This window comes from Prochlorococcus marinus XMU1404 (assembly GCF_017696175.1).
GTDB classification, from domain to species: domain Bacteria; phylum Cyanobacteriota; class Cyanobacteriia; order PCC-6307; family Cyanobiaceae; genus Prochlorococcus_A; species Prochlorococcus_A marinus_X.
On the sequence record NZ_JAAORE010000003.1, the window covers coordinates 1 to 228,516 of the forward strand.

Annotated in this window: 263 protein-coding genes, 7 tRNA genes, 1 other RNA gene and 2 pseudogenes (1 of these 273 only partly in view); 146 read left to right on the forward strand and 127 right to left on the reverse strand. The window is 31.2% G+C overall.

What is annotated here, in order from left to right:
* From HA144_RS06150 to HA144_RS06160, 3 genes and pseudogenes are all read right to left on the reverse strand, one after another.
* Positions 1-459, reverse strand: a pseudogene (locus HA144_RS06150) (hypothetical protein); the annotation flags it as partial.
* Positions 460-633: 174 nt separating this feature from the next.
* Entirely contained in the window at positions 634-801 is a 168-nt protein-coding gene (locus HA144_RS06155; RefSeq protein WP_209043238.1) for a hypothetical protein, read from the reverse strand.
* A gap of 426 nt (positions 802-1,227) precedes the next feature.
* Complete coding sequence (locus HA144_RS06160; RefSeq protein WP_209043239.1) at positions 1,228-1,740, reverse strand: adenine phosphoribosyltransferase; 513 nt, start codon at positions 1,738-1,740, stop codon at positions 1,228-1,230.
* Between the two features lie 587 nt (positions 1,741-2,327).
* Between HA144_RS06160 and HA144_RS06165 the strand changes: the two genes are divergently transcribed.
* From HA144_RS06165 to HA144_RS06195, 7 genes are all read left to right on the forward strand, one after another.
* Positions 2,328-2,401, forward strand: a tRNA-Pro gene (locus tag HA144_RS06165).
* A 266-nt stretch (positions 2,402-2,667) separates the two neighbouring features.
* Complete coding sequence (locus tag HA144_RS06170) at positions 2,668-2,904, forward strand: hypothetical protein (RefSeq protein ID WP_156858212.1); 237 nt, start codon at positions 2,668-2,670, stop codon at positions 2,902-2,904.
* Positions 2,873-3,145 carry a hypothetical protein gene (locus tag HA144_RS06175; protein ID WP_079330318.1) on the forward strand — a complete coding sequence of 91 codons (273 nt, stop codon included), beginning with the start codon at positions 2,873-2,875 and terminating at the stop codon, positions 3,143-3,145. The genes HA144_RS06170 and HA144_RS06175 overlap by 32 nt, the downstream gene beginning before the upstream one ends.
* Positions 3,145-3,402: a hypothetical protein gene (locus HA144_RS06180; RefSeq protein ID WP_162512599.1), complete on the forward strand. Its 258-nt coding sequence runs from the start codon at positions 3,145-3,147 to the stop codon at positions 3,400-3,402. The genes HA144_RS06175 and HA144_RS06180 overlap by 1 nt, the downstream gene beginning before the upstream one ends.
* Complete coding sequence (locus HA144_RS06185; protein ID WP_162512598.1) at positions 3,390-3,830, forward strand: hypothetical protein; 441 nt, start codon at positions 3,390-3,392, stop codon at positions 3,828-3,830. The genes HA144_RS06180 and HA144_RS06185 overlap by 13 nt, the downstream gene beginning before the upstream one ends.
* Complete coding sequence (locus HA144_RS06190; RefSeq protein ID WP_209043240.1) at positions 3,823-5,106, forward strand: VapE domain-containing protein; 1,284 nt, start codon at positions 3,823-3,825, stop codon at positions 5,104-5,106. Before HA144_RS06185 ends, HA144_RS06190 begins: the two co-directional genes overlap by 8 nt.
* Positions 5,107-5,450: 344 nt before the next feature.
* Positions 5,451-5,696, forward strand: coding sequence for a hypothetical protein (locus tag HA144_RS06195; RefSeq protein ID WP_162512596.1), 246 nt, complete (start codon positions 5,451-5,453; stop codon positions 5,694-5,696).
* Between the two features lie 339 nt (positions 5,697-6,035).
* On the opposite strand, the gene HA144_RS06200 is transcribed toward HA144_RS06195, so the two are convergent.
* On the reverse strand, positions 6,036-6,308 hold the full coding sequence (locus HA144_RS06200) for an ArsR/SmtB family transcription factor (RefSeq protein ID WP_162512603.1): 273 nt from the start codon (positions 6,306-6,308) through the stop codon (positions 6,036-6,038).
* 165 nt (positions 6,309-6,473) lie between these two features.
* Between HA144_RS06200 and HA144_RS06205 the strand changes: the two genes are divergently transcribed.
* From HA144_RS06205 to chrA, 3 genes are read left to right on the forward strand one after another with little or no spacing between them, the layout of a single operon-like run.
* Positions 6,474-7,496, forward strand: coding sequence for an ArsJ-associated glyceraldehyde-3-phosphate dehydrogenase (locus HA144_RS06205; protein ID WP_162512595.1), 1,023 nt, complete (start codon positions 6,474-6,476; stop codon positions 7,494-7,496).
* Positions 7,497-7,507: 11 nt separating this feature from the next.
* Positions 7,508-8,767, forward strand: coding sequence for an organoarsenical effux MFS transporter ArsJ (gene arsJ / locus HA144_RS06210; RefSeq protein ID WP_209043241.1), 1,260 nt, complete (start codon positions 7,508-7,510; stop codon positions 8,765-8,767).
* 30 nt (positions 8,768-8,797) lie between these two features.
* Complete coding sequence (gene chrA, locus HA144_RS06215) at positions 8,798-10,024, forward strand: chromate efflux transporter (protein ID WP_209043242.1); 1,227 nt, start codon at positions 8,798-8,800, stop codon at positions 10,022-10,024.
* 48 nt (positions 10,025-10,072) lie between these two features.
* On the opposite strand, the gene pstS is transcribed toward chrA, so the two are convergent.
* A complete protein-coding gene (pstS, locus tag HA144_RS06220; RefSeq protein WP_209043787.1) occupies positions 10,073-11,047 on the reverse strand; it encodes a phosphate ABC transporter substrate-binding protein PstS in 975 nt (324 codons plus the stop codon).
* A gap of 350 nt (positions 11,048-11,397) precedes the next feature.
* On the opposite strand from pstS, the gene HA144_RS06225 reads away from it, so the two are divergent.
* Together HA144_RS06225 and HA144_RS09590 are read left to right on the forward strand one after the other, a co-directional pair.
* Positions 11,398-12,537: a porin gene (locus tag HA144_RS06225; protein ID WP_209043243.1), complete on the forward strand. Its 1,140-nt coding sequence runs from the start codon at positions 11,398-11,400 to the stop codon at positions 12,535-12,537.
* 208 nt (positions 12,538-12,745) lie between these two features.
* On the forward strand, positions 12,746-12,880 hold the full coding sequence (locus HA144_RS09590; protein ID WP_257470518.1) for a hypothetical protein: 135 nt from the start codon (positions 12,746-12,748) through the stop codon (positions 12,878-12,880).
* Between the two features lie 7 nt (positions 12,881-12,887).
* On the opposite strand, the gene HA144_RS06235 is transcribed toward HA144_RS09590, so the two are convergent.
* The 5 genes from HA144_RS06235 to HA144_RS06255 form a co-directional block, all read right to left on the reverse strand.
* Positions 12,888-14,039, reverse strand: coding sequence for a sensor histidine kinase (locus HA144_RS06235; protein WP_245152866.1), 1,152 nt, complete (start codon positions 14,037-14,039; stop codon positions 12,888-12,890).
* Between the two features lie 2 nt (positions 14,040-14,041).
* Entirely contained in the window at positions 14,042-14,770 is a 729-nt protein-coding gene (locus HA144_RS06240; protein ID WP_209043245.1) for a response regulator transcription factor, read from the reverse strand.
* Between the two features lie 216 nt (positions 14,771-14,986).
* Positions 14,987-15,154, reverse strand: coding sequence for a hypothetical protein (locus tag HA144_RS06245; protein WP_157806745.1), 168 nt, complete (start codon positions 15,152-15,154; stop codon positions 14,987-14,989).
* Between the two features lie 97 nt (positions 15,155-15,251).
* On the reverse strand, positions 15,252-15,677 hold the full coding sequence (locus tag HA144_RS06250; RefSeq protein WP_348535047.1) for a hypothetical protein: 426 nt from the start codon (positions 15,675-15,677) through the stop codon (positions 15,252-15,254).
* Positions 15,661-15,813, reverse strand: coding sequence for a hypothetical protein (locus tag HA144_RS06255; RefSeq protein WP_158078493.1), 153 nt, complete (start codon positions 15,811-15,813; stop codon positions 15,661-15,663). The genes HA144_RS06250 and HA144_RS06255 overlap by 17 nt, the downstream gene beginning before the upstream one ends.
* 220 nt (positions 15,814-16,033) lie before the next feature.
* Here HA144_RS06255 and HA144_RS06260 point away from each other — a divergent pair, with 220 nt between their 5' ends.
* The gene (locus tag HA144_RS06260) at positions 16,034-16,288 is read left to right on the forward strand and encodes a poly-A polymerase (protein ID WP_079323697.1); all 255 of its coding nucleotides are present in this window, start codon (positions 16,034-16,036) and stop codon (positions 16,286-16,288) included.
* A gap of 179 nt (positions 16,289-16,467) precedes the next feature.
* Positions 16,468-16,638 carry a hypothetical protein gene (locus HA144_RS06265; RefSeq protein WP_187151526.1) on the forward strand — a complete coding sequence of 57 codons (171 nt, stop codon included), beginning with the start codon at positions 16,468-16,470 and terminating at the stop codon, positions 16,636-16,638.
* 69 nt (positions 16,639-16,707) lie between these two features.
* Here HA144_RS06265 and HA144_RS06270 read toward each other — a convergent pair whose 3' ends face one another.
* From HA144_RS06270 to HA144_RS06280, 3 genes are all read right to left on the reverse strand, one after another.
* A complete protein-coding gene (locus HA144_RS06270) occupies positions 16,708-16,938 on the reverse strand; it encodes a hypothetical protein (protein ID WP_245151931.1) in 231 nt (76 codons plus the stop codon).
* A complete protein-coding gene (locus HA144_RS06275; RefSeq protein WP_162512805.1) occupies positions 16,938-18,206 on the reverse strand; it encodes a hypothetical protein in 1,269 nt (422 codons plus the stop codon). Before HA144_RS06275 ends, HA144_RS06270 begins: the two co-directional genes overlap by 1 nt.
* Positions 18,207-18,534: 328 nt before the next feature.
* Positions 18,535-20,379 carry a hypothetical protein gene (locus HA144_RS06280; protein ID WP_209043246.1) on the reverse strand — a complete coding sequence of 615 codons (1,845 nt, stop codon included), beginning with the start codon at positions 20,377-20,379 and terminating at the stop codon, positions 18,535-18,537.
* A 400-nt stretch (positions 20,380-20,779) separates the two neighbouring features.
* Here HA144_RS06280 and HA144_RS06285 point away from each other — a divergent pair, with 400 nt between their 5' ends.
* Positions 20,780-21,547, forward strand: a complete 768-nt coding sequence (locus HA144_RS06285) for a YHYH protein (protein WP_209043247.1) — start codon at positions 20,780-20,782, stop codon at positions 21,545-21,547.
* A gap of 407 nt (positions 21,548-21,954) precedes the next feature.
* Here HA144_RS06285 and HA144_RS06290 read toward each other — a convergent pair whose 3' ends face one another.
* Positions 21,955-22,335, reverse strand: a complete 381-nt coding sequence (locus HA144_RS06290) for a hypothetical protein (RefSeq protein WP_209043248.1) — start codon at positions 22,333-22,335, stop codon at positions 21,955-21,957.
* A gap of 175 nt (positions 22,336-22,510) precedes the next feature.
* Between HA144_RS06290 and HA144_RS06295 the strand changes: the two genes are divergently transcribed.
* Together HA144_RS06295 and HA144_RS06300 are read left to right on the forward strand one after the other, a co-directional pair.
* Positions 22,511-22,693 carry a hypothetical protein gene (locus HA144_RS06295; protein WP_209043249.1) on the forward strand — a complete coding sequence of 61 codons (183 nt, stop codon included), beginning with the start codon at positions 22,511-22,513 and terminating at the stop codon, positions 22,691-22,693.
* A gap of 446 nt (positions 22,694-23,139) precedes the next feature.
* Complete coding sequence (locus HA144_RS06300) at positions 23,140-23,517, forward strand: DsrE family protein (RefSeq protein ID WP_209043250.1); 378 nt, start codon at positions 23,140-23,142, stop codon at positions 23,515-23,517.
* 329 nt (positions 23,518-23,846) lie between these two features.
* On the opposite strand, the gene HA144_RS06305 is transcribed toward HA144_RS06300, so the two are convergent.
* Entirely contained in the window at positions 23,847-24,236 is a 390-nt protein-coding gene (locus tag HA144_RS06305; protein WP_025947417.1) for a DUF3804 family protein, read from the reverse strand.
* Between the two features lie 697 nt (positions 24,237-24,933).
* Here HA144_RS06305 and HA144_RS06310 point away from each other — a divergent pair.
* From HA144_RS06310 to HA144_RS06320, 3 genes are all read left to right on the forward strand, one after another.
* Positions 24,934-25,224, forward strand: coding sequence for a hypothetical protein (locus HA144_RS06310; RefSeq protein WP_209043251.1), 291 nt, complete (start codon positions 24,934-24,936; stop codon positions 25,222-25,224).
* A gap of 380 nt (positions 25,225-25,604) precedes the next feature.
* Complete coding sequence (locus HA144_RS06315) at positions 25,605-25,994, forward strand: hypothetical protein (RefSeq protein ID WP_209043252.1); 390 nt, start codon at positions 25,605-25,607, stop codon at positions 25,992-25,994.
* 14 nt (positions 25,995-26,008) lie between these two features.
* Positions 26,009-26,149 carry a hypothetical protein gene (locus HA144_RS06320; RefSeq protein WP_209043253.1) on the forward strand — a complete coding sequence of 47 codons (141 nt, stop codon included), beginning with the start codon at positions 26,009-26,011 and terminating at the stop codon, positions 26,147-26,149.
* A gap of 482 nt (positions 26,150-26,631) precedes the next feature.
* Here HA144_RS06320 and HA144_RS06325 read toward each other — a convergent pair whose 3' ends face one another.
* A complete protein-coding gene (locus tag HA144_RS06325) occupies positions 26,632-26,889 on the reverse strand; it encodes a DUF1651 domain-containing protein (RefSeq protein WP_209043254.1) in 258 nt (85 codons plus the stop codon).
* Positions 26,890-26,917: 28 nt separating this feature from the next.
* A complete protein-coding gene (locus HA144_RS06330) occupies positions 26,918-27,265 on the reverse strand; it encodes a DUF1330 domain-containing protein (protein WP_209043255.1) in 348 nt (115 codons plus the stop codon).
* 794 nt (positions 27,266-28,059) lie between these two features.
* Here HA144_RS06330 and HA144_RS06335 point away from each other — a divergent pair.
* Positions 28,060-28,284 (forward strand): hypothetical protein, encoded by a 225-nt coding sequence (locus HA144_RS06335; RefSeq protein WP_209043256.1) that lies wholly within the window; start codon positions 28,060-28,062, stop codon positions 28,282-28,284.
* Positions 28,285-28,296: 12 nt separating this feature from the next.
* Here HA144_RS06335 and HA144_RS06340 read toward each other — a convergent pair whose 3' ends face one another.
* The 7 genes from HA144_RS06340 to psbF all read right to left on the reverse strand — a co-directional run bounded on the left by HA144_RS06340 (position 28,297) and on the right by psbF (position 31,349).
* Complete coding sequence (locus HA144_RS06340; protein ID WP_209043257.1) at positions 28,297-28,674, reverse strand: 5'-3' exonuclease; 378 nt, start codon at positions 28,672-28,674, stop codon at positions 28,297-28,299.
* A 36-nt stretch (positions 28,675-28,710) separates the two neighbouring features.
* Positions 28,711-29,058, reverse strand: coding sequence for an RNA recognition motif domain-containing protein (locus tag HA144_RS06345; protein ID WP_245152867.1), 348 nt, complete (start codon positions 29,056-29,058; stop codon positions 28,711-28,713).
* Between the two features lie 67 nt (positions 29,059-29,125).
* Positions 29,126-29,467: a DUF1330 domain-containing protein gene (locus tag HA144_RS06350; protein ID WP_209043258.1), complete on the reverse strand. Its 342-nt coding sequence runs from the start codon at positions 29,465-29,467 to the stop codon at positions 29,126-29,128.
* 26 nt (positions 29,468-29,493) lie between these two features.
* The gene (locus HA144_RS09595; protein WP_257470517.1) at positions 29,494-29,628 is read right to left on the reverse strand and encodes a hypothetical protein; all 135 of its coding nucleotides are present in this window, start codon (positions 29,626-29,628) and stop codon (positions 29,494-29,496) included.
* 225 nt (positions 29,629-29,853) lie between these two features.
* Complete coding sequence (locus HA144_RS06355) at positions 29,854-30,267, reverse strand: hypothetical protein (RefSeq protein ID WP_209043259.1); 414 nt, start codon at positions 30,265-30,267, stop codon at positions 29,854-29,856.
* Positions 30,268-30,854: 587 nt separating this feature from the next.
* A complete protein-coding gene (locus HA144_RS06360) occupies positions 30,855-31,040 on the reverse strand; it encodes a hypothetical protein (protein WP_209043260.1) in 186 nt (61 codons plus the stop codon).
* 12 nt (positions 31,041-31,052) lie between these two features.
* Positions 31,053-31,349 (reverse strand): cytochrome b559 subunit beta, long form, encoded by a 297-nt coding sequence (gene psbF / locus HA144_RS06365; protein WP_209043261.1) that lies wholly within the window; start codon positions 31,347-31,349, stop codon positions 31,053-31,055.
* 221 nt (positions 31,350-31,570) lie between these two features.
* Between psbF and HA144_RS06370 the strand changes: the two genes are divergently transcribed.
* Both HA144_RS06370 and HA144_RS06375 read left to right on the forward strand, forming a co-directional pair.
* Positions 31,571-31,939: a hypothetical protein gene (locus HA144_RS06370; RefSeq protein ID WP_209043262.1), complete on the forward strand. Its 369-nt coding sequence runs from the start codon at positions 31,571-31,573 to the stop codon at positions 31,937-31,939.
* Positions 31,940-32,734: 795 nt separating this feature from the next.
* A complete protein-coding gene (locus HA144_RS06375; protein ID WP_209043263.1) occupies positions 32,735-33,010 on the forward strand; it encodes a hypothetical protein in 276 nt (91 codons plus the stop codon).
* Here HA144_RS06375 and HA144_RS06380 read toward each other — a convergent pair.
* The 3 genes from HA144_RS06380 to HA144_RS06390 all read right to left on the reverse strand — a co-directional run bounded on the left by HA144_RS06380 (position 33,007) and on the right by HA144_RS06390 (position 33,934).
* Positions 33,007-33,255: a DUF1651 domain-containing protein gene (locus tag HA144_RS06380; protein WP_209043264.1), complete on the reverse strand. Its 249-nt coding sequence runs from the start codon at positions 33,253-33,255 to the stop codon at positions 33,007-33,009. The genes HA144_RS06375 and HA144_RS06380 overlap by 4 nt on opposite strands.
* Positions 33,255-33,506, reverse strand: coding sequence for a hypothetical protein (locus HA144_RS06385; RefSeq protein WP_209043265.1), 252 nt, complete (start codon positions 33,504-33,506; stop codon positions 33,255-33,257). Before HA144_RS06385 ends, HA144_RS06380 begins: the two co-directional genes overlap by 1 nt.
* A gap of 95 nt (positions 33,507-33,601) precedes the next feature.
* Positions 33,602-33,934: an AIR synthase gene (locus HA144_RS06390; RefSeq protein WP_209043266.1), complete on the reverse strand. Its 333-nt coding sequence runs from the start codon at positions 33,932-33,934 to the stop codon at positions 33,602-33,604.
* Between the two features lie 465 nt (positions 33,935-34,399).
* Between HA144_RS06390 and HA144_RS06395 the strand changes: the two genes are divergently transcribed.
* The 5 genes from HA144_RS06395 (at position 34,400) to HA144_RS06415 (ending at position 40,346) form a co-directional block, all read left to right on the forward strand.
* On the forward strand, positions 34,400-35,182 hold the full coding sequence (locus tag HA144_RS06395; protein ID WP_209043267.1) for a GTP-binding protein: 783 nt from the start codon (positions 34,400-34,402) through the stop codon (positions 35,180-35,182).
* 6 nt (positions 35,183-35,188) lie between these two features.
* Positions 35,189-36,004 carry a metallophosphoesterase family protein gene (locus HA144_RS06400; RefSeq protein ID WP_209043268.1) on the forward strand — a complete coding sequence of 272 codons (816 nt, stop codon included), beginning with the start codon at positions 35,189-35,191 and terminating at the stop codon, positions 36,002-36,004.
* Positions 36,001-36,723, forward strand: coding sequence for a phosphoesterase (locus tag HA144_RS06405; protein ID WP_209043269.1), 723 nt, complete (start codon positions 36,001-36,003; stop codon positions 36,721-36,723). Before HA144_RS06400 ends, HA144_RS06405 begins: the two co-directional genes overlap by 4 nt.
* Before the next feature lie 465 nt (positions 36,724-37,188).
* Positions 37,189-38,619 (forward strand): tetratricopeptide repeat protein, encoded by a 1,431-nt coding sequence (locus HA144_RS06410; RefSeq protein WP_209043270.1) that lies wholly within the window; start codon positions 37,189-37,191, stop codon positions 38,617-38,619.
* 350 nt (positions 38,620-38,969) lie between these two features.
* The gene (locus tag HA144_RS06415) at positions 38,970-40,346 is read left to right on the forward strand and encodes a S1C family serine protease (protein ID WP_209043271.1); all 1,377 of its coding nucleotides are present in this window, start codon (positions 38,970-38,972) and stop codon (positions 40,344-40,346) included.
* Positions 40,347-40,896: 550 nt separating this feature from the next.
* Here HA144_RS06415 and HA144_RS06420 read toward each other — a convergent pair.
* The 3 genes from HA144_RS06420 to HA144_RS06425 all read right to left on the reverse strand — a co-directional run bounded on the left by HA144_RS06420 (position 40,897) and on the right by HA144_RS06425 (position 43,051).
* Positions 40,897-41,148 carry a high light inducible protein gene (locus HA144_RS06420; protein ID WP_373921959.1) on the reverse strand — a complete coding sequence of 84 codons (252 nt, stop codon included), beginning with the start codon at positions 41,146-41,148 and terminating at the stop codon, positions 40,897-40,899.
* Positions 41,149-41,469: 321 nt separating this feature from the next.
* Complete coding sequence (locus tag HA144_RS09600; protein ID WP_257470530.1) at positions 41,470-41,595, reverse strand: hypothetical protein; 126 nt, start codon at positions 41,593-41,595, stop codon at positions 41,470-41,472.
* Positions 41,596-42,328: 733 nt separating this feature from the next.
* Positions 42,329-43,051: a pseudouridine synthase gene (locus tag HA144_RS06425; protein ID WP_209043273.1), complete on the reverse strand. Its 723-nt coding sequence runs from the start codon at positions 43,049-43,051 to the stop codon at positions 42,329-42,331.
* 459 nt (positions 43,052-43,510) lie between these two features.
* Between HA144_RS06425 and HA144_RS06430 the strand changes: the two genes are divergently transcribed.
* The 3 genes from HA144_RS06430 (at position 43,511) to HA144_RS06440 (ending at position 44,091) form a co-directional block, all read left to right on the forward strand.
* Positions 43,511-43,696 (forward strand): hypothetical protein, encoded by a 186-nt coding sequence (locus HA144_RS06430; RefSeq protein WP_209043274.1) that lies wholly within the window; start codon positions 43,511-43,513, stop codon positions 43,694-43,696.
* 11 nt (positions 43,697-43,707) lie between these two features.
* Positions 43,708-43,872, forward strand: a complete 165-nt coding sequence (locus tag HA144_RS06435; protein WP_209043275.1) for a hypothetical protein — start codon at positions 43,708-43,710, stop codon at positions 43,870-43,872.
* 72 nt (positions 43,873-43,944) lie between these two features.
* The gene (locus tag HA144_RS06440) at positions 43,945-44,091 is read left to right on the forward strand and encodes a hypothetical protein (protein ID WP_209043276.1); all 147 of its coding nucleotides are present in this window, start codon (positions 43,945-43,947) and stop codon (positions 44,089-44,091) included.
* A gap of 42 nt (positions 44,092-44,133) precedes the next feature.
* Here HA144_RS06440 and HA144_RS06445 read toward each other — a convergent pair whose 3' ends face one another.
* Positions 44,134-44,781, reverse strand: a complete 648-nt coding sequence (locus HA144_RS06445) for an SOS response-associated peptidase (protein WP_209043277.1) — start codon at positions 44,779-44,781, stop codon at positions 44,134-44,136.
* 79 nt (positions 44,782-44,860) lie between these two features.
* Positions 44,861-45,172, reverse strand: coding sequence for a DUF3303 domain-containing protein (locus HA144_RS06450; protein WP_209043278.1), 312 nt, complete (start codon positions 45,170-45,172; stop codon positions 44,861-44,863).
* Positions 45,173-46,592: 1,420 nt separating this feature from the next.
* Here HA144_RS06450 and HA144_RS06460 point away from each other — a divergent pair.
* The 3 genes from HA144_RS06460 (at position 46,593) to HA144_RS06470 (ending at position 47,370) form a co-directional block, all read left to right on the forward strand.
* Positions 46,593-46,736: a hypothetical protein gene (locus tag HA144_RS06460; protein WP_209043279.1), complete on the forward strand. Its 144-nt coding sequence runs from the start codon at positions 46,593-46,595 to the stop codon at positions 46,734-46,736.
* 112 nt (positions 46,737-46,848) lie between these two features.
* The gene (locus tag HA144_RS06465) at positions 46,849-47,109 is read left to right on the forward strand and encodes a DUF3721 domain-containing protein (protein ID WP_245152868.1); all 261 of its coding nucleotides are present in this window, start codon (positions 46,849-46,851) and stop codon (positions 47,107-47,109) included.
* Positions 47,110-47,370: a hypothetical protein gene (locus tag HA144_RS06470; RefSeq protein ID WP_209043280.1), complete on the forward strand. Its 261-nt coding sequence runs from the start codon at positions 47,110-47,112 to the stop codon at positions 47,368-47,370.
* 27 nt (positions 47,371-47,397) lie between these two features.
* On the opposite strand, the gene HA144_RS06475 is transcribed toward HA144_RS06470, so the two are convergent.
* From HA144_RS06475 to HA144_RS06500, 7 genes are all read right to left on the reverse strand, one after another.
* The gene (locus HA144_RS06475) at positions 47,398-47,598 is read right to left on the reverse strand and encodes a DUF2839 family protein (RefSeq protein WP_209043281.1); all 201 of its coding nucleotides are present in this window, start codon (positions 47,596-47,598) and stop codon (positions 47,398-47,400) included.
* A 406-nt stretch (positions 47,599-48,004) separates the two neighbouring features.
* Positions 48,005-48,295 (reverse strand): hypothetical protein, encoded by a 291-nt coding sequence (locus tag HA144_RS06480; RefSeq protein ID WP_209043282.1) that lies wholly within the window; start codon positions 48,293-48,295, stop codon positions 48,005-48,007.
* Positions 48,296-48,431: 136 nt separating this feature from the next.
* Entirely contained in the window at positions 48,432-48,602 is a 171-nt protein-coding gene (locus tag HA144_RS06485) for a hypothetical protein (RefSeq protein WP_209043283.1), read from the reverse strand.
* A gap of 187 nt (positions 48,603-48,789) precedes the next feature.
* The gene (locus tag HA144_RS06490; protein WP_245152870.1) at positions 48,790-49,068 is read right to left on the reverse strand and encodes a hypothetical protein; all 279 of its coding nucleotides are present in this window, start codon (positions 49,066-49,068) and stop codon (positions 48,790-48,792) included.
* Positions 49,069-49,432: 364 nt separating this feature from the next.
* Positions 49,433-49,567: a hypothetical protein gene (locus tag HA144_RS09605; protein ID WP_257470531.1), complete on the reverse strand. Its 135-nt coding sequence runs from the start codon at positions 49,565-49,567 to the stop codon at positions 49,433-49,435.
* A 130-nt stretch (positions 49,568-49,697) separates the two neighbouring features.
* Entirely contained in the window at positions 49,698-49,913 is a 216-nt protein-coding gene (locus HA144_RS06495) for a DUF2839 family protein (RefSeq protein WP_209043284.1), read from the reverse strand.
* Positions 49,914-49,921: 8 nt separating this feature from the next.
* Positions 49,922-50,146, reverse strand: a complete 225-nt coding sequence (locus HA144_RS06500) for a hypothetical protein (protein ID WP_209043285.1) — start codon at positions 50,144-50,146, stop codon at positions 49,922-49,924.
* An 82-nt stretch (positions 50,147-50,228) separates the two neighbouring features.
* Between HA144_RS06500 and HA144_RS06505 the strand changes: the two genes are divergently transcribed.
* Positions 50,229-50,426: a hypothetical protein gene (locus tag HA144_RS06505; RefSeq protein WP_209043286.1), complete on the forward strand. Its 198-nt coding sequence runs from the start codon at positions 50,229-50,231 to the stop codon at positions 50,424-50,426.
* Between the two features lie 228 nt (positions 50,427-50,654).
* Here the strand turns inward: HA144_RS06505 and HA144_RS06510 are convergent, their stop codons facing one another.
* From HA144_RS06510 to HA144_RS06525, 4 genes are all read right to left on the reverse strand, one after another.
* Positions 50,655-51,959: an Nramp family divalent metal transporter gene (locus HA144_RS06510; protein ID WP_209043287.1), complete on the reverse strand. Its 1,305-nt coding sequence runs from the start codon at positions 51,957-51,959 to the stop codon at positions 50,655-50,657.
* Between the two features lie 369 nt (positions 51,960-52,328).
* Positions 52,329-52,685 carry a hypothetical protein gene (locus tag HA144_RS06515; RefSeq protein WP_209043288.1) on the reverse strand — a complete coding sequence of 119 codons (357 nt, stop codon included), beginning with the start codon at positions 52,683-52,685 and terminating at the stop codon, positions 52,329-52,331.
* Positions 52,686-52,762: 77 nt separating this feature from the next.
* Entirely contained in the window at positions 52,763-53,062 is a 300-nt protein-coding gene (locus tag HA144_RS06520; protein WP_209043289.1) for a hypothetical protein, read from the reverse strand.
* A 15-nt stretch (positions 53,063-53,077) separates the two neighbouring features.
* Positions 53,078-53,359, reverse strand: coding sequence for a DUF3764 family protein (locus tag HA144_RS06525; protein ID WP_209043290.1), 282 nt, complete (start codon positions 53,357-53,359; stop codon positions 53,078-53,080).
* A gap of 134 nt (positions 53,360-53,493) precedes the next feature.
* Between HA144_RS06525 and HA144_RS06530 the strand changes: the two genes are divergently transcribed.
* Complete coding sequence (locus HA144_RS06530) at positions 53,494-54,837, forward strand: sodium-dependent transporter (protein WP_209043291.1); 1,344 nt, start codon at positions 53,494-53,496, stop codon at positions 54,835-54,837.
* A 373-nt stretch (positions 54,838-55,210) separates the two neighbouring features.
* Complete coding sequence (locus HA144_RS06535) at positions 55,211-56,914, forward strand: protein adenylyltransferase SelO family protein (protein ID WP_209043292.1); 1,704 nt, start codon at positions 55,211-55,213, stop codon at positions 56,912-56,914.
* 45 nt (positions 56,915-56,959) lie between these two features.
* Here HA144_RS06535 and HA144_RS06540 read toward each other — a convergent pair whose 3' ends face one another.
* From HA144_RS06540 to HA144_RS06550, 3 genes are all read right to left on the reverse strand, one after another.
* On the reverse strand, positions 56,960-57,382 hold the full coding sequence (locus tag HA144_RS06540) for a cupin domain-containing protein (protein WP_209043293.1): 423 nt from the start codon (positions 57,380-57,382) through the stop codon (positions 56,960-56,962).
* Positions 57,383-57,431: 49 nt separating this feature from the next.
* Positions 57,432-57,593: a hypothetical protein gene (locus tag HA144_RS06545; protein WP_209043294.1), complete on the reverse strand. Its 162-nt coding sequence runs from the start codon at positions 57,591-57,593 to the stop codon at positions 57,432-57,434.
* 73 nt (positions 57,594-57,666) lie between these two features.
* Positions 57,667-57,849: a hypothetical protein gene (locus HA144_RS06550; protein ID WP_209043295.1), complete on the reverse strand. Its 183-nt coding sequence runs from the start codon at positions 57,847-57,849 to the stop codon at positions 57,667-57,669.
* A gap of 149 nt (positions 57,850-57,998) precedes the next feature.
* On the opposite strand from HA144_RS06550, the gene HA144_RS06555 reads away from it, so the two are divergent.
* The 5 genes and pseudogenes from HA144_RS06555 to HA144_RS06575 all read left to right on the forward strand — a co-directional run bounded on the left by HA144_RS06555 (position 57,999) and on the right by HA144_RS06575 (position 59,250).
* The gene (locus tag HA144_RS06555; RefSeq protein WP_209043296.1) at positions 57,999-58,268 is read left to right on the forward strand and encodes a DUF1651 domain-containing protein; all 270 of its coding nucleotides are present in this window, start codon (positions 57,999-58,001) and stop codon (positions 58,266-58,268) included.
* Between the two features lie 164 nt (positions 58,269-58,432).
* On the forward strand, positions 58,433-58,639 hold the full coding sequence (locus HA144_RS06560; protein ID WP_011376777.1) for a high light inducible protein: 207 nt from the start codon (positions 58,433-58,435) through the stop codon (positions 58,637-58,639).
* Positions 58,639-58,905 (forward strand): chlorophyll a/b-binding protein, encoded by a 267-nt coding sequence (locus HA144_RS06565; protein ID WP_209043297.1) that lies wholly within the window; start codon positions 58,639-58,641, stop codon positions 58,903-58,905. The genes HA144_RS06560 and HA144_RS06565 overlap by 1 nt, the downstream gene beginning before the upstream one ends.
* A 26-nt stretch (positions 58,906-58,931) precedes the next feature.
* Positions 58,932-59,069 (forward strand): annotated as a pseudogene (locus HA144_RS06570) (chlorophyll a/b-binding protein); the annotation flags it as partial.
* A gap of 1 nt (position 59,070) precedes the next feature.
* Positions 59,071-59,250, forward strand: a complete 180-nt coding sequence (locus tag HA144_RS06575) for a hypothetical protein (RefSeq protein ID WP_209043298.1) — start codon at positions 59,071-59,073, stop codon at positions 59,248-59,250.
* A gap of 783 nt (positions 59,251-60,033) precedes the next feature.
* Here HA144_RS06575 and HA144_RS06580 read toward each other — a convergent pair.
* The gene (locus HA144_RS06580; protein WP_209043299.1) at positions 60,034-60,318 is read right to left on the reverse strand and encodes a cytochrome B; all 285 of its coding nucleotides are present in this window, start codon (positions 60,316-60,318) and stop codon (positions 60,034-60,036) included.
* Positions 60,319-60,479: 161 nt separating this feature from the next.
* On the opposite strand from HA144_RS06580, the gene HA144_RS06585 reads away from it, so the two are divergent.
* Positions 60,480-60,623: a hypothetical protein gene (locus tag HA144_RS06585; protein WP_011863263.1), complete on the forward strand. Its 144-nt coding sequence runs from the start codon at positions 60,480-60,482 to the stop codon at positions 60,621-60,623.
* A gap of 166 nt (positions 60,624-60,789) precedes the next feature.
* On the opposite strand, the gene ychF is transcribed toward HA144_RS06585, so the two are convergent.
* Complete coding sequence (gene ychF, locus HA144_RS06590; protein WP_209043300.1) at positions 60,790-61,881, reverse strand: redox-regulated ATPase YchF; 1,092 nt, start codon at positions 61,879-61,881, stop codon at positions 60,790-60,792.
* 144 nt (positions 61,882-62,025) lie between these two features.
* On the opposite strand from ychF, the gene HA144_RS06595 reads away from it, so the two are divergent.
* The 5 genes from HA144_RS06595 (at position 62,026) to HA144_RS06615 (ending at position 69,167) form a co-directional block, all read left to right on the forward strand.
* Positions 62,026-63,087 (forward strand): efflux RND transporter periplasmic adaptor subunit, encoded by a 1,062-nt coding sequence (locus HA144_RS06595; protein ID WP_209043301.1) that lies wholly within the window; start codon positions 62,026-62,028, stop codon positions 63,085-63,087.
* Positions 63,084-66,014: a DNA polymerase I gene (gene polA, locus HA144_RS06600; protein ID WP_209043302.1), complete on the forward strand. Its 2,931-nt coding sequence runs from the start codon at positions 63,084-63,086 to the stop codon at positions 66,012-66,014. The genes HA144_RS06595 and polA overlap by 4 nt, the downstream gene beginning before the upstream one ends.
* Before the next feature lie 24 nt (positions 66,015-66,038).
* Positions 66,039-67,508: a cysteine--tRNA ligase gene (gene cysS, locus HA144_RS06605; RefSeq protein ID WP_209043303.1), complete on the forward strand. Its 1,470-nt coding sequence runs from the start codon at positions 66,039-66,041 to the stop codon at positions 67,506-67,508.
* A gap of 82 nt (positions 67,509-67,590) precedes the next feature.
* Positions 67,591-68,820 carry a 1-deoxy-D-xylulose-5-phosphate reductoisomerase gene (locus HA144_RS06610; RefSeq protein WP_209043304.1) on the forward strand — a complete coding sequence of 410 codons (1,230 nt, stop codon included), beginning with the start codon at positions 67,591-67,593 and terminating at the stop codon, positions 68,818-68,820.
* Between the two features lie 2 nt (positions 68,821-68,822).
* Complete coding sequence (locus HA144_RS06615) at positions 68,823-69,167, forward strand: (2Fe-2S) ferredoxin domain-containing protein (RefSeq protein WP_209043305.1); 345 nt, start codon at positions 68,823-68,825, stop codon at positions 69,165-69,167.
* Here the strand turns inward: HA144_RS06615 and HA144_RS06620 are convergent.
* From HA144_RS06620 to HA144_RS06635, 4 genes are read right to left on the reverse strand one after another with little or no spacing between them, the layout of a single operon-like run.
* Complete coding sequence (locus tag HA144_RS06620) at positions 69,154-70,239, reverse strand: serine aminopeptidase domain-containing protein (RefSeq protein WP_209043306.1); 1,086 nt, start codon at positions 70,237-70,239, stop codon at positions 69,154-69,156. The two genes, HA144_RS06615 and HA144_RS06620, sit on opposite strands and share 14 nt — an antisense overlap.
* Positions 70,220-71,659, reverse strand: coding sequence for an NAD(P)(+) transhydrogenase (Re/Si-specific) subunit beta (locus HA144_RS06625; RefSeq protein WP_209043307.1), 1,440 nt, complete (start codon positions 71,657-71,659; stop codon positions 70,220-70,222). The genes HA144_RS06620 and HA144_RS06625 overlap by 20 nt, the downstream gene beginning before the upstream one ends.
* 8 nt (positions 71,660-71,667) lie before the next feature.
* Positions 71,668-71,961 (reverse strand): NAD(P) transhydrogenase subunit alpha, encoded by a 294-nt coding sequence (locus HA144_RS06630; protein ID WP_011376791.1) that lies wholly within the window; start codon positions 71,959-71,961, stop codon positions 71,668-71,670.
* Between the two features lie 12 nt (positions 71,962-71,973).
* Complete coding sequence (locus tag HA144_RS06635; protein WP_209043308.1) at positions 71,974-73,104, reverse strand: Re/Si-specific NAD(P)(+) transhydrogenase subunit alpha; 1,131 nt, start codon at positions 73,102-73,104, stop codon at positions 71,974-71,976.
* A gap of 127 nt (positions 73,105-73,231) precedes the next feature.
* On the opposite strand from HA144_RS06635, the gene HA144_RS06640 reads away from it, so the two are divergent.
* The 3 genes from HA144_RS06640 (at position 73,232) to trxB (ending at position 75,646) form a co-directional block, all read left to right on the forward strand.
* Positions 73,232-73,810: an EF-1 guanine nucleotide exchange domain-containing protein gene (locus HA144_RS06640; protein WP_209043309.1), complete on the forward strand. Its 579-nt coding sequence runs from the start codon at positions 73,232-73,234 to the stop codon at positions 73,808-73,810.
* A 155-nt stretch (positions 73,811-73,965) separates the two neighbouring features.
* A complete protein-coding gene (locus HA144_RS06645) occupies positions 73,966-74,190 on the forward strand; it encodes a hypothetical protein (RefSeq protein WP_209043310.1) in 225 nt (74 codons plus the stop codon).
* 79 nt (positions 74,191-74,269) lie between these two features.
* Positions 74,270-75,646, forward strand: coding sequence for a thioredoxin-disulfide reductase (trxB, locus tag HA144_RS06650; protein WP_209043311.1), 1,377 nt, complete (start codon positions 74,270-74,272; stop codon positions 75,644-75,646).
* Between the two features lie 9 nt (positions 75,647-75,655).
* Here the strand turns inward: trxB and infA are convergent, their stop codons facing one another.
* From infA to petM, 4 genes are all read right to left on the reverse strand, one after another.
* A complete protein-coding gene (infA, locus tag HA144_RS06655; RefSeq protein WP_025930657.1) occupies positions 75,656-75,922 on the reverse strand; it encodes a translation initiation factor IF-1 in 267 nt (88 codons plus the stop codon).
* A 92-nt stretch (positions 75,923-76,014) separates the two neighbouring features.
* Entirely contained in the window at positions 76,015-76,227 is a 213-nt protein-coding gene (locus tag HA144_RS06660) for a hypothetical protein (RefSeq protein ID WP_209043312.1), read from the reverse strand.
* A gap of 54 nt (positions 76,228-76,281) precedes the next feature.
* Positions 76,282-77,244: an NAD(P)H-binding protein gene (locus HA144_RS06665; RefSeq protein WP_209043313.1), complete on the reverse strand. Its 963-nt coding sequence runs from the start codon at positions 77,242-77,244 to the stop codon at positions 76,282-76,284.
* 57 nt (positions 77,245-77,301) lie between these two features.
* Positions 77,302-77,400, reverse strand: a complete 99-nt coding sequence (gene petM, locus HA144_RS06670) for a cytochrome b6-f complex subunit PetM (RefSeq protein ID WP_011132786.1) — start codon at positions 77,398-77,400, stop codon at positions 77,302-77,304.
* 93 nt (positions 77,401-77,493) lie between these two features.
* Between petM and HA144_RS06675 the strand changes: the two genes are divergently transcribed.
* Positions 77,494-78,438 (forward strand): alpha/beta fold hydrolase, encoded by a 945-nt coding sequence (locus tag HA144_RS06675; RefSeq protein ID WP_209043314.1) that lies wholly within the window; start codon positions 77,494-77,496, stop codon positions 78,436-78,438.
* Positions 78,439-78,445: 7 nt separating this feature from the next.
* Complete coding sequence (gene ilvN / locus HA144_RS06680; protein WP_012008031.1) at positions 78,446-78,970, forward strand: acetolactate synthase small subunit; 525 nt, start codon at positions 78,446-78,448, stop codon at positions 78,968-78,970.
* On the opposite strand, the gene HA144_RS06685 is transcribed toward ilvN, so the two are convergent.
* Both HA144_RS06685 and HA144_RS06690 read right to left on the reverse strand, forming a co-directional pair.
* The gene (locus tag HA144_RS06685) at positions 78,967-79,485 is read right to left on the reverse strand and encodes a peptidylprolyl isomerase (RefSeq protein ID WP_348535048.1); all 519 of its coding nucleotides are present in this window, start codon (positions 79,483-79,485) and stop codon (positions 78,967-78,969) included. The genes ilvN and HA144_RS06685 overlap by 4 nt on opposite strands.
* Positions 79,486-79,619: 134 nt before the next feature.
* Entirely contained in the window at positions 79,620-80,177 is a 558-nt protein-coding gene (locus tag HA144_RS06690) for a photosystem I assembly protein Ycf4 (protein ID WP_209043316.1), read from the reverse strand.
* A gap of 178 nt (positions 80,178-80,355) precedes the next feature.
* Here HA144_RS06690 and psbD point away from each other — a divergent pair, with 178 nt between their 5' ends.
* Positions 80,356-81,432: a photosystem II D2 protein (photosystem q(a) protein) gene (psbD, locus tag HA144_RS06695; RefSeq protein ID WP_002807316.1), complete on the forward strand. Its 1,077-nt coding sequence runs from the start codon at positions 80,356-80,358 to the stop codon at positions 81,430-81,432.
* Positions 81,416-82,798 (forward strand): photosystem II reaction center protein CP43, encoded by a 1,383-nt coding sequence (gene psbC, locus HA144_RS06700; protein ID WP_011818757.1) that lies wholly within the window; start codon positions 81,416-81,418, stop codon positions 82,796-82,798. Before psbD ends, psbC begins: the two co-directional genes overlap by 17 nt.
* Before the next feature lie 57 nt (positions 82,799-82,855).
* On the opposite strand, the gene HA144_RS06705 is transcribed toward psbC, so the two are convergent.
* Positions 82,856-83,467: a nucleoside triphosphate pyrophosphatase gene (locus HA144_RS06705; protein WP_209043317.1), complete on the reverse strand. Its 612-nt coding sequence runs from the start codon at positions 83,465-83,467 to the stop codon at positions 82,856-82,858.
* 66 nt (positions 83,468-83,533) lie between these two features.
* Here HA144_RS06705 and HA144_RS06710 point away from each other — a divergent pair, with 66 nt between their 5' ends.
* Both HA144_RS06710 and HA144_RS06715 read left to right on the forward strand, forming a co-directional pair.
* Entirely contained in the window at positions 83,534-85,063 is a 1,530-nt protein-coding gene (locus HA144_RS06710; protein WP_209043318.1) for a cobyric acid synthase, read from the forward strand.
* Positions 85,060-85,311 (forward strand): 2Fe-2S iron-sulfur cluster-binding protein, encoded by a 252-nt coding sequence (locus tag HA144_RS06715; RefSeq protein WP_209043319.1) that lies wholly within the window; start codon positions 85,060-85,062, stop codon positions 85,309-85,311. Before HA144_RS06710 ends, HA144_RS06715 begins: the two co-directional genes overlap by 4 nt.
* 863 nt (positions 85,312-86,174) lie before the next feature.
* On the opposite strand, the gene HA144_RS06720 is transcribed toward HA144_RS06715, so the two are convergent.
* Positions 86,175-86,786 (reverse strand): prepilin-type N-terminal cleavage/methylation domain-containing protein, encoded by a 612-nt coding sequence (locus tag HA144_RS06720; protein WP_209043320.1) that lies wholly within the window; start codon positions 86,784-86,786, stop codon positions 86,175-86,177.
* Positions 86,787-87,302: 516 nt separating this feature from the next.
* Between HA144_RS06720 and HA144_RS06725 the strand changes: the two genes are divergently transcribed.
* Complete coding sequence (locus HA144_RS06725) at positions 87,303-87,455, forward strand: hypothetical protein (RefSeq protein WP_209043321.1); 153 nt, start codon at positions 87,303-87,305, stop codon at positions 87,453-87,455.
* A 368-nt stretch (positions 87,456-87,823) separates the two neighbouring features.
* Here the strand turns inward: HA144_RS06725 and HA144_RS06730 are convergent.
* Both HA144_RS06730 and HA144_RS06735 read right to left on the reverse strand, forming a co-directional pair.
* Positions 87,824-87,909 (reverse strand) — tRNA-Ser (locus tag HA144_RS06730).
* 64 nt (positions 87,910-87,973) lie between these two features.
* Positions 87,974-88,945: an extracellular solute-binding protein gene (locus HA144_RS06735; protein WP_245152872.1), complete on the reverse strand. Its 972-nt coding sequence runs from the start codon at positions 88,943-88,945 to the stop codon at positions 87,974-87,976.
* A gap of 153 nt (positions 88,946-89,098) precedes the next feature.
* Between HA144_RS06735 and HA144_RS06740 the strand changes: the two genes are divergently transcribed.
* Both HA144_RS06740 and HA144_RS06745 read left to right on the forward strand, forming a co-directional pair.
* Complete coding sequence (locus tag HA144_RS06740) at positions 89,099-89,764, forward strand: Fe2+-dependent dioxygenase (protein ID WP_209043323.1); 666 nt, start codon at positions 89,099-89,101, stop codon at positions 89,762-89,764.
* A gap of 78 nt (positions 89,765-89,842) precedes the next feature.
* Positions 89,843-90,082 (forward strand): hypothetical protein, encoded by a 240-nt coding sequence (locus tag HA144_RS06745; RefSeq protein ID WP_209043324.1) that lies wholly within the window; start codon positions 89,843-89,845, stop codon positions 90,080-90,082.
* A gap of 79 nt (positions 90,083-90,161) precedes the next feature.
* Here HA144_RS06745 and HA144_RS06750 read toward each other — a convergent pair whose 3' ends face one another.
* The 5 genes from HA144_RS06750 to HA144_RS06770 all read right to left on the reverse strand — a co-directional run bounded on the left by HA144_RS06750 (position 90,162) and on the right by HA144_RS06770 (position 93,533).
* Entirely contained in the window at positions 90,162-91,442 is a 1,281-nt protein-coding gene (locus tag HA144_RS06750) for a porin (protein WP_209043325.1), read from the reverse strand.
* A 124-nt stretch (positions 91,443-91,566) separates the two neighbouring features.
* A complete protein-coding gene (gene glyQ / locus HA144_RS06755; RefSeq protein ID WP_209043326.1) occupies positions 91,567-92,445 on the reverse strand; it encodes a glycine--tRNA ligase subunit alpha in 879 nt (292 codons plus the stop codon).
* A gap of 159 nt (positions 92,446-92,604) precedes the next feature.
* Complete coding sequence (locus HA144_RS06760) at positions 92,605-92,991, reverse strand: DUF1824 family protein (protein WP_209043327.1); 387 nt, start codon at positions 92,989-92,991, stop codon at positions 92,605-92,607.
* Between the two features lie 39 nt (positions 92,992-93,030).
* Entirely contained in the window at positions 93,031-93,363 is a 333-nt protein-coding gene (locus HA144_RS06765; RefSeq protein WP_209043328.1) for a phenylpyruvate tautomerase MIF-related protein, read from the reverse strand.
* 2 nt (positions 93,364-93,365) lie between these two features.
* The gene (locus tag HA144_RS06770; RefSeq protein WP_209043809.1) at positions 93,366-93,533 is read right to left on the reverse strand and encodes a hypothetical protein; all 168 of its coding nucleotides are present in this window, start codon (positions 93,531-93,533) and stop codon (positions 93,366-93,368) included.
* A 155-nt stretch (positions 93,534-93,688) separates the two neighbouring features.
* Here HA144_RS06770 and HA144_RS06775 point away from each other — a divergent pair, with 155 nt between their 5' ends.
* The gene (locus tag HA144_RS06775) at positions 93,689-94,327 is read left to right on the forward strand and encodes a methyltransferase domain-containing protein (protein ID WP_209043329.1); all 639 of its coding nucleotides are present in this window, start codon (positions 93,689-93,691) and stop codon (positions 94,325-94,327) included.
* Positions 94,328-94,435: 108 nt separating this feature from the next.
* Positions 94,436-94,681: a hypothetical protein gene (locus HA144_RS06780; protein WP_002807817.1), complete on the forward strand. Its 246-nt coding sequence runs from the start codon at positions 94,436-94,438 to the stop codon at positions 94,679-94,681.
* Positions 94,682-94,687: 6 nt separating this feature from the next.
* On the opposite strand, the gene HA144_RS06785 is transcribed toward HA144_RS06780, so the two are convergent.
* From HA144_RS06785 to fldA, 3 genes are all read right to left on the reverse strand, one after another.
* Positions 94,688-95,341, reverse strand: coding sequence for a DUF3386 family protein (locus HA144_RS06785; protein ID WP_209043330.1), 654 nt, complete (start codon positions 95,339-95,341; stop codon positions 94,688-94,690).
* 75 nt (positions 95,342-95,416) lie between these two features.
* Complete coding sequence (locus HA144_RS06790; RefSeq protein ID WP_209043331.1) at positions 95,417-96,475, reverse strand: chlorophyll a/b binding light-harvesting protein; 1,059 nt, start codon at positions 96,473-96,475, stop codon at positions 95,417-95,419.
* A 142-nt stretch (positions 96,476-96,617) separates the two neighbouring features.
* Positions 96,618-97,142, reverse strand: a complete 525-nt coding sequence (gene fldA / locus HA144_RS06795; protein WP_209043332.1) for a flavodoxin FldA — start codon at positions 97,140-97,142, stop codon at positions 96,618-96,620.
* Positions 97,143-97,282: 140 nt separating this feature from the next.
* Between fldA and HA144_RS06800 the strand changes: the two genes are divergently transcribed.
* From HA144_RS06800 to HA144_RS06820, 5 genes are all read left to right on the forward strand, one after another.
* Positions 97,283-98,017: an AhpC/TSA family protein gene (locus HA144_RS06800; RefSeq protein ID WP_209043333.1), complete on the forward strand. Its 735-nt coding sequence runs from the start codon at positions 97,283-97,285 to the stop codon at positions 98,015-98,017.
* A 6-nt stretch (positions 98,018-98,023) separates the two neighbouring features.
* On the forward strand, positions 98,024-98,293 hold the full coding sequence (locus tag HA144_RS06805; protein WP_209043334.1) for a SemiSWEET family sugar transporter: 270 nt from the start codon (positions 98,024-98,026) through the stop codon (positions 98,291-98,293).
* A gap of 73 nt (positions 98,294-98,366) precedes the next feature.
* Positions 98,367-98,591 (forward strand): hypothetical protein, encoded by a 225-nt coding sequence (locus HA144_RS06810; RefSeq protein ID WP_209043335.1) that lies wholly within the window; start codon positions 98,367-98,369, stop codon positions 98,589-98,591.
* Positions 98,592-98,791: 200 nt separating this feature from the next.
* Positions 98,792-99,577, forward strand: coding sequence for an AEC family transporter (locus tag HA144_RS06815; protein WP_209043791.1), 786 nt, complete (start codon positions 98,792-98,794; stop codon positions 99,575-99,577).
* Between the two features lie 83 nt (positions 99,578-99,660).
* Positions 99,661-99,912 (forward strand): CopG family transcriptional regulator, encoded by a 252-nt coding sequence (locus tag HA144_RS06820; RefSeq protein ID WP_209043336.1) that lies wholly within the window; start codon positions 99,661-99,663, stop codon positions 99,910-99,912.
* Here the strand turns inward: HA144_RS06820 and HA144_RS06825 are convergent.
* From HA144_RS06825 to HA144_RS06835, 3 genes are read right to left on the reverse strand one after another with little or no spacing between them, the layout of a single operon-like run.
* Positions 99,909-101,714 carry an ArnT family glycosyltransferase gene (locus HA144_RS06825; protein ID WP_209043337.1) on the reverse strand — a complete coding sequence of 602 codons (1,806 nt, stop codon included), beginning with the start codon at positions 101,712-101,714 and terminating at the stop codon, positions 99,909-99,911. The two genes, HA144_RS06820 and HA144_RS06825, sit on opposite strands and share 4 nt — an antisense overlap.
* Positions 101,715-101,730: 16 nt before the next feature.
* The gene (locus HA144_RS06830; RefSeq protein ID WP_209043338.1) at positions 101,731-102,804 is read right to left on the reverse strand and encodes a glycosyltransferase family 4 protein; all 1,074 of its coding nucleotides are present in this window, start codon (positions 102,802-102,804) and stop codon (positions 101,731-101,733) included.
* Between the two features lie 28 nt (positions 102,805-102,832).
* The gene (locus HA144_RS06835) at positions 102,833-103,774 is read right to left on the reverse strand and encodes a DMT family transporter (protein WP_209043339.1); all 942 of its coding nucleotides are present in this window, start codon (positions 103,772-103,774) and stop codon (positions 102,833-102,835) included.
* 53 nt (positions 103,775-103,827) lie between these two features.
* Between HA144_RS06835 and sppA the strand changes: the two genes are divergently transcribed.
* The 12 genes from sppA (at position 103,828) to HA144_RS06895 (ending at position 114,536) form a co-directional block, all read left to right on the forward strand.
* Complete coding sequence (gene sppA / locus HA144_RS06840; protein WP_209043340.1) at positions 103,828-104,637, forward strand: signal peptide peptidase SppA; 810 nt, start codon at positions 103,828-103,830, stop codon at positions 104,635-104,637.
* Positions 104,638-104,643: 6 nt separating this feature from the next.
* Positions 104,644-105,027 carry a chorismate mutase gene (aroH, locus tag HA144_RS06845; protein ID WP_209043341.1) on the forward strand — a complete coding sequence of 128 codons (384 nt, stop codon included), beginning with the start codon at positions 104,644-104,646 and terminating at the stop codon, positions 105,025-105,027.
* Positions 105,028-105,096: 69 nt separating this feature from the next.
* A complete protein-coding gene (locus HA144_RS06850) occupies positions 105,097-105,678 on the forward strand; it encodes a DUF2808 domain-containing protein (protein ID WP_209043342.1) in 582 nt (193 codons plus the stop codon).
* Between the two features lie 31 nt (positions 105,679-105,709).
* On the forward strand, positions 105,710-105,847 hold the full coding sequence (rpmH, locus tag HA144_RS06855) for a 50S ribosomal protein L34 (RefSeq protein WP_002808184.1): 138 nt from the start codon (positions 105,710-105,712) through the stop codon (positions 105,845-105,847).
* Between the two features lie 13 nt (positions 105,848-105,860).
* On the forward strand, positions 105,861-106,247 hold the full coding sequence (rnpA, locus tag HA144_RS06860; RefSeq protein ID WP_209043343.1) for a ribonuclease P protein component: 387 nt from the start codon (positions 105,861-105,863) through the stop codon (positions 106,245-106,247).
* A complete protein-coding gene (locus HA144_RS06865) occupies positions 106,244-106,657 on the forward strand; it encodes a PH domain-containing protein (RefSeq protein ID WP_209043344.1) in 414 nt (137 codons plus the stop codon). Before rnpA ends, HA144_RS06865 begins: the two co-directional genes overlap by 4 nt.
* 72 nt (positions 106,658-106,729) lie before the next feature.
* On the forward strand, positions 106,730-107,872 hold the full coding sequence (gene yidC / locus HA144_RS06870) for a membrane protein insertase YidC (RefSeq protein ID WP_209043345.1): 1,143 nt from the start codon (positions 106,730-106,732) through the stop codon (positions 107,870-107,872).
* A gap of 15 nt (positions 107,873-107,887) precedes the next feature.
* Positions 107,888-109,354, forward strand: a complete 1,467-nt coding sequence (locus HA144_RS06875) for an AAA family ATPase (protein WP_209043346.1) — start codon at positions 107,888-107,890, stop codon at positions 109,352-109,354.
* Between the two features lie 124 nt (positions 109,355-109,478).
* Positions 109,479-110,759, forward strand: coding sequence for a serine--tRNA ligase (gene serS, locus HA144_RS06880; RefSeq protein ID WP_209043347.1), 1,281 nt, complete (start codon positions 109,479-109,481; stop codon positions 110,757-110,759).
* A gap of 9 nt (positions 110,760-110,768) precedes the next feature.
* Positions 110,769-111,848 carry an RIP metalloprotease RseP gene (rseP, locus tag HA144_RS06885; protein ID WP_209043348.1) on the forward strand — a complete coding sequence of 360 codons (1,080 nt, stop codon included), beginning with the start codon at positions 110,769-110,771 and terminating at the stop codon, positions 111,846-111,848.
* Between the two features lie 55 nt (positions 111,849-111,903).
* Positions 111,904-112,206 carry a 30S ribosomal protein S14 gene (gene rpsN, locus HA144_RS06890; RefSeq protein ID WP_012008067.1) on the forward strand — a complete coding sequence of 101 codons (303 nt, stop codon included), beginning with the start codon at positions 111,904-111,906 and terminating at the stop codon, positions 112,204-112,206.
* Positions 112,207-112,370: 164 nt separating this feature from the next.
* On the forward strand, positions 112,371-114,536 hold the full coding sequence (locus HA144_RS06895) for a polyribonucleotide nucleotidyltransferase (protein ID WP_209043349.1): 2,166 nt from the start codon (positions 112,371-112,373) through the stop codon (positions 114,534-114,536).
* Here HA144_RS06895 and HA144_RS06900 read toward each other — a convergent pair.
* Positions 114,533-115,441 carry a 3'(2'),5'-bisphosphate nucleotidase CysQ gene (locus HA144_RS06900; protein ID WP_209043350.1) on the reverse strand — a complete coding sequence of 303 codons (909 nt, stop codon included), beginning with the start codon at positions 115,439-115,441 and terminating at the stop codon, positions 114,533-114,535. The two genes, HA144_RS06895 and HA144_RS06900, sit on opposite strands and share 4 nt — an antisense overlap.
* 3 nt (positions 115,442-115,444) lie before the next feature.
* Here HA144_RS06900 and rsmI point away from each other — a divergent pair, with 3 nt between their 5' ends.
* Positions 115,445-116,308, forward strand: coding sequence for a 16S rRNA (cytidine(1402)-2'-O)-methyltransferase (gene rsmI / locus HA144_RS06905; protein ID WP_209043351.1), 864 nt, complete (start codon positions 115,445-115,447; stop codon positions 116,306-116,308).
* 24 nt (positions 116,309-116,332) lie between these two features.
* Positions 116,333-116,563 (forward strand): hypothetical protein, encoded by a 231-nt coding sequence (locus HA144_RS06910; protein ID WP_209043352.1) that lies wholly within the window; start codon positions 116,333-116,335, stop codon positions 116,561-116,563.
* On the opposite strand, the gene HA144_RS06915 is transcribed toward HA144_RS06910, so the two are convergent.
* A complete protein-coding gene (locus HA144_RS06915) occupies positions 116,558-117,211 on the reverse strand; it encodes a hypothetical protein (RefSeq protein ID WP_209043353.1) in 654 nt (217 codons plus the stop codon). The two genes, HA144_RS06910 and HA144_RS06915, sit on opposite strands and share 6 nt — an antisense overlap.
* A gap of 140 nt (positions 117,212-117,351) precedes the next feature.
* On the opposite strand from HA144_RS06915, the gene HA144_RS06920 reads away from it, so the two are divergent.
* Both HA144_RS06920 and HA144_RS06925 read left to right on the forward strand, forming a co-directional pair.
* Positions 117,352-117,425: transfer RNA gene (locus HA144_RS06920), tRNA-Arg, on the forward strand.
* A 148-nt stretch (positions 117,426-117,573) separates the two neighbouring features.
* Complete coding sequence (locus HA144_RS06925; protein ID WP_209043354.1) at positions 117,574-118,926, forward strand: O-antigen ligase family protein; 1,353 nt, start codon at positions 117,574-117,576, stop codon at positions 118,924-118,926.
* A 2-nt stretch (positions 118,927-118,928) separates the two neighbouring features.
* On the opposite strand, the gene HA144_RS06930 is transcribed toward HA144_RS06925, so the two are convergent.
* The 10 genes from HA144_RS06930 to HA144_RS06975 are packed head-to-tail and all read right to left on the reverse strand — an operon-like array spanning position 118,929 to position 129,503.
* A complete protein-coding gene (locus HA144_RS06930) occupies positions 118,929-120,341 on the reverse strand; it encodes a nucleotide sugar dehydrogenase (RefSeq protein ID WP_209043355.1) in 1,413 nt (470 codons plus the stop codon).
* A 38-nt stretch (positions 120,342-120,379) separates the two neighbouring features.
* Entirely contained in the window at positions 120,380-121,357 is a 978-nt protein-coding gene (locus tag HA144_RS06935) for an NAD-dependent epimerase/dehydratase family protein (protein ID WP_209043356.1), read from the reverse strand.
* Positions 121,358-121,921: a sugar transferase gene (locus tag HA144_RS06940; protein WP_209043357.1), complete on the reverse strand. Its 564-nt coding sequence runs from the start codon at positions 121,919-121,921 to the stop codon at positions 121,358-121,360.
* 47 nt (positions 121,922-121,968) lie between these two features.
* Complete coding sequence (locus HA144_RS06945; protein WP_209043358.1) at positions 121,969-123,117, reverse strand: glycosyltransferase family 4 protein; 1,149 nt, start codon at positions 123,115-123,117, stop codon at positions 121,969-121,971.
* A complete protein-coding gene (locus HA144_RS06950; protein WP_209043359.1) occupies positions 123,117-124,025 on the reverse strand; it encodes a glycosyltransferase family 2 protein in 909 nt (302 codons plus the stop codon). Before HA144_RS06950 ends, HA144_RS06945 begins: the two co-directional genes overlap by 1 nt.
* Complete coding sequence (locus HA144_RS06955) at positions 124,015-124,782, reverse strand: class I SAM-dependent methyltransferase (RefSeq protein ID WP_209043360.1); 768 nt, start codon at positions 124,780-124,782, stop codon at positions 124,015-124,017. Before HA144_RS06955 ends, HA144_RS06950 begins: the two co-directional genes overlap by 11 nt.
* 6 nt (positions 124,783-124,788) lie before the next feature.
* Positions 124,789-125,793, reverse strand: coding sequence for a UDP-glucose 4-epimerase GalE (gene galE, locus HA144_RS06960; protein WP_209043361.1), 1,005 nt, complete (start codon positions 125,791-125,793; stop codon positions 124,789-124,791).
* A gap of 35 nt (positions 125,794-125,828) precedes the next feature.
* Positions 125,829-127,772 (reverse strand): polysaccharide biosynthesis protein, encoded by a 1,944-nt coding sequence (locus tag HA144_RS06965; RefSeq protein ID WP_209043362.1) that lies wholly within the window; start codon positions 127,770-127,772, stop codon positions 125,829-125,831.
* Between the two features lie 47 nt (positions 127,773-127,819).
* Complete coding sequence (locus HA144_RS09610) at positions 127,820-128,425, reverse strand: acyltransferase (protein ID WP_209043363.1); 606 nt, start codon at positions 128,423-128,425, stop codon at positions 127,820-127,822.
* Between the two features lie 10 nt (positions 128,426-128,435).
* On the reverse strand, positions 128,436-129,503 hold the full coding sequence (locus HA144_RS06975) for a glycosyltransferase (RefSeq protein ID WP_209043364.1): 1,068 nt from the start codon (positions 129,501-129,503) through the stop codon (positions 128,436-128,438).
* Between the two features lie 149 nt (positions 129,504-129,652).
* On the opposite strand from HA144_RS06975, the gene gmd reads away from it, so the two are divergent.
* Together gmd and HA144_RS06985 are read left to right on the forward strand one after the other, a co-directional pair.
* Positions 129,653-130,744 (forward strand): GDP-mannose 4,6-dehydratase, encoded by a 1,092-nt coding sequence (gene gmd, locus HA144_RS06980; protein WP_209043365.1) that lies wholly within the window; start codon positions 129,653-129,655, stop codon positions 130,742-130,744.
* A gap of 47 nt (positions 130,745-130,791) precedes the next feature.
* Complete coding sequence (locus tag HA144_RS06985) at positions 130,792-131,787, forward strand: GDP-L-fucose synthase family protein (RefSeq protein WP_209043366.1); 996 nt, start codon at positions 130,792-130,794, stop codon at positions 131,785-131,787.
* A gap of 33 nt (positions 131,788-131,820) precedes the next feature.
* Here HA144_RS06985 and HA144_RS06990 read toward each other — a convergent pair whose 3' ends face one another.
* From HA144_RS06990 to HA144_RS07000, 3 genes are all read right to left on the reverse strand, one after another.
* The gene (locus tag HA144_RS06990) at positions 131,821-132,945 is read right to left on the reverse strand and encodes a glycosyltransferase (protein WP_209043367.1); all 1,125 of its coding nucleotides are present in this window, start codon (positions 132,943-132,945) and stop codon (positions 131,821-131,823) included.
* Between the two features lie 6 nt (positions 132,946-132,951).
* On the reverse strand, positions 132,952-133,926 hold the full coding sequence (locus HA144_RS06995; protein WP_209043368.1) for an SDR family NAD(P)-dependent oxidoreductase: 975 nt from the start codon (positions 133,924-133,926) through the stop codon (positions 132,952-132,954).
* A 126-nt stretch (positions 133,927-134,052) separates the two neighbouring features.
* Positions 134,053-135,864, reverse strand: coding sequence for an ATP-binding cassette domain-containing protein (locus HA144_RS07000; protein ID WP_209043369.1), 1,812 nt, complete (start codon positions 135,862-135,864; stop codon positions 134,053-134,055).
* A 324-nt stretch (positions 135,865-136,188) separates the two neighbouring features.
* Here HA144_RS07000 and pseB point away from each other — a divergent pair, with 324 nt between their 5' ends.
* The 11 genes from pseB to HA144_RS07055 all read left to right on the forward strand — a co-directional run bounded on the left by pseB (position 136,189) and on the right by HA144_RS07055 (position 147,968).
* Positions 136,189-137,208, forward strand: a complete 1,020-nt coding sequence (gene pseB / locus HA144_RS07005; RefSeq protein WP_209043370.1) for a UDP-N-acetylglucosamine 4,6-dehydratase (inverting) — start codon at positions 136,189-136,191, stop codon at positions 137,206-137,208.
* A gap of 109 nt (positions 137,209-137,317) precedes the next feature.
* Positions 137,318-138,478: a UDP-4-amino-4,6-dideoxy-N-acetyl-beta-L-altrosamine transaminase gene (gene pseC / locus HA144_RS07010; RefSeq protein WP_209043371.1), complete on the forward strand. Its 1,161-nt coding sequence runs from the start codon at positions 137,318-137,320 to the stop codon at positions 138,476-138,478.
* Positions 138,475-139,161, forward strand: a complete 687-nt coding sequence (pseF, locus tag HA144_RS07015; protein WP_209043372.1) for a pseudaminic acid cytidylyltransferase — start codon at positions 138,475-138,477, stop codon at positions 139,159-139,161. Before pseC ends, pseF begins: the two co-directional genes overlap by 4 nt.
* A gap of 29 nt (positions 139,162-139,190) precedes the next feature.
* A complete protein-coding gene (gene pseG / locus HA144_RS07020; RefSeq protein ID WP_209043373.1) occupies positions 139,191-140,234 on the forward strand; it encodes a UDP-2,4-diacetamido-2,4,6-trideoxy-beta-L-altropyranose hydrolase in 1,044 nt (347 codons plus the stop codon).
* Positions 140,235-140,349: 115 nt separating this feature from the next.
* The gene (locus tag HA144_RS07025) at positions 140,350-141,120 is read left to right on the forward strand and encodes a WbqC family protein (RefSeq protein ID WP_209043374.1); all 771 of its coding nucleotides are present in this window, start codon (positions 140,350-140,352) and stop codon (positions 141,118-141,120) included.
* A 4-nt stretch (positions 141,121-141,124) separates the two neighbouring features.
* Positions 141,125-142,165: a pseudaminic acid synthase gene (pseI, locus tag HA144_RS07030; RefSeq protein WP_209043375.1), complete on the forward strand. Its 1,041-nt coding sequence runs from the start codon at positions 141,125-141,127 to the stop codon at positions 142,163-142,165.
* A gap of 14 nt (positions 142,166-142,179) precedes the next feature.
* Positions 142,180-143,160, forward strand: coding sequence for a Gfo/Idh/MocA family protein (locus HA144_RS07035; RefSeq protein ID WP_209043376.1), 981 nt, complete (start codon positions 142,180-142,182; stop codon positions 143,158-143,160).
* Between the two features lie 16 nt (positions 143,161-143,176).
* Positions 143,177-144,469: a DegT/DnrJ/EryC1/StrS family aminotransferase gene (locus HA144_RS07040; RefSeq protein ID WP_209043377.1), complete on the forward strand. Its 1,293-nt coding sequence runs from the start codon at positions 143,177-143,179 to the stop codon at positions 144,467-144,469.
* Between the two features lie 34 nt (positions 144,470-144,503).
* Positions 144,504-145,436, forward strand: a complete 933-nt coding sequence (locus tag HA144_RS07045) for a hypothetical protein (RefSeq protein WP_209043378.1) — start codon at positions 144,504-144,506, stop codon at positions 145,434-145,436.
* Positions 145,437-145,555: 119 nt separating this feature from the next.
* Complete coding sequence (locus tag HA144_RS07050) at positions 145,556-146,176, forward strand: pseudaminic acid biosynthesis-associated methylase (protein ID WP_209043379.1); 621 nt, start codon at positions 145,556-145,558, stop codon at positions 146,174-146,176.
* Between the two features lie 403 nt (positions 146,177-146,579).
* Entirely contained in the window at positions 146,580-147,968 is a 1,389-nt protein-coding gene (locus HA144_RS07055; protein WP_209043380.1) for a hypothetical protein, read from the forward strand.
* 89 nt (positions 147,969-148,057) lie between these two features.
* On the opposite strand, the gene HA144_RS07060 is transcribed toward HA144_RS07055, so the two are convergent.
* On the reverse strand, positions 148,058-148,564 hold the full coding sequence (locus HA144_RS07060; protein WP_348535049.1) for a GNAT family N-acetyltransferase: 507 nt from the start codon (positions 148,562-148,564) through the stop codon (positions 148,058-148,060).
* 50 nt (positions 148,565-148,614) lie between these two features.
* Complete coding sequence (locus HA144_RS07065) at positions 148,615-149,439, reverse strand: methyltransferase domain-containing protein (protein WP_209043382.1); 825 nt, start codon at positions 149,437-149,439, stop codon at positions 148,615-148,617.
* 219 nt (positions 149,440-149,658) lie between these two features.
* Between HA144_RS07065 and HA144_RS07070 the strand changes: the two genes are divergently transcribed.
* Positions 149,659-150,516, forward strand: coding sequence for a hypothetical protein (locus HA144_RS07070; protein WP_209043383.1), 858 nt, complete (start codon positions 149,659-149,661; stop codon positions 150,514-150,516).
* Between the two features lie 34 nt (positions 150,517-150,550).
* Here the strand turns inward: HA144_RS07070 and HA144_RS07075 are convergent, their stop codons facing one another.
* Positions 150,551-151,369: a class I SAM-dependent methyltransferase gene (locus HA144_RS07075; protein WP_209043384.1), complete on the reverse strand. Its 819-nt coding sequence runs from the start codon at positions 151,367-151,369 to the stop codon at positions 150,551-150,553.
* A 125-nt stretch (positions 151,370-151,494) separates the two neighbouring features.
* On the opposite strand from HA144_RS07075, the gene HA144_RS07080 reads away from it, so the two are divergent.
* The gene (locus tag HA144_RS07080) at positions 151,495-152,277 is read left to right on the forward strand and encodes a class I SAM-dependent methyltransferase (RefSeq protein WP_209043385.1); all 783 of its coding nucleotides are present in this window, start codon (positions 151,495-151,497) and stop codon (positions 152,275-152,277) included.
* Positions 152,278-152,693: 416 nt separating this feature from the next.
* Here the strand turns inward: HA144_RS07080 and HA144_RS07085 are convergent.
* Positions 152,694-152,766 (reverse strand) — tRNA-Ala (locus tag HA144_RS07085).
* 123 nt (positions 152,767-152,889) lie between these two features.
* Here HA144_RS07085 and HA144_RS07090 point away from each other — a divergent pair.
* The 12 genes from HA144_RS07090 (at position 152,890) to HA144_RS07145 (ending at position 166,213) form a co-directional block, all read left to right on the forward strand.
* Positions 152,890-153,732: a hypothetical protein gene (locus tag HA144_RS07090; RefSeq protein ID WP_209043386.1), complete on the forward strand. Its 843-nt coding sequence runs from the start codon at positions 152,890-152,892 to the stop codon at positions 153,730-153,732.
* 85 nt (positions 153,733-153,817) lie between these two features.
* On the forward strand, positions 153,818-154,852 hold the full coding sequence (locus HA144_RS09645) for an N-acetylneuraminate synthase family protein (protein ID WP_209043387.1): 1,035 nt from the start codon (positions 153,818-153,820) through the stop codon (positions 154,850-154,852).
* A gap of 29 nt (positions 154,853-154,881) precedes the next feature.
* Entirely contained in the window at positions 154,882-156,033 is a 1,152-nt protein-coding gene (gene neuC, locus HA144_RS07100) for a UDP-N-acetylglucosamine 2-epimerase (protein ID WP_209043388.1), read from the forward strand.
* Between the two features lie 35 nt (positions 156,034-156,068).
* Positions 156,069-156,875 (forward strand): methyltransferase domain-containing protein, encoded by an 807-nt coding sequence (locus HA144_RS07105; RefSeq protein WP_209043389.1) that lies wholly within the window; start codon positions 156,069-156,071, stop codon positions 156,873-156,875.
* A gap of 38 nt (positions 156,876-156,913) precedes the next feature.
* Positions 156,914-157,621 carry a cytidylyltransferase domain-containing protein gene (locus HA144_RS07110; protein ID WP_209043390.1) on the forward strand — a complete coding sequence of 236 codons (708 nt, stop codon included), beginning with the start codon at positions 156,914-156,916 and terminating at the stop codon, positions 157,619-157,621.
* Positions 157,618-159,012, forward strand: coding sequence for a hypothetical protein (locus HA144_RS07115; RefSeq protein WP_209043391.1), 1,395 nt, complete (start codon positions 157,618-157,620; stop codon positions 159,010-159,012). Before HA144_RS07110 ends, HA144_RS07115 begins: the two co-directional genes overlap by 4 nt.
* A gap of 43 nt (positions 159,013-159,055) precedes the next feature.
* Positions 159,056-160,492: a mannose-1-phosphate guanylyltransferase/mannose-6-phosphate isomerase gene (locus tag HA144_RS07120; RefSeq protein ID WP_209043392.1), complete on the forward strand. Its 1,437-nt coding sequence runs from the start codon at positions 159,056-159,058 to the stop codon at positions 160,490-160,492.
* Positions 160,493-160,590: 98 nt separating this feature from the next.
* Entirely contained in the window at positions 160,591-161,613 is a 1,023-nt protein-coding gene (locus tag HA144_RS07125) for an NAD-dependent epimerase (protein ID WP_209043393.1), read from the forward strand.
* Positions 161,603-163,003 carry a nucleotide sugar dehydrogenase gene (locus HA144_RS07130; RefSeq protein ID WP_209043394.1) on the forward strand — a complete coding sequence of 467 codons (1,401 nt, stop codon included), beginning with the start codon at positions 161,603-161,605 and terminating at the stop codon, positions 163,001-163,003. The genes HA144_RS07125 and HA144_RS07130 overlap by 11 nt, the downstream gene beginning before the upstream one ends.
* An 11-nt stretch (positions 163,004-163,014) precedes the next feature.
* Complete coding sequence (locus HA144_RS07135) at positions 163,015-164,001, forward strand: GDP-mannose 4,6-dehydratase (protein WP_209043395.1); 987 nt, start codon at positions 163,015-163,017, stop codon at positions 163,999-164,001.
* On the forward strand, positions 163,998-165,107 hold the full coding sequence (locus HA144_RS07140; protein WP_209043396.1) for a glycosyltransferase family 4 protein: 1,110 nt from the start codon (positions 163,998-164,000) through the stop codon (positions 165,105-165,107). The genes HA144_RS07135 and HA144_RS07140 overlap by 4 nt, the downstream gene beginning before the upstream one ends.
* Positions 165,107-166,213 carry a glycosyltransferase family 4 protein gene (locus HA144_RS07145; protein ID WP_209043397.1) on the forward strand — a complete coding sequence of 369 codons (1,107 nt, stop codon included), beginning with the start codon at positions 165,107-165,109 and terminating at the stop codon, positions 166,211-166,213. The genes HA144_RS07140 and HA144_RS07145 overlap by 1 nt, the downstream gene beginning before the upstream one ends.
* A 139-nt stretch (positions 166,214-166,352) precedes the next feature.
* On the opposite strand, the gene lexA is transcribed toward HA144_RS07145, so the two are convergent.
* From lexA to HA144_RS07175, 6 genes are all read right to left on the reverse strand, one after another.
* Positions 166,353-166,970, reverse strand: a complete 618-nt coding sequence (gene lexA, locus HA144_RS07150; RefSeq protein ID WP_209043398.1) for a transcriptional repressor LexA — start codon at positions 166,968-166,970, stop codon at positions 166,353-166,355.
* Between the two features lie 54 nt (positions 166,971-167,024).
* A complete protein-coding gene (argF, locus tag HA144_RS07155) occupies positions 167,025-167,951 on the reverse strand; it encodes an ornithine carbamoyltransferase (RefSeq protein ID WP_209043792.1) in 927 nt (308 codons plus the stop codon).
* A 28-nt stretch (positions 167,952-167,979) separates the two neighbouring features.
* A complete protein-coding gene (gene ftsH, locus HA144_RS07160; RefSeq protein WP_209043399.1) occupies positions 167,980-169,842 on the reverse strand; it encodes an ATP-dependent zinc metalloprotease FtsH in 1,863 nt (620 codons plus the stop codon).
* Positions 169,843-169,956: 114 nt separating this feature from the next.
* Complete coding sequence (gene ribD, locus HA144_RS07165; RefSeq protein WP_209043400.1) at positions 169,957-171,051, reverse strand: bifunctional diaminohydroxyphosphoribosylaminopyrimidine deaminase/5-amino-6-(5-phosphoribosylamino)uracil reductase RibD; 1,095 nt, start codon at positions 171,049-171,051, stop codon at positions 169,957-169,959.
* Between the two features lie 16 nt (positions 171,052-171,067).
* Positions 171,068-171,568: a DUF3122 domain-containing protein gene (locus HA144_RS07170; protein ID WP_209043401.1), complete on the reverse strand. Its 501-nt coding sequence runs from the start codon at positions 171,566-171,568 to the stop codon at positions 171,068-171,070.
* Complete coding sequence (locus HA144_RS07175) at positions 171,543-171,794, reverse strand: hypothetical protein (RefSeq protein WP_011863384.1); 252 nt, start codon at positions 171,792-171,794, stop codon at positions 171,543-171,545. The genes HA144_RS07170 and HA144_RS07175 overlap by 26 nt, the downstream gene beginning before the upstream one ends.
* Positions 171,795-171,876: 82 nt before the next feature.
* Between HA144_RS07175 and cbiT the strand changes: the two genes are divergently transcribed.
* Positions 171,877-173,154: a precorrin-6Y C5,15-methyltransferase (decarboxylating) subunit CbiT gene (gene cbiT, locus HA144_RS07180; RefSeq protein WP_209043402.1), complete on the forward strand. Its 1,278-nt coding sequence runs from the start codon at positions 171,877-171,879 to the stop codon at positions 173,152-173,154.
* A gap of 7 nt (positions 173,155-173,161) precedes the next feature.
* Here the strand turns inward: cbiT and HA144_RS07185 are convergent, their stop codons facing one another.
* Positions 173,162-174,070, reverse strand: a complete 909-nt coding sequence (locus HA144_RS07185; protein WP_209043403.1) for an NAD(+) kinase — start codon at positions 174,068-174,070, stop codon at positions 173,162-173,164.
* 70 nt (positions 174,071-174,140) lie between these two features.
* Entirely contained in the window at positions 174,141-175,148 is a 1,008-nt protein-coding gene (gene pheS, locus HA144_RS07190; RefSeq protein WP_209043404.1) for a phenylalanine--tRNA ligase subunit alpha, read from the reverse strand.
* 68 nt (positions 175,149-175,216) lie between these two features.
* On the opposite strand from pheS, the gene surE reads away from it, so the two are divergent.
* Positions 175,217-176,026: a 5'/3'-nucleotidase SurE gene (gene surE / locus HA144_RS07195; protein ID WP_209043405.1), complete on the forward strand. Its 810-nt coding sequence runs from the start codon at positions 175,217-175,219 to the stop codon at positions 176,024-176,026.
* On the opposite strand, the gene HA144_RS07200 is transcribed toward surE, so the two are convergent.
* Entirely contained in the window at positions 176,006-176,539 is a 534-nt protein-coding gene (locus tag HA144_RS07200; RefSeq protein ID WP_209043406.1) for a DUF3611 family protein, read from the reverse strand. The genes surE and HA144_RS07200 overlap by 21 nt on opposite strands.
* Before the next feature lie 68 nt (positions 176,540-176,607).
* On the opposite strand from HA144_RS07200, the gene HA144_RS07205 reads away from it, so the two are divergent.
* The 5 genes from HA144_RS07205 to HA144_RS09620 all read left to right on the forward strand — a co-directional run bounded on the left by HA144_RS07205 (position 176,608) and on the right by HA144_RS09620 (position 179,272).
* Positions 176,608-177,531, forward strand: a complete 924-nt coding sequence (locus HA144_RS07205) for a bifunctional riboflavin kinase/FAD synthetase (RefSeq protein ID WP_209043407.1) — start codon at positions 176,608-176,610, stop codon at positions 177,529-177,531.
* 7 nt (positions 177,532-177,538) lie between these two features.
* Complete coding sequence (locus HA144_RS07210) at positions 177,539-178,594, forward strand: thiamine phosphate synthase (RefSeq protein WP_209043408.1); 1,056 nt, start codon at positions 177,539-177,541, stop codon at positions 178,592-178,594.
* The gene (gene thiS / locus HA144_RS07215) at positions 178,584-178,793 is read left to right on the forward strand and encodes a sulfur carrier protein ThiS (protein WP_209043409.1); all 210 of its coding nucleotides are present in this window, start codon (positions 178,584-178,586) and stop codon (positions 178,791-178,793) included. The genes HA144_RS07210 and thiS overlap by 11 nt, the downstream gene beginning before the upstream one ends.
* Before the next feature lie 112 nt (positions 178,794-178,905).
* Positions 178,906-179,073 (forward strand): hypothetical protein, encoded by a 168-nt coding sequence (locus HA144_RS07220; protein ID WP_209043410.1) that lies wholly within the window; start codon positions 178,906-178,908, stop codon positions 179,071-179,073.
* Between the two features lie 67 nt (positions 179,074-179,140).
* Complete coding sequence (locus HA144_RS09620; protein WP_257470532.1) at positions 179,141-179,272, forward strand: hypothetical protein; 132 nt, start codon at positions 179,141-179,143, stop codon at positions 179,270-179,272.
* A 5-nt stretch (positions 179,273-179,277) separates the two neighbouring features.
* On the opposite strand, the gene larB is transcribed toward HA144_RS09620, so the two are convergent.
* The 4 genes from larB to era are packed head-to-tail and all read right to left on the reverse strand — an operon-like array spanning position 179,278 to position 182,506.
* Positions 179,278-179,934, reverse strand: a complete 657-nt coding sequence (gene larB, locus HA144_RS07225) for a nickel pincer cofactor biosynthesis protein LarB (protein ID WP_209043411.1) — start codon at positions 179,932-179,934, stop codon at positions 179,278-179,280.
* Positions 179,931-180,377: a TIGR03792 family protein gene (locus HA144_RS07230; protein WP_209043412.1), complete on the reverse strand. Its 447-nt coding sequence runs from the start codon at positions 180,375-180,377 to the stop codon at positions 179,931-179,933. The genes larB and HA144_RS07230 overlap by 4 nt, the downstream gene beginning before the upstream one ends.
* Positions 180,374-181,594, reverse strand: a complete 1,221-nt coding sequence (trmD, locus tag HA144_RS07235) for a tRNA (guanosine(37)-N1)-methyltransferase TrmD (protein WP_209043413.1) — start codon at positions 181,592-181,594, stop codon at positions 180,374-180,376. The genes HA144_RS07230 and trmD overlap by 4 nt, the downstream gene beginning before the upstream one ends.
* Positions 181,595-182,506, reverse strand: coding sequence for a GTPase Era (gene era, locus HA144_RS07240; RefSeq protein WP_209043414.1), 912 nt, complete (start codon positions 182,504-182,506; stop codon positions 181,595-181,597).
* 38 nt (positions 182,507-182,544) lie between these two features.
* On the opposite strand from era, the gene HA144_RS07245 reads away from it, so the two are divergent.
* Positions 182,545-183,072: a hypothetical protein gene (locus HA144_RS07245; RefSeq protein ID WP_209043415.1), complete on the forward strand. Its 528-nt coding sequence runs from the start codon at positions 182,545-182,547 to the stop codon at positions 183,070-183,072.
* A gap of 52 nt (positions 183,073-183,124) precedes the next feature.
* Here the strand turns inward: HA144_RS07245 and HA144_RS07250 are convergent, their stop codons facing one another.
* The 5 genes from HA144_RS07250 to HA144_RS07270 all read right to left on the reverse strand — a co-directional run bounded on the left by HA144_RS07250 (position 183,125) and on the right by HA144_RS07270 (position 188,993).
* Positions 183,125-183,853, reverse strand: coding sequence for a Bax inhibitor-1/YccA family protein (locus tag HA144_RS07250; protein ID WP_209043416.1), 729 nt, complete (start codon positions 183,851-183,853; stop codon positions 183,125-183,127).
* A gap of 74 nt (positions 183,854-183,927) precedes the next feature.
* Complete coding sequence (locus HA144_RS07255; RefSeq protein ID WP_209043417.1) at positions 183,928-184,884, reverse strand: PhoH family protein; 957 nt, start codon at positions 184,882-184,884, stop codon at positions 183,928-183,930.
* 36 nt (positions 184,885-184,920) lie between these two features.
* On the reverse strand, positions 184,921-185,307 hold the full coding sequence (gene rpsP / locus HA144_RS07260; RefSeq protein ID WP_209043418.1) for a 30S ribosomal protein S16: 387 nt from the start codon (positions 185,305-185,307) through the stop codon (positions 184,921-184,923).
* 54 nt (positions 185,308-185,361) lie between these two features.
* Positions 185,362-186,840, reverse strand: coding sequence for a signal recognition particle protein (gene ffh, locus HA144_RS07265; RefSeq protein ID WP_209043419.1), 1,479 nt, complete (start codon positions 186,838-186,840; stop codon positions 185,362-185,364).
* A gap of 47 nt (positions 186,841-186,887) precedes the next feature.
* Positions 186,888-188,993, reverse strand: coding sequence for an IMS domain-containing protein (locus tag HA144_RS07270; protein ID WP_209043420.1), 2,106 nt, complete (start codon positions 188,991-188,993; stop codon positions 186,888-186,890).
* Positions 188,994-189,142: 149 nt separating this feature from the next.
* On the opposite strand from HA144_RS07270, the gene pdhA reads away from it, so the two are divergent.
* A complete protein-coding gene (gene pdhA / locus HA144_RS07275; protein ID WP_209043421.1) occupies positions 189,143-190,180 on the forward strand; it encodes a pyruvate dehydrogenase (acetyl-transferring) E1 component subunit alpha in 1,038 nt (345 codons plus the stop codon).
* Here the strand turns inward: pdhA and HA144_RS07280 are convergent, their stop codons facing one another.
* Complete coding sequence (locus HA144_RS07280) at positions 190,181-191,122, reverse strand: RpoD/SigA family RNA polymerase sigma factor (protein WP_209043422.1); 942 nt, start codon at positions 191,120-191,122, stop codon at positions 190,181-190,183.
* A 139-nt stretch (positions 191,123-191,261) separates the two neighbouring features.
* Positions 191,262-192,827 (reverse strand): NAD(P)H-hydrate epimerase, encoded by a 1,566-nt coding sequence (locus tag HA144_RS07285; protein WP_209043423.1) that lies wholly within the window; start codon positions 192,825-192,827, stop codon positions 191,262-191,264.
* Between the two features lie 46 nt (positions 192,828-192,873).
* Between HA144_RS07285 and mnmA the strand changes: the two genes are divergently transcribed.
* The gene (gene mnmA / locus HA144_RS07290) at positions 192,874-194,031 is read left to right on the forward strand and encodes a tRNA 2-thiouridine(34) synthase MnmA (protein WP_209043424.1); all 1,158 of its coding nucleotides are present in this window, start codon (positions 192,874-192,876) and stop codon (positions 194,029-194,031) included.
* Here the strand turns inward: mnmA and HA144_RS07295 are convergent.
* Positions 194,024-195,511: an acyltransferase gene (locus HA144_RS07295; RefSeq protein ID WP_209043425.1), complete on the reverse strand. Its 1,488-nt coding sequence runs from the start codon at positions 195,509-195,511 to the stop codon at positions 194,024-194,026. The two genes, mnmA and HA144_RS07295, sit on opposite strands and share 8 nt — an antisense overlap.
* Before the next feature lie 86 nt (positions 195,512-195,597).
* On the opposite strand from HA144_RS07295, the gene HA144_RS07300 reads away from it, so the two are divergent.
* The 3 genes from HA144_RS07300 (at position 195,598) to sodX (ending at position 197,124) form a co-directional block, all read left to right on the forward strand.
* Positions 195,598-196,170, forward strand: a complete 573-nt coding sequence (locus HA144_RS07300) for an FKBP-type peptidyl-prolyl cis-trans isomerase (RefSeq protein ID WP_209043426.1) — start codon at positions 195,598-195,600, stop codon at positions 196,168-196,170.
* Positions 196,171-196,249: 79 nt separating this feature from the next.
* A complete protein-coding gene (gene sodN, locus HA144_RS07305; RefSeq protein WP_209043427.1) occupies positions 196,250-196,723 on the forward strand; it encodes a superoxide dismutase, Ni in 474 nt (157 codons plus the stop codon).
* Between the two features lie 8 nt (positions 196,724-196,731).
* On the forward strand, positions 196,732-197,124 hold the full coding sequence (gene sodX / locus HA144_RS07310; RefSeq protein ID WP_209043793.1) for a nickel-type superoxide dismutase maturation protease: 393 nt from the start codon (positions 196,732-196,734) through the stop codon (positions 197,122-197,124).
* Here the strand turns inward: sodX and HA144_RS07315 are convergent.
* The 4 genes from HA144_RS07315 to HA144_RS07330 are packed head-to-tail and all read right to left on the reverse strand — an operon-like array spanning position 197,083 to position 201,020.
* Positions 197,083-197,757 (reverse strand): hydantoin utilization protein A, encoded by a 675-nt coding sequence (locus HA144_RS07315; protein WP_209043428.1) that lies wholly within the window; start codon positions 197,755-197,757, stop codon positions 197,083-197,085. The two genes, sodX and HA144_RS07315, sit on opposite strands and share 42 nt — an antisense overlap.
* Positions 197,758-197,812: 55 nt before the next feature.
* Positions 197,813-198,700 carry an indole-3-glycerol phosphate synthase TrpC gene (gene trpC / locus HA144_RS07320; RefSeq protein WP_209043429.1) on the reverse strand — a complete coding sequence of 296 codons (888 nt, stop codon included), beginning with the start codon at positions 198,698-198,700 and terminating at the stop codon, positions 197,813-197,815.
* 12 nt (positions 198,701-198,712) lie between these two features.
* Positions 198,713-200,152, reverse strand: coding sequence for a dihydrolipoyl dehydrogenase (gene lpdA, locus HA144_RS07325; protein WP_209043430.1), 1,440 nt, complete (start codon positions 200,150-200,152; stop codon positions 198,713-198,715).
* Between the two features lie 7 nt (positions 200,153-200,159).
* Complete coding sequence (locus HA144_RS07330; protein WP_348535054.1) at positions 200,160-201,020, reverse strand: TrmH family RNA methyltransferase; 861 nt, start codon at positions 201,018-201,020, stop codon at positions 200,160-200,162.
* A 172-nt stretch (positions 201,021-201,192) separates the two neighbouring features.
* Between HA144_RS07330 and murA the strand changes: the two genes are divergently transcribed.
* From murA to HA144_RS07350, 4 genes are all read left to right on the forward strand, one after another.
* Entirely contained in the window at positions 201,193-202,566 is a 1,374-nt protein-coding gene (gene murA, locus HA144_RS07335; protein ID WP_209043431.1) for a UDP-N-acetylglucosamine 1-carboxyvinyltransferase, read from the forward strand.
* A 525-nt stretch (positions 202,567-203,091) separates the two neighbouring features.
* Positions 203,092-203,173: transfer RNA gene (locus HA144_RS07340), tRNA-Leu, on the forward strand.
* A gap of 5 nt (positions 203,174-203,178) precedes the next feature.
* Complete coding sequence (locus tag HA144_RS07345) at positions 203,179-204,354, forward strand: aspartate aminotransferase family protein (RefSeq protein WP_209043432.1); 1,176 nt, start codon at positions 203,179-203,181, stop codon at positions 204,352-204,354.
* Between the two features lie 11 nt (positions 204,355-204,365).
* Complete coding sequence (locus HA144_RS07350; RefSeq protein WP_209043433.1) at positions 204,366-205,598, forward strand: bifunctional folylpolyglutamate synthase/dihydrofolate synthase; 1,233 nt, start codon at positions 204,366-204,368, stop codon at positions 205,596-205,598.
* Here the strand turns inward: HA144_RS07350 and HA144_RS07355 are convergent.
* Entirely contained in the window at positions 205,595-206,950 is a 1,356-nt protein-coding gene (locus HA144_RS07355; RefSeq protein WP_209043434.1) for an FAD-binding oxidoreductase, read from the reverse strand. The genes HA144_RS07350 and HA144_RS07355 overlap by 4 nt on opposite strands.
* Positions 206,951-206,989: 39 nt before the next feature.
* Positions 206,990-208,225 (reverse strand): amidohydrolase family protein, encoded by a 1,236-nt coding sequence (locus HA144_RS07360; protein ID WP_209043435.1) that lies wholly within the window; start codon positions 208,223-208,225, stop codon positions 206,990-206,992.
* A gap of 126 nt (positions 208,226-208,351) precedes the next feature.
* On the opposite strand from HA144_RS07360, the gene HA144_RS07365 reads away from it, so the two are divergent.
* The 6 genes from HA144_RS07365 to ftsZ all read left to right on the forward strand — a co-directional run bounded on the left by HA144_RS07365 (position 208,352) and on the right by ftsZ (position 213,406).
* Positions 208,352-208,426 (forward strand) — tRNA-His (locus tag HA144_RS07365).
* Positions 208,427-208,497: 71 nt separating this feature from the next.
* Positions 208,498-209,892, forward strand: coding sequence for a tRNA (N6-isopentenyl adenosine(37)-C2)-methylthiotransferase MiaB (gene miaB / locus HA144_RS07370; protein ID WP_209043436.1), 1,395 nt, complete (start codon positions 208,498-208,500; stop codon positions 209,890-209,892).
* A 9-nt stretch (positions 209,893-209,901) separates the two neighbouring features.
* Positions 209,902-210,969: a D-alanine--D-alanine ligase family protein gene (locus HA144_RS07375; protein ID WP_209043437.1), complete on the forward strand. Its 1,068-nt coding sequence runs from the start codon at positions 209,902-209,904 to the stop codon at positions 210,967-210,969.
* Between the two features lie 10 nt (positions 210,970-210,979).
* Complete coding sequence (locus HA144_RS07380; protein WP_209043438.1) at positions 210,980-211,390, forward strand: hypothetical protein; 411 nt, start codon at positions 210,980-210,982, stop codon at positions 211,388-211,390.
* A complete protein-coding gene (locus HA144_RS07385; protein WP_209043439.1) occupies positions 211,387-212,112 on the forward strand; it encodes a cell division protein FtsQ/DivIB in 726 nt (241 codons plus the stop codon). The genes HA144_RS07380 and HA144_RS07385 overlap by 4 nt, the downstream gene beginning before the upstream one ends.
* 178 nt (positions 212,113-212,290) lie before the next feature.
* Entirely contained in the window at positions 212,291-213,406 is a 1,116-nt protein-coding gene (gene ftsZ / locus HA144_RS07390; RefSeq protein WP_209043440.1) for a cell division protein FtsZ, read from the forward strand.
* A gap of 12 nt (positions 213,407-213,418) precedes the next feature.
* Here the strand turns inward: ftsZ and ffs are convergent.
* Positions 213,419-213,515: signal recognition particle sRNA small type (ffs, locus tag HA144_RS07395), an RNA gene on the reverse strand.
* A gap of 47 nt (positions 213,516-213,562) precedes the next feature.
* Here ffs and panB point away from each other — a divergent pair.
* Complete coding sequence (gene panB / locus HA144_RS07400; protein WP_209043441.1) at positions 213,563-214,336, forward strand: 3-methyl-2-oxobutanoate hydroxymethyltransferase; 774 nt, start codon at positions 213,563-213,565, stop codon at positions 214,334-214,336.
* A gap of 117 nt (positions 214,337-214,453) precedes the next feature.
* Here the strand turns inward: panB and HA144_RS07405 are convergent, their stop codons facing one another.
* Together HA144_RS07405 and hemW are read right to left on the reverse strand one after the other, a co-directional pair.
* Positions 214,454-214,696 (reverse strand): hypothetical protein, encoded by a 243-nt coding sequence (locus HA144_RS07405; protein ID WP_209043442.1) that lies wholly within the window; start codon positions 214,694-214,696, stop codon positions 214,454-214,456.
* A gap of 174 nt (positions 214,697-214,870) precedes the next feature.
* Complete coding sequence (gene hemW / locus HA144_RS07410) at positions 214,871-216,094, reverse strand: radical SAM family heme chaperone HemW (protein ID WP_209043443.1); 1,224 nt, start codon at positions 216,092-216,094, stop codon at positions 214,871-214,873.
* Positions 216,095-216,192: 98 nt separating this feature from the next.
* Here hemW and HA144_RS07415 point away from each other — a divergent pair, with 98 nt between their 5' ends.
* From HA144_RS07415 to HA144_RS09530, 7 genes are all read left to right on the forward strand, one after another.
* A complete protein-coding gene (locus tag HA144_RS07415) occupies positions 216,193-217,302 on the forward strand; it encodes a PIN/TRAM domain-containing protein (protein WP_209043444.1) in 1,110 nt (369 codons plus the stop codon).
* A 40-nt stretch (positions 217,303-217,342) separates the two neighbouring features.
* Entirely contained in the window at positions 217,343-218,005 is a 663-nt protein-coding gene (locus HA144_RS07420) for an ATP-dependent Clp protease proteolytic subunit (RefSeq protein WP_209043445.1), read from the forward strand.
* A gap of 25 nt (positions 218,006-218,030) precedes the next feature.
* A complete protein-coding gene (locus HA144_RS07425; RefSeq protein WP_209043446.1) occupies positions 218,031-218,642 on the forward strand; it encodes an ATP-dependent Clp protease proteolytic subunit in 612 nt (203 codons plus the stop codon).
* 109 nt (positions 218,643-218,751) lie between these two features.
* A complete protein-coding gene (ilvC, locus tag HA144_RS07430; protein WP_209043447.1) occupies positions 218,752-219,741 on the forward strand; it encodes a ketol-acid reductoisomerase in 990 nt (329 codons plus the stop codon).
* The gene (cbiB, locus tag HA144_RS07435; protein WP_209043448.1) at positions 219,729-220,748 is read left to right on the forward strand and encodes an adenosylcobinamide-phosphate synthase CbiB; all 1,020 of its coding nucleotides are present in this window, start codon (positions 219,729-219,731) and stop codon (positions 220,746-220,748) included. The genes ilvC and cbiB overlap by 13 nt, the downstream gene beginning before the upstream one ends.
* A gap of 45 nt (positions 220,749-220,793) precedes the next feature.
* Positions 220,794-221,039 (forward strand): chlorophyll a/b-binding protein, encoded by a 246-nt coding sequence (locus HA144_RS07440; RefSeq protein WP_209043449.1) that lies wholly within the window; start codon positions 220,794-220,796, stop codon positions 221,037-221,039.
* 2 nt (positions 221,040-221,041) lie between these two features.
* Positions 221,042-221,254 carry a hypothetical protein gene (locus HA144_RS09530; protein ID WP_245152875.1) on the forward strand — a complete coding sequence of 71 codons (213 nt, stop codon included), beginning with the start codon at positions 221,042-221,044 and terminating at the stop codon, positions 221,252-221,254.
* Here the strand turns inward: HA144_RS09530 and HA144_RS07445 are convergent.
* The 4 genes from HA144_RS07445 to HA144_RS07460 form a co-directional block, all read right to left on the reverse strand.
* Positions 221,249-221,470, reverse strand: coding sequence for a hypothetical protein (locus HA144_RS07445; RefSeq protein ID WP_306822821.1), 222 nt, complete (start codon positions 221,468-221,470; stop codon positions 221,249-221,251). The two genes, HA144_RS09530 and HA144_RS07445, sit on opposite strands and share 6 nt — an antisense overlap.
* A gap of 89 nt (positions 221,471-221,559) precedes the next feature.
* Positions 221,560-221,805, reverse strand: coding sequence for a hypothetical protein (locus HA144_RS07450; protein ID WP_209043451.1), 246 nt, complete (start codon positions 221,803-221,805; stop codon positions 221,560-221,562).
* A 54-nt stretch (positions 221,806-221,859) separates the two neighbouring features.
* Positions 221,860-222,117: a hypothetical protein gene (locus tag HA144_RS07455; RefSeq protein ID WP_245152876.1), complete on the reverse strand. Its 258-nt coding sequence runs from the start codon at positions 222,115-222,117 to the stop codon at positions 221,860-221,862.
* A 189-nt stretch (positions 222,118-222,306) separates the two neighbouring features.
* Positions 222,307-222,582, reverse strand: coding sequence for an HU family DNA-binding protein (locus tag HA144_RS07460; protein WP_025930770.1), 276 nt, complete (start codon positions 222,580-222,582; stop codon positions 222,307-222,309).
* Between the two features lie 630 nt (positions 222,583-223,212).
* On the opposite strand from HA144_RS07460, the gene HA144_RS07465 reads away from it, so the two are divergent.
* Entirely contained in the window at positions 223,213-225,246 is a 2,034-nt protein-coding gene (locus HA144_RS07465; protein WP_209043453.1) for a glycogen debranching protein, read from the forward strand.
* A 1-nt stretch (position 225,247) separates the two neighbouring features.
* On the opposite strand, the gene HA144_RS07470 is transcribed toward HA144_RS07465, so the two are convergent.
* Positions 225,248-225,318, reverse strand: a tRNA-Gly gene (locus HA144_RS07470).
* Between the two features lie 112 nt (positions 225,319-225,430).
* Here HA144_RS07470 and HA144_RS07475 point away from each other — a divergent pair.
* The 4 genes in view from HA144_RS07475 to HA144_RS07490 are tightly spaced (at most 35 nt apart) and all read left to right on the forward strand, a layout consistent with a single transcriptional unit that may run on beyond the window.
* Positions 225,431-226,777, forward strand: a complete 1,347-nt coding sequence (locus HA144_RS07475; protein WP_209043795.1) for an MFS transporter — start codon at positions 225,431-225,433, stop codon at positions 226,775-226,777.
* A gap of 9 nt (positions 226,778-226,786) precedes the next feature.
* Positions 226,787-227,542: an MlaE family ABC transporter permease gene (locus tag HA144_RS07480; RefSeq protein ID WP_209043454.1), complete on the forward strand. Its 756-nt coding sequence runs from the start codon at positions 226,787-226,789 to the stop codon at positions 227,540-227,542.
* Between the two features lie 4 nt (positions 227,543-227,546).
* Positions 227,547-227,951: a DUF3119 family protein gene (locus HA144_RS07485; RefSeq protein ID WP_012008209.1), complete on the forward strand. Its 405-nt coding sequence runs from the start codon at positions 227,547-227,549 to the stop codon at positions 227,949-227,951.
* A 35-nt stretch (positions 227,952-227,986) separates the two neighbouring features.
* On the forward strand, positions 227,987-228,516 hold the 5' portion of the coding sequence (locus HA144_RS07490) for a DUF3086 domain-containing protein (protein ID WP_209043455.1). The gene runs 481 nt beyond the window's last position; only the first 530 of its 1,011 coding nucleotides appear in the window; its start codon is at positions 227,987-227,989; its stop codon lies beyond the right edge, outside the window.

The following is a 228,516-nucleotide window of genomic DNA, read 5'->3' on the forward strand; positions in this document are numbered from 1 at the left end:
TTGAAATATCATTTCTCCATTTAATTTGGATTTTTTAAATTTTGAAAGTCTTGCACTGTGTATATTGGATTTTCGAATACCTGGAGCACCAGAGCTACCTGCATCAATTTCAACAACAAGTGCGTCTTCACCTGTGAAACTTGTAGTTAAGTCGATTCCGAAATCGTAACCTGTTCCAAGGTTGTCATCACCATCGTTAGCACCAGCAGCTACGTTGTCATCATCATAGATAACACCAGCATAGAAATTAGCACCGAATGTAGCAGTTGTAGTTTCAGAAAAACTACCAGCTTCGATATTGTTTAATCTTGCTTCTAATCCGTCTACACGGCTGTTTGTGATAGCAAGTTCTTCTGCAGGCGCGAAGTCATTGATAGTAACTTCGTTAGCTGTAGCAGACATAGGAGCCAAAAGACCTAATGTCGCAGGAGCTACAAGTAAGCTTTTAAATAGCTTCATAAATTTCCTCACACGAAATTTAAAGTACACCTTAGGATAGTGTATGAATGTTCAAAAAATCAAGTATTTAAGACTACAGTCTTGGGTAAATGTGCCACTTTATTAACCTAAACATTAAATAACAACGTTTTTTTTTATTTGGTGAGACGGATCAAAAAAATTTCCGTAGATAATTTAATGAAGCTTTTTTGATATTTTGAATGAGACTTCCTTAGTTTTATATTTTTTCTTCTTATTAAATCCTTCTGAGTCTACATACCATCCCGAGGCTAATCTAGTATCTATTTCTTCGTATGTTTTACTTAGGTTGAGTTTATTAATAGATCTTTTTTTGTAATCCATTAGTTTAAAAATTCTTTTTAAATATAGCATTAAAAAAGATTTTTACTTTTAGGAATTTTTAGTATTTTGGAAACTAATAACTTCAAAGTAAGGAATTTAAGATATTTATTCCCAATTCTTTAGAAAAAAGAAAAAAATAATATTTTGACCTCAACAAAAAAAATTATTAGTTATATTTTTTAGAAATTATCACACCTGAGGAGCACAAGGTTAAATGACTCAAATTAATCTTATCGTAAATTCTTTACCTAGAGATCTAACTGAATTCGCTTTTTTTATAGTAGTGGGTTTTACAGCAGGATCTATAGGATTAATATAGAGATTGTTAAATTTCCGAATTAAAAACACTATTGATAGAATTTTAGATTAAACAATTTTTAAATGTTTGATTTCTATAACCATAAATATTTTTATTCTAATTTAATTTCATAATTTGATTAATGATTCAATGGGAAAATCTAATTTGGATCTCCCCTTTAAATTAATAAGCTCAACTACTGTTAAAAAACCTTTAATTTGTTTTTCATTTTTCGATAGTAAGCTTGCAACACATCCAACGGTTCCCCCTGTAGCAAGAAGGTCGTCAATAATCGTAAATGTTTTATATTTATCTAAAGAAGATTTTTGAATACAGAGGGAATTCTCTCCATATTCTAAATTGTAATTTTGTTTTACAATTTCTCCAGGAAGTTTTCCAGGTTTTCTTGCAACTATCATTGGTTTTGAAGATTTCAAGGAGACCGCAGAACCAAAAATAAATCCTCTTGCATCAATAGAAATTATGGCTTCAGATTTTTTTAAAATTTGACTAGAACACATTTTAGTAATTAATTCATAGAAAACCTCAGGCTCATGGAGAATTCCAAGAACATCTTTAAAATCGACTCCTTTTTTTGGAAAATCTTTATGTGTATTAATTAAATCTTCAAATTTTTTCATCCTTTTAATCTTAAGAAGAATAAAATTTAATTCTTTAAACTTATCTCATAATTAAAAAAAAACTACTCAAATTTCCATTTCCAAAAAATAAGTTTTCAAATATCTTATAAAACGATTCTTTAAAGCTAGAGAAAGAGCCTACGTTCTAATAGAAATAAATTTATATGCATAATTTACCCAAGTTACTTCAATATTAATTTGTGATAAAAATTATAAAGGAGAATTTAAATTTCTAAATTCGAATCAAAATCGAACATTCTTTTATGTATATTACATTATCTAAATCTGAATTTTCGATCTGGCAACTTTCAGCTTATTTAAACCTACAAAAAAAGGGGTCCTATGTCCGAACTGATTATTCAAATAATAAATTAGATCAAAAAATCTGAAATGCCAAGAAGTAATTTTTCAAAAATGTTAATTCGGACTTTCTACAACTAATTTGTTTAAAAAATAATTTGCTAGCAGATCATGTTATTAAATATCAAGTTAATGTGAGGTTGATTTTCAAAAATGTTCAATTTTTTATAAATATTTCCAAAAAAAAGTCTTTTACTGATGCATGTTATGAACTAAGATCTTATGAGCGGGGCGTGGCGCAGCTTGGTAGCGCGGGTGCTTTGGGAGCACTAGGTCGCAGGTTCGAATCCTGTCGCCCCGATAGTCATAGCAGTCGATCTCAGATATACCAAAATAGAGTCTCAAAAGTATCCGTAGCTTTTCCGTGGAATATGTTGGATTTGTAATAAAAAAGCCACGGAACTTCGAAACCATGTGTGCAACTTTAGGTTGAATTAGTTCAGATCTCGGCAATAATAAAGTTGTCAGATATTTGCGACCTTCAAACAGCCCACAGTAGTGACCTTCGACTTTATTTGATGCACCTTCGATAAGTGCGGGGATTATCAACAAACAACTCCATATATATTGAGAACACGCAACAGACCACCAAAGTTTTTCAAAGGAAAGAAGCTCCAAGCTTCTAACTTGACTCATCACGATTCAGTTGGAATTGCAATGGATTTAATTTGCTTTGAGAAATCTGGTGTGAATGTAAATGGATTTCTCGTGATGACGAATCCTTCTGTTCTTACTGCATATAACGAGTTGAAGAATAATCCTTCAAAGGTTAATGACTACTACAAACTGGATAGAGCTTCCTAAGTTAGTTGAGTATCTATATTGCAGTGAAAGAACTGTTTATAAGTTAAAAAAAGCGAATGTATTTGTAGCGGGAGAACACTTCTATCGAGTAGGTGAAGGAAAGGAAAAAGGGAAATGTGTTTATGGATTAGAGGAGTGCAGAAAAGCACTACTTAAACATTCCGCAGAAACTAAGAAGCAAAAGGGAGCTAGATATAAGAAAGAGATGATGAAAGACCTCGTCGCAAAGGAGGTTAAGTAGTGGATACGATTCCCTCTAAAATACTTAAAAGCACCTTTAAAAATAGGTGTCATAACAAAGCAACTGAACTTGGTGATAATGGAAAGGTTTTTGATTATCTATTTGAAGAGCTAGTCCAAGCAAATGCTTATTGTTGTGCATTACAAACCAAAGTTCAGATATTAGAATATATCCAAACTAAATATCATGAGCAAATAGCAAATTTATTAGAGCAACTTGGAATAAAAAAAGATTGGTGGCGAATATGGAAAAAGTAAATGGTAAATGGATAGCGCCAGAGCATTTTGATAGTGAAGAAGAAAGAAAAAAAGCAATGAATGGTTGGCGTAGAAGGTACTATGAAACCTTTCGATCAGACGATCAATTCTGTAATTGGCTTAAGTTAGATGGCTTTCATAGTAGTAAGCCAATAACACCAAAATACTTAAAAGAATACGAAAGACAACAAGCCCTAATTGAAGAATTTTATAAATATAAAGGTGTTTATGATGGGTTGCCTGAGTGCCATAGATTTCATGGAAATGATGGTAAATATTGGAAAATTTTCTCTGAAGAACAACAGAAAATCTACGCTAAAGATAGAGCAGAAACTACACTTAGATGCAACAAAGTAACTTACGGACATACACCAAATAGACCTAAAAGAAAAAGAGAAAAAAGAATAAGGAGAGAATTTTGTGACTGATGCTATTACACGACAACACCAAATTATTAGTACTGGATTTCTAAATAAAATTAAATTTCCAAGCGGTTATGAAGGAGAAAGAAAAAAGAAGATTGATTCTGGAGATTTAGTAGAACTTTTAGTTGATAATTGTTCTCCACGATTAACCTATAATCTTCTAACTCTTGAACCGGAATTTGATGGACAAACTATTCAAATAGATTTTGTTGAAAGCTTCTCAACTTATCTAAATATGTATGGATATAACATTAGAAAAGACTCTGCTTTTGATGGTTTATTAACAGCTGCTCGTCAGAATACATATCACCCTGTCAATGCATATCTTGAAAGAATTGCAGATAATAAATCAATTAAACCAATTGACATAGAAACAATGTCTTCCGACTACTTAGGAACTGACTCTAAGTTATATGACCAGATGCTTAAAATGACCCTAATTGGAGCAGTTGCAAGAGTCAAAAATCGTGGTTGTAAGTTTGATAATTGTTGCATTTTAGTTGGTAAGCAAGGAACAGGAAAATCTACTTTTTGGAGATATTTAGCTTCTGATGAGTTCTTTGCTGATACATGGCAACCAAAGCCTCAAGATTTGGCAATGATGCTGCAAAGATGTTGGATTTTTGAAATTGCAGAATTAGATAGGATCTCACCAAATTCAGAAAAAGCAGCAACATTAAAAGCTCTTCTATCAAGTCCGATTGATACATTTAGAAGACCTTATGGAAGAAGTATTGGTTCTTATCCAAGACCATCAATAATGGTTTCAAGTTGTAATAGAACTGATTTTCTAAATGATCCAACAGGTTCTAGAAGGTATTGGGTAATAAATCTAGAAGGGAAATTAATAAATAATAAAAAGGTTTTAAAAGATAGAGATCGAATCTGGAAAGCTGCTTTGCTGGCCTATAAAGAAGGAATGATATTGGATTTGGATGATGAATATAAAGAGGAAATAAATATAAGAAATTTAAATTTCGAAGCAGAACACCCTTTCTACTCACGTATAGAGGAATGGACGAATAAAGAGCACAATAAATATAGATTTACGACAGTTGAAGCTTTGGTTAATAGCGGTTGTAGAAATGATGAACATATAACAGATAAAGATGTAAAGGAAGCCGCAGATTGCTTAAGAAAATTAGGCCATGAAAAAAAACAATACAGATTTGGTGCGAGAAAACCTTATTATTGGTTTCATCCAGAATGGTCTATTGAGCAAAAGAAAAAGGAGCCAAGAATCATAAATTTGCCTAATAAAGGACATTATGAGATTTAATGCCTTATGTGTCTTGGCAGAACAATTTTTATCTAAGACACTAAAAAGAATTGAACCGATTTGTATTTAAGAGAATGTCTTATGTCTTATCTATTTCCACAAAAGATAATTATTTTTTGTGTTTTTTAATTTCTAGAGTTTATTAGGAATGACATAAGACATAAGGCAACATTAATTTTTAATATAGGTTCTTTCTTCTTGTACGGGAGGGGGTAATTTCGGACCCCAAAATTCTCCTAGGGAAAAGTCTGCATAGTTAGACACACTTTTACAAATGCTTGATCAGGTAAATGGAATAGAATCCCTTCATAGCAGCTAATTACACCTAATGTAAATTTTGTAAGATGAAACCAAAATCATTGCATTTGGAAGCTTATACGATTAGCCAAACAGCTAAAAAGTTAGGTTATAAATCAACCAAAACTTTATATAGATTGCTTAGCCGTGAAGTATTAGAAGACTATGTTTATTTAGAAAAATCAGGAAGAGTTTATCTAATGCTGGAGCCACCAAATCTGCCAACTTTAGCGGAAAAAATTACAGCAAATATTCAAGTAAGAAGAAATAATATTATCAAAAGGTTCATTTAGAAAGGTTTTATTTTTTTTAAGTAAACATCCTTAAACTAAATTTTTTAAAAAGATTTTTTCTTTAACTTTACTTAACCATAGGTGAATATTATTTATTAAATAGAAACTAAGGAGATGTTTAAATACAGGGAATTCATAGCTCAAATCAAATATAAAGAAGTAATATCTTCACCTGTTTATTTTATTCCTGTTTTGCTTCTATCCATAATGATTATTATTGAAGGTTTTCACATCTTTAATCACAAACAAAATTGCAAAACTAAAGCTTAGTGGATGGAACAATCAGGAATGACTTATGACAGGGAATCAGAAGTAAATTAATAAAATCTAAAATATAATTTATTCGCAGCAACGTTTTTTATTTGAAGAATAATCTGTCAAAGAAGTTATCCATTCCTTGATCAAAAAGAGAGATTCTTTATTTAGGCTGTAATATACCCATCTACCTTCTTGTCTGTCTGAGATAAGACCAGCTTCTTTCAAAATTTTTATGTGATATGAAATTCTTGATTGAGATAAATTAGTTAATTTCATAATATCGCAAACACAAACTTCTCCATCCATCATTAGGTCAATTATTTCTAGCCTAAAAGGATCAGAAAATGAAACCATCAACTTAGATATATTTTCTTTTTTTACTTTGCTAATATCTTTTAACAATTTTAAATTAATTAAATTTTCCTAAATATAGCTTAAATAAAAAAGATTTCATTAATCAAAACATCTTGATACATCAAAATATTTTGATGTATAATTTCAATAGGAGTTTTCAAAGTTATGAAAATTGGAATTAATGGTTTTGGAAGAATTGGCAGATTAGTTTTCAGAGCATTATGGAATAGAGCTGATATAGAAATAACTCACATTAATGAGATAGCAGGAGATTCGAATGCCGCTGCACATCTACTCGAATTTGATTCAGTCCATGGCAGATGGGTTAAAGATATAAAGGTTAAAGAAAAAGAAATAATAATTGATGGAAAGAAATTAGCTTACACATCTTTTAAAAATTACCTTGATGTTCCTTGGGAAAAATCTTCTGTAGATATTATTTTGGAATGTACAGGAAAGAATAAAAAGCCAGAAAAACTAAATCCCTATTTTGAATCTCTAGGGATGAAAAGAGTAATAGTAGCTTGTCCAGTTAAGGGAATTGTTGCAGAAGCTGAATCACTTAATGTTGTTTATGGCATAAATCAAAGTCTTTATGACCCTTCCAAACATAAATTAGTAACTGCAGCATCCTGCACTACAAATTGTTTAGCTCCGATAGTAAAGGTAATTAATGAAAATTTTTCAATTAAACATGGTGCTATTACAACTATTCACGATGTCACGAACACTCAAGTCCCAGTAGATTTTTATAAAAGTGATTTGAGGAGAGCAAGAGGATGTATGCAAAGTTTAATACCTACTACCACTGGGTCTGCTAAAGCTATCGCTGAGATCTTTCCAAAATTAAAAGGAAAATTAAATGGACATGCAGTAAGAGTTCCTCTACTTAATGGTTCTTTAACAGATGCAGTTTTTGAATTAAATAAAGACGTGACAACTGAACAAGTAAATATGGCACTTAAGGAAGCTTCAGAAACTTATTTAAAAGGAATTCTTGGCTACGAAGAAAGACCTTTAGTTTCTGCAGATTATGTAAATGACTCTAGAAGTTCAATAGTTGATAGTTTATCGACGATGGTTGTTAATTCAAATTTATTAAAGATATACGCTTGGTATGACAACGAGTGGGGTTACAGCTGCAGACTTGCAGATCTTACTGAATACGTAATCAAAAAAGAAATTTAATTTATGTCTTTATGAAGTTATCTAATATTCAACAATATAGTGTTGTAACAGCAAACTATTGGGCGTTCACGCTTACTGACGGCGCATTAAGATTATTAGTTGTTGGTCACTTTCATGAGCTAGGTTACACAACTCTACAAATTGCTTTACTTTTCCTTTTTTATGAGTTTTTTGGAATAATTACTAATTTATATGGTGGTTGGATAGGAGCAAGATATGGTTTAAGGCTTACTTTATGGATTGGGACTATCCTTCAAATCATTGCTCTTTTCATGCTTATTCCAGTTAAGGAGGATTGGCCAGTAATATTTAGTGTCTTATACGTTATGGTTGCTCAAGCAGTCAGTGGGATAGCAAAAGATTTAAACAAAATGAGTGCTAAAAGTGCTGTTAAGACAGTAGTTCCAGAGGCAAATGATGGCAATGATACTGGCCAAAAACAACTTTTTAAATGGGTTGCTATTTTAACTGGATCTAAAAATGCTCTTAAGGGAGTTGGCTTTTTCTTGGGTGGACTTTTATATAAGTTATTTGGATTCAATAATGCTGTAGGAATTATGGGTTTTGGACTCTGCTTAGCCTTTTTATTGACATTAATTTTACCTGGTGAAATTGGCAAGATGAAAACCAAACCAGCTTTTAATGATCTTTTTTCAAAATCAAATGCAATAAATATTCTTTCAGCAGCAAGATTCTTTCTTTTTGGAGCAAGAGATGTTTGGTTTGTTGTAGCTCTTCCAGTATTCCTAGATATGGCATTTGGTTGGGACTACATGGAGATAGGATTATTTCTTGGGGCCTGGGTAATAGGTTATGGAATTGTTCAGGCTTCGGCTCCAGCAATTAGAAAGATGTGGGGCCAGAAAGAAAGTCCAGATCGTAAAGCTATCCAATTTTGGAGTGCCGTATTAATGGTCATACCATCTTTGATAGGAGTCGCATTATGGAGAGAAAGTTCTCCATCGATAGCAATAATTTTAGGACTTACTATTTTTGGATTTGTTTTTGCAATGAATTCCTCCACACATTCTTATATGATTTTGGCCTACTCTGATAATGAAAAAGTCAGTTTAAATGTTGGCTTCTATTACATGGCAAATGCTGCTGGAAGACTAGTTGGAACATTACTATCTGGCTTACTATTTATGATTGGGAGAAATCCGAGTATTGGTCTTCAATATTGTCTTTATTTTTCATCACTTCTAATATTATTATCTTGGATTTCGAGTCTTAAATTACCATCAATCAAACAAAGCTTATCATCACCATAAAAACTAATTTTTAGAAATTAGAGTATTTAAATGGCAAAAATATCCTTAATTGAACTTGCAAAAATTTTTCTAAAAATTGGTATTTTCAGTTTTGGAGGACCATATGCTCATATTTCTTTATTCGAAGATGAACTTATAAATAATAAAAAACTAATCTCTACCCAATCTTTTGAAAAAGGTATTGGTTTATGTCAATTGCTTCCAGGGCCAATATCCACTCAATTAGCAATATATATAGGTCTTAAAATTAATGGTTATCTTGGTGGATTGATATCCGGTATATGTTTCATTATCCCAGGATTCATTTCGGTATTAGTTCTTAGCTTTTTTTGGCAAATTTATTCTGGATCAAAATTTCTAAGTGATTTAATTTATTTTAATCCTCCTATTATTGCAGGAATAATTTTTTCATTTTCATTATTTCTTTTAAAAAAAAGATTAAAGTTAGATCGAGTATTATTCTCTAGCTCAATCTTATTTCTACTTATATTTGCAAAATATAATAGTATTCAATTTCCTCTCATAACAATTCTTACTATTGCAGGTTTGATAAATATTTTTTTACAGAAATGGAAAAATATTTTTTATAGCTTGGTTCCTTTATCTATATTTTCAACAACCTCATTTTTAACTAGCTCAATCTTTTTGGATATTGCCAAGTTTTATAATTTTTTGAAGGATGCTTTAAACTCAAAATTTTTAATAAATTACCTTAATCTATTTTTATTCTTCTTCAAATCGGGACTTTTTATTTTTGGAGGGGGATTAGTAATCATTCCTCTAATGAGTGATTATGTTGTCTCACAAGGATGGTTAACAAATAATGAGTTTATAGATGGGATAATGATAGGCCAGATAACACCTGGCCCTGTCTTATTAACTACAAGTTTTATTGGATACAAAGCTGGGTTTTCGGTTGGAGGAATAAATGAAGCTTTAAAGTATTCATTTATATCAACTTTTGCAATTTTTTTACCAAGTTTTTTATTGATTTTTGTTTTTGGAAAAGGCTTCATAAAAAACAGAATTAAATTTGTTAATTACTTTATCGAAGGAGTAATAAATACAATTCCAGGAGCAGTTTTTTTCTCTGGCTTTAATTTAATTGAAGATAGTTTTTCATCAAAATACTTTTTATTAAGCTCTATTTTTATAGTTTTAATCTCCACAATATTATCTTTTTTAAAAGTAGTTCCAACATACATACTTATTCTTTTTTCTTTAATATTAGGTTTATCAAAATATTTATTTGCATAAAAAAAGGGAGAAAATAAATTCCCCCTTTTTAAATGTTTATCTTACGATTTATTTACCAATTCTTTTTACAGCAGCCCTTGATTTCTCAAGAATTTCGCCTTTCAAAGGAACAAATCCTAGTGATGGAGCTTTATCTTGATACTCATCACTTAATAATGTATTAAAGGCTTGTCTAATTGCTTTAGTGTTTTTACCATTACCTTCTTCATAGGCAAGTATCCATGTTAATGAAGCGATAGGGTAAGCTCCGCTAGCTGTAGGATTAGGATTCTTACCAGCAAGATTTTCATCTAAAGTAATACCATTGAGAGCCTTAGCTCCTGCTTCTACAGATGGTTTTAGAAACTGACCTGAGAGATTTTGAAGTGCAGCAGCTTTCACATTACCCTTAATGTAGGATTGGTTAACATAACCAATTGCGCCATAAGTATTTTGAATAACACCTGCTACTCCAGAATTACCTTTAGCCCCAACACCAGCAGGCCATTTTACAGACTTACCTGTGCCTAATGTCCAAGTTTTCGAAAAGGCCTCCATGGAATTTGTAAAGGCTTTAGTTGTACCTGATCCGTCAGAACGATGAGTCCAAGTCAATTTTCCAGGAGCACATCCAACTTCCTTCCAATCGCTTATCATACCCATTGCTACTTGTACTGCCTGCTCTTGAGTAAGTTTCAAATCGCAATCGTAGTTATATCCAAAAGCAATAGTTCCACCAACCATAGGGATCTGAACTAAACCTCTAGTAACTTTTGCTATATCCTTATCTTTCATAGGATCGTCAGAAGCACCAAAGTTTACAGTCTCATCAATAAATGCTTTTCTTCCAGAACCAGAACCAACAGCTTGATAATTTACTTTTGGACCTCCATCATTTGATAAATCTTTGAACCATCTAGTATAAATTTTGGCAGGGAAAGATGCTCCAGCGCCACTTAACCTCACTGAAGAAGTGGAGGTTCCACAAGAAGCGACTAGAATCATTGTTGACGCTAATAAAAAAGCTTTTTTAGCTAATTTCATAGTTGAAATGATCAAATAATTGACTTCACATTTATAGCATTTATTTTGAACACAAATACTCTCTAGGTGAAAATTTATCTTTTAATTAATTAGTTCTTAACCATCTCTTAAACTAAATCTTGATTAGAGTTTTTTTGTTTGGATTTAAAAATATTAAAATATAAACTTTAGTTAATTTTTAACTTTTATTGATTAAAATTTTGAAATTTGTAGAAAATTTTCCCATTAATTTAATAGAAGTTTAAGGGTTATTTAAATTTTTCTTTTTTACTTTAATCCTTACTCATTTCTTAACCTTAGTTCGTTCTCATAAATATGGATATTTATCCATCATTTACGTGTTGAGGTTCATGAAACTTTTCAAAAACTTGCTTATAGCCCCTGCAACATTAGGACTTTTAGCTCCTATGTCGGCTACAGCAAATGAAGTTACTATTAGTGATTTCACTCCTGCAGAACAACTTGCTATTACTAACAGCCGTGTAGACGGATTAGAAGCAAGATTAAATAACTTTGAAGCTGGTGGTTTCTCAGAAACTACAACTGCATCATTCGGCGTTAACTTCTACGCAGGTATCGAGAATGATGATGACACAGGTGTTAACGATTTTGATGACAATCTAACAACAGGTTATGATTTCGGCATCAAATTAGCTACAAGTTTCACTGGTGAAGATAAACTTGAAATTAAATTCGATACTGGTAATTCTGACGCGCCAGGTATTGGTGAGTTTGGTGGAGACACACAAGCTACTGAAGCTCTAAGACTTGACGAGATCTCTTACAAATTCCCACTTGGTGAAAACATCACTGTAATGGTTGGTGATGACATAGGCGCAAGTAAGATGTTTACAAATGCCTGCGTTTACGGAACACCTAGTGACACTCTTGACGAATGTGGAACTAATAACGCTTTTGTCAATAATGACTCAGCGATGGTTGGTGCTGAATATGACTTCGGTAATGGTTTAACTGCTGCAGTTGGTTATGCTGGCAACCCAGATGATATAGCAAACGAAGAAGGAGTTGATGCTTATGGCTTTAACTTTGCTTATACAGCTGATTCTTATGGTGTTTCATTCACTTACGGAGCACTCGAAGATGGCGCACCAGTTAATGACAACATGGGTACTGACTACGCTTATGGCCTAAATGCATACTACATACCTGAAAATGAGGGACTTCCTTCAATAAGCGTTGGTTACGAATACGGTGAAGATGACAGCGAAGTAGCTGCTTCTGACGAATATACAAACGTCTTTGCTGGATTACAGTGGAGTGATTTTGGTCCTGGTACTCTAGGACTTGGAATGGGTACAAGAGTTAACACTGTTGAAGATACAGATGCTCAGTACATGTACGAGGCATTCTACGAGTACGAAATTAATGATGGCATGACAGTTACTCCATTAGTTTTCGTAAAGGATTTCTCAGCTGCTAACACTGACGATACAACTGGTGTAATGGTTAAGACTTCATTCAGCTTCTAAATTTATTAACTTAATTTAGAAATTCTATTACACACAAAAGACCTGCGTTAAGCAGGTCTTTTTTTTGCTTACCATTCTTTGAACGTTAAATCGCTCTTAATAATTTATTTTTTTTCTAAACTTTTTGAAGGGAACATAAAAAAGAAGAAAATAACATTGGAACATCTGCTTTTGAGAGCATGTATATGCCAACTTTACCTAATAGGCTATGGCTAGCTCTATTGAGAAAAGAGATACTTATTATTCAAATGACCTAAAAGAAGGAAGCATTCTTTTCACAAGAGACGCAGTCTTGAATATAAAAAAATTTATTGCAGAAAAATCATGTCCTAATATTTTTTAAATATTCCCTAAAAATCTGTATTAATACACGGAAAGATAGTTTCAATAATCGCTCCACCATCCTTATGATTAAAAGCCTTTATAAAACCTTTATTGTTATTTATTATTTTTTTTGTTATAGAAAGACCTAAACCACTACCAGTTTTCTTAAATTTAGTCCTTGATGGATCTCCACGATAAAAACGAGAAAAAATATCATTTAATTCATTTTCCTCTAATCCAATACCTTTATCCCTAACTCTTATAACAACAGAGCTATCTCTCTTAAAAATTTCAATTTGTATTTCCTCATTTGTTGGGGAGTAACGTAGAGAATTATCAAAAATGTTTATAAACGCTCTCTTTAAATTTTCAATATCACCAGAAATATAATATTTAGTTGGTATAAATAAATTTATTTTTATATCTTTTTTTTCTGCAAGCGGTTTTAAGGTTTGCCAAGATTCCATAACCAAATCTGAAATAGATATTTTTTTGTTTTTATTAAAAGATTCGCTACTTTCTAACTTGGAAAGTTCTAAAGTCTCTTCGACCATTTTTCTTAGTCTTTTAGATTCTTTCTTAAGCCTTTTAATAAGATACCTATCCTTTTTTGATATTACTGCTTCCAGTCTTTCCCCAATCAAAATAAGAGATGTAAGAGGGGTTTTCAGTTCATGAGAAACATCATTAATTAATTGATTTTGTCGTTTTTTTATGGATTCAATTGATAATTTACTTTCCAACAATATTAAATAATTCTTTTTACTTCCTCTAATAATATTTGCCCAAATAGGTTCTCCTGAAATGGTGAAGTCAAGGCTGATTGGAAAATCTTTTTTTCTAGAGTAAAGAATTTTATTCCTCAGTACTTCAAGCTCATTAATATCATTAATTGCTTTTCCAATGACATCTCTATATTTAATGAATCTAATAAGAGATAAAGCCTTTTTATTAATAAATTTTATTGTTAGATCTGATGATAAGATTATCCATCCTTGAGATGAATAATCTAACCAAGATAAAAGTTGCTGTGGTTTAACTTTATCAAATGGAAAATCAAAAATTTGTTGGTTCTTATTTTTAGTTAATTCAATATTTTTATTATTTTTTGAAAATCCTTTAACCTTGATTTTCCATTTCTCATAAATGAAAGTTAATACTTCTTGTAGTGTTTTCATTTTCATCCAAACTTATATCCAAAACCTCTTACAGTTTTAAGAAACTTTGGAGCTGAGGGATCTTCTTCTAATTTCTCTCTGAGCCACCTAACATGGACATCTACAGTTTTAGTATCACCAATAAAGTCAATTTCCCATATTTTTTCCAGAATTAAATCTCTTGACCATACCCTTTTTGGATTTTTCATAAATAACTCTAATAATTTAAATTCTTTTGGTGATAATGTTATTTCCCTATCAAAAGAAGTTACCCTACATTCTTCTAAAAACATTTTTATGTGATTAAATTCGATAATTGTCTCTGTTTTTTCTATATTTTTTTTGTTACGTTTAGATCTTCTTATTAATGCTCTTGATCTGGCAATTAATTCATTTAAACCAAAAGGTTTTGTTAAATAATCATCAGCACCAACCTCTAATCCAAGAACCCGGTCTGATTCATTATCTTTGGCACTCAAAATTAATATGGGCGTATAATTTTCTTCATTTCTTATTTTTCTGCATAACTCTAATCCATTTAACCCTGGTAACATTAAATCGAGAATTATAAGGTCAACATCATTTTTAGTATTTTCGCTAATAAAATCTGAAGCACTTAAACCGTCTTTAAAAGTTAAAACTTCAAAACCTTCGCCTTTCAATGATTCACTAACTGTCAGCCTAATACTCTTATCATCCTCTACAAGAAGAATTTTTGAGCCCTGCAAACTTTTATGATCTTTAATAGTCATTTGAAAACCCAACAAATTAATTTTATATAATCAAATTTATTTGATGTAATTATTTCATATTTAATTTACATTGAATTATTATTTTTTTCATTAAATCTTATTTCCTTTTTAATTTTCCCTTAAACCCTTTTATCTAAATTTAGATTGTCTCTTTAATCTTCCTCACACATAATTTTAAAGAGACAAATTTATTGAATTTAATAATAGATATTAAAACTAATATCCCATCGAAGCGTAATAATAATCGTCATCTTCATCTATATTCGTCACAACCCATTCTGGTGGAAAGTCACCAATTTTTACGTATTGATAAAGCTTATCAACATCTGGATCGTAATAAGTATCATTAATTTTTGGATCTTTGATTACTTTGCTTGGATGCATAATAAAAAATATTTCTACTCTTTTTTTATAGATTATTTAGTTTAAAGCATCTTTAAATCTCATTTAAATATTTTCATTTGATCTAGTTGACCCAAGACTAATTTAACTTGTAATTAGTCATGATTGTTTTAATTACCGATTTTTTCGGATCTTTATTTGGATAACAATTAACAATTTTATATTTACCACCTTTTCTATCTGTCTCAACAAGAGTAAATTGAACAAATTTTTCTTTTTCAACATTTGAAAAATCCTTTACTTCTATTTTGATTATTTCTTCATTTTTACTTTCAATTATTCTGGATTTACCTCCACAAAGACGAACAGCCGTTTCTTTAGTTACATAAAATAATTTTTTTTTATCATTAATGGATGATTTACCTTTCGTAATCGAAATTTCATCTTTTGTAATGGATAATTCTTCTTGGGTAATGGATAATTCATCTTTTGTACTGCAAGAAGTAAGAATAAAAATAAATACAGCCAGTAGCTTTTTCATATTTTTTTTAAATGATAAATTCACTTGTAATTGCTTTTAATTGTTTTTTATTTAGTTGGGTAAGATAGCTATGAATTTCTTTTCTACATAATCTGTCTTCAACTCTTTTACTTTCAAGAATTGAAAATGTAATGAAGTTAATAAGTTGATTTTTGTTCATGTTTATCTTATAGGTCTCTATTGTTAACTTTGAATTAAATTCTTATTAAATAAACTTTGACTATTAGAAAAATATTTAGTTTAGAAATTTAGAAGTTTTTTAAACAAATTTATTTTCTGCTTAATAACTTCTTAATCAAATAATCTTAAATTCTAGGAAGTCTCCTATATTTTTACCCCTTGAATATTGAAGACATTAAATAAAAAAGAATAATAAGATAATGACTTCAAAAAATTCAACTTCACCCAAAAGCTCTAATCAAGAAAAAGAGATAGGACATATCAAATATTCTTATGAAGAAAGTTTTAAAAGAGAAAATATATCTCTTTTGGATGATTCGGTATTAATCAAAAATTATAATGATTCTCTTAAATCGCCTCAATCTAGGAGATTTTACAAAACATTAGATAATGAAGACTATCATGACACAATCATGGTCCAAAATATTTTACCTCTAGATAAACTTTCTATTTAGAATTATTTTATTAAAAACTATTTTTAAAGATTTTTTATAGAGTACGGTAATTTAGTAAGAATCACTCTCGCCATGATAATTATTGAATGTTATTTTTATTTTACGTTCATCCAATATTTATATAACTGGACGCATGACATGGGAATAGGGAACGGGATTCTCATTAACTGCATAAGACCATGAATAACCTCTTACAAATAAGAGACAAAATCAAAAGAGCAAATAGGCTTCATCAAGCACAGCTCTTAGCAACAAAAAATGGAGAAGTAACTCCATATAGACAATCAGTCTTTGAAGTAAGAATCAAACAAGCACAAAAAGACATGCAATTGAGTGACTCAATAGATTAAATTCTTATTTGTAACTGATTAAAAAGAGAGGAGTTTAGTTTATTTAAACCCTCTTTTTTTTATCCAAATCTAATTTGTATCAGCTATATTCTTAAAGAAATCACAATAAGTCATCAATTCTGATTCGGTGGGAAGGGAAGGAAGTGGAAGAGCTTTCTTATTAGTGAAGTAATCACAATTAGGACTAACTCTTTTTAAGTTGTTTTCTAATTGGTCGAACTGAGCATCAGAAATTAGAGCATTACCATTACGATAATTTTCGTCATACCAATTAATTCTTTCTTCTAGATAAGTGCTCATTATCCGACCCTATCAAATACTTTGGTTAGATTTTTATTTTGGAATCTAGCGTAAGATTTCAAGTTTGTATCGGGGTCATGTCCCATTGCTTCCGCAATTTGAGTTAGTGATCTCATAGTTCCATCATCTTGCGGTCTAGTGTGAGCAACATAAGCATATCTATGGCGGAAACTATATGGAGTTAACTCAAGACCTTCTGATTGAGCTTCATGGCATAAAACTTCCCAACAGCCACTAACACTTCTTCTTCTTAAATACTGACCAAGGTTCTGCCCTCCTTTTCCTTTTGGTATTTCTGGTAATTTTTCTCCCGCTGCTAATCTTCCGATTAATCCTTCTGACCAATCAAAAGGAGTTCCATCTAAATCTAGAACCTTTAAACCTAATAATTGTCTTTCTCTAACCCTAGAATTTTGCTTCTGATAAGTACACCAAAGTTCTGGTTTTTTACTATGTTTGTTTCTTATTACCAAATGTCTAAGCTCTTCTGGTCTTAGACCAAATACTGCACACAGTTGGACAGCAAACTTCCATTTTTGTGCTTGCTCATTATCTGGGTTAAAGTCAAAAGCTTCCACCAATCTATTGATTTGAAAATCAGTTAATGGATAACCTATTCTCTTATTTGTTTTGACTTGGTTATTGCTCAACCTTTCTTCCATAGAAAGTTCTGGAGGAAGCCAATAAGATGGGAAGTCTTCCTCCCTAACGCAATAATTTAGAAACTTATTTAGAGAAATTCTCATGTGTCTTCTCATTTGAGTTCCAAATTGCCAACCAATTAATTTTTTATATTGGCCATGCTTATATTCATTAAGAACTTTCTTACATAAAGTCTTTGCATTTTCTGGTTTGTGTTTGGTTCGATTCATATATTCCATAACTCCTTCTAAAACAGGCAAGTGCTTTTTCTTCCAAGTAGCTTCTCCAATAGCGAAAGAGTTTGCTTTTCTGTAATTAACTAAAGCTCTTTCCCAATCAAGTTGGATTTCTGTAGAAGTTTGCTTAGTTAATTTGAAAGCAGTTTTTAAAGGTATTTTCTTATTGCTTTCCAAATATGCTTCCGCACCAATCCTTATAAAGTCAAAAGCATCTGGCCATTGATCTTTCTGCCATGCAAAAGGAAGGTTTATTGATGAGAATCCTTCTTTCTTATTTCCTACTAAAAGACGCATATTTCCTCTATCGTTTGAAACTTGCCAACCAGAACCAATCTTGCTCTTAATAGCGTATCTAAACTCTTTAACCCAACTTTCTGTTGCAGACATAAAACAACCTAGTGCTGTCCTATTTTCTACGGAAATCCGTGGAATTACAACCTATAAATGCAAAAGTGTGCAGTCTCGTGCAGTCTTATTCATAGTATGACTTCAGTTATAGCATAGATACCTTTGTCTCACTAGAGGGGACTTAGTGCTTTGGGAGCACTAGGTCGCAGGTTCGAATCCTGTCGCCCCGACCATTTTAAAACCAAGTCATACTAGCGAGTTACCCAGACTCGCTTTTTTATTGGGAAAATCTGTCCGTTAAGATTGCGGACAAATTGCGGACAAATTTTAAATTCTTTTCAACTTAGATAAAAAAGTCAAAATTGCTTTAACTTCTTGATTTCTTAAAACATAACTCCTTTTCAGCATCAGTTATTAAACTCTTTGGTAAATGATTTGCAGCGAATAACCATGTACCCTCTTCTTCCCATAATGAATAAATATAATCAAACTCGTTTTCCAAATCCTTTAATTCCATCAATCGAACCTCATCTCGACCACCCCACTTAAAATCATTTTGTATTTCATCTGGACAGTCCCAAAATTGCACAGTTTTATATAAAAGAACTTGCTCTACAAAGTATGCGGCTTCTCGAGAGGGGAATACCTGCTCTAGCAGTAAATTTTTGTACCATCTTTTCTTACCTCTTTCAATAACATCGAATGTAATTCCAGGTTTCAGATAATTAGGATAATTGTTTAAATCAAAAATATAAAAACTAGTATCTTTTTTAAATTCATACAAACCAGTTTGATTTAAAGCATGCTGAATAGAATCTCCAAGATTTCCTTGATCTCTTACTTCATAATTATTTCTTCGTAGAGTCCTGAAAATCGTTGATGCTTCAATTCCATACTCTTTTTCAAGAATTGCAGTTGGTTTTCCTAACTTATATTTTTCACAAAGTTCGATTTCAATATTTGCCTTTAAACCATGACTCCACTTTTGTTCTTCTTGAGTTCTAGTTTTTACTCCCTCTTTCTCAAATAAAAAGAATAGTGCTGAATTTGAACAATTAAATTTATTTGATAAATATTCCAAAGATTTCCCCTCTTGATATAGCTTTATAATTTCTTTTCTATCATCAATATTTATTGCTCTATTTGCTTCTTCAGAAGTTCTTAATTTAACGTTTTGGTGTTTTAGGATAGTATTTGTTTTCTCGCGAGTAATTTCGTATTTTTTAGCTATTTGATAAACAGACAATCCATTCTTGTAATCATCGCTAATTTTTCGATATTGAGGTTCTAAAGTCAAATCTCTTTGGGTTCCTCTTATCTCAATATTATTTTCTTTAAGTACTCTTGTAATAGCTGAACTTTTTACACCTAACGAATCAGCAATTTTGTTTGAACTTTCACCATTTTTATATCTTTCACAAATAATATCTTTAGACTCCTCCTTAATCATATTTTTTGCTTCTTCGTAGGTTCTTAGTTTTATGTTTCTCTTGATGAGGAAAATTCTTAATACAAAATTGTGAATTTTATAGTCTTTAGATATTCTCTTTTGAGACTTCCCTGATTTGTATTCATTACATATCTTTAATTGAATATCTTCTGAAGTTTCATTTATAAACTTATTCGCAGCACTTTCATATATTTCCTCTTGTTTTTTTATTTCTTCTTCTGATTTTTGCTTAATCTCTTTTTTTGTAAAAGAATTTTTTCTTTTAAGTGTATTTCTTATAGTCCCATCACTAACTTTATATAACCTGGCAATAGAAGCTCTGGTTTCTCCATTTTTTGATCTTTCAACAACATCATCTTCCTCTAAATTTGATAGTGATTTGCGATCATTTACTGTTGTTTTGACTTTTAAAATATTTCTTATAGTTTCACCGCTTTTATAACCCATAGCTTCTGCAATTTTTTTATAAGTCAATCCTCCTTCTCTTAATTTTTTTGCTTTTATAAATTCATCTTCTGATTTATTTCGATCTTTTTTTGTTGCTTCGCCTACTCTTTCTAGTCCACAAGTGGGACAACCCCTATAAGGTTTATAAATGAGTGCTCTTGGTTGAGCGGGCCAAAATCCATGATTAATTACTTTGCATCCAACTTGAACAGTTTGAGATGAGGTTTTGTATTGAACTCTTGAAAAATCATATAAATCTCCCCAAATACTTTTACATCTTTTAAGAAATTCTGTTTGAGTTAATTTACGTCCCATATTATTAAGATGAATTTAATAAATTGCGGACAAATTGCGGACAAATATATCTTAGTTTGACATGACAAACTCCGCAAAATTAAACGAAAATATAATAATAGCTTTAAAACCTAGTGCTGCACTTGTTCTGTGCGGTGCTTTGGGAGCACTAGGTCGCAGGTTCGAATCCTGTCGCCCCGACTCTTAAAAACCAAGTTATACTAGTGAGTTACCCAGACTCACTTTTTTATTGTCTGCAATCTCAAATGAGAAAAGGGATCTCTAGGGGGATCTAAAATGTTTAAACTTTCTCAAATGATACGTACTAAATAGATAAACCTTAAAAATATTTATTATGCAAAAATCGATAAAATGCTAATTTAAATAAGTTATAGAAATTTAAATAAGTTATAGAAAAGATATGTTTAGAGTATTTTTTTCCTCTTTAATAATTTTATTTTTTCTTGATTTTGATCCTATTAAATCAGTAGAAAATAAAGTATCTATTAAAATCTATAAAAACAACCGTTGTCTTATTTCAAATGGCATCCCAGACCATCAACCAGGTGAATTCCCAAACAAAGGCAACCCTCATAGTATTGCTGAACAAAATATCTATCTATGTGTCCCAATAAAGGGCTCATTTTCAGGCAAAATTACTCCTATTACAAGTACCATGGGTTTCGCACTTAATGGTATTCTTTATCGTCCGAATACAGCTGGATATTGGGACCCATCGTCTAAAAGAGGTCATAGTAGAAATGGAAACAAAAATTGGAGATTGAATATTTTTGGAACAAAAGGCAAATTAGGGTTAGATAATAACAATGCTCATGTAGGTCCTAACGGTTTGTACCATTATCATGGTATTGCAAAGAGTCTTTTAAATAATCAAAAAGGTTCTTTGATTGGATATGCTGGTGACGGTTTTGAGATTCATTATGTTGGGAATAAAGTAAGTTCCTCTTGGAAACTTAAAAAAGGTCTGAGAATAAATGGACCAGGAGGTAAATATGATGGAACATATAATGAAGATTATGAGTTTGTCAAAGATTCAGGTAATCTTGATGAATGTAATGGTGGATTTCGAAATTCAAAATATATTTATTACCTCACTGATGAATACCCTTTCGTACCTAGATGCTTAAAAGGTAATGTTAGTAAAGATTTCAATAACAGAAGAAACTGAAATTTATAAAATTAACTTAAGAATCACTAGGTTGTGAAGGGGGATCTCTAGGGGGATCTAGAACGTTTAAAAATGTTTATAGATGTTTAAAGAATATGTAATCCTAAGACTCAAACTTGTTCCACTATCCACATTTAATTAAAGCTATAACTATAGTCTCAAGTATTTCTCAAAAACTTATCCCAGTGCTTTGGGAGCACTAGGTCGCAGGTTCGGATCCTGTCGCCCCGACTTTAATAATCCAAGTCATAGACAGGTTTCCCAGCCTGTCTTTTTTATTGGATAATTGTCTCATATTGAGAAAGGGGATCTGTAGGGGGATCCAGAGTCTTCGAAGATCTACTCTAAGTGCCTATTTTTCAATATCGGAAAATGAGAAAACGGTAAAATTTTAAAAGAAAAAATATTTACTTTTTTGACATCCTTTTTTTATCCAAGAAAGTTTCAATTATTTGTTTGAGAGTTCCTACTCCAACAAATATAAATATTATTATCCCAAAACTTCCCCAAAATAGTTCCGTACTAGAAAGCTCGTATTTAGGTAAAGGGTCAGGTAATTCTCCCGATGTTTGGAAATAAGATATATCTTCTTTACTAAGATTGTAATAAGTATCATTTTCTGCAGCTAAGACATAACTATCAACTTTTATATTTATTGGCGCAAAAACATTTTGGGTAACAATTTTTGCTGCAAAACAAACCTCAATATTTCCTTCTTGTGCATCAATCTTAAATTTTTCTATCCCATCAAGACACTTTAATTGTTCTGACTTGCCAAATCTAGCCATTTACATAAAAAATTTTTCTTATTGAAGCATTAAAAGAATGATTTCACAAAAATTATTACTTTATGTAAAACCAAAAAAAATTATTCTCAAAGGGGCTTTACAGTTAGTCATAAAAAGTTTAAAAATATTTAGCTAAACGTAATAGCCTTAAACAATAGAAATTTAAAAATTAATCATGGAATTATTTATAGCTTTAGGATTACCCATAGTTTTGTTAGTTGGATTAACACTTCTTTTTATGTCAGATGGTATTCCAAGTTGGGTTCAAAATTCAAGAAGAAATAGCTCAACTCTATGGAATTTCGGCATTATTGCCATGAGCACCATGACAGTAATAATTTACCTGGCTAAAAGATAAAACTCTAACCTAATAGGTTAAAGCAAAGGGGGATCTTTAGGGGGATCTAGAACCTATTAAGACCTTATAAAATCTTCAAAGAATCCCTACAATGAGACTCAAAATCGTTCCGCCATCTTCAAATAATCAATTCTATAACTATGATTTCAAGAAAATTGTCTTTGATAGTTCGAGTCCTTTGGGAGCACTAGGTCGCAGGTTCGAATCCTGTCGCCCCGACTCAATCAAATCTAAGTTGTACTAGAGAGTTTCCCAGACTCTCTTTTTTATTGGCAACTATAAGAAAAATAAGACTTAGCGATTATATAGCGATTATTTGCTATACCTTGCATAACCTTGCCAACTTAATCGCTCATACTAGTGCAAGTAGTAAGCGTTTCATAAAAAAACAGCTAATGAAAATAGTTTTTATTTAGGATATTAAAATAAATTTTAGGGAGGATTAAATGTCTATCATTACCGACAATACAGTGTTAGTACATATTTACAGCGGTTTAGAATCCAAAAATAAAATAACTTTAGGTTTATTGGTTGCCCTTACTGCAGAAAAAAACGATCATAAAGTAACACTTTTTCTAGCAGGAGACGGAGTACAAATATTAAATTGCAAAAAAGCTGGTGAAATAGTTGGTCAAGGTACTGGAGATTTATACGAACATCTTCAAAATTTAAAGAAATCAAAAATTACCATATATGTCTCAGGAATGTCTGCAAAATCTAGGGGTTACGATGAAAAGCTTCTAGATGGATACACTGCAGAGTTTGTTATGCCAGATGTTCTAGTTGAAGAATCAATTAAAGCGGATAGCGTACTTTGCTATTAATGAAGAGGGTTTTATCCCTCTATCTTAGATCGACTATCAATTATTTTCTTAAAGATCTTATGTTGGTATAGATCAAGTATCCCAAAAATACAATCATTATTAGTTTGTATATAGTGTCATAACTCATCTTATAAAGTAAATAATTCCTCCAACAAAGGTACTTCCTACAAGTAGCAAAACCATCAAGAGAGCAATTAATTTAGGTAAACTTCCAATCATTTTTTAGACGTCATTTTGAATGTTAAATACGCAAAGCCACCAAGTAATAACAAACTAACAACCGCATAAGTAATAGCAATGCCGTACATATTCTGACTATTTATTACTTGCTAATCCCACAGAGACAGATCTGAATCTCCTGTTGATCTTTGCATCCAATGAATTTTCCAAATCCCATTAATCTTTTTGAAGATAGAAGTCACGGTTGGTAAATCATCATTAGGAGTTCCTTTGTAAGAGAATTTTGCCCCAAGAGTAAAAACACACATTGCTACATCGTCAGAGAGAAATTCAAACTTATGAATTTTTGTAATTTCTGCTTTTTCCTGAACAACATCGCCAGAACTCATCATTTCCTCGAATCCCTTTGCACTTATTGGATTCCCGCTAGGTCTGATAAGTAAAAAATCTGCAGTGGCATTATTTACAAAAAATGAGCCCATTTTCTGCGGTGTTGCCAACTCATACAACATCGATTCAATTGTTTCTCTATCTGTCATAAAAAAAGAGGGTTTTATCCCTCTATGTTAGATCGACTGTCAATCAGAACCACCATAAATTGATGAGAACTAGTGCCTACGGAGCACTAGGTTGAAGCTTAGCGATTATTTAGGATTATTTGCACATCTTTGTCAGACATTGCTGCAGATTGGAGCAATATTGAGACTCATATTAATTCTAGTAATACCAACTAATAAGCTATAGCCTCACTTCGTTCTCATGGGTACTGTCGCAAATTGCGCACTGGGTGATTTGGGAGCACTAGGTCGCAGGTTCGAATCCTGTCGCCCCGATCAGTTATAGCAGTAAGTCTCAGCTAATAATATATTTACCCTAAAAAGTAGAGTGCCCAAAAAGTGCCCAAAATCAATTTTTTTTTTGAAATATTCATTAAAGTGAAGTTTTTTTATTGCAAACTACACACTCCTCTTAAACCTCACTTTTCTTCTGAACTTATGTCAGGATTATTCCAAAAAGGAACTCAATTAAATTGAGAGTTTAGAAGTTAAGTTAATATCATATGCAGCTTTTATGGAAATGATAAAGACTAAATCAAATCATAGTTAATAATCTCACAACAAATTTTCCAATAAATTTATTAGTTTAATATCTAAGAGAACCTACAAGAAGTTAATCCTGATATGCATTTTTTGTATTATTGTCTAGGATAATTAGATACGTATACATAGCTTCACAATGAAGACAAAACTCTATCTTTTGTTATTTCCTTTGACATTGCTTTCCTCTATTAATCCTTTATTTGCAAAATGTGACGAGGACAATTGGTATAAATATGGCTTCCATGTAGGCATTTTAGTACAGACTTGTGATCTAGCGACGGCAAAATTAATAACTACAAAAGAAGCAAGGGATGAATTGGAATTTGTTTTTGATGGCGCTAAAGAGGATCTTCTTAGGGATGATTATAAGTCTTTCACAGAATTTGCATATGAAGATTTGAAGGATTGCACCAAATTTCTTCCATAAGTTTTTAATTATTTTTCTGTGCCCATAAAGTGCCCAAGACTTTAACTAAAAAACTTGATAAATTTTTACACTATTTAGATAAGATCTTTTGCCACAAATTAATTCTCAAAAAGCTTCTATATAAAGCCGGTGCTTTGGGAGCACTAGGTCGCAGGTTAGAATCCTGTCGCCCCGACTCTTAAAAACCAAGTCATACTAGCGAGTTTCCCATACTCGCTTTTTTATTGTTTATTGTCTCATACCCCCAAAGGGGAGCTGTAGGGGGAGCCAGAATCTTCGAAGATCCCCCCTTGGTGCTTAATTTCAATCTGACTAAGTAGTGCAATTAGTCTGCGATTCATTTAATTATTGGAATCACTTTTCAAATCGAGAACGAATAGATGTTGTCTTTCAAGATTATCGAAATGAATTCTGGTTATTTTTTTTTAGGATTACTTCTGGCAACATTCGTCTGGCAAATAGTTGCTCAATCTTTAGGTCCAGTTGTTGGAGGTTGGCTTTACGGTTTTCAAGTAGCGAACTTAGAAAAGTCGGGACATGCATTTAGCAGTGAGTCACAATTTCTAGAATGGAGAGATAAAGCTATTGCAAGTTCTATGAATTGGGGTCTTATATTCCTTGCTGTTCTATGCGGTGGTTTAGCCGGAGCTTTTGGTTTTCCTCTTATTGGCTTTAGCAGGAGTGTTAACCCATGGAGTTGGGCGCGAATGATTGCGCTATGTGGCTCTAGCTGGCTAGTTCTCTCAATCGTCTATCCAGGAATGTTCTAAAGCATTTGTTAATTATGACCAACATACATTTGGTTTTTTCATATTTCATCTTGCACAGCAAATTAATTCACCAATCAATGGGTCTCCAATCACCATCAAACTGGAAAGCTGCCCATACATATGAATGCCTCCAGCCTGGTACCTGTAATTTCTAAACTCTTTTTGCGTTTTCAAGACTGCTTTGCGACATAAGCACTCGGGCGTAAGGGGGAGCTTTAGGGGGAGCTAGAGCCTATTAACAACCTATATAATCTTCGGAGATATACTTTCATTTAGTCTCAGACTCTTGTCATTATCTTTAAATAATTAAACCTATAACTAGGATTTCAAGGAAATCTCATTTGATAGATCGAGTCCTTTGGGAGCACTAGGTCGCAGGTTCGGATCCTGTCGCTCCGACTCTAATAATCGAAGTCATAGAAAGGTTCCCCAGCCTTTCTTTTTTATTGGTTGAAATATGACATATTTTTATTTATGTCATAATTATGTCATATGCTTGTGTTTGCTTATTTATTCGCAGATATTCCTAGTTATTCCTAATAAATTTTTCAAGAATACATAATTTAATAAATAGTTTATTTAATAAATAGTTTGCTTAAGGTCGAGGCGTGATACTAAAAGGGGTTTTGGTGCAGCTTTACCCCTCTTTTTTTGTCCAAACTTCCTCCGTTCTTCGCCAACCTTGAGCAATTAATTTTTTCCATTCTTCTCTAGCTGCTTCTGTCTTTAATTCTTCTCTAGTTGTCATAACAGGTGGCTCTTTACCCCATGTAGAATTAACCTTCCCAGAATCAATAAACATATATTTAAAAAATTGGTCTTTATTGTTTGTATTTTCGATAAACCTTTTTACTCTTGATCTATTTGAATTAACCAACCAGTAAGACCTAGCCATTAATTAAGTGGTGCAAGTAGTAATCGTTTCATTTATTTAATCCCATTATTATGAGATTTGTTTTCTTTGTACTTGCCCAGCGTTTCTTAGTTAGCTCTTGATATTCAAGACTATTGTAAGCATCTATCGCAGCTTGCTTTGAGGGGAATGAAATAACAACTGATAGTTTTCCACCTCTACCTTCAACAATTTGAGGATCAGAATCTTTCATAACTAAAGATCCTCCTACTGACTTAAGCCAAGGTTTAAATTCTTGAACATATTCTTTAAAAGCTGCTGGTTTTTTAACTGTGGTAGTTAACAGCCAAAAGCCTGAAGCATTAACAGCAGTGGGCAAAGCAAAAGCAGCCAATAAAGGTATTAATAATTTACGCATTAAAAAAGAGGGTTTTATCCCTCTATGTTAGATCGACTGTCAATCAATTAGTAATTAATTAATTTTTTATTTTCATCTCTTTTATTTATTCTTAACCCAATAAACAGCATCCATATAACTGCAAAGACAATTGGTAAGAAAACGATAGCAAGTTTCATCATTTTTTTAAAAGTGTTATTTGCTGAAAATAATAACCTTTAAATAAAAAAATAAGGATAGGTACTTTATCTAAAAAAAGTAGCTAATTGCTCCATAGTTTAGATCGACTGTCAATCAAAGAAATTATGTCATATGAGGGTTTATTTGTCTGGAGAAATAACGCACTAATGAGCAAGATATTAGATATGGCTCGAAAACGTAGTGCTGGCATATGGGTGTCGAGTTCTTTGGGAGCACTAGGTCGCAGGTTCGAATCCTGTTGCCTCGACTCAATCAAATTCAATTCATACTAGCGAGTTTCCCATACTCGCTTTTTTATTTCTCATTTGTCTTAAATCTCTCCGCGCGAGGAATGGGCGAGGATTTGTATAGCTTTGAATAATTTTAGAGGTTAGCTCGCCCGTTATTACTGATATTTTTTTAGTAATCGGTTATAAATGACCAACAATACTATTACCCCAACTATTCCATAAATTGCATGGTATGGGTCGTGATGATTCTGCCAAAGCTCCTTTAAAAATTCCTTCAATACTTCATAGTCATTGCCCAATGAGAATAACACCCATAAGATTTTTTCTAATTAATTTGCATAATTACTTACAACTGTTATTTTTAGTGGGCTTCAATAAATTCAAATGCAAGATCAAAAAATTGAAAAGATAGCAGCAGTTGCAGTAAACATAACTAAGGTGCTGGTAATAATTTATCTTGGCTTCGTAGAAGTATTTAAAATTGGAAAATTACTTAGAGAGAAGTTAGATTCTGAATTTGATATTTCTCGAAAATGGGCTTCACAAAATTATTCAATTCTAAAAAAAAGACTAGCGGAACAAAGAGTAGCGGGTGTTAAAGAGAATTAGTAAGCCTTTCATTTAGGGATTAAAGTCTCTACATTTTGATCTTTCGTTTTCATAATCTTTGATGGCAGTATCCCATTCTGATAAATCTGCTTCTTTCCCAGAAATATACAATTCCATTTGTTTCGAATAGTTCGCTGATTCAATCCGACTATTGAATGAGGCATTGCAAAAAATTATACTTCCAAATTTTTCATAATCCGTATAATCTCTTTTTGCAGCAAATTCTGCATTTGCCCTTTTCTTATTTAATTCTTTATATTTCAAATCCTCAATACTAGGTTTTGAAAAAAGTATAGATGGTTTCTTCTGTACATTTAGATATGCAATAAGGCAAACACCAATAAGAACGACGGCAAATAATCTAATTAACCAAGTGTTAGTTTTATCCATTTAATAAAGCGGTACAAAATCGCCAAGTAATAAGTACTAATTGTTTCTATTGAACTTATTGTGTTTTTTATTATTGGGTCCCTTTCTTTTCTCAGCCTCATTAACCCTTATCTCTCTTCCCATCCATTCAACATCTTGAAGATCATCAATAGCTTTTTTTTCAGAATTATGATCATTTAAATCTACAAAAGCAATACCTCTTTTTCTTCCTGTTTCTCTATCAAGAGGTAAATAACATTTCTTTACTACTCCATAATTACTAAAAAGTTGCTCAAGATCTTCAACCTCAGTTTCCCAAGATAAATTCCCAATAAAAATAGTCATTTCTTTAATTTTTGAAGGTACAAATAGTTGCTTTGGACTAGTGAAGTTATCTCCAATCAAATGCTTCCATTATTCTTACTCTAACTCTTTATTCGCTATGTAACGAGTAGAAAAACTTACATATACATTACAAACCCATTGCTCTTCTTAGCTTTGCAGCTTCATCTAAACCTTCCATAACTGTAAACATGGAATTTTCAGTTGCTTCTTTTCTTAGCTTTGAAAGCTCTTTATATTCTTCAGATTCATAAGCTTCAACGGCTGCCCTCATTGATGGGAATTCACAAATAATGGCTAAATTGACATCCTCGGTCCTTTCCTTCCCTTGAGGCTCTGTATCTTTTGCAAAGACTTGGCCTCCAACCTCTTTCAGCCATGGACCAACTTTAGTTACATATTCATCAAATAAGTCCTGATTAATTATTTTTGCCGTTGATATCCAGTAACCTTTAGCCCCTTTTTTATCCATTTATTTATATCAGTATTCCAATTAGATTACATCATCTCGTATTGATCAAATTTTGTTTTTAACTTTGCAGCTTTATGAATTAATCCAACTGCCTCTTTTCTTCCAGTAGCTTTTTGAGCCTTGCGCATTAAGTCGGCATATTTTTTGTTTAGTTTTTTCATTAGTTTACTTTTTAGTTTTACATACACAGGCTAAATAAGTGTTTGTCATTCTTGCATTTGATCTTTGGGATAGATCAACACAATTTGCTTATCAGAAAGTATTTGACGCTTGCAGGTGGGATTCTTTTTCAAAAATTCTTTAGCTGGTCAATATTGCTTAGTCTTATCTCTACCTGAGATTAATTAACAATAACACAAGAACAAAAATAGATCTTTGAAAGATGCTTAATTGAAAGGGAAAGTATTCTTAGTAGGAGATATAAAAAGCGCTTCAAAAACAATTCCAGTCAAAGCAATAGGCAATATCCAAATAGCGATAAACCTATGATCAAAAAATCTTAAATGGTCTTCTCCTTTAAAAACACTTTTTAAAGAGGTGTACAAAGTTTCTGGTCTTTTATAGGAAGGGCCATTTTTAATTGGAGAATATGGTTTTATAAATGCAGAAGAAGCTGAGAATTTTGCAATTTTTCTAATTAAATAAATAGGTAATACCCAAAGGGCTAAATATCTTCCACCTAACCACTGTCTCGCATTAGGGAGAGCATATTCTTTAATAGATTTATTCTCTGGCATTCCAGATTCCAAATTCTTGTAGATATTTTCTAATGAGGATACTTTTTGTGATTCATTGATCATTTGTTTTTAAGAAAAAATTAACCTTAAAATAAAAATATTCCTAACTACTAAAATAACTAAAACGTAGTTAAGAATATTTTCGTTGGCTAGGTTCATAAAGACGGAATCTATACCGTTGCAGATTCGCCAAATATCTACATATTCTTTATAAAGAAAAAACTCTTTTTTAAAAAGTAAATAATATACATAACCATGAATAAAATTTAATGACTAGATTTCTGTAGAAAATTAACTTTAATATTCCTGACTAATAAAAATTATTTAAACCTCATTTTCTAAGATTGCGAAAAAGAAAATGAGGCCAAAGGGAGGTTCTCATTACGAACCGCTTTATCAAAGGTAGCGGTTAGTAGATTGCCCTAATATCTACTTACATATTTATATAATGAGATTTAAAATAGAGGAAGATTAATTTTATACAAATAAGTGTTTAATATTTTATGTAATTATTGTTTAGGAAAAACTAATCAATGCATTAACTATAGTTATTGAAAGATAAAAAAATGCATAAAGAGAAACTGCAAAAAATAAATACTGTTCTATGGGAATCATGACAAGGTATTAATTAAGGGGTAAGAAAAATTTGATTAATTTTTTGTTAAAAAGATATTCTCTAAAATATAACTTTGTTCTATTGATTCATTTTTAAGAGAAATATTTTTTGGCAAATTATTATTCGAAGAATTAAAAGCACCCCATTTTTTTAGCCCAAATAAGGTATAAAAAAATGCAATTAAAAATGGTGCTCCAACAATTAAAAATCTAATGTCCATCAAAATTTCCTATTAATAAGATTTAAACTGCATTGCCAATATTGCTCCAAGGAAGAAAACAGTTGGAATCCCTAGGGCATTAACTGCTGCGGTTCTTACAGTAAATACTGGATAACCTTCTGCTGGTCTGCCAACATCAGGAATTAATGCTGAATCTTCCCATACTTGATAATTTTTAAAAGGAGTTACTCCCTTCTTTGGTAATCCTAGTGGCGTTAATCTAAATACATCCCACCTACCTAACCAAAAGACTGTAAATATCCATGAGAATATTATTGGTGTAATAACAAGTAAAATCCTGAAATCCATTTCTAAAAAGTAATATTTAATTTGATTATTATTTTGTCTTTTTTAGTTAAATAAATGATTTGATCATTAACTTATATTTAAAGAAAAACCCCTAATAACGTTGTTTATAATCATTAGTAACATCATGAAATGATTAATTGAATTATTTAAAGTATATTTTTTTTGATTGAGATATTTAGATATTTTTTTTGATGTAGATTTTAGTTAATTAAAAAACAAATATGGAAACCTTTAGATTCTTACTTTTTGGTTTTGCAGGGGTTAGTGTAGTTTTCTGGGTGGCAATAATAGCTTTATGGCATGCATACATGTTTCCAAGATTCTTCAATGAAGATAAAGGTTTAAATTCTGTTATCAATCAAGAAATAAAAGTTTCAACAGATCCAATTTTAGGCAGTTTGGTTAACAGCAATAATTTCAGAAATAGAGATAAATATTCAATGAAAGGTTTTGTTATTGCAGACTTTTCATCTACAAGTAGTAATTTCAAACTAAATAAACTCTACACAACAGTAATGATTGGAGTTACTTTTGCAAGTTTTATTTTTCTCACTTATGGATTAAGCAGTTCAATAACAAAGGTAAGTTAAATGGAATCTATATATGTAATTGTTTTTATTACTTGCTTTGTTTATTTAATTTTTGACTCATTCAAAAATATAAATATTAAATAGATTGCTAATGTTTTTTACCAGTTAATAAAATTTTTCTTCTTATATAAAAGAATACCAATGTTGTTATTATCATTACAGGTGGATGAAATGATATTGAATTTAGATATTCGAAGTAATCAAATGTTGCCAAATTTTTGCTCGTAATTTCTTAAAACTATAATTCAACTCTCAAATCCTTATTGATTTAAATAGATCAATATCTTGTATAAAATGCTAGTTAAATTTTTCAACACAAATATTTTGCGGACAAATTGCGGACAAATTGCGGACAAATATTACTTTATTTGTCACGACAAACCTCGCAGAACTAAGCAAAAAAATTAGCTATAGATTGAAAACCTAGTGCTATACTATGGCTGATGAATGCTTTGGGAGCACTAGGTTGCAGGTTCGAATCCTGTCGCCCCGACCAGTCATACAAATGGATTAGAAATAATATAGCTTGTCTCATTTTGCGAAAGGGGAGCTAGAGGGGGAGCCAGGAAATATTAATTGATATCGTCACTTACTTATTTAGTGCCGTAGAAGTAGCTATTGAATATAGAAGTTTTCTTCCAACCTTCGTTTAGTAGTTCCTTATATTCTTTTCTTGCTTTTTTCTTATATCTTCGTAAGTATGCGTATATAGGCTCTAATTTGCTCTAAATAGCTATATTACTGGCTTATTTAGGCTTATTTTCCTCTAAAAATGTCACATGGGGGTTGACGATTATGCAAATTCCAGACGAAATGTTGAAAGAAATTAGAGAAAGTGGATACGATCAAGAGCTTGTATATAACTACATAAGAGAACTATTAAACAGCGATAAACAAATTAAAGAAAATAACAATCTAGAACTTATAGACAATTACTTATTAGACAAAGATCTACCAGAACTATGGAAAAATGCTGCTGAGATACAGATGGCAGCAGAGCTTATAGACAGTTACTTATTAGATAAAAGATTTATGAGAGAACTTGAAGATGAAGAATATGATGCTGCTTAAAAATAACTATTAAATATAGATGTTTTTTTCCAACCTTCGTTTAGTAGTTCCTTATATTCTTTTCTTGCAGCCTCAACAGTTTCTACCCTGCTACCTTTCATTACTGGTTTACTTGATCGTTTATAAACGCATCCGTAAGAAATCATCATTGCATCTATTGAAGGAGATGGTTTAGATACATCCTCGAAAGGTTCAAATACTTTTATTCTGTTTCTTTCTTTGTTAATTAGGGTAAATTTTTCCATTACTTACCTTTGGATAAAAGATAATTCAAAAAGATGCCTCCAAAAACTAATAAAACACCGATAGCAATAAAACCTAGTAAATCTATTATTGATTTATCAGTATTTATTTTCAGAAAAGTTAAAGCAAAAGCTATTGGTGGGAATAATAATATCGCTTTTGGAATAAGCGCTTGATTCCATTTCTTTATATCAGCATCTTCTTCATTAAGAGCTTGATAAATCTTTTCTAACTTTTTTCTTTCTTCTTCCATTAAAAAAAAATAATTTTTCTAATACTAAAAATTAAGCTCTACCTTGCGAGTTAATAGTCATTAAAAATAATCATTTTTTTCTTTTAAATAGGTTTTTATTTATTAAATTTAAAACCCGAACCACAAGAACTTTTTGTTGCTCCTTTAGGAGTACTAATCAAGAATCCTCCTCCAGATAAATCCTGATAATGATCAAGTGTAAGTTCATCTAGTAAAGCTTTTTGAGATTCTGGAGCGTAGACAGTTAAGCCATCAGTTCTTGCGATAGGAATTCCTGATTTTTCCCAAATATTAACTCTCAGAAACATCCATCCATCATCAAGAATATCAGGTTGCAAATATAAAAAAATTTCTCCAGGTGTACCACGATAAATTGATTGCCTTAGCAATTCATTTGAAGCAGCCTTAGTAATAGTTAAAGAACTCAATTTGCAAATCCACTTAGTACCTAGATTAATTATTTTTTAATTAAATATCAATAAGTGTAACCCATGAAAAGGCTGCTCCAATATCAATTCCTGTCGCCCCGATTGACTTCTCAGCTTTCTCAATTATCCTCTGGGCGATCATTTGCTATACCCTGCTTCACTTTGCATACTGCATCGCCCGCTAAAACCACTAAATAAGCAATATTAAGCAGACCATTGCTCCAATACTAAAGATTAAACTCCAACCCTGAGATTTAATTTTCAATTTAAAATATAGCCTATATATATAGTATTAATTTATTCTTCAGATTTAGCTTAAATATCAAAACTTAAATCGTTTCAAGGATGACCAAAAATTTCTAGTAATAATTTTTTATTTCCTCTCAGAAGAAATATCTAAAAACAAAAACAAAAATGATTTTCATTTTCATTTTGGTGTAAATTTTATACATCAGGTAGTTTTTTATGAGTCAGACTTGGATAATATCAGGGCCTCCAGGATGCGGCAAGACAAGTTGGATACTAAATACTTTTAAGAATCACTCTGGAAATTGTGGTTATGTACGTCTTGGCGGATATTCAGAAATTAATTTAGAGCAAGCAATAAATTCAAAAATTGATTTTGCTTTTTTGAAAGATCAAATTCCTAATTTATTAGATTTGTCAAATTCAAAATTGCCCTTAGAGGTAGAGAAAGAGAATATTTTAATTATTATTGAATTTCCTCAATTTTTCACACCTAAATTTCATGGGATTAGTGGTATTGATCTGAGAGTTGTAAAAGAGCTTGCAATATATAATCTTCAACCAAATAAATATTTGCATTTTGGAAGAGATCTAGAATTACCAATTAAGGATACTTTAGATTTTAAAGCAATTGAATCATGTAGTATTGACCTCAAAAAAAATATTTGGGATCCTGCAAGCTTAAATACTTTTTGGTTCGAATTAGTGAATGGTGCTTATGGAGACGTATATAGAGCAAAAGCATTAATGAACTTACCAGATGGTCGTTATATCTTGTTTAACTGGATAGTGACTCAGAAAGGATCTCAATATCAAACCTTAAATCAAGTTGCTCCTCTTAATGGAAGGCCAGAAAGACACTCTGAAATTGTCATACAGGGAAAAAACTTAAACTTCCAATTAATAAAATCTACTATCAATAATTGCCTTCTTAGTGATGCTGTTCTAGATCATCATCAAGCCACACTTAGAAATTCACAATTACAAACTTCTCGAAATTAACTAAAAATGAATCAAGCTGTTATTTCATGTTTACATGCAAATCTACCTGCTGTAGAAGCCGTATTAAAAGATATTGAATTACAAGGGATTACGAATATTACCTGCCTTGGAGATTTAGTAGGTTATGGTCCTCAACCTAATGAGGTTATTGAGTTAATCAAAGATAAAAAAATTGCCACTTGTCAGGGTTGTTGGGACGAAGATGTAGTTGATGGATTAGATGCCTGCGATTGTAGTTACCCTTCTCAGATTGCTGAAAAGAGAGGTCATTTCGCTCATCAATGGACTACGGAAAAATTAACAAAAGAAAATAAGGATTTTTTAGCTAATTTACCCTACTCAATTCGTAAAGATAAATGTCTTTTTGTTCATGGTAGTCCTAATAGTCAACATGAATATCTGCTGCCCGATATGGATGCATTCGCAGCTCTTGAGAGAGTTGAAAATGCCAAAGCTGAGATTCTATTTTGTGGTCATACTCATCAACCTTATATACGTGAACTAGCAAATGGTTCAATTGCCGTAAAGATCAAAAACAGTGGTTCGAAAGATATTCAAAAGAAAGAAATGAATTTGCCGATGCGAAGAATAGTAAATGCAGGTTCAGTGGGAGAACCACGGCATGGAGGAACTAAAGCTACTTATGTGGTTTATAGTGACATCACTAATGACGTAAAAATTAGAGAAGTTGAATATGATATCGAACTTACCTGCAAAGCAATAATAAATGCTGGTCTTCCTCCGATTTTTGCATGGCGTTTAAAAAACGGTTTTGAATTTGCTGAACGAGCTGAAGATGCTTCTCATGTTTGTGAAAGATGATAGAACGCTGGGCACTCATAAGTGGGCTAAAAGGGGATCTAGATACTTATGAACTTATTCAAAAAGATTTAAAAAAAACTCCTGGGAACATAACCCTCTTTGTTTTGGGGGATATGATAGGACCTGAAAAGAACTGTAATAAGCTTCTACATAGATTAATTAATCCAAAAAGTAATGATTTACAACCATGGTGTATATATGGTTGGTGGGAAGAACAAATTCTCTTAGAAAGTGGTTACCGTGGCAATCAAAGAGCTGAAGCCTTGAGAATAAATAAAGGTGAAGAAGCAGTCAAATCTCTAATAAATGCTGTTGATAAATCATTTCTTGATTGGATAGCATCTCTTCAATTTGGATTTGTTGAACTTGACTGTGGTTTAATTCACGGGAGCTCGAAAGATGTTGGCGACGATTTAACATTAGATACCCCGCCTTTAACACTCCTTGATAGACTTACACGTCTTCAAGTAAACAGATTATTTACTGCGAGAAGTACACAACAATTTCATTTGGAATTAACAGAGGGGTTTGTTCATTCGGAAGTACAGGATTTAACTGGAAATAATAAGAAAGAGCAGAAGGTTCCTCAAAAAGCTGTAATCGGTGTTGGAGCAGGTAAAAACTATACTCTCTATGATGTAGGGACTGATAATACTCAATTCGTACGAGCTGGATATCAATTAGAAAAGAAAAAGAATGGATTTGGATTACATTTTTAAATACATTTAAAAGACAATAGGTCGCAAGCGGGCGATCCTCGGGCGATCAAATGCTTCACTTTGCAACCCTTTGCTGCATATAAGACAATTCTTGAGACTCATTTTGATAACAAATATTTCAAACTAAATTCATAGCCTCACTTCGTTCTCATGGGTACTCTCGCAATTTGCTGATCGAGTGCTTTGGGAGCACTAGGTCGCAGGTTCGAATCCTGTCGCCCCGACTCTTAAAAACCAAGTCATACTAGCGAGTTACCCAGACTAGCTTTTTTATTGGAAATTATGTCGGTTACTTCAGCCGATAAAAAGCCGACAAATATACTTTTCTACTCTGATTAACAGTTTTCAATTGACATTTCACTCAAAATAATTAAAAAGTTAATTTATGAATTTAATTATGAACAATAATTTGGAATCACTTTAATAACTTCATAACTAATACTTATTAGAGTTTTTACCAATCAGATGTCTACATCAAACAAATTCCGAAATAAATTAAATAATGAAGATTTATTTACAGCAGAATGGAAATTAAATGAATTTCAAAATTTAGTTGAATATGGATTAGATATCGGCAGTAAATATTTTTTCCTAGTAGGAGGCGGTCATGGTCTTTATTTAATGGTTAGAGATACTGATTCTGAAGGATTAGATTCAAAACCTAAAAGATTTCCAAAAGATGTTTTTGAAATATTTGCGGAAGGATTCGAACGTGAATTAAGTGTGGAGGAACTTCATAATAAAGTAGGTGATTTATATGAAGGAGATATCTGTCTATGGTTTAGATTATCCGAACAACTACTGGCTGATGTAAAAAATAAAATTGACATTGGTTATACAAAATTAAGAATGCTTTCAAATCCCCTCGTATTAGAGAGGGAGCATCAAAATCCAAATCAACCGGGTGGATTCATGGTTCATAACGTTGCTATTTTTGCAGGTGGTTCCTGTCCTATTGATGTTTTCAATGCCAACATTAATTTTCAATATACAAATAAATCTAAATGTTTAGACATTCAGAAGGTTTTTGAGGATAAAGATTTATTTGTTGATAAGGATGAGGCCAAAATAATTAAGTTTTACATAAAAGAAGAAACTGAATTAAATGATAAAGAAGATTATTTTAATATAAGGACTTCTTTTATTAATAAGCATAGATTTGTTGAAGCAGTAAATTATACTCTTTTACTTGAAAATGAAGTTGAAGAAGAATTTAAATTCACTTATTATTCTCAATTAGCTCAACTACATCTCTATGCAGAAGATCATATTTCGTCCCTAGAATGTAACTTAGAAGCTCTTAAATACGAGCCAAATAATTTGCCTATATTAGCTAATACAGCAAATAGATTAAGAGACATTGGAAATCTCAAGGAAGCTGGAGAGTACTACAATAGGGCTTTAAATATTGATGGTAAAGACGAGATTTTAAAACATAATATTGAAAAAATGAGAAGTATACATTTTCTAAAGTTAGTGGATGCATATTCCTTTCATGAAGCACTGGAATATCATTTTTCGATTAGAAAGTATGGAGGGTTTTACCATACAAAATTTGATTACAATGGCCCTACTGAGAAAATAATAGAAGGATTGCTGGACCTGGCACTTTTCGAAAATGAAGATGAAGAGGATTTTTTAAGTTTTTTAAAATCCTTATATTCGAACACCTCAATAGCAGATTCGTGTCAAGAATTTATTAGAAAATATTTAGAAGAATGTTTAAAAAATGGAAGTCTAGAAGAAAAATGGAGCATTGGTTCAAACGACAATTCGCTATACAAAAATATCAATTATTTTTTAAGTGAAGTTGATTTTGATAAAATATGCTTCTTAATTAATAGGGCATGGAGCGATGCTTGCGATCAAGGAAGAATGGAGTTTATAAATCAATAATCAAAATTAGATTTCAAAAGCAATTGCCGACAAATCGCCGACAAATAATGCTTTATTTGTCATGTCAAATCCTGCAATACCCCGCAACTATTTAGTCATGGTCTATAGACATAGTGCCCAACTGGGCTTGTTAAGTGCTTTGGGAGCACTAGGTCGCAGGTTCGAATCCTGTCGCCCCGACTCTTAAAAACCAAGTCATACTAGCGAGTTACCCAGACTCGCTTTTTTATTGGAAATTATGACGGAAAATAATTCCTTCATAATTCCGTCAAAAATTCATAAAAATTATTTTTAAGAATAGTGGTAATACAACTCAAATAATAATATGATTTGTCAATTGCGGGTTTTCAATGCGATTCAAAAAATCATTAATCTCTATTTTTACTCTTTCAAGTTTCATTGGATTGCAAACTTTTTTACCTTCTGAAAAGGCTTTCGCTGCAAAAATAAATTGTGAATCTCCAGTTCACAGAGGCAAACATAAAGATTGTTTAGATAAAGATGGGAAACCAAAAAGAAAGGAAATTATTGATCCTGAAACAGGCCTTTCAATTGTGGAAATGGAGAGTGATATTTTATGGAATAGAATACCGCGAAGGAATAGGGTTCCATATGGTCAGATTGTGAAAGCAACTTCGGGTTTTGATGGAACTACCGAATATGTTGTTTATGACAGAAATTATAAATTCAGATATCCCTACGAATCAACAGTTTTCACTAAATGGTCATCAGATTATATTAGAGGGATTTGGTTATTAAAAGCTGGATGTGGTCTTATTTCTTGTGCCGCTGGCTATGAAGCAGGTGGGGGCGACTTACCTTCTCCTTTAGAAGTTAAATTTGCTGGCCAAACTTACTCCCTGTATGGAAACGATGGGCAGTTTATGCTCCCAAATAAATTGGTTAACGATATAAAAAATACAAAAACTTTTGATGGATTATCTATAAGAGTAGATAGGACAGTTGTTCCAATAGGAGAAAAAACAGTTGAAATGCTATCTCTTTTGTATAAAAAGTCTATAAAAAAATGGGATCTTCCAAAGATTTCCCTAAAGATCAAAAATGTAAAAAATAAACCTTCAATTAAAGAAATTGCCGGTAATTCTCTTCCAAGCGTCGTTACTATTCGCGCAGCAAATAGTCAGGGAACTGGATTTTTCATAACTGATGAAGGGACATTACTTACGAATAGACATGTTGTTAGCGGATCATATAATAAAGAAATACGCATCGAAACTGTATCTGGGAGAAGTTATACGGGGAAAGTTACTTATGTAAGTAGAGAGGATGATTTCGCGATAATTGATGTAAATGGGGTTGACCTGCCAAAGGCTTTACCAATCTGTTATTCAAATTATCCAACAGCAGGAGAGGATGTAATTGCTCTAGGTTCTCCTCGTGGTTTGACTAACACAGTAACGAGAGGCATCGTGAGTGCCTTGAGGAGATCGAATAACGACTTTGATTCTTTTGCGATGACTGGTTCTGCTTTAATTCAAACTGATGCTGCAATTAATCCTGGCAATAGCGGAGGTCCTCTGCTCAACGAAAATGGAGAAGTTATTGGAGTTAATACCTTTGGCCAAACATCAAGTCAGGGTTTGAATTTTGCTGTTTCAATAGTTGATATAATGCAGCAACTTAAAGTTCAAAGGCCGGGAGGTTTAGATGCCTTAGAGATGAATTTAAATCAATGCGGAAATAAATTCAACGAAAAGGTTCTTTGATTTTTCCGTCAAAATTCCGTCAAAAATTGCCTATTTTGCCAGGACGAATAATGCAATAAATAAGTTTTAGCTTGAAAACCTTGTGCTTCATTACCCCCGTCAAGTGCTTTGGGAGTACTAGTTCGCAGGTTCGAATCGTGTCGCCCCGAATCTTAAAAACAAAATCAAACAGAAGAGTTGCCCAGACTCTCTTTTTATAGCTAAGACTTGGAAATATGAGACTAAGCGAGTTTGTCAGAGAATTTGTTATGCCAACATACTGCACTTTGCTATCTGATGTTGCTCAGCATTATATAAATGCTACTAAGTTTAGAAGTTATTTTTAAGGATAAATATCCACTTTCCAACGCATTATGCAATAACTTAGAGGATTTTATCAATTGCAATTCCAAAACTTGAATATTTTTAAAGCAAAGTGATGAAAATTGGAATCATTTCAAAAAGCCCAACCAAAATAAATAGCAAATGCAGTTACAATAAAATAAGCATATTGATGCCAATGGAAACCAGAACTATCAACTCCATTTTTATCAAAATTCGAATTACTTATTTAAAGAATTGGATATGCAATCCAACCAAATAAACTGTAGTTAATAATCACAGCCATAAATCCAATCATTGCAAGTCTGCCATTTGTTCTTTCAGCTATGAACCAATAACTATTTGGCCATTCAAATTTAGAATTATTGGATATTTGATCTTCTGAAAGACAAATCTCTCTAGGAGTATTGTCCTGATCAATATAATAATTACTATCCGGGTAATAGCTTTCGCTTCGAATATTGTCTTCCTTTTTTTCAATCATTGCATTAGAAATTTGATTTATGTATTTATTTTAAAAACTAAAAAGGCTAAATAGGGTAAAAAGGTGCTTTTGGAGGGTTGTATTCTTATATTTATTCCCAAGTGTTCATATCAGTAATTCCTTGTGATCTTTATTAGCAATAGAGGATGTATAGAATCCTACCTAGTCAAAGTATTGATCCAATTGTTAATTTTTAATGTTTTCCAACTGATTTAATACTCATTGCATATCAATTACTTATGGTGTTGTTAGTTTGTTATTACTAGGTGGCTTTGCGTATTTAACCTTCAAAATGACGTCTAAGAAATGAAACGCTAACTACTTATAAATATCTAGTAATTTTATATAAATTCCAAACAATACTAATAATGCTAAACCTATACCAATAACTGTAGTTGGTTGATTATGCCAAAGATCTATAGTAAATCCAAAAAATTCTTTCATATGGAGATTATACTAGGATCTATTTTTATCTATATTTGTGGGTAGTTTATAAGTACAATAATTTTTTAGCATCAAGTAATAGCGATAGGAGCTTCAATTAATTATTTTGCAGATTAAATTATTTTTTTAATTAAGTATTTCCTACATTGTTTTAATTTGTAATTACGCCTTGAATTAAAGAAGAGTTAATATTTTTATGGAAAAATCATTCTTGAATTTCATTTATTGGCTATTAGTTAAGTCTGCTGAAAGTTACTATGGCGACTCTTTAAAAACAGATATTCCGTATACTCCATATTTTTAATCTTTATGGCAATAATTAAGCATTAATGGAGTAATGCTTCAATTTTCATTATTTAATACCCAAATATCTTTCGCAGTAATAATTTGCTAACTCGCGATTACTATAATTTTTTATTTCCGTTAAATTAAGCTTCTTCAACGCTTCATCGCCTGTTATTTGATAGCTTGAATTTAATTTCGCGCATGTATCCTTTACTTTTGCTTCCTTATCAAAAGGGATTCTGAGATAAAAAGAAAAAATGGCTAGGAACAAGCCAAAGATCATAATTCTTCTATTATTCTTCCACAATTGGTACAATCTATTTCCCATAAAAAAGTTTATCTCTCCAATTTTAGATCAACTGTCAATAATATAGCTTTTGTTTTGGCTTAGATGATTTTTAAAACTCATATTTAATGGTTAACTTAATTGGGAAACATAGGTTTATGATTATTCACATATTTTTGAAGAGTTTTCTAGTAATTGATTTAATTCTAAGAGTTCTTCTTTGGTAAATTCACGATATTTTCCTGTTGGGATATCTAATCTAATATTCATAATCCTTACACGCTTTAATGATTGAACTCTGTAGCCTAAAGATTCACACATTCTCCTAATCTGACGATTAAGTCCTTGAGTGAGTATGATTTTGAATTTTTTGGGCCCCAATTGTTTTACGAAACAATTCTTAGTTATAGTTTCTAAAATTTCAACACCATTGCTCATGTTTTGAATAAATTCTCTATTAATGGTTCGATTAACATTTACTATATATTCCTTCTCATGATTATTTCTAGCCCTGAGAATTTTATTTACGATATCTCCATCGTTAGTTAAAAAAATTAATCCTTCACTAGTCTTGTCCAATCTTCCAACAGGAAAGATTCTTTTAGGATATTTAATGAAATCTATAATATTTTCAGATTCTACTCTTCTATCAGTTGTGCAAACAATTCCAACAGGTTTATTAAAGGCAAGATATATGCTTCTTTGTTTTTTGGATTTTTCAATTCTTTGACCTTCTACTTCTATTAGATCTCTATCTCCAACCTTAGTTCCTATTTCAGGAATTTTACCATTAATTGTTACTTTCCCTTCTTCAATTAATTTATCTGCTCTTCTTCTAGAACAATAACCTGCTTCACTTAAGTATTTATTTATCCTGGTAGCCATATGTAAAAGTCACTTTTTGTTTATTTTAAATATGCGGACAAATTGAGAACAAATAGTAGGCAAATCTTAAACAAAGATGAAAATGAATTTTTGAATGTTTTTCTAAAGGTTAAGATTAATGTTGGAATCAAATAATAAATGAATTTAAATACCTTTCTTTTAATTCTGCTTGTAATTGCAGCGTATTCAAATTTATATTTAACGCTCAAAAACAAGAGAAAAAAATAACTATTTAAGAGTAATAGGAATTAAGCAAGTGATTTTTAGGATATTTAAGATTAATTATTAATACTTTTAATATTTCCAATACATTAAATTATAACCATAGCATTTTATCCATTTGCAAATTTAATTGTTGGTCCTCTATCCGTATATGTTTGTAGCTCAAACCGTACATTTACGTTAATCGATTAACTAGTGCATTTAGCTAGAACGTAGTAGTACTAAACATAATTATAGATGCCTTCGAAACCAATCAAATCTTGTAATAAATATGTGTTGAGTTACAAAGATTCATCAAATAATACACGTCAATTAGGCTTCTATGCACGTGATGCATATGATTGCTTGATGCTTGCGAGAGAATTCAACTCTCACTTACATGACCATCCAGGTTCTGTAATCAGAATCCAGCAAAAATTTTGAGGTAAATATTTATGGATTTAAAAAGATCACCATTCTCTACTCAAGATAAAAATTCAAGAGATCTTGATAACGCAATTGAATACCCAACTATTGCTGATTTAATTAGAGAACAGAAAGTTTCAAACGATCATGGGAATTCAGTTCACCACAGGAGAGATTTAGATTCTCTAGGTTAATTTATTTATAATAACTAGTTATGACTTTTTAAAGCCTCCTCAAATTTAATTGGAATGTTTCAAAATTACTTTATGAATGATCCAATACTTTATCTTTCTATGATTTTAGGTCTTGGAGGGGTTTATATATTAATTTCTTCTTTCGATGATGATGATGATGGAAATGATGATGGAGAAAGATATTTTTATAGTATCCATGATTCTAGCTTAGCTAGATGAAAGATTAATATATTATGGAATAGCTAATTTATTAGGATCAATTTATTTTTTATTTAATAAACTCATCTGATAAGTTTGTTTTTTATCTACTTTTTCAGAAACCCATCCCTCTGGTGACCAACTCATAATTATTGAAGCCAAAGCTTTTAATTCATGAGAATCTTTTACCTGTTCAGTCCATTTTTTCTCATATCCATCAGGCACAATTACAGGCATGCGGTGATGTAATGGTTTAATAAGATCATTTGGTTCAGTTGTCAGAACACAGCAACTTTCTATTTCAGCTCCATCAGTAGAAGTCCACTTGCTCCATATTCCTCCCAACCAAAAAGTCTCGTAATTTTCCCTACGAATTCGGTATTTTTTCTCCAAAAAACTACTTGCAGGTATTAAGCATCTTTTATGCTTCCAGCTACCACTAAATAATTTTTTTTCTTCTACAGTTTCTGCTCTTGCATTAAAAGGTCTAGGTCTTTTTTTATCAAATGGGTCTTTAGACCAAGGAGAAATAAAACCCCAATACATAAAGGTAGTTCTCATTTTTCCTTCATTTTTAATAACTAGAACTGGATCAGTTGGTTTAATTAAATTCCGGGCTTTGTATTTAACATCAAGTTCAGTTGGGAAATTTTGTTTCAAAACTTCAGGCAATTCATCAAAGTTAGTATTAAGCTCGAATCTTCCGCACATTTTTTTAAATTATTAAAAATAAAAAATTACTAGCTTATTCTTTAACGTTCGACTTTCAATCATTTAAGTAAAATAACTGCTAATTAGAGAGTGCTTCAATTTCTTTATGCACAGAAAGAAATTCTTGATCTGTTAAAACTGGTGTAACTTCAACTTCTACGCCGAAATTATCGACCCAAATATTACTCCATTTCCAGATATTCTGATGATTTGAAGATTGAACAATTGCCCACCCATTAGCTCCCTCAGGATTTACTACTCGATTAACGACTTTAAATCCATCAAATTCGTCACCTTCACACCCACCTTCCACAAATCCAGCAAAAGCTTCTACACCTTGCATATGACTTTCTTGATCGGGGAACTGCCAATGTACAATGTATGTTTGCATAACTAAAACAATTTTTTTTATTATTAATTATCAAACTTAAAAATTAAATAAAAAATCTTTAAACACTAATTTAAAAAGTAATAAACCTAAAATAGGGAAAATAACAAAAAAAAAGACTCTTACGAGCCTAGGTGATGGGGACTCCTATAATGACAAATTAAATAAAAACAAACAACCCCATCAATAGGTAATTTTTATTACTTGCAAACACCATATGTGGTGCTAGGATTTAAAAAAGGTTGGGTGATGGGGATTATCCCGCTTTTTAAATTTGATCGAAGCTGACGCCCTTTTTCATTGAAAAATTTACTTTAATCAACAATCACAGATCTAGGATTAAAGAATTTAAACCTTTTGAAGATATTTAAAAGCCATCTTGTATCATTAATGGAATTTTAATTTCCTATGGTTGTTTTTTTAAGCGCTCAAGTAAGCCAGTTATGAAAGGCTCAAGGGTTGAATCAATCGAAAAAGCGAGAAACGAATATAAAAAGCTATTAGAAGAATGGTTGGATAAAACTAACAGATTCAATATTTAAAAAGAAACTGGTGAATAAGTACCTTACCTAAAATTTGACATTATTAAAGATTCAGATGCTTTGCAAAGTTTTTTTGTATGTATAACTTCTTGTAGCATCAATAGCGAGGGAGTAGATTGCACAACAGCCTGTTATGTAAAACATTTAGAACCAAGAAATATTGATTACCCTTTAAAATTTTCTTAAGCAAAGCTGATTGATAATTGTTATACTTCATTGATGTTATTTCCACCACCTCAAGTTATTTTTGGTTTATTACTTTTATCTATAGCAGTAGTTTTAATCTGGGATATTAGATACAACCCTTTTGGAGAGGACTAAGTTAGAATTTAATCTTCAACTAGGAAGCTGATTTGTGGGTGGGGCATGAAATCGCCGTTTCTTTCTTTTGATTCTTTTGTAAGCAACTAAAGAGCCTAATAATAAAAATGTAATAGCAATTGAGTTAATCATATAAAGTACTTTTATATATATAAAAACAAATATCTTATAAATATCAATGTTTAAAATTGTTTTTTTTAAGCAACTATTTATGGACTAATTTCTAATTTATAGCTTTAACATTAGGTCCCCAAAACCACCAAAGGGAAATGCCTATCTAACCAACAGTAATTACTGTGAGATAATATTAAATCACTTTTTTTTATTTCTCATTTGATACTGCATAATAGCTTTTAGGTGTTGTACTTCTTTTTCTAAAGTCACAATTCTTTTTTCTAGTTCTTTATTAGTTGCCATATTTTTGGGAAATAAATTCCTTGTTATTATAAAATTCAAAATTAATTTGTTACCCATGGCAAATAACAAATAAGTATTAGAGCCTATTGATGGGCATAATTTATCTAGATAAATTATGCAGAGTATAAATTAAGGGGGAATTTATGAGTGGAGATTATGAGACACTAGAAATCAATCAACCAAAAATCTCATATTTTCGGAAAAGATCCGAAAACAACACAGAATGGTTAGATGAATTAATCAACAAAATTGAAGATATGAAAAACAACATATCTAAAGCTTCTTAATGACAGAAAAAGAGCTTAAAGAATTAGAGAAATTCGCAACAGAAAATGGATACAATGACGAACTAAAAGATATATATTTAAGAGAAGTTATAGACCAAAATAAAAAATACGAATGAGATCAAATTTTCGACCAAATATTAAATTTGAAATAATGCACATTATTCTTAGAAATTCTAAATTCTTTATTTTTTTATTTTTCTTTTCTATAAATTTCAATAATTATTCTCACGCACATGTAAGGGGTACATTCCTTTCTGAAGAGGACGCCGAAAAAAGATCTTTAGAACTTGGTTGTGAAGGAATACATAAGAACCAAGATAAATTTATGCCATGCAAAAACGAAAAAGAATTACATATCTATTTGAGGAAATAGATGGAAAAATTAAAAACAAATCAGAGAAAAATTCACAGAAAAATAACCGCAATTTCAGCAATCCCCTTACTAATTACTATTTTATCTGGGACTATTTATAGTATTCTGCAACCATTAGGAGTAGATGCTTTTTGGTTAATAAAATGGCATACAGGTAATTTTGGCATTATTAATTTGCAACCTTTTTACTCGATATTTCTTGGTATAGCTTCAATAATCTCAATAATATCTGGCGTTAGACTATTACAAGCAAAACTTTAGATTATTCTAAGCTAGGCCAAAATATAACTAATTAATACTATTTGCTCCCCCGCTTACTAAGAAAATTATCGCTCCTAGTGCCATTGTTGCTACACCCATATAAGGGTATTTTTTGATTCTTGATTTAGTAATTGGAAGCCATGAAAGGAATCTATCAGATTTATTTAATTCTACTTTTTTTTGTCTAGGTGGCAATCCTAATTGTTCTCTTCTTTTAGCTTCACCCATAATCTTAAATTTATTTATATACCAATATTAAAAATTATGTTCTAGGCTTGCGAGCTAATTTTATTAAAAAAATAGTTCTTTATATAAGGATAAATTATTTAAAATTTATTTGGCCTTCTTCAAATATAGATTCTTTGTATTTGCCTGATCTGATGTAAATAACAAAATTAATATAGTTCCAACTAGAAATGAAAAAATCATTGTTAAACCAACAACTTCCACCATCTCACTAGGCAGATAATTTAGAAACATAATGAATCGATCTCTTATTTTAAATTTAGCAATTGTATTTTTTATGTAAAGTAAGTATTCTTTCTTAAATTTAGAAAATAACTCAGAGAGACTTTATACTCTTTACTTATTTTTATTTTCGAAATAAATCTTGTCTTAGTTCATCAAAATTTTCTTACTTAGCTATCCCTATTTTCTTAAGCAATTTTAGGTAAGGCAAGGCCCAATTGCCAAAAGTAAAAGAGATAGTCGTATTTTTTGTAGTTGGGAATAATGTTTTAGAGCTTATAGAGACTAGTTTAGAGAATTTCTTAATAGTCTCTGCTTCAAGATTATCCATATACAATTTTTTTTGCACATTTCGATCTTTCTTCTGTGGCAAATAATTTTCTATAAACCATAAGACTTGATCTAACTTTGATTTATTGGGTTTATTATTAAATTGTTTATCTTTCTTTTTAAACATCTCTATTTACCTCTTTATTCCTAAGTTAAATTTGCCATTTATATACTTTAAATCAATAGTAAAAGCATCAAAATAATTTTCTTACAAAAAAAAGAGGGTTTAATCCCTCTCTTTTTGATCAGTGGAAAATAAGAATTTAATTTTTTGAGTCTTTCAATTTCATTTCTTTTTGTGTTTGACTGATTCTTTCATCAAAGACGGATATTCTATATGGAGTTACTTCTCCATTTTTAGTTGCCAAAAGTTGAGCTTTATAAAGCCTATTTGCTCTTATGATTTTTTCTCTTATTTGCAAGAGGTTATTCATGGTCTTGTGCAGTTAGTGAGAATCCCGTTTCCTATTCCCATGTCATGCCTCCAGAGATATAAACTTGGATGAAAGTCAGTGAACAATAACACCTCCTAAAAATAACGCGAGAGTAATTTTTACTAATTATTTTCTCAACAATAAAGAATGTATAAATTGGGAAAAAATATTTTTATTATTAAGTACATTAGGATAAGAAAATGGTCTGGGAACCATCATTCTTATCCTGAACCTCTATTTTTTTATTTGGGAAAATATCTGATAATATTCTTTTCAAATTTGAGTTATCTAAAGGAATTTTATTATCAAAATTCTTTGAATTAATTTTCCAATTTTCATCTACAAATAGTTCTTTATCATCACTATTTTTTGTTTCAATTGAAGTCTTATTTAGAATCTTAAGTAACAAATCAGAATCATAATCTCTAAATTCTTGAGATCTCTCTTTATAATTTTCAATCATCATTTAGAAATCTAATGTTTCTAAATCTTGCTTGAAAAATTCAAAAAATACAAGGTATTAATTACCTAAAATTTCGTTCAGAACAAAAAAGTTATGATGAAATAAAAATAATTTTCTCTAGTAAATTTATTTTTAAATTGATAAAGAATGATATTTAAAAAGATGAATTAGTAATTTACACCATTTTATTTACTTGTTAAGTTGCAAATTAAGAGATTAAGGAAAAATGCCAAGAGTTATTAACAAAAAAATTAGACTTTTAAGGTGGTTAAACTCAGGCATGATATTACCATTTATTTTCATGGCTGCATCATCATCTATCATTCTTTATGGTGTTTTATTTTTTCTAATAAAATAGTTTTCTAATTTAAGCAGCTAAGTTTTCCTCAGATTTAGACATAATTATTGCAGCTTTTTTTAATAAACTAACAACTTCTTTTCTTCCAACTGCACTATCTGCTTGATGCATAATTTCAGCATATTTTTTATTTATTTTTTTCATAAAAAGTTTTAATTTAATCCAAAATTACAACACTATAAGATGGTGTCAATCGTAAATAAGTATCTTATATTATTTGTTTGATAATTTATTGAACAACTAAAGTTATTATCAAAATAAATAATCCTCATAATCAGGTAATATTAACAGATTTAAACACAAAAAATAATCCTCCGATTAATATTAATATTGCAGCTCCATAAAAAAGAAAAGGTATTATTGGGTATTTATATAATGTGGATCTAACTTTTTGTTGTATAGCTTTTTTATCAAGTGTAGGCAACTTTATATCTTCAGTTTTTTCTCTAGGAGGAATACCTAAATTTTTTCTTCTCTTTGCTTCTCCCATAATTAATACTAAGGTATTCCCATACATTTTAAATAATTATTATCAGCTAAATCTAAAATTTGAGCCCATTCTTCACGAGATGTTTCCATAGGATATTTAAAATCCTTTTCAAATTTAAGTGTACATCTTTTCTCTATATTTTCAGGAGAATTATAATTTCTTAAAAAAGTAATACTCAAATACGATAATGATAAAGAAAATATTATTACCTTAGCAATTCTAAAACTATTCATACCTTATATGATATTTCCACATAACTAATTAAGTTACTTTTTGGTTTTATAATTAATTTAATCTATAAAAAACAATTATCAAATGATAAATTCTGTGAATCTTAAACACTTGCCTATTCAGGATTTAGTTTTTTCAGGCTTAATAATCATAATTATGTCGACAATTATTGCCAATATTTATGACCCATTATTAGCAATACTTTATGCATTTGGGAATATACTTACTCTTACTTTTTTGAGTTGGTTATACCAAGAAACATGGAGTAATCCAAGTAAATAAAATTAATTAAAAAAAAGATTGATATATAAAATACTACTTTTGTATTTTTAATTTTGAAGAATATTTTAAATTCACAATGTATGTTGCAACAAGAGATAGTATTAAAAAAAATAATAAGCTCTCTAGAGTGGATTGAGGCATAACCATAATAAGTACCAAAAATAATACATTTCTACAAAAACGAATTCTGAAAAAAAATCAACCCTTTAATTATTTTTTATTTTCAAATTAATAAATCCCAATCCCAAAAAATGAATTAGCAATAAACAATAAACTAAATAATGTTAGGAAAATTAATCCTATCCAACTTATTGTTTTTAGGAAAAATCCATATCTATTTTTAATTGGTACTAATTTGCTATTTATAGTATCCATTGCCATCCATGCAAATAATGGGGCGGTTAGAAAACTTCCAGTCATTGCAGCAAATACAAAATCTTTTACTCCTATTCCTCCAGACCTTGCGATCAGCAAAGCTATTAACGAAGCAAAGATATGTACAATCATCCACAGTTGAAATCTATTTCGCTCTTTTTTGGAATCCATGTGTCCAAAATCAGTGCCTTTCAATAAACCTTGAATAGCAGAAATACTTCTAGGATATGCATCTAGACAAGTAATTGTAGTACTAAACATTGCGGCAAATGATGCAGGTATTATGATCCATTTAGCCCAATTTCCAATCGATTTAGTGTAAAGGAGTATTAATTTTTGAGCAAAGGAGACTCCACTTCCGGAAAGCATTCCATCACCAGTACCATACATTGTTATTGCTCCAAGAGTAAGGAAGAAAATAGCCGTAACAACAGTTATTAAGTAACCGAGATTAAAATCAAATTCTGCTTCACTTATATTTGGTTTATAGTTTGAATCTTTTGCTCGAGAAAACATCCATAAAGAAGGCCAAACACATAACTCTACTGGGCAAGGCATCCATCCCATTAGAGGGATCAGAAAAGCTAAATTTGTTAACTTCCATGGGCTGATTTCTGGTTCAAAAAAACTCATATTTAGAGACTCATTTATTGAATCCTTGAACAAAAGCGATAAGACTGCGAATAATGTTAAAAAAGTTAGTAGAGATACTAAAAATTTTGAAATTCTATCAAGTGCTTTATATTTACCAAGAATTAATATCATTCCAGAAACAATAAGGATTCCTATAGACAAATCCATCGCTGGAAAAGCTGAGAAAAAGGGAATATTAGTTAATAGAACGCCAGAAACAAAACTTACAGCGGCTATTGTGAAAGTACCTGTAATTAGACTAACTATTAAAAATAAGGGAAGATATAAAGCATTCCTCTCTTTGAAACCTTCTAATAATGATTTACCAGTAGATGCTGTGAATCTAGTCCCAACCAACAAGAATGGATATTTTAAAAGATTAGTAAGAAGAATTAGGCCAACTAATGAAAATCCAAACCTCGCACCAGCGGTAGTTGAAGACAATAAATGAGAACCCCCAATTGCCGCTCCAGCCAGCAAAATTCCTGGACCTAAACTTTTTTGTATTCTTTTTGTTAAATTCATGTCTTTAATCAAATGATTTAATTTAATTTTTGAGCCCTTCTAAACTTATTTTTTAGTACTCTTTTTTTAAAAGCAAAATGAGATAATGAGTGAAAAATAAAAAGTATAACTAGCAATCCTATTCGAATTTTCATACGATATCTCCTTCAATTATGCTTTTATCAGATATTTATTTTGTATTCAACCTCTTTTCTCCATAAGATCCTCAGAAACCTATCTAAAACATCTAAATCCTTTTTTTTAAAACTTTTTATTTTCTTTTTATTTTGTTTTTGCATAAATTATTACTTAAGTATTTAAACTTTAAACTGAGCTAAAAAAAACACAATAAGCAAAACTTCTTAAAATTAAACTTAGTTTGGATTGTTTTTAATTTGATATATATTTTTCTGCCCTTCTTAATGCTTTTATTGCACCTCTATAATCAAGATTTTTTAATTTTTCATCACTTTTACGTTCCAACATTTTCACTATTTCATTTATCTTTAATTCATTAATTTTCAGCTTATGATCGAATATAAGATCAAATTTAGAAGAATACAAACTAGATAATTCTTTTCTATATTTTTGAATCATTTTTTCATCACAAGATCTAGATTTCAATATTGCATTAACTTTAATTTTGTCTTCTAAAGCACCTTTAAAATTTCCTTGTTTAAATTTATTTTCACTTGATCTAGTTAGCTTAATAAGATTTTCCAATATCAATCGCCCAGAATCTTCCATTTTTTTTTGACCTAGATTCAATCCTATCAGCATAAAGAAAAAAAGAATTCATTTTTAATAATCAAATAAATAATTAATTAGCCAATAACAAGTCCTTTTACAAGAAGTAAATCGAAAACCTCCACACTTTTCGTTTTCCCAAATTGTGGGGGCTTATGTAAATCTAATATTTCAGCAAGGCACATTATCCAATAAGTATCTTTTTTTAAATTAAGACCTTCGCAAATATGAGAGGGAGCCGATTTAAAACATCCAAATTCTGTTGATATTTTAATGTTCATGATTTGAGTTTCAAGTTCCAGACTTAATAGTTCTATTTCTTGCTCAGAAAGGGATGACCCAAAAGAATATGATTCAATTAAAAGTTGGTAATTCATAAAAGATTTATTTTTTCAAGAAATCCAGCGAGTGATTTTTGTCCCCGCATAAATATGTCCTGATGCTTCAACTATAGGTTTTATTTCAGGATTCATAAAAATATCGTATAAAACATTTTCTGGTCCTTGAAAAATTACTGTCGCCCTTTGAGGATCATCTAATGATTTACCAATATAAAATGTTTTAACTCCCATTTCTTTAAACATCGTCTGCTGTTCTTTTGCATTCATATATGATTCATACTCCTCATAGGTATTACTTAGTTGAAAATCTAAAATAGTCGTTTCAATAGTCATAAGAATAATAAAATTTTTTTAATTCTAAATCTTTATCAAAAAAATTAATCAAAAAAAATTAGTTTTTATTAAGCAAAGTGTTAACTAATTTTCATTTATGAGTTATAAATCAACTATAAAAAACGATTTTAATTTTGGACTCAAAAATTTCTCAGAGAGAACAATGGACTAGTAAGCTAGGATTCATTCTCGCAGCTGCTGGTAGTGCAGTAGGTCTAGGCAACCTTTGGGGTTTTGCCTACAGAGCATCTCAAGGTGGTGGTGCGGCGTTTGTACTTTTATATATATTGATCGTTTTAATTGTATGTCTTCCAGTATTTGTTGCTGAAATGGCTCTAGGGAGAAATGCAATGGCAAGCACATTGCTTGCTCCTGTTAAGCTGGCTGGGAAGAATTGGTATCCATTAGGAATTCTTTTCTTCATAGCTCCCCTAGGAATAGCATCATATTATTCAGTCATAATGGGATGGACTGCAGATACCTTGTTCCATTCTTTATTTTTTGGATTACCGAAGAATTTAACTGAAGCAGAAACCTTCTTTGGCTCGATTAGTAGTGGCAGCAGTGTTTTGTTGGGCCACCTATTAAGTCTTGTACTTACAGCAATAATAGTTTCATCAGGTATAAAAAAAGGGATAGAAAAGGTTACTAGATATTTCATGCCAATCCTTTTCATAATTATTGTGATTCTTGCTATTTGGGCTACTTCACTTTCAGGAGCATGGGAAGGATATAAAACATTTCTACTTAAGTTTGATTTTAATGAATTGAGAAATCCTCAAACAATAAGAAACGCATTTACACAAGCATTCTTTTCATTAAGCTTAGGGATTGGAATTATGGTTACCTACGCATCCTATTTAAATAAAAAAAGTAATCTTCCAAAACTAAGTGTTGGAGTTGCATCATTAGATACTTTGGTTGGACTTATGGCTGGATTTATAACTTTCCCAATAGTTTTAACATTCGGTTTAACTGACGCTATTTCTGAATCCACTGTTGGTGCTTTATTCATCTCAATTCCAACAGGTCTAGGTTCATATGGTGCAGCAGGAAGAATTGTAGCTGTTGCATTTTTTGCACTAGCTTATATCGCAGCCATAACTTCATCTGTTTCATTATTAGAGGTTCCAGTTTCTTCTTTAATGGATAAATTCGGCTTTAAAAGAGAAAAATCGGTTTGGTTGATAACTCTTTTCCTATTCTTAGCAGGAATCCCTTCTGCATTAAATTTAAATATTCTTGGAACAGTTGATTCGATTTTTGGAGGAGTATTATTAATCTTTGGTGGATTCTTGGTTACTTTCTTTATGGGATGGGTAGTCCCTGGAAAATTTAATGAAGAACTTAGTGATTCGAAAGTTGGAATCAAAACGACACGTTATTTGAAATTCATGACAAAATGGGTTGCGCCTCCAATTATTGGTTTTGGACTATTTATTAGTGTGTTTGATTTACTCAAAGGCTGGGTAAGTTAGAAAATTTTCAGAAGTAATATAGTGCGGTAATAAGGTGGGAGGTGGTATAAGTCTTTCAACAAATTTAATTGTTGAACTTTTTCAAATTATTTTAAAGCAAACTTAAAAAAGCACTTGTCAATATATTAGTATTTGCAATGGTTCTTGTTTAAAAATTGATATTTTGGAGAGGTTTTTAATTTTTCAAAAGTCTAAAAATTTGCAAAGAAAATGTTTTAATGCGGACCTTTTTTTAATTAAGTATTAAATTTTAAATAATATTTAATCTAAAACATATCGACAAAAACCATCCCTAATAGAATCTATATAAGATAAATCTAGGGTGTTTAATTTAAAGAAATTAGAACGCCTACAAGAATAGATAACAAATTTGATGTCAACCAAATCTGATTCATTAAAAGGAAAGCTTACAGAAAATTTTTCTGAATTTTCTCAACTATCTGACTATTCTTTTATGAATTCTCTTAAAGCAGATCCTCAATCAACAAAAGATGGAAATGATCATAAGCCCCGTTCAGTATATTCAGGTCATTACGTACCAGTTCTACCAACTGCTATTCCAGAACCAATATATATCTCCCATAGCAAGAAACTTTTTAAAGAACTAGGACTAAGCTCAGATCTTACAAAAGACCATAATTTTTGTAGTTTTTTCTCAGGTGATATTTCTGTTGCTGATTATCCAATGAGTCCTGTTGGCTGGGCAACAGGTTATGCGTTATCAATTTACGGAACTGAATATACCCAACAATGTCCCTTTGGCACTGGCAATGGTTATGGCGATGGCAGAGCAATTTCTGTTTTTGAAGGTTTATTCAAAAAGGAAAGAATGGAGATGCAATTAAAAGGTGGAGGTCCGACTCCCTACTGTCGGGGAGGAGATGGTAGGGCTGTCTTACGTTCTAGCGTTAGAGAATTTCTTGCACAGGAATTAATGAATGCATTGGGAATCCCAACCTCAAGATCTTTAACACTTTATGTCTCACGGTCAGAAATAGTTAGAAGACCTTGGTATTCCAAAGGGTCTAAGTATTTTGAACCTGACATCATGATTGATAATCAAGCGGCAATTACTACTAGGGTCGCGCCATCTTTTTTACGTGTTGGCCAGATTGAACTTTTTGCTAGACGAGTTCGCAATAATGCTCATGATGAGGCCCTTAATGAACTAATCATGATAGTTCAACATCTTATTGATAGAAACTATAAAGATGAAATTGAATATGAGAATTCACTTGAAAGTAAGGTAATAAAACTAGCTTCTTTATATAGATCGAGACTTATATCTTTAATAACCAACTGGATGCGAGTTGGTTATTGTCAGGGCAACTTCAATAGTGATAATTGTGCTGCTGGTGGCTACACCTTGGACTATGGACCCTTTGGATTCTGTGAATTATTTGATCCAAGGTTTCAACCGTGGACAGGTGGAGGTGAACATTTCTCATTTTTTAACCAACCTTCTGCAGCGGCAATCAACTTTAAAACATTCTGTTCTTCTCTTAGTCCGTTGCTTTCAGAAAGCAAACAAGATCAAGAAAAGTTAGATCAAATAGAAAAGGATTTTTCAGAATTGATGAACTTAGAGTTGAAGAAAATGTGGGCAAAAAAGCTTGGTTTAGAACATTACAACGAAACTCTTATTAATGAATTTTTTAATCTTATGTTAATTTCAAAAGCAGACTATACAATTTTGTTCCGTAAACTCTCTGAAATACCTGATAAATTAGATTCTTTAAAAGAAAGTTTCTATTTACCAATTAATGATGAGCTCAATAATAGGTGGGAAGTATGGCTTGAAAACTGGCAATCAGTCTTGAAGAAAGAGGGAGATATTAAAGCAAAATCGGCATCAATGAAATCCCTTAATCCAGTCTATACTTGGCGCGAATGGCTGGTAGTTCCCGCATATGAAGAGGCTGAGAAAGGGAATTATGACAAAATAAAAGAGCTCCAGGATGTTTTTAGCAATCCATATATAGAACAATCCTCAGAAACAGATCAAAAATATAATCGTCTAAGGCCAAGCCAATATTTTAACTACGGAGGCGTATCTCACTACAGCTGTTCTTCATAAATGTTGAATCCTCAAAATGTAGATTGAATAACTTAGAGAATAATATTATTTATTTATGGCGGTAGGCATTCCAACTACTGATACAACTCCCACATAGAGTACAGCTGGCTTCTTACCTACATTTTTAACATAGTGGGCGCCGCCATTATTACTCTCTATAAATGCATCACCTGCTTTAAAGAAATTAATTTCTTCACCCCTCACATGCTTTAATCTTCCTCTTGTGACATGAATCAACATTGGGGAAGGATGCGTATGAATTGGAGTTTTCAAGCCAACTGGAATCTTTACTTTTAAAAGTCTTAATTCTGGCTTACCCTCGAGATAATTAAAGTTTTTGCCACTTAGTCCTTTTGAACTTTGAATAATAGGTATAACTTCAATCTTTTCTTCTGCGCGAGAAGGTTGGGGCAGACCTAAAGATCCAATGAAAAGTAAACAGATTGGGATAATATTTTTTAATTTCATTTGATGTTTTTTTCACTTATATTAATTAGTTTAAAAATATTTAACTAATTTATTTTTTATATAACTTTTCTAATTTATTAATTTCTTCTCTTAAATCCTTACCTCTCTTATTCAATTTATTATTTTTATTTATTATTGGGATAATCCACCAAGCTTGAAGACCTAAAAAAATAAATAATAGAATCAATAATTCAAAGGTACCAGGCTGCATATGATAAAAAAACCTTCTTTGTAAATAACATTATTCTAAAAGTTATTAAACATGCATGAGATATTCAATATTTCTAGGCAGCCTCTAATTCAATATTAAGTTCAATACCCTTTGAAATGATTGCTTCTTTAAATTCAATAAGTTTGGAAATTATTCTTTTTTTCTCATAATCAGTTTTATAAATATCCTCTACAACTTCCTGCATCGCAAGTGTTACTTTTTGTAGTTTGATTTCTAAATCTTCCCTGTAATTCATAAGCTTAAAGAAATTATCTTTTCTATTAAAAAACAAAATAATTATTAGTAAATAAGTACTTAACCTTAAAGGGATTGACAGCAAAACAAAAAGAATATAATTTATAGTACAAATGTATTGCAAATCAACCAGCCTTTAAAAAGAAAAGCATGGAGCCTAAGTACTCATTTGGGTGTAGCACTAGCAAACCAAACGGATGCCTATTAAATCCCGAAGGCAGCAGAATGATCTTTTTCGAAGAATGCAAAAATCCCCCAAAACCTAATCTAAAAATTCATACTCATCTATTTTATACAAATCACCTTGGAGAACCTGGAGGGTACAAATCATCAGAAAAACTAAACATATATTCAGCCTGGGAAAAGTGGCACGAACTTCACCAAAAAGGCTGGACAGAGGTCTATTACCATTACGGATAAGAATTCCTTATTAAGAAAATACTCAAAAAATCAACTATTTAACTTTATATGCAACGATATTGCTACATATATGTAGCACATATCTTGAGAATAACTTTTTTATGACCTATTACTTTACATTTGTTAATAGTAGTGTTACATTAGTTAACAATTACTTAACTCTAATGGCTAATTCAAACGTTACTACTGAATCCGGTGGCAGACAGAATATGTTTCCTACTGAGACACGTCCTTACATAGACGAGTCTGTTTCTTACGACAGCTACCCACAAAATGCAGAAAAAGTTAATGGTCGTTGGGCAATGATTGGGCTTGTTGCATTAGTAGGTGCTTACGTTTCAACCGGACAAATTATTCCTGGCATTTTTTAATGAGTCCACTTTCAAGCTTTTTGGCCATAATTGTATTCTTTACAGCCATCCTCGTTGCTTATCTAACCAAGCAATTTCAAAACGAAAATTTAAACTATTCATCTCCTAATCAAATGAAAAAAACAAACACAAAAACAAAAGTCAAAGCTATCGAGAAAGAAAAAGTTGTTGCTGAAACACTTAACGGCAGATTCGCAATGCTTGGATTAATTGCTGCTGTTGGAGCATATCTAACAACAGGTCAAATAATTCCTGGTTTCGTTTAAAACTTACTATTTAATAAATCTTCAACTCAGATAAAATGGAAAATTCAAAACCAACTTATTGGCAAAACGCCGAGAGAACTAATGGAAGAATGGCAATGATGGGCTTATTTGCATTAGTTGTAAATTATGGCTTATTCGGCTGGATTATCCCAGGAATCTTTTAAAATGAATTTAGGCTTACTTTTTCTTAAAGTAAATACTTTAGGCTTAATAACCCTTTCAGAACTTGATTGGATTACTAACCATCAATCCGAATTTTCAAGGTTAGATATGGCTTTAGTTATTAAAATTGGCCGTCTTATGGATTCTGGAGTGGTGGAAATTGATAATAGATTACCTGTTTAATTTTAAAAAAATTGATCGTCACGAGTGTTTGTCATTAGGGATACTGACAGGCACTTTTTTATGAGAAAAAATAAAAAAAAAGAGATTGTTTCCTAGCTAAAAACAATCTCTCAACTACCTAATTCTTACATGAAAATTTCAAGTAAGCTCATAGATTTTAACTGATTTATTTTTATAGTAAATACGTAAAAATATTTTTGTTATTTATCTTTTTAAACCACCTCTTTTTATCCATAGGAACCATGTAACCCAAATAGGAGGGAGGAATCTGATTAAAAAAGAAATTTTATATATATAAAATGGGGCATTTTCACTTTGAAATAGATTTAGAAAAAAAGAAGATATAGTTACCCAGAGTAAAATTATTAATATATTTGCTCCCAACATAGCGAACTTATTTTGTTTGAATATTTTTGGCATAAGGTAAATTTTTTATATTCTTAATTTTAAATAATCTCGTGAAATTATTCATACATTTTCAAAAAAACTTCAAATTTAAAATCCATATCCAAATAAAAAAAGTACTAAATTTTAATCCCTCTCCAAATAACAGTCCAAAAGCAATAGGAGGAGAAAATATTAAAAAAAGAATAGAGAATAAACTAAATAAAGCAAATGATCCTCTTAGAAAAAAATTCTTTCTTTTTGTTCTTCTTAGATTTCTTAAGATATTCCACTCCCATTCGATAAACCTATAGAACTTTTCTGATAATAAAAATAAATACTTCATTAATATTATTAATTTCTATCGAGTTTTCCTATTTATAAAATTAATTTCACCTGTTAGCAATAAACTTTATCCCCTTCTTCAGAAAGATAGTAAATTCTATTTTCTGAACTTACAAAGAAAGTTAATCCCTTATATTGTGATCTTCTAAATTTTTCTAATCTAAGTTTGTGTAAATCCCAATTATCAGTACTTATATCTGGATTAAATTCTTGTTCTTTTAAGAAAGGTACATAAGTTGGAATAATTGTTGTTTTTTGGGCTAACCTTCTATTTCGTTTTGAATAAAAAAATAATAATAATAAAAGTACAAAAAAAAGAATTAATAATATATTTGTCATTGTGAATTTTTCTAATTTAAAAAACTTTATTTTGGAGAATCAAGAACTTTTCACAATAAATTTCTTAGTAAGTAAAAAATCCTATTTTTATATTCTTGTATTTTTGAATACTTATCAAGGGTTTACCTAAATAAGATTATGAAGTGAGTCGCATTTTCAACATGACTCAAAATTCCATGAATACTCCTTATGCAAAAAGAGTAGCTGAAAAATTTAGAGAGGCTCAAAACTATTTAAAAACAAATGGTTTTAGTAGATCAACTAAACATTTACTTGAAGATATTGAGAATTCTGTTGAAAAATAATGCCTATACCCCCTTACTTACCACAATTACAATATGGCTACGATGATGGCTTTACAACCATTGTTTTTGGGTTAATAGGAAGTTGCTTAGGATGTATTTTGATTTTATTAATTTCATTTTTTGAATTTAAATTCAAAAAGCAAAATAGTAAGCCTTAAGAGACTTACTAAACATTAAATAAGAACTCCATTACATCACCTTCGTTAACAATATATTCCTTACCTTCACTTCTTAAAAGACCTTTAGTTTTTGCATTGGCAATTGAACCTGAATCAATTAAATTTTGATATGAAATAGTCTGAGCTCTTATAAATCCTTTTTCAAAATCAGTATGAATTACTCCTGCTGCCTGTGGCGCAGTCATACCATCTTTTATGGTCCATGCTTTTGTTTCCTTTTCTCCAGTAGTGAAATAAGTTTTTAATCCCAATAATTTATATGTTGATCTAATTAAAGAACTTAATCCCCCTTCTTCTACTCCTAAACCAATAAGGTAGTCTTTTTTATCTTCTGGTTCTAACTCTATTAATTCAGATTCGACTTGCGCTGATATTTTTATACATTCTGTATTTTCATTGCTTGCAAAACTCTGAACTTTTGTTGAGAAATCATTCCCTACAGCTAAATCATTTTCATTCAAATTTGTTGCGTAAATAATTGGTTTAGCTGTTAGGAAGCCTAGTTGCTTAATTATTAAATTTTCTTCTTCACTCAAAGATATTGATCTAACTGAAAGGCCTTTCTCTAGCTCTCCTTCAATTTTTTCTAGTAAGGTGTCTTCTTTTGCTGCCACTTTACTAGTTCTAACCTGTTTTTTAATTCTTTCTCTTCTTTTTTGGAGTTGAGATAAATCAGCTAAATTCAATTCGAGATTAATTATCTCAATATCGTCCAAGGGATCTACCTTTCCAGAAACATGAATTACATCACTATCTTCAAAGCACCTTACAACATGAACTATTGCATCAACCTCCCTAATATTTGATAAAAATTTATTTCCCAAACCTTCGCCCTTACTAGCTCCTTTTACCAGTCCTGCGATATCTACAAATTCAATTTTTGTTGGGATAATATTTTGGCTAGAACTTAAATTACCTAACTCTTGCAACCTTTGATCTGGGACTGAAACTATGCCTTTATTAGGTTCTATAGTACAAAAGGGAAAATTAGCCGCTTGGGCCTTAGCATTTTCTACAAGTGCATTGAATAGAGTTGATTTTCCAACATTTGGTAATCCAATAATACCTGCTTTTAACATTTGAGAAAACTTATGGAAAAATTATCAAGAAAACATCTTCTAGTAATATAGTATTTACTTAACCAATCTTGGATAAGTTAATTATAATCGTCTTGATTATTTATTTAGTTCCTAAATATTCTCTACTTCTGCTTTTAAAAAGAAATGTTTGATTTAATAAAAAAAAATATAAATCTAAGAAGTGGAATTATATTGCTTTCTCTAGCTATATTTTTCGTTTTTATAACCAATTCCTTCAAGAAAAATAAGTCAAAAGATATTTCTGATTTTGTAGTTCAAGTCGAAAAGGGAATCCTCTCAGATTCAATTAATACTAGTGGTGAAGTAAAAGCAATAAGGACAAGCAATATAGGGACTCGGAAGCAAGGCGTAATAAAAGAAATCAAAGTAGATGAGGGCGATCTTGTAAAAAAAGATCAGGTTTTAGCTTCTCTTGATGATAAAGACTTTATCTATAAAATTGAAGAACTTGAATTAAATTTAGAAAAACAAAAATCTGAATTTTCAAGAAGGGAATATTTATATCAAGAAGGTGCGGTAAGTAAAGAAGACTATGAAAGTTATAAAAATAACTACAACATTAGTAGAGCCAAGCTTAATGATGCAAAAGCTGAAAAAAGTTTCTATTTAATTAAAGCTCCTTATGGAGGAAAGATAACTGCAAAATATGCTGAGATAGGATCTTATATCACACCAAGTACAAACTTAAGTACAGACCCTAAAACCAAAAACTTTATTTTTGAACTATCAGAGGGGCTAGAAATTGTTGCTAAAGTTCCTGAGAGTGACATTGGCAGAATAAAAATAGGTCAAGAAGCCTCAGTAAGAATTGAGGCTTATCCCTCAAAAAAATATAGTGCCATAGTTAAAAAAATAGCTACTAGAGCTGTAAAAGATAACAATGTAACCTCATTCGAAGTAACTTTAAATTTTAAAGATATTTCTGAAGAAATTAAAATTGGAATGACAGCAGATCTTGAATTCAGAGTCGAAGGTAATGAAGAAAAAATCTTAGTGCCAACAGTTTCTATTGTCACAGAAAAAGGTGAAAAGGGAATTTTGAAAGTTGATAAAAACAATTCTCCCAAATTTGAAAAAATTGAAATTGGTATTAGTAGTGGAAATAAAACTTCAGTAATTGATGGATTAGAACCTGGAGAAAAAATCTTTATTGATATTCCACCTTGGGCTAAGAAGAGAAAATGAGCTTAAAATCTGAAAACTCTAAAAAACCAATTTTACTTTTAGTCGATGGTCATTCACTTGCTTTTAGAAGCTTCTATGCATTTAGCAAAGGGATTGATGGAGGTTTAACAACCAAAGAGGGATTCCCAACAAGTGTGACTTATGGATTTCTAAAAAGCCTTCTTGATAATTGCAAAAATATTAGTCCTGAGGGTGTTTGTATTACTTTTGATACCGAAAAACCTACTTTCAGACATGAATTAGATCCAAATTATAAGGCTAATAGAGATGTAGCACCAGATGTTTTTTTTCAGGATATTGAACAACTAGAAATAATTTTAGAAGAAAGCCTTAATTTACCAATTTACAAGTCTCCTGGTTACGAAGCAGATGATCTCTTAGGCACAATTGCAAATGATGCTTCTTCTAAAGGATGGTGCGTAAATATTCTTTCTGGGGATCGGGACTTATTTCAATTAGTAGATGATCAAAAAGACATTTATGTACTTTATATGGGTGGTGGTCCATATGCAAAAAGTGGTAATCCGACTCTTATTAATGAAAATGGAGTAAAAGAAAAATTAGGGGTTGCGCCAGAAAGAGTAGTTGATCTTAAAGCTCTAACTGGTGATAGTTCTGATAATATTCCTGGTATTAAAGGGGTAGGTCCAAAAACTGCAATTAATCTACTAAAAGAAAACGATACACTTGATGGGATTTATCAGGCTTTGGACAAGATTCAGCAGAACAATGATAAAAAACATAAAGGATTCATCAAAGGTTCGGTTATAGAAAAGCTCAGAAACGATAAGCATAATGCTTTTCTTTCCAGGGATTTAGCAAAAATAAATACTGAAGTGCCTTTGATATTAAGTGATGGTTATGAATTAAAAAATATAAATCAAGAACTTCTCTCAGAGTCACTGCAAAAACTTGAATTATCAACACTACTTCGGCAAATTGATATTTTCAATTCAACTTTTAGTAAAGGTGGTTTTGACAAAAATAACGTGGCTAAAGAGGAGGAGAAAGATCCAAAGGTCTCTAGTAAAAGTGAGTTAGAAAATAGTGAAAATAAAATCCCTAAAATCAAAGTAACTGTTGTAAATAATTTTGAATTACTTTATAAATTAATTCAAAGATTAGAAAAGACCAATGAGATAGTTTCTTTAGATACAGAGACTAATAGTTTAAATCCAATCGATGCGGAACTTGTTGGGATAGGATTATGTCTTGGAGAAGAAACTGATGATTTATTTTATATACCTCTTGGTCATCAAACAAAAAAAGAGACCCCCAATCAATTATCGATTGAAGATGTTTTCTCAAAACTAAGAACTTGGATAGAAGATCCAAAAAAAGAAAAAGCACTCCAAAATTCTAAATTTGACAGGCAAATATTTTTAAATCACGGACTTGATCTTAAAGGCGTAACCTTTGACACCTTGTTAGCAGACTATCTTCTAAATAATCAGGAGAAGCATGGGTTGAGTGAAATTAGTTTTAGATTATTTGGATTTAAGCCTCCTTCATTTAAGGAAACAGTTGGGAAAAATAAAGACTTTTCTTTTGTTGATATTGATGAAGCTAGTATTTACTGCGGTTATGATGTATTTCTAACTTTTAAGATTGTCAAAATTTTTAAAGAAAGATTTTCAACAGAAAAAAATGAATTAATCAAATTGTTCGAAGAAATCGAGCTTCCCTTAGAGCCGGTATTGTCTCAAATGGAAATGAATGGAATAACCATCGATATCCCTTATTTAGATAAACTCTCAAGAGAACTAAAAAGTACCTTAGAAGATATTGAAAGTAAAGTTTATGAATTAGCAAAGGAGACTTTTAATCTATCTTCACCAAAACAACTTGGTGAGATCTTGTTTGAAAAATTAAATTTGGATAAGAAAAAATCACGGAAAACAAAAACGGGATGGAGTACAGATGCAGTAGTTCTTGAAAGATTAGTCGACGAACATGAAATAATCCAACATTTAATAAAACACAGAACTCTTAGCAAATTACTTAGCACCTATATTGATGCTCTTCCAAATCTTATAAACGAAAAGACAGGAAGAGTTCATACAAACTTTAATCAAGCTGCTACAGCGACTGGGAGACTGAGTAGTAGCAATCCTAATCTTCAAAATATCCCGGTCAGGACTGAATTTAGTAGGAGAATCAGAAAAGCATTCTTGCCTGAAAAAAATTGGAAACTTTTATCAGCTGATTATTCTCAGATCGAATTAAGAATACTTGCTCACTTAGCGGATGAAGAAATACTAATTAATGCGTTTCATAAAAATGATGACATTCATTCTTTGACTGCAAGATTAATTTTCGAGAAAGAAGAAATATCATCTGACGAAAGGAGAGTTGGGAAAACAATAAATTTTGGAGTTATCTATGGTATGGGTATAAAAAAGTTTGCCCGTTCAACAGGAGTAAGTACTTCAGAGGCAAAAGAATTCCTAATAAAATACAAAGAAAGATATTCAAAAATTTTCAAATTTCTTGAACTCCAAGAAAGGCTCGCCTTATCAAAAGGTTATGTAAAAACAATTTTTGGTCGAAAAAGAGAATTTAAGTTTGATAAAAATGGACTTGGAAGATTAATAGGGAAAGATCCTTACGAAATTGACTTGCAATCTGCAAGAAGGGCTGGCATGGAAGCACAGTCATTAAGAGCCGCAGCTAATGCACCAATTCAGGGTTCAAGTGCAGACATTATTAAGATTGCAATGGTTCAACTAAATAAGAAATTCATAGAAATGAATATTCCCGCAAAAATGCTTTTGCAAGTACATGATGAATTATTGTTTGAAGTTGAACCAGATTCTTTGGAAATTACAACGAAATTAGTGAAGAAGACTATGGAAGATTGTGTAAAATTAAATGTGCCCCTTTTAGTTGATATTGGTATTGGAGATAATTGGATGGAGACAAAATAAACCTTATGAAATACTTAATTTAAGATGATCAAACTTTTTAATACTTTAAGCAAAAGAGTTGAGGTTTTTAAGCCTATTGATGATTTAGTAAAAATTTATTGTTGTGGAGTAACTGTTTATGATTTATGTCATCTTGGTCATGCAAGAAGTTATATAGCTTGGGATGTATTGAGAAGATTCTTAATTTACAGTGATTTCAAAGTAAAGTATGTCCAGAATTTTACAGATATTGATGACAAGATCTTAAAAAGGGCGAAAGAAGAAAATAGTTCAATGAAGGCAGTCTCAGAGAAAAATATTATTGAATTTCACAAAGATATGGATGCTTTAGGAATTATGCGCCCGGATAGTATGCCAAGAGCAACGAGTCATATTTGCAATATTTGCTCTTTCATAACAATACTTGAGGACAAAGGTTATGCATATTCTAGGGATGGAGATGTTTATTATTCTGTATTTAAAAATAAAAATTATGGAAAACTAAGTAATCAAAACATACAAGAACAAAATATCAATCAGCAAGGAAGAATGGCTAATGATGAAAATACTAAAAAACTTAATCCGCAGGATTTTGCACTATGGAAAAAAGCCAAAGATGATGAACCATATTTTGATTCGCCATGGGGTAAAGGTAGGCCAGGATGGCACATTGAATGTTCGGCGATGGTTAAAGATGAATTAGGAGATACTATTGATATCCATTTAGGAGGTTCTGATTTAATTTTTCCACATCATGAAAATGAAATCGCCCAATCAGAAGCAGCAAATGGCAAAAAGCTAGCAAATTATTGGTTACACAATGGGATGGTCAATGTAAATGGGCAGAAGATGAGTAAATCCCTGAAAAATTTTAAAACAATAAGAGAACTAATTAAGTCAGGCATAAGTCCAATGACTTTGCGATATTTTGTTATGACTGTAAATTATAGGAAACCACTTGATTTCACTGAAGATGCTTTAAAAAGTGCTTCAGAAGCTTGGAAAAACATTAATTTAGCCCTCTCTTTTATGGAGATTACAAAAAATGCTTTTATATCTATTAATAAAAATGAATCTATCGAAGGAAAATATAAAGATACAATAAGTTTTGAATTATCTCAAAAAAAGCTTAAATTTTCTGAAGCTTTGAGTAATGACCTTAATACAGCAGGAGCTATTGCAATAATTTATGATTTAGCCAAACCATTAAAAAACTTTTTAAACCAATTTCAAAGGGTTGAAAGTTTTGAAATAAATCTAAATGAAAAATTTTTTCTACTTGAGAATTTTAAAACCCTTAAAGAGTTAACTGAGGTACTTGGACTAAAGAAAGAGGATTTAATAATCGAAAGCAAAATAAAAGAAGAAGAAATATCATTGCTTATTAATGAAAGATTAGAAGCAAAAAAGGGAAAGAATTATGAGAGAGCCGATGAAATTAGGAATTTGTTAAAAGGGAAAGGTATTGAACTTATTGATAATTCTAAGGAGATAACAACATGGATAAGAGTCTAAATTTTAAGAAAAAAACCAATTTAAGACTTTTGTTTTTTAAATACACCTTTAAATGGGAAGATATTAGAAATATCAGAGAAAATTGAAATACATTACTGTGCTCGGTTCTACTGGTTCAATAGGGACTCAAACTCTCGAAATAGCTAGTGAGAAGCCTGATAAGTTTAAAGCCATAGCTCTTTCGGCAGGAAGAAATATTAATTTATTAACTGAACAAGTTAAAACACATAAACCAGAAGTAGTTGCAGTTGAGGATGAAAACCTTTTAAAAGATTTAAAAGATAATATTAATAACTTAGATTTGGATAGTGCTCCCTTGGTTTTGGGAGGAAAGGAGGGGATTAACACCGTTGCAGCGTGGGATAAGGCAGATACTGTGGTAACCGGGATAGTAGGCTGTGCAGGCTTAATTCCAACAATGTCAGCGATTAATGCGGGAAAAAATATTGCACTTGCTAACAAAGAAACTTTAATTGCAGCAGGGCCAATTGTTATTCCTGCATTAAAGAAAAATAATAGTAGGCTTTTACCTGCTGATTCAGAACACTCTGCTATCTTTCAATGTTTACAAGGATTGCCTAATTATGAAAATGCAGATTTTTCAACAGGAGAGATGCCTGAGGGGTTAAAAGCCATACATTTAACTGCTTCTGGTGGTGCCTTCAGAGATTGGGCCGTTGAGGATTTAAAGCATGTCACAGTGGAAGATGCGACTTCGCATCCTAATTGGGATATGGGAAAAAAAATAACGGTAGATTCTGCAACTCTTATGAACAAGGGATTAGAAGTTATAGAAGCTCATTATTTATTTGGGACCCCTTACGAAAATATCGAAATAGTTATCCACCCTCAAAGTATTATTCATTCAATGATTGAGATGGAAGACTCTTCAGTATTAGCTCAATTAGGTTGGCCAGATATGAAGCTACCTATTTTGTATGCAATGAGTTGGCCTGAAAGATTTAAAACAAATTGGAAAAGATTAAACCTAAGTAAAATTGGAAAATTAACTTTTAAAGAGCCAGACGAGTTTAAATATCCATGCATGGGACTTGCCTATGCCGCAGGTAAATCTTCTGGGACTATGCCTGCAGTCTTAAATGCTGCTAATGAAATGGCTGTAGAACAATTCCTTAAAGAAAAAATTTCTTTTCAAGAAATTCCAACATTTATAAGTAAAGCTTGTGAATCACATATGGAGAATTTGAATTTGAGTCCTGAATTGGAGGATATTCTTGAAGTAGACAATTGGGCCAGACTTTTTGTTAAGCAAGAAATTAAAAAAGGAAAAAAATACGTAAGTATTAGATAAAAGTGAATATTAAAAAGCATCTTCTACTATGCGCAACCCCCACAAAACAGAAATGCTTTAAAGGCAATGAAGGTGAAAAAACATGGGAATGTCTGAAAAAGACTTTAAAAAAATTTGAGAATGATCCCTCTACTAAAAACGTTCATATATTAAGATCAAAAGCTGACTGTTTAAGGATATGTAAGAATGGCCCAATTCTTCTTATCTGGCCTGACGGTATTTGGTACGAAAAAGTTTCTCCAGAAAAAATTTCAGAAATTTTTACCTCACATATTATTAACGGTAAGCCAGTAGAAAAATGGATTTTTAAAAAAACACCATTTTTAAATAGTCCTAGATACTCATAAACCAGTTCTTTACGACTTCATCTGACCAGCAGCCATTAATCGAGTGGAAACCATTGTGACCTCCTTTTTCAGTTATAAAAATAGTAAATTTATCAATAGATTCTTTTCTTAAATTTAAAGTATCCTTATATGGAACCCAAGGATCATCCTTGGCATGAATAAAAAGCATTAGAGGTAATTTTTTTATTGAGTTTTGGATTCTAGATATTGGCGAAGCTTTAGCATAATAATCTTCTAAAGAATTAAATCCCCAACAAGGAGCTGTAAATTTTTGATCAAATTCCCTTATACTTTTTAAATTTCTAATTTTTTTTCTTAATTTCTCGTTATTAAGAATTTTGCCTTCATCATTATATCCGTCCCATAACTGATTTTTTAAGCGGTGAAGTAACCATTTTTGGTAGACATAATTTCTAGGTTTCTCAATACAGAGACTGCATGATGATAAATCTAAAGGACTACTTACGCAGGCTAGGCCGTATAAAAGTTTTTCTCTATTATTTTCATCGTAATCCAAGCAGGCATTTAAAAGAATTGTTCCACCTAAAGATAATCCAACTCCGTAAATTGGAAGATTGTTCATTTTAATGAGATCTTTGAACTCTAACTTAATTAGTTTTTTAAAATATTTAATTGCTGAAATAACATCACTCGAGCATCTGGCACAATAATTTCCCCTAGCTAAATATCTCGCAGGCCCAGATCCTCTTAGATTTAATTTGAGAACTCCAAAACCATTATTTACTAATTTCCTAGAGATTCTTCTTAAACCAAATCGTTTAGTTGAGCCCCCTAACCCATGTGTAACGATAACAAAACCTTTAAGAGAGCTTAAGTTTTTAGGCAACTCTAAGAATCCCAGGAGATAATCGCATTCAAATTTTTCAGATAGTATTTTATTAATTGGAAAGAATATTTTTTTATTTTTTTTTGATTTACCAAAATCAATAACAAAAGTATCTCTCAAAGTTTGTAAGTCGCCACCTATCCAAGGTAAGACTTCCCGAAATGGCTTATTTTTTAAGTAATCTGAAAAACTTGAAGATATACTATTATTTCTCCCCAACTCCAAGATCCTTTAATTCTCCAATAAGATCATTTAACACCTTCTTTGCATCACCAAAGACCATAGAAGTATTTGGTAGATCAAATAAATCATTTTTTATTCCTGAATAACCTGCACTCATACCTCTTTTAATTACAAATACCGTTCTTGCTTCCTGCACATCAAGAACTGGCATGCCATATAAAGGAGAAGAACTATCATTTTTCGCCTGAGGATTAACTACATCATTTGCTCCTAAAACTAAAACGACATCCGTTGCTGGAAAATCAGGATTTACAACGTCCATCTCTTTAAGTTGTTCGTAAGGAACATCTGCTTCTGCCAAAAGTACATTCATATGTCCCGGCATCCTCCCAGCTACAGGATGTATTGCATAGACAACTTCAATACCATTTTGTTCTAGTTTTTTTGTTACCTCCCTTAATGTATGTTGGGCTTGAGCTACTGCAAGACCATAGCCAGGAACAATTATTACCTTGTTTGCAGCCTCTAAAGTCAATGCACATTCTTCAACACTACAAGAAGTTATATTTGTATATTCTCTTGATCCAGAAGAAGCAGTACTTTGCGCAGATAAAGAGCCTCCAAAAAGGACTGAAACCAAAGATCTATTCATACCCTTGCACATTACTTGAGTAAGTATTAAACCAGCGGCTCCAACCATTGCACCTGCCACTATCAAAAGCTGACTATCTACAACAAAACCTGCTGCTGCTGCTGCTATTCCTGAGTAGCTATTTAATAGCGATATAACAACTGGCATATCAGCTCCACCAATTGGCAAAGTAACTCCGATACCCAATAAAGAAGAAACTATAACTAAAAGCCAAATAGAAATTGTATTGCCATTTATCAGATCAAAAAAAGCAATCAATGAAGCAACTGCAAAAACTATATTTACAAAATGTCTAACTTTGCTCTGAGTCCATCCTGGCGTTGACAACCAACCCTGTAACTTTGCCATTGCGACAATCGAACCAGTGAAAGTTATTGCACCTACAAATATAGAAACAGATATAGAAACTTCGTTAATAAGCGACTTAAAAAAATCAAGATTTTCTACACTATTAGATATAGGGAAAATAGCTACTCCCAAGGCGACTAAAAGTGATGACATTCCACCACAACCATTAAACAATGCAACTGTTTCAGGCATGGATGTCATGGGTACTTTTTTTGCAAGTATTGCTCCGAACAAACTTCCTATGATTGATCCAATTATTATCCAAATCCAAGACTGAATAGGAATTCCAGATGTACCCAAATAAAAAGATAGTAATCCTATTACTGATAGCGACATTGCAAATGCAGCTAATCTATTAGCATCTCTTGCTGACTTTACTTTTGACAATCCTTTTATTCCCAAAGCCAGTAAAAGTACAGCTAGAAGGTCAATAATGAATTTAATGATTACAGGTAGATTCATGCTAATAATTACTTTTTATTTGATGGTTTACGGCTAAACATTGCGAGCATTCGATCAGTTACAAAGAAACCTCCCACAACATTGAAAAGAGCGAATCCAAGAGAAACTGAACCAATAATTAAAAGAGGCACATTTTCTCCTGCTTTTACAATTAAAGTCAAAGCTGCAAGCATTGTTATTCCTGAAATTGCATTTGCTCCACTCATTAAAGGTGTGTGAAGCGTAGGAGGAACTTTCCCAATTAACTCGAGACCTAATAAACTACCAAGTAAAAGAACCCAAAGAAGACTTATAAAAGACATAATTTTAAGACCTCAATTTTCAAAAACTTTATTTTGGAGAACAACTCCTTCATCGCTTAATAAGCATCCTGAAATGAGTTCATCCTCTTTATCTAATTTAATTACACCATCATTTATAAAAGGTGTAATCAAAGATGTTAAGTTCTTAGCATAAAGTGAACTTGCATCATAAGGAACTGATGAGGGTAATTCCCCCGCGCCTATAAGTTTTACCCCATCTTTGATAATAGTTTCATTTGATTTTGTTCCTTCACAATTGCCTCCCTGAGAAACTGCCAAATCAATCACTACTGCACCAGGCCTCATTTTTTCAATCATAGGAAAATCTATTAAAACAGGAGCTTTTTTACCTAGAACTTGCGCAGTACATATAGCAACATCAGCTTCAGATAAATATTTAGTTAAAGTAGCTTTCTGTTTTGATAGAAATTCAGGAGTTACAGCTTTTGCATAACCTCCAGCCTCTGCTGGTTTTTCGTCCACTTCAGGAAGTTCTATAAATCTTGCTCCGAGGGACTCAACTTGTTCTTTAACAGCAGGTCTAATATCAGATACAAATACTATTGCACCAAGTCTTTTTGCTGTCGCAACTGCCTGCAATCCTGCAACGCCTCCACCAAGAACAACTACTTTGGCAGGTTGGACTGTACCTGCTGCAGTCATAAGCATTGGGAAATATCTATCTAACTCACTTGCAGCTAAAAGAACTGCTTTATATCCAGCAATATTGGCCTGTGAAGAAAGAACATCAGATGATTGAGCTCTACTGATTCTAGGAAGCAACTCTAGTGATAAAGCTGAAATTTTATTACTATTTAAAATCCTAAGGAGTTCTTTATTACCATATGGGTTAAGAAGACCCAGAAGAATAGCGCCTTTTTTTAATTTAGTTAAATTATCCTCTGATGGGGTTTGAACACAAAATATTATGTCAGCTTCACCCCAAAATTTTTGATCTAAGTTACTTATTATTGTTCCGCCCGATTCTTCATATGATAGGTCACTAAATCCTGATAATTTTCCTGCTGAAGTTTCAATATAAACATCACATCCAAGGCTTTTTAATTTCTTTACTGCTTCTGGAGTAGCTGAAACTCTCCTTTCACCAGCGCTTGTTTCGGAAGGAATAAGTATCTTTGTCAATTTATTTACTTTTTTAACATACTAAATATAAATTGAAGAAAGTCAAAAGTCTTGGATTTTTGTTAAAAATATATTTTCTTTTCTTTAAAAAATAGCTATCTAGAATATAGATGTACTAAATAATCTAATGAGTATAAAAGCAATCGAATGTCCTGATGGAGTATGCCACAGCCATCATGGTGGTCATGCCGTTCCAAGGCAAGCTATGCAGAAAAATCTAGAAAAGCATGGAAAAGACTGGTGCGAGAAATTAGCAGAGAGAATTTATGAAATGTCAGTTGACACTTATTCACAGACAGTCATGCCCAGTCTCCACTCAGCAGGTTGGCAAAGAAGACATTTAGATTGGGAATTTAAACTTGCAGAAAATGATTCTGAACCTGATGAAGCTCTTGTTGAAGGAATTATCAATGCCACAGAAAGCTTTCTAAGGAGTAGTGAGGTGCATCGATTATTTATTCAGGAATTAGTCCAGGGGACATTTGAGGAAGCAAATGATAAAAAAATAATTTCTAAGGCAATAAAATCTATCATTGAAGAAGAAATTGTTAGTTCACTAAGAGAAAAGAAAGAATCTCTTTTAAAGAAAATTTCCACAAAATTAATATCAGAAGAAAAAGTTAGCGAAGAACTTGCAATAAATTCTGCTAAAGAGGGTTTTGAGGAAGTTGAAAGGTTACTTGCAAATCATAGCGAGGCAGTTTAACTATATTTCTTTATATTTTCTTTATAATTGGCACAAAAAACAGTTCAAATATAAACGAAAGATTAAATTATTGTTTGAAAGTACAAAGTTGTAACTTATTAGACAATACATCTGTTCTTTGATGTGTTTATCTATATACAACTTTTAAGTGTTCGATGGACAATTTCATTAGAAAAAGAATTGATATTGCGACCTGTTGGGCTACCAATAGAATATCTGTTATGGATACTCTAGAAAGATATGAAGACAGTTATGCAATAGCAGAAGAATTTAGAGAGTGGATATTGCATATTGGAGAAAAGAACGAAAATTTAAGAAATTCTGTTTTAAACTTTCCAAAAGAATTAAAAGAATTATTAGATCAAAAAGTCAACGACTAATTAATAAATTCATTGTTTGAAACCGGACCTTCATTAATTGTGTTTATTTATTATTATTAATAATGAAAATAGTAAATAAATGGAAAATAAAGAGACAAATTCAAACGTAGAAAATGTTGTAATTATTGGTTCAGGTCCTGCAGGTTATACAGCTGCAATTTATGCAGCAAGGGCAAATCTTCAACCTTTGCTTGTGACAGGATTTAATTCCGGAGGAATTCCAGGTGGGCAATTAATGACTACAACATTTGTTGAGAACTATCCAGGTTTTCCCGATGGAATACTGGGGCCTGAATTGATGGATCTCATGAAAGCTCAAGCAGAAAGATGGGGTACAAACTTATACGAGAGTGATGTCGTTTCTATAAATACTGATTCACACCCTTTTGAACTAAAAACTTTAGAAGGAACCATAAAAGCTAACTCAATTATTATTGCAACTGGAGCAAGTGCTAATAGATTAGGCGTGATTAATGAAGATAAATTCTGGAGTAAAGGAATAAGTGCTTGTGCAATATGTGATGGAGCGACCCCACAATTCAGAGATGAAGAATTAGCTGTCATAGGAGGAGGGGACTCTGCATGTGAAGAAGCAGCATACCTTACTAAGTACGGCAGCAAAGTGCATTTGATTGTTAGATCAGAAAAATTAAGGGCTAGCGCAGCGATGGTTGATAGAGTAAAAGCTAATCCAAAGATAGAAATCCATTGGAACACAAAAGTTGATAAAGCTGATGGTTCTGAATGGCTTGAAAAGATAGAAACTATTCACTCTCAAGAGGGTAAAGGGGAAATCAATGTAAAGGGTCTCTTTTACGCGATAGGTCATACACCAAATACGAAGTTTTTAGACAACAAAATTGATTTAGATAATAAAGGATATATTTCTTGCAAATCAGGAAGACCAGAAACATCTATCGAAGGTATTTTCGCAGCAGGTGATGTTGTTGATTCAGAGTGGAGACAAGGAGTCACTGCCGCAGGAACAGGATGTATGGCAGCATTAGCTACCGAAAGGTGGCTAGCCGAGAAAAACTTAGCAAAAACTATATTAAGAGAAACACCTGAACCAGAAAAAAAACTTAATTCATCGGATTTTAATGAAGACGAAGTTAATGAAACTACTTTCGATTCAAACTCTGAATGGCAAAAAGGCAGTTATGCATTAAGGAAACTTTATCACGAGAGTAAAAAACCTATCCTAGTAATTTTTAGTTCACCAAGCTGCGGCCCATGTCATGTTTTGAAACCTCAGTTAAAAAGAGTAATTAAAGAACTTGATGGTGCAGTTTTAGGTGTTGAAATAGATATTGATAAAGATCAAGATATTGCAAAACAAGCTGGTATTAACGGCACACCAACAGTTCAACTTTTTAAAGAAAAATTATTAAAAAAGCAATGGCAAGGTGTTAAACAAAGAAGTGAATTTAAAGAAGCGATAAAAAATATTATCTAAAATAATTGCTTACTTATTATTCCTCTTAGGATTATTTTTATTGGTTGTAGGTCTTCCTCCACCGGCATTCCTTTCTCGATAAGTTATCCTCCCTCTAGAAAGATCATAAGGACTTATCTCAACTAAAACTTTGTCTCCAGCTAATAATTTAATTCTAAATTTAGTCAATTTACCTGCGGCCCTGCATAAACATTGATGACCTTCAGGCTGCTCTAGGGTAACCAAATAAAAACCATTTCCCTGCTCTTTTTCTATTACTCCAGAAGTTTCAATCATTAAATAATTATTTTTCTAGGTTTATATTATCAGAAAAAGATTGGCCAAAATTGATTTAAGAAAAATTGCATAAGTAAAATATAGAATTTAATTTAAACGGAAAATTTGATTTCATTAATTATTTGAAGCTGACCATAGTAGAAATTAGCCTTCGCAATTTTCTCAGAATCTTCTAATTGATCAAAAAAAACAAAGCCAAGATTTTCCCATAATGAAGATCCACAAACATTATTCAATTCATTTTTTGCTTCTTTTGCAAAAATATCAAGTTTTCGTTCAAGATTTTTAGATTTGGAAAGGGACATAACATCACACTAGAATATAGTACAAATTTACTATATAATTTCTGAAATGCAATATTAAAATGGTAATCTCTTTTTTTCTTCAATATTAAGATCTGCTTCCATCTCTCTTAGTCTTTTAAGTATTTGTTGGTAGTACTCTTTAATGTAGCTCTCTAATGATGTCATATCTTCTTTTTTAATTTCCAATATTTCATAGGTTTTGCTCATATCAGCATCTAATGATTCTCCACTACTTGTTACTTCTGCGAAAGCCAATCTTTCTGCGACATTTAATGAATCTTGGAAAAAAGAAACTACTTTTTGAGTGACACTAATGAGAAAGGGGGAGACTCTAAAAACTTTAGCCTTTTTGTCACTAAATTTTTCACATAGGGATATAACTTCATTTGAATTCCAGGCTTGGGGACCAACTAGGGGCAATGAGGTTCTATAAGTTTTTGGATTATTAACTGCTGCAACAATAATTTTTGCCATGTCTTGAGTATTCATATAAGCAATTTTCGTTGGAGTTCCACTCATCCAGACTGCTTGACTATCTAAGACTGGGATAGCAAATTGTCCTATAACTCCTTGCATAAAAGCTGCACATTTGAAGATCGTATATTCTAGATCAGAATTCTCAAGAAGTTTCTCAGTACAGTACTTAATGTCCATCAATGGAACATTTCTAAATTTTTCTGTTAATAGTATTGAGAGGAATATTACTCTTTTTACTTTTAAAGATTCACAAGCATTGAATAAGTTAAGTTTTCCATCCCAATCTGTTTCATAAATACTCTTTGGGTCATCTGGTCTACTAGTGGCTGCATCAATAACAACTTCAATATCTTGCAATGCATATTCAATATCTGGAGAATTTAATAAATTTCCTTTTGTTAGTTCACAACCCCATTCTTGAAGAAAAGAAGCCTTTCTTGGATTTCTAACAAAGCATCTTACTTCATGCCCATCTTCTATAGCCTGCTTTGCTATTTGCCTTCCAAGGGTTCCTGTCGCTCCTACCAAAAGAATCTTCATATTTAAGATTTACTTAACCTGTAGACAATAACTCACTTTGTTATCTATTCGTGAGAATCAATCTCCCTGAAATTTTAATAATAGTGCGCCACCAACGAGTCCTATCGGTATTAATATCCAAAAAACTGCCGCAATACTAAAAATTTCTTTTGCCATAGTAAAATTTGATCGTTACTATAATTTACATTCAATATACGTTTATTTGTTAAAAAACAAGATAATGCAAATATCTTGAAAATTTTTGAATATATGAATACAAATTTTAAAAAAGAAAAGATTAACTTTTCCAATTACTGGGATTGGAATGGGTTTAAGATTTGTTGGAGTGTAACAGGTGAAGATAATAAAATTCCGATTATATTTCTACACGGATTTGGTGCCAACAGGAACCATTGGAGAAACAATTTAGAATATTTTGCAGAAAGGAATTGTGCCTCCTATTCTTTAGATTTAATTGGATTTGGGGACTCAGATCAACCCGGGATAAGACAAATTGGAAGATTAAATAATGAAATTTGGGGTAATCAAGTGAAAGACTTTATTACACAGATTGTTAGACCAAAGAATTCTTCTAAAGTCATACTTATTGGCAATTCTCTTGGATCATTAGTGGCTTTAACATGTGCTGTATCATTTGAGGACCAAATTGCATCAGTAATAGCTTCACCTCTACCAGATCAAATTTATGGGAAAAAAAAGAAAATAATAAATAAAAAGTTATTTAAACAATTTAAAGATAAATTCATATATATATTTTTTATATTTTTCCCCTTAGAGATAATTTTATTTTTAATAACCAAATTGAATATCATAAGGCTGGGCCTAAATTCTGCCTATTACAAAAAAGAAAATATTAATAGTGAACTAATCGATTTAGTAACCAAACCAGTATTAAGAAGAACTTCAGCCAGATCATTAAGAGCAATGTGTATTGGAATGTCTACAAGAGAGGAGAAATTTCAAGCATCTTACCTTTTAAGAAAACTAAGTGCCTCAAAAAAAGTTCCTTTTTTATTAATTTGGGGAGATAAAGATAATTTCATACCTTTGTTTATAGGTAAAAAGATTGCAAAATTTCATAGATGGGTAAAATTAAAAATAGTACCTAATTCAGGGCATTGTATCCATGATGAAGATCCTTCAGTATTCAATAGAATCTCTTATAAATGGATTCGAGATTTAAAAACCTTTTAATTAAAATATGAAACATACATTATCAGTTCTTGTAGAAGACGAGTCAGGAGCTTTGAGTAGAATCTCAGGTCTCTTTGCTAGAAGAGGATTTAATATAGATAGTCTTGCAGTAGGGCCTGCAGAATCAAAAGGTATTTCAAGGTTAACAATGGTTGTAGAAGGTGACGATGAGACCCTTCAACAAATGACTAAGCAACTTAATAAATTATTTAATGTTCTGGGAGTTGTAGATTTTACTAATCTCGCAGCTGTTGAGAGGGAATTGATGCTACTAAAAGTTTCTTCGAAAGAAGATACAAGAAGTAACATCCTAGATATAGTTCAGATTTTCCGCGCAAAAGTTGTTGACGTTTCAGATATAGCGCTAACTCTTGAAGTAGTAGGAGATCCTGGAAAGTTAGTTGCTTTAGAGAAATTATTAGAACCTTACGGCATTCTTGAAATAGCGAGAACTGGCAAGGTAGCTTTAAAACGTTCTTCTGGAGTTAATACAGAAATGTTGAAAATCAACAAATATTCTCTTGAAATTTAATTTAATATCTGGACTTCATGTATGTAGTCTTCTAGACCAATTTTTTCAAGTACATCTAATCCTTTTATAATTTTCCCAAAAATTGAATATCTTCCGTCTAGTTCTGGAATCCTATTTGTCACAAAAAAAAATTCAGTAGATGAAGAGTCATTTTTACCGCTTTTAACCATTGCGATGGAACCCTCCTCAAAAGTATTTACTAAATTTTCAGTTTCATAAGGATTTTTTATTTGATAGTTATATCTTGGCTTAATTTCCTCTTTAAATTTTATCTCTAATGGTATTGAAGGAATTTTTTTATTCAAAGTTTGATTCTTTTTAGTATAAAATTCATTATCCGGATTAACTCCTCCATGAATAAATCTTATTTGGGGAAAATTTATTATTTTATAGAACTTTTTATTTAAGTAAATATTATTATTTATATTTTCTATGAAGTTTGTTACGGTTACTGGATTATCCTTGCCAAATAATTTAACCTCAAAATCACCTTTTGAAGTTTTAAAAGAAACCACTTTATTTTCTTTTAAACAACTAAATTCAAATTTTTGACAAAAATAATTTGAATCGATCTCTTTATTGAAACTACAAGCAGGCACCAAAAATAAAACTTGGATTAAAGATATTACTCTTAAAAAATTTTTTATCTTTATTTTAAACCCTCCAAATTAACATTCAAAAATTTCGCGAGCCGAGCGCCCTCTTCTTCAACTTGTAGGAGTGGTTTAAGTTCGCCTGCTCCTGTTAGAGGAAGGGGTTTTTTTCTGCCTTTGAGTACCAAAGCAATCCTTCTTCTAGGATTAAATCCCTCGCTTATATCTAACTTAACTGATTTAATGTCATCGAAATTTAATTTAACTTCAATATCCTTAAATAAACCTTTTCTTTTAATCTCTACAGATTTTGATGATTTATCAAATAAATTACTTCCTGACCCAAAATTTATATAAACCAAATACCATAAATAAAAATTTAATAAATTAGCTATTAAACCATAAGCTCCCATTATTATTCCTTGAGGTATAAACAATAAAGTCGAAGGGTTACCTAATGGTAATAAATCCCTCCCCGTGTAGCTTGATAAAGAGGCCAATAGAAAACCAATCCCCCCAATCGTAAGCATTCCACCAATAATATAATTCGAGATTTTTCTTGATCCACCAATTTTTTGTTCGATTTTATCGAAAGAAGTGAGGTCTGAATTCATTTTTATTTTTTAGAGCCTAATCCAGATAATTTAACAAACTAAGGGAGTATTCTTACCTATTTTTTAATAAAAAAGTCAGGAAAGCTTTACAAGGCATTTCAGATATCCAAATATTTCCCCACATTACTCTCAATCTTTGTTACAGTCACTGCGTATCCCGAAGCTAAAACGATTTCTCATGACGATCGCAGTTGGTAGCGCCCCACAAAGAGGATGGTTTGATGTCCTTGATGATTGGTTGAAGCGCGACCGCTTTGTATTTATTGGTTGGTCCGGATTACTTCTACTTCCTTGTGCATATCTTGCTATAGGTGGTTGGTTCGTCGGAACAACATTTGTTACCTCTTGGTACACACACGGAGTTGCAAGCTCATACCTTGAAGGTTGTAACTTCTTAACAGCAGCTGTAAGTACCCCTGGTGATGCCATGGGACACAGTCTTCTATTTTTATGGGGTCCTGAAGCCCAAGGTAGTTTCGTAAGATGGCTACAACTTGGTGGTCTTTGGAACTTCGTTGCATTACATGGAGTATTTGGCCTTATTGGCTTTATGCTTCGTCAGTTTGAAATTGCTGGCCTTGTTGGAATTAGACCATACAACGCATTAGCTTTCTCGGCAGTAATTGCAGTATTCACAAGTATTTTCCTTATTTATCCTTTAGGACAGCACAGTTGGTTCTTCGCACCTTCATTTGGTGTTGCAGCGATCTTCCGTTACATCCTGTTTATTCAAGGTTTTCACAATATCACTTTAAACCCATTTCACATGATGGGTGTTGCTGGTATTCTTGGTGGTGCTCTACTTTGCGCTATCCATGGAGCTACAGTTCAAAATACTTTGTATGAAGATACAAGTATCTATACAGATGGAAAAGTTCAAAGTTCTACATTCAGAGCTTTTGATCCAACTCAAGAAGAAGAAACTTATTCAATGATTACAGCTAACAGATTCTGGAGTCAAATCTTCGGTATTGCTTTCTCAAACAAGCGTTTCTTACACTTCTTGATGCTATTTGTACCTGTAATGGGTATGTGGACATCTTCAATTGGTATTGTCGGCTTAGCACTAAACCTAAGAGCTTATGATTTCGTAAGCCAAGAAATCCGTGCAGCAGAAGATCCAGAATTTGAAACTTTCTATACAAAAAATATACTTTTGAACGAAGGTATGCGAGCATGGATGTCTTCTGTGGATCAACCACACGAAAACTTTGTATTCCCTGAGGAGGTTCTTCCACGTGGAAACGCCCTTTAATAACTTATTAAGAGCTCCAAACCAAAGTATTGAGGAAACTGGTTATGCCTGGTATGTAGGCAACGCTAGATTAATCAATTTATCTGGACGTTTATTAGGAGCTCACATTGCTCACTCTGGACTAATAGTCTTTTGGGCGGGAGCAATGATGCTCTTCGAGGTTAATCATTTTACTTTTGATAAACCAATGTGGGAGCAAGGTTTAATCTGTATGCCACACGTCGCAATGTTTGGTTATGGAATAGGCCCAGGTGGTGAAGTTACTGATATCATGCCTTTCTTCCAGGCAGGCGTGGTTCACTTGATAGCTTCTGCTGTTCTTGGTTTTGGTGGTATTTATCATTCATTAGCAGGTCCAGAAAAACTTGAAGAAGATTTTCCATTTTTCTCTACTGATTGGAGAGACAAAAATCAAATGACAAATATCCTCGGATATCATTTGATTGTTCTAGGTGTAGGTGCATTAGCATGGTCAGTAAACTGGTGTTTTATTGGTGGTGCATATGACACATGGGCACCTGGTGGTGGTGAAGTCAGACTTGTTAACCCAACTTTGGATCCAAGAGTTATTCTTGGATATCTATTTAGATCTCCTTGGGGTGGAGCTGGTTCAATAATCGGTGTTAACTCCATTGAAGATATTGTCGGTGGACATGTCTATGTGGGTATAACTGCAATTATTGGAGGAATATTCCATATCTTTACCAAACCTTTTGGATGGGCGAGAAGAGCATTCATTTGGAATGGTGAAGGACTATTAAGTTATGCACTTGGTGGAATTTGTGTAGCAAGTTTTATTGCTTCAACATTCATCTGGTTTAACAATACTGCTTACCCTTCAGAATTTTACGGCCCAACAAATGCTGAAGCTTCACAGGCCCAAAGCTTTACTTTCCTTGTGAGAGATCAAAGAATTGGAGCTAACGTAGGTTCAACAATGGGACCAACAGGTCTAGGTAAGTATCTCATGAGATCTCCTACTGGTGAAATTATATTTGGTGGCGAAACAATGAGATTTTGGGACTTCAGAGGTCCATGGTTAGAGCCTTTAAGAGGTCCTAATGGATTAAGCCTTGAGAAAATCCAAAATGATATTCAACCTTGGCAAGTTAGAAGAGCTGCTGAATATATGACTCATGCTCCTAACGCTTCTATCAACTCTGTTGGTGGAATCATTACTGAGCCCAATGCTGTTAACTTCGTTAACCTAAGACAATGGTTAGCTGCAGCTCAATTCTTCCTAGGATGGTTTACATTCATCGGTCACCTTTGGCATGCTGGACGTGCTAGAGCAGCCGCTGCTGGTTTCGAAAAAGGAATCGACAGAAAGAGTGAACCAGCTCTAGAAATGCCTGATTTAGATTAATTTCTATTTCATATGAAAAACCCTATCTATAGATAGGGTTTTTTTTTGTAAATTTTCTTATTTATTTAAATTTTTTCTGAGCCATGGTAAGCTTAATCCCATCACATTACTGAAGCAACCCTCTATTTTTTCTATATATTTACCGCCTATACCTTCCAAAGCAAATCCTCCAGCACAATATAAAGGTTCATTTGTATCTACATAACTCTTGATTTCCCAATCTTGCAACTTAGAAAAATAAACTCTTGAACTTACTGTTTTTTTTATTATTTCAGTGATTTCAAAGATTTTGGAAGTTGAATCAAAATTTCCAATTATTAGAGTATGACCAGTATGTAAAAATCCAAATTCTCCAGACATTTTTTGCCATCTAATAAATGCCTCTTTTTTATTAGATGGTTTTCCATAAGCTTTTCCTTTAAATTCAAAAATTGAATCACACCCAAGTATTTCCAAAGGACCATAATTAAAATCTTTGGGCAATGGTATTTTATGAATGTTTACAAACAGACTATTGGCCTTTTGAAAAGATAATTCCAAAGCTAAATTAAATATGTTTTTTTCTTGAATAGTAGTTTCATCAAAATCACTTGATATCTGGATAAATTCAATTTGACAATTTTCAAGTAATTTCTTTCTAGATTGGGAAGCAGAGGCTAGAATTAACACAAATTTTTTACCAAATTATAATTCAATTTACTAATTAATAAATTTTAAAATTAATATAAATTACTAATGGAGTCAGAAGCAAAATTACATGAAATAAAGAAACCAATAATGATTTTGGGCACTTCAAGTGGAGCAGGAAAATCGTTAACGGTTACTGCTATCTGCAGGATTCTTAAAAATTCAGGAGAAGAGCCAATCCCTTTTAAAGGACAAAATATGAGTAACAACGCTTGGGTTGATTGGAACGGAGGCGAAATGGCGTATTCTCAGGCTCTTCAAGCCTTTGCATGTGGAATTCCTCCCTCTTCAGATATGAATCCTATCCTATTAAAACCACAAGGAAATTCAACAAGTGAGGTGATTCACCATGGCAAAAGTATAGGAATCACAACTGCTAAAAATTACTACAAAGATTGGTTTATTCCTGGCTGGGAAGTAATCAAAAAAAGTTTAAAGTCTATTTACAAACGAAATCCAAATTGTCGTTTAATTATTGAAGGAGCTGGTAGTCCAGTAGAGATGAATTTAATTCATAGAGACCTTACTAATTTAAGAATTGCAAAGCATTTGAATGCAAATTGTATTTTAGTTACTGATATTGAGAGGGGAGGCGTATTTGCACAAATAATCGGAACCCTTGAATTAATGAAACCTGAAGAGAAAAAACTTATTAAGGGAATTATTATAAATAGATTCAGAGGAGACCTTTCATTATTTTCAGAAGGGAAGAAATGGATAGAAAGTAAAACTCAAATTCCTGTTATTGGAATTATTCCATGGCTAAATGATACATTTCCTCCAGAAGATTCACTAGATTTATTAGAAAAAAAATTAAAATACACTAATCCTGAGATAAAAGTAGGCATTATAAAATTGCCATCTATAAGCAACTTTTCAGATTTTGATCCTTTAGAAAATGAAAAAACAATATTAATTGAATGGGTAAGAGAATCCCAAAACTTAAAAAAGTATGATTTTATAATTATTCCTGGAAGTAAACAAACTATTAAAGATCAAATATTTCTTGAAGAATGTGGTTTGTCTCGGGATATAAAAGAATATTCAAAAAACAACGGAAATATTATTGGAATTTGTGGAGGTTTACAAATGTTGGGCACAACACTTAAAGATCCTTATTTGAAAGAGGGTTCCCAAAATCATGCTGAACAAACAATAAAAGGCATTGGATTATTACCATTAAAAACTACTTTCTTTAAAAAGAAATTAACACGTCAAATTAATTCTGAATCTCTATGGCCATGCCAATCCAAAATAAATGGATTTGAAATTCATAATGGCAAAACTGAATTGGATAATATGCAAAGCTCATTAAAGATTAAACCTATCTTCAAAGACTTAAATCTAGGATGGTACCTTGAAAATAAAGAAGGTGGGATTATTGCAGGTACATACATTCATGGGATCTTTGAGAATGATAACTGGAGAGATCAATATATCAATTTAATTAGGAAGAGCAAAGATTTACCAATAATAAAAACAAAATCCATATCATATAAAAAGAAAAGAGAATCAATTATTGATAATCTTGCGAAGGAATTTGAAAAACATTTAAATTTCACATCATTATTAAGTTGAAAAAAACAAAGATTACAATTAGATGGCCAAATAATAAGGAAACCTATGCTTCAGAGGGAGATAATTGGTTCTCTACTGCAGAAAAAGCGGGTTTAGAAATTCCGACAGGCTGTCTGACGGGAAGTTGTGGAGCTTGCGAGATAGATGTAAATGGTCAAACGGTAAGGGCTTGTGTGAGTGGAATTAAAAATAATAAAAAATGTTTGTTAAACGTCTCTTTAATTACTGACCCCTTTTGGGAGAAATAAATTTTCACTAAACTTTACCAATTAGTAGGAAAAGAAAAATATAATAAAAAAATGATCCTAAAAATGTGTTTACAAGGATAACCTCTTTTTTAATTTTTGAAGATGCAATAATATAGCTTCCCAAAACATGAGGCAGTATTGGGAAAGATCTAATGATTAAAATATAGAGAGGTTTTAAAGAAACGTTTTCAAAAAATTTGTAAATATTATTTTTCTCTGGTTTTTTCAAAAACAATCTTTTGCTAGAAAATTTAAATTTAATTTTTCTCAAAATAAGAACTTGAATTACACTTAAGATAGTTAATACAGGAGAAAAAAAGAAGACATAATATAACCCATAAAACTTTACTAGTATAAAATCAAAAATAATTGAAAAAGGAAGGCCTAAAAATATAGAGACGATATTCAAAGCTATCAAGTATTTATATTGAATATTATTAAGTATGGATTCAAGATCGTAGGTATATTTAAATATATGTGCCAAAAAATAAACCATTAAATAAGTAGAAAATATTTTAAAAATTACTGACCTAAAAATCAGATCTTTTCTTTTCATATAAGATCACCTTTCCAAAAGATTATCAAAAACTTAGAGTCTAAAAGTTGAATTGAGAATTTATATTCCCAGATGAGATCGATGGGGAATGCTAAATACTTTATAGTCCCACGACACACCACACAACAAATATTTTTGTTTAAAGATGCTTCTGAAATCCTTCAAATGATGATTCATTTCAGGAATATTTTAGTTTCTCTTTTTGAAACAAGTCCTAGTTATTGAGAATATCAGTTAAAGTTCTATAAAAAGATATAAAGAAATGAATAATTAATCATATATTTTAAAAATTGTCTTTGTAGTAAACTCAACATCTTAAAATTCTTATTTTTGCCTTCTCCTTCTTAAAAATTTTTGTATCCACTATACCTGTTTCACTATTAAAACAACCTAAGACACCTTTCTCATCATCCATAAAAGGAATTGATTGTATATTGAAAACCTCATCCTCGCTATACATCCTTACCCAATAGTTGCGATTTTTAGATTCCCAACTAGTAGCAGTTGAATTATTGCCTAATTTTCTACAGTTTCTATTTCTATCATTTCTTTTCTGTTTTTGCGTTAAATAACACCCTGACACCTTTGTAAATCTTTGCAAATCTCCTGCTGACTTTGGATAAATTGAATCAGACATATAAAGAATTTTAGCGGCATAAAGATATGACCTTATGTTTAATCTTTCATGTAATAACCTAAATTCTTTTGAAACATCTGCGGAGTCTCTTAATGAATCAAAGCCAATCTTGGAATAATTCTTAATCCTATCAATAGATTTTCCTACTGGAATTTCAAGTATTGGTAGTGCAATTAATAAGATTAAACTTGAAATTGTAAGAACGAAAATAATTTCTACTAAGGAAAAACCAGATTGATTTTTATTAAATAATCTTTTTTTAATAGGTAAATAATTTCTCATTAATTAAATATATTTAAAGATTTATGCCTCATTTCTTGCCATATAAGAATAAAATACGACAATCATAAAAATATCGCAACGGAGAGGGTGGAATTAACTTTCAACATCCATAGGCAAAACTGGACTAAATGGGACTTATTTTTAAGCGATAAAGTACATACCCACCAACACATTAAAAATACCCACCAACACTCATAAAAATAAACACTAATTATACAGAAATTGATATTTCTTAGAACTCTCCTGTATCACTGCAATTTAAATTAGAACTCAAAAAATTAAGAGTGCTAATTTTCCTATTAAACCGGAGAGGGTGTATTTCTATTTGACTCTTTGTGGCACTAATTGGCACAAAAACTAAATCGTTTTAGTAATTTTACATGTGTTTTTACATGTGTTTTTACATGTGTTTTTTACATGTGTTTATTAGTTGTTTTACATGTTTTTTTACATGTTTTTAACTTTCTTTCCTCTATTGTTTTTTAATGCTAGATATAGGGAAATTTTTATACCCTCATGGACAAACAAACCCTTATCAAACTTGCTCAACCTGCTGCTACAGCATTACTTGCACTCTCCATATTAAGCTTTCCTTTCATTGTAAAGGCTTCTGGAAGCATGACTGTCTACCAAGGTGATTATTCTTGGAAGATTAGTGGTTGCGATTAGTGGTGGCATTTTATAGCAAAACATTGCCTAATTATTTGATATTTTTTTGTTATGAATAAGAAATATCATCTTAAGGCACTTCATGACAAATTAAGTTACCTGAAAAAACGGAGAGGGTGTTAGTTGAGATGATTTCACTAGACACTCTCAGACACTTACTGACACACATATTTTTCTAAATCGATCAAATTCCACCAACATTTCCACCAACATTTTCATTCAAAAAGGTCTGACATTGTCTGAATTCACCTGACTTTATAAGACACAATATTCAAGAAAAAAATACAATAATTATTGTTGGTGCAGGCAATTATAAAGATTTTGACTCTAACAGAATGCCTCTGACACTATTAGACACTAAGAAAAACCGGAGAGGGTGGGATTCGAACCCACGAATAGTTTGCCTATTAAACGATTTCGAGTCGTTCGCTTTCGACCACTCAGCCACCTCTCCTACTATTTATAAGTATGCTATTCAAACAAAGATAAGCGAATACTCTATCCCATTATCTTAATTTTTAATCCCACCCTGCATCTTTCATCAATTTTATTGCGAGAGAATTATTTTCCCCAAGGTCTTCTACAGTTACCTTATCAGCAACAAATTCTCCAAAGTTTTTGACAATTGGATTTTGATTAACCTCTTTTAAAGGATGTTCAAAAGTAGGAGCAGCAAGGCCTTTACTTCCCTTTGGGGATGCCAAATATTCAAGTAGCTTGATAGCTGCATTTTTATTTGTTGCGTATTTAGCTACACCACCAGCACTAATATTTAGGTGAGCAGGATTGGGGGTAATAACCGATGTTCGCCTTGCATATAAGGTATCTCTTCTTCCATTTACACCAGCTAACATTCTTGCTACATAATAATGATTAACAATCCCTACCCCACATTTTTTCTTAGAAACGGCTCTAATTATTGAAATATCACCTGGAAAGAAAGGTTGGGAAACGTTAGAAATCATTCCATTCAGCCAAGCTTTAGTTCTTGTTTCACCTTTGTTAACTATTTGATTAGCAACTAAAGATTGATTATATGGACTTTTTCTATTTCTTAAGCATACTTTACCTTTTAAAGATGGATCAGCTAAATCTGTGTAGTCTTTAATCCTGCTTAGATCAACAACTTTTGGATTGGCAACCATAACTCTTACTCTTCTCGTTAATGCATACCATTCCTTATTTTTATCTTTTAGTCCAATGGGAACATCATTTTCTAAAGATTTTGATTCTATACTTTGAAGCAAGCCAGCTTTAGCTGCATTAGTAATTCTTGCTGCATCGACTAGCAAAATTAAATCTGCTTGAGAATTCTTCCCTTCTCTTTTCAATCTCTCAAGTAAAGATATTCCTGCAGCTTCGATAAGCCTAACTTTGATTCCTGTTTCTTCTGCGAACTTTTTATAGACACTTCTATCAGTATTGTAATGCCTACCCGAATAAACTTTGACTTCTTTTTCTGTTGAATAAATAGGTATATTAAAATTCAATAAAAATGTACATGTTAGCGCTGAGTAAAGTAGTTTTTTTAGATTTTGCACTTTTTCAAAATAGTATCTATGGTTACTTTATATCTAACTTCCCTACAAGGTCTCTTAAAGAGAATTTCTATACATTAGTTTGTATCATTTTTTATATCAGAAATGAATTATTTAACGCATCAACTATTAAATTCTGAAGAATTAGTAACTCTTAGAAAAGAATTAAGAAAAGAAGAAAGACTCTGGGAAGATGGTAAGCAAACTGCGGGTAAGCATGCCGCCAAAGTAAAAAATAATTTACAACTTAAAAGAGATTCAGATTTATCAAAAAAATGTTCGGGAATAATCATAAAAAAGATTCTTAGTAATGATTTAATTAAGAGCTTCGCTTTACCTAAAAGGATTCATGGAACAATCTTCTCAAAATCTACCAGTGGCATGCAATATGGAAGACATATTGATAATGCTTATATGTCTTCTGGTAGAGCAGACTTATCTTTTACTATTTTTTTAAATTGCAAAGATAACTATGATGGAGGTGCATTATCAATTGAGAGTTTCAATTCAGAAAAAAAATTTAAACTGGATGCTGGGGAAATAATAATCTATCCAAGTACATTTTTACATTCAGTAGAAGAAGTTATTAGTGGTGAAAGATTAGTATTTATTGGTTGGATTGAGAGCTATGTGAAAAGTATTGAAGAAAGAGAATATTTATTTGATCTAGATGCCGCAGCCAGATCATTACTAAGTAAGTATGGTAGATCTGAGGAAGTTGATCTAATCTTTAAATCATATTCAAATCTCTTAAGAAGGTTAGGTGGTTAATAATGAATCATTTTATACATAAAATAGAAAAACTTTCTTTAAATACCTAAAATAAACCTATAAATACTTTTATTTTTGATGCAGAAAAAAAGCTCAATTTCAATATTCCTAGCAGCAACAAGTGCTTTAGCTATTTCAACTGTTGAAAATACAAATCTAAAAGCTGCAGAGAATGATTTAGGAGGTTTAAAAGAATGGAATACTGATATGCCACTAAATGCTGATTTTAAATTAGACGCTAGAGCTCAAGAATTAGCTGACGAAGCAGCAGAATCAAGTGTTTGCATACCTATAGGAGAAGGAGAGAATTGTTGGTAAATTTAATTTAAATAGTCAATAAAAAACACCCTAAAAGGGTGTTTTTTTGATTTTATAGTTTTTAAAGTAAAACTAAAAATTAGAATTTGAACTTTGAAGTAACAAGAAGACCAAAGAGATCGTCTTGATTATCTGCAAACACATCATTACCTCCAAATATTGCAGGTATTATTTCCATTGAGTCATTTGGTCTAAAGGAATAGTAAGCTTCCCAGACTTGGGGGTCAACTTCACCAGTGGCTCCTCCACCCTGAACTTCAGTAGCTGCTAAGGGTTGTGTAAATGCAAAACCGATTCTGTCATCAGCTTGGAAAATGTCTTTCCAAGTAAGTCCAAGCATGTAACTATTTGCTTGTGTAGTGTTACCAGCTACAGATACTCCTCCATAGGATTTAGTATCATAACCAAAAGATATCTCTGGGATGTTAGTCCCATATTCCTCTGGCATCCAATAAGCTCTTAACGCATAACCAACTGAGTCTCTAGCTTCTTGCGCACCCATTTGAGTTGCGTTGTAACTATGAGAAGTCCAGTTTCTAGCCTTTGACATAAATCCTGAGACATGCCATCTGTCCGCAGTATAAGCTACTTGTGTATCCCACTTCAGAGCATTGTCAGGAGCAAAAATACCATCGGCTCCGTCAGCACCCTTGTCAACCAGATTAGTCGCGAAACCGAATCCATTATCAGTTTCATACTTTAATCCAGTACCTACGTCTGTACTTGCTCCAAAGTTACTATTTCCTCCAAGTTTAAAAGATTTAAGAGCACCAGGTTTGTAAATTGAAGGAGTTATATACATGTAATAGTTTTCAATCCTTGGACCTACAAAAGCTGTGATCTTTTCACCTACAGGGAAGGTGTACCACATTTTATCCATCTCAAAGGCATCACTATTATCTTTAGTCTCTATATGGTATGTGGATCTATTTTTCCAAATATCACCTTGTTCTCCAGTCTTAAGGCGAACATAAAGATTATCATCACCTGTGAAACTTGTATTCAAGTTCCATGTATATGTGTAACCAGTTGAAGTTTTTTCAGATTCACCGATTTCATCGCCACCATCAACAGTACCGATCCACATTACAGCTTTTCCATCGAATGTAGTTGTTTCTGAGAAACTGCCCGCTTCAAATTTATTATCCTCAAGGTCGACAGAATTACCTTTAAGGTTTGCGGTATTTTCACTAACTTGATTAATGAATGTTTTGTTGTCGGGTCTAAAAGACTTTTTTTTGCTACGCCTCACGTAGCTACTCATTTCTTCTATATCGACTATGTTGGAAGCCTGAGCAGAAATTGGAGCCAATAACCCCAAAGATGCACTAGCAACCAACATATGTTGGAAGAGTTTCATTTTACCTCACACTAAATGAACCCAAAACATGGGTACTTATATGGTATCGGGACATAACAAAATTAAAAGAAATATAAGTTTCTAATTGGTGTAACTTTTGATACAAAAATCTTTTTTAGAAAAATTAATGCAATTTATTTCTTATTAATGGATAATTGAGTAATTCTCTTTCTGCCACCCATGATGATGCAACTTGTCTAGCTAATTTTCGAATCTTTTCAATATATTGAGCTCGATCTGTAACCGAAATTACTCCCCTTGCATCAAGTAAATTAAAAGTATGACTACATTTAAGAACAAAATCAAGCGCTGGATAAGTTAGTTGCTTTTGGATTAAAGAATTTGCTTCATCTTGGTAAATTTCAAATAATTTCCTGAGATTGTCAGCACTCGATTCAGTAAAATTATAAGAGCATTGACTTTTCTCAAATTGAAGCCAAATGTCGCTATATTTCAAATCTTTGTTCCAATTTAAGTCCCAGATACTTTCTTTATCCTGCAAAAACATAGCTATCCTCTCTAGTCCGTAAGTGATTTCAATTGGGATTGGATTGCAATCTATACCCCCACATTGTTGGAAATAAGTAAATTGAGTAACTTCCATTCCGTCCAACCAAACTTCCCAACCTACACCCCAAGCTCCAAGTGTTGGAGACTCCCAATTATCTTCCACAAATCTAATATCATGATTTCTAGGATTAATTCCAAGGGATTCTAGAGATGTCAAATATTTTTCTTGGATCCCTTCAGGTGAAGGTTTAATTATTACCTGATATTGAAAGTAATGTTGGGCCCTATTAGGATTATCACCAAAACGTCCATCTGTAGGTCTTCTGCACGGCTCTGGGTATGCTACATTCCAAGGCTCTGGTCCGATAGCCCTTAAAAAGGTATGAGGATTCATTGTTCCAGCACCCTTTTCAGTATCATATGGCTGCATAATCAAACAACCTTCTTCTGACCAGAAATTATTTAATTTTTGAATTATATCCTGAAAAAACATTAAATTAAAATAGTGAAAAAATTTAGATCAATGCCATTAGACATAATAACAAAGCTTTAAAGTGAAAAAATATTTTGAAATCCAATTTCGCAAAAATATCATCCTATAAAAAGCCTTCATTAAATTAGATCCTTGCTGAAAAAATAAATGAGAAATTAATTATGTAAAAAAGTCTAATGGCAATGGTCCAAAAGTATTAGATTCTTTAGCACCTTCTTCATACTGACATGTTATTAAAATTCCTTCTCCAAGACCATTTTCAGATCTGACAAAAACATTACTAGTTTTTTGATTAGCTTTTAAAAAAACACCGCCATCAGCATGAAGGGAACCTAGATTCCCAAATTTAATTGAAGAATATTTCTTGGAAATTGATTGTAATGCTTCAATAGCTTCATTATCACTAGGTGCCATTATGCCTATTGTTATCCAATCAGCATTAAAAATCTTTACTTCTAGTTCCTCTAAAAGTTTTTTTTCTTGCCTATTACTTAATTGAGGGGCAGTTCTAAGATTATTTAAATCGAATAAATTATTTATTTCCATTAGCTTTATATCACCATTAGCTTTATATCAAAATAATTCTTAACCAAATGTTCTTCCATTCCAAGCCCATAATGAGGCTGGCACATCCTCAAAAGAAATATAAATCCTATCTATTGGGATCCCTATTTTCTCATATAAAAAATCTGATAATAGCTTTGCCATTTCTGAGGGATTTAGAGAACCTATTGATTTGATTTCTAAAAAGCACGAAGGTGTCTCATCATCAAAATACATTTGGCAATTATCATCTATTTTCGCCATAACAAATCTTCTTGATTTGTTAGTTAAAGATGAAATAAGAATTGAAATTTCTTCGAGTAATTTTGCTTTATCATTTACTTTTACCGAAGTCGAAACATTAATATAAGGCATTTCTATGCGGCAAGATAATCTTTATTAGAATTATTTTCTAGATAAAAAGTTTTATTTTTTGAATATCTTTTTGATGAAAGATATGCCATATCGTATGAACTTATTCCGTTTTTATAGGGATCGAAAAGAGCATTTTTTGACCTGTTTTTTTTGCTCCTTTTGGACTCCATCATCATTATTAAATCATTAATAATAATTTAACTTTTTTTGAATAGATGTCTAGTTTTTTTGAGAATTTTTAATTTATTAAATGAAAATAAATTCCTAATACACAATTAGAATTTCTTTTTACTAGATTTGCTATGCAGATTCTAAATTAATTATTTTGGAAGTTTTAAATAATTATCAAAGGAAAAAACTTGATGAGAGTAATGATGAAGAATTTTATTCTGATCCAAAATTTGTTTATCATCTAGATGAAAACTTTAGGCAAAACCTTTCAGATTTATATGAAAGAGAAATTGATAATTATTCAACTGTCCTTGATTTAATGTCCAGTTGGGATAGTTATTTACCTAGAGGTAAAAAATATAAAAAAGTTATTGGACATGGTTTAAATAAACAAGAACTTGAAAAAAACAAAATTTTTGATTCTTATTGGATACAAAATTTTAATTTAAGTCAACAAATTCCGCTAGACAAAGAAAGCGTTGATTATTGCTTAATGGTGGCCGCATGGCAATATTTACAATTTCCAGAGAATTTAACCAAAGAAATTGCAAGAATTTTGAGTAGAAATGGCAAGATTATTATTGCTTTTTCAAACAGAGCATTTTGGCATAAAGCCCCTAATATATGGACTTCATCTACTGAGGAAGAGAGGGTGAAATATGTAAGAAAAGTATTAATCTCAAACGGATTTAATGAGCCAAAAATTATCAAAAAGTTTATTGAACCAGCACTAAAAATATTTTATTTTTTAAATAAAGACCCATTTTATTGTTTAATAGCGACCAAAGAGTAACTTTTTCATTGCGTTGTATTAAAAACAACTCTATGAAAAAGTTTTCAACGATTTTTCATAGCCATACTTTTAAATTTTTACTAATATTGGATAGTTAAAATTAATCATATGGGTTCTAAAAGAGAAAAATATCCTGAAAAATGTCCTTGGGATCTCGGCCCTAATCAACATTTAGCCAAAGAAGAGAACTGGACTTTAAGATTAGGAGAAGCGAATGTATGCTTTAGCAAAAATAAATTAGATAATAATTATTTTCATGTAATTAGTAATGAAAACGAAGAGCAAATTCTGGCTTTTAGAGCAAGACTCCTATATCAAAAACTACTTGATAAAGGATTTAGATTGGTTGAATAAAAAAACCTAATTTATTAAGCATAGATCTTCGAAAACAAACTTTTGTGTTTCTTCTTCTTGATTTTGGTTTAAGTATTTCATTGTCCGCGATTTTAATATCCAATAATCGTCTTTACCCATATTTAGAAATTCATCCTCATATTTAATTTTTTGTGAATTTCTCTCAAGTGTTTCTGGATCAATTTGTTGACTACTGTATTTTTTACTAAGGGAACCTGTTCCTGTATCAAAAAATTCTTCAACAAAAATTTCAATGATAATTCCATGAATTTTTCTATAAACCATATTAATACATCCATTTTTAACTCTATATTTATCACCTTGATTCTTACCTGAAATACTCATTTCAATACCACTTTCAGAATTTTTTAATAAATTAAAATTATTTTCTGAGTGTACTGATTCAAATTCTCTCTTTACCCTATGTATACACACTTCAAATAACTGAGAGGCAATAATTTTAACAACTTTCTCATCTTTTATTTTTTGAATTTTAGGTTTAAAGTCTTTACCTAATACAAAGTCACCTTTATGAATATTATTATTAGTCAAAAAAATACATTTACCTTGGTAACCATGAAAATCATTCTTCCATGTGTACCGATTTTCATAAGCCTTCCTGAAAATCTCTTTACAATTAATTTCTTTTAGATTATCCATTAATTTTTTAAAACGTGAAATAATTCTACAAAAAAAAACCTCCCTGTTGATGGGGAGGTTTTTTATAAGATTAAATTAGTTTTGAGTAATTTTTGTATTTTCTATATTGTCAAATGCTTGACCAATTTTCTTAAAGTCAAATCCCATTGCTCTTAACGCGTGCCAGAGATGACCTTGTAAGAAAAAGAAACCCAAATAGAAATGAGTGTTGGCTAGCCAAGCTCTTGAGCTATAAGCTCCTGAACCTAAATTTACAGTATCAGTAAAATAAGGTGCGAATTCAAATTGAAGTTTTAACGGTTCTCCATATAGATCTACAGGATATATGGTTGTATTTGAAGCACACCAAAAAGCTGCTACAAATGCCATATAAGAAACACCAACGACTGAGTATGACAAAATAGCCTCAGCACCAAGTAAACCTTTTCCTTTAAATTCTGTATATTCTCCAAATTGTTTAGTACAAATATGGAAAACTCCACCAATTATTTCGAGGAAGGCTAAGAAAGCATGTCCTCCCATAACATCTTCTAAACTATCTATTTTTAAAAAATCAAATTGATGATTCCAAATAGCAGCAATATCTAAATTGTAAACAACTTGCCTTGTAGATCCTATCGCTGGGTCATAAATTCCATGAATGCGAGCCCATTCAACAAACATTATTGCCCCAAGACCAAGAAAGATCAGATGATGACCAAGAATAAAAGTTAATTTGTCTGGATCATCCCACTCAAAATCAAATTTTTGTGGCTTACTATTCTCTGGATAGTCTCCAAGATCACCTGCAAATTTATTGGAGTGTAATAATCCACCTGCACCTAATACAGCTGAGAAGATTAGATGCAATGTGCAAATAACTACAATTCCATATGGTTCTGTAATAACACCATTTTCAATGCCACCAATTCCTATACCCGCTAGGTGAGGTAAAACAATTGCTTTCTGTGCACCCATTGGAATACTGGCGTCGTAACGTGCCAATTCGAATAATCCAAAAGCTCCTGCCCAGAACATCATTAATCCTGCATGGGCAGCGTGAGCTGCTATGAATTTACCCGAACGGCCTACAACACCAGAATTTCCTGCGTACCAGTCATAGGTGACATCAGATTTTCCGTAAGTTTGTAACACTTGATTTAAGTAAACAGCATGTTAAACATATTGCTATTCAGTATGTTTTTTACATGTTCTTTACAGATTTAATTACTTATGTAAAAAAAACATATTTTGAGAGAACAAATGTTACAAATTAGAAAGTAATATCTTTGAAAGCTTACGCCAATGAAGGTATTTCACCTTTTAATTGAGAAGCCCATGCTTCGAGACGTGAATCAGTCAAATCAGACTCACTATCCTCATCAAGAGGCAATCCACAAAAGCTTTCTCCAATTACGCTTTTAGACTCATCAAATGTATATGATGATTTATCTACGTATCCGACCATTTCAGCACCTGCTTTTGTGAAGTAGCTATGGAGTTCTTCCATGGCATCACAATAATTTTCTGTATAGGTAGAAGAATCTCCTAAACCAAAAATTGCAACCTTTTTTCCTGATAAACTTAGTTCACCAATGTCCTCCAAGATTGAATCCCAAGCAGTTCCTGATCTTTCTTGATCTGCTCCTGTGTTCCATGTAGGTATGCCACAGATAATCCCATCAAGACCTTCTAATTCTGAAAGATCATCCACATCAGATACATCTTTGGGTGCTTCTGCTGAAGAAATAAAATTGTGAAGACGATCAGCTACGTCTTCGGTTTTTCCAGTTGTAGTTGCGTAATAAATTCCTACAGTCATAACTTCAAAATGTTTACCTTAAAATAATAAAATCTAAAAACATTAAATTTATTTCTTAAAAAACTTTTTCATGTAAAATTTTATACTAATTAAGGTTAGAAAAATTTTTTGGGATTAATTTAAAAAAAAATTAAAACATTGTGACTGAAAAACTACAAAATGATATCAATAATCTGGTAAAGGAATTCAAATTTAAAGGGAAGAAATTTTTTAAATTAATTATTTTATTTGGCTTATTGGGAGATTTTGATAGCTTTGAATACGCAATAAATTTGAAGAATTTTATCAATAACAAGCAAGATGAAAATTTGGATATTTTTGCAATCGCTATTGGGAACCAAAATGGGAAAGAAAAATTTTGTAAGTTTACTGGCTTTCCTTCAGAAAATTTAATAGTTGTCTCTGATAACCAAGTTCATAATGATTTAAAAGTCTCAAGAGGATTAGATATAGGTTTTGGAGGTTGGATAAATATGCTCCTTATGTTATCAGGAATAAATTCTTTTAAAACAATAAAGGAAGTTATTAGAGGTTATACAGGTGACCATAAAGCAGAACAAATCTATTCAAAATCTGAGAAAATTAAGGTTTTAAAATTCTTGAATTTTTCAGGTGATTCTTTCAGTAAGGTTTTCGGGGATGGTTATTTGAGGCCATTTGAATTGGCAACATTTAGATTGAATAATATGAATGAAATAATTCAAAATTGGGGTGATTATATCCTTGATGAAAAATATTTACCTCAAAGAGGAGCCTCTTTTTTATTAGATGAAAAAAATCAAATTGTTTATAAATTTTTTTCAAGTGATGTACTTGGCTATTCTTCAAATATGAGACATCCTTTAGGATTCTTATCTGATTTAATAAAAGAATAGTTTTTTATGAACATAGACATATTTGGATATTTTGCAGCAATTTTGACAACGGCAGCATTTCTACCTCAATTGATAAAGACTATAAAAACCAAAAAGGCAGATGATGTTTCCCTCACAACCTTAATAATGTTTATTATCGGAGTTTTGTCTTGGATTATTTACGGTTATAAAATTTCATCTAATCCCATATTGATAGCTAATTCAATTACCTTAATCTTAAATCTCTTGATATTAATCTCAAAAATATATTTCTCAAAAACCTTAAATCAGCAATAATTATATTAATAGCATTAAATTATAGAATTTTTACTTAAATCTTATTTATGATAAAAATAAATTTTTACTTATCTTGAAAACTTCAAAATGCTGGGTTTGGTTTAAAGGAAGCCTAAACAACGGTGGTTTTTGGAAAGAGGGTTTTACATGTACATTTGATGAAAAGCCTGGAGTTTTAATTGAAAGTCCTGCTTTCGTAACTTGTAGAGTTCCCAATTGGAGAGTTTTGACTAAAGAACCAGAGGATTTAAATAAATCTCCCTTAATCCCTGATAATGCAATTTGGAAAATAATTTAATTAATTTATGCAAGAAAAGTTTTGACTGTCCGATGACAAGTTAATATTGCTTTATTAAATAATTGATTAATACCATTTACTCTCTCTTTACAAGTATTATCCCTTTCTTAATTTTTGGTTTTTTTCTTGGGAAAAAGAATCCAAAGATTTCCAAGTATATTGCAAGACCTCTTATAAGATTTGGCATTCCATTAAGTGTGATGGGGCTTTTATTAAAAGAGGGTATAGATATAAACCTTATTAAAAGCGCATTCTTAGCATTCTCCCTAATAGGGATTTTAATAGTTTTGATAAATATATTCTCAATATTAAAAAAAAGACTTCCAAATTATAGTGTGCAGCTAGCCGGCCTAATAGGTAATACATCATTTCTCGGAATACCAATTGCAATAGCTCTTCTCCCTTCAACAACTATTAACTTCACAATAGGATTTGACTTGGGAACAACACTATTCGCTTGGATATTTGGACCTTTTTTTCTACAAGAAAAATCTCCAATCAAAAAAATCCCAAATATCAAAGGCTTATTAAATGCTTTAATAAATAGTCCTGCATCAAGAGGGATCATTGGTGTACTTTTGGCATATCTTTTCCAAATAGACGATATATTAGGCGATTACCTTTGGATACCTGCAAGAATAGTAATTGCTTTGGCAATAATAATTGTAGGAACAAGATTAGGGATAATAACAAATCAAAAGGGTAAATTTTTTGATCTAAATGAAGAAATTAAATATTCAGTTTTATTAAAGTTATTTGTTCTTCCTTTTATAGTATTTTTAATGAGCAAATTTTTAAACTTTGACTTTTATCAGGCATCAGCAGTAATTCTTCAGGCAGGAACCCCAACGGCAATATCCACAATTTTAATGGCTGAAGCTTATGACGTGAAACAAAAAATCGCCTCAAAAATTCTTTTTACGACAACCATAATTTCAATAGTTACAATTCCTCTTTTAAAAATTTTCATTAATGCGTTTAACTAAAAATTCTTAAAGCTTTAAGCATGATTAATGTATATTGTAAAGATATTATCCTGAGATATACATAATGTCTTAAGATTTAGGTTATGAAGTATGCAAACCAAGGAAATGAATATATCCCCATAGATCTAAGGATTTCTGTGAGAAGAGAAACTCTAAGGCTCATTTCGGAGATGGCTGAAGATATGGGGATAAGCATTAATGAAGTTTTTAGTTTTTTAGCTGAAGATTCTGTCATCGATCTCGAATTGCTCGAAGACTTGAATGAAATTAAGATACCTAGTAAGTGCAGCCTCGATGACCTAAAAAACGCCATTCTTAAAAAAAGACTTTCCTAAAATTTTTCAACTTTTCTATTTTTCCAGTCAGATTTATAACCACTATCAACTAAAAGTTCAGAATACTTATTTAAATCACTTTTCTGAATTCGCCATAAATCATAAATACCATATCCACCCAATTTTTGATGATTAATATTTGACCAATGCTTTTGGCGCGAAGAGTATTTATCTATCACTACCAACAAAGATTTGTATTCATAGTCAGGCTGATCCTCATAATTTTCTCTCCTATCATTATTAAGCCTGTCTGAAAGATTAATTAATCCTTCTTCAGTATTTGCTTCATAAAAAACTATTTGTCTCGAATAATAATGTAAAGACGGTTTTCTTATCCCGATCATTGCTAAAGTTTCGTTTCCCTCACGAATACTTAAAATTAATTTCGAGATATTCCTCAAAGGTAATTGCCTAGAAGTATCTGCTAATTTTCTTATAGGTGACATCAAAAAAGATTGTCCAACTAAAAGAAAAATTTGAAGATAAAGCAAGATATTTTTTGATTTTAAAGAAAATAAAAGTATTGCAAGAATGGCAAATAAAGAAAAGAACAATTTGGCTTTGAAAATTATCCCTGTAGTTATTAGTTTTGATGCAAGATCAGGCATTTCTGGATCATTGATTGAACTCAACCAAATATTGGAGAAAAAGAATACTAGTGAAGCGCCAAACAAAATTAAAATATTAAAAATCCATAAATATGAATAAGTTTTATTTGGGATCTTTAAGCTTACAAAACTATTACTGATTAAAATTGCTGCTGCTGGAATTGCTGGCAACCAATAGCTCGGCAATTTCGTAGCCGAAATACTAAAAAATACTAAAACTGAGATTAACCAACATATTGAATACGTATAAAGTGTTTGTGAAATCTCGCTACTGCTTTCTGAACTTTTCAGGAAATCCTTAAAAGCTTTAAAAATACCATGAAATAAAAAAGGGGTGAATGGTAATGAAGCTAACATCATTATGTAGAGAAAATACCACAATGGTTCTGCATGATTATTGACGACTGATGTATATCTTTGAAAATTGTGATAACCAAAAAAGTTGTCCCAAAAAGGTTTTCCCTCTTTTATTAGTTCCAAGATGTACCATGGGATACTTATTAGGATTGTTATAAACAAACCTTTCTTAGGGTTTATCTTGCAAAGCAAGCTTCTCCAATTCCTCTGACAAAATAAAAAAGATGTAATAGTTAATGTTACTAAAACAAAAGCAACAGGCCCCTTAGTTAAAATTGCAAATCCCAAAAAAACCCATGCTGAAATGCATTGATCGTTATTTTCACTTGCCATTCTTCTCCAAAACAAAAGCAAGCTAATCCCTAGAGTTCCAGTTAACAAAGCATCACTTACAGCAGCTCTACTCCAGATAATTATCAATGGAGACAAAGCGAAACCTAAAGATGCAACTATTGGAGTGAGAAATTGCCTATCACCTTTCTGCGGCCAACAAAACAAAGTATCTCCAATCATCAACATTAAAAGTAATGATCCAAAAGCCGATGGAAGTCTTGCTGATAGTGTCCCTAAACTATCCCAAATTTCATTTTTCGGTAATGAGTAAAGTAAACTCATTAGCCAATATATAAGTGGAGGCTTATCAAAACGGAAAATTCCATTGACTTTTGGAGTTAACCAATCACCAGATTCACTCATTGCTCTTGCAGCAGCTGCGAATAATGGGGGAGTTTCATCAACCAGTCCTGTTGTCCCTAAATCTAAAATAAATATGATTATCCCTGAAACCAAAACAATCAATGATGTTAAAACTCTTTTCCTTGAGTTAAGAAGAATCATTTAATATATAAGCTTACTAATATTCTTTGATTACCTTATTAAGCCAGTTCACAACCTTGTTAGCAAATATATCTGTGGAAGCATTTTTTTCTACCCATTCTCTACAATTTTCACGCCTTATCTTTTTGACAATCTTTACGTAGGAAAGCAAAGTTTCTTTATCATCAGGATGCGCAAGATATCCTGTTTCTCCATGCTGAATAATTTCACTTGGGCCTCCCCTTCTGTAAGCTACAACTGGCACCCCACAGGCTAATGCTTCAACAATAACGTTTCCATATGCCTCATTCCATTTTGGAGTATTTAACAAAACCCTGCATTTACCAAGTTCTTTTTGTAATTCATAGGTTGTTAAAAACCCCATCCAATTTATAGTTCCTTTAGGAAATGATTGTTCAATCTTTTTGGCATAGGTCTCATCTTCTATAAATCCCCAAACATTTAGTTTTTCGCCAAGTTTATTTGCCACATAAACTGCATCCTCTAAACCTTTCTCCTTCGCTACTCTTCCAACCCAAGCCAGTGGTCCATTCACAGAATCTAGAAAATTATAATTTTCTAGCTTAAAACCATTACCAATAATTATTGGTTTTTTTATAAATGAATAATCGTTAGCTTGTATTTTCGAATGAAAAGCAAAATTATATGGATATTTAGCATATACCTTTGAGATTAAATTACTTATTACTGAGCTTTGAGAACCCATACTAATAATATGTGCAATGGGTATCTCTACATTTAAAGTCATCCAAATAGGAAGCCAATCATAGGACATGTTCAAAATTACATCTGCTTGTTTTGCAATATCTATTCCTTTTTCAAGCATTCCTGCTAGAAGGGAATTGTCTGGGATAGTTACAGGAGAATTATAATTTTGATGTTGCCAACTAATTTGATCTTCACCTTCTATAAAATATAATTTTGCTTTTTGATTACATTTAAATAACTTAGAGTTTTTGGGAGCTATCACTTCTACCGAATGGCCTAAAGAAAGCAAACCCGAAACTAAGGAATTCAAAGTCAATTCAACTCCTCCACCTTTGCCGCTTCCAAGGAACCCTATTGGTGTACTAATCAATACAATATGCATTATTAGATTTTATTTTCTAAGAAACTAATTAAATAGTAGTATCTGTCTTTCTATTTTCCCACAATGACCTTCTCTGGCTAACAAAAAATACCGAGATAAGAACAAATACGACTCCTATCCATTGCAAAATAGTAAGTCTTTCATCTAACCAAATTCCTCCACTAAGAAGAGCAAATACGGGAGTTAAAAAAGCAAGGGTACTAAATCCTGTTATTTCTTTATTATTAGCGAAATAGAAAAACAATCCATAAGCTATTGCCCCTCCAAATATACTTGCAAATGACATGAGTCCCCAATCAAATATTGACCAATTTGGGATAATTTGAGAATTTGATTGTAAGAAATACCTAATAATCAAGGGCAAGCTCCCTAAAACCATATGCCATCCTGTAACCGCGACTGGATCACTTTTAGTGCAAGTGAACCTAATTAAAATTGTTCCTAGTGCCATAGCTAGAGAAGCTGCAAGCATCCAAAGTTCTCCAAAGTTAAAAGCCATATCACTAATAGAATTATCAGACATTAACCACCAATTTTCTAAAAATTCTTGCGGAACTCCTAAGAAAACTATTCCTCCCAAGCCAAAAAGTAAGCCTAACCATCCAATTGGATTAATTAAATTCCCAAATATCGCTCTTGCTAAAATCGCTACCAAAAGAGGCTGAGAATCAATCAATACGGAGCCTAGGCCTGCTCCAGTTTTTTCAATACCATAAGTTAAAAACAGCTGAAAAAAAGTAGCGTCAACTATCGTAAAAATAAAAAACCACTTCAAGTCGCACTTATAAATTTTTAAATCTCTTTTAAACAAATATGTTGTTATAAGAACAAGAATTCCTGCAGGAAGTAACCTTAAAGAAGCGACAAATTCTGGGCCAGCACTAGATACTAAGGGCGTCATAGCCGCCATTGAAGTCCCCCAAAGTGCAAAAGGGAGTATCATTAAAAACCAATTTAGGATTGAATTCATTAGGTCTGCTGATAGTCTTTTTAAAGTAGTTTTATGTATTTACTTTAAAAAGAATGATTTGGCCTTTTAGACGAAAGTCAAAAAAAAGAATGGCTCGTATCGTAATCGATGAGCCAATTACAAGTTCAACGAGAATTTCTGTCCTTAAAGCCCTCAAACAAGTTGAGGATAGAGAATTTCCTGCTTTAATCGTGAGGATTGATTCTCCAGGGGGGACTGTAGGCGATAGCCAAGAAATATACTCTGCTATTAAAAGACTAAAAGATAAAGGATGTAAAGTTATTGCTAGTTTTGGAAACATATCAGCCTCTGGAGGTGTTTACATAGGTGTCGCATCTCACAAAATAGTTGCGAATCCTGGCACAATTACAGGGTCTATTGGTGTGATTATAAGAGGAAATAATTTGTCTGAATTATTAGATAAAATTGGTATAAAATTTGAAACTGTCAAAAGCGGGGTATTCAAAGATATCCTTTCCCCAGATAAAGCTTTAAGTGAGGAGGGCAGAGAGCTACTCCAAGGCCTTATAGACGAAAGCTATAAACAATTCACTGAAGCTGTTGCTGAAGGTAGAAATTTACCGATAGAAGAAGTCAGAAAGTTTGCAGATGGAAGAATTTTCACTGGTACACAAGCAAAAGAATTAGGTCTTATTGATGAGATTGGAGATGAATTTGTTGCAAGGGAACTTGCCGCAAGAATGGTTAATATTGATCCCAAAATACAACCTTTGACATTTGGGAAGAAAAAAAAGAAGATACTTGGCCTAATTCCTGGAAGTAAAATTATTGAAGAAGTTATTAATAATATCTTTTTTGAGATTGATTCATCCAATAAAATACTTTGGTTATATAAGCCCTAAACAAATATGCATGAAAAAATGAAAGATGATTATAGAATTTCATTTATTCGAGGAGCTACAACAGCAACTGGGAATTCTGCTAAAGAGATAGAGGATGCCGTAGTGGAATTAATAGATGAATTGATTGCGCGCAACAACCTGCTTAAGACTAACTTATTATCCATTACATTCACCGCAACAAAAGACTTAGATGCATGTTTCCCTGCTTCAATTGCCAGGAAATGTAATGGACTTGATTCAGTTGCTTTTCTAGACTGTCAACAAATGTATGTCGCTAATGATGTAGATTTTTGTATAAGAATAATGGCACAGGTTTTATTACCTTCAAATACTCCTGTAAATCATCCCTATTTAAGAGGAGCCTCAAAATTAAGGAGCGATAGATGTTAACCTTAATGCAACAATTTTTCCACTTAAAATTTGTATAGAGTAAATTAATGCTAAAAATCCTTTTAATCAATGTTTAAAAAAACAAATAATCTTGATTTGAATTTTAAAATTTTAAGATTTCTTCTAATTCCTACAATTTTAGTTTCAACTCCATTCTTCAATAAGATACAAGAAGCTAAAGCAGGTTTAGAATTGCAATGGGACCAAGACTCTTCATACAGGAGATTAAAGTGGTTTCAAAAAGAGAATAGGAGAAGACTTAAAAATACAATTTATTTTTTTTTAAGGCCATCTGATAGAAATTCCGAACTCTTAAAAATAAATCTAGCCATCCCTAAACCTTTTAAATCAACCTTAAAAGAGGAAAAAATAAGTCTTTGCAAGGTAAGAATAGGCGGTTTTGAAAATAGAACTAAATGTTTAGAAAATATTCCTGCTGATATTGAAATTAAAACTGATGAATCTTCATCCTTACGTTCAATTAATATTTACCCTTATAGCCCAATCCCTAATAATAAAAATAGTTATGCAATTGTTCTAAAAGTATTTAATCCTAAAAAGTCAGGTTTGTTCCAATTCCATTCATATGGGCAATCGAAAGGAACATCATTTTCAAGATATTTAGGAAGCTCGACTATAGTGATCGATTAAATGATAAATTTAATTATGTATATTAAAAAAAATGACTAAAAGAACTTTTGGCGGAACTTCAAGAAAAAGAAAACGCGTATCTGGTTTTAGAGTAAGAATGCGTTCTCATACTGGAAGAAGAGTAATTAAAAGCAGAAGACAAAAAGGTAGAGAACGAATAGCTGTCTAAATCCATAATAAAAATGGCTTTACCTAAAAATATGCGTTTAAAAGGCTATAGAACTTTTAACTATATTCATAAAAATTCAACGAAATATCACGGGAAGTTGATGACATTTAAACTAGTGAGATCAAATCCGAGAATACTCTCATCCCATAAAATCAAAAATATATCAGACAATTTGAGGATTGCTATCGCTATAAGTAAAAAAGTTTCAAAAAAAGCTGTTAATAGAAATAGATTAAGAAGAATTTTGCAAGAGTGGTTGTTAACAAACATAAAAAAAATTAATAACCACAAACCTTATTGGTTACTTGTTAACCTTAAATCTGGGGATTTCTTCAATGATGAAAAGAGACTTTTGGAGGAATTTCAAAACTTAATGCTCAAATCTCATCTAATTAAATGATTAATATGAATGAAGAAACTTTTTACGAAGGTGGTCCCGCAAAGAGTGATTTAGTTATAAATCTATTAGCTGGACTAACTCTGCTTGGTTTGCCATTTACTTTTGCAGCAATTGTTAGAGCCTTGTGGTTGAGATATAAAATCACAAACAAGAGGATTACAATAGAAGGTGGTTGGTTTGGTAAAAACAAAACACAAGTTTCATTAAATAACATTGAAGAAATAAGATCTATTCCAAGGGGATTTGGATCATATGGTGATATGGTTCTTATTCTTAATGACGGGTCAAAAGTTGAGATGAAATCATTACCTATATTCAGAGACAAGCAAAAATTTATTGAAGAAAATATAAGTAAGAGATCCCAATCAATAAATCTTAATGAGGTGCAAGGATTTGCTACTAAATCCTAAATAAATTAATTACAAAAAACTTTTTTTCTTGTAAAATAAAATGTCTACTAAAATTTCACTCTTTTTAATATCGTGATAGGGTTCATCTCTGAAAAACTACTTATCCCGATTCTAGATTTTTTCTACGGTTTAGTCCCAAGTTATGGTTTAGCAATCGTTGCATTAACAGTTGTTATTAGAATTGCACTTTTCCCATTAAGCGCTGGTTCAATTAGAAGCGCTAGAAGGATGAAGATTGCACAACCCGTAATGCAAAAAAGGCAAGCAGAAATCAAATCTAAGTTCTCAGGTGATCCAAAAAAACAACAAGAAGAATTAGGAAAATTAATGAATGAGTTTGGGAGCCCTCTAGCTGGATGCCTTCCATTAATAGTACAAATGCCTGTCCTATTTGCATTATTTGCAACTCTAAGAGGTTCACCGTTCGCTGATGTTCCTTACAACATTAATCTTAAGGTAGTTCCTCAAGATCAAATTGCAGCTATCGACCCAAAGCCATATAAATCCCCAAGACACTCTATATTTATTACAGAAAAATCTCATTTCCCTGTCGTGGCAACCATCCCTAATGGAACAAAGTTAGGAACAGAAGAATCAATTAAAATAAATTTGCAAACAACAAATGGTAACAGCTATTCGGAAGTACTATCTAATTACGATAATGGCTCAAAATTCCTCCCTACTTGGAAGGTTTCAAAAGGGTCTGAAAATATTAAGGTTTCTCAAGACGGGACCGTAACAGCAATTAAACCAGGAGATGCAACAATTGAAGCAAAGATTCCTGGTTTAGCCGCTAAAAGTGGATTTCTTTTTATTAAAGCACTTGGTCAAGTTGGCTTTTATGTAGATGGATCAATTAATTGGGATATTGCCACACTTGTAGGTGCCTTTGGATTGACTTTATTACTATCTCAAATTTTGTCTAGCCAAGGAATGCCTGCCAACCCTCAGCAATCAACAGCTAACAAAATTACTCCTGTAATGATTACTGGTATGTTTCTGTTTTTCCCGCTCCCTGCAGGAGTATTACTATATATGGTTGTTGCAAACATATTTCAAGCATTTCAGACTTTCCTTCTTAATAAAGAAGCTCTTCCTGAGAATCTGCAGAAAATTTTGGATCAACAATTATTGGGGAAAAATGAAGCCATCACAACTTCTGCTTCAACTATTACTGAGAAACGATTACCTTTTGAACCTAACAATAAAAAATAGTCTTAACTTTATATAATGGACTCTTGGTGTAAGAATTTAGAATTACTAATTAAATCAAGAACTTCATTAATTTGGATAAGAACTAAAGAAGAGGAAAGATTAGAAAAAATAATTAATTTCTCATGTAAAAGATTAAATATAAAAAGGTACGTTTCCTGGGATTGTGTTAATGGAATTAAAGGATTAGTAAACGAAGAAGGTAAATATTCAAACAATCCATTAGGAATACTTAACTGGCTAAAAGAACAAAATTCTGAAGTGCCTACAATATTGTTGGTTAAAGATTTTCACAAATTTTATGATGATCCGTCCATAAATAGAACTATTAAAGAACTATCTTCTTGTCTTAGGGAAACTAATAATAATTTAATTATTAGTTCACATCTATTTCCATCGTCAGAAGAACTTGATGAACTGATGTCAATAGTTAACTTACCTTTACCGGATCAAAATGAGTTAAAAAATCTTATAAAAAAAATTGCCATAAACACTAATTCAAATCTTAATGAACAAGACTTAAATGAACTTTCTATAGCTTCTAGTGGATTAACTGAAATAAAAGTAAAACAAGTTACTGCAAAGGCACTTACTCAAAGAGGGAAAATAAGTAAAGAAGATATCAAAGACATTCTTGAAGAGAAAAAACAAGTTATAGCTAGAAGTGAAATTTTAGAATTTTTTGAAGCCAAATCAAGTCAAGATGATATTGGAGGTTTAAATGTTTTAAAAGTTTGGCTTAATCAAAGATATAGGGCCTTTTCTAAAGAAGCTAGAGAATACGGGCTACCAATTCCAAAAGGAGTATTACTTGTCGGAGCTCAAGGAACGGGTAAATCACTTACTGCAAAATCAATTTCCAAAAGCTGGTCGATGCCTCTTCTTAGATTAGATGTTGGAAGACTGTTTTCTAGCCTTGTTGGTTCAAGTGAGGCAAGGACAAGAGAAACAATATCTAGAGCAGAATCCATGTCGCCTTGTATCCTTTGGATTGATGAAATTGATAAAGGCTTTGGTGGAGACGCCCGTAGTGATGGAGGGACCAGTCAAAGGGTACTGGCAAGTTTGTTAACATGGATGGCTGAAAAAGAATCCGCCGTATTTGTAATTGCCACAGCTAATGCTATAGAAAAACTTCCTGCTGAATTATTAAGAAAAGGTAGGTTTGATGAGATATTTTTTCTTGATTTACCAAATTCAAAAGAAAGGTTAAGCATTCTTGATTTACACTTAAAAAAAAGAAGACCAAGTTACAGTTTCCCTCTATCAACAATTGTTGACAGAACAGACGGATATTCAGGAGCAGAACTTGAACAAGCAGTAATTGAGGGGATGCATATTTCATTCTCTGAAGATAGAGAGCTCACAGAGAAAGATTTAATCAAGGCAGTTTCTGAACTAGTTCCCTTATCCAGAACGGCCAAAGAGCAAATTGATTTACTAAAAGAGTGGTCATCTACAGGTCGGGCCCGTTCAGCATCTTAACTAAATTATAATTTATAAAAGTTATTTCATAAGTTAGGAATCATTAATTAAGTTAATTTTTCATCAAAAATACTTAATAATGTATCTAGATTAACTATCTTAATTAAGGTATAGAAAAAAAAGAGTGTTAGATCAAAAATTAATAAGAGAAAATCCAACATTTGTTGAAGAGAGTTTATCCCTAAGAGGAAAAGTTTATAATATATCTCCTTTACATGAATTAACTGTTAAAAAAAAAGAAATTGATATAGAAATATCGAGTTTACAATCTGAGAGTAAAAAACTAAGTAAATTAATCGGTCAAGAAATTGGCAAATCTCAAAGTAATAACAATACTATAGAACTGAAAAATCTGAAGAAAAAGGGAAACGAATACAGAATCAAAATTTCTGAATTTGAAGAAAAACAAAGAATTTTAGATAAACAAATTAATAACGAGATTTGCAATTTACCAAATTTCCCAAGCAAAGATGCACCTATCGGGAAAGATGAAAGAAATAATGTCCAAGTTAAAACTTGGGGTGACCCTTTAGCAACAGATAATCTTAAATCTCACTGGGAAATAGGCGAGAATCTTAATCTTTTTGACTCTGTTAAATCAACAAAAATATCAAAAAGTCGTTTTATTACACTTATTGGGAATGGCGCAAAATTAGAGAGGGCATTAATTAATTTTATGCTCGATATTCATACTAAAAACGGTTATTTAGAGTTAATGCCTCCAGCTTTAGTAAATTCAGAAAGTCTAACAGGGTCTGGACAATTACCTAAATTTTCAAATGAAAGTTTTAAGTGTGCTAATGACGATTTATGGCTTTCGCCCACAGCTGAGGTTCCACTAACTGCTTTTCATAGACATGATATTATTGATCCTAAGCAGTTACCTATTAAGTATGTTGCATATAGCCCGTGTTTTAGGAGAGAAGCTGGAAGTTATGGCAGGGATACTAAAGGATTAATAAGACTTCATCAATTTAATAAGGTAGAGCTTTATTGGTTTTGTGATCCAAATAAATCTCTAGAGGCTCATAAAATGATTACTTCTGACGCAGAAAGCATTTTAAAAAAGCTCAACCTTCCTTACAGATTAGTAGATATTTGTACTGGAGACTTAGGATTCTCTTCTAGCAGAACTTTTGATCTTGAAGTATGGCTACCAAGTAGTCAATCTTATCGAGAAATTTCAAGTTGCAGCAATTGTTTAGACTTTCAAGCGCGGAGATCATCAATTAGAACAAAAATTGATAAAAAAAATACTTATTTACATACCTTAAATGGCAGTGGTCTCGCTATTGGAAGGACAATGGCTGCAATTCTCGAGAATGGTCAACAAACTGATGGGAGCGTTAAGATCCCAGAGGCTCTAGTTCCATATTTTGGATCAAATTTTTTAAAAACTGCTTAATATAAAAAGATGAATGTTTTAACTTCAATAACGGTTCTAGGATTTCTCATTTTTTTTCATGAGATGGGTCATTTTCTCGCCGCAATTTTACAAGGTATTTATGTTGATGGATTTTCAATTGGTTTTGGACCTGCCATAATTCAGAAAAAATATAAACATATCACTTATTCTTTGAGGGCCTTTCCTCTCGGTGGCTTCGTTTCCTTCCCTGACGAAGAGCTAAATAATATTGATTCAAAAGATCCTAATCTTTTGAAAAATAGGCCGATAATTCAGAGAGTAATTGTAATCTCCGCAGGAGTATTTGCTAACTTAATTCTTGCATACACTATACTTATTTTAAATGTAACCACAGTTGGTATTCCATTTGATCCAGAACCAGGTATTTTGGTCTTAGCTACACAGCCTGATAAGGCTGCTTCAATTGCAGGCTTACAACCCGGTGATAAAATTTTAAAAATTAAAACCAATACTTTAGGAGCTGGTGATCAAGCCGTTTCCACCCTAGTAAAAGAGATCCAAAAATCATCAAATGAAAGAATATCTTTAGAAATTGAGAGGAACGGAGTTTTTAAAAATTTAACATTAGTACCAAAAAATGTTGATGGGAAAGGGACAATAGGAGCTCAATTACAGCCAAATATAAAGAAAGAAACTAAAAAGACAAAAAATTTTTACGAACTTTTTAAATACACTAATAATGAATTCTCATCACTTTTGGTCAAAACTATTCAAGGTTATAAAGGATTAGTAACAAATTTTTCCTCAACAGCGCAACAATTAAGTGGTCCAGTAAAAATCGTTGAAATTGGCGCTCAATTATCACAACAAGGAGGTACAGGAATACTATTATTTGCGGCTTTAATTTCTATTAATTTAGCAGTTCTAAATTCATTGCCTTTGCCACTATTAGACGGAGGGCAACTTGTTTTTACTTTGATTGAAGGGTTAAGAGGAAAACCTGTTCCAGTTAAAGTACAAATGGTTGTTACTCAATCAAGCTTTTTTCTCTTGGTAGGACTAAGTGTGCTTCTAATTATTAGAGACACTAGTCAGTTATTAATCGTACAAAGATTATTTAACCAATAAAATTGCTAAAATTGAATACCTAGATGTTAGAATACAAAATATTTTAATTTTTTAAATGGCAAAAAAGTCCATGATTGCGAGAGAAGTTAAGCGCAAAAAGCTCGTGAAAAAATATGCCGCAAAGAGAAAATCATTACTAGATGAATTTAATGCCGCAAAGGATCCCATGGAAAGGTTAGAAATCCATAGAAAGATTCAAGGGCTTCCAAGAAACTCTGCTCCAAATAGAGTTAGAAATAGATGTTGGGCAACTGGCAAACCAAGAGGGGTTTATAGAGATTTTGGCCTATGCAGGAATCAGTTGAGGCAAAGAGCTCACAACGGTGAACTTCCAGGTGTAGTTAAATCCAGTTGGTAGTAAAAATTATTTGCTTAATTTTCACTTAGAATTAACAATCTTATAGAGATTAAGAGTTAAATTCTGGGAAGTTTTAAAAATTTTTACAGCTTATCTAAATAATTTACTCAATATGTCCCTATAAAATGTAAGAATAAATTATGTATAGATTTATATTTTAAAAAGTGGAAGGACAAAATAAGTCGATCACGTTTGACGGACGAGAGATACGACTAACAACAGGGCTATATGCACCTCAAGCAAACGGTTCAGTAATGATTGAGTGTGGTGACACCTCCTTATTAGTTACAGCAACAAAAACAACAAAAAAAGAGGTTTCAGACTTTTTACCTCTAATTTGTGATTACGAGGAAAAACTTTATGCTGCTGGAAGAATTCCTGGCGGTTTCATGAGAAGGGAGGGTCGTCCTCCGGAAAGAGCAACTTTAGTCTCAAGATTGATAGATAGACCGATGAGGCCTCTTTTCCCTAGTTGGATGAGAGATGAAATTCAGATTGTTGCTTCCTGCCTTTCTCTTGATGAAAGAGTACCAGCAGATGTACTTGCTGTTACAGGAGCATCAATTGCTACCTTAGTGGGAGAAATACCATTTTATGGGCCAATGGCTGCTGTTAGAGTCGGTCTAATAGGTGATGATTTTATTCTAAATCCAAGCTATAGAGAGATAGAAAAAGGTGATCTAGACATTGTTATAGCAGGTTCACCAGATGGTATCGTAATGATTGAAGCTGGTGCCAATCAATTATCCGAGCAAGATACTATTGAAGCAATAGATTTTGGGTATGAGGCTGTTACTGAACTTATTAAATCTCAAGAAGATTTACTGAATGATTTAGGGATAAAACAGATTAAGCCAATAGCAAAGGAAGAAGATAAAACATTAGCCACATATTTGGAAAAAAATTGCACTAAATCTATAAATCTTATTTTAAAGAAATTTGAGCAAACAAAAGATGAAAGGGATCTTGAACTTGAGAAAATAAAACTTGACACTCAAAGCAAAATTGATTCCCTAAAAGATGACAACGAAATAAAAGTTTTAATCTCGGAGAATGAAAAGTTAATACACTCAGATTTTAAAAAACTCACTAAGAAATTAATGAGAGCACAAATTATTTCTGATGGGAAAAGAGTTGATGGGCGCGATCTTGATGAGGTCAGAAAGATATCTGCAAATGCAGGAATATTACCTAAGAGAGTGCACGGTTCAGCCTTATTTCAGAGAGGGCTTACGCAAGTTTTATCAACTACGACACTAGGCACACCAAGTGACGCACAAGAGATGGACGATCTTAATCCAAGTACTGAGAAAACTTATCTCCACCATTATAATTTCCCTCCATATTCAGTTGGAGAAACTAGACCGATGAGAACGCCAGGTAGAAGAGAAATTGGCCATGGCGCTCTAGCTGAAAGAGCAATAATTCCAGTTTTACCAGGCAAAGAGACTTTTCCATATGTACTTCGAGTCGTAAGTGAAGTCTTAAGTTCAAATGGATCTACATCAATGGGGTCTGTATGCGGAAGCACACTTTCATTATTAGATGCAGGAGTACCTCTAAAAGCCCCAGTTAGTGGAACAGCAATGGGTTTAATTAAGGAGGATAAAGAAGTTAGGATACTTACAGACATCCAAGGTATTGAGGATTTCCTAGGGGATATGGATTTCAAAGTTGCAGGGACAGAAAAAGGTATCACTGCATTGCAAATGGACATGAAAATAACAGGCTTACCAATATCAGTCATATCTGATGCGATTAAAAAAGCTCGTCCAGCCAGGTTACATATATTAGAAAAAATGCAAGAAGCCATTGACAAACCTCAAGAAACATTATCACCGCATGCTCCAAGGTTGTTAAGCTTCAGAATAGATCCAGAATTAATCGGAACTGTAATTGGCCCTGGTGGAAGGACTATTAAAGGAATTACCGAAAGAACTAACACAAAAATAGATATCGAAGACGGCGGGATTGTTACTATTGCATCGCATGATGGAGCTGCGGCTGAAGAAGCACAAAAAATTATTGAGGGCCTAACAAGGAAAGTTCACGAAGGTGAAATCTTTTCAGGAGTTGTCACAAGAATAATACCAATAGGTGCTTTTGTGGAAATCCTTCCAGGTAAAGAAGGTATGGTACACATTTCTCAGTTATCAGAGGCGAGAGTAGAGAGAGTTGAAGATGTTGTTAGACAAGGGGATGATGTAACCGTTAGAGTTCGTGAGATTGATAGTAGAGGAAGAATTAATCTTACCCTCAGAGGAGTTGCACAAAATGGAGGGATGTCCTATCCACAACCAACTCCTACACCAGTAGCTCCCCTTAATTAAGAATTTAAAGGATATAAATTATTCTGGACAATTATTTCTTTAATTTGTAGGCATATATTTTTATGAATGTGCTTATTATTGGATGCGATAATTATTCCTTCTTGTCTAAAATTTGATTTACCATAGGAAAGCTCTTCATTATCTAAATTTGTAATGGAACCACCAGCTGCTCTTAATATAGCTTCTGGTGCAGCGAAATCCCAATCTTTTGGAGAACTCTCACCTGGCAAACTTAATGAAATATAAATATCGCATTCACCTCTAATAATAGATGCTATTTTGCAACCAATACTTCCCATAACATTTACTTTACTGAACCCAACTTTATTAATTAGATTATTTAAAGATGCATTTTTATGATTTTTACTTGTAACTAATGTCATTTCGCGTAAAGGTTTTTGATTTTGAAATATAGTTTTTATAATTGAACCATCTTTTTTTTCGCACCATACATCTTTACTATCTGTAATCCAAAGTTCACCTCTCTCTGGAATTAAAACTAACCCAAATAAAGGTTTTGATCTATAATTCAAGGCCAAATGCATTGCATAATTTGGCGTACCTTGAATAAAGTCCTTTGTTCCGTCTAATGGATCAAGGATCCAAATCCATTTAGAATTGGTAATAAAATTATCAGCTCCTGTTTTCACATTTTCCTCGCTCAAGATATCCCAATCAACATCATTATAATTCTCACTAATTCTTTGAATTATTAAATCATTTACTTTTATATCTGCAGATGTAACAGGATCTTGCTCATCTTTACTTTTAATTATTTTATCTGCGTTAATGGGGTTTTTTAGGATTCTTGAATAATAAAGCAAAATTTCTGAAGCTTCCCAGCTGAAATTCCTTAGATCATCGATAAGATTATTAATATCTACCCCAATTGGTAATTTAGACACAAAATGAACGTTTATTCCTCATTTTCTCACAGAAGAGAAGAACCTGAAAGTGGCGTTTTATATTTAGTTGGAACACCTATCGGTAATTTGAATGATATATCCTTCAGAGCAATAAATATTCTTAAAAATGTCTCTTTAATTGCTTGTGAAGATACGAGAAAAACAAAAATATTAACCAGCAGGTATGAAATAAGTAATAAACTAATTAGTTTTAATAAGCACAATTCAATAAACCGCATTACTCAAATAGTTAATTATCTAAAAGAGGGGAAATCAGTTGCACTTGTTAGTGATGCAGGGCTACCAAGTATTTGTGATCCTGGAGAAGATCTCGTAAAGATTGCTAAGAAAAATAATTGTGAAACCATTTGCATACCAGGTCCGTCTGCACCATTAACAGCCTTAGTTTCAAGTGGCTTCAATTCATCAAAATTTATTTTTGAGGGTTTTCTACCAAAGAAAAAAATTGAAAGAGAAAAAATACTTGTAGAAATTAGTAAAAATAAAAAAACAACTATAATTTTTGAATCTCCGCATCGTTTTAATAAACTTTTAAAAGAATTAAAAGAATACTGTGGAGGGCAAAGAGAAATTAGTGTATCACGAGAATTAACAAAAAAATTTGAGGAACAAATTAACAATAATATAGATAATATTATAGATGTTTTTAATAATCGAAAAGTAATTGGTGAGATAACGATTGTTATAAAAGGTCTTGAAAAAAGTAATCAATTAGAGTTAAATAAATTTGAATTAAAAAATGAACTAGAGGAATTAATAAATGCTGGGCTAAGTCTTTCAGCTGCTTCAAAATATTTAGCAAAAAAGAAAAACCTCAGGAAAAATTTGATTTATAATTTGTATTAATATTGACTTCCAAGATTACTAAAAATGTTTTCCAAATTCAAAGGTATTTTATTTAACACTACTTTAAATATAAGTTTCTTTTTTTTATTAATTATTGGTATTCAAAATAGTTCAAATAAAGTAAAAGTGAATTTATTAATTAATGAAACTATTAAATTACCAATAAGCTTCATTATAGGAACAAGCTTTATTAGTGGCTCCTTACTTGGAGGTTTTATATCCTTAAATTTTATTAAACCAAGTAAATCTTCATAGGGCTATTAAAGCATCTGAACTAACTATTCTGGATATTCCACGAGATAACAAAATTGGTGCTGCAATTCTAAATACATCGCTATTAGGAACCTTTAAAATTTTTTGCTCTTTTTTTATTGATCTTTTTGCAGTTTTCAAGTCATAAAATATTTCGATAGTATTCCTTCTTAGATCATTTTCAGATAAGAAATTCCACTCAACATATTCTTTCAATAATTTTGTTTTTAATTCAATTTGCTTGTCAACAATCATATAAACAACTTTAGGTAGTTCAACTTCCTTTATTGATACTGAAGATAAATCTATCTGAGGCTTATTATCTATTTCTAAATTTAAAGGGGCAATTTCAAGAAATGTATCTTCTGGGAACGAATCCTGACTTATAGCTATAGCCTCCTCAGGTACTTTTTCTAAACTTTCATCAGAAGCCTTAGGGTAATTTAAATTTTGATGATGTCCGTATTTTTTGGAACTTTTAGTAAGTTTATTGAGTTCAGTAAATTTATCTTCTCCAAGGCTTAACTTCAAGTGTTTTGTTATTGTTACTTTCGTAAAATCAAATTTTTCGGCTATTTCTTCTAAAGTTTTATTTTTAATGAAATCATTAATTATTTCTGTTTTTTCATCTTCAGAAATTCTTTTAGCCAAAGTTAAACTTACATTGCACCACTACTATAGTCAAACAAGAGGAGGAAAAGAAGTAAAACTTTTTTTTCTTTAGTATTATAAATATTTACAGAATAAATTTTAATTGTTTAGTACTTACCTCTCAGATATAATAGTTAAATGCTCCCTTAGCTCAGCTGGATAGAGCAACTGCCTTCTAAGCAGTGGGCCGCAAGTTCGAATCTTGCAGGGAGCGTAAAACAAAGATAATTTAAAATATTAGATTAATAAAAGTCATAACTATTAAGATTAAAATTTAAACATAACTAATTAAATCTAAAAATTACAAAACAAGTATCGATTATAATAAATGCAGTTGGAAATTAACTAGATTATTAATATTAATGAGAATTATTGAAAAATTAAAGAGCTCGGTTTTTCATGACTACTATTCGAAGCAATCATTTTTATTCCAAATTGGTTTAAGGTTATTTCAGACAGGCATCCTATTTTTAGCTGCAGCACCAGTTATAGCTTTTTTTCTTTTACTTGTATCATCTATTTTTGGTGGATTAATTAGAGAAGAAAATTATTTTAGTGATAAATATAATTTCGCCTTTGTTTTAGTGACATTACTAATGTTACTAAATTGTTTATTTTTAACTTTTAATACGGGCAAAGCTTATTCACCAGAAGCCTCAAATATATGGATTGGTCTATCAAATTGGATTCCTTTCTTTTGGTGTTTTTGGGGGTTTCAAACTTTTTTAAAAAGTTATAAATTAAGATTGCAAGCTGCGAAAATATTAATATTTGGATCCTTACCAGTTCTGGTAAGCGGCTTTTGCCAATATTTTCTTAAAATCTATGGTCCTTATAAATTCTTTAATAGTTTAATAGTTTGGTACCAGCGACCACTTGGCGATGATAATGGAGTTACAGGAATATTTAATAATCAAAACTATGCAGGTGCATGGCTAAGTATAATTCTGCCTCTGTGTTTATTATTTTTAATTAAAAAAAATAGAACAAAAATTACTTCTCTATTTATATTATTTAATTCTTTGAGTTTTATGTATATGATCGTTCTCACTAGTTCAAGAGGTGCTATTTTATCCATTTTCACAAGTATTTTCTTAATTACTAAGTCATTAAGAAATAAAGTTTATATTCTACTTTCATTATTTTCAATCCCTTTTATTTTAAATTTGATACCACTATTTTCAATAAATTTACAATCTAAAATCTATAATTTTTTACCTTTTGAACTAATTAAAAAAGCTTCAATAACAAAATTCTCCAGTTTAGATTTTTTTCCAAGAATTGAAATTTGGAGCAAATCATTCAATCTCATAAAATCTAATTTAATAACTGGTTACGGTGCAGGATCTTTTAAAGATTTATATAGTCTTTCAGAGGGAAGGTTTGGTGATATTCAACATAGCCATAACATTTTTTTAGAAATAGCGATAAATCATGGGCTACCATCATCATTACTAATTTTCATGATGATGATTTTTATAACTATTATTTGCTGGATTAAAAATTCAAATAAAGATTTGCATACATCATTTAATATTGATATTGAGATGATGAAGTTTAATAATGCTTGGATTATTTCGTTTATAGTGTTTTTTATAATTCATATTTTTGATATCACATATTTTGATGGAAGGATTAGTACTTTAGCTTGGATATTATTATCAGGAATGCGATCAATTATTAGGGAAAATTCAGTTTCTAAAAAAATTGATTAAATCTAATTCATGCTGCCGTTACCTAATTGCCATATATTAAGCCCGAGATTTTGAATATTTTTAGCTTTTACTAAGGATCTTGTATCAAATAGCCAAAAAGGTTTTCTGACATTTTTAGAGACCCAATCCCAGTCAATATCTTTGTAAACTTCCCATTCAGTCAACAATACAACTGCATCTGAATTTTTGATTGCATCATATAAATTTGATTGGAATTCCCAATTAGATTTATTTAATTTCAGATTTTCATTTAGAATTGAAGGATTTTTAAAGAGATTTTTCTTAATTATATCTTCTGTAACTTTTACATCATGTATAGAGATAAAGGCACCTTCATTTAAAAGATTTTTACAAATTTCAATTGATGGAGACTCCCTTGTATCATTTGTATTTTTTTTAAAAGCAAATCCAAGAATTGCAATTTTTTTATTTGCCAAATTTCCAAATAGTTTTTTCACTATAACTTCATAAACTCTTGTTTGCTGCCAAGAATTTATTTCAACTACACTCCTCCAATAATCTGCTACTTCGTTTAAGCCATAATATTTAGAAAGATAAACTAGATTTAATATATCTTTTTTAAAACAACTTCCACCAAATCCCGGTCCTGATTGAAGAAATTTAGATCCTATTCTTAAGTCTTTACCAATTGCATTTGCAACTTCATTTATATCTGCGCCAGTTGCTTCACAAATAGCTGAAACTGAGTTTATTGAACTAATTCTTTGAGCCAAAAAAGCATTTGCAGTTAACTTAGATAATTCACTACTCCACAAATTTGTAAAAATTAATTTTTCTTGTGGAATCCAATTTAAATAAATATCATTAAGGGCCTTCATTGCATGATTGTCATCTCCACCAATTAATACTCTATCTGGTGCTTCTAAATCACTTATAGCGGTCCCTTCCGCTAAAAATTCTGGATTAGATAGCACAGAGAAACTTTTATTTTTAATTCCGCATTCAGAAGATAAAAGAATATCTTTAATTGTTTGCGCAGTTTTAACTGGCAAAGTACTTTTTTCAACTACTATTGTATGATTTTCTGCAATTTGACCAATCTGCCTCGCACAAGATTCGACCCACCTTAGATCACTTGTCTCGCCTGCTCCCAATCCAGTTTTTTTAATTGGCGTATTTACAGAGATAAAAATCATATCTGCTTTTCTAATAGAATTTTTTAAATTAGTTGAAAAGATAAGATTTCTGCCTCTTACAAGTTCAATGATTTCTGATAAACCAGGCTCAAAAACTGGCAATTTACTCAAGTCTTTACTATTCCATGCAACTATTCTCTCTTCATTTATATCAACAACTTCAAATTTAATATCTGGGCAATTCTTAGCAAAGACCGCCATAGTTGGTCCACCAACATATCCAGCCCCTATACAACAAATATTTTTTATTGAGTACAAATGATTTTATAAATTTTATTTACTTTAACATCTTGCTATTAATTTTTCTTATCATACTTTTCAAGATAAAAACTAATGGTTTTATTTAAACCCTCTGATAAGTAAATCTTAGGATACCAATTAAAAATTTTTTTTATTTTATCAAGAGATGGCTTTCTAAATTTAGGATCATCAAATGGTAAATCACAAAATTCAAAACCTATTTTTTTATTTATTTTACTTTTTATTAAATTAGCTAATTCAATAATAGATATTTCTTGATCATTGCCAATATTAATAGGATAACAATAATCACTATCCATTAATTTGATAAGCCCTTCAATTATATCACTTACGTAGCAAAAGGACCTTGTCTGAGAACCATCGCCATAAATGGTCAAATTTTCCTTACTCCTGCATTGTTTTATAAAATTTCCTATGACTCTTCCATCATTAATATTTAATCTTGGACCATAAGCATTAAAAACCCTAGCAATTCTTGTATCTAATTGATTTACTTCTCTAAAAGTGGAAATTAAAGTTTCTGCTATCCTTTTACCTTCTGAATAACAAGCTCTTGGACTGAATGTAGATAAATTTACAGGCATACTTTCAAATTGTGGGTTAGTTGATGTTATTCCGTAAATTTCGCTTGTACTTGTAAATAGAATTTTTGAATTATGTCTTTTAGCTAAATTTAAAATATTTATGGTACCTTCATAATTAATTCTGATTGTTCTTAATGGGTCATTTTGATAAATTTTAGGAGAGGCAGGACAAGCCAAATGCCAAATTTTTTCAATTTTTTTTTTAAAAAAAATTGGTTCAAGAATATCATGTTTTAGGAACATGAATTCTTTGTAATTCATTGCAAGACTTAGATTACTTAAATTACCGGAGGATAAATCATCAATGCATAAAACATTTTCACCGCTTTTTAGGAGACTATCTATTAAATGAGAACCTAAGAACCCCGCCCCACCAAAAACAATATTATTAATGACATCAAAATGAGTAAAATCTTTTAAATTAAGCATCTATTGCATCAATTTTTTCTTAACTCTATCTCCAAATCCACTTCCAAAAAATGTACTAACCAAATAGTAGAAATATTTATATAAATTTAGATTCTTCATCATTCTTGAATCTAATTGTGAAAGCAAAATAGGGTCAGACATGTCAATACCTTTTATTTGTGCGAGACCTGTAATGCCAGGTAAATAATTATAAACATTGTGCCTATTTCTCATATCAATCAATTCAAATTGCGATGGTAAGCATGGTCTAGGACCAACTAAACTCATATCACCTTTTATGACATTCAGAAGCTGCGGTAATTCGTCTAACTTTGTTTTTCTTAAAAACTTCCCAAGATTGGTAATTTCAGAATCGTCAATTAAATGAGTCGCACATGATTTAGTCCCTATCGACATAGTTCTAAATTTAATAAGGGTAAATTGATTCATATTTTTCCCTATTCTTTTTTGAAAAAATAATGGCGACTTATTTTCAAAATAAATAATAAAAAATATAAAGACTAATATTGGTAAAAATATCAAAAAAGCAAAGGAAGCAAGCAAAATATCAAAAGTTCGTATCATTTACTTTTCTTGTATATTATCACAATCTTTATAGGGAAATAATCTACTCAAAAATGACTTTCAAAAAACAATTCATCATATAATTTTAAAGTTTCAGAATTAATAATTGATGAAGAAAATTTTGATAAGGCAATTTTATGGCTCTCTTTACCCATCTTTTCTCTAAGAGTTTTATTTTTTATTAATTCAGATAACCTATTAGCAAGTTTGTCAATATTTTTAATTGGCACTAAAAAACCATTTACACCATCCTCAACTACATCGCGGCAACCAACTGTATCAGTAGTAACTATAGGCAAGCCAAATGCAGCTCCTTCTATTAATGCCTTTGGTAAACCTTCTCTATAGGATGGTAAACATAAAATATCTGTTTCTTTTAAAACTCCTTCAATATTGTTTACCCATCCCAACCAGTTAATTATTCTTTCATCATTCCATTTTTTCAAAGTTGATTTTTCTAAAGATGAAGGATTATATGGATCAATATCTCCTACTAATAAAAATCTAGCGTTTATTTTATTAGCCTTTAATTGTCTTGCGGCACTTACAAATTCTAATACTCCTTTATCTTTTAACATTCTTGCTACTAGTGTAATTGTAGGCTTATTTCTAATTTTTTTAGATTCCAAAATTTTCTTTACTTTAACTCCTGCACCTTTTATTACACAGCCATATTTTGGATTAACTGCTCCCATTTCAATAAAATAATTTAGATCATCATAATTTTCAAATACAACCTTATTTCTCATGTTCTCGCCAATATGAGAATTAATAAATTTTTTTAGTAGAAACTTTAGAATAGGCCTAAGAATTCTTGCCTTTATGCTCCCTGAAGAGAATACAAATCCCAGTCCTACAGGGGCATTTAATACTGACTTAATTTTATTCAATTTAGCAGCTATTGATCCATAAATAATAGGTTTAGCTGCAACGTGATGAACGATATCAGGTTGAATCTTTTTATACAGTCTAATGATTCGGAATAAAATAGAAAACTCATATATTGGATTAATACTTTTCCTGTTATAAGGTACAGGATAAAAACTTATTCCATTATTTTCAATTAATTTTTTATGATTATTTTCTTTGGAAATAACCGCAATAGAATATCCTTTTTTTTTTGCAGCTAAAGCCCTTTCCAAAAAATGAGAGCAGAAAAACCAATCTTCTGTGATATTAAAAAGAATTTTTTTCATTAGGTAGTTTTATTTGAAAACTTTTTCATCAAATTAAGAAATTTTTTTCTACTAAAAAACCATTTAAAGTTTCTTAAAATTATAAAGATCATTGAGATCCAACTATCTGGTAATAATTTAAACAAAAAATACCATCCAAAAAAAAGAAATAAAGGATATGAAGATGGTTTAGATCGCCATCCTTTCCATAATGTAATAAGTTTTTTAAATCTAAATAAGTTTTTGTTTTTTGAAATTATATATCTCCATATTTTACTATGTTTTTTACTTGTCTTGGATATAAGCATTCCAGAGTTACTTACGTTGTAGTGGAATAATGGTTCTGAGAATCTTTTGCCATGAATATCATGCGATCCAAGCCTAATATTAAACTCCCAATCTTCGTATCCAGATCTCATCATTTTATCGTAACACCCATATTTCAGACATATTTCCTTACTGATAAAAATACTATAAGGTAGCTGATTTAAGAATAATTGTTCAAAAAAATTATATTCTTTTTTAACAATTTTATTAACTTCGCCCTCCAATATTATATCTGCAAAAATATATGATGCATCTTTAAAACTTTTTAGAAAAAAATACATTTTTTCTAGAGTTTCAGGCTCGATCCAATCATCTGAATCTAAAAAAAACAGATAATTTCCTTTAGCATTTTTTATTCCCATATTACGTGCATAAGGTAAGCCTCTATTTATTTGTTCTACAGTATTTATGCTTGGAAAATTTTTATATTTTTGAATCATTTCAATTGTATATTGATTATTAGATCCATCATTCACTAATACTATTTCTGTATTCTTCCAAGTTTGATTTATTACAGAATTCAGACATCTTTCCAATAAGATCCCTTCATTAAAACAAGGGATAATTACAGAGATTAATTCGTTATTAGTTTTACTGATCATTTACACAAGTTGCCCAAATCTCGCCCCATATTGTGAATATTTCTGTAATTTTTAATTTTGATAAAAGAATTTCATTTTTAAATTCTTCTAAAGTATGTTCTATTTTATGATCTTGATCTGAGAAGTAATAACTACCTATTTCTTTTCTAAAAGCAATCTGCCAATCTCTTTCAAATAATGGTACCCTGATTAAAAATTTTTTTGCTGAAGTTTTTAAAATTATATTTTCCAAAAACTCTTTCCTTTTATTGATGTGTTCTAAAATATTAGAAAGAATCACAACATCAGAATTAATATTTGTTTGAGAAGAAATATCTCCAAAAATAAAATTTATATTACTAACCGAATTTTTAATTTTTTGTTTATTTGCAGCTTCTATATTTTTAACGTTTATATCTACACCAATAACGAAACTTTTAGGTCTTTGTGAAGCAATATCAATAGCAACGGTTCCATTGCCACATCCTACATCGAGAACAATTTCTCCATCACAAACTCTATCAATAAAAAATTTATGATAAGTAGTAACTTTATGTTTTGGATGGATACCATTTCCATATATGATTGCTCGTTCATTAATAATCCAATCTAAATTATCTTTTATTTTAAAAATTCTCTTTAAACCCGCCTTTGTATTTTTACCTCTCGATTCGATAATAAACAAACTAGTAAATAAAAACTTTCTTAATTTAAATGGTAATAAACACCAAAAAATTGAAATAAAGTTTGCGATAGATAATATTATTTTTTTTTTCATGTTTAACTATTCATTCATTATTGAAAAATTATAAGCACTTAAGCACATTTCATTCAAATCCCTTTTAGTTTTCCATTTAAGAGTATTTTTAGCTTTAGAGGGGTCTGCATAACAATAAGCTACATCTCCTGATCTTCTTTTTTTTATAATTATCGGAAGTTTAGAATTTGTTACTTTTTCAAAAGTATTTATTAACTCAAGAACAGTAATACCTTTACCGGTTCCAATATTAAAAATATTAAGTCCATCGCAACCCATCAAATAATCTAATGACATAACATGAGCCTCAGCTAAATCCATTATATGAATATAGTCCCTAACTCCAGTACCATCTTTGGTATCATAATCATTTCCAAAAACTTCAAGATTGGGTTTAATCCCCTTATATACTTCTATAATTGAAGGCATTAAATTTTCTGTTTTCCCTCTAAGTGGATCATCGCCTATTAAACCTAAAGGATGTGCTCCTATTGGATTGAAATATCTTAAAGAAGTAATTGACCAATCTTTTTCTGCCATTACAAGATCTCTAAGAATCCTCTCAACTATTAATTTCGTCTGTCCATATGGATTAATAGCCCTTAATGGGTGATTTTCATCGATAGGTAGGTATTCTGGGTCTCCATATATTGTAGCGCTGCTACTAAAAAGTAATTTTTTAATATTTGTTTTTTTCATCGCTCTTATTAGGCTTAAAGTACCTCCGACATTTATCTCGTAATACTTTATTGGATCTATTATTGACTCTCTTACAGATTTCAAAGCAGCAAAATGAATTACAGAATTAATATTATTTTTACTGAATACTTCGATTAACCTTTCAGTATCTTTAATATCCGCATCAACATAATTAATCTTTTTACCAATCGTTTTTTCTAATCTCTCTAAAACTGAATATTTAGAGGTTGAAAAATTATCGTATATCAAAAAATCTACATTTTTTTCAGAAAGTAATGAGGCAGTATGGGAACCTATGTAACCAAAACCACCTGTCAGTAAAATCTTGCTCATAAATAAAATTTGTTAATAAAATTGCACATATCTTTTTAATTTGAAGAATCTCTTTTTAGTTTTTCACTAAATATATAATCTACTATTTCTCCTGAAGGCTTATATCCATCAACTAAATTTTCTAAAATTAATACAATTTCCTCTAGATCATTAGAACTTAAGGCATTTTCAAGTCTGATTATTTCCTTTTCTAATTTAACCCAAGGTATAAATTTATCTTGGGCCTTAAAAATTTTTGGATGTTTGGTTACTAATGAATTCTTTTCTAAAAGAAGTTCTTCATAAAGCTTTTCCCCAGGTCTTAAACCTGTAATTAAAATTTCAATATCTCCATTTGGATTAGTTTGATCTTTTAGTTTTAACCCTGATAACTGTATCATTTTTTTTGCAAGATCATAAATTTTCACTGGTTCACCCATATCTAATACAAAAACATCTCCACCTTTTGCCATCGCACCAGCTTGTATTACTAGTTCTGCAGCTTCTTCAATAGTCATAAAAAATCTCGTAATTTCAAGGTGAGTAACTGTCAAAGGTTTCCTTTCTTTAATTTGCTTCCTAAATTTAGGAATTACAGAACCTGATGAATCCAATACATTCCCAAATCTAACCATTGAAAATTTAGTTGATTGATCTTCTTTTCTTTCTGCAAAAAGAGCTTGAAGACAAATTTCACATAACCTTTTTGTAGCACCCATAACATTTGTTGGTCTAACTGCTTTATCTGTAGAAATAAAAACAAAGTTATCTACATCAGTTTCAAGAGATGCCTCTGCAACATTAAGTGTTCCAAAAACATTATTTTTGACACCTTCTGAAAGATTATGTTCAACTATAGGCACATGCTTATAGGCTGCTGCATGATAAACAGTATCGGGATTCCAAGTTCTAAAAATTATATTAATATTTTTCTTATCCTGAACAGATGATAACAAAGTAATTATTTCAACATTTTCTGAATTTTTTGAATGATTTAATTCATCCAAGATTGAATATAAAGAAAATTCGTTTGAATCTAATAGTAATAATTTATTAGGCTTCCTTTTTAATATTTCCCTACAGAGTTGTCCCCCAATAGAACCTCCGGCTCCTGTAACTAAAACAACTTTAGATTTTATATTTTTTCTCAATAAATCAATATTTGGTGAGACCTTATCTCTTCCCAACAAATCATCAATTTCTAATTCAATCAAATCTTTTACATCTATCTTTCCTTTTGCCAAATCAACCATAGATGGCAAGGTTCGAACAACAAGATTATATTTTTCAACATTTTTGATAATCTCTTTTCTTTTTTTACTGGAAATATTTGGGAGGGCAAGCAAAAGATATGAAATATTTTTTTCAGTGGCTAAAAAATCTATATATTCAGGGGAGTAAATTCTTTTACCAACAAGTAATCTCCCCTTTTTTTTTTCATCATCATCGAGGAAACAACTGACTTGTAATTCATTATTATTCTCTAGAGAAATAAGCAATTTCCTTCCTGCATTTCCAGCGCCGTATATTACGGCTTTAGGTAAGGAAGACTTCTCAAGCCTAATTTTATATAAATCACCTATCCAATAACGAACGGCAGATCTTGAAATACCAACTGCAAAAAATAATAATAATGGTTGAATAATTCCAATGGTTCTTGGAACTGTATCAAACGAAATGATAGTGATCAAAAAAGAGAATAAAAAACCATATAAAAAAATAGATTTAGAAACTGTAAACATTGCAGGCCATCCTGAATATCTAAAAATAGTTCTATACAAACCACTTAAATAAAAAACTGGAATAGCGATTAAAATTGATATAAAGGAAGGAATTATCAAAGAATTATTAATAGGGAATAATTCACCTAATCGCAAATAAAAAGATATCCAAGTAGTTAATAAGCAAAGTAAAACGTCTACGGAAATTGATATTATTAATTTCAGCGATTTTGGCAAATCTAATAAATAAGACCTAAGCTTTTGCACGCTTTGACTCATTTCCTTTTTTTTTATTTTTAAAGTTTTAACTCTCATCAAGTATTAAATTATTCCTTAATTTTCAAATCCCTTTTACGGATCTGTTTTGCTGGTACACCTACAACAATTGAATATGATTCAACATTTTTTGTTACTACAGCACCTGCTCCTATAATAGAGCCTTTACCTATCTTACAATTTGGTAAGATTACACTATTTGAACTTATCCATACATCATCTTCTATAAAAATATCTCCGTATTCCATACCCTGTTCTTTAATAGGAATCTTTATATCCTCAAAACAGTGATTATTTGATCTCAAAACAACATTTGGGCCAATGAGGACATTATTTCCTATAAAAATTTTCCCTTCTCCTCTCGCATTAATCATGACATTTGAATTAAAGGTAACATTAGAGCCTATTTTAATTTGGCTAAATTCAGAAGCATAGATTTTACAATTCAATCCAAAATAGGAATATGAGCCTATTAAAATATTTTGTGGAAATTCTATCCTTAGGCCTGATTCAAATCGATTTTCTTTAAAAGATTTTTTTAACCTGATTTTGTAATACAAACTTCTAATTAAAAAACCTGTTCTTCCAGGAATATTTCTAACAAGAAATTCAAGCCAATCCTTTAATTCTCCAATAATTAGTGAAATTAGTCTCATTATAAATTTTTCAAAAATTTCTTTTGTAGAAAAATCTTACTATATTTCTAACTCTTAGTATCAAAAAGATTAAATTTGCTATTAAAAGAAAAGGGTTTTTAAATAAGAACCTTTTTTTAATAATTTGTTGACGATTATTTAATAATTCTGAAAATAAACTCAAATATTCTTTTGACATCTTTTCTGAATTATGAGGATATTTGATTATATTTTTTTTATATTTTGTGTAATTTTTAAGCATTTTCTTTAAAGCTGGTAAGAAATCTTGATTTTCAAATGAAATCCCATAATTTTCACAATATTCAGGAAGAGCTCCACTAACTCTATAAATTATTGGTAATCCACATAATATCCCCTCAATGTGGTGCATTCCAGCAGGTTCATTTATAGAAGCGGATATGTATATATGGTTATTAGAGAGTTCTTTCCCAAGTTGTTCTCCATTAATGGGATTTATATGTTTAGCATTCTTAAACCTAAATCCTTTTGGCAAATTACCAATATAAGAAAACTCAATTAGTTTTCTCCATTTTGGAGAAGAAAGCAATCTATCAAGTTTTTTGTAAACATCAAATCCTTTCATTTTATTAGGGCTCCAATGATGAGTAACAATTTTTAAAGGAGTTGAACCATCCCAAAAATTATTAGTGTAGTTTTTAAAAACTTTTTTATCTGCACCATTTAATATGACTTTTGAAGGTTTATCTTTTTGACATAAATCTAAATTCTTTAACCATGAAGAAATATATATAGTAAAGTCTGCGCAATAATTTGACAATTTTAAAAATTTATTCATATGTAAAGTATTTTTCCTTTCATCGCACTCATTGATTCTGTGAATTACGATTGCATTTTTATTTCTAAAAAATAAATATCTTAAAATATCTAGAGAGCCAAAAGTAATATCACTATTATAAGATCTCGGATCTGTTAAAAGAATAATATCAATGTCTTCATCTTTTAGATCATGGGTTACTTGATGACCAAGATAGCTAGATGCTTGAACTAAAGATTTAGCGAATTGATTACCTCCGCCCCAGGATTTTTCTTTTATGTCAAATCCGATAGCTATTTTCAAATTTCTAAGTTAATTCACTTTTTATAAAAGACATTTTACCAAAATAAATAATTTGTTTTCAATTAATCATGCATATTATTTTATACATATTTCTGAATATCAAACAATTTCTATATGTTATGTTTATAGATAAATGTAAATTTGTTTAATTGAAAAAGAAAGCACTGATTACTGGTATAACTGGACAAGATGGGAGTTATCTAGCGGAATTCCTACTAAATAAAGGTTATCAAGTTCATGGCATTAAAAGACGTTCAAGTAGCTTTAATACTTACAGAATAAATCATATATATCAAGATCCACATGATAAAGATTGCTCATTTAAGTTGCACTATGGAGATTTAACAGACAGTACAAATATAATAAAAATAGTACAAGAAACTCAACCTGATGAAATTTATAATTTAGGAGCACAAAGTCATGTCTCAGTAAGTTTCCAACAGCCTGAATACACTGCTAATTGTGATGGACTGGGTGTTTTAAGAATTCTTGAAGCAGTAAGAGTATTAAAGTTAGAAAAAAAAACTAAAATCTATCAAGCTAGTACTAGTGAATTATTTGGTCTAGTTCAAGAAGTCCCTCAAACAGAAAAGACACCTTTCTATCCTAGAAGTCCATATGCTGTTGCAAAACTTTATGCTTATTGGATATCAGTCAACTACAGAGAATCTTATGGAATTTACGCATGTAACGGCATTTTATTTAATCATGAAAGTCCAAGAAGAGGAGAAACATTTGTAACCAGGAAAATCACCAGAGGTTTGTCAAGAATCAACGAAGGTTTAGAAGATATTTTATATCTCGGTAATTTAGATGCAAAGAGGGACTGGGGGCATGCGAAAGAATATTGTGAATTAATGTGGTTGATGCTTCAACAAGAAAAACCAGAAGACTATGTTGTAGCCACAGGAAGACAAATATCAGTAAGGTCATTTGTCGAAATGACTGCTAAAGAATTAAGATGGAATAAAAATAAATCTTCTGAATCAATCATTTGGGAAGGTAAAGGGATAAATGAAGTAGGGCGTAGGGCAGATAATGGTCAAATAGTAATAAGAATAGACAAGAGATATTTCAGGCCTTCTGAGGTAGATAATCTTCTTGGAAGTCCTGAAAAAATTAAAAGAAATTTAGGCTGGGAGCCTATTATAAGCATTGAAGAACTTGTAAATGAAATGGTTACGAATGATTTAAAAGATATTAGGAGAGAGAAAATTATAAGAAATAATCCAATTGATTAAAAACCAATTACCATTTATAGAAAAAAATTGAACCGTAAAGAATTCAAATGAGCTTAATTAACAAAAAAGATAAAATATATGTTGCAGGATCTGAAGGGATGGTTGGAAGTGCAATAGTAAGATATTTAAAAAATAATGGATACAAGAATATAGTTGTAAATAATAGATCTAAACTAAATTTATTAAATTACAGTGCTGTTGAGAGTTGGTTTAAGAAAGAAAAACCAGACATTGTAATTATTGCAGCAGCAAAAGTTGGAGGTATATATGCTAATAATAATTATCCTGCTGAATTCTTATTAGAAAATATTAAAATACAAACTAATTTAATAGAACTTTCGCAAAAAAATGATGTAAAAAGATTGTTGTTTCTTGGAAGTAGCTGTATTTACCCAAAGTTTGCGAATCAGCCTATATCTGAGGAGGAATTAATGAATGCTGCATTAGAAAAAACGAACGAATCTTATGCAATTGCAAAAATAACTGGTATTAAATTAGTTGATGCATTTAGAAAGCAATATGGTTTTGATGGTATATCATTAATGCCAACAAACCTATATGGATATGGTGATAATTATAATCTTATGAACAGTCATGTTGTCCCTGCCATGATTAGAAGATTTATTGAGGCAAAGAATACATTAGCTGAATCAGTTGTATGCTGGGGGACTGGATCCCCTTTAAGGGAGTTACTTAATGTTGACGATCTAGCCATAGCCTGTATTTTTGCTTTAGAAAATTGGGATCCAAGCAATAAAGGGGCCCCAAGGATAAATCAAAATGAGGAATTAACATACTTAAATGTTGGAAGTGAAGACGAAATAAGTATTAGAGATTTAGCATCATTAATTTCTGATCTTGTTGGATACAAAGGTTCAATAATTTGGGATGAAAATCAACCTGATGGGACTCCAAGAAAAAAGCTTAATTATGAAAAATTTAAAAGTATGGGTTGGAATACTTCAATAGAATTAAGTTTAGGATTAAAACAAACAATACAAGATTTTAAAATTAAATTAAATAAGGGTCTTTTAAGAATCTAAAAATTTTTGGTAATAAAAATAAAAAAATGGAACTTAACTCTTAACGATTGTTTCAAATATTTCTAGAGTTGATAAATTAGAATTTTCAAGTGAAAAGTGTTTTTCAACGGTTTTTCTTGCTTCATTACAAATATACTCATAAGTCTTTTTATCATTTTCTAATGTTTGAATGGCATATTCAATTTCTTTTTCACTACCAGGATTAACTAAAATACAATTTTTACGATTTTTAAATAGTTTTGGAGCCCATAACCCCTTTGTATTAGACAAAATAACTGGCTTTCCGCAAGCCATTGCCTGAAGAGTAACGCTATAGCCACTTGGTTGATAGACATTTTTTAGTGGTACTATGACTGCAAAAGACTCTTGATAAAGTTGCCTTACCTCAAGATCAGTTAAGGAATTTTTATTTTTATGATATGTACCATTGGTTATCACATATTTATTATCGTTTCTAATTTTTAATAAGCTTGTATGGATGTGTATTTTCCTATTTGTTTTAACTTTCAGGAGAGTATCAAAGTCTCTCGCTGGATCTTGGCCAATTGAAAACAAATAATCAGAAGAAAAATTATTTTTATTATTTGGTTTCCAAAATATTGTATCTACTCCAAATTTTATAAGAAAAGTTTCTTCCTTCCTAAGATTGAATTTTTTAATTGAATTATCTCTATCAGCATCACCATAAAAAATTATAAAATTTAATCTTTTTAAAATTTTTAAAATTAATTTGTGGTAAAACTTTTTAAGTAATTTTGGTACTTTTGTATTGTAATCTGACAACTTATGAAAAGCTCCAACTAACTTAATTTTATTTTTTGCATCTAAGAAAGTGTAAAAAAAACCGAGACTCATACTAAAACCATCAGTTAAACTAATAACTATATCGGAATTATTTATAGTTTTTTTATGTTGGTTTACTGAGAAAGGTCTGATACCAAAATTTGATATTCTACAAAAGATTTTTTCTAAGAATCCTCCAAAAAAGTAAATTATATTTTTCTTGTATTTTATAGAAGAAGATAAATGTTTTATATCAAAACCCTTTGAGCGAAGAAAATCAATCCCTTGAAAAAAATCTTTAGGTGCCTTATTTTTTTTTATTAATCTTTCTCTTTCTTTACGGCCACCTTTATCAAATATCAAAATCTTAGTCATAGAATTTTAAAAATTATTCTTATACCAACCTATCATTCTCCTTATTCCATCCTCTATGCTTATTGTTGTTATATCTTTTTTAATAATTTTATTTAACAGTGTTGTATCGGAACTTTTAATAAAACGTCCTTCAGGCTTACTTTTATCAAAAATAACAGAAGGATTCTTGCCGGACATATGACAAATCAAACTCACTAATTCAGCTATTGATATAGTTTCTCTTGTACCAATATTTACAGTTATGTTGTTTTCAACATTCTCCATTATTTGCAACATTATCCTTGCACAATCATATGCATGCAAATAACTCCTTCTTTGGTTTCCAGAACCCCAGGCATAGATAGGATTTTCATCATCTAGTATTTTTTTAACTAACATTGGGATTGCACTTGAATATTCTCCTACCCATCTATATCTCTCTCCATAGATATTAAAAGGCCTCACTATTTTTAATTTAATATGATTTATTTCTGATAATAATAAAAATTTCTGTTCTAGAAATCTTTTAGCCCAACCGTATCCTTTATTTACTTTTTCTGGATCATCCTCAAATAAATTTCTCTCTCCAATTGTTTCAGGTCCTTCATCCATATAAATACAAGAGGAACTGGTTATAAGGAGATTATCAGGTTTTGTTTTTTCAAAAACTTCTAAAATATTATTTGTAATTTTTTCATTATGAATTAAAGTCTCAATATGATTTTTGGATGAATAACCAACTCCGTATGCTCTACTTGCTAAATGAAAAATATTTTTAGCATTTTTAAGAGCTTTCTTTACTGATGAAAGATCTTGCAGATCTGCTTCAATTATCTCAATATCCCCTTCAATATCTTTTAAGTTTTTTAACTGCCCCTTAGAAAAATCGTCTACTATAAATACTTTATATCCATTTTTCACAAGTCTTTCGCATAAAAATGAACCTATTAAACCCGCACCTCCGGTAACAAATATCTCTTTATTATTTAAACTATTAAACATTAAAGTAAATTTAATAGATTGAAAGAAATAAAAATAATTTTTTATTCATAAAAAATTTCTAAATTAAAATACAATTATATATCAAATCTTTTCTATATAAGATTGGTTTTTATAAATTTAAAAATATCAATTATCTTTCTGAGAATCCACAAATCTTTTAAATAGAACAGAGTTTGAATAAAGATCTTTAAAATTTCCTTGATCGATTAATTCCCCACTTTCAAATAAGAAAACATGGTCTACAAATTTTAAATTTGAAAATTGATGGGAAATTGATAATAAAGTTACTTTTCCATGCAATTTTTTAAAAACAGCTCTTACTAATTCCTGAGTTATTGAGTCTAGAGAATTAGTTGCTTCATCAAGGATAAGAATATTTGGTTCTTCATACAAAGCTCTTGCTATTGCTACCAACTGTAACTGACCACCTGACAATATTTTTCCTCTTTCTCTTAATTGGGTTGAAAGTTTCAAAGGTAATTTCTGAACAAAACTACCTAAACCAACAATCTCTAGACAGGACATAACCTTTTCTTCATCAATTTCATAAGGATCAAGTCCAAATGCGACATTTTCCTTTATTGATAAATCGTTTATCTTAGGATTTTGAGGTACGTAACCAATTTTAGATTGCCATTTTTCAATACCAAATTCTTCTAAATCAATTCCATCGATTAATACTCTTCCTTTAGATGGGGAAAGCAATCCATTACATAAATCTATCGTTGTAGATTTACCAGCTCCTGAAAATCCTACGAAACCATAATGAAGACCCTTATTTATTTGTAAATTAATTCTTTTTAAACAAATTTTATTCGATTTAGGATATGAATAACTTACATCTACTAGGGATAATTGCTTCCAATAAAATTCACAAGAATTAGTAAATAATTGATCTCTTTTATTCACTTTTAATACAACTTCGCTGTAAATAATTTTTAGAGTTTTTGAATAAATATGAGCATTGGAAATATTATTCAATGAATTTCCTAATTTATTTAAAAGGGGTACGATCTTAAAAGCTAATAAAGTAATAATAGCCATTATCCCAACAAGGATATTTTGGTTTATATTGCTTATAAATAATATAGTTCCTAGAAATACCACACATAATTGGCTAAACATTAAAATTGAATTTACTGGGAGCAGATTTAAATTTTCAATGCTTGCTTGTCCAAATGCAAATTTTCCCCAAATATTATTGAATTTATTTAAAAAATTAAAAGTATTATTAGAAAGTTTTACATCCTTTATGCCAGCCAACATTTCAGTGAGGAATACATTAATTTCATCAATTTTTATTCTTTGCCCATTAGTTAAAAGATTAGTTTTCTTTCTTATATATTTTAAAAATTTAAATATGATTATCGAAATAAAAGAAATTATCAAGATTCCATATTTAGGAGATAAAATTAAAATAGTCAACAAAGGTATCATTAGTGAAGACAAATATCCTGCTAATAAGGGGATCTGCTTTATTACTCCTCTGCTCCAATAAGCAAGATGATAGGAAAAAAGATTCATTAACTTAATTGAATTTTGCTGAATGTGCCATTCATAATTCATAAAAGTAAAATTCCTTATAAGATCATTTCCCAGCCTGGTTTGACATTTAGCTACAAATAGATTTAAACGATATTGAGTATATAAACTAAATAAAGATGAGGATAAAATTACTAATATTATTGCAACAGATAAATATACTATGAAAAGATTTATATTTGGTGAACCTAAATATGTCCATAAGTAATTGTATTTATTAGTTTCATAAATTAAATTTGGATCTAATATTATGTTTATAAAGGGGAAGATAGAAAATACTGTGAGAATATCTAGGGCAAAACTAATAAAACATATAATGCAATATATAAATAATTTTAATTTTTCTTTTTTATTTAATAAAGATAAAGAAGTTTTAAATACATCTAACCTTATCATTTTTAATTTCATTCTTAATATGATTTAAAATTATCATTTTTAATAATCTTATTAAATTTTATCATCATCTACATTGATATCAAAAAGCAAAATACTTTCATCAAATTTAAATAAAAAAATTATTACAAGTAGCGATTTATATTATTCTCAATCGCAAGGCAATAAAATCCTAGTTATCCATAAGTAATTAAATTAGCCTATTAAATTATTTCATTAAAGTATTTAATTTAAGTTTTTTATTTATTTCTTGAGTCGCAATCGACTAAGATCCTTTAATAAGGGCTTAATTATGCCATTATTTAAATTTTTTTGATGTAGTTCAAAATGAATATCTGCAAAAATTCAAAAATTTTAATTACTGGAGGCACAGGTAGCTTTGGCAAAGCATTTCTTTCCTCAATTCTTAAAAAATTTCCAGATATATCTAGAGTTGTAATTTTTAGTCGTGACGAATTAAAGCAATGGGAATTACAACAAAAATATCCATTTAAGAAATATCCCCAGCTTAGATTTTTTTTGGGCGACATTAGAGATAAAGAACGTTTAAAAAGCGCCCTTGAAAGAATTGATATAGTTATTCATGCGGCAGCATTAAAACAAGTTCATACTGCAGAATATAATCCTATAGAATTTATAAAAACTAATATACTTGGTTCTGAAAATCTTGTTCAAGCGTGTATTGAAAGTAATGTTAAAAAAATTATTGCTTTAAGCACTGATAAGGCAGCCGCGCCTATAAATTTATATGGAGCAACTAAATTATGTGCAGATAAACTATTTGTTGCGGCAAATAACATAAAGGGTCATAGAGACATGGCATTCTCATGCGTTAGATATGGGAATGTTATGGGGTCTAGGGGTTCAGTAATCCCTCTTTTCATAAAAGAAGCAAAAAATGGAATCATACAAATCACAGATGATCGTATGACTAGGTTTAACATTACCTTAGATCAATCTATTCAGATGGTTTTATGGGCAATTGAAAATGCTGTAGGTGGTGAAATATTGGTACCAAAAATTGCCAGCTACAGAATAACTGATCTTGCTGAGGCAATAGGACCAAGCTGTAAAAAAGTTATTTTAGGAATAAGAGAAGGAGAAAAGCTTCATGAAGAAATGATTACATCCTCTGACAGTTTTAATACATACGATCTTGGCGACTACTATACTATTTTACCTGCGAATTATGATCCGGAAAAACACTTTAATAAAATGGGTAAACAATATAAATCTGTAAAGGAAGGCTTCTCATATATATCAAATGAAAATATAAAATTTTTATCAAAAGAAAATCTAAGAGAATTAATTAAGGCTAATGTTGATCCAAAATTTGATCCAATTTAATTAGTTCCAATGCATTTTATATTTATTTTTGCTAAAGTTTTTATAAAATTTATATAAGTTTTAACTTTATCTAAGGTTTATTAAATTCAAATAAATAAGAAAGGAATATATGATAATTCCGTATGGGAGACATGAAATAGACAACGATGATGTAAATAGCGTTGTAGAAGTCTTAGAAAATAAGTTTTTGACACAAGGTGATGTAGTTCCAGAGTTTGAAAGAGAAGTTTCTTCTTTTTGTGGCGCTCATCATGCGATAGCTCTTAATAGTGCCACCTCAGCTTTACATTTAGCTTGCAGAGCTTTGGAAGTTAAAAGAGGTGATATAGTTTGGACCTCTCCTATATCTTTTGTTGCATCAGCTAATTGTGCAATATACTGCGGTGCGAAAATCGACTTTGTAGATATTAATCCAAATACCAACAATATAGATCCAACATTACTAAAACTTAAATTAATTAAAGCAAAAAAAAATAACCAATTACCCAAGGTAGTCATTCCAGTTCATCTATGTGGACTTCCATGTGAGATGAGTACTATATGGGAGTTATCAAAAGAATTTAATTTTCAAATTATTGAAGATGCATCTCATGCTTTAGGAGCAGAGTACAATTCAACTAGAATTGGTAATTGCAAATACTCGTCAATAACTGTCTTTAGTTTTCATCCAGTAAAAATGATTACTACTGGTGAAGGAGGAATGGCATTAACTAATAGTAGGGAAATTTATGAAAGGATAAAGCTGCTTAGAAGTCATGGCATAACTAAAGAATCAAAATTAATGGATAAGGAAAAAGAAGGACCATGGTACTATCAGCAAATAGAATTAGGTTATAATTACAGAATGACTGATATTCAAGCTGCTTTAGGCATTAGTCAGTTAAAAAAATTAGAAAAATTTATATTAAATAGATCAACATTAGCTGAAAGGTATATTAAGAATCTTAAGTCAAGTAAATTTAAAACCCCATTGATACCAAATAATGCAAAATCCTCATGGCATCTTTTTGTTGTAAAAATAAGCTTAAATTCTTTTGATGAAAAAAGAATTCTTTTTGAATATTTAATTAAGAATAAAATTCAAGTTAATCTCCACTATATACCTATATACTCTCATCCTTTTTACAAAAATTTTGGGTTTAAAAAAGAGGATTTCCCTAATTCAGAAAAATACTATAAAGAGGCTTTAACTTTACCCCTATTTTCTAATTTATCCTTCCTAGAACAGGATAAGATAATAACTAAATTAGAAAAATTTAGTAATAAATGAATATCGCAATAATTCCTGCAAGAGGAGGCAGTAAGAGAATTCCCAAAAAGAATATTAGAAACTTTTGTGGAAAGCCAATGTTATCTTGGCCATTAGAGGTTGCTTTAAAATCTAAGATATTTGATCAGGTAATAATTTCATCTGATGATGATGAAATAATAGATATCTCAAAAAGATATGGAGGTGTAATTCCTTTTATTAGACCTAAGGAACTATCAGATGATTTTTCAACTTCAGATGATGTAATGAAACATGCTGCTGAATGGGTAAAAATTAATATTCCCAAAATTTCTAACTTATGTTGTATTTATGCCACTGCAGCTTTTATTAAAACTGAAGATTTAACTGAAAGTTTTAAGCTATTTAATGAAAACTCGTTCAATTATGTTTTTTCTGCAACTGATTTTGCAGCTCCTATTTTTAGATCATTTTCGTTCTCGAAAGAAGATGGACTAAAAATGTTTTATCCGGGAAAATATAATACAAGATCTCAAGACTTACCAGTTGCCTATCATGATGCGGGTATGTTCTATTGGGCATCTCTTGAAACTTGGATAAAACAAAAAGTAGTTTTTGACCAAAATTCCTTTCCATACCTATTACCAAGATGGAGAGTGCAAGATATTGATAACAAAGATGACTGGTATAGAGCTGAGTTAATTATGAAAGTCCTAAATAGTTAAACTTTCCGAAGATCAATGTTTATCTAAAAATGAATTTTGTAATTAGGCTAGATATTTCAAAAGAAATTGGCTATGGACATTTTTATCGATCAATAACTCTTGCTAGAAGTCTAAGATCAAGTAATGATTCCATATATCTTATTGCAAAATCAATACCCGAACATTTGAAAATTTGGTTATCAAAATTTGGCATTAAATTTTTTTTATTAGGAAGCAATATAACGTCAGGTTCAATAGAAGATTTGAATCATACAAAAAGTTTTTGTGAACTTATTGGTAATCCAGATCTACTAATAATTGATCACTATAATATAGACATTAAATTTGAAAAAAATATTAGAAATTTTGTAAATAAGATTTTAGTAATCGATGACTTGGCGAATAGAAATCATGATTGCGATATTCTTTTGGACCAAAACTTAAGGCATCTTGAAAATAGATATGAAAAACTCTTACCAAAGAAATCTAAAGTATTTTTAGGACCAAAGTATTTTTTCTTTAGAGAGGAATTTTACGATGCAAACCTTTCAAAAAGTGTTAGGAATAAATTAAAAAACATCTTAATTTTTATGGGTGGAGGTGACAATAGTTATGAAATAATAAAAGTAATTAAATCAATTAAATATATAAATTCCAAAGAAATATATTGGACTTTAATAACAGGAAAAGATATTCAAGATATAAATAAAATAATTTTGCTTACAAAAAAAATCAAAAACTTTAAGCTAATTACCCATACTGATGAAATTAGTAAAATTATTTCATCTTCAGATTTAGCTATAGGTACTTGCGGCATCTCAGCTTGGGAAAGATGTATTTTAGGCTTGCCCAGTTTAGTAATGATTACTGCAGAGAATCAAAAGGAAGATGCAGAAATTTTAGAAGAAATGAATGCAGTTATAAATTTGGGTAGATCAGACAAAGTATTGGGGAAAGACATCGCCAAAAACATAACAAAATTAATCAATAATGATAATTTATTGAAGAGTATGTCAATTGCATCTTTTAAGGTCCTTGAAGGGCATACAAAGGCAATTAATTTTCTAAAAAAAGAGATAATTTTAACTCTTTAGTTTTTACGAATTTACTATTTAAAATTAATAAAATTATAGATTTATTTTTATAATTTTTAACAACATAAAGTATATGTATGTTTTAATAAAATTAATATAAGGATAAATTTTTAAATTGAATAAATTAAAGGATAATATTCATTATAGAAAAAAAGATATGTGTGTAATTTCTCAACCAACTTTTCTTCCATGGTTAGGCTGGTTTGATCTTGTTGACCAAGCAAAAAAAATGGTTTTATTAGACGATGTTATATTTACTAAACGATCATGGCAACAGCGAAATAGAATAAGAACATTAGTAGGCCTTGAATATCTCACAATTCCAGTAAAAAAAAGCGGAAGATATCATCAAAAGATCAATGAATGTGAGATTGTAGATAAAGAATTTGCAAAAAAAATTTTTAGAAAAATTAGAATTAATTATCAGAAAGCTAAGTATTATGATTTGGTCGATCCGATTGAAAAAGTATTTTTTGAAAATTTAGATACCAACAAATTGCTATCCATTAATTTTGGATTAATCAAATGGATTTGCAAATTCCTTAAAATAAAAACCGAATTTATACTTTCAAGTAATATTCCAGTTAGTGGAGATAGAGGAGAATATTTAGCTTTAATATGTAATGAATTAGGTTTTAGAAATTATTTATCCACTCCTGGATCTGAGCTGTATTTAAAAGAAGATTTATCTCAATTCAAAGAAAAAAAAATTAATGTTTATTTGCATGAATATGAGCATCCTTTATACAACCAAGGATTTAGCCCTTTCATTCCTTTTGCTTCTACTCTTGATTTAATATTGAATGAAGGAACTAATTCTTTAGAAATTATTAGATCTGGAAGAAGGTCTTCAAGATTAATTAATCAAAATCACCTTAACAAATAAAAATATGAAAATAGGAAATTTTGAAATTGGTCTCAATAATCAGCCATTTGTAGTTGCAGAAATGTCTGGAAATCACAATCAATCTCTTGAAAGGGCTATTGAAATTGTTGAGTTTGCTGCAAAAACAGGTGTTCATGGACTTAAACTTCAAACATACACTGCTGATACAATTACGATTGACAGTCAATCTGAAGAATTTTATATACGAGATAAAGACAATTTATGGAAAGGTAGGTCCCTCTATGATTTGTATAGAGAAGCTCATACTCCCTGGGAATGGCATAAACCAATTTTTAAAAAAGCAAGAGAGCTAGGGTTAATTCCCTTTAGTACGCCATTTGATTTTTCATCTGTAGATTTCCTTGAAACACTTGATGTACCTTGTTATAAGATAGCTTCTTTTGAAAATACAGACTTATCACTTATTAAAAAAGTTGCCTCCACAGGTAAGCCCCTAATTATTTCTACTGGTATGGCTAATATATCAGAACTACAAGAATCAATTTCAGCAGCAAGAGAGTCCGGTTGTAAAGATTTAATCTTATTAAAATGCACTAGTACTTATCCTTCTCTCCCTACAAACAGCAACATTTCTACAATCCCGCACATGCGAGATTTATTTAAATGTGAAGTAGGCATTTCTGATCATACTCTAGGGGTTGGAGTATCAATAGCTGCAGTTGCGATGGGTGCCACATTTATAGAAAAACACTTTACAATTTCTAGAAAAGATGGGGGTGTTGATAGTGATTTTTCGATGGAACCTAATGAAATGAGACGACTAGTTGAAGACTCTAAAAGAGCTTGGCAAGCGAAAGGAGAAATTATGTATGGTCCAACTAATTCTGAAAAAAAATCATTAAAATTCAGAAGATCTATTTATGTTGTCGAAGATATTAAAAGAGGGGAATTATTCACTTCACAAAATATAAGATCTATAAGACCTGGTTTAGGTTTGCCAATAAAATACTTAGAAAAGATTAAAGGTAGGCAAGCAAAGTTAGATATTAAAAAAGGGACCCCACTTTCTTGGGAACATTTTTAACTTTAGACTTAATTATGAGAAAGTTTTCAGTATTAATTTTAGGGTGTGGAAATATTGCTAGTAGATTCGATAAAGAGATCAAAAAAGGTTTTAAACCTAAAACTCATGGTGGTGCTTTTTTTGAACACCCTGGTTTTTCTATTAAGGCCTGCATGGATATAGATAAAGAGAAGAAGTTGGATTTCATGAAAAAATTTAATGTTAAAAAGGGTTTCTGCAACCTTAAAGAATTATCAACTTATCAAGAAGAATTTGATGTAATAAGCATATGTTCTCCAACTAGCGAACACTTTGACTGCATTAATACTGCATTAAAACTGAAGCCAAAAATTATTTTCTGTGAAAAACCAATTTCAGAGAATGTTGCCAAATCAAAAATAATTGTTGAATTATGTAAAAACGCAAAGATAAATTTAGTAATTAATCTAAGTCGGCGGTTTGATAAAAAAATATCCCTCTTAAAAAAACAAATAAATCAAAAAACAAGAGGAGATTTATTGTCAATAGTAGGATTTTATAATAAGGGAATCTTAAATAATGGGATACACATAATAGATCTTTTTCGATATTTACTTGGAGAAATAAAAATCAAGTCAGTAGGGAATTTTTTTATAGACTTTAAAAAGGATGATCCGACTATCCCTCTATGGATGACTAATAGAAATAATATTCCCATCTTTATAGGTTGTAATAAAGCTGAAGATTATTCTTTTTTTGAAATGCAATTTATATTTTCAAGAGGAGTTTTAAATATTGAGAATGGTGGCCAAGTATGGAGAGAGAGGAAGGTTATCAATAGCACTGAATATGAAGGTTATAAAGAATTAGATAATGGTAATTTTTTTGCAGGAGGAGATTCTGAATGCATGATTAATGCTGTAGACAACATTTATAAAAATTTACTTTTCAATGAACCTTTGATTTGTACAGGAATGGATGCCCTAAATGCACAAATTCTTTGTGAAGAGGCTAAGATGAAGTCAACAAAAAATTGAATTTACCTTCAATTCTATGAACTACGAGAAGCCCAACCTTGCTCTTTTTGGAGGTAACCCAGTTGTCAAAAATTGCTTTAAACCTTTTAACCATATTGGAATTGAAGAAAAGAATGCGGTTCTGGAAGTCATGGAAAGCGGCGTTTTATCCAAATTTTTAGGCGTGTGGCATGATGATTTCTTTGGTGGTCCAAAATTAAGGCAATTTGAAAAACTATTTGCAGAAAAATTTAAAGTTAAGCATGCTATTGCAGTAAATTCAAGTACATCGGCATTAATTTCAGCAATAGGTGCTATAGACATACAACCTGGAGACGAAGTTATAGTCAGCCCATGGACTATGTGTGCCAGTGCTACAGCTATTCTTCACTGGAATGCCATTCCAGTTTTTGCGGATATAGAACCACATACTTTCAATATTGACCCTGAATCCATCAGAAAAAACATAACAAAAAAAACGAAAGCTATTATGGCTGTAGATATATTTGGCCATTCTGCCAACATTAATAGCTTAAAGGAAATTGCTATAGAGCATGATTTAAAAATTATATCTGACACTTCGCAATCTCCTGGAGCATTATATGAGGGTAATTTTGCTGGGACCATTACAGAAATAGGTTGTTTCAGCCTTAATTACCATAAACATATACACACTGGCGAAGGAGGAGTTTTAGTAACAAATGATGATGAGTTATGTGAAAGATTACAATTGATAAGAAATCATGCTGAAGCAGTTGTTGAAGCAAAAGGTTATAAAAATTTATCTAATATGATTGGTTATAACTTTAGATTGGGAGAAATTGAGTCTGCCATAGGTTTAGAGCAATTAAAAAAATTATCAAGAATTGTGAAAAGGCGCCAAGAAATTGCGAACATTCTTTCCAGAGGTTTAAAAGATCTTGAAGGTCTTAATGTCCCTTTAGTTAGAGAGAATTGCACTCATGCCTATTATGTTTATCCTTTAACCATCGATTCAGATAAGTTAGAGATTAAGAGTAAATTAATATCTAAAGCCCTTGCTGCGGAGGGAATTGAAGGCTTCTCATCCAAGTATGTAAATTTACACCTACTTCCCATCTTTCAGGAAAAAATCGCATATGGCAAAGGTGGATTTCCATGGAATTCTGAGCTCTGTGATAGAAATATAAATTATGATTACGGTATATGTCCTGTGGCTGAAGGTATGCAAGATAATAAATACTTAGGTTTTTCTATGTGCCTAAATGATTTATCTAATCAAGATGCAGAGAATATTGTTAATGCATTCCATAAGATCTGGTCAAATTTAGATTTACTGAGAAACATATAAAAATATAATTTTTTTCTTCCCCCCAATATAAATAATGAAAAAAAATACTAAAGACAAAAAAACTTTAGATATTTTTTTTAAAAATTTAACTCTACCTATTGGTTTAGTATGCAATGATGCAGGATCAGCAAATTTAATAGTAAATTGGTTTAAAGAATACCAACAAAATAAAAAAATATTATGTCACGTTAATGGACCAGCCAAGGAAATATTTCAAAGTGAATGTCCTGAGATAAAGAATTTACCTTTGGATACTCTAATTAAATCTGTAAGAACACTCATAACAGGAACAGGATGGTCTAGTAATATCGAATACAATGCAAGATTAAAAGCAAGCAAAAAAAATGTCTTGAATATAGCTGTACTGGATCACTGGACAGACTATAAAAAAAGATTTACTAGAAACTCTATAGAACACTTACCAGAAATTATTTTGGTGAGTGATGAAATAGCTTTAGAAAAAGCAAAAAAGATATTCCCAAATATAGAAATTTTATTTTTAGAAAATCTTTATCTTGAAAATCTTGTTCTTTCAATTAAAAAAGGTAAATTACATAATCAAAATAAATCACATAAGATTTTATATGTCTTAGAGCCTATAAGGGGAGATTGGGGAGATTTAAAAACTCTAGGAGAATTTCAAGCTTTAGATTATTTTATTGAAAATTTAAATTTATTCGGTTCAATTAATGAAATTGAAATCAGGCTAAGGAAACATCCATCTGAATCAAATAATAAATATTTATCATGGCTTAAAAAAAATAAAGAAATAAATGTTTCAATGGATATTAGTAGTTCATTAATTGATTCAATAAGTTGGAGTGATACAGTAGTTGGTTGTCAGACTTTTGCAATGGTAATTGGACTAAAAAGTGGCCGAAGAGTTGTGACTTCTATTCCGCCAAATATGCCAAAATGTGTTCTTCCACAAAAAGAAATAAAAACTATAGAGCAACTAAAAATTTAAAAAATTATTGTTAACTTAAATCTCAATTTTTAAAATTTAAATAAAAAAAGTACAAATTTTCATAAATATTACCTATTCGAACTTTGTGTTAATATTAATTCGAAGTTGCATGCCCATAAGTGAAAAAATTTGAAACTGAACAAGAAAATTTTTGGGCAGGTGAATTTGGCAATGACTATATAGAAAGAAATAAAAATAGTGAACTAGTTGAATATAATTTAAATCTTTTTTCAAAAGCTTTAGGTAAAAAAAATAATTTTGCAAATTGTATAGAGTTTGGATCAAATATTGGCAATAATATTAAAGCCTTAAAGAAATTGTATCCAGACCTTGAATTTCATGCCGTAGAAATAAATGAAGAAGCCATCGAAATATTAAAGGAAGAAATACCAAATGAAAATATTATTAAAAATTCAATTTTAAATTTTGAATCTGATCAAAAATGGGACCTTGTCCTAATTAAAGGTGTTCTTATTCATATTAATCCTTCAATGCTGGAAAAAGTTTACAAAATACTAGTAAAAGCTACCAACAAATATTTGCTTCTAGCAGAGTATTATAGTAGAAATCCAGAAACTTTAGATTATAGAGGATTCGAGGAAAAATTATATAAAAGGGATTTCGCTGGAGAGATTTTAGATTTATATCCCGAGATGATTTTAATAGATTATGGATTTGCCTATCATAGAGATACTAGATTTCCACTTGATATCAATTGGTTTTTACTAGAAAAATCATAAGAAATTTATTTTCATAAAATTAATATGTACTATCATAAATGTTTAAAAAATAGTTATTTGTATAAATTAGTAATGGAAACTTATACATTCAAATTAATTAGAAAAAATGGAAGCTTTATTCTTAATTCTCAACTATAAAGAGTATGAAAAAAATTTATTAGTATAAATTATCCAATGATATATGTACAAAAATTTTATTTTTAAAAAAAAATCAATAAGTATTCTACATGAATATATTGCCAACAATATATCTTTCTACTTCGACTTTTTTAAGCATAGAAAATTATATAAAAAAATAAGTTCATTAATAAAAGATTCACCGAAATTCAAATCAAATGAAAGTTATTTAATAGATGGTCATTTTTATAATTTTGGATATTTTTTTAGGTTGCAATTAATGAGGATGGCAACTGAATCTTATAAAGGGAGGGAAATAGGTTATATATGGAATTATAATCAAAAAGAATGTACAGCTTTTCTTAAATATTCTGGTATTAAAAATATAAAAAAAATTCCAAATAAAATTAATAATTTAATTATTGAAAAAGCAAAATTATTATTTGAAGATTTAAATTGTGCTGAAGACATTTTAAAAATAAAATTGCCTAATAAAGTTCCTTCTAAACATCTATATGATTACATTTTAAAAAAGCAAATGGCAGGTAAAGTAAATATCAAGGATAAAAATCTTATTTTTTATATTGCTCAATATATACAATCTATAGAATTTGCTGTTGAACTTATAAAGGAAATCAAACCCAAAATGATATTTATGAGTCATCCAATTTCTGTACAATGCTCCCCTCTTTGTTGGATTGGTTCACAAAATGGGATAAAAGTATTTACATTATTTGGTCAATATGGTGTGCCAAGATACTTTAAATTTGAAAAACCTGAAGATATATTTATTGGGATAGATAGACCAATGAAAAAGGATTTAAATAAATTAAATAATTCTCAAAAAAATCTTCTACATGATATTGGCAACAAATATATTGAAAACAGATTATCCGGCACCCCATTGGATGATTTGTCTGGAAAATTAGCCTATAACTGCAAAATAAAAAATATTTCCGAAATCATAAAAAACAAAAAAAACAAACCAATTGTAGCTGTTTATGCAAGTTGTTGGTTTGACTGTCCACACATATATGGCATGGATAGATTTAGAGATTTTCAGGATTGGATTTTAACAACTTTCAATGAAGCTGTAAAAAACAAAAATTATATTTGGCTGTTCAGATCTCATCCTGCAGATGAATGGTATGGAGGGACAAAACTCACGGATATATTACCTAAAAAGCTTCCCAATCATATTTTTATCTTACCAACTGAAATTTCTGGCAAATCAGTATTTGATATATCAGACGGATTAATAACATATCATGGTACTGCAGGAATAGAGTTTGCGGCAAAAGGTAAACCAGTTCTAATAGCTGATAAAGGTTGGTATCATCACGCTAATTTTACTATTTTCCCAATTTCGCGAGAGGAATATATTTATTTCCTTTCTGAAAATTGGTTATCTAAAATTAATTTAAAAGAAAGTTCTTTTAATGCAAAAATATTTGCAGGATTTTATTTTTGTAAACCATCTTGGCAAAAGAATTTTTTTATTCCTGATGACTTTAATAAAGAAAAAAATAAAAAAATGATTTCTTTTAATATCGATAATAAACAAAATTTAATTAATAAAGAGGTTTCATATATGAAAAAATGGATAGAGTCTGACATCTCTGGATACCATACTTACAAGATGTTAAATACTGATTCATATACTTTTACAAATTAAGTTTTAAAATATTTTTAAGATCAAAATTTAAAATAAATTCAAGAAAAATTATCTGTTTTTATTATTTAAAAATAGATTTAAAGAATTTATTACAGAATTAATCCAAAATCTAATTGATTATGAAACTCGCCGTTATAAAATAAATGGTCAAATTTTTTACCCTCTAAAGAAAATCCGTTTTTTTCTAAAACTTTCATGCTAGCAATATTATTTTCGGCTATACCAGCAAAGAGCTTATTTAAGCCATAAAAATTCTTAGATATTTTTATAATTTCTGATACAGCAAAAAATCCAACACCTTTTCCCCAATAATTTTTATTACCAACAAGATATGTAATTTCGGCTCGTTTATGAATAGAATTTATTCCTTCAATGACTATATTACCGATATGATGATTTTGGCAGAAAATTCCATACAAATCAATATCTTTATTAGATATACATTTTCTGACATATTTTTTCTGTCCTTCAAGTGAAAATGAGCGATATTGATTATCAGAATACTTTATTACTTCAGGATCCTTAAACCAATCAACATAGTTTTGATTAACATCATTCTCTTCCAAGATTTTTAATTTAAGATCTAAATCGAGCATAATTTAAATATTCAAAGGAAAGAATTTAATCTAGTTTCTTAAATCTAGATTTAAGAAACTTTTTTGCATAAATAATCTAATCTTCTTAATTCTATGTTTTCTTTATCTTTATTTCTAATCACTTTATTTGTATTACTATCATAAATCTTAATTACTTTATATCCATATTTATTTAATAGATTTTCGAAATCATTAATTGACATATAAAACATATCCTCAGTAGGTGTATAAAATATTCTTTTTGAGAAAATCCTTATAAAAAGATGATAAAAATATAAAATCGTAGCTTTTAAAAAATTTTTACCTTTATAAAAATATTGAATTTTTCGGATTATTGATTTTTCTCTCTTATAAAAATTTTCTTCTATTTCTGGTAATTCACCAATATATAATGTTCCACTATTTTTCTGTAGTTTTGAAAAATTTCTAAGACTTTTTTCTACAATTTCTAATGTAAAGCCATTTAAATGTAATACTGAATTACAAATTATAAAATCAATATTATTTGATTTTAGATTGGATGAAGTCGTAAGACCTTTTACAATTTCAATTTTCTTATTTAAATCTTTTGTTTTTAAATTTTTCCTCGTAAGATTTACCTCAGAGTTTGAAGGTAATAAACCAGTAAGATTATCACTAAATTCTACTAATTCTGACAAAAATGAACCATCGCCACAACCAAAATCAACAATAGATTTATAATGGTTTTTATAATTTTTTATATTCTTTATTACAAATTTAATTCTTTTTTGGGTAAGTCCAGTTGACTTACCTCTGCCATTTAGAATATCAGTATTTTTAAATTGACCTTTATTAATTCTACTTGCAAGATCTTCATAAAATTCTGAAGCTTTTTTTACTCTTCGAATCGACATATTAATATTTTAATATATAAAAAATTAAACAAATTAATACTAACAGAAGTTTAATTTTTATCAAAATTTGAGAGATATTTTTAATTCTTAAGATATGATTTTTATAAATTTAATTATTCCAAAAACTTTTAAGTTTTGAAAAATAAAATTATAAATGGTTTTAATGATAAGTTAAGCACTCTAAGACACTATATAAAATTATTTTTTTTTAAAAGTCCAATGAGCGAAAATTTATCATTACTATATTTATTTTATGATTTAAAAGCAAAAATTATATTTAAATTTAAAAAATTTGAATTATTTAAAACTAAGACAAAAGAAACAAAAGAATTTAAGAAATATGGCTTTACAGTTTTTACAAATAGGATTATTAGAAAAGAATGTAATTCAATTTTAAAAAAAATCAAATCCTTGGATGACCCATGGGATTCAACAAATAAATTTAAAGATTCTGCAAGTGAAATATTTAAAACACAACTTATTTCAATATTTAAAAATGGAATAGATGAATTTATAAAGTCTGTTTTTGATTCTGATTACTATATTTTTTATCATAGTCTCTACAAATCAGAAAGACTTACAAAAGAAAAATCTCCTCAAGGATCTCAATTATGGCATGCTGATGGCGGTCCAGGTAATTGCATAAATTTAATGATTTGTCATAGCCATATTGATGAATCAAATGGTTCTATGAAAATTATTGAATGGGAAGAATCAAAAAATCTGCTTGTCAAATTACATTATGATTATAAAAATTTAGTTAGGAATACTTTAAGTATTAATGATTTTAAGAATAATAGAATTTTTTCAAGAGAAATAAAATGTTCCTTATTAAAAAAATATATAGAAGAAAAATCAATAAAATATTTTCAACCTGAATCAAAAAATTCTGGTGCGATTTTCGCTTTTAGAAATAATTGCGTTCATGCTGGTGGTTTCACAGAATTTGGAAGTGAAAGAATTGTAAGCATAATGCATATTTATCCCTCAATTAATAGATCATCATTGGATGAAAAATTCAACAAATTACATTTAAAAACAAAGCCTTACCCATTATTTCAAGATCTTCCCAAATAATATTTAAATAAAATTAGAGAAAAAAATTTATTTCTTACTTTTTCCTACAAAGATAATCAACCCTTCTAAGCATTTTTTTATTTTTTTCATTATCTGAAATTATTTTATTAGTACTACTTTCAAAAACTTTAACAATAACATAATCGTATTTATTTAAAATCTTTTCAAATTCGTTTATTGGTATTGAGAACATATTTTCGGAAAGTCTATAGAAGATTCTTTTTGAAAAAAGTCTTAAAAAATAATGATAAACAATTAAAATTAAGCTCTTAATATTCTTTCCTTTTATGAAGTAAATAATTTTTTTTAAAATTGATTTTTCACGCCTATAATAATCCTCCTCTATTTCAGGTTGTTCACCTATATAAAGTAATCCATTTTTACTTTGTAGTTTAGAAAAAATCTCTAAACTTTCTTCAACTATTTCTAATGTAAATCCATGAATTAAAAAAACTCCATTACAAATAATACAATCATATTTCTTTTTTTTAAAATTTATTTCTGTTGTTGAACCTTTAATTACTTTAATACTTTTATCTAATTTCTTATTTTTTAAAATTGATCGAGTAAGATTAACCTCACTTTCTGAAGGTAAAACACCATATAAATCATTACAAAATTCCACAAACTCAACTAAAAAAGAACCATCACCACAACCAACATCGAGAATAGATTTAAATGATTTTCTATATGAGATTAAATTCCTTTTAACATACTGAATTCGCTTTCGCGTCAGACCTTTGGATGAACCTCTACCATTAATAAAATCAGAATTTTTTAATTCTCCATTATTTACTCTAATAGCTAGATCTTTATAGATTTCAGAGGCTTTATTTACTTTCCTAATTGCCATAAAAAAGAAATTCTAAACTTATCAATTGTATATTAACTTGTAAGTATCTACTTAAATTAATTTTAATTTACTAAATAACTAGTTATTTAATAAAATACGTTTAATCTAAATGAAATTATCTAATAATGATTAAATCATTAATAACTAAACTAATCTTATCATTTCTTAAACCAGAGAATAAAAGAGCAGGTAATAGACCTATAAAAGAGATCTTAAAGCTGCCAATAATATTTGATGTCACTTCTTATCTAATTCAACTTAGATATGTAAAGAGAATATTAGATCTTAGTTATTTTCACAATTCATCTAAATATATTAAAGAGGTTAAGGATTATAATTTTTCAGTGACTAATAATAAGTTAATTACTAGAAGTAGAAGAGCAGAATTATACTATCAAATAAGCTCCATAATAATAAACAATTTATCAAGAAAAAAAATCTTAATTATAGGTCCAAGGAATGTTCAGGAATTATATATGGCATGGCTATATGGTTTCGAGTGGAAGGAGATAACTGCTATAGATTTATATAGTACGCATCCAAAAATCAAAGTAATGGATATGCATAATATGACATTTAAAGATGAATCATTTGACTGTGTAGTCATGGCTAATACTCTTGCATATGCTGATAATACTGAGAAAGTGATTCATGAGGTTTCTAGAGTATTAAAGCCAAAAGGAATCTTCTCATTTGGCGCTACTTTTAATCCTGCCCCTGGAGTTTGGAAAGGTTCAAAAATAGATGGCAAAAATATATATGACTTTTTGAAGTCTGCAGGAATGCAAATATGCCTGCATTTACCAGAGGAAAAGATAACTTCAAGAGGACTAAATCAAACAACTAATAATTTCAGTGCTCAAAAAATTGATTTAAATGAAAAATTGACTGATAACTTTAATCTTTGATTTAAAATCAAGAAATAATTTCAAAAATTTCTAAACTCTTTTTTTCAGTATATTTTTCTAAAAATTAACATTTAGTTTTTATCTTACTTATTAAATTTATAAGGAGTTTATATTCCCCGAAAAAAAAATTTAAGAATACCTAGGATTATAACTATTTTTTATCTTCGATATTTTAAATTAGAGTTGATTAATTTAAAAAGTATCAAAAAAATAAATTTTTATATTGGGGCCCATAAAGGTAAAGACTCCCAATATTATCTAGGTAGAGGCTTCAAAGTTTTTCTTTTTTTAACTTTTTTTAACTGCCAATTGGTTTGATACGCACGGAAAGAAGGATTAAATTATTAAAAATTAATCCAAGTTTTGTTGTGAAGAATCCATCTCGGCGAAACAATAAAGTAAAAAGAAAAATTAAGTGGAGCCAAGCGGATTTGAACCGCTGACCCCCTGCATGCCATGCAGGTGCTCTACCAACTGAGCTATGGCCCCAATTGATAAAAATATAAGAACAAAATGCCAATATTTATTAATATTTAAACAATGTGAAAGAATTAATCTTAATTGAGTAAGAAAAAAGATTTTTTGCTACCTTTATCAAAGATTGATTATTAAATGATTGAAACTGATCTAGTACCGAAAGATTTTAATTATTCTCAATATATTTTTGCAAATAATATAAATAAAATTCTTGATCTCGATTCTATTCCAAAAGATCCAAGTATAAAATTTACCAAAGCAAATAACGCTTCAGTAAATCCCAATAACATAGTACCTTTTGCTGCTGAATTAGATGACTTATCTAGATTACACTTTATTGCAAGAGATAGGAAGGTTAATACAATTCTTGAATTTGGTGTAGGCAAAAGCACAATAGTCTTGTCTCATGCACTTTCAATTAATAAAAAAGAGTATAAAGATATTGTTATTAATAATTTCAGGAAGAATAATACTTTTCAAATTTATTCAGTCGACAACTATAAAAAATGGATAAAATTATGCAAAGCAAAGATAAAGGATTTAAATTTTGACCCGGAAATTACTAATTTCCACTTTTCTAAATTAATAATGTCAGATTTTTGCGGAAGAATTTGTACTTTTTATGAAAATTTGCCAAATATAAGTCCGGATTTAATTTATCTAGATGGCCCTGATCAATATTCTTCTTTAGGTGATATCAGAGGAATTTCAACAAGAAATTCAGATAGATTTCCTATGGCAGCAGATATTATTTCAATCGAACATTTCCTACATCCTGGAACATTAATAATTGTAGATGGTAGAACTGCAAATGCAAGATTTTTAAAAAGCAACTTCCAGAGAAAATGGTCTTATTTTTATTCTGAAAAATGGGATCAACATTATTTTGAATTAACTGAAGAACCATTAGGTAAATACAATAAAGCTCTAATTGACTTTTGCTTAGGGAATAATTTTTTCAAAAGGTTAAAAAATTAACTTCCATAATTTTCTTGAAGACTTAATAATTCTCTTTATTAAGACCATTTTCAGAGATAATAAAGATTAAGTCGCTAAATTTATAGTGAAAATAGGAGATTTTGTAATAGACGGCAGGAAAAAAGCTTTTATTGTTGCTGAAATTGCTCAGGCTCATGATGGATCCTTAGGTCAAGCTCATTCATATATAGACGCAGTTTCGAAGGCAGGGGCAGATGCAATAAAATTTCAAACACATATTGCAGAGGCTGAATCTACCATTGATGAAGGATTTAGAACTGCAATGAGTAGCCAAGATCAGAACAGATTTGAATACTGGAAACGAGTCTCATTTACTACCGAACAGTGGCTTGAGCTCTCGGAACACTCTAAAGAAAAGGGTCTTATTTTCTTGAGCAGTGCTTTTTCTGAAGAGGCAGTAAATTTACTTGCAGAGATAGGTATGCCTGCATGGAAATTAGGTTCGGGAGAAGTTTTTAATTATTCAATTATTGATTTAATGATTATGAAAGGCGGACCGATTTTGTTAAGCACGGGTATGAGTTCATGGAACGAAATTATAAAAAGTATTAATTACATACTCAATAAGGGAGGTGATCCTGCCGTTTTGCAATGCACCACAAAATATCCTACACCGTTAAAAGAAGTCGGTTTAAATGTTCTCAAAGAGTTTAAAGAAAAATTCAATATTCCTTATGGTATTTCTGATCATTCAGGAACACCTTGGCCATCTTTAGCTGCACTAGCTTTAGAAATAGACTTATTAGAAGTTCATGTTACTTTTGATAGATCAATTTACGGCCCTGATTCTTCTTCTTCTCTAAACTTTTCAGAACTTTCTATGATTTGCCAAGCAAATAATGCATTTTCAATTATGAGAGAAAATCCAGTAGATAAAGATAAGACAGCAAAAATGCTTGAAAGTACAAAATCTTTATTTACTAAAAGCTTAAGTCCTAAATATAATTTAGCTGCTGGGACAAAACTAACAAAAGATATGCTGACACTGAAAAAACCAAGTGGAGGATTTAATATCAATCAAATTGATAAAGTAATTGGGAAGAAACTAAAAGAAGCTCTTCCTTCAAATAAAATTCTTATGCCTCATCATTTAGAATAAAATCAAAGAAGTACAAAGAAATTAAAAATATGCGTAAAATCTGCATAATTGTAAATAGTAGAGCGAATTACGGAAGGATTAAAACTGTTCTACAAGCATTAAAGAATGATTCAAATGTACAATTGCAAATTATTGTTGGTGCTTCTGCAGTATTAGAACGATTTGGAAATGTTAGTAAAATAATTTCTAATGATGGATTTAAAATTGACAGCATGCTTTATTCGGTTGTTGAGGGTGAAAATCCAACTACAATGGCAAAATCAACTGGATTAGCAATTATAGAATTATCAACAATTTTTGAAAATTTAAAACCAGATGTAGTTTTGACAGTCGCAGATAGATATGAAACTTTAGCTACTGCTATAGCCTCAAGTTATATGAATATTCCTTTAGCTCACACTCAAGGTGGTGAAGTAACTGGTTCGATTGATGAAAGCGTTAGACATGCTATTACGAAATTGGCCCATTTACATTTTCCAGCGACAAAATTATCAGAACAAAATTTATTAAAACTTGGAGAAGATCCCTCTACAATTTACATGACAGGTTGTCCAGCTATGGATATCGTTGCTAGTCAAGACCTCACATTAGAAGATGATTTCTTTGTGAAATACAAAGGGGTTGGTCCAAACCTAGATCCGCATAAACCTTATCTTGTTGTATTACAACATCCCGTAACCACTGAATACGGTCAGGGTTTTAATCAAATAAAAGAGACTATAAAGGCTGTTCAAGAAATTAATATTCAAACAGTTTGGCTTTGGCCAAATATAGATGCCGGTTCTGATGAAGTTTCTAAAGGAATAAGAATTTTTCGAGAACGAGAAAACCCATCCAATATTCATTTTTATAAAAATTTCTCTCCTGAAGACTATATAAAATTAATTGGAAATTGTATTTGCCAAGTTGGAAACTCAAGTTCTGCATTAAGAGAAGGTAGCTTTCTTGGAGTTCCAGTTGTAAATATTGGTACTCGTCAAAATAATAGAGAATGCGCTGAAAATGTTATTCACGTCGACCATAATTTTCAGAATATAAAAAACGCAATAAATTACCAAATAAAGCATTCAAAATATGAGAGTTCAAAAATATTCGGAGATGGTGATTCAGGTAAAAAAATCGCAAAAATATTGGCTAAAGCAGAATTTAAGATTCAAAAAAAATTGCATTTTCTAAACTAGATAGGTATTATTCGATAAGCTTTAATTTTCTAATATTGGTAGAAAATAACAGAAAAAAAATAATTCAAGAGTTAACAAAAAATCTTTTTGATATAAAACGATGGCCACATTACCAATTAATGTTTGACCATCTAGATTCAATTATTGAAAAAATTCAAGATGATGGTAAATTTGCAATCCTAGAAAGATGCTATATATATGGAGGCTTATCTATTTTCTCAAGTCTCTTTGACACTAAGAATTTAGATATTTTTGATTTTGTTCCACCTAAATCTTTAGAAGAAAATAGAAAAAATTATCAAAAAAATAAACTAGATTTACTCCCTTTATCAAAAGCAAAAATGAGGGAGGCAGAAAAAGTTGTAACTACAAACAATTTAATGGATTCTTTAAAACAAAAAGAACTTTATGACTACATATTTGTACCTAATGTTTTACACCATTATCCCAATCCTTATGATTTATTTAAGATATGCAACAGAGCCTTGAAAGAAAAAGGTTGCTTATATATTTTTGATGCAACACTAAGAGAAAATCATCAAAAACCTGATGATTTCCTTCGTTTTACACCTGATGGAATAACTTATGGTTTAGAAAGTAATAGATTTAAAATAAAAGAAATCTTTACTTCAAATTCTCCTTTAGAAGCTCTATTGTATACTACAGATCAAGTTATACAGTACGATTTGCCAAGTGAACTTCTTACTGAGATAAAAAAAATGAATAATCTGATAAAAGAAAAATACTCATCAGAGTTAAAAATAAATTTTAAAAATAAAGTAAGAAATAATACATCATTTCCAATAGCTTATTCAGTATTAGCTGAGAAAATAAGGATATAAATTATTAAATAATTTTATAATTAAAATAATATTTCAAAATGACTTTTTTAGAAAAAAAAATTTTAGCCGTCGTACCAGCCAGAGGGGGAAGTAAGGGGATTCCGAAAAAAAACTTAAAAAAAATTTGTGGCAAATCTTTAATTAATCACGCTGCAGAAATCTGCAATGCACTTAAATGGATTGACTATTCTTTGTTATCTACTGATGATAATGAAATTGCAGAAGAGGGAATTAAATGTGGACTAAATGTTCCATTTATGAGGCCCAAAGATCTAGCCCTTGACAATTCTAATTCAATCGAAATGTGGAGGCATGCTTGGTTAGAAACTGAGAAAATATTGCAAGAAAGTTTTGATATTTCAATATTACTTGAACCAACAAGTCCTATGCGAAAAGAAAGGGATATTGAAAATTGCGTAAAAAAACTTATAGAAAATAACTACTCTAGTGTAGCAACAGTAAGTTTAACTCCGGCTCATTTTAGACCCCATAAAACATTAGAAGTAACGAAGAGAGGTATGATTAATTTTTATTTACCAAGAGATGACTCATACAGCCTAAGACAAAACATTCCAAATTATTTTCATAGGAATGGAATATGTTACGCATTAACAAGAGAGAAACTTATAGAAGAAAAAGTAATTCTAGACGAATCTACACATGCGATGATTATAAAAAGAGATGTTGTTAATATTGACGAGCCTTTTGATTTAGAACTTGCAGAATTTTTACTAAAACGTTTATGAAAATACTTATTTTTATTGAGCATTCGGCTATTATTAGACATTTTATTGATAGTAATGCATTTTCTCTAATAGCTAAAAAGCATGAAGTTGTTTACGCACTTCCATTTGGACATAAAAGATTAGGCAAATTGAAAAAAAAAGATGTAAAAATAAAATACGCAAAAATAGTTAATCTTCCAGTTGATGAAAAAAGGGTTTCACTTTGGAGCAGTAGATTTTCAGTTGAGCTATTAAAAGGTTTAAAAGGTTGGAATAGTTTTCAGATAAAAAATTCAAGAAGAATATTCAAAAACTTAAACCCTTTAAAAATATATTTTTTGTATAGATTTTTTGGAATGCCTTTAATTTTTGATATATTTACTTATCTAGTTAACAGAAAGTTAATTAAAAATCCTAATAAAAAATTAGAAGCTTTAGTAAAAAAAGAGAAACCTGATGTAATTATTCATCCAAGTGTTTTATCAGGTGTATACATAAATGATTTGGTATATGTTGGTAATAATTTCAAAATCCCAATTATTGTCATAATGAATAGCTGGGATAATCCGAGTTCAAAAAGATCAGTAGTAAGTAATAATTATTGGCTGCTTGTTTGGGGTCCTCAAACAAAAATGCACGCTAGAAAATTAATGAATATGCCAGATAATAAAGTTATAGAATTTGGGGCGGCACAATTTGACATATACTCGAAAAATCCAAAAAGAAGTAGAGAAAATATACTTCTCTATCACAATATTAGAGATTTAAATTATCCAACTTTACTGTATGCTGGATCAAGCAAAAATACAGATGAATTTTCACATTTAAAAAAAATTGATAATGCAATTATTTTAAAAAAAATACCCAAAGTAAACATTATTTATAGACCACATCCATGGGGGGAAGGTGGGAAAAACAGTTCGAGATTTAGAAACTATCAATTTAAAAATATAGTGATTGATAGAAACATGAAAACCTATTTATTAAATAATAAAAAATTTGAATCAAACTTTTCAGCTAAATATTCTGATACAAGAGATCTTTTATATTCAGTAGATGCAGTGATTTCGCCATTATCGACAATTTTAATCGAAGCAATGATAATGGGTAAGTCTCCTTTATGTTTTATGCCAATAGATGAAAAAGATACTTTCCATTTTCAGCTTGCGAAATACAATACTCATTTTAAAGAACTTTTATCAAAGAAAGAAATAATAGTAGTTTGGGGGGGAAATAATTTATTAACTGGAATAAAAGATTTAATTAACAAAATAAAAAATAAAGAAAATCATACAAATCTAAAGAAAGAATCAGAATTTTTTGTAAAAAGTTTTAATGTCACTTTTAAAAAAAGAATATTAGATTTTGTTGAGGAAATTGATAAAAGTTCCAAGAATAAAATTATAAATTGAATATTATGAAACAAAAAAATACTGCTTTAATAAATATCTCATAATGGAAAGTCGTCCTATCATTCCAGTTATATTATGTGGAGGATCTGGCACAAGATTATGGCCACTATCAAGAAAAAGTTTTCCTAAACAATTTTTATCATTAAGTTCTAATTCCAATAAATCATTACTGCAACTTACTCAAGAAAGAATAAAAAACATAAAAGGTATACAACAACCAATATTAATTTGTAATGAGGAGCATAGATTTTTAGTTGCAGAACAAATGAGAGAAATAGATATTAATCCAATGTCAATACTTTTAGAACCATTTGGAAGGAATACATGCCCTGCTATAACTTTGGCAGCACTAAAGGCTATTGAAGTTACTGAAAATCCAATCTTATTAATCTTATCTTCTGATCATATTATAGAAGATGATGAAAAATTCAAACAGGTGATTGAGGCTGGTTTAAATTATGTAGAAAAAGATAAATTAGTTACCTTTGGTATTGTTCCAACTTCTCCCGAAACAGGATATGGTTACATTAAATCCACAGAATCAAAAACAGATTTAATTGCAATTGGATCAAAAATTGAGAGTTTTGTTGAAAAACCAAATTTAGAAAAGGCTAAAGAATTTATAAAAGATAAAAGATATACCTGGAATAGTGGAATGTTTTTATTTAAAGCAGAAACAATAATTAAAGAAATAAAACATTATTCACCAGAAATATTTAATCATTGTAGTAATGCATTAAAGGATGAACTTTTTGATCTGGATTTTCAAAGGTTAAATAAAGAAGATTTTTCTAAATGTCCAAATATTTCTATTGATTTTGCTGTTATGGAAAAAACAAATTTAGGAGTTGTCTTACCTCTTAATGCTGGTTGGAATGATATTGGAAGTTGGGATTCGGTCTGGGAAATTTCTAAAAAAGATAAGTATGAAAATGTGATTGAAGGAAATGTACTTGCAAAGGATACTAGGAATAGTTATTTAAGATCTGACAAAAGATTATTAGCTGCAATTGGTATTGAAGATATCATTGTAGTTGAAACAAGTGATGCAATACTGGTGGCATCAAAATCTAAGTCGCAAGAAGTAAAAGAAATTGTTGCCAAGTTAAAAGATCAAAAAATTCCTGAAGGGCAAGAGCATAAAAAAATTTATCGCCCTTGGGGATTTTATGAATCGATTGTTGAGGATTCACGTTGGAAAGTTAAATTGATAAATGTTATACCTGGAGAAAAATTATCTCTACAATTACATCACCACAGATCAGAACATTGGATTGTCGTTAAAGGCACTGCAAAAGTAGAAGTAGATAAATCAGAAATGATTCTTAATGAAAATCAAAGTACCTACATTCCTCTTGGTTCAAAACATAGATTATCCAATCCAGGGGAAGTACCTCTTTTATTAATTGAAGTCCAAAGTGGTTCCTATCTTGGTGAAGATGATATTGAAAGATTTGAAGATAGTTATGGTCGGATTTAGTAAACTTAAGATTAAATTTTTGATGATTAAATATCATTACTTCATAGATAAGAAGAACAAGATACTAGTATCATAAATGAATAGATAGTTAAGAATATATGAAAATTTTGATTACTGGAGCTGCTGGTTTTATTGGTTATCACTTAACTAAGAAACTATTAGAAAAAAATAATTTTTGTATAGGTATTGATAATTTTAATTCCTATTATGATCCAAATCTTAAGCATGCCCGTTTTGAGAACTTACAAAGAATTGCTGAAGAAAATAATAATAACTTTAAGATGATAAATGGAGACATCAAAGATCAGATTACTTTAGATAAAGTTTTTCAAAAAAATCAACCTAATGTAGTTGTTAATCTTGCTGCGCAAGCTGGAGTAAGATATTCACTGGACAATCCTTCTGCTTACATACAAAGTAATATAGTAGGCTTTGCAAATTTATTAGAAGCTTGCCGCAATTTTCAAGTCAAACATCTTGTTTATGCCAGTAGTAGTTCTGTTTATGGAGGTAATACTAATATGCCCTTTACTGAAAAGCACGGAGTTGATCATCCTATAAGTCTTTATGCTGCCACAAAAAAAGCGAACGAATTGATGGCTCATTCATATAGTCATCTCTACTCTATTCCTGCGACAGGATTAAGATTTTTTACTGTATATGGACCATGGGGTAGGCCTGATATGGCTCTTTTTCTCTTCACAAAATCAATCCTTAATAGAGAACCAATTAAAGTCTTTAATCATGGAAAGATGAAAAGAGCATTCACTTACATTGATGATATTGTAGAAAGCATACTAAAAATAATTGATAAGCCTCCCAAATCAAATAAGAAATTCGACACCCTAAATCCAAATCCAGCAAATAGTTGGGCACCACATAAAGTATTTAATATTGGCAATGCTAAACCAGTATCTTTAAATGATTATATAAGTGCAATAGAGGATTCTTTAGGAATCAAAGCAGAAAAATTATTGCTTCCTATTCAACCGGGAGATGTCGAGTGTACCTCATCAGATTGTTCAGCCTTAGAATCATGGATAGATTTCAAACCTAATACTCCAATAAAAGTTGGTATTAAAAAATTCACAAAATGGTATAGAGAGTTTTATGGTGTCTAATAAAGAACTTATCATAGATATTTACCCAGACCTTAATAAGTGCGTTGTGGCAATAATAGGACTTGGCTATGTAGGATTACCTCTTTTGGTGGCTTTAGCACAAAATAAAGATAATGAAATTGAATTTAGAAATATTCATAGAAAAATTATAGGTTTTGACATAAATGAAGAGAGACTAGAAGAATTAAAGAAAGGAATTGATAGAACAAATGAAATAACAAAAAATGAATTGAAGAATTCAAATATTTTTAAACTTACAAATAAAATAGAAGATATTACTCAAGCGGATATCTTTATTATTACTGTACCTACCCCAATAGATGAAAATAAAAAGCCTGATTTAAAAGCTTTAAAAAGTGCTTCTATGACAGTGGCCAAGGCCCTTAAATTAAGAGCTCAAAAACAAGATATTAAAACTACAAAGAAAATTCCAATAGTTATCTATGAAAGTACTGTTTATCCAGGAACAACTGAAGAGATTTGCATACCTATAATTGAAAAACATTCTGGATTAATCTACGATGATTTACAAAATAAAGAGAAAACTTTTTCTTGTGGATACAGTCCCGAAAGAATAAATCCTGGAGATAAGGAGCACAAACTAGAAGATATTATTAAAGTTACGAGTGGATCTAATAAGATAGTATCAATTTGGATTGATAAATTTTATGGCTCTGTTATAAAAGCTGGAACTTTTATGGCTGCAAATATTAAAACTGCAGAAGCGGCTAAAGTCATCGAAAATACTCAAAGAGACTTAAACATAGCATTAATAAATGAACTGGCTATTATTTTTAAAATGATAGGAATTGATACCCTTGAAGTCCTTGAAGCAGCATCAACTAAATGGAATTTCCTGCCGTTTAAACCTGGATTGGTTGGTGGCCATTGTATTGGTGTTGATCCATATTACTTAACTTATAAAGCTGAATCATTAGGTTATTTACCCGAGGTTGTCTTAGCAGGAAGAAAAATAAATGATGGTATGAGTAAATGGATTGCAGAACAAATAATCTTGGAAATGTCCAAAAAAAATATTTCAATTTCATCATCAAAAGTTTTAATTCTTGGTTTTTCTTTTAAGGAAAATTGTCCTGATATTAGAAATACAAAAGTGTTTGATTTAATAAATTTTTTAAAAGTTTATAACTTAGATTTTGAAGTTGTAGATCCCTGGGTTAATAAAAAAGAAGCAGAAAAAGTTTGCGGCATTTCAATTCAAAACAAATTTCATAAAAACAAAAAATATGATGTAGTTATTTCTTGCGTGGCTCACCAACAATTTCTCGATATTTCGCTTAATGAATGGAGAAATCTTATTAAAGATAATGGTATATTATTTGACTTAAAAGGTTTTATTCCAAGAAAATTAAATCCAATTAGAATTTAATTAAGTACCAAATGAAGAAAGTTGCTTTAATATTTGGAATATCTGGGCAAGATGGTGCATTCTTAGCTGATTTACTTTTAAAAAAAGATTATGAAGTTCATGGAACTTCCAGAGATGCTGAAATCAACATTTTTTCATCTTTAACAGAAATTGGAATCAAAGCAAAAGTGAATTTGCATTCAGCTACTCTTACTGATTTTCATAGTACATTACAAGTTATAGAGAAGGTGAATCCTTCCGAAATTTATAATTTAGCAGGACAATCTTCAGTGGGGCTTTCATTTGATCAGCCAGTTGAAACTTTGGAGAGTATTACTACAGCAACTATAAATATTTTAGAAGCTATAAGATTTCTTGGTAAAAGTATTCGTTTTTATAATGCAGGATCATCAGAATCATATGGTAATACGGGAGAATTACCAGCTGATGAAAAAACTCCTTTTAGACCTAAGAGTCCCTATGGGGTGGCCAAAGCAGCGGCGTTCTGGCATGTTTCTAACTACAGAAATAGTTACGGCTTATTTGCTTGTTCAGGAATTATGTTTAATCATGAATCAATATTAAGACCTTCAAGGTTTGTCACAAAAAAGATTTGCCAATCAGCAGCAAGAATTGCTTTAGGAGAAATTTCTTCACTAAAGCTTGGAGATATACAAATAAAAAGAGATTGGGGATGGGCTCCTGAATACGTAGAGGCTATGTGGAAAATGCTTCAACAAGAAAACCCTGAAGACTTTGTTATAGCAACGGGTAAATTAAGCAGCTTGAATGAATTTATTAGTTGTGCATTTTCAGCATTAAATTTAAATTGGGAAGATCATGTTATTAGAGATGATATTTTGTATAGGCCATCTGAAATCAAATCTGGTTTTGGATGCCCTATAAAAGCAAATAAAAAGCTATTTTGGGAAGCGAAAACACTAATGCCTGAAATCGCAAATATTATGACACTTAAAGAATTTCACAAAATTAAGAATTCTAATTTTAAAAAGCCGTGAAAGATAATTTTCGATATCTAAAGAACAGTTTAACTTGTTTCCCTTGGAAAATACTTAGCAAGATAAATATTTATAAAGACATATCTCCACCAATTAAATATGTTGCAGAGGAAGCAAATTGGGCGATTAAAAATGTTGGAGAGAATATGAAAAGAGAATTGGATATTATAAATCCTCAAAAATTTGAGATAACAACAAACCCTTCAAAAATTACAAAAAAAATTGTTCATTTTGGCTCTCAATATATGTGGTTAAATTGGGGTTCACACATGTCAAAAGATAACTATTTTATTTCTACATTCTTTCATGGAAAACCTTCGGACGGTGATGAGGTTAAATATCATATTGAACGATTTTTGAAAAGTGTTCCCAGACTTCAAAAAGTAATAACTGCCTCAACAATTGTGGAGAAAAGATTATTAAATTGGGGAGTCCCATCAGAAAAAATAATAAAAATTCCTCTAGGTGTAAATACAAAAAAATTCATACTTCCCAGTAAGGAAAGACAATCCAAGATCAGAGATTTATTAAATATTCCACGTGAATCTATATTGATTGGATCCTTTCAAAAAGATGGTATAGGCTGGGGAGAAGGTTTAAAACCAAAGTTAATAAAAGGTCCTGACATTTTTGTGCAAACCTTAAAAAGGTTATCAAAAAAAGGCTTGCCTGTTTACGCTCTGCTTACTGGACCATCAAGAGGTTATGTAAAAGAAAAGCTTAAACAAGCTAATATTCCTTTCTTTCATTCTTACGTAACTAATTCAGATGAACTTATTCCTTTATATCAAGCATTAGACCTATATCTAATCACCTCAAGGGAAGAGGGTGGACCTTTGGGGTTAATCGAAAGTATGGCATGTGGAGTTCCTGTAGTTTCAACGCGAGTTGGCATGGCCGAAGATGTTATTCAAGATGATATTCCAGGAGAGATATCGCGAACCATTGATTCAAAAAATTTAGCTAATAAAGTAGAACTAATCCTAAATAGTTTTTATAAAAATAAAAAAGAATCTCAAAAATTAATAAGAAAACATATCATAAGATTTGATTGGGAAGAGATAGCTAAACAACATTGGGAAAAAGTTTATAAAGAATTAATTTGATGACAAAACTTTTGAGATTCTTTTCAATAATTAAAAAGCCAATTAAAAAAATATGGACTATTAGAGAGTCTATAAAATTAATTTATAATTATTTATTTATTGCATCAAACTATAATTCAAAAAATCCTAAATTATATTACGGAGGATCACTAATAGGTAATATTGGAGGCCCATTAGTAAAAGTTAAAAAGTTAAATCAGTTCTTCCCAGAACATAATTGGAACTTTAATATAATTTATCTACTGTCAAATTCAATATACTTATCATCTGCTTCAATTAATCTTATAAGAAAAAAAAAGGTCCCAGTTATTCTTAATCAAAATGGAGTTTTTTATCCAGAATGGTTTAAAGGAAATTGGAAGGAAGAAAACCATAAAATGTCAAAAATTTATCACTCTGCTGATTATGTTCTTTGGCAATCAAATTTCTGTAAAAAAGCCTCTGAGAAATTTCTTGGCAACAGGATAGGTAATGGTGAAATACTCTATAATGCGGTTGATACATCAATCTTTACCCCAAAAAATAGATCGAAAAATAAATTCTTTACATTTTTAATCACAGGGAATATTAGAAAAATTAGCAACTATCGTATAATATCTGTTCTTTATGCATTAAAAAATTTTATTTCCGAAAATTATAATATCCAACTAATAATTGCAGGTTTTATTGAGGATAGAAAATACATTAATTTAAAAATTAAGCAGCTAAATTTAGAAAATCATATTAAATTTTATGAGGAATATTCTCAAAGAGATGCTCCAAAAATATATCAAGAAGCAGATGCATATATAACAATGACTTTTCAAGATAATTGCCCTACAGCAGTACTTGAAGCTATGGCTAGTGGTCTTCCGATTTTATACTCTTCTAGTGGAGGGATACCAGAATTAGTAGGGGAAGAATCAGGTATAGGAATTAATGTTGAAGAAAATTGGGATCAAACCATGGTTCCTAATGATTCTACTATTGCAAATGGGATGAAGGAAATAATTGATAAAAAAAATATTATGTCACAAGCCTCAAGAATTAGAGCAGTTGAGTTTTTTGATATAAAAAAATGGATTGTTAGGCATATAAATATTTTCGAAAAACTTCTCGATCAATAATTTTAGTTACTAGAAATTATTATTTTTTATATAAAAGATACTACTAAGAGAGCAAGGAAGGGGGAGGTTAAAAGTTTTTTTCAAAAAATTTATTTAAAAAAATATACTAAAGTTGAAATAAATGATTAGTAATTTTTAGCTAAATTTTGCGCCAAACTGCTAAAAGCTTACCTTGAAATATAACTTCATCCAAATTTAATTCAATAGGTTCATAATTTGGATTGGCTGCCTCTAAAAATATTTTTGCTCCTCTTTTGAAAAAGTACTTCAATGTTGTACCGGAGCCTGGAACCATTGCGCTCACAATTGTTCCATTTATTAGAGAATTAGAATCTCTTATAGGTTCCATCAAAACCATATCTCCATCAGCTATACATGCATCAATCATTGAATCACCATTAACTGTGAGTGCAAAAACATCCTTTTTCTTAAATACATCTGTAATGTCAAGATTTTCATAGACATCTGAAAAAGTTTCAATTAATCCGCCTGCGGCTACCGATCCTTTAATAGGAATTCCATCAATAATTTCATCAACCAATTTAAGAGTTCTCGCTTTACCTTCCTGCCAAGAAATAAAGCCCTTATCTTGAAGATGTTTAAGCCTACTTTGAATAGGCGCTGGTGACTTTAAACCCATTGCGTTCATCATTTGCCTTATTGAAGGGCTATGTTGAAAATCTCTCACATAATCTCTTATCCACTGATAAAGCTCGTTTTGGGCTTCAGTGAGATTATCGCCTGAATAGTTAACCAAGGAACATATGTACTCTAATACATTTGTACCTTTTAAATCGCCTTTTTGCAAGTTCTAGGAAAGAAGTGATGCTAAAAGGGCTTGTTGAACATGAAGTCTATTTTCTGCTTGTTCGAAAATTCGACTATTTTTACTTTCGAACACTTCATTAGTTATTTCTTTGTCTCGATATGCTGGAAGACAATGTAAAACAATTGCATCTTTTTTTGCTTTCTTCAATAAATCATTATTAATATTAAATCCATCAAAATCTATATCTTTTTTTTCTTTTTTATTTTCTTCACCCATTGAGGACCAAACGTCTGTGTACAAAACATTTGACCCAACTACAGCCACGTGAGGATCATTTATGATTTTCAAAAAATCTTTTTTATTACTTATCTCTAACGCTTTTTTTATAATTGCACTATTTGGTTCATATCCCTTTGGACAAGAAATTCTCACTTCCACATCAAGTAATGCTCCACATAAAATAAGTGAATTTGCAACATTATTGCCATCGCCTATAAATGTTAAAACAACTTTACTAAAATCATTAAATTCCTCTTTAATTGTCATAAAATCAGCCAAAGCTTGGCATGGATGCTCTAAATCAGTGAGTGCATTTATAACAGGCTTGGAAGACCACCGCGCATATTCTTCCAAATCTGATTGTTTAAAAGTTCTTATTGCAAGTGCATCACAATATCTGCTTAGAACTCGAGCTGTATCTCTTATAGGCTCGCCCCTGCCTATCTGTGAAGTAGTTGGATTTAAATCAATAGTGGTCCCGCCAAGTCGTGACATTGCCACTTGAAAGCTAACTCTCGTACGGGTAGAAGATTTATCAAAAATGAGTCCCAAAACTTTGTTTTTAAGTTGAATATTTATATCTTTATTTTTAAAATTTTGAGCAAGATTTAGTAAATTTATAACTTCTTCATTTGAAATATCCAAGGATGATAAAAAATTTGAACTTACAATCTTATTTGGTTTTAGCATCATTTTTATAAAGATGACCTAAATTCTACTATGCAGGCATTTTACTTTCAGCAAGTAGCGTTTTGAGATCCTCTCCTTCTATAACCTCTTCTTTAAGTATCTTTTGTGAAATAGATTCTAATAAAGGTAAATTATTCCTCAAAATATTCAATGCTGTCTCATGAGCATCATCAACTAATTCTCTTACTTCTTTATCTATAGCTTGTGCTGTAGCATCACTGACTGATCTTCTTGGATTATTGCCGTTACCCAAGAATTGACCACCACCTTGTTTGTCATAAGCTAGGGGTCCAAGTATATCACTCATTCCAAAAGTACCAACCATTTGCTCAGCAATATCAGTAGCTCTTTGGAGATCATTTGAAGCTCCAGTTGTGACTTTCCCAAAAACCACTTCTTCAGCTGATCTTCCACCAAGCAGTGTGGCTATTTGTCCTTTCAACTCATCCTTGGAGTTGAGAAATCTTTCTTCTGTAGGAAGTTGAAGTGTATAACCTAGAGCACTCATGCCTCTAGGTACAATTGAAATTTTTGCAACTTTTGATCCTCCTGGCATGAGGTGGCCCACAATGGCATGGCCGACTTCATGGTATGCCACAACTTTCTTCTCGTCATCTTGGAGAACTCTACTTTTTTTCTCTAGACCTGCTACCACTCTCTCAATAGCTTCACTCAAATCTCTTTGCTCTACACTTTTTCTTTTAGCTCTTGCTGCAAGTAAAGCTGCTTCATTAACCATATTAGCCAAATCTGCCCCTGCGAATCCACTTGTAGCTTGTGCAATTGAGTCTAAATCTATAGAGTCTGCTAATTTAACCTTTTTTGTATAAATTTCAAGGATTGTTTTCCTACCGGATAAATCAGGCCTATCTACTAAAACTTGCCTATCAAATCTACCAGGTCTCAAAAGTGCTGCATCAAGTACTTCTGGCTGGTTAGTAGCAGCAAGTACAATAACTGGCTTATCTGTAGATGCAAATCCATCCATTTCAGTAAGTAGTTGATTTAATGTTTGTTCCCTCTCATCATTACCCCCAACAACTCCCATTGATCCCGAACGGCTTTTGCCAATAGCATCTAACTCATCAATAAAAATTATGCAAGGAGCTTTTTTCTTAGCTTGTTCAAATAAGTCCCTAACTCTTGCCGCGCCAGCACCCACAAAAAGTTCAACAAATTCAGAACCTGAAATAATGAAAAAAGGAACTTCTGCTTCACCAGCAACAGCTTTTGAAAGAAGTGTTTTACCTGTTCCTGGAGGTCCGACCAAGAGAACACCTTTAGGTATTCTTGCTCCAATATCGGTATATCTTTCTGGTTTTTTTAGAAAATCAACTATTTCTGTTAATTCGTCCTTAGCTTCATCAACTCCTGCAACATCAGCAAATGTTACTTTTGATTCATCATCAGGTACATAAACCTTAGCTTTACTTTTAGTAAAACTTAGAGCTCCTTGAGCACCTCCACCACCCATACTTCTTCTAGCAAAGAATTGTAAAACTAGTATAAAAATTAATGGAGGAACAACCCAGCTCAAAATTGTTGAGAAGAAATTAGGTTTTTTAGGAGGAGCAGCAGCAAATTCCACCCCTTTACTTTCTAACCTTTGTGGAAGGTCCATATCAAAAATTGGGGTTGTCGCCAATACAGAGGGTGAACCTTCCTCAGCTCCATTCAATTCATATCTAATTTGTTCTTGAGTTATATATGCTCTCTTAACTTCCCCATCATTAACTTGATCTATAAACAAAGAGTAAGGAACCCTAGGGATTTGCATATTTTGATTAGGGAAAAGACTGCTAAATAAAAGTAATGCTCCAACTCCTATCAAAATTATATTTACAATTCCAAATCTTCTATTAGGTTGATTATCGTCTTGTCTTATTGGCATGATGGTGGTCAAATTTGAACTTATTATAAACTAAACGAAGAGTTTCCGTATCCGTATTTTTTTTTGGGGTAAGAACCGTACGGTACTTTGACCTAAATAAATTGGTAATAAAGATTAATTCTCAAATGAACTTTTAATGCAAATATCATTGCCAATCAAACTAACCCTAAGATCACTTAATTTGATAATTTCATTCATTTCTGCAAATTCAAAATCACCAAAAGGATTCATACTAGTTTCTCCACCTAAAATTTTTGGAGCGATAAAAGTAATAATTTCCTGAACACAATTAGATTGCATAGCAGCAGTCGCTAATCTAGGGCCACATTCCCATAGAACTTTATTACATCCTCTTTTAGCAAGTATTTTTGAAATCAACTCTGGATTGTCTGATGATACCTTTTCGACCTCTACACATTTGGGAATCCTTGTGAGGTAACTTTCATTTGCTGTAGAAGAATCATAAATAACTATAGTTTTTGCCTTACTACAATCCCAAAGATTAGATTTTAAAGGAAGATCTAAACTTTTTGTGAAAACAACTCTCAAAGGCTCAGGATACTTTAAACCTCTTGTAGTCAAAAGTGGATTATCTTTCCTTAATGTGTTTCCACCAATGATAATTGCATCAAATTCTGCTCTAAAAGAGTGAACTAATGACCTTGATTCTTCATTAGTAATCCATTTACTCTTACCATTTTTTAAACCTATTCTGCCATCAATACTCATAGCCCATTTAAGAACACCAAATGACTTTTGAGTAATATTTCTATGAATAAAAGCTTTGTTTAATTCTAAGGATTCTTTCTCACATAATCCTAAGTGAACTTGAATTCCTGCTTCTTTTAAAAGTTTAATACTTTTCCCAGAGACTCTTTTATCAGGATCTTGAATCGATATATAGACCTTCCTTATCCCTGAAGATATTACCTTATCTACACATGGAGGTGTTTTACCTTGATGACAGCAAGGTTCGAGATTCACATACATTGATCCCCCTTTTGCATCCTTTTTTAAATTACTAAAAGCCATTGCCTCAGCATGAGGCATCCCTGCCTTGTAATGAAATCCTTCTGAAATAAGGTTTCCATTTTTATCAAGAATCACTGATCCTACCCTAGGGTTAGGACTAGTTGTATTATTGCCTAACGAAGCCAAAAAGAGTGCTCTTTTCATCCATTTTGTATGGCTTAAATTTATTTCAGACATCTTTTATATAAAATATTCAACTTAGTGATCTCCATTCTTTAACCACGAAGGGGGGGACAGGTAACTCTGAAAAGACTCCTGACAAAGATAATCTTAATGGTCTATTTTTATCTAAATTTTTAATCAATTTATCTAGATCGAATTCTGCCGCAGCTTGTCTTCCATCATTTGCTAATTCTACATTGAGTAATGTTTTATCACCTAAAAGCCACTGTTTTCTCCCTGATTCAACCCTCAAGTCAGTGGGATGATCAATCCTGAGATTTCCAGGATATCCTATTACTCTCAAGATCAATTTATCTTCAAAAAGAGGGGATTTATAAGCTACTAATTGCCAAGTTTCAAAGTCTAAATCCCTTAAAAACTCACTACTAGCATTCATTAATTCCCCATTCATTTCTGTTTCTGCAACTTCTGCAGATACTTTTAATGGGTTAAAAATAAAGGATAATAGTAAAAGTAAAGGTAATATACCTTTCAAAAAAATATTTTTATTTGATTTTGTAATTTTCTTCATTTTCAGAATCCATCAGAGCATCTAGAGTTACAGCTGTTCTTACAATAGCTTGATATCTTTTGATTATTTTACGATTTTTTTCTATAACTCGAGATAAGTTTAAAGTGTCTTTTTCAGAATAGCTAGATGTTAAATCGCTAGAATCTTCTTCAATAAACTCAAATTCACTATCTTTATTAATTAGAGTTAATAATAAATCATGTAATCTCTTTCTCCTTTCAGACAATTAATTAACTATGATAACTCGAATAATAATAAGATAATTTAATAAAACATTCAAACAATTAAGTTCCATTTCATAAATATTGATGACTGAAGTTAATAGAAAAATTCATGTAATTGGGATTAATTCTTATAAATTTGAGGATCTATCTTTAAAATTACAAAATTTATTCTTAGAAACAGAAAATATTGCAGTTCCAAATTCATATTTTGAAGAAATCAAATCATGGAGCGAAAATGGTCTATTAAAAAATAAATCATTTTTTTCGAGCAAAAGTAATAACGAACTTCTTAACTGGCTTAGATCTCAAAAAACTGATGTTATTTTAATTTCGAGAGGAGATCCACTTTGGTTTGGAATTGGGAGAATATTACTAGAAAACTTTTCAAAAGATGAATTAAGTTTCTACCCTTCAAATACTTGCATTCAATTAGCATTTAGTAAGATGAAAATCCCATGGCAAGATACTGTTAATGTAAGTATTCACGGCAGAGACACGAAAAAGTTTATTGAGGCTCTTAAAGCAAGGCCTTCAAATTTGGCTATCATTACAGATTCAAATAACAAAAGTTTAGAAATAATCAAAAAAAACTTATCAGAATTGAATCTGATTGACTTATATGATTTTTGGCTCTGTGAAGAAATAGGCTTTGATAATGAAAAAATAAAAAAATTAAATCTTAACGAGTCATTGCCTACTGATATATCAAGTTTGAATATTGTTGTTCTTACAAAAACAAAGAAGAATTATTCTAATAATCTCCCTCTTTTTGGAATTAGTGACTTTATTTTTGAAACTTTTGATGATAGACCTAATTTATTAACTAAAAGGGAGGTTCGGGTCCAAATCTTGGCTGATCTAGAGCTTCCTAACAATGGCGTCATCTGGGATATAGGAGCAGGTTGTGGGTCAATTGGTTTAGAAGCATTAAAATTAAGGCCTAATTTAGATTTGTTTTGTATCGACAAAAGGATTGGCTCAAAAGCATTAATACTAGAAAACTCAAAAAGGCTAGGCGTTAAACCAAAATTGATTTTAGAGGAAGATATAAACAATACTCTAGAAAAGAGAATTTTAAGTTCTATTGAAAAACCTAATAGATTAGTAATTGGAGGTTGCAATAAACAAACCAAACTTTTAGTTATTAAAAACCTATCTCAATATATGAATATTGGAGATATTATAGTCATCCCAATAATAGACATTGAAGCAATAAAAGAATTGAAAGAGCAATTAGAAGTTAAAAATTTCAAGACAAATTTAAATTTAATTCAAACTTACAAAAGCTTAAGTATCGCAGAGGGAATGAGAATAGAACCAAATAATCCTGTTTTTTTATTAAAAGGTAAAAAATCAATTTAAATGATTGTTATTTATTAGGCTTAGCCACATGAGGTAATCCCCAACCTAATTTATTTCTTAAAACCTGGAAAAATTCATGATCTTCGAGTCTTATAAACTTTACTGAATGCTTACTTTTTCTTATTAAAACCCTATCTTCAGGCCAAACATAACAACCAGCATTTCCATCAACAACCATTACCAACCTTTCAGGAGTCGCGGGGAAAACAGTTACTGGCTCTGAATCATTAAAAACTAATGCTCTTGATGCTAATGAATGTGGAGCAATTGGAGTTAATTGCACAACTGGGCAATCTGGTGTAATAACTGGTCCTCCAGCACTCAGAGAATATGCTGTGGATCCAGTTGGAGTAGATAAAATAACTCCATCAGCTGAAATATCCACAGGAGCATGTCGCCCAATAGAAATCTCAAAATGACACATGCTTGTAAGAGGTTCTCTATGAAGAGCCATCTCATTAAGGCAGAGAGACTCCCATCTCCTCTGATCATTCCTCATCACACTTATGATAAAGCAAGTTCTTTCTTCAATATCCCAATTACCAGTAATGATTTTATCAATAGCTTCATCTAAATTAGATAAATAAGCTTCAGCAAGAAAACCTAGATGTCCCGTATTAATGGTAAGAATGGGAATCTTTGCAGGAGCTGTTTGTCTCGCAGCAGATAAAACAGTTCCATCTCCACCAAGGACAATAGCAAACTCTATTGAAGAATCAAAACCTTCTGGAACACAATTTGTATATCCCAGCGGTCGAACGTGTTGATCAGGATTGGCAAAACCAACCATACCACCAGAACTACTTACTCTTACAACTTCATAATTGGATTCTTCCAATTTTCTTTGCACAGAATTTGCAGTTTGAACAGCTAGTTCTTTACCGTCATTAACGATTAGTCCTGCTTTACGTACCAATAAAAAAATTAAAACTATAAACTATTTTAAACTATTTGTTGGCCAATCCTAATTTAAAATTTCTATTTTATTAGAACTGCTCCAAAAACCTAAAATCATTTGTGTAGAACTTCCGTATATCATCGATCTGATGCCTTACCATACAAAATCTCTCGACTCCTAATCCAGCTGCAAATCCAGTCCACTTCTCAGAATCTAATCCTAATTTTTCTAGAACCTTCGGATCTACCATACCGCAGCCCATTACCTCTAACCATTTACCTTTCCATTGTACGTCTACTTCTGCTGAAGGCTCAGTAAATGGGAAATAACTAGCTCTAAATCTTACAGGAATATCTCCAAAAAAGGTCTTTAAGAAAGTAAGAACTGTACCTCTTAAATGACTAAAATTAATACCTTGATCAATACATAAAACCTCAACCTGATTAAATATAGGAGAGTGAGTAGCATCTACAGCATCTCTCCTATACACTCTTCCAGGGGCGATAATTCGTACTGGAGGTGGATTATTTTCTAAGTATCTTATCTGAACTGGAGAAGTATGTGTCCTTAAGAGTCTATTTTCATCTAAGTAAAAAGTATCCTGCATATCTCGCGCCGGATGATTTTTGGGTATATTTAAAGACTCAAAATTATAAAAATCAGTTTCTATTTCAGGCCCACTTTCAACTGAATAACCTAAACCACAAAAAATATCTATGATTTCATCTTGTGTTGAAATTAAGGGATGTTTACTTCCAGGGGGGGTTCCAGTTGCTGGAATTGTTACATCAATTTTTTCGCCTTTAATCTGCTGATCCAAAGCTTCAATATTTAATTTATTTTTTCTTTTACTTATTAAATCTTGAAGATTTATCTTTATTAAGTTTGCCTTCTGGCCAACAATGGGTCTGTCAGTGGCAGACAATTGACCCATTTTTTTAAGAATAATTGATAATTCCCCTTTTTTTCCTAAAAGAGAAACTCTCAATTGATCCAGTTCTTCATGAGTATTAGCATTATCTACATTATTTATTGCTGCAAGAGAAAGATTATTTAGTTTTTCCTCAATTTGACTTAATGATTCAATTTGACTCACTGATATAGTAAAAATAAGTATTGCCTTATTTTACTTAAATATCGTCCATAAATAAAATGTATTTATAAATGAAGCCGTTAAATATATTAATAAGCAATGATGATGGTGTTTTTGCAGAAGGAATAAGAGCCTTAGCAAAATCAGCACATAAGAGAGGACATAAGGTTACAGTAGTATGCCCAGACCAAGAAAGATCAGCTACTGGTCATGGTCTTACTCTGCAATCTCCGCTAAGAGTGGAAAGAGCAGACGCATTATTTGGGAAAGGGATAAAAGCTTGGGGATGCTCAGGCACTCCTGCTGATTGTGTCAAATTAGCACTTTCTGAACTATTGGATAATAAACCCGATCTTATTTTATCTGGAATAAATCACGGGCCAAATTTAGGGACAGATATTTTTTGTTCAGGGACTGTTGCAGCAGCAATGGAAGGCACTTTAGAGAATGTTCCCTCTATGGCAATAAGTGTTGCAAGTTTTAAATGGAAGAATTTTGAATTTGCTGGAGAAATTGCAATGAATATTGCCGAACAAGCAATTAAGGATAGTTGGCCAGCTTCACTTTTATTAAACCTGAATATACCTCCTTGCGAAAAAAAGAAAATAAAAGAATTATCTTGGACAAGATTATCAATCAGAAAATATAAAAATCAATTTTCTAAAAGGGAGGACCCAAGGGGCGATGATTATTATTGGTTGGCAGGCGAAGTAGTTTTAGACCTTAAATCAAAGGGTTATGGTCCAAAGAACTGGCCTAGTGACGTATCTCAAATACAAGAGAATAAAATATCACTTACACCGGTTGAACCTGATTTGTTTTGGAGAGGAGGTTTAGACTTATTACCTAAAATCAAAAATTCATTTGTAGATCCTTCTTAAAAGCCATAAAGAAAAGCAAAGTCCAAAGAAATGAGCAGCAATAATTTGAGTATTACTGAGCACTGATAAAATCTCAAGTCCAGTAATTGGTATATCAGAAGTCGCTGTTATCAATTGTCCAGTTGTTTGAGAGGATGCCTGAATAAATAGGGCACCCATAAGTGCTTGATATCCAATTAATCCAAACAAAATCCCTAACAAATCAACAATTAGACCTCTTTTTATTAATTTACTTGTTTGTCCTCTTGAGGGTCTTGCGTTGCTCGCGATTGCTCTACCAGCTCTAACAATTAACCAACCTTGCCAAAGACTAAAAAGTAGTAATATTAAAGATATTGTTGTAAGAGATAGTCCAGGTGCCAAACCAAGCTGTCCTTCGCTATTGTTTACAACATTTGAAAAAAGCAAAACAGCTGTAACAACAACACCTAAAATGGATTGAATCCAAAAGCGTATCCATCCAATGCGCCGCATTCCAAATGAAAGCGACTGAAAATCAATTTTGTCAGACATTCATTTGATTGAATAAACTATAATCTATTCAAATTTGCCATCAAAATCATAAAATTGCACGTAATCTTTTGATCTCTTTAATATCGCCATCTGAAGTAAAGAATCCTACTTCAATAGCTATTGGAAGTTTTGATGGCTTACACGCTGGACATAGGAAATTAATAGAAAGCGTAGTTGAAGAAAATCAATACACCCCAACAATTGCAAGCTTTTGGCCTCATCCTAGAGAAGTTCTGTACAATGAGACGCGCCTTAGACTTGATCTGCCTTACGAAAAACTACCAATTCTTGAAGAACTCGGGATTGAACAATTAGTTATGATTCCTTTTGATAAGGAACTATCTAAATTAAGTGCAGAAAGATTTATAGGAGATATTTTGATAAATCAATTACAAGCAAAAAATATTTCTGTAGGTGCTAATTTTAAATTTGGGTTTAAAAGAAGTGGGGACATAAATACTATAAAAAATGCAATTAAAGATACGGATATAAAACTAAAAATTATTCCAATTTTAGAAGACAAAGAAGGTAGAATCAGCAGCAGCAGAATAAGAGATTTGTTAGAGAGAAGTGATCTGAAAAATGCTTTCAAGATTCTTAATAGGTCTTATAGCTTTAAGGGGAAGGTTGTCAAAGGTAAAGGGATTGGGAAAAATATAGGATGGCCAACCGCAAATCTTGAAATAGATGGCAGAAAGTTTTTACCTGGAGAAGGGGTCTATGCAGCTTGGACAACTATAGAAAATACCAACCAAAAAATTGCATCTGTTATGAATCTTGGCTCTCAACCAACAATAGATCCATTATTGCCATCTGCAGTTGAAGTTCATTTAATAAATAAAGATGTTAATCTATATGGTTTAAATCTATCTGTAGAACCAGTTGAAAAGCTTAGATCTCAAATCCAATTCAAAAATATAGATCAACTTTCTAATCAAATTAAAAAAGATAGAGAGAATGCTCTAAGAATTTTTAAAACCAATAAAAAATAAGTTACAAATGTTGAATTCTAATACTCCAAACGCTGAAGATTTAAGAATTTATCAAATTATTGATGCAAATCTAGATAGAGCTAGAGAAGGATTAAGAGTACTAGAGGATTGGGCTAGATTTGGACTAGGCAAAGAAAAATTTGTTGAAAGGATTAAAAATTTTAGACAAATATTAGGTAAAAACCATTTAGAAGTTTATAAACAATCTAGGAATCATATTGAGGACAAATGCAAAGGCTTGACTCATCAAGAGCAAATCAACAGAAAAAGCTCTGAGCAAATTATAAGTTCTAATTCAGCTAGAGTTCAAGAGGCATTAAGAGTCATAGAAGAATTCTCAAGACTACATAATCATGAACTTTCAAAAATCGCTTCGGAAATTAGATATGAAATTTATACCATAGAAATCGACTTATTAAGCTTAAGCAAGTCTAAGAATTCAGAGGAAATATTAAAAGAAAATGACTTATATGTAATCACTGATCAAAAGGACAATTTATTAGAAATAACAGAAGAGATTTTAATTGCGGGAGCAAGAATCATTCAACATAGATTTAAAAAAGGAACTGATAAAGATCATCTTCAAGAAGCAATTCAGGTTAAAAATTTATGTAAAAAATATAATTCTTTGTTCATCGTTAATGACAGAATTGATATAGCTCTAGCATCTAATGCGGATGGAATTCATCTTGGACAAAATGATTTAGACCTAAAAACCGCAAGAAAATTACTAGGATATTCAAAAATTATTGGTATAAGTGCAAATAATAAAATTGATATTTCTAATGCTCTTAAGGAAGGTTGCGATTACATAGGAATAGGACCAGTATTTGAAACTGCAACAAAAAAGAACAAAAAACCTATAGGTATTGAAAAAATCAAAACATTAACAAAAGATTTAAATATTCCATGGTTTGCCATCGGAGGAATTAAGTCAGATAATATTTCATATTTAAAAAGCAATGGGTTTAAAAAAGTTGCCTTAGTTTCGCAATTAATGAATTCTGAAGATCCTAGGGAAGACGCTATTATGATTCTAAAAGAATTGTCTCATGAAAATTAAAGTAAATGGAGAAGAAAAAAAAATAGAACTTGATCAAGAAAATGCTCTACTATCCAAAGCTTTAAATTTAATGGGATATAAACCCAACACAATTGTTGTAGAGCTAAATAATTTAATTATTAATTCAATAAAATGGGAAAAAGTGAAACTTAAAGATGGGGATAATTTAGAAATCGTTTCAATAGTTGGCGGTGGTTAAAAGATAAAATTTTCGTATATTAAAAATCTTCATAATTTTTTAAGTTTAGCCTTGAAACAATAACCAAATTTTTCTTGTTTTCGTTTTATATTCTTATTACTTCAATGAAAAAATGAAAGGAAAAATTGATAGTAACTCAAGATCCCTGAAATGGGAGCAAAATGGGGAGTTAGCACACAAAGATCTCTCTGAGTTAATTGAAAGATTAAAAAATGTAGAAAGTGAACATACATCTTCTGAGCTTTCTAGATTAGGTACAAAATCAAACATAAAAGATTAAATTTGTTACTTAGATCTTGTCTTTATAAAAATTTGTACCAAATTAAAGGTACTGAATATATAAATAAATGCCGAAAAGATTTCCAGAATGGGTAAATACAGAAGTCGTGATAAAAGCGATCAGAATGAGAGAAGAAGGAATGCTTTCAAAACAACTTAATTTATGGATAGAAAACCTATTAGAAATAGAAAAAAAGTAAATCAACTAGGAAATACTTTTAATAATTCTCAGAGCAGCCATTGCCGCTCCGTAACCATTATCTATATTCATAACTGCAATACCTGGAGAACAACTTGACAACATACTATTTAATGCAGTACCCCCGTCCTTACTAACTCCGTAGCCAACTGAGACAGGCACTGCAATAATGGGTTGTGGCAATAATCCACCCACAACTGTTGCCAAGGCTCCTTCCATCCCAGCACAAACTATTAATACATTATATTTATTAATTTCTTCTAACTGACCCATTAATCGATGAAGTCCAGCTACTCCAACATCTATAAAAGATTGACACTTCACTCCATAAATTTCAAGCGCTAATTGTGCTTCAAGTGTTACTGCCAAATCACTTGAGCCTCCTGAAATTATAGCAACTTTTTTATTTGTATTGATTTTATTCAAATTTTTCCCAATTATTAGGCAATTTGCTTCTTCATAGAAACGTGCATCATCATGCAAATCCAAAAGATAATTAGCCTTCTCACTATTAATCCTGGTAATGAAGACAACCTCATTTTTACTTAATACACTTTCAGATAATCTCTTTAATTGGTCGATACTCTTGTCTTGCCCCCAAATAGCCTCAATAAGTCCAAGCCTCTCTCTTCTTTGAAAATCAAACATGATATCAAAATTCATCTTTGCTTATCTAACTCTCCCTCATAAATTAATTTAAAAGGATTTTCTCCTACATTTAGAGCAGCTTTAACATTATCTTCAAATTTTTGTTGGACTACATTTACTTCTGACATTGGTATGGTTTTCCATAATTTTTTACTTTTCCAATTTACCAATATTAAAGCTTCTTCTTTTTCTTTATCCCAAAATAATTGTCTACCCAAAAAACCATCCTGAGAAGATAACCATGGCTCCCATATTTCTTTTTCAGCATTCAACCATGCTGCTTTTACATCAGCAGGTACTTTAAGTCTTAATTCCTCTATGACCATTTCACTTTGAAAATTATCCATTGTAAGAGCTTTTAAATTGGGAATATCAGATTGAAAAATTAAAACTACTAAGCAAATTAATAATAAACAAAATCTTTGAATTTTTTTTTTCAAATTTAAATTTAATCTCATTTTTTCTCAAGAAGAACTACTGAATGGCAACTTATACCTTCTTCTCTCCCTTCTGGACCCAATTTTTCATTCGTAGTTGCTTTAATCCCAATTAAATTTTCATCAATATTTAAAATTTCAGAAATATTTTTTTTCATTAGTTTTATATGTGGCATGATTTTTGGCCTTTCAGCAACAAGAACACTATCAATATTATTTATTTCCCAACCATCTTGTCTTACCAAGTCAATTACTTTTGATAACAAAAACAAGCTATCAGCATTTTTCCATTTTTCATCAGATGGGGGGAAATACTTTCCTATGTCGCCCAACGAAAGAGCTCCCAATAATGCGTCCATTATTGAGTGACTTAAAACATCAGCATCACTATGCCCATCCAATCCTAAACTTTCAGGGTGATGCAATTTTACACCTCCAATAATTAAATCTCTATCCTTTACTAATCTGTGAATATCGTATCCATTACCTATTCTAAATTTCATGAATTGATTATTTTCTTTTATTATTCTCTTACTTTGTGGGGATTTTTTGTAGTTTTCATTTGAAATTAAGTCACTTCTTCTCTCCAATGTTCTTTCAAAACTTTTTTTTCTTCTCCACGATTTAATCTCTTCATGATTACCGCTCACTAAAATATCTGGCACTTTCATATCTTTAAAAGTTAAAGGCCTTGTGTATTGAGGATATTCTAATAAAGAGGAATTATGACTCTCATCGACTAAGGAGTCTGGATCACCAAGAGTTCCTGGTAATAACCTAGTCAAACCATTAATTATTGATATAGCAGGAATTTCACCTCCAGAAAGGACATAATCGCCTATCGATATCTCTTCATCAGCTAAACATCTAATCCTTTCATCAAAACCTTCATATTGACCACAAATAATTATTATTTGATCCAAAGTGGTCCATCTCGCAAGATCCTTTTGCTTTAAAACTTTACCCTGAGGGGTCATCAGCAAAGTTTTACTTTTAGGTGATTTTCTAATTGATTCATAAGCCTTATAAATAGGTTCAGGTTTTAATACCATTCCTGCTCCTCCTCCATAAGGCTTATCGTCTACTTGTCTGTAAGAACCTTCTCCATATTCTCTTAAATCATGTAAATTTACATCGATCAAATTCTTATCTAGAGCTCTTGTTATGACCCCTAAATTATTTATTAATTCAAAAGCTTTAGGGAACAATGTAATTACATCAAAATTAAAACCACTCATCTAGAATTCTTCCTCGAAACCAAACTCAATTAACCTTGATTCTTTTTTTCTCCAATTTGGAACAACTTTCACAAACAACTCTAGGTGAACTGGACCATCAATTAATTTTGACATATTTGATCTTGCTGACTGACCAATCATTTTTAACATTGAACCTTTCTTTCCAATAAGAATGCCTTTTTGAGTGGACCTTTCAACAATAATAGTAGCCAAAATAGCTGTAAAAACTTTTCCATTTTTCCTTTTAATTTCCTCTCTCTTTTCTATCTTTACTGCGACACTATGAGGTACTTCTTCTCTTGTATTTTTTAATACCTGTTCTCTTACTAAATCAGATAATAAGTTATCTAATGGTTGGTCGCAAATCGTCTCTTCGCCATAAAGTTTTGGTCCCTCAGGAAGAAAATTTAGAGCCATATCGACTAGTTCAGAACATCCTTCACCTTGAGAAGCACTTACAACTTGAAAGTTTCTATTAATTCCAAAAAATCTTCTATATTGATCTAATCGTAAATTCCTAAATTCTTTATTTACCAAATCCCACTTATTTAATGCAACAATAAACTCAGTTTTATTTGCGAGCAGAAAGTTCAAAATATATTCATCACCTCTTCCAGGTTCTTCACTTGAATCAATTACAAAAATGACCATATCAACTCCATTAATTGCAGATTTTGCGTTTTTTACTAATATCTCACCAAGTCGATGATGAGGTTTATGCACGCCAGGCGTATCGACAAAAATTATTTGCCCATCGTTTGTAGTAAGTATTCCCTTTAATTTATTTCTTGTAGTTTGCGCTATTGGAGAAGTAATTGTTATTTTTTCTCCAATCAATTTATTTATTAAAGTAGATTTACCCACATTTGGCCTTCCTAGTAAAGTTACAAACCCAGATCTATAATTGGTCAAAGACTTTTAATGCATCAATAATAAAATTCTGATCAAAAATGGAAAAAAAAACCATAGATTTAAAAGAAGCTTCGTTCACGCAAGCGATAAACATATCCGCACAATGGTGCAAAGAGTGGAGTGAAGATCTACTCAGCGAAGAGGTTTTAGCAGATAGAATCGCAGAGCTAACTAAAACAAGAAATGGACTAAGAGGATTTTTTGCATATGCTTTATCAGATAAAGATTGTTTTTTATTAGATAAACTTCCTTTTTCACTAATTTACAAACTGAACGAAGGTGGTGATGCTGTAACAGACATAGTAGTGAAAAATTTAATAATGAGTTCCGCTCAAATTATTATTCATCGAAGAGAAAATAATAATGAATATGAGATGAATTCAGAGAATATTTCAGATAGATGTAAAAATATTTTGAGACTCTTAGAAACAAAGTCAGTTACAAAGAATATTAATCATGTCCTTAAAGAGCTAGATAATATGGGAAATAGTTTTGATAATTCAAAAAAGTATGACTACGAGCAAAAAGAATTTATAAAAAAACAAATTCTTGATATTGCCCAATAAAAAAGCGTAGATTGGTGTCTACGCCTTTTTTAAAGAATTTAAATCAGGGAATCTAATCTCTTCTTCCGCCGCCATTTAGTGCAATCATCAACCTAAGAATAAATACAAATAGATTTATATAAGTTAAGTACATCCCAAGAGCTCCTGCTAGGTATTGATCATCGCTATATCTTCTTGGCATAGTATAAAAATCAACAAAAGACATCGCAACAAATAAAACTGTTCCAAATCCCGCTATTAGTAATTCGAAACCACCTGTTCCAAATGCTGGAGAAAAGATACTCCCAACTAACTGAATTACCATTGCGATAACAAGTCCAATCAACCCGAGGCCAACAACTCCGCTTAGTGCCTGGCCAACATTATCGCTCATCCTTTGACCAGTATAAGAAGCGATAATAAATGTAATTCCTGTAGCTAATGCTGCGGTGGCAATGGATCCCACACCGATAGTTAGTGCTGCATAAGCAATAATTCCACTTAAAGTAAATCCAGTAAGCAAACTATATGTAGCCAAGAGAGGTAAGGCCTTGGTGTTATTTGCATTATTAGCTGCGCTAGAAGCTACAAAAAACAAAACTAATTGTGCAATAATTGCTACTAAAAATAAAGGTCCGTATATTGGGCTTTGAGAAAGAGCCAACCCTCCAAGCGCACCGAAGGCTGTTAAACCCATTCCACCGCCTACGTAAGGTAAAGCTTTTTGAACAACATTAGGCCCAACAATTGCACTAGTTTGTGCTTCACGAATAGCTTGATTGAAATTACTACTTGCTGGCATTTTTTTTTATTAAATATGAATCCATTCTACTTGATTTTTAAAATTTCAGGGTACGGATCTCCAGAGTTATAAAGTTATTTATAAGCCTCAATAATTTTCTGAACCAAAGGATGACGAACTACATCATCAACAGTTAGAAAACAAAATTTTATACCTTCAGTTTCAGAGAAAATTCTCGATGCTTCAATGAGGCCGCTTTCCTGATCTTTTTTTAAATCAATTTGTGTGATATCTCCGTTTACAACCATTTTTGATCTCTCTCCTAATCTGGTCAAAAACATTCTCATTTGAGAGCAAGTAGTATTTTGTGCTTCATCCAAGATAATTAAAGAATTATCTAAGGTTCTTCCTCTCATAAATGCCAAAGGAGCAACTTCAATAATTCCCTTGTCAATTAATGAATTTGTTCTATCAAACCCGAAAATACTATGTAAAGAATCAAATAGGGGTCTTAAATATGGATCTACTTTTTGTTGCAAATCACCAGGTAGAAATCCCAAACTTTCACCAGCTTCTACAGCTGGTCTGGTTAAAACAATTTTTTCAATTTTTTTCTCGTTCAATAGCCTTGCCGCGCAAACAGTGGCTAAAAATGTCTTACCAGTTCCAGCTGGGCCAATTGCGAACGTAAGATCAAAGTTTTCAATTGATTCAACATATTCTTTTTGCCTTATGGTTCTTGGTCTCAAAAATTTTCCTTCTTTGGAACGTGCGAGAATTTTTTTTCCAAGTTCAGCATGTGAAGACGATTCACCCATATTTAAAGAACTTAAAGCCGCTTTAAGATCTACCTCTGGGACTTCTAACCCTTGTTCCCAAATTGGTCTTGTTAGTTCTACTAATGCTGAGGCTCTCTCAATTTTAGATATAACGCCGTTCATCTCAAGTTGTAAGCCTCTTATTGTTAAAGAAACTCCTGTAAGAGACTCAAATTTTTTTAAGAACGAATTACCAGGTCCAGATAATGCTGTAGCGGCATCAGAGCTTGGCAAATCAATTTTGAAGTGACCAGTTTTGGAAACTTCCTTCATCTAGTTATTGAATAAGAATAAAAATTTATCAAATCACTAGCTTTCAGCTTCATTACTCTCGCTTACAGCTTCATTACTCTCGCTTTCAGCTTTACTACTATCATTTTCTTCGTCTTTAGTTTTAGCCTTAGCTAATTTTTCCTTCTCTAACTTTGCTTTACCAATTGCGATAGAGGGTCTTTCTATTTTTTCTAATAACCCTCCCTTTTCTAATAAAGTTCTCACAACATCAGTTGGCTGAGCACCTTGAGTAAGTCTTTTTCTTAAAGCTTCTGTGTCAAGCCTGGTTTCCTTAGTTCTTGGATTATAAAAACCTAGTTCTTGTAGAGGTCTACCATCTCTTCTGGAAGTACTATTGCATGCAACAATTCTGAAACTTGCCTCTTTTTTCTTTCCAAAGCGCTTAAGGCGCAATTTAATCATCTTTAATTAATACATTTTTAATAATAATATCATTTAAAGGTAAAAAAAAAGAAACTATAAATCAGCAAAACCTTTTTTCTTTTTATTATTTTTGGTTTTTTTCATTGATTTATTACTACTCATTCCTCCCATACCCGGCATTCCTCCCATACCTGGCATTCCTCCCATACCTGGCATTCCTCCCATACCTGGCATTCCTCCCATGCCTGGCATTCCACCCATGCCTGGCATTCCACCATTAGACATTTGTTTCATAAAACCTCTCATTCTTTGAAAATCAGCTAATACTTTATCTACATCTTTTGCTGCATAGCCACTACCCTGAGCGATTCTTTGTCTTCTAGATGGCTGCGCAGCTAAAACTTCAGGTTTTTGTTTCTCCTCCAGAGTCATTGAAGAAATCATTGATTCTATTTTCTTTAGTTGATCTTCTCCATCTTTTATCATTCCTTCATCGATTTTATTCATTCCAGGTATTAATTTGATCAAACCACCAAGTGATCCCATCCTTTTAATTAATCTCATTTGCTTAACAAAATCATTAAAGTCAAAAGTTGCTTCTTGAAGTTTCTTCTGCATCGCTTCTGCATCAGCAAGCTCTACCTCTTTTTGGGCTTTTTCAACAAGTGTCAATACATCACCCATACCTAAAATTCTGCTAGCCATTCTTTCTGGATGGAATGGTTGTAGAGCCTCAATTTTTTCGCCTACACCAATAAATTTAATGGGTTTACCACTTATTTTTCTTATTGATAATGCGGCTCCTCCTCTTGAGTCGCCATCCAACTTAGTTAGTATCGCCCCTGAGATTCCAACTTTTTCATGAAATGACTTTGTTAGGTCAGCAGCTTCTTGCCCAATCATTGAATCAACAACAAGTAAAACTTCATCAGGATTAGAAACTTCTTTAATCCGAACCATTTCACTCATCATTGAATCATCAATTTGCAATCTTCCTGCAGTGTCAATAATGATTGAGTTAAAGCTATTTTCACTCGCATAATTCAATGCATCCTTAGTTATCTCTTCTGGCTTGCTATTTTTTTCTTTCGCTGAAAAAACTTCTAAGTCATATTGACTTCCTAATGTTTTAAGTTGCTCCACAGCTGCTGGTCGATAAATATCAGCAGCCACCAAAAGAACTTTTTTTTCTTTTTCCTTCAAATAAAGACCTAATTTTCCTGTCGCAGTTGTTTTACCAGCTCCTTGGAGTCCAGCCATTAAAATCACTGTTGGACTATTTTGATTTTCTTTTAGTGGAGCATTTTCATTCCCCATAATATTAATCAATTCTTTATTTACAACTTCTATAAATTTTTGACCAGGGTTTACACCCCTTACAACTTCTTCTCCGATAGCTTTATCTTTAACATCTGCTATAAACTCTTTTACCACAGACAAACTAACATCTGCATCGAGTAGAGCTCTTTTCACCTCATTTAAGGCATTATTGATATTATTTTCACTAATTTTTGCATCACCTCTTAAACCTTTTACTGCGTCTTCAAAGCGTGATGAGAGTTCATCAAACATTATTAAATAGTAATTTCAGTCATTATAGATGATCTAGCAGTTTATACTTACAAGCCACTTACAAAATCAACCAATTTCCATGACTTATTTGAAAAACCCAAGATATATTTAACTTTGAGCGGAGTAAGTGATGTTTCATTAACAAACTCTCCAGAATTTTTTATTATTTTCTCTAGATAATCTAATTCAACTAAAACAACGATCCTAGAGGAAGTTTGTGATACAAAATCTATTTTTCGTATTTGGGAAATAATTTCTTTATTTATTCCTTTCTTGATATCGTTATTTCTTTCTTCGATTGTTCTTTCAATCAAACCATTACTAACAATTTCGGAAAGATTAATTTCACTCTTACCTGACAAGTAATTACTCTTATTAATAAGCCATAGATTAATTAAATTACTTAAATCTTTTAGAGTAGGTGAAACTTTTGTAAGTTCTTTAGCTCTAAAGGAATTATTTTTAATAGGTTTTACATCTATAGACTTAGATTCACTTGAAGAATTTTTATTTACTTCTTTATTAGATTTTATCTCCCTTAAATTTTGATTTTTATCTACAGATGTTAGAGGTTTATCCAGAACAGTTTCATCTTGAATTGAATTTTTAAAATTATTTCTTAAAAATCCAATACCAATACCAAATGAAAATAAAATCAAAAAAGCATATAGATATATTAAAATAGGTGATCTATCAATAATCTCTTGATCCTTTAAAAATTCGCCAAAACTAAACTTTAATTCGGCAATTTTTTCAATTAAATACTTATATAAGTTTATTGTTTTATTCTTAAAAATTTCTTCATTAAATTTATCTTCTTGACTATCAAGCTTTTCATCTATTTGTTTTATACCTCCAGGCCAAGGTAATCTCCTTTCATCAACATTACCTAATTTACCATCAACATCTTGAATAATCTTTGAAGAAGATTCACTATCTATTTTTGATTTCTGAAGATTTGATTTAATTGTAGTTTTATTTGATTTCTTTTCTAATTTTTCAATAAATTCTTGAATTCTTCCGTCTTCAAACCAAGAATCTAAATCCACCTCTTTTGAGTCAACATCCCTAAAACCAACTAAAACGTCTTTCTCAAGCCAATTTCTGCAATATATATACATAGCTTCTAGTTTATTTCCTTGATAGTTGTTAAACCAATTTTGAAAATTTTCATCAGAACTACTTGAGAATCTTGCAGAGGCCTGATCAATATCTGCTAGAAGCAAGTCTAAACAGCCAATAAGAGGCATTGAATCTAGGCCTGATAAGTTGAGTTTATTTAGAATTTTCCGCGCTTCAAATAATTTTTCCGGTTTTCTTCTTGAGAAACCAATTGCTGTCAAGGATAAAAAAGCTAAAAATCCTGCTTCTAATGAACCTCTTTTTTGTAATTCAAGAAACAAATCTACCTGTTCTTCTACTGTCAAATAGGGCTTTATTTGTTTAAAAAAAGCTTCAAATTCTTGCTGATTTAAATAATCTCCATATTCAGATTTGTTATTACCTTCCAAACCACCCCTTTTAATTATTAGATTCTCTAACATGCTTAAACCTTTTTTATGAGACTCCTGATCATTTAATTCCCTACTAAGTAGATCTAGGATCCTGAAAGGAAGCAGAGAAACCAAATCTTCTTCAAGCTCTTTCCTTCTTTCACCAAGCTTTCCCATTCTTTGGAGAAGTTGTATACCCTCATGTAAAAAGTCTGCAGCGTTTGAATAGGCTCTAAGCTGTTGTTCTTGAATTGCAGAGTCTCTAGCTGTTAAAGAAGCTAATAAAGTTAGATCAGCTTCTCTACTACTTCCTAAAGCTGGAGTTTGTGGGGGCTGCAAAGCTTTTCTCGTGATCTTAAAAGCCTCTTTTGGGGAACCTGATTCCCAAAGAAGTATTAATCCTGCCACTTCTCTATTTGAAGAAAACTCCAATCCAGATGCTCCGTCTAGTATCAAATTTTCGTATTCTCTTCTGCTTTCTGGATCTGTAAGCAAATCAGCAGTAAGACGAAGCAATTCCGATCTTTGGGTTAAAACTTCATAAGTAAAGCCTTCATCAGGGGTTTTATCCAATCGTAATTGAAAAGCTCTTAATATCTCTTCAGATGTTGCAGAGGGGCTTACACCAATTAAACTGAAATGATCTAAGGGAAGTTCCAAACAAATATCCTAAATGAAAATTCTTAGATAAATTTTATCAAGTTAAAAATTTTTTTCATAAGGTCTTACAGAGTTATTAAAAAAAATGATGAAAATCGACCTCCACACCTTAGAATGTTAACAAATCAAAACTTCATTAAGGTATTTTCTTGGAAACACACGTAGAGAGAATTACAAATCTTCAAGACATAAAAAAAGCAGAATTAGATCGAGAAACCGGATTGTTTCTTTATGAAGATATGATACTTGGCCGAAGATTCGAAGATAAGTGTGCAGAAATGTACTATAGAGGAAAAATGTTTGGGTTCGTTCATTTATATAACGGCCAAGAAGCTATAAGCACTGGAGTGATTGGTGCCATGAAAAAGAAACACGATTGGTTTTGTAGTACCTATCGCGATCATGTCCATGCACTTAGTGCAGGTGTTCCCTCTTTTGAAGTAATGAGCGAGCTTTTCGGCAAAGCTACAGGTTGCAGTAAAGGCAGAGGGGGATCCATGCACTTATTTTCAAGAGAGCATCACTTGTTGGGGGGATACGCATTTATTGGGGAAGGCATTCCAGTTGCTTTAGGAGCAGCATTTTCAAGCAAATATAAAAAGGAAGTTGCTGGTAATAATAGTAGTGACTCGGTAACTGCAGCATTCTTTGGAGATGGAACTTGTAATAATGGACAGTTTTTTGAATGTTTAAATATGGCCCAATTATGGAAACTTCCTATAATTTTTGTTGTTGAAAACAATAAATGGGCTATTGGTATGGCACATGATAGAGCAACCAGCAATCCTGAAATCTGGAGAAAAGCCTCTGCTTTCGGGATGCATGGTGAAGAAGTTGACGGAATGGATGTATTAGCAGTTAGAGGGGCAGCACAAAGAGCAATTGAGCGGGCTAGAGCAGGTGATGGGCCTACTCTTTTAGAATGCTTGACCTATAGATATAGAGGGCATTCTCTTGCTGATCCTGACGAATTAAGATCTGAAAAAGAGAAGGAATTTTGGGGAAAAAGAGATCCCATAAAGAAATTAGCTCAAGAAATTATTGATGGAAAATTCGCAACGGAAGAAGAATTAAAAAGTATTGAAAAGAAAATAGATATAGAAATATCCAAAGCGGTTAAAGATGCTTTAGAAGCCCCTGAGCCTCCTTCTCAAGAATTAACCAAATATATTTGGGCCGAAGATTAGTTAAATACCACTAGGTAGTTTTCTGGTTAAATTTCTTAATTTTCTCAGAGCCTTCAATTCAACTTGTCTTACCCTCTCTCTAGAAACTTCCAATAATCTTCCAATTTCAGCAAGTGTATGTCTCTCATTTCCATCTAATCCGAACCTTAATTTAAGCACATGTTGCTCTTGTTCACTGAGATGGCTTAACCAATTACCAAGTTGCTCTTGATGCATTTTCTGTTCAACTTGATCTAGAGGCTCTTCATTATTACTATCTGCAATTAAATCTCCTAAAAAGCTCCTTCCATCATCGCCGTTAACAGGAGCATCTAAACTACTTGTTGATAAAGCTTGCCTTAAAACAGAATCTAATTCTTCGACATCAATTTCCATTGCTTCTGCAATCTCAATTCTGCTTGGCATAGCTCCGAGTTTATGAGCTAAATCTCTACTAACTTTTCTTATAGAAGCTAACCTTTCACTCAAGTGGACTGGCAAACGGATCGTTCGAGATTGACAAGCGATCGCTCTAGTCATACTTTGTCTAATCCACCAAAAAGCATATGTAGAAAACTTGTATCCTCTTGTAGGATCAAATTTTTCAACAGCCCTCTCTAAACCAAGTGAACCTTCTTGAACTAGGTCAAGAAGTTCAAGACCCTTACCTTGGTATTTTTTTGCCACACTAACAACTAACCTTAAATTAGCTTTCATCATCCTCTCTTTTGCTCTTCTTCCTATTTTTATTGTTCTTTTTTGCTGTGTTGTAAATTCTTTGTTTTTTTCAGTTAATTGACCATCTTCTGTAAGTATCATCATCTTTTGAACTTGATTACCCAATTCAATTTCTTCAGAAGGCGTTAATAAAGGCACCCTTCCAATATTCTGCAAGTACCAACTTATAGGGTCATTGCCTCTTCTTTTTTGTGGCTCTGCTTGTGTTGGTATTGATGAAACCATTTTTACCTGAATTGAGGTAATAAAACTTTCCTACATTTTTATGGAAAAAGCTAAATATTTAATGCGCGCTTCAGATTTGACGTAACATTTGTATATTTATGTGTTTAAAACTAAAAATAACTCTCATAAATTGTTTCTTTCAAGATATTTGTCTCGTTTTCATATTTCTCATTAATTTTGATAATTCATCACCAATAGCGGATGCATTTGACCCTTTTTTACACTTTGATGCAGCAAATGAATGTAAAAGTACGTATTTAGTAAAAAAATCAGTTGTTATATTTTTACAAAGGGTCGAATCAATCGCAGAACTGCCAGCTATAAATCCGGTTAAAAGATCACCTAATCCTGCTCTCGCAGTTTGAGAATCAGTCCCAAAAAGTTGCCATGCTTTTTTATCATCAGCAACTATACTGTTAGCTCCCTTTAACAAAACACTTATATTAAATTCTTTGGCCGCTTTAAGAGCTAGTCCAACATTTGTCTCACCTTCTATATTAGGAAATAACCTTGAAAATCCCTTAATATGAGGTGTAATCCAAGTTTGAAATTTTCTCTCTAAGAAGAATTTTGATCCTAATTTTGATTCAGAAATTCTATTAAGTGCATCTGCATCCAAGATCAATAATCCCTTAAAACCTATTAGGTAATCTTTCGATTTATGCCAATCATCATTATCAATTCCTATCCCTGGGCCTACAGCTAATGAATCATATAAACTCAGATCAATATTTTTTAATGCACTGAATAAGGATGCATTACCATTGTGGTTAGTTTGCATAGTTCCTTTTAAAACTATTTCTGGAGCAACTTGCCAAATAGATTCAGCTACTAATTCAGGCAGAACTGCTGAGATAAAACCTGCTCCACTTGATATTGCCCCTCTTAATGATAAGTATGCAGCTCCGGGATATTTTTCACTTCCAGCAATTAATAATGTTCTTCCTCTTTTATATTTATCGGAATTTTTTGGTAAAGAAGGTAAATCAATATTTTTTAAATCTTTGTAAGTAACCTTAAAAATTTTTTTCTCAATCTTAGATAACTTATTAGTAGGTACCCCAATATCAATATGATTCAACTCTCCAATAAAAGGTAAAGCAGAATCTTGTGTTAACCCAATTTTATTGAGACCTATAGCTAAAGTGTAATCTGCCTGTACAGCATTATCTAAAAACGGCTCTCCTTTATCAGGGCATAACCCTGTTGGGATATCAATACTTATTACCTTGCCATATTTGTTATGAAATTTTTGATTAATAAGTTTGATTAATTTATTATCAACTTTTCTTGTTTGATTATTACCAAAAATCGCATCAATCCAGAGTTCTTTCCCATTTGCATCAGGGGGCTCTACTAATTTTGTGACACCAATAGATGTAAGATAATTAAGGAGGTTATTTGTTAATGTTTTTTTTATCGGAAATGGACACCATACCTGGACTAAAAAGCCTTTCAAACAAAGCTCTCGTGCTATTACTGCACCATCCCCACCATTATGCCCAGGACCGATTAAAACAGTTATTCCATGTTTTAAAAGAGGTTTCCTTTTCAAGAGCCATCTACTAATTTGGATACCAGCTTTCTCCATCAATGCTTCTTGTGGCATTCCATCAGAAAACATTTCTTTCTCTAATATCATCATTTGCTTCGAATCAACAATTAAATGTTTAGAGTCAATTGCTGGCCATACAATTTCGTTCATAATTAGTACAAAGCATTTGAAGTACCGTTCAAAATTTTAAACTTCCATGTTAAAGACACAAAAAGATGAAAAATTAGAGAACTATTTTTCTACTAATAATAAAACTAAAAAGAAGAAAAATATTATTGTAGGTCTTTCTGGAGGCGTAGATAGTTCTCTTTCAGCTGCTCTTCTTGTAGAAAGAGGATGGAATGTTGAGGGACTAACTCTTTGGCTAATGAAAGGAGAAGGATCCTGTTGTTCTGAAGGATTAGTAGATGCTGCAGCCCTTTGTGAAGATTTAGGAATTAATCATAAAATTATAGATTCAAGAGAAATTTTCGAAAGAGAGGTAATTAAAAAAACTACTGAAAGCTACGAGAAAGGTTTCACACCACTCCCATGTTCGATGTGCAACAAGAATGTGAAGTTTGAAGAGATGCTTAATTATGCAATAAATAAAAAAGACTTTACCCATATTGCGACTGGACATTACGCAAGAATAAAAAAATCATCTTATGCTGAAAAACTTGATTACAAGAGCTTAGTATTTAAGGAATTCCTTCTTCTGAGAGGGGCGGACAAGAATAAAGACCAAAGTTATTTTCTTTATTCTCTTTCACAAGAAGTACTAAGCAGATTAGAATTTCCTCTTGGTGAGATGAAAAAAGAAGAAACCAGAAAGGAAGCCCTGAGATTAGGCCTCAGAACTGCTCAAAAACCAGAAAGTCAAGATTTATGTTTAGTTGAGCATTATGGATCAATGCAGAGATTTATCGACAAACACATTGAACCTAAAGAAGGAAAAATAATACATGTTAATGGTCAAGTCCTAGGAACTCACAATGGTATTCAGCACTTTACTGTAGGCCAAAGAAAAGGTTTGGGAGTTGCCTGGCCCGAACCATTATATGTAAAAAATTTAGACAGAAAAGAAAACATAGTGTACGTAGCAGATAAAAGTGATCTATTTAATAGAGAAGCAATAATTAGTAAGGTTAATTGGGTTTCAATCGAAGAACCTAAGCAAGATATAAAAGTAGAAGCACAAATCAGATATAGAAGTCATCCAGTAAAAGGAACTTTAATTGCTTTGAAAAATTCAGATAATCTAACTAAAACTTTTAAATTAATTTTTGAAGAAAGTCAAAGTTCGGTAACGCCCGGACAAGCTGCAGTTTTTTATAAAGGAGAAATTTTATTAGGTGGTGGATTAATTAATTAATTTTCAAAAAGATATTTAATCCCATAAAAAATATAAGCAAAAACAAAAGAGGTTTATCTCCAAATTTTGTATAGAAAGTCTTTTCGGATGAAAAATTAGGGAACACTATTTTATTTTGCTCAACATTTAAATCTAGCATTTGAATTATTTTTCCATCATCCTGAACTAAACCCGAAGGGCCTGTGTTTGATACGAGTAAATTATTTTTCTTATTTTCAATACTTCTTAACCTAGCCAATGATAGAAATTGATTATGCAGCTTAATTGGATAGGGATCTAAATTTGATGCAGTTATTATTAGTTTTGCACCACTATTAATAGCCTTTCTTATTTTCAATCCATCACTAATTTCGTAACAGATAGCTACTGCTAATGGGGGGGTAAATTTAGGATCGAAAAATCTTGAATCGGAACCCGGTTGAACTCCTCCTACTGCAGATAATCCTCTTGAAAAACTATTTAGAAATACAGGTATATTTTCACCTAATGGAACAAGTCTACTTTTATCTATGAAAGAGGTAAAAGATTTATCTCCAATTTGAAATCCTAGTAAAGAACTTCTTAACTCATTATTGTAATTTCTGAAACCTCCTGCCAAAGTATTAATTTTAATGCCTTTAGTTAAATAAAAATTATTAGATAGAGTTCCTTCGGGAGCAACAAGAAGTTTTGCTTTATTGGCTAAAGCATATTCTTGAGCGATAGATTGTTTTTCTTTAATAAACTCATCATCTATTTTCAATTTTTCTCTTGTTGGGATATTTGTTTGCCAAATAGCCACAGGAAATTCAGAGTTTCTTTTTATTGGATTTGTTAGGGCCCCAAATAAATGTAAGAAAACAATTATTAAAGATCCAAAAATAAATATTTTTTTGAAATGAAGTTTTCTTCTCCATCTACCGTGACTAAAAAAAATCCAAAATCCAATCAATATTTGTAATACGCATAAACCACTTGCACCAATCCATCTTGCCAACCCAGCGAGATAAATATCACCTGGGACAAGACTTTCACCTAAACCTATCCAGAAAAAAGGTGTTTGAGAAAGTATCAATTCACCAATCCCCCAAGTCAAAGATAAAAAAAATACTTTTATGATTAAAGGCATAATTTTCATATTAAAAACATCCTCTTTCCAGAGAATCATTTCAACTAACAGCCCCCATAAATAAACTAATAACCCACCCCAAATAGCACAAAATAATAATATTGAAATGGCAATTATTAAACTTGCAAACCATGAAAACCCAAGCCATGTCAAAGGATGCAGATCATATAACCATGAATGACTTATCAAAACAAAGAAAAAGCCCCACCAAAAATTTGCTATTTTTCTTTCACTTCCTTCCCATAAAATAAATAAAGATATCGGCATAAAAATCAGCCAAAAGTAAGTTGAGACTGAAATTCCTCCTAAAATTCCACCTAGGCAAGGGTAAAAATATTGTCTTAAACTTTTTATCTTAGTCGGGATTAACAATCTAAAATTACGAAATTAAATTTATAATCACTCATTTATTGTACCTTTATTCTGTAATATTAGTTTTAGTAACTTTCAAAATTTAAGTGAAAGAAGTCTTTATTAGTTTTGCAGTTTTTGTTTTTTGTGTTTCGTTAACTCTTTTCAGTCAATTTAATTCACAACAAGTGGTTAATGCTGCCGAATCAGAAACTCAGTTAATTCAAAAAACACCTATTGCAAAATCATCAAATGTTTCAAATAATAATTTATTTGAGCTAGACCCATCAGATCCAAATCCTATACTTTTCGCTATGGCAGAAGAAACACAATCAGAAAGCAATTCAAGGACTACAGAAAGTGGTCTAGTTATTTTGGATATCGTAAATGGGGAAGGAGATGAAGCTAGTGCTGGGCAAACAGTTACTGTAAACTATACAGGAACTCTAGAAGATGGGACACAATTTGATACTAGTATCGGTAGAGCTCCATTTAGCTTTCCATTAGGTGCTGGAAGAGTAATTAAAGGTTGGGACGAAGGTGTCGCAGGAATGAAAGTTGGAGGTACAAGAAAATTAACAATTCCTCCGGAACTTGGATACGGATCTAGAGGGGCAGGAAATGTTATACCCGCCAATGCAACTTTGATATTTGAAGTTGAATTATTAAAAGTCAATTAAATTTAAGTAAGAAAAATATCTAAGACTTTTCAATTTAGTTAATCTCCAAGTAATATATATACAACTCCAAATATTTGAAATGTTAAGTAAATTGATCAATTCTTTTCTAGATAAAAAATCCCCAATGACAGTCCATGCTCACTGTGATGGTCCTTGTGGTGTTTATGATCCAGCATCAACGAGAGTTACTGCTGAAGCAGTTTTATCAATGACAAAAAAACTTATTGCACTAGAAGCTCCTTCTAGCACTGATTCAGCAGAGTGGGCTACATATAGTAATACATTTTCTAGATATGTTGCAGTTAAAGAAGAGCAAGCAAAAGAAACAAAGAAAGAAATTCTAATTTTGTGGACAGACTACTTTAAACCAGTTCATTTAGAAACTTATCCAGACTTACATGAAACTATTTGGAAGGCGGCCAAATTATGCAGTGCATGCAAAGTTAATATTGATTTAGCTCAAGCTGAAGAGCTCATGAGTTACGTAGAAAAGATTCATAATATCTTCTGGGCTTCAAAAGGGAGATCAGACGCTTTCGTAAAAGCTAGTTAATCAGAATTATTTTCAAAAGTTTTTTTGATTTTATTTTATTTTTTTTAGGTTTAAGAAAAACCGCTATTATTAGTGGTGAATCTATGTATCCTTACCTAAAAGACGGGGATATTGTATTTTTTAAAAAATATAAAAAGAATAAATCAATACTAAAAAATCGACAAATAGTTATTTTTAATCATCCACTTAAAAATAAAAACCTAATAAAACGGATAAATTCAGTAAATCAAAATAATATTGAAGTTCTTGGCGACAATATTGAACTTAGCGAAGATAGTAACAAATTCGGATTAATCAATGACGAAAAAATTATTGGGATTGTCACCTCTAAATTAATTTTTCCTAAATTAACAAATTTTTTAATTCAAAAAAACAGAAGCACTCCTTTGAATCCAAAATAATCCCAAAGAAAAGGAAAGCCCTCCTGCTACAGCTATTAATCTTTTAATAAATTTTTGACTTGCTTTAAAGGTGGTAAAAGATATTAAACAAGTAAAAAGATTCATACTTGTTAGTGAACCAATCAAATATGAAATCAAATATAAGCAAGCACTTGTTAAAGGTAGTGCCAAAGCAGGAAGAACTGCGAGGAAATGCGAACCTCCAGCTATACCGTGTAGCAAGCCTAAACCTGTCAAAGCATGTGAGTGCTTATTATTGTTATTTTTTTGTTCCTTAACATGAAAGTGAAAGTGACGATGGGCAATTCCATTCTCATGCTTATGGGAATGCGAATGGATACTTAATTGAAAAGAATTTTTAATAGCAAATACTCCAACAATTAGAAGAGAAATTCCAACTAGGAATTCGGCGATATTGGAAAATTTGTTTAATGGCGTAATATCCTTAATAAAAATAGCTAGGAAAGCTAACAAGAGGACACCTGAAGAGTGTCCTAAGCCCCATGAAAAACTATTTCTAAGAGCTTTTTTGGGATTATTAATCGCTGCTGGTGCCATTGCAATTAGATGATCAGCGCCACTAACAACATGCACAAATCCTGCAACTACTCCAGTTAAAATTACAGCTTGCATATATATTCAGTACAACTCTGCTTATTCAATTTTATAGCACGATTTGAAGTCAAAATTAAATTGATTTAAATAATTTCTTGAAAGATTGTTCAATATCACTTTCTCTCATAAAAGTTTCACCAATTAATACTCCCTTGATTCCAATAGATCTAAGCGAATCTAGATCTTCGGCACAATTAATTCCTGATTCACTAATGGGAATAATATTTTGTTTTAAAAATATATCAGCATATTTATGCATCAATTCTATTGATGTTTTTAAATCAGTTTTAAAAGTCTTTAAATCCCTATTATTTATTCCAATCAAATTAAAAGATTTTAATTTTAGAATCCTTTCTAATTCATTATCATTATGCACTTCAACAAGAACACTCATCTTTAAATTATCAGCTATTTTCTTTAGATAAATTAAATCGTCATCACTTAAAATCGCAGCGATTAATAATATCGCATCAGCACCAGATACCCTTGCTTTATAAATCTGATAAGCAGAAATAATAAAATCTTTGCATAGTAGAGGGAGATTAGTTGATTTTCTTACAGTTTCGAGTATTTCATAACTACCTTGAAAAAACCTTTTATCGGTAAGTACTGAGATACATGATGCACCTAATCCTTCATAACAAATTGCTATGTCTTCAGGGTTAAAATCTTTTCTAATAACTCCTTTACTCGGACTAGCTTTTTTTATTTCTGCAATTACTCCTGGTTTAATTTTTGAATCCAAGATATTTTTATAAAAATCTTTTGGGGCAGAAAGATTTTCAATTTTTTTTATTAAATCTTCTAAAGAAACTATTTTTTTAAAATTCTTAATTTCAATGTCTTTATGCCATACAATTTCTTCCAGAATATTTTTTGCTTGTGCTTCTCTATGAGGTACAGCATATTCTAAATTTTCAACCCTAACTGTTGGATTTGGTGGTCTGCGTCTTATCTCCATTAATTTTAGATATTATTTTATTTGAGAAGCGGCTTGTTTATACGCGACCTCAACTACTTCACTAAGAGTAGGATGAGTATGAACTTCTTTAGATAATTCAATTACATCTTGGTTCCTTGAAATAGCGTTCGAAATTTCTTGAATCAAATCAGCTGCATGTAACCCAAAAATATGAGCACCTAATACTTTCCCATTATCTTTATTGAAAATCAACTTTAGCAATCCATCACTCTCCATCTCAGCCAATGCTTTTGAATTAGCCTTAAAGAAACTTTTCACAATTCCCAAAGTAAAATTTTCTTCTGCAGATATCTCTTTAGCTTCAGCTTCAGAGAGACCAACTGAACTTATCTCAGGGTGAGTAAAAGTTGCCGCAGGGATACTTTTATAGTTAATTGCGACTTTACCACCGCAAATATTTTCGACAGCAATAGTACCCTGTGCTGCTGCAGTATGAGCAAGCATTAATTTGCCAGTAACATCTCCAACAGCCCAAATATTAGGTATTATTTCCTCGCCATTTTTAACTCTCATTTGATCATCTATAGGAATAAAACCTTTTACCGTCTCTATCCCAACAGACTCAAGATTTAAGTTATTACTATTAGGACTTCTGCCAGTTGCAACAAGCACAGCGTCAACTTCTAAAGTTTCTATCACTTCTTTGGAATTTGCATCTGTAAGTTCTATTTTGACAGGACATCCAGGTGTTATTTTTGTAGCGAAAACATTTGATTTTGTATCTATATCTCTTGATTGAATAAGATTCTTTTTCGCAATTTTTGTAATGTCAGGGTCAAATGTTGGCATAATATTCTCTAAAGCCTCAATCATGGTAACTTCACAACCAAGCGCGGTATAAACATCTGCGAATTCCAATCCTATATAACCACTTCCAATAATAGCTATCCATCTAGGTAGCCACTCTAGCTTTACTGCATCATCACTAGTAAATACAGTTCTATTATCCAAGGTTATCCCACGAGGAACGAAAGGAGAAGAACCAGTTGCTATGACGATATTCTTACATGTGTATATTTTATCAATTCCGTTTTTATCTCTTACACCCACTTTTTGATTCCCTTCAAGTCTTCCAATACCCAAAATAATTTCAACTCCACTCCTTTTTAGAGTTTTTGTTAAATTTTCTCTAACGTTTAAAACCAGATTATTTGCATGATCAGCAATTTTTGATCTTTCAAACCTTACGGGTGCAGCATGAATACCAAATTTGGCTAAATGCTCATAATTACCTATTTCTCTGACTTTTCCAGTCGCAGCCAAAAGAGCTTTAGAGGGGACACACCCCTTGTTAACGCAAGTTCCTCCCATGTCTGAAGATTCCACTATCGCGACTTTCAGTCCCTTACTAGCAGCATGTTTAGCGGCATCAAAACCTCCATATCCTGCTCCTATTACGATTACATCGAAATCAAAACTTGAATCAGTCACTTTTTATTTATTTATTAGAGGTGAATGCGACTCTTTTTCGTTCTAGTAATAACGGAACAGCAACACAAGCCACATTTAATGATTCTACAATCTCACTATGCGGAATTGTAATTGTTTCATTAAAAGCTTCTTGAATTTTTTTATGAATACCTTGACCTTCATTACCCAAGATTAATGCAGTACGTTTAGACCAATCAACTTCCCAGTAGGGTTTTGAGGATTTTTTTAAATTTTTATTTTGGCTACTAGTAGAAAAAATATTAAATCCTACATTTGATAATTCAGATAAAGACTTTAATAAAGAATTTATTATTTCTTCTTCACTTCCTTCAAACCTTTGAAATGGGATTTGAAAGACCGCACCAGTCGATGCTCTTAATGCTTTTTGGCTTAATGGGTGCGCACCTCCAGCTAAAAAAATTGCATCAACACCAGCAGCTAAAGCAGTTCTAAAAAGATTACCCATATTCCCAGGATCTTGAATCCTATCGAGAACAAGAACAAAATCATCTTTACTATTGAATTGATAATTAAGTATCGATGAGATTTCTACTAATGCTGCAATGCCATCTGGATTAACTGTTGAAATTGCTGAAGCTAAAACCTCTTCTGAGACCAAAGTTATTAATGATTGATCAAACTTTTTGCTAAGATTTTGGTTCTTTTTGAGCCATTTTTCAGTAACTAGAATTTTAGAGGGGGAATTTCCAGACTTCAACAATTCTTCAATAAGATGAGTACCCTCTATACAAAAAAAATCTTTGTTCTTGCGAGAGGATCCTCTTTTAAATGATCTAAATCTTTTAACTAGATTATTATTTTTACTAGTTATTTTAAAAAAATTATTTTCTATGAGGAATTTAAAAATTTTGTGGTCAATTTCATTGTAATTCCATAAACGATTGGATCAATAATTTTTAAAATTTAATTCCCTAAAAATTGATTGATACATTTTTACTTTTTATTAATATTATGGACGTTACATAGGGTGGACTTACTAATGTTAGTTTGTCATTATAAACCTAATAAACTAAGTCTTAATGATTTGCGGCAGCGAAAAGAATTCATATTTTAAATCGCAAAATTTAAAAATTCTTGGCCAAGGTAAACTAAACGGGATTGTTGAAATAAGTGGTGCGAAGAATTCGGCATTAGTTTTAATGGCGGCTTCATTATTAACCAATGAAAGAATAACTCTTGAGAATGTTCCTCGTCTTACCGATATAGAAAAAATGGGGCATATCCTTAAGTATTTAGGGGTTAATTTAGTAGATAAAAACAATAAATTAGAGATAGATTCAAAAAATGTTTCCATTACAGAAGAACTTCCATATGAACTTGTTAATGGACTGAGAGCTAGTTTCTTTTGTATCGGTGCTTTATTAAGTAAATTTGGAAAGGCTAAAGTGCCTTTGCCTGGAGGTTGCAATATCGGTTCAAGACCTATAGATGAGCATATTAATGGACTTAAAGCATTAGGAGCTGAAATTATTATAAAAAAAGGAATTGTCGTAGCAAAAATAAAGGAAAAGAAAAATAAACTGCATGGTACTCATATCAAATTAAAGTGCCCAAGCGTAGGAGCAACTGAAACTTTAATAATGGCTGCTTCATTAGCGGAAGGAAGAACTACTATTGAAAATGCTGCAAGAGAACCTGAAATTCAGGATTTATGCCAAATGCTTAATAAAATGGGAGCAAGAATTTACGACTCCGGAAAAGAAAAAATAATTATTGATGGTGTTAATAAACTTGTTGGTTGTGCTCATAAAGTAATTCCCGATCGAATAGAAGCTGGCACTTTTCTAATTGCTGCTGCTGCAACTGGCTCTTCAATAACAATATCTCCCGTTATTCCTAATCATCTTGAAGCTGTTACGAATAAGCTTCAAGAAAGTGGAAGTAAAATTACGATTAAAGGTAATTCAATTACAATTAAGGGAAAAGAAATTAGAGGAGTAAATATTGATACAGCTCCTTTCCCAGGATTTCCTACTGATTTACAGGCACCATTTACAGCTTTAATGACAATCGCCAATGGTGAATCAAAGATCACTGAAACAATTTTCGAAAACAGGATGAATCATATTCATCTACTTAATAAAATGGGAGCTAGTATAAAATTAAATAAAAACGTAGCTCATATCAAAGGTGTTAAGACAATAAAGGGGATGGATTTAGTTGGCTCAGATTTAAGATCATCAGCTGCATTAATAATTGCTGGGATTATCGCTAAAGGTAATAGTAAAATCTATGGTTTAGAGCATTTAGATAGAGGTTATGAAAATTTTGAATCAAAATTAAAAATGTTAGGTATTAAAATAACTAGAGAATTTAATAAAAGATCTTTTACTGAGAAAGAATATAAAATTACTTCTGATCCTGAAGATATTCCTAAACGTAGAGCCGCTTAAAATATAATTTTGGATTGGCTTACTTAAACGTATGCAACATTTATTAGCGAAATACAACCTAAAAATAATAAAAACAAAACTAAAAAACGATTAGACCAAATTTTATCTAAACCACTAAACCTAAACTCCTTCATGCCCAGGTTCCTCCGTTAGATCCAAATGCTGTCAAAATAGTTACTGCAATAAAAAGATAGGGAACAAATTTTAAAGATAATTTTTTAGCTTGAATCTTTGACATAATTTTTTTACTAATTCTAACATAATATTACTAATTATGAAGCCATACCCTTGAATAAAGGACTCTTAGGAGCCTTTAGTTACAGTACTGTATCAGTAATGTTTATTTTTTTCATTTTTATCTTATTTCTTGTCAGCGATTCCAATAAATATGGCTCTATGTTTTATCAAAAAGATTTTTAACTAAAAACAAATGTGTTCTCGATCGCTCTTCCTTAACCGCCAAAAGGATAGTCAATAAAATGATTTTTGTTATAATAAAAAAGTTCATTATTTTTCAAAAGCCTTGGGAGCGTGGTGGAATTGGTAGACGCACCGCACTCAAAATGCGGCACCTTCGGGTATGTCGGTTCAAGTCCGACCGCTCCCACTTTGATGAAAACTTATAGTCGATTCGATATATCTTTCAAAAAAGGAAAAGGTTGTTGGCTATGGGACAAAACAGGTAAAAAGTATCTTGATGCAGTTGCTGGTATAGCCACTTGTAGTCTTGGTCATAGCGATAGAGTTTTGAGAAGAAATCTATCAACTCAACTAAAAAAGATTCAACACATTTCAAATCTCTACATTATTGAAGAACAAGAACAATTAAGCAGAACTTTAACGAATATAAGTTGTGCTGAAAGCGTTTTTTTCTGCAACAGTGGCGCAGAAGCAAATGAATCAGCTATTAAATTAATTAAGAAATTTGGAAATACAACAAATGAAAGTAAAGAATCAATTATTCTAGCTGCTAAGTGCAGCTTTCATGGCAGAACATTGGCAGCCTTGAGTGCTACTGGTCAGCCAAAATACCAAAAAGGTTTCGAACCCATGATAAAAGGGTTTAAGTTCTTTGAATTTAACAATTTTGATTCGGTAAAAAAATTATTTGAAGATTGTAAAAATAATGATCAAAAGATTTCTGGTGTCTTAGTTGAACCAATACAAGGAGAAGGTGGCGTGATTCCTGGAAGTAAAATATTTTTTAAAAACCTTAGAAATATCTGTGATAAATATAATTCTCTTCTTATTTTAGATGAAGTCCAAAGTGGAGTAGGTCGAACTGGAAAAATGTGGGGCTATGAGAATTTAGGAATTGAACCAGATGGATTCACTCTTGCTAAAGGATTAGGAGGAGGTCATGCAATTGGGGCATTATTGGTAAAAGAAAAAGCTAACATTTTTTCTCCAGGAGATCATGCAAGCACTTTTGGAGGGAACCCGTTCGCCTGTAAGGCTGCCTTAACTGTATTAGAAGAAATAAATAGAAGAAATCTTATCAATAATGTTTACCTGAGAGGGGAACAATTAAGCGCTGGGTTTGAAGAATTAATAAAAAAATTTCCAAATATAATTAGTGGGAAAAGAGGCTTAGGTTTAATACAAGGTCTTGTTATAAATGATGATTATGCTGATGCAAAAGACATTACGTTAAAAGCTTTTGAGAAAGGATTACTTGTAGTTCCTGCAGGAGGAAATGTTGTTAGAATTGTCCCACCATTAGTTATATCTCGAAGAGAAATTAATGTTCTTTTGGATAAATTAAATTCAATTTTTAAAGAGTTTTAGCAATTTAAATTTTGAAAAATGCAAATTTAAAAATTCTTGAATCATTATCACCCAAATATGAAAGGGATAATATCAATTTAGGTTTATCTAGAGTTAAAAAAGTACTTCAAGAACTTGGATTTCCTTGCAAGAATATTCCTGCAATACAAATTATTGGAACCAATGGGAAAGGATCAATCGCGGCATATTTAGAAAGTATACTTTTTGAAGCTAAAAAAAATTTTGGTGTTACTACATCTCCTCATCTTTTTGATGTATGTGAGAGGATTAGAGTTAATAAAAAAATTATAAACAAAGTTGATTTTGAAAAAATCTATAACTTTATTGAAAAAAATTATTCAACATGTAAATTGACTCCTTTTGAAAAAATAATTTGCTGCGCACTAAAATTTTTTGACAATGAAAAAGTTGAATTGCTTATTCTTGAGGCTGGTTTAGGGGGAAGATTAGACGCGACAACGGCTCATAAATCTAGACCAATAATTGCTATTGGGAATATTGGCTTAGACCATAAAGAATTCCTTGGAGACACGATTGAAAAAATTGCTAAGGAAAAACTAGCAGTTATCGAAAAAGACTCAATTGTTATCTCATGCGACCAAAACAGCCGAGTTGAAAAATTAATAAACAAAAAAGTTGAAGAGGTTGGAGCAGAAATTATCTGGAAAGATTCGATTTCAAACAATTATCAACTTGGATTAAAAGGAGTTTTCCAAAAGCAAAATGCTTCAGTTGCGATTGGAGCAATTCAAGCTCTAAATAAGTTAGGATTTAAAATTAAAGAAAAATATATATTTGAAGGTCTTAAAAATACAACTTGGAATGGAAGGCTAGAAATAATAAACTTTTTAAACAAAAAAATTCTTGTGGATTGTGCACATAATTATCCTGCTGCAAAAGCACTCTCAAATGAGAGGTGTAATTGGGAAAATGAAGAAGAAGGAATTTATTGGATTTTAGGTGTCCAAAGACAAAAAGATATGTACGCAATATTAAAAACACTTCTAAAGAAGAATGATCACTTATTACTTGTACCAGTACCAAACCAACCTAGTTGGAAATTAAAAGATCTCTATCAGATTAAAGAAATTAACTTTCAAAACATAATTGAGTTTGATAAATTTGAATTTGCCATTGATTATTTATTTGCCCTTAAAAAATGGCCTCCTAATCATCCTGTTTTGACTGGTTCTATTTTTTTAGTGGCTGAATTTATTAAATTTGCAAATAAACAGAATTGCTAAATATTAAATTGTTCTTTTATTTCCCAGCCTTCTAATTTCCCAGGATTTAATAGCCCCTTAGGATCAAATTTGATTTTCGCTTTTACTTGATCAGCATCAACCACTCCTAGGCCTCCACCTTCGACAGTTAAAACATGGGGATTAAATATAAACGCACCAAGTTTCTTACAATCTTCCATTATTTCATTTAATTCTTCTACCCCATTCCACTTTAATACTGGCAAAGCCGCTAATCTGGGTGATCCTTGCTGAGAAACTGCCTCTAAATGCCAAAGAACTTTTTTACCCCATTTTTTTCTCAAAAAATTAATTAATTCAAGTTCATTATTCAGTGGCAAAAGCATTTGTAAATATGTCCAATTTTTATCCTTAGACCTCATATGTAGAGTTGTATGATTCCATACGACTTCAGAAATTCCATTGACGAGTTTTTCTTCTTCCCCTAGGAGGGTAGATTCAACTTTGAATTTTTTACAAATCAGCTCTATCGTTTTTATTCCTCCAAGAGTAGATTGAACTAATATCTTGTTATTTCCAGATTTACTTTTAAACCATGTTGGCATTTGATCTACAATTTCATCTTCAAGAATTGCTCCCAGTTTCAGATCAACTGCTGCACAAGTAAGAGTTTTTAATATTTCTATTGTTTTTTCAAATTCAATACAGTCGATAATTATTGAATACCACTTACGTTTAATATCAGTGGCAAGTAATAAAGAGGTAATTATTCCATTAGTTCCATAAGCATGATTTAAAGGTTCGGATTCTTCAGCATCAAATTTTATTAATACAGGTTTTTCATTCATCGTCACTGCCTCTAAACCTATAAGATTGCCAGGATCTCTTAAAAATCCCCACCTAATGGAGCCAATACCTCCTGATCCACCAGCAATAAAGCCTCCAATTGTAGCGGTTTTCCAAGTACTAGGCAGCAACCTTAGTTCTCTCCCATATTTCTCTAATTGTTTATTCAAATCTCCCATGACACAGCCAGACTGTACTTTCACAAAACCTGTATCAGGATCAAATTCTTCTATTTTATTAAAGTGACTCATCTGCATCACAACTCCTTTAAAAAGAGGGACCGCTTGTCCATAATTACCTGTACCTGAACCTCTAAGAGTAAGAGGGATAGAAAATTTCCAACAAATTTCTGCTACTTTCTTTAACGCATTATGATCAATAGGTCTTACTACCAAATCAGCAATACATCCATCTAATTTTTCAGTAAGGATTGGAGAGTAGTTATAAAAATCTTTTGAGAGTCTTTTTAAGTCGGATTGGCTTTCAATAATCTCTAAGTTTTTGACTTCCCTAAATTTGTCTATAAATTTAAGATTATTTGTTGTCATTAATAAATGTTTTTTTGTTTTATCTATAAATTTAGACGATTAGCAATGTAAATCGCCTTTTATAAATACTTTTCTTTTTAAAGAGCTCGAAAAAACATCAGCCCAACTTTGTGCCTCCAAAATTACAAAGTCAGCAGGGCAGCCCTTTTTAATTAAACCATCCCATTTTAGGTTTAATAATCTGCTTGGAGCTAAAAAAATAGAAGACAAAGTCATTCTCTCCCAAGGATTTAGTTGAAGCATAGGTATTGCGCAAGACAACATATAAAAAGGGTCAAAATTACCAAATGGGTACCAAGGATCTTGAACGTTATCACTACCTAGAGATACATCCACATGTGAATTTTGCAATTGCTTAATTGGCGCAACTGGTCTTTTTAATGGGGTAGTTTTAGTGTATCGATTGAGCAGCCAAAAATTTGTTAGTGGTAAAGCAATAACCTTAATATTTTTCTTGGCCATTTTTTCGCCTAAATTTAAAATCTCTTTGTGACTTAAAGAAATAAGACTACTCAAATGACTACAAGTAATAGGAATACTATTAATTTTTAAATTTTCGATGGTCTCTAATAAAACTTTTATTCCTGCTCCAGGCTCAATAATTGATTCATCTATGTGCAAATCAATTTCTAATTTATATTTGCTCGCTAGAAGAAGCATCTTTGAGAGAAATTTACTTGTATCTTTTTTATTAAAAGGAGGAACAATAACACCACCTAAAATGCCTCCATTAGAGGAAAATATTTTTGCTAACTCTTCTCCACTAGAAGTATCCCAGAATTCCAATGGGGCTAGAGCAACGAATTGCAATGTAAGCTCAGATGAAAACTTTTTTTGTAATTTAAAAAGTTCAATCCAAATATCCATCGATTGACTTTTGTATGTATCAATATGACTTCTAATAGCTCGGTATCCATTATGTATGGCAAGTTTTAATGATTTCTCAACTCTCTTAAGAACCTTATCTGAAGTTCTAGTTTTATGTTCTTCAAGATTTACTGATAATGCTCCTCCATAGTTTGATTCCAGATTAGGAAAATTTGCCCACGTAAAAGATTTGTCAAAATGCGAATGGGTTTCAACAAACCTTGGAAATAAAATATTTTTTGGTTTAGTAACTTTATTTTGTAAAGGCTTTAACTCAGAAACAAATCCATCCTCCCAACTAATGGAAACTGAACATAAATCCTCTACATCAATAATGAGGTTATCTAAATCTTCTATTAAAAAAAGGCTTCTGGGAATAAGAACCTCAGCTTTGCCGGAATTACTCAAAGTTTTAAATTTTCTTTTATTTTAAACATAAGAAAACTTTACTGAATTAGAAAATAATTCAAATTTCGCTAAAAGATAAAAATAACTATGAAAATTCACCTTAAGTTGTTAAATTTATAAATGTGAGGCGGGCGTCGCCAAGTGGTTAAGGCAGCGGCTTGTGGCGCCGCTATTCGGGGGTTCGAATCCCCTCGCTCGCCCTCCAAAAAATTGCAGCAAAATTATTTAACTTGTAATTTTGAATTAATGAATCATAAAAAATTCCTAGCAAAGTGCTAACAAAAACAAAACCAGAAGAAAAAAAATTTCAAAAGAATTCAACTACAGGCAGTTATTGGATAACCACATTTGGATGTCAAATGAATAAGGCTGATTCAGAGAGAATGGCTGGTACATTAGAAAAAATGGGATATACCAAAGCAGATAATGAATTAAACGCTGATTTGGTCCTATACAATACATGCACTATTAGAGATAATGCAGAGCAAAAAGTTTATAGTTTTCTAGGCAGACAGGCAAAAAGAAAACACAAAACACCCAGCTTAAAACTTGTTGTTGCAGGTTGCCTTGCTCAGCAAGAAGGAGAGTCTTTATTAAGAAGAGTACCAGAACTTGATCTAGTAATGGGACCTCAACACGTCAATAATCTTGAGAACCTTCTGGGGAAAGTTGATGCAGGAAATCAAGTTGCTGCTACAGAAGAAACCTTCATCTCTGAAGACATTACAAATGCGAGAAGAGAAAGCTCTATTTGTGGCTGGGTTAATATCATTTATGGGTGTAATGAAAGATGTTCATATTGTGTAGTTCCTTCTGTCAGAGGAAAAGAACAATCAAGATATCCAAATGCGATAAAAAGTGAGATACAAAATTTAGCAGATGATAATTTTAAAGAAATTACTCTTTTAGGTCAAAATATTGATGCTTATGGAAGAGATCTTCCAGGAACTACAAAAGAGGGGAGAAAAGAAAATACCCTAACTGATCTTTTATACTATATCCATGATGTTGATGGGATTCGTAGAATTAGATTTGCTACTAGCCATCCAAGATATTTTTCAAAAAGATTGATTCAAGCTTGTTATGAACTTGACAAAGTTTGTGAACATTTCCATATTCCCTTTCAAAGTGGTAATGACGAAATCTTAAAGCAGATGTCCAGAGGATACACTATCAAAAAGTATAAAAATATCATTGAGAATATAAGATCATTAATGCCAGATGCATCAATTACAGCTGATGCAATAGTTGCTTTCCCAGGAGAAACCGAACAACAATATCAAGATACATTGAAACTAATAGCAGATATTGGCTTCGATCAAGTAAACACAGCAGCATACTCTCCAAGACCAAATACCCCTGCAGCAGTTTGGTCGAATCAACTTTCGGAAGAAGTAAAAAAAACTAGATTGCAAGAAATTAATGCTTTGGTCGAGAAAACTGCTAGAAGAAGAAATCAAAGATACATCAACAATATCGAAAGGGTTTTAATTGAAGGTTTAAATCCAAAAAATTCATCACAAATTATGGGAAGAACTAGAACAAATAGATTAACTTTCGTGGAGATTCCCCAAAACATTAAATTTAATTTTTCATTGGGAGATGAGATAGATGTAAGAATAAGTGAAGCAAGATCTTTTTCTTTAACAGGCCAACTTTGTTTATAATTTTTCAAAATGGTTGATAAAAAGAAGAAGTGTATTGGATTGATATTTGGCGGGTTTTCCAATGAACATGAAGTATCGATATCCTCTGCAAAAACAGTTTTTCAAGCATTTAATTCAGAGATAAACAAACAACGCTTTAATGTAAAAGCCTTTTACATTAATAGATATGGAGATTGGCTTGATAGTGATTTCTCAGAAAAGATCCTAAATGGTGAAATTGAAAACAATACAATAAAAAAATACGGAATTTTTAATCAAGAAAAAATTAACTTCCTAGACAGAATTGAATTTCAAAATGTTGATGTTTGGTTTCCTCTTCTTCATGGATTTAATGGTGAAGACGGATCAATTCATGGTTTACTAAAATTCACAAAAAAACCTTTAGTTGGATGCGGAATTTTAGGCTCTGCTCTTGGAATGGATAAAATATTGATGAAATCAATTTTATCAAATCTAAATATTCCACAAGTTAATTATCTAGTTTTTCAAAATGAGAACCTCCATGATAAAGAAGTAAAAGATAAGTTGATTAATGAGATCTTTAAAAAACTAAATTTTCCTATTTTTGTGAAACCATCTAACTCTGGATCATCTCTTGGTATCTCTAAGGTAATAAATGAATCAGAAATATTAAAGGCATTAGAAAAGGCTTTGGAAATAGATCCTAGAATCTTAATAGAAGAAGGTCTAGAGGTTAGAGAAATTGAATGCGGAATAATTGGAAATTCAAAACTATTAACCTCTGAGATAGGGGAAGTGAAGTACGAGAGTGATTGGTATGATTACAATTCAAAATATAATTCAAATAACAAGATAACTATCCCAGCCGAAATAGATTCTAAAATTACCAAACAAATTAAAGAAATTGCTATTCAAAGTTGTAGAGCACTAAATATTTATGGTTTTGCAAGAGTAGATTTCTTTTTAGAAAAATCTTCAAATAAAATTTTGTTAAACGAAATAAATACAATTCCTGGTTTTACAAAAAACAGTATGTTTCCAATGCTTTGGAAAGCTTCAGGTTTAAATATTGAGCAACTTGTGGCTAAACTGGTAGATATATCTTTAGAATTATAATTCAAATCAAATGTTGCATGGACTTCTTTGGTTACCATTACTTATAATCTTCATTTTATTAACTGCTCTGGGATGGTTAGAAAGAAGAAGGCAAAATCTTTTTAGGAACTGGGCTAATGGATCTGAACTTTGTAAGTTAGATAGTTCAAGCGCTGCGTCCCTAAAAGATGGGGAATTGAGATGGAGCGCATTTGAAGCTGGTACATTTGAAGATAAAGACAGTTTCATAATAAAGAAACTTGAATTGGTCGAATTAATGGCGCTAACTTCAGGAGAAGCTCCTCTAACAAGCGAGTCTCAAGGAAAGTGCAGGCTTAGACTGGTAGGTGATGGGAAAGAGATGGATGTGCCATTTTCAGATGCAGAGAAAGCGAGAGAATGGATGGACAAATTGATGGAAAAAGCTCGATGTGATTTGTGAATAACCAAAAAAAAACTAACAATAGAAACTTTTTATTTCTAATTTTATTTTTATTATCAACAAGCTTAGTAAGTCTAAAAACTTTAAAAAAGGTATATATTCAGGACATAAGGATCTCTGGTAGTAAATTTTTCTCAAAGAATGATTTAGTAAATAATTCATCTTTAAAATTTCCAATCCGCTTAATTTTTATTCAAGCTAAGGTTCTAGAAAAAGAATTAAAACAAAATTTATCGCTTAAAAATGTTTCGGTAAGTAGACAAATATTCCCTTTTGGTTTGGAAGTTCAAGTTAATACTAGAACCCCAATTGCTTACGGTGAAAGAATAATTAATAACGAAAAAATATTAGGTTTTATTGATCAAGATGGAATTTTTATCGATCAACAAAATGTAGACAAAAAAAATTTGGATAAAATAACCATAAAAGTTGTTGGATGGGAAGAAAAATTTAAAAGAACATTATCTGAAATTTTTATTACCCAAGAGAATTATGAATTTGAGTTAGTTAATATTACTTTTTCTCCCAATGGGTTTCTTACTATTGAGGAAAAAGATTTAAAAACAATCTTCCTTGGTTTTAATCCAAATTTAATAAGCTATCAATTACAAATAATCAATAACTTAAAAAATGAATTTAAGAAAAATAATTTTTCTGAAAAAATAGATAATATTGATCTTACTGATCCAAACAAACCAAAAATAAAAGTGTTCAAACCCTAATATTTGGGAATGGATTTTAAATAATTTTTTTTAATTAATGTAGTGTTGGTAAGGGTTTAGCATTTAAAACAAAATATTTATTAAATAAATATTTTAAGCATTTTCCTCAATAAATCCTACAGATGAGCTTAGTGAGTTCATAATGCACCCAATACTAGTATTAGATCCCTAATTAGAGATGAGCTTCGGTAACAATCCAAACTTTGATCAATCGAGAGAAATCCTTCCAAGTCAAAATGCCAAGATAGAAGTAATTGGCGTAGGTGGTGGTGGAAGCAACGCAGTAAACAGAATGATAGATAGTGATCTAGGAGGTGTATCTTTCCGAGTGCTTAATACTGATGCTCAAGCACTCTTACAATCATCAGCGGAAAGGAGAGTTCAATTAGGTCAAAATTTAACAAGAGGGCTCGGAGCAGGGGGAAATCCCAGTATCGGCCAAAAAGCAGCTGAAGAATCAAAAGAAGAGCTTCAACAAGCCTTAGATGCATCTGATTTGGTTTTTATAGCTGCAGGCATGGGTGGAGGTACAGGTACAGGAGCTGCTCCAGTTGTGGCTGAGGTCGCTAAGCAAAGTGGCGCTTTAACTGTAGGTATAGTTACTAAACCATTTTCTTTTGAAGGCAAAAGGAGAATGCGTCAAGCTGAGGAGGGTATTGCTAGATTAGCTGAAAATGTTGACACTTTAATTGTCATTCCCAATGATCGTTTAAAGGAAGTCGCTTCGGGTGCTTCTATTCAAGAGGCATTCAGGAATGCTGATGATGTTCTTCGAATGGGTGTAAAAGGTATAAGTGAAATCATCACCTGCCCTGGTCAAATTAATGTTGACTTTGCCGATGTAAGATCAGTTATGACTGAGGCAGGATCAGCCCTTCTTGGTATGGGTATAGGTTCTGGACGTTCTAGAGCTTTAGAGGCTGCTCAGGCTGCTATAAACAGTCCATTGCTTGAGGCAGGCAGGATAGATGGTGCTAAAGGATGTGTTGTAAATATCACTGGTGGAAAAGATTTGACACTAGATGATGTAAATGCAGTTGGAGAAGTTATTAGTGAGGTTGTTGATCAAGATGCAAATATCATCTTGGGTACAGCTATAAACGAATCAATGGAAGGTGAAGTACAAGTCACTATAATCGCAACTGGCTTCGACACCAATCAACCACTTAAGCAACAAAGACTTAAAAACAGATTATCAAATACTCCTCTTTATAATTTTTCTGATAACAAAGACAGTGGAGCAAATATTCCAGAATTCCTGAGATTAAGGCAAAATAAAAAAGATATAGAGTAATAGGTAAAATAAAGTGACTCGGTTATCTCGCCTGCCTCAAGCATCCCTTGTGGCTGCTACCTTCCGATCCTGACCAGGTTTGGGCGTTAAAACCGCGAAAGGCCGAGTCATCGCTATTTTAGCAATTTTTGATTAAAAAAGATACATAAATTTCTTATGTTACCTTCGGACCTCGTTAAGTATAAAGAAAAGTCCCAGAAAATCATTGCACTTACTGCTTGGGACTCTATATCGGGCTCTTTAGCAGAACAAGCTGATGTTGATCTTGTCTTGGTAGGAGATTCCTTAGCAATGGTTTGTTTGGGATACAAATCCACATTACCATTAACTTTAGAAAACATTATTTATCATACTAATGCTGTTTCGAGAGGTTTTACAAAGAAAATTGAAGACCAACCTTTGATAGTTACAGATATGCCTTTTCTTACTTACCAATGTGGAGAGGATAAAGCTGTAGAGTATGCAGGGAAAATTATTCAAAGCACTTACGCAAAAGCTGTAAAGGTAGAAGGGGCTGAACCGGAAATACAAAAAGTTATTTCTAGATTAATAAGAATGGGAATCCCTGTTATGGGTCATATAGGGCTTACACCACAAAGCTACTTAAATCTTGGATTTAAAAAACAAGGAGAAAGTTTAGAGAGCCAAGAAAAGATCATGAAAGAGGCTTCTATTCTTGAAAAATTAGGATGTTTTTCAATAGTTCTTGAACATATTCCTAAGTTGCTTGCTAAAGAAATACAGAATAAATTAAGAATTCCCACGATAGGCATCGGTGCAGGTAAATATTGCGATGGGCAAGTAAGAGTTACTGCAGATTTATTAGGCCTTAATGATGATCAACCACCATTTTGTCAACCGATTATCCAAGGAAAGAAATTACTTGAAGATAAATTAAAAGAATGGGTTAATTCTGAAAGATTTAACTAATAAATACCTTTTTATAGAAAAGGTTATTTCCCCAACAACGTAGTTTTTGTAATAGTTTATAAGGGCATTAATTATCTAGTAAGCGTTTCATTTTTTTTATTTATTATCAAAATATTCTTAAACTGAACTTTTAGTATCTTCAGCATCTTCAAATTCTCTTAGCAAACGGAAAGTTTTGGAAATTAAAGGGAAGATCCATACCAACAAACCCACTACTGTTATCAAAGCGACAAGAAAACCCAAAATTGCTAAGAATCCCCCTGTTACATCTCCTTCGTAGAAGCGATCAAGCCCAATGGGGGCACCCACCCCTAAAAGGAAAAGTCTAGTTAAGGCTTTTTTTTCTTTTTTTCTCAACATTAGGTTCAAACTAATTGCGTCTTATTTTAGAACAACTGTCAATGATTTTATAATTTATAAATTTGTTAGGCTTTTATAAAGAAACTTTTGAAGGAATTTATTTTATTATCTAAAATTCCCATAGAACAAGTGATCGCAGTGGGTTTAGCTTTAACGAAAAGGGTATGATTAGTCTTATTTAATTTTATCCCACCACTTAAACATAGAAATGAGAATTTGATTGCTCAGCTCCATTCCTTTTGGATCGCTTAAAAAGAATCTATTACCCTGTCTCATTAATAACCCACTTTTAAGAAATCTTTCCCATTCTTCAAGCAATTTACTAAAATAAATCTCAAATTTTTTGTTATCCCAGTTTTGTTCTTTTAAAACCTTATAAATATCTATACCCTCTTTGAGTCTCAATCCCAACATTATTTTCTCATCAATTTCTTTATAGATAAAATCACTATTAGTGAGGGATGAATCTAAACAAAATTCGTCTTGCCTAGTTACCCATTCTTTATATTCTTTACTAACTCTTGGTCTAGTTAACTTTCCCCCCCAAGGTGAACTAGTGGAACCTTGGCCAAAACTCCACCAGCCTAAACCACTCCAATAAACTCTATTATGTCTCGATTGATGCCTCGGCAGGCAATAGTTCGAAATTTCATATCTTGAATAACCTGAATTTTTCAAAATCAAATGAGTTAATTCACTATTTCTAAAAGCATCTTCATCACTTGGAAGTTGTAATTCCCCTAAATTAACTAATCTTTTAAAAACAGTTCCATTTTCAATATTTAAATCGTAAATAGATATGTGCGGTGGTGAAAATGTGAGGGTTTTTTTTAAGTCATCTTGCCATTCTTTCAATCCACTAAGTGGTAAATTTTGGATTAGATCTAAGCTCCAACTTTTTATTAACCCAGAACTATATACTTTTTTTAACCATAAACAAGATTTTTCAGCATCTTCTCTCAAATGCCTTCTTCCAGACTTTTGAAGTATCTGATTATTAAAACTTTGCACTCCTAGACTAAATCTATTTATCCCAGCATTTATAAATTCATAAAGATCATCTTGATTAAAACTTGCTGGATCTACTTCCATAGTAATTTCAGCACCATAGTCAACTCCATAATTTTCTTTAAAAAGATCAATTAATTCTTTGATTTGTTTGGGATCCAAAATTGAAGGTGTACCACCACCTACATAAATTGTCGAAAGAGGTGATTTATGTTTAATTGACAAAATTTCTTTATACAAAAAGTGCAAATAATCTTTAACAGTTTTACTTCCATAACCATTCAAAGTTTCAACTTTGTTTCCTAATGGAATGACTGCAAAATCACAATAAAAGCACCTTCTATGGCAAAAAGGGATATGTACATAAGCACTTCTTGGAAACTTATTCATAAATCTAAATACATTTTTAGAGCTCCAAAAATCTATTGAGGATCGGAAAAAATAAAATCCTTATTTACTCAATTAGTAAATCATTGTAGATTAGAGATATGACAGATATCTTAGTATTAATTTTATTTGTATTGTCTGGTGCTGCTTCAGGATGGCTTGGAGTTGATTTATTACCAGTAGACATACTAAAACAGGTGTCTAATGTTGAAGGTTTTAGAATAGTTTTAGCAATCATAGGTTTTTTTATAGGTTTAGCTGCTGGTTTCGTATTCTTACAACTTAGAAAAACTTTTCTTGATCAAATAAGAACAATGCCTACAGATCTACTAATTAGTAGGTCAGTTGGCTTAATTTTAGGATTACTAGTAGCGAACCTGCTTCTTGCTCCAATTCTATTAATTCCTTTCCCGAGAGAAGTATTTTTTGGAAAACCTTTAGCAGCCATCCTAAGCAATATTTTCTTTGGTGTCCTTGGATATAAGTTAGCAGATACACATGGCAGGACATTATTGAGATTATTTAATCCAAATAATACTGATGCATATCTTGTTAGTGAGGGAATACTCCCTGCTGCAAGTCCAAAAATTCTAGATACTAGTGTAATCATTGATGGAAGAATAAATGGTTTATTAAATTGCGGCTTGTTGGAGGGACAATTAATTGTTGCTCAAAGTGTAATAGATGAATTACAAACTTTAGCTGACTCAAGCAGTAATGAAAAAAGATCTAAGGGTAGAAGAGGTTTGAAGTTGTTAAAAGAATTAAGAGATTTATACGGTAGAAGACTAGTGATTAACCCAACAAAGTATGAAGGCAATGGGGTAGATGAAAAACTTTTGAAAATCACTGAAGATATGACAGGAACATTAATTACAGCCGATTATAATCTCTCCCAGATTGCAGAAGTTAAGGAATTAAAAGTTATGAATTTGAGTGATCTAGTTATTGCTCTAAGGCCAGAGGTTCAGCCAGGAGAATCCCTTAATATAAAAATCGTAAGAGAAGGCAAAGAAAAAATGCAAGGAATTGGATATCTAGATGACGGAACAATGGTTGTAATCGATGAAGCAAAAAATTTTGTAGGAAGCAGATTAGATGTTGTTATTACTGGAGCACTACAAACTCCTACTGGAAGAATGGTCTTTGGAAAACTATTAAATAATCCTGAGTCAAACAAATCTTTTAAATCACCAGCGACACAGGGCTAAATATAGCTAGAATCAAATAAATAATAATTTTGTGATACATATGACTGTATCTGCTCCTTATTACGGCGAAAACACCGTTATGAGGACTCCACCTCCTGATCTACCCTCTCTTTTACTGAAAGAGAGAATTGTTTATCTTGGTTTACCATTATTTTCAGATGATGATGCCAAAAGACAATTAGGCATGGATGTTACTGAACTAATCATTGCTCAGCTTCTTTATCTAGAGTTTGAGGATCCTGAAAAACCTATCTATTTTTATATAAACTCAACAGGGACAAGTTGGTACACTGGTGACGCAGTTGGTTTCGAAACAGAAGCCTTCGCTATCTGCGATACTATTAGCTACATCAAGCCACCAGTCCATACAATCTGTATTGGACAAGCTATGGGAACTGCTGCCGTTATCCTTTCATCTGGCACTAAGGGTCAAAGAGCTGCTCTTCCACACGCATCCATTGTTTTACATCAGCCCATAAGCGGAGCAAGAGGTCAAGCAACTGACATTCAAATAAGAGCTGAGGAAGTTTTAAAAAATAAAAAATCAATGTTAGAGATCTTATCTCGTAATACTGGTAAGACTATTAAAGAACTTTCTAAAGACTCAGATAGAATGAGTTATCTAAACCCCCAAGAAGCACTAGATTATGGAGTTATAGATAGAATACTTACGAGTCAAAAGGATTTACCAAATAAAATTTAACTTTCACAAACAAAACTTTTAAATTATGCCAATAGGAACTCCAAGCGTGCCTTACAGACTTCCAGGAAGTCAATACGAAAGATGGGTTGATATATATACAAGATTAGGTGTTGAAAGGATTCTTTTTCTAGGACAAGAAGTTAACGACGGGATCGCTAATAGTCTTGTTGCTCAAATGCTTTATCTTGATTCTGAAGATAATTCCAAACCTATTTATTTATATATAAATAGCCCTGGAGGCTCAGTGACAGCAGGTTTGGCTATATTCGACACTATCAAATACGTAAAAAGTGATGTAGTAACTATTTGTGTAGGTCTTGCAGCCTCAATGGGTGCATTCCTTTTAGCTGCTGGTACAAAAGGTAAAAGGGTTGCTTTGCCCCACAGCAGAATAATGATTCATCAACCTCTTGGAGGAACATCTCAACGTCAAGCTAGTGACATTGAAATAGAAGCCAAAGAAATTTTAAGAATTAAAGATATGTTAAATATGTCTATGGCTGATATGACAGGTCAATCATTCGAGAAAATTGAAAAAGATACTGATAGAGATTATTTTCTAAGCGCAGAAGAGGCAAAAAACTATGGCTTGATTGATAGAGTAATCACACATCCAAGCGAAGCAAATCAGTCTTAGATTTTCTAAATAATATTTTAATTTTCATTTTTAAATTAATAATTTATTGGTTTAATTACACGTTTAATGTCTAAAATACTAACTATTGAATGCTAAGAAGCCACAACTAATGACTCAACTCTTCTACGACACAGATGCAGATCTAAGCCTTTTAAATAATAAAACAATCGCGATAATTGGATACGGTTCACAAGGTCATGCACATGCCCTAAACCTCAAAGATAGTGGTATGGATGTAATTGTAGGACTATATGAAGGGAGTAAATCTGAAAGCAAAGCTATTAGCGATGGACTAGAAGTGTTTAATGTTTCTGAAGCTTGCGAAAAAGCAGACTGGATTATGATTCTCCTACCAGATGAGTTTCAGAAAGATGTTTACCTTAAAGAAATAGAACCAAACTTAAAAGAAGGAAAGATATTAAGTTTTGCTCATGGTTTCAATATAAGATTTGAACTAATCAAACCTCCTGGTTTTGTAGATGTCGTAATGATCGCGCCCAAAGGACCTGGACATACTGTTCGTTGGGAATATCAGAATGGTCAAGGCGTTCCTGCATTATTTGCAGTAGAACAGGATTTTTCTGGCAGCGCAAGATCACTAGCAATGGCTTACGCTAAAGGTATAGGAGGAACAAGAGCTGGGATACTTGAAACAAACTTCAAAGAAGAAACAGAAACTGATTTATTTGGAGAACAAGCAGTTTTATGTGGAGGTTTATCTGAACTTGTCAAATCAGGCTTCGAGACACTAGTAGAGGCAGGATATCAACCAGAACTTGCTTACTTCGAATGTCTACATGAAGTTAAACTAATTGTCGATTTAATGGTTAAGGGCGGCTTATCTCAAATGAGAGATTCCATTTCAAATACGGCAGAATATGGAGATTATGTAAGTGGAAAAAGACTTATTAATAGTGATACAAAGAAAGAAATGCAGAAAATTCTAAAAGATATTCAGGATGGAACTTTCGCTAAGAATTTTGTAGAAGAATGCGACAAAAATAAACCCTTAATGACAAAATTAAGAGAAGAGAATTCAAAACATGAAATTGAGAAAGTTGGCAAAGGTCTTCGCTCTATGTTTAGTTGGCTGAAATAAGATTATTTTTCATATTTCTTGGATCGATTGGTTTTGATTTATTAATCGGCGACCCAAGATACTTGATCCACCCTGTTCAAATAATTGGATTCTATATAAAAAAAATATCCGATTACTTTATAAATAATTTCAGGGGAAATAAAAAATTATTATTATGGGGAGGTTTCATTCTTGCACTATCCACCATTGGAATTAGTTTTAGTTTTGGGAAACTAATAGAACTTAGTTATATTCAATCCAAAAATAATTTTTTTAGTGGATTTTTAATTTTTCTTGGGCTTTCAAGTTGTCTAGCCACTAAAGGACTTATTTCAAGTGTAAAAGAGATTGCAGAGCTACTAGAAAAGAAAGAATTTGATAAGCGAAATGAAAGAATAATCAAAGAGAAAGTGCAAAGGATAGTAAGTAGGGATGTTAGCTCATCTTCGAAAGAACATCTTTTGAGATCGACTACAGAGAGTCTTACCGAAAATTCTGTTGATGGCATATTTGGACCATTATTTTGGATTTTCATTGGAATCATTTTAATGAAGTTTTCAATTTTCCTGCCTGGGCCTTTATCACTTGGTTTTACATATAAAGCGGTAAGCACTTTAGATTCAATGATTGGTTATAAATACGATTACTTTAGATATTTAGGTTTTATGAGTGCAAAAATCGAAGATGGTTTTACTTTCATACCTTCAAGATTAGTTTTAATTACATTACCTATAGTAAGTTTCAATTTTAAGGACTATTTATTAATCATTAAAAAAAGTTTTCTTGATGGTAAAAAGTATGAATCGCCTAATTCTGGAATTTCAGAGGCTGTTTTTGCATATATTGCCGGTATTAAATTAGGAGGAAAAAGTAAATATAAAAATGAAACTATTGAAAAACCAATAATCAATGAAAATGGGGCTATTTGCACAAGAAAGAAAATTAAATTAATTTGTCAACTAATATTGAAATTACAATTTTTATGGATAATTATTTTTATCTTAATTTTTTTTATAATTCCCTTTTAATTTATTAACAAATTTGTTTTAAAATATTTATAAAATATAAATTTTATGGAAGAAAAAAACTTACCAACAGAAAATCAAAATAATGATTTTACCAAGACATCAACAACAAATAATGAATACGCAAAGTGGGTAGATAACCAAGGAGGTGAAGTAAAGAATGTTTTCGGCTTTAATAGCAGTGCAGAGCTCGTGAATGGTAGAGCGGCTATGATCGGATTCCTAATGCTTATATTGACCGAGCTAGTTTTAAGTGGCAGACCTGTAACGTCTTCAATTTTTGGTATTAATTGAAAATGGTAGAAAAGAAAACTAATTCAATAAAAGTATTTTTATACATATCCGTATGGGTAATAATTTGGGGAACTCTAGGTTCACTTATAGATTATCCTCTTTATAAAAATAAAATTTATCTAGAAGGAAGCGTATATCAATTTCTCACTTTCACAATTACAGCGATAATTTCCATAGTATGCGCAAAATTTCTCTATAAAAAAATTGAGTTATAAAAACTTATACCTAAATTTTTTGATTATTTTAGCAGGTTCATTGTTTTCATTTGACTCATAAAGTATCCACTGATGTGTTTCAGTATCATGATCACAACCATAATTACTAGATAGATTATCGTAACCAAGTAGAGTTGAATGACAATATTGATCTGCTTCAAAAGCAGAGTCATAAGCTGTTAGAAAATATATCAAAAGTACAACGAGAAATAACAAAAAAAAGACCTGAAAAACTAAATTAACTACCTTCATAAGAATTTCTAAAATTTAAATATATCATCTCAAAAATTTTAATCTAAAAATACTTAACGACCAACATTAAAAACAAAGTCATGAAATTCTTGATTATTTAGATACAAGAGAACTAACAGAATTAAAATCATATTCAAACCTATTACTATTGATCCGAAAATATTTATTTGTTTTTTACCTGGTAAAGTGTAAGTAAATTTTTTGCCTTTAAGAAAAGAAGTCAACCCTTTTTTTTCTTTTTTTACATCTTTTATTTGGGTATTATTATTTACTTTATTATCAGAGAAACCTTTTACCATTGAAACTAAAATAAAAAATTTATTTTATTCCAAAAAAAGAATTTATTTAAATATTTAACAATTTTTAATCACATATGGAATCATAAATGAATTCTTCTCTTTAGAGAAATTTTTAAAAAAATAAGCTTCAATAAGTTCCGATTGCAACCCCAATAAACTAGATTGACATTTAAATTTATTTTGTTTAAAAACTGCTAATTGAAACTTCTCTATTTGGGAAACTAATTCCCTACATAATTGATTTTGCGAATTTACAATACATTCACTAGATTGCTTTAAAATCTTGGACTTTGTTGGTATTGTTTCTGCCATAAGTAAATTAGATGTTAATAAAAATTTGAGGCATAAAATTACTAAAAATTTCATTACTTATGTAAGAATGTAAATTTTGGGTTATCTTGTTAAATCTTGGTAAATTACCTAACAGTAATTTATTAAAATAAAAAAAAGATGCTCTACTAGAGCACCTTTGTTTTAAAGGAAGAATTAGATTAAAGAAAATTATCCTTGAACTCTATCCTTAAAAAGTTTACCGGCTGAGAATGTAGGCACTCTTTTAGCAGGTATTGCTATTTTTTCGCCTGTCTTAGGGTTTAATCCCTGTCTTGCAGAACGATCTCTTGGTTCAAAAGAACCAAATCCTAGTATGGAGACTTTTTTGCCTTCCACGACTGAATCAACAATAGTTTCAATAGTCGTATCAACTATTGAAGAGACAACAGTTTTTGTTTCTCCTGTTGCAGCGGACACCAGGTTTACTAAATCAGCTTTGTTCATTGAATTTTAGAGTAAAGCAGAGATTAAATAGACAAGAGTTTGAATCAAGACTAAAAACCTCGAACTTGTACATCATATGGATCAAATAGGAATCCGGCAACCGAAAATGATAGCGGCGCAAAGCTTTATACAAATTTTAGGGACATTTTTAGCTATATTTTTTTGTTTTATAGTCAATTATTTTATTGATCAATGGAATTAAATTAACATTTCCAAAATAGGCAAAACCATTGGAAATACTGAATTTAGCCTTTAAAAACCCAACTTTCCTCTTCAAAAGTAGTGAATTTTAAATGTAATGAAGTTATGAATTTGAACTATTTATTATTTTTTATTAATTTTCAGATATATTTTCTTCTCATCACATGAAAAACATAATTTGTATTTTGAAATCAAGAAAAATGTAGTTTGTAATGAGTAATCTTTATCTCTAAATCGTTTAATTAAATATCAGTTAAGATGAATGAATAACAACAACAGGTAAGAAAATTTATATTCTCCAAGATTTAATATATTTGATTAGTGAAGCCTTAAATTTGAGTTTTTTTTTTTAATTTTGCATATATTATTCAAATATCAGTAATTTAAATAAATTATCTCAATATTTAACTAATCAATGATAAAGAGAAAGTGATTCATCTCAATAAAGGCAAACCATTTCCTTTAGGGAGTTCTCTAACTTCACAAGGAGTTAATTTTTCCTTAATAGCCACAAATGCAGAATATATAGAAATCTTATTGTTTGAGAAAGACGACTCTATTTACCCAAAAAGTATATTCAAATTAGATCAGACTCATAATAAAGGTCCTTACTGGCATGCGGAAATAAAAAATCTAAATGAAGGTTGTATTTATGCTTTTAGAGTAAAACAAAAAAATAATGAAATTAATAATAACTATGAAAAAAAAGTATTACTTGATCCATGTTCGAGGGGTATTACCGGATGGGGAAGTTATAAAAGAGAAAATGCATTAAAAACGAAAGAAAATACTAATTCTTGTCTTAAAAGCGTTGTTTGCGACAGAAAATTATTTAATTTTAAGGATTATCCAAGACCGAAACATTCTTGGGAAGAAACAATTATTTATGAACTCCATATCAAAGCTTTCACTGAATCAACTGAAAAAGATGAAAGTTGTTTTAAGAAATTTTTAAAAAAAATTCCATATCTCAAAGAACTGGGTATTACAACAATTGAATTACTTCCAATTTTTTGTTTTGATCCTACTGATGCCCCAAATGGTCTAAAGAACTTTTGGGGTTATAGTCCAATCAATTGGTTTACTCCGCATTTTGAATATCTTTCGAATGAATCCGCCGAAAAGAATAGAGAGGAATTTAGAAGATTTGTAGAGGAATGTCATAAAGCAGATATTGAAGTCATCTTAGATGTTGTGTACAATCACACTTCCGAAGGTGATTCAAAAGGGCCAGCAATATCTTGGAAAGGTATAGATGAAAATCTTTATTACTTTATTGGAAAAGATAAAAATTATCAGGACGTCTCTGGATGTGGTAATACTATTGCGGCAAACAGAGGATTTGTTAGAAAACTAATAATTGAATCATTAAAATGTTGGGCGAGTGAATTAGGAGTTGATGGTTTTAGATTTGATTTGGGAATTGCCCTATCAAGAGGAGAAAATCTTTCGCCGCTTGATAATCCTCCAATTTTTGAAGACATAGAATGTGAGCCAGAACTTATTGATATCAAGTTCATAAGTGAGCCATGGGATTGTGGCGGTTTATATAAATTAGGTGATTTCCCATCTAAGAATACTTTCACTTGGAATGGTCATTTTAGAGATGACTTGCGGAGATTTTGGAAGGGGGATAAAGATACAGCTTGGAATATGAGCGATAAAATAAAAGGGACACCATCTATTTATAAAGAAGATAATATTTTCCCAAAATCAATAAATTTTATTACTTCACATGATGGATTCACTCTAAAAGATTTAGTAACTTTCAATAGAAAACATAATTTTGCGAATAGAGAACAAAATAGAGATGGTGATAACCATAACAATAGTTGGAATCATGGTATAGAGGGACCAACTACAAACTTATTAATTAATGATTTAAGGAAAAGACAACAAAAAAATCTCATTCTTAGTTTACTTATATCTAGAGGAGTTCCAATGATACTTATGGGTGATGAGATAGGAAGGTCACAAGGCGGTAACAATAATTCTTGGTGCCAAAATAATTTATTGGGCTGGATGAATTGGGAACAAGGTCAACAAGATAAGGAATTATTAGAATATTTTAAATACGTTATAAAAATCCGAAAAAAACTAATAAAAATTTTTAATCCATCATTCTTCCCTAATAGTCAATCCAATGAAAATATTCCAAGATATCATTGGCATGGAACAAAGTTAGATAGACCCGATTGGAGTAGTTGGTCTCACACAGTTGCCTTTAGCATTAACAAAGGCAGTACTAATCCGCTGGTCTGGATAGGTTTAAATGCATATTCAAAAAGTATCGATTTCTCCTTACCGAAATCTAAATATAATTGGTTAAAAGTTATTGACACTAGCATGTCTGAGATTTTTAAACCCTTAACTATTAATGAAAAATCTGTTTCAATAAAGAGTAGAAGCTCTTTATTAATCATTTCAGAAGAAGTATTTGGGACAAAAAACGATTTATTCTAAAAGCGGGCGGCGGGAATCGAACCCGCATCTTCAGCTTGGAAGGCTGAGGTTTTACCACTAAACCACGCCCGCATTAAGTAATAGAATTACCATTGCAATAATACATTATCAAACAATCAACAAAGTAAAAAGATTGGAAAATTCACACTCGAAAAAAAATATTACTAGATCAACAACAAGATTAATGTTCTCTTATGGGCTAGGAGATGCAGGCACAGGTTTAGTCGCGACGCAATTTGGTTTTTTTCTGTTCAGATTCTTTATTTCTGCTGGTTTACCAGTAATAATTGCAGGTTCATTATTAATGTTAATAAAGATATGGGACGCAGTAAATGATCCGTTAATTGGATGGTTAAGTGATCGAACCAAATCTAGATGGGGCCCTAGAATCCCTTGGATGGTAGCAGCATCTGTTCCTCTTGGTTTCTCTTTAGCTGCGATATGGTGGACACCCACTGGTTCCGTGCTAACCAAGACTATTTACTATGCCATAATTTCTATAGTCGTAATGACTGCTTATACAAGTATTAATCTTCCTTTTGCAGCTCTATCCACTGAAATTTCTGAAAAAACAGCAATAAGAACACGACTAAACGCATCTAGATTTACTGGCTCAATAATTGCAGGACTTACTGGTTTAATAATTGCTGGAGTTGTATTAGGTTCTGAAGGATCAGCAAATAATGAATATTTTTTAATGGGTAAAATAAGTGGATTTATTGCAGTTACTGCAACATTAATTTCTTGTTGGGGATTGGCTCCATTTGCAAAAAAAGCACGAAGGCCTTCAGGAAAAGTGGAAGCCATAACACTTCAATTTAAAAGAATCTTCAGAAATAAAAAATTTCTAAAAGTTATTACGCTTTATATTCTTCTCTGGTGCGCCTTACAATTGATGCAAACTGTAGCTTTAATTTATGTAGAAGATGTACTGAATGTACCAACATATATTGCGAAGTGGATCCCGATACCTTTCCAAATTAGCGCTTTAGTGGGTTTACAAATATGGACCAGAGTATCAAATAAATTGAATAGGATTTCAGCTTTGAACTATGGAGCGATGATTTGGATTCTTTCATGTACGGCAACTTTGTTTTTACCTCCTTTATATATGGTTTCAGGAGTTAGGGATAATTTATTTCTAAATTCAGGAAATATAATTTTGTTCATTCTTTTAATTTTCATAATCTGTCTTATTGGTATTGGAGCTTCAACTGCTTTTCTTATCCCTTGGTCACTACTTCCTGATGCGATAGATGAAGATCCAGAGAAGCCAGCAGGACTATATACTGCTTGGATGGTACTTATTCAGAAGATTGGAATCGCGTTTAGTGTTCAATTATTAGGATTTTTATTGTATTTATCTGGTTATCAATCATGCCTGGTTGATAAAGATGGTCTAAATATTATGGAACAATGCTACTCAGCACAATTAACTATTAGATTGTGTATTGGTTTTATACCCTCAATATTGGTAATAATTGGTCTTTTAATCATGAGAAAATGGGATCGAAAATTAATTACAAACTAATATAAAGATATGTATTACCCTAATTTTTTCAAAAGACTTCTGAGCAGCTTAATCATTGGCGGGCAAGCAATTAATTTTATCTTTAGAGGTAAAATTTCCAAAAATGATCTCTTTGACCAACTTATGGAGTCAGGTCCTGGAAGTTTGTTAATTGTATTAATTACAGGAATTGCCGCAGGTACAGTTTTTAATATACAAGTTGCATCACAACTTACCAGTATGGGGGTTTCAAGTGAAATTGGAGGTTTATTAGCAGTTGGCATGGCGAGAGAAATGGCTCCTCTTCTAACTGCTACTTTAATGACTGGAAAGGTTGCCACTGCCTATGCTGCTCAACTAGGCACTATGAAAGTCACAGAACAAATTGAGGCAATAACCATGTTAAGGACGGAACCAGTCCAATATTTGGTAGTCCCAAGGTTACTTTCGATGGTAATAATGTCTCCTATACAGTGTCTTTTATTTTTATCTGTGGCTTTATGGAGTGGACAAATTTGGAGCACAATTTTTTATAAAGTTCCTCCAATAGTTTTTTGGACATCTGTAAGATCAGGTAATGTAAGTTTAACCAGCACAGACTTAACTTCAATGTTAATAAAATCTGTGGTGTTCGGATTACTTATTTCAATCATTGCTTGTGGATATGGACTTACAACTAAAGGTGGTCCAAAAGAAGTTGGAACAAGTACAACAGGTGCAGTTGTAATGACTCTCGTTACTGTATCTTTAATGGATGTATTACTAACACAAATTTTATTTGGATGATTCTATGTTTAACACTAAATCAAAAAAAGAGGAACCAGTAATAATATCTCCATCATTTCAATTGCCAATCATTCTAATAGTTTTAAGTTTTATGCTTTTGTTTTTGAATATTGGTTCTTTGCCTACAATAGTTTTTGCTTCTTTTAGCTTTTTTTTATTACTTCAGTCATTCACCTTAAGAATAAAAATAACAAATGATGATTTTATCGTTTTACAATTAGGGAAAGAGATTAGAACTTTTCCATTCAAGAACTGGATATCATGGAAATTCTTTTTCCCTATAATCCCAGGTATTTTTTATTTTAGAGAAAAGTCCAGTCCTCATTTATTACCAATTTTATTTAATCCAAAGCAATTAAAAGATGAGCTCATAAAAAAAGTTGACTCCCTGGAGATTAAAAATTCTTAAAATTCAGACTTTGCCTAATCATCAAAATTATTTAAATGACCAATACAGAAATTTCCAACAATAATCCTGAAAAGGAATTAATAATAGATAAGTCAATTTCAAATGATAAAACCAAACAAATTAGTAAGAAAAATACAACGCAAAATAAAAAAATTACACCAAAAAACGATAAATCGACTAAATCTTTCGATGAAATTTCTAATGAAATTTTTAGAGATCTTGTTTCAAAAAAAGACTCTTTAGTTAAAGAAATAAAAGAGTTAGAAACAAAAAAAATTGAAATAGAAAAAGATATTGAGTCAAATTTCAAAGGACAGTCAGATAATATTGCTAAAAGAGTTAAAGGCTTTCAAGAGTACTTAACTGGAGCTTTGCAGAATCTTTCACAAAACGTAGAGAAACTTGAATTAGTTTCTCAACCAATAATCGTAAAGCCTTCTCCCCTTGATGAGAGAAAGCAAAACAAAAGCACAAATAATGTAGTTAATGTTCCTGCTCTTTCTGAAACATTTAAGCCAGATGAAGAGATTATAAAAAGTTGCTTTACAAATTTCACAGAACAACC

Bases quoted from the DNA above. Each gene is read 5' to 3' on its own strand.
- HA144_RS06155 (WP_209043238.1), bottom strand. From the start codon at position 801: ATGGATTACAAAAAAAGATCTATTAATAAACTCAACCTAAGTAAAACA.
- HA144_RS06160 (WP_209043239.1), bottom strand. From the start codon at position 1,740: ATGAAAAAATTTGAAGATTTAATTAATACACATAAAGATTTTCCAAAA.
- HA144_RS06175 (WP_079330318.1), top strand. From the start codon at position 2,873: ATGACTACTACAAACTGGATAGAGCTTCCTAAGTTAGTTGAGTATCTA.
- HA144_RS06185 (WP_162512598.1), top strand. From the start codon at position 3,390: ATGGAAAAAGTAAATGGTAAATGGATAGCGCCAGAGCATTTTGATAGT.
- HA144_RS06195 (WP_162512596.1), top strand. From the start codon at position 5,451: ATGAAACCAAAATCATTGCATTTGGAAGCTTATACGATTAGCCAAACA.
- HA144_RS06200 (WP_162512603.1), bottom strand. From the start codon at position 6,308: ATGGTTTCATTTTCTGATCCTTTTAGGCTAGAAATAATTGACCTAATG.
- HA144_RS06205 (WP_162512595.1), top strand. From the start codon at position 6,474: ATGAAAATTGGAATTAATGGTTTTGGAAGAATTGGCAGATTAGTTTTC.
- arsJ (WP_209043241.1), top strand. From the start codon at position 7,508: ATGAAGTTATCTAATATTCAACAATATAGTGTTGTAACAGCAAACTAT.
- chrA (WP_209043242.1), top strand. From the start codon at position 8,798: ATGGCAAAAATATCCTTAATTGAACTTGCAAAAATTTTTCTAAAAATT.
- pstS (WP_209043787.1), bottom strand. From the start codon at position 11,047: ATGAAATTAGCTAAAAAAGCTTTTTTATTAGCGTCAACAATGATTCTA.
- HA144_RS06225 (WP_209043243.1), top strand. From the start codon at position 11,398: ATGAAACTTTTCAAAAACTTGCTTATAGCCCCTGCAACATTAGGACTT.
- HA144_RS09590 (WP_257470518.1), top strand. From the start codon at position 12,746: ATGGCTAGCTCTATTGAGAAAAGAGATACTTATTATTCAAATGACCTA.
- HA144_RS06235 (WP_245152866.1), bottom strand. From the start codon at position 14,039: ATGAAAACACTACAAGAAGTATTAACTTTCATTTATGAGAAATGGAAA.
- HA144_RS06240 (WP_209043245.1), bottom strand. From the start codon at position 14,770: ATGACTATTAAAGATCATAAAAGTTTGCAGGGCTCAAAAATTCTTCTT.
- HA144_RS06245 (WP_157806745.1), bottom strand. From the start codon at position 15,154: ATGCATCCAAGCAAAGTAATCAAAGATCCAAAAATTAATGATACTTAT.
- HA144_RS06255 (WP_158078493.1), bottom strand. From the start codon at position 15,813: ATGAACAAAAATCAACTTATTAACTTCATTACATTTTCAATTCTTGAA.
- HA144_RS06260 (WP_079323697.1), top strand. From the start codon at position 16,034: ATGACTTCAAAAAATTCAACTTCACCCAAAAGCTCTAATCAAGAAAAA.
- HA144_RS06265 (WP_187151526.1), top strand. From the start codon at position 16,468: ATGAATAACCTCTTACAAATAAGAGACAAAATCAAAAGAGCAAATAGG.
- HA144_RS06270 (WP_245151931.1), bottom strand. From the start codon at position 16,938: ATGAGCACTTATCTAGAAGAAAGAATTAATTGGTATGACGAAAATTAT.
- HA144_RS06275 (WP_162512805.1), bottom strand. From the start codon at position 18,206: ATGTCTGCAACAGAAAGTTGGGTTAAAGAGTTTAGATACGCTATTAAG.
- HA144_RS06280 (WP_209043246.1), bottom strand. From the start codon at position 20,379: ATGGGACGTAAATTAACTCAAACAGAATTTCTTAAAAGATGTAAAAGT.
- HA144_RS06285 (WP_209043247.1), top strand. From the start codon at position 20,780: ATGTTTAGAGTATTTTTTTCCTCTTTAATAATTTTATTTTTTCTTGAT.
- HA144_RS06290 (WP_209043248.1), bottom strand. From the start codon at position 22,335: ATGGCTAGATTTGGCAAGTCAGAACAATTAAAGTGTCTTGATGGGATA.
- HA144_RS06295 (WP_209043249.1), top strand. From the start codon at position 22,511: ATGGAATTATTTATAGCTTTAGGATTACCCATAGTTTTGTTAGTTGGA.
- HA144_RS06300 (WP_209043250.1), top strand. From the start codon at position 23,140: ATGTCTATCATTACCGACAATACAGTGTTAGTACATATTTACAGCGGT.
- HA144_RS06305 (WP_025947417.1), bottom strand. From the start codon at position 24,236: ATGACAGATAGAGAAACAATTGAATCGATGTTGTATGAGTTGGCAACA.
- HA144_RS06310 (WP_209043251.1), top strand. From the start codon at position 24,934: ATGAAGACAAAACTCTATCTTTTGTTATTTCCTTTGACATTGCTTTCC.
- HA144_RS06315 (WP_209043252.1), top strand. From the start codon at position 25,605: ATGTTGTCTTTCAAGATTATCGAAATGAATTCTGGTTATTTTTTTTTA.
- HA144_RS06320 (WP_209043253.1), top strand. From the start codon at position 26,009: ATGACCAACATACATTTGGTTTTTTCATATTTCATCTTGCACAGCAAA.
- HA144_RS06325 (WP_209043254.1), bottom strand. From the start codon at position 26,889: ATGGCTAGGTCTTACTGGTTGGTTAATTCAAATAGATCAAGAGTAAAA.
- HA144_RS06330 (WP_209043255.1), bottom strand. From the start codon at position 27,265: ATGCGTAAATTATTAATACCTTTATTGGCTGCTTTTGCTTTGCCCACT.
- HA144_RS06335 (WP_209043256.1), top strand. From the start codon at position 28,060: ATGCAAGATCAAAAAATTGAAAAGATAGCAGCAGTTGCAGTAAACATA.
- HA144_RS06340 (WP_209043257.1), bottom strand. From the start codon at position 28,674: ATGGATAAAACTAACACTTGGTTAATTAGATTATTTGCCGTCGTTCTT.
- HA144_RS06350 (WP_209043258.1), bottom strand. From the start codon at position 29,467: ATGGATAAAAAAGGGGCTAAAGGTTACTGGATATCAACGGCAAAAATA.
- HA144_RS09595 (WP_257470517.1), bottom strand. From the start codon at position 29,628: ATGAAAAAACTAAACAAAAAATATGCCGACTTAATGCGCAAGGCTCAA.
- HA144_RS06355 (WP_209043259.1), bottom strand. From the start codon at position 30,267: ATGATCAATGAATCACAAAAAGTATCCTCATTAGAAAATATCTACAAG.
- HA144_RS06360 (WP_209043260.1), bottom strand. From the start codon at position 31,040: ATGGACATTAGATTTTTAATTGTTGGAGCACCATTTTTAATTGCATTT.
- psbF (WP_209043261.1), bottom strand. From the start codon at position 31,349: ATGGATTTCAGGATTTTACTTGTTATTACACCAATAATATTCTCATGG.
- HA144_RS06370 (WP_209043262.1), top strand. From the start codon at position 31,571: ATGGAAACCTTTAGATTCTTACTTTTTGGTTTTGCAGGGGTTAGTGTA.
- HA144_RS06375 (WP_209043263.1), top strand. From the start codon at position 32,735: ATGCAAATTCCAGACGAAATGTTGAAAGAAATTAGAGAAAGTGGATAC.
- HA144_RS06380 (WP_209043264.1), bottom strand. From the start codon at position 33,255: ATGGAAAAATTTACCCTAATTAACAAAGAAAGAAACAGAATAAAAGTA.
- HA144_RS06385 (WP_209043265.1), bottom strand. From the start codon at position 33,506: ATGGAAGAAGAAAGAAAAAAGTTAGAAAAGATTTATCAAGCTCTTAAT.
- HA144_RS06395 (WP_209043267.1), top strand. From the start codon at position 34,400: ATGAGTCAGACTTGGATAATATCAGGGCCTCCAGGATGCGGCAAGACA.
- HA144_RS06400 (WP_209043268.1), top strand. From the start codon at position 35,189: ATGAATCAAGCTGTTATTTCATGTTTACATGCAAATCTACCTGCTGTA.
- HA144_RS06405 (WP_209043269.1), top strand. From the start codon at position 36,001: ATGATAGAACGCTGGGCACTCATAAGTGGGCTAAAAGGGGATCTAGAT.
- HA144_RS06410 (WP_209043270.1), top strand. From the start codon at position 37,189: ATGTCTACATCAAACAAATTCCGAAATAAATTAAATAATGAAGATTTA.
- HA144_RS06415 (WP_209043271.1), top strand. From the start codon at position 38,970: ATGCGATTCAAAAAATCATTAATCTCTATTTTTACTCTTTCAAGTTTC.
- HA144_RS09600 (WP_257470530.1), bottom strand. From the start codon at position 41,595: ATGAAAGAATTTTTTGGATTTACTATAGATCTTTGGCATAATCAACCA.
- HA144_RS06425 (WP_209043273.1), bottom strand. From the start codon at position 43,051: ATGGCTACCAGGATAAATAAATACTTAAGTGAAGCAGGTTATTGTTCT.
- HA144_RS06430 (WP_209043274.1), top strand. From the start codon at position 43,511: ATGCCTTCGAAACCAATCAAATCTTGTAATAAATATGTGTTGAGTTAC.
- HA144_RS06435 (WP_209043275.1), top strand. From the start codon at position 43,708: ATGGATTTAAAAAGATCACCATTCTCTACTCAAGATAAAAATTCAAGA.
- HA144_RS06440 (WP_209043276.1), top strand. From the start codon at position 43,945: ATGAATGATCCAATACTTTATCTTTCTATGATTTTAGGTCTTGGAGGG.
- HA144_RS06445 (WP_209043277.1), bottom strand. From the start codon at position 44,781: ATGTGCGGAAGATTCGAGCTTAATACTAACTTTGATGAATTGCCTGAA.
- HA144_RS06450 (WP_209043278.1), bottom strand. From the start codon at position 45,172: ATGCAAACATACATTGTACATTGGCAGTTCCCCGATCAAGAAAGTCAT.
- HA144_RS06460 (WP_209043279.1), top strand. From the start codon at position 46,593: ATGAGTGGAGATTATGAGACACTAGAAATCAATCAACCAAAAATCTCA.
- HA144_RS06465 (WP_245152868.1), top strand. From the start codon at position 46,849: ATGAGATCAAATTTTCGACCAAATATTAAATTTGAAATAATGCACATT.
- HA144_RS06470 (WP_209043280.1), top strand. From the start codon at position 47,110: ATGGAAAAATTAAAAACAAATCAGAGAAAAATTCACAGAAAAATAACC.
- HA144_RS06475 (WP_209043281.1), bottom strand. From the start codon at position 47,598: ATGGGTGAAGCTAAAAGAAGAGAACAATTAGGATTGCCACCTAGACAA.
- HA144_RS06480 (WP_209043282.1), bottom strand. From the start codon at position 48,295: ATGTTTAAAAAGAAAGATAAACAATTTAATAATAAACCCAATAAATCA.
- HA144_RS06485 (WP_209043283.1), bottom strand. From the start codon at position 48,602: ATGAATAACCTCTTGCAAATAAGAGAAAAAATCATAAGAGCAAATAGG.
- HA144_RS06490 (WP_245152870.1), bottom strand. From the start codon at position 49,068: ATGATGATTGAAAATTATAAAGAGAGATCTCAAGAATTTAGAGATTAT.
- HA144_RS09605 (WP_257470531.1), bottom strand. From the start codon at position 49,567: ATGAAAAAAATAAATAAAAAATATGCTGAAATTATGCATCAAGCAGAT.
- HA144_RS06495 (WP_209043284.1), bottom strand. From the start codon at position 49,913: ATGGGAGAAGCAAAGAGAAGAAAAAATTTAGGTATTCCTCCTAGAGAA.
- HA144_RS06500 (WP_209043285.1), bottom strand. From the start codon at position 50,146: ATGAATAGTTTTAGAATTGCTAAGGTAATAATATTTTCTTTATCATTA.
- HA144_RS06505 (WP_209043286.1), top strand. From the start codon at position 50,229: ATGATAAATTCTGTGAATCTTAAACACTTGCCTATTCAGGATTTAGTT.
- HA144_RS06510 (WP_209043287.1), bottom strand. From the start codon at position 51,959: ATGAATTTAACAAAAAGAATACAAAAAAGTTTAGGTCCAGGAATTTTG.
- HA144_RS06515 (WP_209043288.1), bottom strand. From the start codon at position 52,685: ATGGAAGATTCTGGGCGATTGATATTGGAAAATCTTATTAAGCTAACT.
- HA144_RS06520 (WP_209043289.1), bottom strand. From the start codon at position 53,062: ATGAATTACCAACTTTTAATTGAATCATATTCTTTTGGGTCATCCCTT.
- HA144_RS06525 (WP_209043290.1), bottom strand. From the start codon at position 53,359: ATGACTATTGAAACGACTATTTTAGATTTTCAACTAAGTAATACCTAT.
- HA144_RS06535 (WP_209043292.1), top strand. From the start codon at position 55,211: ATGTCAACCAAATCTGATTCATTAAAAGGAAAGCTTACAGAAAATTTT.
- HA144_RS06540 (WP_209043293.1), bottom strand. From the start codon at position 57,382: ATGAAATTAAAAAATATTATCCCAATCTGTTTACTTTTCATTGGATCT.
- HA144_RS06545 (WP_209043294.1), bottom strand. From the start codon at position 57,593: ATGCAGCCTGGTACCTTTGAATTATTGATTCTATTATTTATTTTTTTA.
- HA144_RS06550 (WP_209043295.1), bottom strand. From the start codon at position 57,849: ATGAATTACAGGGAAGATTTAGAAATCAAACTACAAAAAGTAACACTT.
- HA144_RS06555 (WP_209043296.1), top strand. From the start codon at position 57,999: ATGGAGCCTAAGTACTCATTTGGGTGTAGCACTAGCAAACCAAACGGA.
- HA144_RS06560 (WP_011376777.1), top strand. From the start codon at position 58,433: ATGGCTAATTCAAACGTTACTACTGAATCCGGTGGCAGACAGAATATG.
- HA144_RS06565 (WP_209043297.1), top strand. From the start codon at position 58,639: ATGAGTCCACTTTCAAGCTTTTTGGCCATAATTGTATTCTTTACAGCC.
- HA144_RS06575 (WP_209043298.1), top strand. From the start codon at position 59,071: ATGAATTTAGGCTTACTTTTTCTTAAAGTAAATACTTTAGGCTTAATA.
- HA144_RS06580 (WP_209043299.1), bottom strand. From the start codon at position 60,318: ATGACAAATATATTATTAATTCTTTTTTTTGTACTTTTATTATTATTA.
- HA144_RS06585 (WP_011863263.1), top strand. From the start codon at position 60,480: ATGACTCAAAATTCCATGAATACTCCTTATGCAAAAAGAGTAGCTGAA.
- ychF (WP_209043300.1), bottom strand. From the start codon at position 61,881: ATGTTAAAAGCAGGTATTATTGGATTACCAAATGTTGGAAAATCAACT.
- HA144_RS06595 (WP_209043301.1), top strand. From the start codon at position 62,026: ATGTTTGATTTAATAAAAAAAAATATAAATCTAAGAAGTGGAATTATA.
- polA (WP_209043302.1), top strand. From the start codon at position 63,084: ATGAGCTTAAAATCTGAAAACTCTAAAAAACCAATTTTACTTTTAGTC.
- cysS (WP_209043303.1), top strand. From the start codon at position 66,039: ATGATCAAACTTTTTAATACTTTAAGCAAAAGAGTTGAGGTTTTTAAG.
- HA144_RS06625 (WP_209043307.1), bottom strand. From the start codon at position 71,659: ATGAATCTACCTGTAATCATTAAATTCATTATTGACCTTCTAGCTGTA.
- HA144_RS06630 (WP_011376791.1), bottom strand. From the start codon at position 71,961: ATGTCTTTTATAAGTCTTCTTTGGGTTCTTTTACTTGGTAGTTTATTA.
- HA144_RS06640 (WP_209043309.1), top strand. From the start codon at position 73,232: ATGAGTATAAAAGCAATCGAATGTCCTGATGGAGTATGCCACAGCCAT.
- HA144_RS06645 (WP_209043310.1), top strand. From the start codon at position 73,966: ATGGACAATTTCATTAGAAAAAGAATTGATATTGCGACCTGTTGGGCT.
- trxB (WP_209043311.1), top strand. From the start codon at position 74,270: ATGGAAAATAAAGAGACAAATTCAAACGTAGAAAATGTTGTAATTATT.
- infA (WP_025930657.1), bottom strand. From the start codon at position 75,922: ATGATTGAAACTTCTGGAGTAATAGAAAAAGAGCAGGGAAATGGTTTT.
- HA144_RS06660 (WP_209043312.1), bottom strand. From the start codon at position 76,227: ATGTCCCTTTCCAAATCTAAAAATCTTGAACGAAAACTTGATATTTTT.
- HA144_RS06665 (WP_209043313.1), bottom strand. From the start codon at position 77,244: ATGAAGATTCTTTTGGTAGGAGCGACAGGAACCCTTGGAAGGCAAATA.
- petM (WP_011132786.1), bottom strand. From the start codon at position 77,400: ATGGCAAAAGAAATTTTTAGTATTGCGGCAGTTTTTTGGATATTAATA.
- HA144_RS06675 (WP_209043314.1), top strand. From the start codon at position 77,494: ATGAATACAAATTTTAAAAAAGAAAAGATTAACTTTTCCAATTACTGG.
- ilvN (WP_012008031.1), top strand. From the start codon at position 78,446: ATGAAACATACATTATCAGTTCTTGTAGAAGACGAGTCAGGAGCTTTG.
- HA144_RS06690 (WP_209043316.1), bottom strand. From the start codon at position 80,177: ATGAATTCAGACCTCACTTCTTTCGATAAAATCGAACAAAAAATTGGT.
- psbD (WP_002807316.1), top strand. From the start codon at position 80,356: ATGACGATCGCAGTTGGTAGCGCCCCACAAAGAGGATGGTTTGATGTC.
- HA144_RS06710 (WP_209043318.1), top strand. From the start codon at position 83,534: ATGGAGTCAGAAGCAAAATTACATGAAATAAAGAAACCAATAATGATT.
- HA144_RS06720 (WP_209043320.1), bottom strand. From the start codon at position 86,786: ATGAGAAATTATTTACCTATTAAAAAAAGATTATTTAATAAAAATCAA.
- HA144_RS06725 (WP_209043321.1), top strand. From the start codon at position 87,303: ATGGACAAACAAACCCTTATCAAACTTGCTCAACCTGCTGCTACAGCA.
- HA144_RS06740 (WP_209043323.1), top strand. From the start codon at position 89,099: ATGAATTATTTAACGCATCAACTATTAAATTCTGAAGAATTAGTAACT.
- HA144_RS06745 (WP_209043324.1), top strand. From the start codon at position 89,843: ATGCAGAAAAAAAGCTCAATTTCAATATTCCTAGCAGCAACAAGTGCT.
- HA144_RS06750 (WP_209043325.1), bottom strand. From the start codon at position 91,442: ATGAAACTCTTCCAACATATGTTGGTTGCTAGTGCATCTTTGGGGTTA.
- glyQ (WP_209043326.1), bottom strand. From the start codon at position 92,445: ATGTTTTTTCAGGATATAATTCAAAAATTAAATAATTTCTGGTCAGAA.
- HA144_RS06760 (WP_209043327.1), bottom strand. From the start codon at position 92,991: ATGGAAATAAATAATTTATTCGATTTAAATAATCTTAGAACTGCCCCT.
- HA144_RS06765 (WP_209043328.1), bottom strand. From the start codon at position 93,363: ATGCCTTATATTAATGTTTCGACTTCGGTAAAAGTAAATGATAAAGCA.
- HA144_RS06770 (WP_209043809.1), bottom strand. From the start codon at position 93,533: ATGGAGTCCAAAAGGAGCAAAAAAAACAGGTCAAAAAATGCTCTTTTC.
- HA144_RS06780 (WP_002807817.1), top strand. From the start codon at position 94,436: ATGGGTTCTAAAAGAGAAAAATATCCTGAAAAATGTCCTTGGGATCTC.
- HA144_RS06785 (WP_209043330.1), bottom strand. From the start codon at position 95,341: ATGGATAATCTAAAAGAAATTAATTGTAAAGAGATTTTCAGGAAGGCT.
- fldA (WP_209043332.1), bottom strand. From the start codon at position 97,142: ATGACTGTAGGAATTTATTACGCAACTACAACTGGAAAAACCGAAGAC.
- HA144_RS06805 (WP_209043334.1), top strand. From the start codon at position 98,024: ATGAACATAGACATATTTGGATATTTTGCAGCAATTTTGACAACGGCA.
- HA144_RS06815 (WP_209043791.1), top strand. From the start codon at position 98,792: ATGGGGCTTTTATTAAAAGAGGGTATAGATATAAACCTTATTAAAAGC.
- HA144_RS06820 (WP_209043336.1), top strand. From the start codon at position 99,661: ATGAAGTATGCAAACCAAGGAAATGAATATATCCCCATAGATCTAAGG.
- HA144_RS06825 (WP_209043337.1), bottom strand. From the start codon at position 101,714: ATGATTCTTCTTAACTCAAGGAAAAGAGTTTTAACATCATTGATTGTT.
- HA144_RS06830 (WP_209043338.1), bottom strand. From the start codon at position 102,804: ATGCATATTGTATTGATTAGTACACCAATAGGGTTCCTTGGAAGCGGC.
- HA144_RS06835 (WP_209043339.1), bottom strand. From the start codon at position 103,774: ATGAATTCAATCCTAAATTGGTTTTTAATGATACTCCCTTTTGCACTT.
- sppA (WP_209043340.1), top strand. From the start codon at position 103,828: ATGATTTGGCCTTTTAGACGAAAGTCAAAAAAAAGAATGGCTCGTATC.
- aroH (WP_209043341.1), top strand. From the start codon at position 104,644: ATGCATGAAAAAATGAAAGATGATTATAGAATTTCATTTATTCGAGGA.
- HA144_RS06850 (WP_209043342.1), top strand. From the start codon at position 105,097: ATGTTTAAAAAAACAAATAATCTTGATTTGAATTTTAAAATTTTAAGA.
- rpmH (WP_002808184.1), top strand. From the start codon at position 105,710: ATGACTAAAAGAACTTTTGGCGGAACTTCAAGAAAAAGAAAACGCGTA.
- rnpA (WP_209043343.1), top strand. From the start codon at position 105,861: ATGGCTTTACCTAAAAATATGCGTTTAAAAGGCTATAGAACTTTTAAC.
- HA144_RS06865 (WP_209043344.1), top strand. From the start codon at position 106,244: ATGATTAATATGAATGAAGAAACTTTTTACGAAGGTGGTCCCGCAAAG.
- HA144_RS06875 (WP_209043346.1), top strand. From the start codon at position 107,888: ATGGACTCTTGGTGTAAGAATTTAGAATTACTAATTAAATCAAGAACT.
- rseP (WP_209043348.1), top strand. From the start codon at position 110,769: ATGAATGTTTTAACTTCAATAACGGTTCTAGGATTTCTCATTTTTTTT.
- rpsN (WP_012008067.1), top strand. From the start codon at position 111,904: ATGGCAAAAAAGTCCATGATTGCGAGAGAAGTTAAGCGCAAAAAGCTC.
- rsmI (WP_209043351.1), top strand. From the start codon at position 115,445: ATGAACGTTTATTCCTCATTTTCTCACAGAAGAGAAGAACCTGAAAGT.
- HA144_RS06910 (WP_209043352.1), top strand. From the start codon at position 116,333: ATGTTTTCCAAATTCAAAGGTATTTTATTTAACACTACTTTAAATATA.
- HA144_RS06925 (WP_209043354.1), top strand. From the start codon at position 117,574: ATGAGAATTATTGAAAAATTAAAGAGCTCGGTTTTTCATGACTACTAT.
- HA144_RS06935 (WP_209043356.1), bottom strand. From the start codon at position 121,357: ATGCTTAATTTAAAAGATTTTACTCATTTTGATGTCATTAATAATATT.
- HA144_RS06940 (WP_209043357.1), bottom strand. From the start codon at position 121,921: ATGATACGAACTTTTGATATTTTGCTTGCTTCCTTTGCTTTTTTGATA.
- HA144_RS06945 (WP_209043358.1), bottom strand. From the start codon at position 123,117: ATGAAAAAAATTCTTTTTAATATCACAGAAGATTGGTTTTTCTGCTCT.
- HA144_RS06950 (WP_209043359.1), bottom strand. From the start codon at position 124,025: ATGATCAGTAAAACTAATAACGAATTAATCTCTGTAATTATCCCTTGT.
- HA144_RS06955 (WP_209043360.1), bottom strand. From the start codon at position 124,782: ATGAAAAAAAAAATAATATTATCTATCGCAAACTTTATTTCAATTTTT.
- galE (WP_209043361.1), bottom strand. From the start codon at position 125,793: ATGAGCAAGATTTTACTGACAGGTGGTTTTGGTTACATAGGTTCCCAT.
- HA144_RS06965 (WP_209043362.1), bottom strand. From the start codon at position 127,772: ATGAGTCAAAGCGTGCAAAAGCTTAGGTCTTATTTATTAGATTTGCCA.
- HA144_RS09610 (WP_209043363.1), bottom strand. From the start codon at position 128,425: ATGAGACTAATTTCACTAATTATTGGAGAATTAAAGGATTGGCTTGAA.
- HA144_RS06985 (WP_209043366.1), top strand. From the start codon at position 130,792: ATGAGCTTAATTAACAAAAAAGATAAAATATATGTTGCAGGATCTGAA.
- HA144_RS06990 (WP_209043367.1), bottom strand. From the start codon at position 132,945: ATGACTAAGATTTTGATATTTGATAAAGGTGGCCGTAAAGAAAGAGAA.
- HA144_RS06995 (WP_209043368.1), bottom strand. From the start codon at position 133,926: ATGTTTAATAGTTTAAATAATAAAGAGATATTTGTTACCGGAGGTGCG.
- HA144_RS07000 (WP_209043369.1), bottom strand. From the start codon at position 135,864: ATGATAAGGTTAGATGTATTTAAAACTTCTTTATCTTTATTAAATAAA.
- pseB (WP_209043370.1), top strand. From the start codon at position 136,189: ATGAATATCTGCAAAAATTCAAAAATTTTAATTACTGGAGGCACAGGT.
- pseC (WP_209043371.1), top strand. From the start codon at position 137,318: ATGATAATTCCGTATGGGAGACATGAAATAGACAACGATGATGTAAAT.
- pseF (WP_209043372.1), top strand. From the start codon at position 138,475: ATGAATATCGCAATAATTCCTGCAAGAGGAGGCAGTAAGAGAATTCCC.
- pseG (WP_209043373.1), top strand. From the start codon at position 139,191: ATGAATTTTGTAATTAGGCTAGATATTTCAAAAGAAATTGGCTATGGA.
- pseI (WP_209043375.1), top strand. From the start codon at position 141,125: ATGAAAATAGGAAATTTTGAAATTGGTCTCAATAATCAGCCATTTGTA.
- HA144_RS07035 (WP_209043376.1), top strand. From the start codon at position 142,180: ATGAGAAAGTTTTCAGTATTAATTTTAGGGTGTGGAAATATTGCTAGT.
- HA144_RS07040 (WP_209043377.1), top strand. From the start codon at position 143,177: ATGAACTACGAGAAGCCCAACCTTGCTCTTTTTGGAGGTAACCCAGTT.
- HA144_RS07045 (WP_209043378.1), top strand. From the start codon at position 144,504: ATGAAAAAAAATACTAAAGACAAAAAAACTTTAGATATTTTTTTTAAA.
- HA144_RS07055 (WP_209043380.1), top strand. From the start codon at position 146,580: ATGGCAACTGAATCTTATAAAGGGAGGGAAATAGGTTATATATGGAAT.
- HA144_RS07060 (WP_348535049.1), bottom strand. From the start codon at position 148,564: ATGCTCGATTTAGATCTTAAATTAAAAATCTTGGAAGAGAATGATGTT.
- HA144_RS07065 (WP_209043382.1), bottom strand. From the start codon at position 149,439: ATGTCGATTCGAAGAGTAAAAAAAGCTTCAGAATTTTATGAAGATCTT.
- HA144_RS07070 (WP_209043383.1), top strand. From the start codon at position 149,659: ATGAGCGAAAATTTATCATTACTATATTTATTTTATGATTTAAAAGCA.
- HA144_RS07075 (WP_209043384.1), bottom strand. From the start codon at position 151,369: ATGGCAATTAGGAAAGTAAATAAAGCCTCTGAAATCTATAAAGATCTA.
- HA144_RS07080 (WP_209043385.1), top strand. From the start codon at position 151,495: ATGATTAAATCATTAATAACTAAACTAATCTTATCATTTCTTAAACCA.
- HA144_RS07090 (WP_209043386.1), top strand. From the start codon at position 152,890: ATGATTGAAACTGATCTAGTACCGAAAGATTTTAATTATTCTCAATAT.
- neuC (WP_209043388.1), top strand. From the start codon at position 154,882: ATGCGTAAAATCTGCATAATTGTAAATAGTAGAGCGAATTACGGAAGG.
- HA144_RS07110 (WP_209043390.1), top strand. From the start codon at position 156,914: ATGACTTTTTTAGAAAAAAAAATTTTAGCCGTCGTACCAGCCAGAGGG.
- HA144_RS07115 (WP_209043391.1), top strand. From the start codon at position 157,618: ATGAAAATACTTATTTTTATTGAGCATTCGGCTATTATTAGACATTTT.
- HA144_RS07120 (WP_209043392.1), top strand. From the start codon at position 159,056: ATGGAAAGTCGTCCTATCATTCCAGTTATATTATGTGGAGGATCTGGC.
- HA144_RS07125 (WP_209043393.1), top strand. From the start codon at position 160,591: ATGAAAATTTTGATTACTGGAGCTGCTGGTTTTATTGGTTATCACTTA.
- HA144_RS07130 (WP_209043394.1), top strand. From the start codon at position 161,603: ATGGTGTCTAATAAAGAACTTATCATAGATATTTACCCAGACCTTAAT.
- HA144_RS07135 (WP_209043395.1), top strand. From the start codon at position 163,015: ATGAAGAAAGTTGCTTTAATATTTGGAATATCTGGGCAAGATGGTGCA.
- HA144_RS07145 (WP_209043397.1), top strand. From the start codon at position 165,107: ATGACAAAACTTTTGAGATTCTTTTCAATAATTAAAAAGCCAATTAAA.
- argF (WP_209043792.1), bottom strand. From the start codon at position 167,951: ATGCTAAAACCAAATAAGATTGTAAGTTCAAATTTTTTATCATCCTTG.
- ftsH (WP_209043399.1), bottom strand. From the start codon at position 169,842: ATGCCAATAAGACAAGACGATAATCAACCTAATAGAAGATTTGGAATT.
- ribD (WP_209043400.1), bottom strand. From the start codon at position 171,051: ATGTCTGAAATAAATTTAAGCCATACAAAATGGATGAAAAGAGCACTC.
- HA144_RS07170 (WP_209043401.1), bottom strand. From the start codon at position 171,568: ATGAAGAAAATTACAAAATCAAATAAAAATATTTTTTTGAAAGGTATA.
- cbiT (WP_209043402.1), top strand. From the start codon at position 171,877: ATGACTGAAGTTAATAGAAAAATTCATGTAATTGGGATTAATTCTTAT.
- surE (WP_209043405.1), top strand. From the start codon at position 175,217: ATGAAGCCGTTAAATATATTAATAAGCAATGATGATGGTGTTTTTGCA.
- HA144_RS07200 (WP_209043406.1), bottom strand. From the start codon at position 176,539: ATGTCTGACAAAATTGATTTTCAGTCGCTTTCATTTGGAATGCGGCGC.
- HA144_RS07210 (WP_209043408.1), top strand. From the start codon at position 177,539: ATGTTGAATTCTAATACTCCAAACGCTGAAGATTTAAGAATTTATCAA.
- thiS (WP_209043409.1), top strand. From the start codon at position 178,584: ATGAAAATTAAAGTAAATGGAGAAGAAAAAAAAATAGAACTTGATCAA.
- HA144_RS07220 (WP_209043410.1), top strand. From the start codon at position 178,906: ATGAAAGGAAAAATTGATAGTAACTCAAGATCCCTGAAATGGGAGCAA.
- HA144_RS09620 (WP_257470532.1), top strand. From the start codon at position 179,141: ATGCCGAAAAGATTTCCAGAATGGGTAAATACAGAAGTCGTGATAAAA.
- larB (WP_209043411.1), bottom strand. From the start codon at position 179,934: ATGAATTTTGATATCATGTTTGATTTTCAAAGAAGAGAGAGGCTTGGA.
- HA144_RS07230 (WP_209043412.1), bottom strand. From the start codon at position 180,377: ATGAGATTAAATTTAAATTTGAAAAAAAAAATTCAAAGATTTTGTTTA.
- trmD (WP_209043413.1), bottom strand. From the start codon at position 181,594: ATGAGTGGTTTTAATTTTGATGTAATTACATTGTTCCCTAAAGCTTTT.
- HA144_RS07245 (WP_209043415.1), top strand. From the start codon at position 182,545: ATGGAAAAAAAAACCATAGATTTAAAAGAAGCTTCGTTCACGCAAGCG.
- HA144_RS07250 (WP_209043416.1), bottom strand. From the start codon at position 183,853: ATGCCAGCAAGTAGTAATTTCAATCAAGCTATTCGTGAAGCACAAACT.
- HA144_RS07255 (WP_209043417.1), bottom strand. From the start codon at position 184,884: ATGAAGGAAGTTTCCAAAACTGGTCACTTCAAAATTGATTTGCCAAGC.
- rpsP (WP_209043418.1), bottom strand. From the start codon at position 185,307: ATGATTAAATTGCGCCTTAAGCGCTTTGGAAAGAAAAAAGAGGCAAGT.
- ffh (WP_209043419.1), bottom strand. From the start codon at position 186,840: ATGTTTGATGAACTCTCATCACGCTTTGAAGACGCAGTAAAAGGTTTA.
- HA144_RS07280 (WP_209043422.1), bottom strand. From the start codon at position 191,122: ATGGTTTCATCAATACCAACACAAGCAGAGCCACAAAAAAGAAGAGGC.
- HA144_RS07285 (WP_209043423.1), bottom strand. From the start codon at position 192,827: ATGAACGAAATTGTATGGCCAGCAATTGACTCTAAACATTTAATTGTT.
- mnmA (WP_209043424.1), top strand. From the start codon at position 192,874: ATGTTAAAGACACAAAAAGATGAAAAATTAGAGAACTATTTTTCTACT.
- sodN (WP_209043427.1), top strand. From the start codon at position 196,250: ATGTTAAGTAAATTGATCAATTCTTTTCTAGATAAAAAATCCCCAATG.
- HA144_RS07315 (WP_209043428.1), bottom strand. From the start codon at position 197,757: ATGCAAGCTGTAATTTTAACTGGAGTAGTTGCAGGATTTGTGCATGTT.
- trpC (WP_209043429.1), bottom strand. From the start codon at position 198,700: ATGGAGATAAGACGCAGACCACCAAATCCAACAGTTAGGGTTGAAAAT.
- murA (WP_209043431.1), top strand. From the start codon at position 201,193: ATGATTTGCGGCAGCGAAAAGAATTCATATTTTAAATCGCAAAATTTA.
- HA144_RS07345 (WP_209043432.1), top strand. From the start codon at position 203,179: ATGAAAACTTATAGTCGATTCGATATATCTTTCAAAAAAGGAAAAGGT.
- HA144_RS07355 (WP_209043434.1), bottom strand. From the start codon at position 206,950: ATGACAACAAATAATCTTAAATTTATAGACAAATTTAGGGAAGTCAAA.
- HA144_RS07375 (WP_209043437.1), top strand. From the start codon at position 209,902: ATGGTTGATAAAAAGAAGAAGTGTATTGGATTGATATTTGGCGGGTTT.
- HA144_RS07380 (WP_209043438.1), top strand. From the start codon at position 210,980: ATGTTGCATGGACTTCTTTGGTTACCATTACTTATAATCTTCATTTTA.
- ftsZ (WP_209043440.1), top strand. From the start codon at position 212,291: ATGAGCTTCGGTAACAATCCAAACTTTGATCAATCGAGAGAAATCCTT.
- panB (WP_209043441.1), top strand. From the start codon at position 213,563: ATGTTACCTTCGGACCTCGTTAAGTATAAAGAAAAGTCCCAGAAAATC.
- HA144_RS07405 (WP_209043442.1), bottom strand. From the start codon at position 214,696: ATGTTGAGAAAAAAAGAAAAAAAAGCCTTAACTAGACTTTTCCTTTTA.
- hemW (WP_209043443.1), bottom strand. From the start codon at position 216,094: ATGAATAAGTTTCCAAGAAGTGCTTATGTACATATCCCTTTTTGCCAT.
- HA144_RS07415 (WP_209043444.1), top strand. From the start codon at position 216,193: ATGACAGATATCTTAGTATTAATTTTATTTGTATTGTCTGGTGCTGCT.
- HA144_RS07420 (WP_209043445.1), top strand. From the start codon at position 217,343: ATGACTGTATCTGCTCCTTATTACGGCGAAAACACCGTTATGAGGACT.
- HA144_RS07425 (WP_209043446.1), top strand. From the start codon at position 218,031: ATGCCAATAGGAACTCCAAGCGTGCCTTACAGACTTCCAGGAAGTCAA.
- ilvC (WP_209043447.1), top strand. From the start codon at position 218,752: ATGACTCAACTCTTCTACGACACAGATGCAGATCTAAGCCTTTTAAAT.
- HA144_RS07440 (WP_209043449.1), top strand. From the start codon at position 220,794: ATGGAAGAAAAAAACTTACCAACAGAAAATCAAAATAATGATTTTACC.
- HA144_RS09530 (WP_245152875.1), top strand. From the start codon at position 221,042: ATGGTAGAAAAGAAAACTAATTCAATAAAAGTATTTTTATACATATCC.
- HA144_RS07450 (WP_209043451.1), bottom strand. From the start codon at position 221,805: ATGGTAAAAGGTTTCTCTGATAATAAAGTAAATAATAATACCCAAATA.
- HA144_RS07455 (WP_245152876.1), bottom strand. From the start codon at position 222,117: ATGGCAGAAACAATACCAACAAAGTCCAAGATTTTAAAGCAATCTAGT.
- HA144_RS07460 (WP_025930770.1), bottom strand. From the start codon at position 222,582: ATGAACAAAGCTGATTTAGTAAACCTGGTGTCCGCTGCAACAGGAGAA.
- HA144_RS07475 (WP_209043795.1), top strand. From the start codon at position 225,431: ATGTTCTCTTATGGGCTAGGAGATGCAGGCACAGGTTTAGTCGCGACG.
- HA144_RS07480 (WP_209043454.1), top strand. From the start codon at position 226,787: ATGTATTACCCTAATTTTTTCAAAAGACTTCTGAGCAGCTTAATCATT.
- HA144_RS07485 (WP_012008209.1), top strand. From the start codon at position 227,547: ATGTTTAACACTAAATCAAAAAAAGAGGAACCAGTAATAATATCTCCA.